Genomic DNA, 230,686 nt, shown 5'->3' with positions numbered 1-230,686 from the left:
GGCCGCTTCGGACAGCTCGCGGTCCACTCTCCCTGGTGGCCGCTCGTGCAGCGCGAAGCGCTCGACAGACTGAAGAACGAGGGTTTGCGAGACCTCAAGGGTTGCCCGACCCAACTGCGCTTCCGCCAGCGGGCATCGCCCGAGTTCTTCGAGTTGGAGCTCCTGCCCGTGGGCCACGCCCACCCGGACTGTCTCCCCCCAGACCGAAAACCTCCTTGCCCTCGCTGTGGCCGTTTCGGACTCAGGCTGCCCGATGACCTCCTGTTGGATGCAACCACCCTACCGGCCCACCTGAACATCTTCCGCCTGGTGGACTTCTCCGTCATCGTCTGCACCGAGCGCTTCGCGGAAGCCTGCCAGCGCCTGGGACTCGACGGTGTGACCTTCCTCCCCCTGCAAGCACGTTGAAACGCGGCGCCGACTCGGGCATCTGGGGCGGCATGTCCAACCGACTGATGATTTCCCTCACCGCGGCGGTCCTCCTGCTGGGCACCGCCGCCGTTTCCGCGGAGCGTGCGATGTCCTTTCATGACCTGCAGTCCAAGCAGCTCAATGGCCAGCCCGTGAACCTCTCCGAGTACAAGGGCAAGGTGGTGCTCGTCGTGAACACCGCCTCCGAATGCGGTTACACGCCCCAGTACGCGGGCCTCGAGAAGCTCTGGGGCCAGTACAAGGACAAGGGCGTGGTGGTGCTCGGCATCCCCTCCAACGACTTCGGCGGCCAGGAGCCCGGCAGCGCCGAGCAGATCGCGAAGTTCTGCGAGCTCCGCTACAAGGTCACCTTCCCCATGCTCGAGAAGGTGAAGACCAAGGGCGAGGGCCAGTCCCCCATCTACGAGTTCCTCGCGCGCAAGCACGGCGAGCCCAAGTGGAACTTCCACAAGTACCTGGTCGGCAAGGACGGCCAGGTGCGCGCCGCCTTCCCCAGCTCGGTGACGCCGGAGAGCGCCGAGCTCAAGACCGCCATCGACAAGGCGCTCGCCGAGTAGTCCCGGACGTCCCACCGGGGCCTCGTGGGACGAACACACCCGTCCACGGGCCCCGCGGTGCGCTGGTGGGAACACTGCTGGGCGCGGCGCACTACGACGTACTGAGCGGCACGGTGCACGCGCTGCCCCGGCTCCCGTCACCCGGCGCTGAGCGCCCTCCACCTCACATCTCCTCGCGCCGCGCCTCGTCCATCTCCTGAAGAAGGCCTCGCCCGGCACCGGGGTCCGGCGCACGCCATTCGCCAGACCCCGGGTGTAACCACTCCGACTCAGCCCGCCTTGAGGGCACCCGCCGGCGACGACTCGCTCGAGGAGCCCGCCGAGAGCACGAGGACGGCCGACTGGCTCAAGGCCGCCTGACCCAGGACGTTGAGCTGCTGCTGATTGGCCACCGCGTTGTGGAACGCCAGGCCGAGCGCCTGCGCCGCCGCCTCGTAGACGGCGGCCAGGGCCCGCGCGCGCACCTCGTCGGGGTGGACGGCCCGCGAGGCGGACTCCGCGGACTTCTCCGCCGGGGACACGGCCTGCGCCGGCTCGATGGGCGGGAGCGAGGCGGACTTCGGCTCGGGGGAGGAACCGCGCACGGCCTCGCAGGCCATCCGCGAGTCCACGACGAGTTGCAGGATGCTTCGCTGCTGCTGCGCGGTGACATCGTTCAGCTTCGCCAGCACGTCGGCCACCGCCGTCCCGAGCCGCACCAACTCCGCCTCCGCGCCGAGCGTCGCCAGATTCACGTTGTCGCCATCCGCCATCGAGTTCCTCCTGGGAGTGAAGGGCACCACCACCGTGCCACCTGTGCGAAGTAAAGCCGTCCCGCCCGGCCACGTCGAGCCAACTCGTCCCCGGGTCCGCTTCTCCTCCACCGCTCGGGCGTGACACACTGCGCCTGACTCCCATGCGACTGAGCGACGTGCAGGCGCTGCTGGACGCCTCCTTCCAGGATGTGAGGGAGGGTGCGCCCAGGATGTACGAACCCGAGGACTCCCGCTTCGACGAGCGCCTGAGCGCCGTGTGGCTGGAGTACCGGTGGTACGTGCACGGGCGGGGGCTCGCGGAAGTCTTCGTGAAATGGAAGCGGGTGGAGAAGGAGGCCTGCGCACGGGAAGAGGTGTCCGTGCTGCGCATCCACCTGCTCGGGCACTCGGCCACCCTCGCCGAACGGGCCCAGCGGGTCCTGGACGCGGGCATGCCCTCCCCGGGACGGCTGCTCGAGCTGTTCGGCGCGGACGGGGTGAAGCGCGAGTGCAGCGTGGCGGGCGCCACCGGCATCACGCTCGAGCACTGGCCGCCCCCGGTGCCCCAGCCCCTGCTGCCGGAGGAGACGTTCCAGGCGCTCTCCGCGGTCCTGGTGGACCCTCACGCCTCCTTCGAGGAGCGGCACGAGGCGGTGGACCGGCTGTGCCGCGAGCGCAGTCCCCGCGTGGTGCACACGTTGCTGGCCGCACTCGAAGTAGGTCCCTCGCTGTCCGCCCTTCGCCGGTTGTCCGAGTGGGGCGAGCCAGGCGCCCTGCCCCACCTGGAGCGCGCCCTCTCGGCCGTGGCGCCGGACAACCCCGCGGACCTCTGGGCGCTCACCGCCCTGCAGCGACGATTGCAGGCCTGGAAGCCCGAGACACCCGCGCATGAGCCCGCTATGTAGGGCGCATGCGAATCCTCCACACGATGCTCCGCGTCGGAGACCTCGAGAAGTCGCTCGACTTCTACACCCGCGTCCTCGGAATGCAGCTGCTGCGCCGCAAGGACTACCCGGACGGCAAGTTCACCCTGGCCTTCGTGGGCTATGGCCCCGAGGACACCCACCCCGCCCTGGAGCTCACCCATAACTGGGACACCTCGAAGTACGAGCTGGGCAACGCCTACGGCCACGTCGCCCTCGGCGTGACGGACATCCACGCCACCTGCGACGCCATCCGCAAGGCCGGTGGCAAGGTGGTGCGCGAGCCGGGTCCCATGAAGCACGGCACCACGGTCATCGCCTTCGTCGAGGACCCGGACGGCTACCGGGTGGAGCTCATCCAGCAGGGCACCTGAGCCCTACGGCAGCTGCCGCTCCAGCAGCTCCCACCGCTCGTCCACCCACTGGCGGAGGTATTCCACCTCCTGCTCGTGGGTGGTGAAGTCGGTCCGGTCGCTCCAGCGCTCGAAGGCGCGGTACTGCTGGAGCCACCGCGCCTCGTCGCGCAGGGCCACGGCGTGAATCTCCCGCATGTAGCCGTCGATGAGCTTCAGCACCTCCTCCTTCGCCAGCGGGCCGCGCAGCAACTCCCGGTAGCGCTCGCGCATGGGCGTGGCGATGGTGGGCTCGGCCAGCATGCGGGCGAAGAGGTGGTTGGCCCCGGTGAAGTCCGTGAGGACCGTGGACCCGGTCCGGCGCGTGTCCCAGCCCTGTCCGAAGCTCGCGTCGAGGTCCCACGGGATGAAGCGCCAGGGGGCCCGCGTCGCCGGATCATAATAGTGGTAGGCGTTCTTCGCGCTCGAGTCCGTGCCGAGAATGGCCGTATTGAAGATCCACCAGTCCTCGTAGTCCCGGGTGTTCAGCCGGGAGCCCCACCGCGAGCGGAAGGTCTGCGCATCCGAGTCCGCGACGAAGGCGATGAGGTCGTTCAGCGTGTCATAGGCGCCGACCCAACCGTCCTTGGGCTTGCCCTCCTTCTTCTCGAAGCCGAGCTGGAGCGGCTCCTTGGGCGCGCCATTCTTGTCGAGCCGCGAGAAGTTCGCGTCCGCCTCCACCGCCTTGAAGAGGTCTCCATCATCGGAGAGGCCGTGCCGCTCCATCAGGTGCTCGTCCACGTGGTCCGCCACGGTGAAGAGGCCCCAGAAGCGTCCGTTCACGTAGAGCACCGCGCTGAAGGTCTTCACCTGGATGTGGTCCGGGGACATCCGGTTCCACAGCTCGAAGGCGAGCCTCGGCCGGATGTATGAGTTGTCATTGAAGCTGGTGATGAGCACCAGCTTGCGCCGGCCGGTGAACCCCCCCGCGAGCTCCGGCTCGTTGAACGGATCTTCCTTTGCGAATTTGAAGGTGTAGTTGCGCTTGGGGAAGATGCTGGAGGTGGCCCCGCGGTACTTGGCCTCCGCGGTGTAGCGGTGTCCGCGGTAGACGAGCTCCACCGGGCGGTAGCCACCGGCGGTGAGCTGCCCCTCGAAGAACAGGTGCATCACCGGCAGCCCGTACTCCTCGGTGTACGTGGATGGATCCAACTCGCGGACGTTGCCCGGCGCCTGCCAGTTGTCGGCCACACCCACCTCGAGGGTGCCCGTCTCGCCCGTGCTGTGCTCGGTGATGGTGAGCAACCACACGGCCGCCTGGGCCTTCCCGGGTGTCCAGGTAAAGGTGCCGCTCGCCTCGTCCACGCGCGCCCCGTCCGGCAGGGGCGACACGGTGAAGCGCAGCCCCGCCGCCGAGTAACCCGTGCCGCAACGGAGCGTGACCGTCAGCGGCTCGCCTTCCTGGAGCCAGTGAGGACCCGCTCCAGTGGGCGCGCAGACAGCAGGCCTCGGAGGCGATGTGCCCTCGCCGTGCCCTGGCGTGCCCGCGTCAGGTGGGAGCGGAGGTTGATAACCGTCCGAGGGTGGGGAAGGCGGCGTGCCGTCCGTGGGCGTCTGTGCTCCCGGAGTCGAGGGGGTCTCGGTGTCCACTCCGGCTCCGGATGTGTCGCCCGTTCCGCCCGAGGACCCACACCCGATCGCCCCGAGACACGCCATCAGCGCCAGCGTGCGCCGGATCCACCGCCCCCTCCCATCCATGTCCCCTCCCCTGCAGTGGGAGGAGGAGTAACCATTTCGTGACCTGGAGGGCAGGGGACCTCGGGTCGCGGCCCCCTGCCCACGGAGCCCTCGCTCCGTGAGCAGGCAGGCGTGCGTCCCGGCCCGTCTGGGGAGCTACTGACCGAGCTGGAAGGAGCCCTCGGCCACCAGCAGCAGCTCCACCGCGGGCGCGGCCTTCGCGCCGAAGGCGGACAGCGCGGTGGCCTGCGCACGGACCGCCGTCGCATAGGCCTGGTAGGCCTCCGCCGTCTTCGTGGCCAGCAGCGTGACATCGACGGCGTTCGACGACACCGCCGCCGAGATCGCCGCGTCCAACGTCGCATCCAACGTCGCCGCCGCAGTCGCCGTCGCCTGCACCGCCGTGCTCACCGCGAGCTGGTTGGTGGCGTTCACTCCGAGGTAGTTCCCCAGCACGGAGGCCTGCACGTTCGTGCTTCCCGCCACGCTCGCACCGAAGCTCGCGAAGGCCTGCGCCGCCGCCGCGGCGCTCGTCGACGCGCGCACCTGGGCACGCAGCGTGGTGCTCGCCGTCACCGCCTGCTGCTGCACGTCATCCGCCGCGTTGGCCGCCGCGAGGATGGCGGACAGCGCCGCCCCCGAGGCCCGCGCCTCCAGCCCCGCCGAGGCCCGAAGCGCCGCGTCCACCAACGGCTGCGCGTCCTCCGCGGACAGCCGCGCCTTCACCGTCGCCCGGAAGGACGCACTCGCCGCGCGCTCGGCCTGCGCCTGCTCCTCCACCTTCGCGCCCAGCCGCTCGGCCGCCGCCCGCAGCTCCGCATGGAACGTGTCATAGGCCTGCTCCACCGAGGAGCCCGCGTCCAGCGCCACGTTCAGCGCCGCCGCCGCCGCGAGCTCCTGCTGGAAGAGCGCGGACTGGCTCGTCTGCACGCCTGCCTTCGCGTACATCTCCAGCTCCGCCTGCTGCGCCGCGCGCACCGCATCCGCCAGCGCCTTCACCCGCGAGCGGAAGTCCTCGCTCGTGGAGGACTGCTGCCGCGCCGCCGCCGCCATGTTGGCGTTGATGCGGGCGCGCACGTCCACCATGTCCACCGTCTCCGCCCGAGCATCCGCCGCCATCTGCAGGAAGACCTCGGCCTCGAGCGAGCTCTCCCCGTCCATGGGAGGAGCCACCGCGTCCTGGCCCTCGGCGGTCGCCTCGAGCAGCGCCGAGGCCACCACCTGGCCCGAGGCGTCCACGGCCTCCAGCACCAGGCGCTCCTCTCCCGCGGGCACGTCGAGCGTGTAGCGCCCCTGCGCCTCCAGCTCGCCCTCGGCCACCACCGTCAGTTTGCCATCCTGCCCCACGGTGCTGGCGCGCACCTGCGTCGCCGCCGCCACCGTTCCCGAACCACCGAGCCGGTCCGCGCCCGAGACCAGCGCCTGCTGCTGCGTGCCTTCGCCGTCCGTCACCCGCCCCTTCACCTGCACCGTGTTGCCGCCACACCCCGTGGCCAGACCCAGCACCACCACTGCCGCCCAGAGGTTGCGAAGCGTTGTCGTCTTCAAGGTTGTCTCCTCAGTCGCGAGGCGCCACGTCCGGCCTTCCGGCCAGGCTCCGGTACGAGCGCTCGTGATTTGTTTGACGGAAGAACCCCCGATTGGATCAGCGCAATCCTCCGCACTCCGGGTGGGAGTGGGTTTGACTCATGGACGCGCACATCCCGAGGAGAGGGATGTGAAAGCATGGAGGGATGAGATGGCTTCGATTGCTCGTCTTTCCGCTGGTGCTGGCCCTTGTCGCTCCGGGTATGGGCTGCACCGAGGACGAGCCCTACGTCCGAGCCCTTTCGCCCGTCGACGAGCCCCCCTTCGACTACGAGCTGTACTGCGACGCGCGGGGACGACTGGTGGGTGAGGACTCCGCCGTACTCCTCGTGCGGCGGCCTTCGCACCTGGAGCGGGTGTACACGGATGCGCAGCACGGCGAGGCGCGCGCCCGGGCACTCGCCTGGAGACGTTCAGCAACAAGAGCCGCGACTTCAAGGGCTGGAGTTTGGATGGCATCAGCGCTCAAGCACGGGCCGACGCATACGAAGCCCGTATGAAGTACGGAGGTACCGTGCAGGTACGCCGCCCTGGCCATCCGCTCTTCGGGCAGGACGTGCCCGTGTCCCGGGTTCATCTCGTGTATGACGCCAAGACGATTCCGCCCCAGCTCAAGACACGCATAGGCCCCCAGCCATGACCACCCCTCCTCCTCCCGTCCGGGATTTCGCCGCGGTGAACGGGGCTCGTCTGCACTACGAGCTCCAGGGTGATGGATTCCCCGTCGTGCTGCTCCATGGCGGACTGCTCGATCTGCGCATGTGGGACGGTCAGGCCGGACCGCTCTCGCGGCACTTCACGACCCTCCGCTACGACCTGCGTGGCTTCGGCAAGACGCAGGCCCCCGTCGGACAGCCCTACGCGCCTTACGAGGACCTGCGCGCCCTGCTCGACCACTTCTCCATGGACCGCGTCCATGTCATCGGCCACTCGCTCGGCGGACGCTTCGCGCTCGACTTCGCCCTGGCCTTCCCCGAGCGCGTCTCCTGCCTCGTCCTCGTGGCCCCCGGCATCAATGGCGCCCCGCCCTCTCCCGAGGAGCACGCCTGGTACATGTCCCTCCTGGGCTCGGGGAGGGAGAAGGATCCCCAGGCCCTCGTCGAGGCGTGGCTCGGCGGCGACTACCTCGCCGCCGCCATGGCGCGTCCCGACCTGGCGCCCGTGGTGCGGCAGTGGACGCTCGACAACCTGGCGAGCATGAGACCCGGCGCCAACCTCCCCCAGGCCCTGGAGCCCGCGGCATATGGCCGGCTGGAACAGCTCCTCATGCCCACGCTCGTCGTCGTGGGGGACAAGGACAACCCGGTGATGTCGAGGAACGCGGAGGAGCTGGCGCGGCGCGTGCCCGCCCTCACCCGCGTCACCCTCCCGGGCGTGGGACACCTGCCCAACCTCGAGCGCCCCGAGGACTTCAACCGCATCGTCCTCGACTTCCTCCTCGCTCGGAGCTCCCCGGGCGCCCCCTGAGGCAGCCAGGGGGGACTCCCAGGGCACTCCTCACCTGGCGGTATCATGGGCCCGGGCGCGGCGAGGTGACACCCCCGCCGCGACCCTTCCTCTCAGGAAAACCCCCATGCCGCCGTCCCACCGAGTTGCCTCGGGAGTCCGCCGTCCCGCGCTCGCCCTGGCCGGAGGGCTCGCTGTCGCGCGGCCTCGAGCCACTACGGGCTCGTTCCGCCTCTACACCCTTCTGGATTCTTGCACTTGCAGACCCTCGAGGCGTTCGTGTCCGTCAATGCCTCGCAGGTATCGGCGGACTCGGGGCAATCATCGGTCGATCTGCAGAGCTGCATGCACACCTTGTCGTCCGGATGGCAGAGCTCGGACTCCAGACAGTCCTTGTCCACCGAGCACGACAGGTCGATTCCTCCCTTGCAGGCCGTCAGCGCCAGGCCCATCGCCCCCAGCACGACGAGCACCCTCGTCATCCTCCGAAGCTGCATTCCCGGCTTCCTCCTGAATGAGCCCTCCACCCGCGAGAGCATACGCCCTCCACACGCCTCGGCGGACAGCTCACTCGCGAGGCGCGCGGCTCAGGCGACGAGGTCGTCCACGTCCTCGGGCAACCCGAGGTGCCGGCGCGCCACGGCCGTGAGCGCCGCGCTGGAGATGGGCTTGCGCACGAACTCGGAGACCCCCGACTCCAGCGCACGTTTCTCGAGGTCCGGCGCCTTGCCACCGGTGAGCAGCACGAGCGGCACGCGGCTCACCTCGTGCCGTTTGTCCGAGCGCACCTCGCGCACGAACTCCAGCCCATTCATCCCCGGCATGTTGAAGTCCGCGATGACGAGGTCCACGGGATTCGCTCCCAGCAACTTCAATCCCCGATCGGAACGGTCCGCGTCGAGGAACTCCACCTGCTTCAACTTCATCAAGTAGACCTTGATGATGTGCCGGATGGTGTCGCTGTCATCGACGAGCAGCACGGTGCGCTTCATTGAATTCCCCTCGGCGAATCCAGCCACAAACGGGAAGCCGTGGAAGAAAGGATTCCGGAAGCTCCCACGTGTGTCGACCCGAGGTCATTCGCCGCGGGCACCCGCGCGATCAACATTGAACAGACCAAGCGGATGAAAGCAGGAGCATGTTCAACACCCGACTGCGGTGGATCAGGCGACGAGCTCCACCCCCGCGGGCAATCCGAGCTGCCGGCGCACCACGGAGGCGAGCGCATCGATGGAGACGGGCTTGCGCACGAACTCGGAGGCACCGGCCTGCAGCCCCCTGGCCTCGAGGTCCGGATCCTTGCCACCGGTGAGCAGTACGATGGGCAGCCGCCGCATCGGCTCGCGCGCACTCGAGCGCACCTGGCGCACGAACTCCAGCCCATCCATTCCCCCCGGCATGTTGACGTCCGCGATGACGAGATGCACCAGATGCGTCTGCAGCAACTCCAGCCCCCGCTCGGCCCGGTCCGCATCGAGGAAGTTCAACTTCAACTTCATCAGATAGACCTTGAGGATGTGCCGGATGGTGTTGCTGTCCTCGACGAGTAGCACGGTAGGTGTCACAGGAGCCCCCTCGCTTCGCGTGGATTCGTTCCATTCCCCGAGTCCATCCACCTCGCTACAATGCCCCATCCCCAGACCGCATCCATGGCACCGGGGGGTGATTGACGCCGCCTCCCATGTCTGAATGTCTGGCTCAAGGAGAGAGTCCAGGAGCCTCGCTCGTCCAGGAGGAGGACACGCGGCGCGAGCGGCGGAAATGACGCCGAAGCTCGGACAGCGGCAGGGTGTTGAGCACATCCTCCGCCTCCAGCCAACCCCGCCGCGCCACCCAGACACCGTGGCGCAGGTTGTCCAGGTGTTGCGCGTTGTGTGAGTCACTGGAGATGACGAGCTTCACCCCCGCCTCCTTCGCCCGCCGGCACGCCGCGTCCGTCAGGTCGAGCCGCTCGGGCTGCGCGTTCACCTCCAGCGCCACGCCCTCCTCGCGCGCCACCTCCAGCACCCGCTCGAGGTCATACGGGTAGGGGTCCCTGCTCCCGATGAGCCGCCCACTCGGGTGTCCCAGCACGTGCACGAGTCCGCTGCGCAGCGCGCGAACGATGCGCTCCGTCATCTCCTCCGAGGACATGTTGAAGCGCGAGTGCACGCTGGCCACCACGCAGTCGAGCTCCGAGAGCACCCCGGCGTCGAGGTCCAGCGCGCCAGTGGAGAGGATGTCCACCTCGATGCCGGCGAGCAGGTGGGGCCGCCCGCGCAGCTCCCGGTCCATCCAGCGTCCGGGCAGCTTCGGGAAGGCGCTCACCACGCGCTCGGGGTCCGTCGAGGACACGAGCAGATCCAGGTCCCCCACCGTCTCCTTGTGGCGCCGCAGACTGCCCGCGGCGATGGCCTGCCTCACACCTGGAATCGCGCGCAGGCGCGCCACGAGGTCCTCGGCGTACGGGAGGGCGCGGTGCAGAGGGACTCGCCCCTGACGGGAGCGGTGACGCGCAATCGCCGAGACGATGGCCTCCGCGCGTCTGGCGCCCATACGAGGCAATGAGGCCAGACGACCGCTGAGCGCGGCCTCCTCGAGTGCGTCCACGGAGGTGACGCCCAGTCCCTTCCACACGAGCGCGGCCGTCTTCGGGCCCACGCTCTCGACGCGGAGCAACTCCATGACGCCCGGGGGAACCTTGCCGCGCAGACGTTCGAGCACGTCACAGGTGCCCGACTCGACGAGCTGGGCGATGCGCTCGGCGGTGTGGACTCCTACACCGGGCAGGCCACCGAGCTCTCCCTTGCGCACCAGCTCGGAGATGGGAACGGGGAGCGTGTCCACCACCTGCGCCGCGCGCCGGTAGGCGCGGACCTTGAAGGGGTTCTCGTTCGTGAGCTCCAGGAGGTCGGCGATCTCCCCGAGCATGGCCACGACCTCGGCGTTCTCCATGGCGCGCTCCTCCGCGGTGGACCCTCCGACTCAATGTCGGTCGTCCCACGGAGCAGGGGAACTGAAGCGAACGGTGGAGCAGGCAGACCCGGGAGCGCTCACTTCCCCCGATGCTGAAGGCGCTCCAGTTCGGCCTGGAGTTGCGCCAGACGGCGCTCTGCCTCTTCCCGACGCCGGACCTCTTCTTCTCGCCGTCGTGCTTCCTCTTCTCGCCGTCGTGTTTCCTCTTCTCGCCGTCGGGTTTCCACCGCCAACCGCCGGGCATCCTCATCCGCACGCTGCTGCACCGCTTCCAGCTTCTCCTGCAGCCGCGCCACCAGTTCCTCCGATTCCAGCAGCAGCGCGTTGCCCGCCCACACCTGCAACTTTTCCCCCACCACCTCGAACTCCAACCCCAACACTTCCGAGGAGTAGCGCCCCTCCTTCGCCTCCACCCGCTCGTACTTCTTCGCCCCGGGCTCCGGCAACCGGTAGACCTCCAGCCGTTGCCGAGACCGGTCGTAGATGAAGTACTCGGGGATACCCACGCGGGCATAGCGCTCCACGTTGTACTCGGCGTCCTTCTTCCGATCGCCGCCCACGTGCACCTCCATCACCCAGTCCAGCCCCCTACCCTCGTGGCTCACCACCCACTTGTCCCGCTCATGCTGTTCCACCTCCAGCACCGCCAGCAGGTCCGGCGCGAAACGCCGCTCGCCCGGGTAGTACACGGGCAGCTCCGCGCCCAGGTACACCTTGCGTCGCTGATGGCGGAAGTAGCCGCGCAGCACATCCAGCGTTCGCACCTTGGCCTGGAAATGCCGGTCGCCCTCCGGCATGGCCATCTCGTCCCACGTCACCTCCCCGGGCAGTGACTCCACCACCCGAGCCCGCTCCTCCGGCCCCATCGCCTCCCACTCCTCTTGTGTGGGCGCCCGGGGAAAGGCGTCCCCATCCTCGTTCCTGTGCCGTCCCATGCACTCAAGCCTGCGACGGGTGACCTCTTGGGTCAATCTCCCCGAGGCAACTTCTCAGCAAGGAGCGGGCCGAGTGGACAAAAGGCATGGCCCCGAGTGCACGGAGGCCAGACGGCTCGCGCACCACCGCTCATGAGATGGAGGGGGCGTCCCATTTCGCGGATGCACGCGAACGTGGGGTCGTCCCCTGGAGGCCCTGACACCGGACCTCCAGGGGACAAGGGGCAACCTCCGCGGATCAGCCCGCGCGGAAGCGCGTGTCGAAGCGGGTGGCACCCTGCTCGCGCTTCACACCGTGCGTCGTGTTGGCGGCCAGGTGCTCCAGCACCTTGAACACCGTCTCCACCTCGTCCGGCGCGCCCACGGTCGTGGCCATCTCCTCGGCGGTATGGCCCTTCGCCTTGTCCTCGCGCAGCTTCGCGAGCACCTTGCGCTGCAGTTCCAGCACCACCCCCGCCGCCTTCTTCCCCGCCTCCACACCCGGCTGGTGGTACGCGTTGATGTTCACCAGCGTCGCGTAGAAACCCACCGCCCGCTCGTACAAAGCGATCAGCGCTCCCAGCGTGCGCGCGCTCACGTCCGGCACCGAGAGCGTCATCGACTCGCGGCCCTTCTCGAACAACGCCTTGCGCGTGCCCAGGAAGAAGCCCAGCAGGTAGTCCCCGCTCGTGATGTCCGGCTCCACCTGCATCGACTCGCCGTCCCGGTCCTTCAGCACCTCCAGGAAGGTGGCGAAGAAGTTGTTCACGCCCTCGCGCAGCTGCTGCACGTACGCGTGCTGGTCCGTGGAGCCCTTGTTGCCGTAGACGGCGATGCCCTGGTTCACCTCCTTGCCGTCCAGGTCCTTCTCCTTGCCCAGCGACTCCATCACGAGCTGCTGGAGGTAGCGCGACAGCAGCATCAGCCGATCCTTGTACGGCAGGATGACCATGTCCTTCGCGCCGCGCCCGTTGCCCGCGTGGAACCACATGAGCGCCATCAGCGCCGCCGGGTTGCGCAGCGCGTCCCGCTCGCGCGTCGCCACGTCCATGTCACGCGCCCCCGCCAGCATCCCGTCGATGTCCAGCCCCTGCAGCCGCGCCGGCAGCAGGCCCACCGCCGACAGCACCGAGGTCCGTCCGCCAACCCAGTCCCACATGGGGAACGTCTTCAGCCAGTTGCCCTTCTTCGCGTACCGGTCCAGCTCGCTGCCCTCGCCCGTCACCGCCACCGCATGCCGGCCGAAGTCCAGGCCCTTCTGCTGGTACGCGCGCTCGGCCTCCACCATGCCGTTGCGCGTCTCCTTCGTTCCGCCCGACTTGCTGATGACCACGGTCAGCGTCTCGGAGAGCTTGTCCCCGAGCTGCGCCAGCACCCGGTCCATCCCGTCCGGATCCGTGTTGTCGAAGAAGAACACCTGCATCCGGTCCGCCGCCGTGCCGAGCGCGTCCGCCACGAGCTGCGGCCCCAGCGCCGAGCCGCCAATGCCCACCAGCAACACGCGAGTGAAGCGGTCCGCCTTCGGGGGCTTCACGCGGCCGGCGTGCACGTCATCCGCGAAGGAGCGCACCGCCGCCACCGTGTCCTGGACCTCCTTCGTGATGCCCGGCTCCGGCGCGCGCTCGGGGGCTCGCAGCCAGTAGTGCCCCACCATCCGCTTCTCGTCGGGGTTGGCGATGGCTCCCTTCTCCAGGGCCTCCATCGCGTCGAAGGCCTTCTCCATCGGGCCGCGCATCCGCTCGAAGAAGTCATCGGCGAAGTTCATCCGCGACACATCGAGCGTCAGCCCGACCGACTCCACTCCACACAGGTACTTCTTGTAGCGCTCCCACAGTTGGCGCTCGCTCATCTCGTCTCCCTCTTCTGGAGTTCCTTGTGCCGCCCGTTCCTACCGCCATGCCGGGGGCGGGGAAATGGGTTTGATGCGCGCCACGCCCGGGGAATGACACTCAGCTTGATACACGCGCCGGCCCCACCCCATCATCCCCCCGCCATGAGCCAGCCCTGGATGCTCGAGACGCCCGCTCCGCCCGCCGACCTGCGCATTCCCTATGGTGATGGTCCCCACCAGTTCGGAGACCTGCGCCTGCCTCCCGGAGAGGGTCCGCACCCGGTCGTCGTGGTGGTGCACGGCGGCTTCTGGCGGGCGAAGTATGACCTCGAGCACGTGGGCCACCTGTGCGCGGACCTCACGCAGCGGGGCTACGCCACCTGGAGCCTCGAATACCGGCGCGTGGGCCACCCGGGCGGTGGTTGGACAGGCACCTTCGAGGACGTGGCTCGGGGCACGGACCATCTCCGTTCCCTGTCGGCCAGGTACCCGCTGAACCTCGAGCGCGTGATCACCCTGGGGCACTCGGCCGGGGGACACCTGGCGCTGTGGCTCGCGGGGCGCGGGCGGCTAAAGCCCGGGCTGCCCCTGTACGTCGAGAAGCCCCTCGAGCTCCGCGGCGCGGTGTCGCTCGCGGGCGTGGCGGACCTGGAGCGCGCTGCCGCCCTGCGCCTCGGGGACGGCATCGTCGAGTCGTTCCTCGGCGGCTCTCCCGAGCAGGTCCCCGAGCGGTATGCGCTCGCGTCACCCGCCGCGTTGCTACCCCTCGGGGTGAAGCAGGTGCTGGTGCATGGAACCGAGGACACCACCGTTCCGTTCAGCATCAGCACCGGGTATCACGCCCGGGCCTCCGCGCTCGGTGACTTCGTCCAACTCGTGAGCCTACCTGGAGCGGAGCACTTCGAGGTCATCGACCCGCGTGCACAGGAGTGGCCACGAGTCCTGGAGGCGGTGGCTTCCCTCCTGTGACTCCGGGGCCAGGCGGTTCTGGCTGGAATGTATGCTCTTGGATTGCTAAGAGGCCCCGCCCCGGGGACGTCCTGCGCAATTCCAAAGCGGACCAAACCGGCATCCAAGGAGTATTTCGTGAAGGAAGTGATGTTCAGGAATAATGCAGTGGGTTCGCTGCGCTTGATGATGTTGCTGGCGGCTGCCGCGGTGACTGCTTGTGGCCCGGCGGACCCGGAACTGGCGCCTTCGTTGGCGTCGGATTCGGACGCGCTCGAACAACAGCTGTCCGGCCCCACACAGAGTGAGGTGGAGTTGATCGATACTCTGAGACCGTCGCTTCGCTGGCGTCGCGTGACTGAGTATTCCTATGCGAACGGATTCGCCGCCGGATTCAACAACTACCACTACGCGGACTACGGCTCGGGTCTCCTTCTTGGGACCATCCTCATCAATATCAATTCCCATGCCGTGGAGTGGCGTGACGTGCCCCTGTCCGAGCTGGGAAATGCAGACATAGACGACATCCCGGAGATGTTCAAGCGAGCGACGGATTACGCGTACAACCATGGGTTCGCCGGAGGGCTTCCGACCTTTCATAGAGGGACAAATGAGCAGGGTGAAGTACGAGGCGTGTACTTCTTCCGTCCCGGATCTGTCAGTTGGGTGGACGTGCCCACGAACCAGCTTCGTAACTACAGCTTCAGCGTAGCCAACGTGCGCGAGATGATGACGGCAGCCCATGACTATGCCACGGCACGAGGCTATGCCGGTGGCCTGCCAACGTTCCATGAGGCGACCCACGACGGAGTCGCGTATCGCGGTATTCTACTGATACCGCACTCAACGGCGGAATGGCGTGACGTATATGTGACGGAGTTTGACAAGTATTGGCCGGAGCAGTGCACGCCAACCCAAACCTATACCTGCTACCGCTACTGCAACGGCATTTGCATGCCCGGTCATCTCTGTCTGGGCAACAGCCATACCACTGCCGGCCCCCTGGTCAAACACTGCTCCGATGAAGCCGCGGAGATGCCGACCCCATCCACCGAGTGCGAGTCCTACTTCCCGACATCGCCATACCTTCATTGCGAAGATTTATGACAGTCGTCTCTCTCCGAGGCATTGAGTTCAAGGTACGAGCCGCGCCAGGTTTTCGCTCGAACAGGCGCACACCTTCGAATGCATGGTGAGGGGAGGGAAACGGTATAGAAAGGACGGTCCGCTCCGCCAGGAAACGCATAGAGGAGCGGACCAATGACCCCCGGGGAGTGGCCGCGGGTCGTGAAGGCGGAGGTATCCCTCTTGTGAGCGAGCTCAGATCGACCCGAGCAGTTCGGAGAGCTCGCGCACCCAATTGACGCGCTCGAAGTTTCCGTGGTTCACGAGCAGCGAGCGATACGAGTCGCGCGAGGAGAAGCGCCGGTCGACCTCGATCAGCACGCCAGTGTCCTGGACGCGCGGAACGAAGGACAGCTCCAGCTCGTTGATGCGTCTCGCATAGGGCCCGTGCTGCGGCCGGAACTCGATCTCCTGGTAGAAGCCGGCGGTCGACTGGAACCCCTTCCCTCGCAGGGTGCCCTTCTCGACATCCGCAGACACCATCCGGAAGCCCAGTTCCTCGAGCGCCGAGAGCACGCGCTGCATGGGAGGCGTGGGCTCCACGATGAGCGCGTCGCGGTCGGTCGAGTCGACGCCCTTGTCGATCTCCAGTCCGGTGTCCAGCCACACCTTCGCCCCGCGCCCGTGGTGCGGCCGGGAGTGGGTGTACGACAGCTTCGCCGAGCTCCCGCCCTGGGACGAGAGCGCCGTCACCGGCGTCTCGAGGTGGACGTACATCTCGAAGGGAATGGAGACACGCTCTTTCTCCCCGACGCGGAAGTCGCGCGCGAGTGGCGCGCGCGAAATGACGAAGTTCTGCCTGTACTCACTGTCGCCCGACTCCACCTCCACCTGCGTCATGAGGAAGAGCGAGACCTCCTCGATTTCCTGCGACACCTCGCCTCCGGTGATGTGCACCTCGCCGCGAAGCGTACCTCCCGGCACCACGCGGTCATTGACCAGCCTGGTGTCGACCTGCGCCGAACCAGCCCCCATGCTCGCCAACAACTTCTTGAACATACCTGCCCTCCGATTGGGTCCAGGCTTCATCGCCGGAGCACCCCACGAGACACCTGTACCTAGAGCAAGGTCGCTGGTTCCAGGCACAGATAATCTCGATGGATTCCTTCGACCCAGCCTGGGGGAGCCTGGAGGAAAGCGACAGCGGTGGGTTCCCTGTTGTGGCACGGGGAGGAAATACCCTCACCCCGACCCTCTCCCAGAGGGAGAGGGAGGGATTGGTGGCGTTAGAAGCCGCGCATCCAGCCGCCGTCGATGACGATGGACTGGCCCGTGATGTAACCCGCCTGCTCCGACGCCAGGAACGTCACCAGCGCCCCCAACTCCTCGGGCTTGCCCAGCCGGCGCGCTGGAATCGCGGACGTGATCTTGTCCTCGGGCACGCCCAGTTCCTTGAGCCGCTCCGTCGCGTGGTAGCCCGGTTGTACTCCGTTGATGGTGACGCCGTGCTCCGCCACCTCGTTGCTCACCGTCTTCACCAGGCCCATGAGCCCCGCGCGCAGCCCGTTGGAGATGGTCAGCAGCGGCATCGCCTCGCGCGCAGCCACCGACGTCACCAGGATGATGCGCCCCCAGCGCCGATCCTTCATCCCCGGCAGCGCCGCCTGGAGTCCCTCCACCACGCTCATCCACAGGCTCTGGAAGCCTTCCTGCCACTGCTCGGCGGTGAGCTTCTCGATGCTGCCCTTCGGCGGCCCTCCCGTGTTCGCCACCAGGATGTCCACGCCGCCCATGGCCTCGATGACCTTCTCCACCAGCTCCTTCGTCGTGCCCGGCTTCGTCAGATCCGCCGTCACCGCGAGCGCCGCGCCCATCTTCCGGGCGGCCTCGCGGATGCGGCCCTCGTCGCGCGAGCAGATGGCCACCTGCGCGCCCTCCTTCACCAGCTGCGAGGCAATGGCGTACCCCAGTCCACTCGAGGCGCCCAGCACCAGCGCCCGCCTACCTCTCAAGCCCAAATCCATCCGAATGCTCCTTCACGAAGGGCACCAGCCGCTCGTGGATGAGCGTACGGGCCCGGTTCATGTCCACGTCTTCCGCTCGCGTGAGGCCCTCGCTCAGCTCGGCCACGATACCGCTCGCCAGGGCCCCCACCTCGTACGCCAGGCGGTACGGCACCCGGCTGAAGCTCACCAGCGAGTAGCGGCTGATGAACTCGCCCGGGAAGGCATTGAGCAGCGCCTTCTCCACCGCCTTCTCCAACAGGAAGCGCGGGTCCGCCGTCTTGTCCCGCATCTCCACGAAGTTCTCCACCGCCATGTCCGCGATGGCATCCGCGTTCGTCTTGCGCAGCCGGGAGAACGCCTCGAAGGCCTCCGCCCACCGCGTATGTCGCCCGAGGCACTCGTCCAGCACCACGCAGTCCTCGAAGCCGCAATTCATCCCCTGCCCGAAGAACGGCACGATGGCGTGCGCCGCGTCTCCCAGCAGCAGGGCCCTGCCGCCCACGTGCCATGGCGCGCTCTTCACCGTCACCATCGTCCCCGTGGGGTGGTGGAAGAAGTCGTGCACCAGGTCGGGAATCAGCGGCAGCGCGTCCGGGAACTGCTCCTGGAAGAAGGCCACCACCCGCGAGGGCGAGTCCAGGGACTCGAAGCTCACCGGGCCCTGGAAGGGCAGGAAGAGCGTGCAGGTGAAGCTGCCGTCCTCGTTCGGCAGGGCGATCAACATGTACGCGCCCCGCGGCCAGATGTGCAGCGCGTGCTTCTCCATGCGGAAGGCGCCACCCGGGCCCGCGGGAATCGTCAGCTCCTTGTAGCCGTGGCTGAGGTGCTCCTGCGTCGTCGCGTGACCCGGCTGCTTCTCCACCTCGTGCCGCACCGCCGAGCCCGAGCCGTCCGTGCCGAACACCACCGGGGTGCGCACCTCGCGCGTGGTTCCGCTCGGCTCGTCCAGCACGCCGAGCGTGCCCGTCTCGAGGTCCAGGTGCTGCACGCGCTGCTTGAACCCGATGCGCACCTTGCCCGTGCCCTCCGCGTGCGTCATGAGGAACGCGTTCAACCACGCTCGCGACAGGCTGTTGATGTGCTGGGACTCGTCCTTGCCGTACGCCTGGAAGGCCAGCCCTCCCGAGACGGGGTGGATCATCCGCCCGCGCATGGGAATGGCGTGGCGCAGCGCCTCCTCCTCCAGCCCCACCTGCCGCAGGGCGTGCAGCCCCCGGGTGGAGATGGCGAGGTTGATGGAGCGGCCCGCGCCAATGGACTCGCGCCGCATGTCCGGGCGCCGCTCCAGGACGTCCACATGGAAGCCGCGCCTCGCCAGGTACATCGACAGGAGCGAGCCCACCAGGCCCGCCCCCACCACCGTCACACGCTCCGTCCGCTCAATCTCGTGCATGCCTTTCGAGTACCCCCACGAATCGGTATACGTCCTGGAAGCTGTTGTAGAGCGGCGCCGGAGCGGCGCGGATGATGTCCGGTGAACGGAAGTCGCAGTGGACTCCCGCCGCGGTGAGCTTCTCCAACAGGCGCCGCGGCTCCTTGCTGAAGCGCAGCGAGAGCTGGGCGCCCCGCTGCTTCGGGTCTCGCGGCGTGGTGATGCGCACGACCCCGGGAGGGAGCCGGTCCAACAGGAACTCCAGGTAGCCGGTGAGGCGCTCGCTCTTGCGGCGCAGCGCGGGCATCGTCGCGCGGTCGAACAGCTCCAGGGACGCACGCAGTGCCGCGAGCTGGAGGATGGGCGGGTTGGACATCATCCAACCCTCGGCGCCTGGAATGGGCTCGAAGTCCGGCCCCATCTGGAAGCGCGTCTGCTTGTCGTGGCCCCACCAGCCCGCGAAGCGCGGCAGCGCCTTGTCGTGTGCGTGGCGCTCGTGAACGAAGACACCGCCGAGCGTGCCCGGGCCACCGTTGAGGTACTTGTAAGAGCACCACACGGCGAAGTCCGGCCCGTCATCGTGTAGCGAGAGCTGGAGGTTGCCCGCCCCGTGCGCCAGGTCGAAGCCCACCCGGCAGCCCTGCTTGTGCGCGGCCCGGGTGATGGTGGCCATGTCGAACGCCTGGCCGGTGAGGTAGTTCACGTTGCCGAGCAGCACCAGGGCGATCTCCCGCCCATGCCGCTCGAGGGTGTCGAGGATGTCCTCGGTGCGCAGCGTCTCCTCGCCCTCGCGCGGGGAGAGGCGGAGGATGTCCTTGTCCGGGTCGTAGCCGTGGAAGCGCACCTGCGAGGCCACCGCATACTGGTCCGACGGGAAGGCGCCGGCCTCCATGAGGATCTTCGGGCGCTCGCGCGTGGGCTGGTAGAAGGACACCATCATCAGGTGCAGGTTCACCGTGAGGGTGTTCATCACCACGACTTCGATGGGGTGCGCGCCCACCAGCCGGGCCGTCTGCTCGGTGAGCATCTCGTGGTAGGGCAGCCACGGACGCGACCCGCGGAAGTGGCCCTCCACGCCCAGCTTCTCCCAGTCCTCCAGCGCCTCCAGGACGTAGGTCTTCGCCTTGCGCGGCTGGAGCCCCAGCGAGTTGCCCACGAAATAAAGGGAGGGCTCGCCCTCGTGAGCGGGGAAGAGGAACTCGTCGCGGAAGGGACGCAGCGCATCCTCCGCGTCCATCCGCCGGGCGAACTCCTCACTGGCCTCGAACCGCACGCCTTCACCGCTCATCTACTTGAACTCCTCGGACGAACGCCCGAGCCACTCGAGCGCGTTACGCCACAACAATCTCTCCCGGGTGGCGGCATCGAAGTCCACGAGGGACTCCACCAACGCGCCCGGCCGGTCCTCGCCCAGTGGGAACGGATAGTCACTGCCCAGGGCCACCTTCTCCGGGCCGAACAGCCGCACGATGAAGCGCAGCATGTCCGGGTCGTGCACCAGCGAGTCCACCCAGAAGCGTCCCAGGTAGTCGCGGGGCGACACGGGGTTGTCCACCGCCACCAGATCCGGCCGCACCTGGAAGCCGTGCTCGATGCGGCCGAAGGTTCCCGGGAAGGCGCCACCGCCGTGCGCGAAGGCGAGCCGCAGCTTCGGCAGCTTCTCCAGCGTGCCGGAGAAGAGGAGCGAGCAGAGGGCCAGCGCCACCTCCGCGGGCATGCCCACGAGCCACGGCATCCAGTACTTCTTCATCCGCGCCTCGCCCAGCATGTCCCAGGGGTGGACGAAGATGGCGGCGCCCAGGTCGGCGGCGGCCTCGAAGAAGGGGAACAGCTCCGGCTCTCCCAGGTTGAGGCCGTTGACGTGCGAGCCCACCTGCACGCCCGCCATCCCCAGCTCGCGCATGCAGCGCTCCAGCTCGCGCACGGCGAGCTCCGGGGACTGCAAGGGCACCGTGCCCAGCCCCACGAAGCGCTTGGGGTGCGCCCGCACCACCGAGGCGAGCTGGTCATTGAGGAAGCGCGACAGGTCCAACCCGTGCTCCGGCTTCGCCCAGTAGCCAAACATCACCGGCACCGTGGACAGCACCTGTACGTTGACGCCGCACGCATCGCACTCCTCGATGCGCTTCACCGGATCCCAGCAGTTGCTCTCGATTTCGCGGAAGAACTTCCCGTCATCGCGCACCATCCTCGCCCGGCACGGCGCGTGGTGCTCCAGCGTCATGAAGCCCCCGTAACCGTAGCGCTCGGCGAAGCGCGGCAGCTCGGGCGGCAGCAGGTGCGTGTGGATGTCGATCTTCATGACGTGCGCTTTTCCCGCGTCATCTGGAAGCCGCACTGCTTGCAGGTGCAGTGCTCGGGGTTGCCGTAGAAGCGCTCGAAGATGGGCGGCAGCTGGGTGACGATGTTGGTGACCTGGAGGTACTCGTCGTACAGCTTGTGGTTGCACCTGGGGCAGTACCAGGCGAACCCGTCCAGCTCGCCCTCGCGCCGCTTGCGCTCGATGACCAGGCCCACCGTCCCCGCCGGCCGCTGCGGCGAGTGCGGCACCTTCGGCGGCAGCAGGAAGATCTCCCCCTCTCGGATGGGGATGTCCTGGGGCTTGCCGTCCTCGATGACCCGCAGGGTGATGTCTCCCTCCACCTGGTAGAAGAACTCCTCGCTCTCGTCGATGTGGAAGTCGGTGCGCGAGTTGGGCCCGCCCACCACCATCACGATGAAGTCGCGGTCCTGCCACACCATCTGGTTGCCCACGGGGGGCTTGAGCAGGTGGCGGTGCTCGTCGATCCACTTCTTGAAATTGAGCGGCTGCAGTCGGCTCATCTCAGTCCCCAATGGTGGCGATGCACTTCAACTCGATGGCGATGGGCGTGGGCAGCGCGGTGATTCCGAGCGTCGTCCGGCACGGCGGCGTGGGCACGTCCTTGAAGTACTCGGCCCACAGGCGGTTGTACGTGGGGAAGTCCTTCTTCATGTCCGTGAGGTACACCGTCACGTCCACCAGCCGGTCCCACGAGGAGCCCGCCTCCTCCAGGATGTAGCGCACGTTGCGGAACACCGAGTGGCACTGCGTCTCGAGGTCGTAGGAGACGATGTTCCCCTGCGCGTCCAGCTCGACGCCGGGGATCTTCTTGCTCCCGCGCTCGCGCGGCCCCACGCCGGAGAGGAACAGCAGGTTGCCCACGCGCCGGGCGTGGGGATAGAGGCCCACCGGCTCCGGGGCCTTCTGGGAATCGACTCGCTCGGAATGGCTCATAGCTTCACGCACACGTTCTTGGGCTCGGTGAAGAAGCGCAGCGCGTCCCAGCCGCCCTCCCGGCCCACGCCCGAGTCCTTCACCCCGCCGAAGGGCGTGCGCAGGTCTCGCAACATCCAGCAGTTCACCCAGACGATGCCGCTCTCCAGCTTCGCCGCGAAGCGGTGCGCCTGGCTCAGGTCGCGCGTCCACACGCTCGCCGCCAGCCCGTAGCGCGTGCTGTTGCCCCAGGCGAGCACCTCCTCCTCCTTCTCGAAGGGGGTGAGCGTGGCCACGGGCCCGAAGATCTCCTCCTGGTTGGTGCGGCACGCGTGGTCCAGGCCCTCGATGAGCGTGGGCTCCACGAACCAGCCGCCCTGGCAGCGCCCCGGCACCTGCGCGCGCTTGCCTCCGGTGAGGACGCGGCCTCCCTCCTGACGGGCCAGGTCGATGTAGCCCATCACCTTCTCGAAGTGCTGTGGGGACACCAGCGCTCCCTGCTCCGTCCCCGGCTCCAGTGGGTCCCCCACCTTCAGCGCCCGCGTGCGCGCCACCAGCGCCTCCTTGAAGCGCTCGTAGAGGGGCGCCTGCACGAAGATGCGCGAGCCGCAGAGGCAGATCTGCCCCTGATTGGAGAAGGACGAGCGCACCGTGGTGGCCAGCGCCTCGTCGAAGTCGCAGTCGGCGAAGATGACGTTGGGGTTCTTGCCCCCCATCTCCAACGAGAGCTTCTTGAAGAGCGGCGCGGCGGTGCGGGCGATCTCCGCGCCCGTGCGCGTGCTGCCGGTGAAGGAGATGGCGCTGATCTCCGGGTGGCTGCTCAGCGCGGCGCCCACCTTGGCGCCGTAGCCGTGGACGATGTTGAGCACGCCCGGAGGCAGCCCCACCTCGCGGCACACCTGCGCGAGCAGGTACGCCGTCATCGGCGTCACCTCGGAGGGCTTGGCCACCACGCAGTTACCGATGGCCAGCGCGGGGGCGATCTTCCAGGAGAGCAGGTACAGCGGCAGGTTCCACGGAGAGATGCACCCCACCACGCCCAGCGGCGTGCGCAGCGTGTAGTTGAGCGCCCCACCATCCGTGACGTGGGCCTCCGAGGAGAACTGCGTCACCGCGTCCGCGAAGAACTCGAAGTTGAGGATGCTCCGGGGGATGTCCACCGAGGAGGCCACCCCCAGCGGCTTGCCGGTGTCGATGGCCTCGGCGCGGGCGAAGGCCTCCATGCGGGTGCGGATCTCCTCCGCGACGCGGCGCAGCAATCGTGCCCGCTCGGTCGCCGGGGTGGCGGCCCAGGCCGGGAAGGCCTTCCGTGCGGCCTCCACGGCGCGCCGGATGTCCGTCTCGTCCGAGTCGGGGACCCGGACGGAGGGCTCCCCCGTGGCGGGATCGGGCTTGTCGAACCAGACCTGCGAGCTCGGCGGTACCAGCTCCCCACCGATGTAGTTGAGGACCTTCTCCACGCGCGAATCCTCCTCTCGGGCAGCCGGGCGCCGGAATAGCACGGGCCCCGGTCACGGTCACCCCAGGAGGAAAACCGTGACGTTCACTTCTGGTTCACGCGCTCACTTCTTCCGCCGGTACACCGTCTCCACCGCCCGGGTCTCCTGGCCGTCGGGCGAGACGTTGTAGTGGGTGATGACCAGTTGGTCCGGCGTGGGCTGTTGGATGTCCGTCCTCCAGCCCCAGGGCGGCCCGGACGGGGCCTCATAGCTGCCCCGGACGCCGTAGCCCCGGCCCTCGTTCGCGCCCTTGGAGAACATGATGCCCGTGCCGGTGTGGATGTTGTCGACCCAGGCCATCTCGTAGCGGTCCGGATCGAGGTGGTAGCCGTAGATGGCCACTCCCGCGAGCGGCTTGCCCTGGAACGTGCCCTCGTACTCGTGCACCACGAACCGTCCCTCCAGTACGGGGCGGATGGTGCCCCGCCAGGGGGACTCGTCCGCGAGCTTGTCCGCCTCGAACCACGTCCTCGTCACGCCCTCCCACTCCCCGACGAGCTGACCCAACCGGTGGTGGATGCCGCCCTCCTGCCTGGACTCCTCGAACGAACGGCGCGTCATGCGTGAGCCTCCTCTGGACGGGGGATGAGCCCTGGCCGCCTGGAGGGTAGCCTGCCGACAAGGAAGAAGGGCGCACGGGGGCAAAAAACCGCTGCGACTCCCAGGTGCACCCCACCCCGCCCGCGCCTGCCGTAGAGTTCATGCCGGAAAACCGCTGGTGGCGCTCTCCGTCCCCCCAGCAGGGAGATGACCGATGTTCTCGAAAATGACGCTGGGACAACAGTTCACACTCACGTTCATCCTGATGGTGGTGTTGCTCGGGGCCTTCATCACCCGGACCACCCAGCGCACCAACAACTTCACGACCTCCGTCGCCGACGTGAAGCGGAGCAATGAGGCCCTCAACGGGCTCGAGCGCATCGTCGCCCAGGTCAACGGCACGGAGACGGCGCACCGCGGGTACTTCTTCACCGGCAACGCGTCCTACCTCGCGCCCTATGCCCAGGCCGAGGTCCAGCTCGAGAAGGAGCTCACCCAGGTGCGAGAGCACATCTCCGACAACCCCGAGCAGCTCAAGCGCCTGGAGGCGCTGCGCTCCCTCGTCGGGCGGGTGATGACCCACCTGCGCTACAGCGCGGAGCTCCGCCGTACCCAGAGCGCGGAGAGCGCCCTGGCCACGCTCGACACCACCGAGGCCACCCAACAGAGGGAGAGCCTGCGTCAGCTGGTGACGGAGATGCACCGGGCGGAGGAGGAGGTGCTCGCGACGCGGGAGGAATCCCTCGCGACGGACTCGCGCATGTTCAGCTGGTCCTTCGGCGTCGGCGCCGTGATGATCATGTGCATCAGCCTGATTCTCTCCAGCATCGTCGGCAACAACCTGAAGCAGAAGCTCAACACCGCCATCGCGCAGGTGCAGGGCTCCTCGGCCGAGCTCCAGACGGCGGCCTCGCAGCAGGCCACGGGCGCGCGCGAGCAGGCCTCGGCCACCACGGAGATCTCCACCACCGTCAAGGAGCTGCTGTCCACCTCGCGGCAGATCGCCTCCAGCGCGCAGCAGGTGGCCCGCGTGGCGGACGAGACCGCGGGCGCCGCCGGCACCGGCAACGCCACGGTGCAGCAGGCCCAGGAGGCCATCGACACGGTGCGCCGCCAGGTGGACGCCATCGTCAACCACATGCTGGACCTGGGCAAGCGCTCGCAGGAGATCGGCGGCATCCTCGACATCATCAACGAGCTGGCCGAGCAGACGAACATCCTCGCCATCAACGCCACCATCGAGAGCGCCGGCGCCGGTGAGCACGGCAAGCGCTTCGCCGTGGTGGCCGAGGAGATCCGCAAGCTGGCGGACCGCGTGGGGGGCGCCACCAAGGACATCCGCGTGCTCATCGATGAAATCCGCGCCGCCTCCAACACCACCATCATGGCCACCGAGGACGGCTCCAAGGCGGTGCAGAGCAGCGCGCAGCAGTTCAACGACGTGGCCGGCAACTTCCGGCGCATCGCGGAGCTGGTGCGCGCCAACCTGGACGTGGCGCGCGAAATCGAGCTGAGCACCCAGCAGCAGACGACGGCGGTGGAGCAGGTGAACACCGCCATCCTCGAGGTGGCCCAGACGGCGCGTCAGGCCGAGGGCAGCTCCACGCAGACGCTGCAGACGGCCACCCGGCTCATCGAGCTGTCCAAGCAGCTCTCCGGCATCATGGATCCACGCGCCTCCGCGTGAGTCCGCTCGTGTGAGCCCGCGCCACCCAGGCCCTTGCACTCCTGGCCGGGGCAGCGCAAAACGTGCCGTCCCCCGCTGCGGAGAAGGCGATGACGGCACGCATGCACGAAGAGCTGGCCCGGCTGCTGGACCAGGCCCGACTGGAAGCCCGCGAGATTCCCCCCCTCACGAAGCAACACCCGGACCTCGCGCTGACGGACGCCTACGCCATCCAGGCCGAGGGCCTCCGCCTGCGCACCTCGCGCGGCGAGCGCGTGGTGGGCTTGAAGATGGGCTTCACCTCCGAGGCCAAGCGCCGGCAGATGAACCTGGACTCGCCCGTGTACGGCGTCCTCACGGACCGGATGGAAATCCCCGCCGGTGGCGTCTTCCGGCTCCAGGGCTCCATCCACCCCAAGATCGAACCGGAGATCGCCTTCCGCACCTCGCGCGAGCTGCGCGGCCGCATCACCCGCGAGCAGGCGCTCGATGCGTGCTCGAGCGTCTTCGCCGCGCTGGAGATCCTCGACTCGCGCTACGTCGGCTTCAAATACTTCTCCCTGCCCGACGTGGTGGCGGACAACTCCTCCTCCTCGCTCTTCGTCCTGGGCACCACCGAGCGCCCGCCTCGCGAGCTGGACCTGCCCCGGCTCGAGATGGTGCTGGAGGTGAACGGCGAGCGCGTGCAGGCGGCGCGCTCGGACGCCATCTCCGGCGACCCGGTGGTCTCCATCATTCAACTGTGCGAGCTGCTGGACCAACGCGGAGAGTCCCTGCCCGCCGGCAGCGTCGTCCTCTCCGGCGCCGCCACCGCGGCCCACATGCTCCACGCCGGGGACCGCGTCCGACTCACCGTGGAAGGCCTGGGAGAAGTCACGGTTTCCATCGAGTCCTGAGAAAAGGACGTCTGGAACCCGACAGCGTGAATGTACGCGCTGGACCCACACGGAGAGTGGATCCAGAGCGGCCCCTGTCCTGCAATGTATGATGGAGGCTGGCCCACCCACCCTGACGGCGGACGATTATCAACGTCCCATAAAGGGAGAGGAGCGCGATGCACATCATCATGCTGGGAGTCCCCCAGTCGGTCCGTGAGGAGCTGGAGCACAGGCTCCGCGAGGCTGGCGCGCGCCACACGGTGGAATGCCATCTCCAGCACCCGCGAGGACTGGAGGAGCTGCCCGAGACGCTGCCCCCGGGATTGCTGGTGCTGTGGGACGCGGAAGGGCCTCCCGAGGACACGCTCTCGCTCTGCCAGCGGCTCCACGCCCGTAGGGAGCCCTCGCGCACCCACCTGGTGGTGATGACCTCCCGCGGCCCGGACGAGCTCGACGCCATGGCGCACGCGGGCGCCGACGAGTGCATGGTGCCTCCGGGCGAGCACTGGGGCACGCGGCTGCTCGCACTCGACCGGCGACTGCGCTCGATGAAGCCCCAGGCCCTCCTGGTGGACGACGGCCGGCAGTCGGCGCGGACACAGGCCACGCTCCAGACGCTGCTCGAGCTCACCCTGGCCGAGCCCGGCCCCGAGTTCTTCCAAAACATGGTGAAGCAGCTCGCCCGAGCGCTCGGCGTCACCTGTGCCCTGGTGGGCGAGCTGGACGGGACCACCGTGCACAAGCTGGCCTGCTTCAACCAGGGCGACTTCTGCGAGCTGCCGCCCTACCCGCTCGCCGGCACGCCGTGTCAGATCACCGTGGATCAAGCCCTCTGCCACTACCCGGACGGCGTGGCCGCGCGCTTCCCCGAGGACACCATGCTGCACGAGCAGGGCCTGCGCAGCTACCTGGGCGCCGCCTTGAGGGACTCGCACGGCAAGCCCATTGGCATCCTGGCCATCCTCAATGACAAGCCGCTCGAGGCGCGGCAGCTGGACTACGCGATCATCAACGCCTTCGCCGTCCGCGCGAGCGCCGAGGTGGAGCGCCTGCGCACCCGCAACGAGCTGGAGCGCTCGCGCGACATGCTGCAGAAGACGCTCGACGCCGTGCCGGACCCGCTCGTGGTGAAGGACTGGGCGCACCGGTGGGTGGCCATGAACAACGCCTTCTGCCGGCTCGTGGGGCATCCCCTCGAGGAGCTCCTCGGCAGGACGGACCACGACTTCCTCCCCCCGAGCGAGGCGGACGACTCCTGGCAACAGGACGAGCAGGTCTTCTCCACCCGGCAGCCCCAGGAGTTCGAGAGCCACATCACCGACAGCTCCGGTCAACAGCGCACGCTCCTCACCCGGAAGGCGCTCTTCACGGGCCTGGGGGGCAGCCCCCTGCTCATGGCCCTGAGCCGCGACATCACCGAACACAGGCGGCTGGAGTCCCAGCTGCGGCTGGCGGACCGCATGGCCTCGGTGGGCACGCTCGCCACCGGCGTGGCGCATGAAATCAACAACCCGCTCACCTTCGTCTCCGCCAACCTCACCTTCCTGGAGGAGCAGCTCATCCAGCTGATGGTGCTGCCCGAGGCACGCGCCGAGCTGCAGGAGGTATTCGAGGAGACGCGGGAGGGCGTGGGGCGCATCCGGGAGCTCGTCCAGGACCTGAAGTCCTTCGCGCGCGCGGACGAGGAGCGCCGCGGCCCGGTGGACGTGCACCGCGTGGTGGACGGCGCGCTCCGGCTGATGCGCAGCGCGATGCGGCACCGCACCCAGGTGGTGCGCGCGTTCGGCGAGGTGCCACACATCCACGGCAACGAGGCGCGCCTGGGACAGGTGCTCGTCAACCTGCTGGTGAACGCGGTGCAGGCGCTGCCCGCGCGCCACCCCGATGACAACCGCATCCAGGTGTCCACCTGGCGCGAGGGGCCTCACTGCGTGGTGCTGGAGGTGGAGGACAACGGTCAGGGCATACCCGCCGAGGTCCAGCGGCGCATCTTCGAGCCCTTCTTCACCACCAAACCGGTGGGCGTGGGCACCGGCCTGGGGCTCGCCATCTGCCACAACATCGTGCAGTCCATGGGCGGGCAGATCGAAGTGCGCAGCGAGCCGGGCCAGGGCACCGCCTTCCGGCTGCGGCTCCCCGTGGACGCCTCGGCGCACACGCTGGCGCGCGGGCACGAGGCGACCTTCCCCCTGTAGTCCTCAGCGGGACGGAATCTCGGTCCGGGAAGCGGCCTTCCTGCGGGGCACCACCCGGTTCTTGTCCACGATGGCCACCAGGATGAGCACGAAGGAGAGCAGCCGGATGAGGTACGCCCCGAGGACGTGCTCGTTCTCGCTGTTCTTCAGCAACATCATCACCAGGCGGTGCAGCGCCATCAGCCAGAAGGCGGCGGCGAAAAACCCGAAGAAGCGATCCCTCGTCTTCCGCCAGAACCGGAGGAAGAACAGCCCCGCGACGAGGCATAGGGCGGCGACCATGCCGGAAATGAACTCGTTCATTCGGAATCCCACACCAGGCCGAACACCAGGAGCGCGAGCGCTAGGAGCCCGGACAGGTTCCGGAACAGCAGCAGATCCCGGCCCGGGATGATCACCAGGTCCACCACCAGCAGCATGTTATTCACCGCCAGCCCCACGAAACACAGGCTGCTCCACAGCAGCAGGGGAACACGGTTGTGGGCATAGCCCCGCAGGAGCAGCACCGCGCAGGCGAGGCTCGTCGCCGCGCACAGCAGGAAGACGGCATTAGCCATTGTCATCATCCCCCTTCTTCCGGAGCCGGAAGGCATCGGCGAAGGTTCGAATCTTGTCGACGGGCTTGGAGAAGATGAGGTTGATGACGGTCACCCGGCGCTCGGAGTACGCCGCGGCGAGACCCCGCACCGCCTCATCCAGCGACGGAGTCTCCGGGCCATAACGGTACTCGCCCTCACTCCCTTCCACCCGGACCACGAGCCCGTCGTAGGTCAGATCCTCCAGTCTTTCACCCGCGGAGATGGAGGAGACCCGCAGCTCCCGGGCCACGGACTCCGCGGTCCAGGTCCTCCCCGGGTGCTGGAACAGGAGCAGGAGGATCTCCAGCTGCTCCACGGAATCGATGTTCTCGGCGATGAGCCGCCGCACCACTTCGGGAAGATCGCCAGCCCGCAAACGTCATCCCTTTCTTTCTCCCCACCTCGAACGGCCCGCCTCGCGACGGGAAGTTCCGCTACGGAAGGTCAAGATTGAAGGGGCAGGCGCACATGGAAGGTACTGCCCTCGCCTTCCACGCCCTGGGACTCCGCCCAGATACGCCCACCGTGCTGCTCGATGATGCCTTGGGAGATGGTCAGCCCCAAGCCAAGACCACCATAACGTGCACCATGGGCCTGGCCGAAGCGTTCAAATATGAGCGCCAGCTTTTCCGCGGGGATGCCGACGCCCTGGTCACGGACCAGGAGGGCGACCTGCCCCCCCTCCTCGAACCAGGCCCGCAGCTCCACCACGCCGCCCTCGGGCGAGTAGCGGACGGCGTTGGACACCAGGTTGGTCACCACCTGCTCGATGCGCCCCGGATCGCCCCGCATGGGCAGCGTCTCGGGGACGTCCAGCCGCAGCCGGTGCTCGGGGGAGAGCGCCTGCAGCCGCTCGCAGGTGGTGCGCAGCAGCGGCACCAGGTCGAACGACTCCAGCTCCAGCGACAGTCGGCCGGTGAGCAGCCGGCTCACATCCAGCAAATCGGAGACCAGCTTGGTCATCCGGTCCACCTGCCGGTCCAACCCCTCGAAGGCCCGGCGAGGCCCCTCCGTCAGCTCTGCACCGAACTTGCGTTGGGCCAGGTGCACCTGCATCTTCGCCGCGGCCAGCGGGGTGCGCAGCTCGTGCGAGGCGGCGGCCAGGAAGGCGTCCTTGGCGGCGCTCGCCCGGGCCAGCTCCGCCTCGGCCCGCTTCTGGTCGTCGATGTCCGTGGCGGTGGCGATCCACCCGGTGATGCGACCGCGCTCGTTGCGCTCGGGCACGGCGCGGCCCAGGTGCCAGCGGAAGCTCGCGTCGCGCTGGCGGCGCAGCCGGAACTGCACCTCGAAGGGCTCGCCGGAGTCCACGGACCGGCACCAGGCGGCGTGCACGCCCTCGCGGTCATCCGGGTGCACGACCTCCGAGCGCCACAAGTCCGCCACCGCCTCGGAGGGAAGGCCGGACAGCTCCGTCCACGCGCGGTTGCCGTAACGCAGCCGCCCCTCCGGGCTCGCGACGAACACACACAACGGCATGGCGTCGCCCAGCAGACGGTAGCGGTACGCGCTCTGACGCTCCAGGGCCTCGCGCTCGCGCTGGCGCAGCAGCGCCTCCTGACGCTTGAGCTGCTCCTCCTTGAGGAAGAGCTCCACGAAGACGGACACCTTCGAGCGAAGGATTTCCGGCGCGAAGGGCTTGAGGACGTAGTCCACCGCGCCCTGCGCGTAGCCGCGGAACACGTGCGAGGCGTCCCGGCTGCGCGCGGTGAGGAAGATGATGGGGATGAAGCGTGAGCGCTCGCGCTCCTTGATGAGCCGGGCCGTCTCGAAGCCGTCCAGCCCGGGCATCTGCACGTCCATCAGGATGAGGGCGAAGTCCTCTCGCAGCAGGCGCAGGAGGGCATCCTCACCGGAGGCGACCTTCACCACCTCGCCCAGGTCACCCAAGGTGGCTTCCAGGGCGAGGAGGTTGGGAGCGTGATCGTCCACGACCAGGATGCGGGCCCGCGGCAGCTCCAGCTGTACCTGAAACCCACCGACCTTGCTCCCCTCCATCCACGTCATCGCCGTCATCTCGCTCCCGCGCAAGGTTCCACCCACCGACGAATCAACTCCAACAGCCGCTCGGTGTCGACGGGCTTGGAGAGGTAATCCGATGCCCCGGCCTCGAGGCATTTCTCGCGATCGTCCCTCAATGCACGCGCGGTGATGGCGATGACGGGCAGGGAGGCCCACCGGGGGTCCGCGCGAATGGCGCGCATCGCCTGGTAACCATCCATCTCCGGCATCATCACGTCCAGCAGAACCACGTCCAATTCCGGATTCTTCTCCAGAATGTCCATGGCCGCACGCCCGTCCTGCGCGAATGTCACCTGCATGCCATGATTCTCCAGGACGCTGGTGAGCGCGAAGATGTTGCGGGCATCATCGTCCACCAGCAGCACCTTGCGGTCGCAGAGCGAGCGGGAGAGTTCCTTCATCTCCTCGGCGGAGACGCGGGACTGCTCTCCCACCCGGCGAAGGAAGCGGCCCACCTCGGCGAGCACGGCCTCGGGCGAGCGGGCGGCCGCCTCGAGCAGCACGGATTCGGCCGAGCGCCGCAGCTGGCGCTCTTCGTCCGGCAGCAGCTGCGAGCCGCTGTAGAGCAACACGGGGGGCAGGCGGGTGGGCCCGCGGACCAGCTCCACCAGCAGCTTCATTCCCCGTCCACCGGGTGAGGCCAGGTCCAGGGCCAGCGCGTCCACCTCCCCACGGTCCAGCGCCAGCACGGCCTGGGTGGACTCCAGCTCGCGCATCTCCAGGGACTCGCCCATGTCGATGAGCTGCCGCACGCAGTCACGCAGCTCTGGCTTGGGGTCCACCAGCAGCAGCTTGCGGGGCGCGCCGTTGGCCTCGAGCTCCAGGTGGCTGAAGGCGCCCTGGATGGCCTCGGGGGAGAAGGGCCGGTCGAGGTAGGCGAAGCCGCCGCCGCACGAGGCGCCGCGCATGCGGTCCACGCTCACCACCTGAACGGGGATGCGGCGGGTGCGCGGGTCGCGCTTGAGCCGGTCCAACACGCTCCAGCCGTCGATGACGGGCAGGCCGAGCTGCAGGACGATGGCGTACGGCTTGAGCCGCTGGGCCAGGGAGAGCGCCACGTCACCGCGCGTGGCCACCAGCGCCTTGAGTCCACTCTGGTGCGCGGTGGCCACCAGGCCGCGGGCGAACTCCAGGTCGTCCACCGCCACGAGCAACACGCGGTCCTCCGCGCCCAGGTCATCCCGGTCATCCCTCAACGGGTGGGGGGCCGCGGTGCCGTGCACCTCGTCGCGCGGCAGCAGCTCGCGCAGCATGGGCGTGTAGCCCACGTCCGTCTCGCTGGCGGGCTCGCTCCCCCGCTCGGGACCGCTGTAGCTGCGCGGCAGGTAGAGGGTGAAGGTGCTGCCCGCGCCGCGGGAGCTCTTCACGCGGATTTCACCCCCCAACAACCGGGCCAGCTCGCGGCTGATGGAGAGACCCAGGCCGGTGCCCCCGTACTTGCGGCTGGTGGTGCCATCCGCCTGCTGGAAGGCCTCGAAGATGAGCTTCTGCTTGTCCTCGGGGATGCCGATGCCCGTGTCGATGACGGAGAAGGCCAGCACCGTGTCGGCCTCCACCAGCTCGGGGGCGGCGAAGCGCTCCTCGGCGTCCGCCATGCGGATGCGCAGCGTCACCTGGCCCGTGCTGGTGAACTTGAAGGCGTTGGACAGCAGGTTCTTGAGGATCTGCTGCAGCCGCTTGGGGTCCGTGAAGACGGTGGCCGGCACCTCCGGGCCCACCTCGGTGAGGAAGCCCAGGTTCTTCTGCTCGGCCACGGGACCGAAGGTGCGGCGGGCGAACTCCACCAGCTCCGCCACCGCGGAGTCGCGCGGCTCCACCTGCATCTTCCCGGCCTCCACCTTGGAGAGGTCCAGGATTTCGTTGATGAGGGAGAGCAGATCCCCCCCCGAGGAGTAGATGGTCTCCGCGTACTCCACCTGCTTGCGGCTGAGGCTGCCGTCGGAGTTGTCCGCGAGCAGCTTGGCCAGCACCAGCATGCTGTTGAGCGGCGTGCGCAGCTCGTGGGACATGTTGGCGAGGAACTCGCTCTTGTACTTGGAGATGAGCGAGAGCTGCTCGGCCTTCTCCTCCAGGCTGGCGCGCGCCTGCTCCACCTCGCGGTTCTTCTCCTCCACCTTGATGTTCTGCTGCTCGAGCAGCTTGGCCTTCTCCTCCAGCTCGAGCGCCTGGGCCTCCAGCGCCGAGTTGGAGCGCTTGAGCTCCTCCTGCTGCTGGGTGAGCTCGCGCGACTGGCTCTGCAGCTCGTTGGCGAGGCTCTGCGACTGCCGCAGCAGCTCCTCGGTGCGCATGTTGGCCATGATCATGTTCAGCACCACGCCGATGCTCTCGGTGAGCTGGTCCAGGAAGATCTGGTGGATGGTGCTGAACGGGTGGAAGGAGGCCAGCTCGATGACGGCCTTCACCTCGCCCTCGAAGAGGACGGGCAGGACGATGACGTTGAGGGGGCTGGCCTCGCCCAGGCCGGAGATGATGCGGATGTAGTCCGCCGGCACGTGGGTGAGGAGGATGGTCTTCTTCTCCAGGGCGCACTGGCCCACCAGACCCTCCCCGAGCCGGAAGCGGTTGGCCACGTTCTTGCGCTCGCGGTAGGCGTAGCTGGAGGTGAGCTTGGCCACGGGCGCGCTGTCCTCGAAGTCCATGAGGAAGAAGGCGCCGTGGTGCGCGGACACCAGGGGCGTCAGCTCGGACATGATGAGCCGGGAGACGGCCTCCAGGTTCTTCTGCCCCTGCATCATGCCGGAGAACTTCGCGAGGTTCGTCTTCAGCCAGTCCTGCTCGGTGTTCTTCTGTGTCGTCTCCTTGAGGTTGACGATCATCTGGTTGATGTTGTCCTTCAGGGCGGCCAGCTCGCCGCCCGCATCCACCGAGATGAACCGCGTCAGGTCCCCCTTCGTCACGGCGGTGGCCACCTCGGAGATGGCGCGCACCTGCGACGTCAGGTTTCCGGCCAGCTGATTCACGTTGTCGGTCAGCTGCCTCCAGGCACCGCGCGCCCCGGGCACCTTGGCCTGGCCGCCCAGCTTCCCTTCGATGCCCACCTCGCGGGCCACCGTGGACACCTGCTGGGCGAAGGTGCCCAGCGTGTCCGTCATGCTGTTGATGGTGTCCGCCAGCGCGGCCACCTCGCCCTTCGCGTCGACGACCAGCTTCTGGGTCAGGTCACCGTTGGCGACCGCGGTCACCACCTTGACGATGCCGCGCACCTGGGTCGTCAGGTTGCGGGCCATCAGGTTCACGTTGTCCGTGAGGTCCTTCCACGTTCCGGCGACACCGGGCACGCGCGCCTGGCCTCCCAGCTTGCCTTCCGTACCGACTTCACGCGCGACGCGCGTCACCTCCGAGGCGAACGCGTTGAGCTGATCCACCATCGTGTTGATGGTGTCCTTGAGCTCGAGGATCTCCCCCTTCGCGTCGACGGTGATCTTCTTGGACAGGTCCCCGTTGGCCACCGCCGTCGTCACCTTGGCGATGTTGCGCACCTGGTTGGTCAGGTTGGACGCCATCGAGTTCACGCTGTCGGTGAGGTCCTTCCAGACGCCGGACACACCCTGCACCTCGGCCTGGCCACCCAGCTTGCCTTCCGTCCCCACTTCCTTCGCGACGCGCGTCACCTCGGCGGCGAACGACCGGAGCTGGTCCACCATCGTGTTGATGGTGTTCTTCAGCTCGAGGATCTCCCCCTTCACGTCGACGGTGATCTTCTTGGACAGGTCTCCATTGGCCACCGCCGTCGTCACCAGGGCGATGTTTCGCACCTGCGCCGTCAGGTTGGAGGCCATGAAGTTCACGTTGTCCGTGAGGTCCTTCCAGGTACCGGAGACCCCCGGCACGTCGGCCTGGCCGCCCAGCTTGCCTTCCGTCCCCACTTCCTTCGCGACGCGCGTCACCTCACCGGCGAACGAGCGCAGCTGCTCCACCATCGTGTTGATGGTGTTCTTCAGCTCGAGCACCTCGCCCCGGGCGTCGACGGTGATCTTCTTGGACAGGTCACCGCGGGCGACGGCCGTGCTGACCTCGGCGATGTTTCGCACCTGCGCCGTCAGGTTGTTGGCGAGCAGGTTCACGTTGTCCGTGAGGTCCTTCCACGTACCGGCCACACCCGGCACGTCCGCCTGGGCGCCCAGCTTGCCCTCCACGCCCACCGTCTTGGCGACGCTGGTCACCTGGTCCGCGAAGATGCCGAGCGTCTTGGTCATGCTGTTGAGCGTGTCGGCCAGGGCGGCCATCTCGCCCTTGGCGTCCACCACGAGGCGCTGGGACAGGTCACCGTTGGCGACCGCCGTCACCACCTTCACGATGCCTCGCACCTGGGTGGTGAGGTTGGAGGCCATCAGGTTCACGTTGTCCGTGAGGTCCTTCCAGACGCCGGACACTCCGGGCACGTCCGCCTGGCCGCCCAGCTTGCCTTCCGTCCCCACTTCCTTGGCGACGCGCGTCACCTCGCCAGCGAACGAGCGGAGCTGATCCACCATCGTGTTGACGGTGTTCTTCAGCTCGAGCACCTCGCCTCGCGCATCGACGGTAATCTTGCGCGACAGGTCACCGCGCGCCACCGAGGTCGTCACCTCGGCGATGTTTCGCACCTGCGCCGTCAGGTTGTTGGCCAGCTGGTTCACGCTGTCCGTGAGGTCCTTCCACGTCCCGGCGACCCCCGGCACCCGCGCCTGGCCTCCCAGCTTCCCTTCCGTACCGACCTCGCGCGCGACGCGCGTCACCTCGGCGGCGAACGAGCTGAGCTGATCCACCATCGCGTTCACCGTGGTGCCGATGCGAAGGAACTCGCCCTTCACCGGCTGCCCCGGCAGGTCCAACGCCATCTTCTGGGTGAGGTCACCCCGCGCCACCGCGCCCAGCACGCGCGCCACTTCCGTGGTGGGCTGCACCAGGTCCGCGATGAGCGAGTTGATGGAGCCGATGCTCGAGGCCCAGCCGCCACTCACCGGTCCCAGCGAGGCGCGCTCCGCCATCTGGCCCTCGCGGCCCACCACCCGCTCCACGCGCACCAGCTCGTCCTGCATCCGCTGGTTCATCGCCACCAGGCCGTTGAAGGCGTGGGCGATCTCCTCCATCGCCACCGGCTGCTCCTCGGGCGGCAGGCGGACGGAGAAGTCGCCGTGGGTGACGGCTTGCAGGGACTCCAGGAGCGTCTCGAGCGCCTCCGCCGTCGCGAGCCGGCGCGAACGCGCGTGCGAGCGCCGCGCGAGCGTGGTGCTCTTACGGGTCTTCTTCCCTGTCTGGGTACGGGTCGAATGGCTGGAACGACGATTCACGGCCTTCTCCAGTTCGGAAGTCGGGCGATTTCCCAACCCGGCCAGGCAGCGCGTTCGTTCCTGTATTGGCTGTCGCCTCGTACCAGTCCAGGCATGCGGGCGAGCGCCCCCGCGTCCCGGAATGCTCCGCTCCGGCGCTACATCGGTGCGCAGGCCTGCGACTCACCGTGGTGCGGCAGGTGCCCCAGCTTCTCCAAGGGCAACGCGCACAGCAGGTCCAGGCGCATGGAGAGCTCCCGCCCCATCTGGATGAAGCGCAGCTCGTGCTCCCGCTCGTCGCCCTCGAAGTCCACCGGGTCCGGTTGGTTCCAGTGGGCGGCGATGGGCTCCCAGCGGCTTCTCGGGAAGGCCTCGCGCTCCTTGTCCCGCAGCGTGATGATCAGATCGAAGTGCTCGCCCTGGAGCTCCTCCCAGGACTTGCTGCGCGCGCCCTCCGGCTCGATGCGGTAGCGCTCACTCAGCACCTTCAATGTCAGCGGGTGGACCTGCCTCCTCGGCTCCAGGCCCGCACTGCGGGTCTCGAAGCGTCCGTTCCCCAGGCGGCGCAACAGGTACTCGGCCATGATGCTCCGCGCCGCGTTGTGGGTGCTCAGGAAGAGGATTCGCAGCGGATGGGTGGGAGTCATGGCGCCCACGGTGCGCGGTGCCCCCGTCAACGGCAACCCGGGAAGTCCTATACCCTCACCCCGTCCCTCTCCCAGAGGGAGAGGGGTGGGTCGTCCGCTCGCTACCTGGGCAGCAGGTTCAACCGCGTTTGTGACAGCGGGCGGCCCCGTGCGTCCTTGAAGGTCGCTCGTACCTCCAGCGGCCCGGCCAGCCAGCCTCCCTGCACCGGCGTGCTGTAGGGCAACAGCATGTCCACCCCCGCCGCCACCTTCTCCGAATCGCCTTCCTGAGGGAAGAACCGCAGCGGCTCGCCCTCCTCGGAGAGGGCTTCCACCGAGAGGCTCGCGGCCTCCGGCGCCGTGTAGCTGAACTGCACCGCGTCCCCCTCGCCACACACCAGGGTTCCGCCCGGCCTCGCCTCGCCTCGCACCGCTCCGTCCGCACCCACGCAGAAGGCCCGCAGGCCCCACGCCGACGTCCCCGTCTCGGCTCCGCGTGACTGCCACTCGGACTCCCGCGTCCCCAGCTGCGGCACCACCCACACCATCGCCACCCCGGCCATCGCCAACCCCACCGCCGCCGGCACCAGGAACGTCGGCCAGGAGCGCTTGCGCTCGGGCACGGGTGCCCGCTCACGCGCCGGCTTCGCCGCCGTCTCCAGCCGCGCGAACAGCTCCTTTTCCAGCAGCAGCTCCCGGTTCGCGGGAAGCACGCGCTGCTCCAGCGACGACTCCACCCGGCTCAGCTTGTCGTAGGCCTCCCGGCACTCGTCACACGCCGCGGCATGCACGCGCAACCGGGTGAAGCCCTCCCCGTCGAGCTCGCCCCGGAAGAGCGCCTCCAGCGCCTGCTTCGCCTGTCGGTCCGCGCACCTCGTCATGACTGCCCTCGCCGCTTGAAGAAGCTCCACCCCTTCACTTCCATCCCCTCCAGGTAGCCCCGCGCCTGCAGGAACTCGAGCAGCCGCGTCTTCAACCCCAGCTCCCGCCGCCGCACCTGAATGCGCGTCAGCCCCAACTGCTCGGCCGCGCATTCCTGCGCCAGCCCCTCCTCGCCGAAGCGCAGCTCGAACAGCCGCCGCTCCTCCGCCGACAACCCCTCCTTGAAGCTCGCCAGCAATCCCTCCACCTCCCGGTCCTCCAACACCTGGGCCAGCCCCTCTCCCTCCAAGGGTACCTCGCCCACCTCCTCGAAGGGCTCCAGCCCCACCGACACCTCACGCCGCCGCGCCTGCTCCAGCAGCACGTTGCGCGCGATCCCCACCAGGAAGTGCCCGTACGGCCGCACCCCGTCGTACGCCCCCCGGGCCCTCGGCTCGAAGGCCCGCGCGAACGTCTCCAGCACGGTGTTCTCCAGCTCCAGCGCCCCCTTCATCTGGCTGAACCCCCGCCCTCGCCACACCATGGCCCGCAGTGCCCGCGCCAGCACTTCCACGTGCGCCCGATACACCTGGCCCAGTGTCTCCGGGTCACCCTCCCGGAAGTGTTGCAATGTCCGCGCATCCCACTCCATCCGTCTGCGACTTACCGTGCCCAACGCCCCGCCGTCACCTTCCCGCATCTCGAATTGCGATTTGCTGGCCGGAGTGGATCTCCAGCGTTCGGGGATCGTCAGGAAGGGGACCCGACAGGTGGCGCGCTTGTCAGGTGGCGCGCTTGTAACGATGCGAGTCCAGGCGTTTGCCCCTACGCTCGGACCATGACCTCTCGCCTGCCCCCTGGCTCGAAGTCCGTGGTGCTGCTGTGCCTGCTGCTGCTGCTCACGCCCCGTGGAGGCCTCGCCGCCGAAGACGCGCCCCTGGCCTCCCCCACCTCCAATACCGAGGAGCACGGACCCACGCTGCTGGAGGACCCCGCCTCCGGGTCCCTGCGGAGGAGGGCCCCGCTCGCACTCCGTCTGCTCGCGGAAGTGGGCGGGGGCGTGGCGACGACCCTGGCGGGAGGGCTCACGGGTCTCGGGCTGTGCCTGCTCACGGAGTCCCCGGTCCAGAGCGAATGGGGCTGCGCCTATCCCCTCCTCTTCGGGCTCACGGCGGGCCTGTTGGTGGGCTATCCCCTGGGGGTCTGGTGGGGCGGAGAAGCCGTGGGCGGAGATGGAAGCCTGTGGGCCGCGCTCGGGGGAGGGGCCGTGGGGTTCATCGCGGGAGGCCTCCTGGAAGGCACGACCGCTGGCGGCGGCATGGTCATCGCCATTCCCGTGCTCGGCATGATTGGAGCCTCCCTGGGCTACGAGTTGTCACAGCGCCCGGAGCACCCGGAGAGGAGCGCCGCCCACCCACGCCTCCAACCCCTGCTGGCCTTCGACGCCCGAGGGGGAATGCTCGGTCTGAGTGGCCGCTTCTGACACCCGGCATGCGGACAGGGCACACGGCCAGTACGGAAGGTCGGCTGCCCGACACTGCACCCCCTCGTCTCCCACGGAAGGTGCGTGGGAAGAGTCCCTCCGCGCACCCGTGGCACCTTGCCGCCCTGGCTCGCTCCGGAGACACTGTCACCGCATGCGACCGCTCCGATGCGCTGCGGTGACCCTGTGGGCCGCGCTCCTCATTGGTACCGCCGCGAGCGCCGCGCCCGAGCGGGTGGCCTACGCGCTCATCCTCGCCAACAACACCGGGCTCGAACCGAAGCAGGCCCCCCTGCGCTACGCCGACGATGACGGCGCGCGTTACTACGAGCTGCTCTCCTCTCTCACGAAGGAGACCGTGCTCCTCACCGTGCTGGACGAGGAGACGCAGGCACGCCACCCGGGGCTCGCCTCCCGGACCCGGCCCCCGACCCGCAGGGCGCTCAAGGAAGCGCTCGGCCAGCTCAATGCCCGCATGGCCGAGGACCGCAAGCGCGGCGACGAGCCCGTGCTCTACTTCGTCTTCACCGGCCACGGAAAGCGCGGGCCCGCCGGAGAGGGCATGGTGAGCCTGCTGGATGGGCCCTTCACGCGCACCGACCTCTACGCGCAGGTCATCGCGCCCAGCACCGCCGCCTTCATCCACCTCATCGTGGACGCGTGTGATTCGTACTTCTTCGTCAACTCGCGCGGTGCGCTGCCGGTGGCGCCCGCCCAGGCGCAGGCGGTGCGGGGCCTGCTGGCCGCGCGCGAGCTCGGGCGCTACCCGCACGTGGGCGCCGTGCTGTCCACCACCCGCGAGCAGGAGAGCCACGAGTGGAGCGCCATCCGCTCGGGCGTCTTCAGCCACCAGGTGCTCTCCGCGCTCGCCGGGGCCGCGGACGTCAACGCGGACGGGCGGGTGGAGTACTCGGAGCTGAGGGCCTTCGTCGCCGCCGCCAACCAGGGCGTGGAGGACGTGCGGGGCCGGCTCGAGGTGTCCATCCAGCCGCCCGCGCAGGATCGCTCGGCGGCGCTGGTGGACCTCGGGGACAGGGCGCGCCTGGGCTTCCTGCTGCTGCCCGCGGGCCTGGAGGGCCGGCTGTGGGTGGAGGATTCGCGGGGCCTGCGGGTGGCCGAGTTCAACAAGGAGCGCGAGCGCTCCGTGGTGCTGGGATTGCCCCCCGGCCCTGGTTACTTCCTGCGGGCCTTCGGACGCGAGGCCGCCTTCAGGTTCGCCCGCCCGGGCGCGGTGGTGAACGCGGGGAGCCTCTCCTGGAGGGACAACTCCATCGCCGCCCGCGGCGCGGTGGATGACGCCTTCCGGGACAAGCTCTTCTCCGTGCCCTTCGGCCCCCGCTTCTACGCGGGATACATGGCCAGCCTGGGGCAGACGCCCGTGGCCCCCGAACAGGGACCCGATCTCACACCATGAGTCTTCTTTCGTTCGCGCTGGTGCTGGCACTGGCGCAGGCCCCTGCCCCGTGCAGGGGAGAGCGGGTGGTGCTCGTCCCCTTCCAACCGGTGGCGCTGTCGACCGCGGAGGCGCGTGAGCTGGAGGACACCGTGCGCCGGGTGGCGGAGAGCACCTCCGGCATGTGCCTGGAGCCGCGCGCGACCACGGTGGCGAAGGTGCGCGCGCAGGGTGGACGGCTCGTGGGCTGCGTGGACGCGATGTGCCGGGGTGCCCAGGTGCAGGCGTTCGGCACGGACCGGGTGGTGCGCGGCGTGGCGCTCGGCGTGGGGGGTGGGCGCAGCGTGGCGCTCACGCTGGTGGACCGCGAGGGCCAGGAGTCCCACAGCCTCGTGCAGCTCTCCGGAGAGGGGCTCCCGCCAGGCCTGGAGGCGGCGCGCATCCGCGAGGCCTTCGACGCGCTGTGGTCGGCGCGGCTCGCCGCGAGGACCGTGGAGCGCCCGAGGAAGGTGTGGCCCACGGTGATGCTGGCGGCCGGAGGCGTCGCGCTCGCGGCCGGAGTGGGCTTCGGGCTGGCCGCGCGCCGCTCGGAGACGAGCCTCTCGCGAGGGAGCGCGGGCTGCTCCGGAGAGGGCGAGGCGTTCCGCTCCTGCATCTCGGGACGCATCCAGGAAGGCCGGAAGCAGGCACGCACGGCCAACGTGCTGATGGGAGCGGGTGCGCTGCTGGGCGCCGGTGGGGCCGTCTTCTTCGTCTGGGAGCTGCCATGAGACGCTGGCCGCGGTGGATGATGGGAGGGGCCGTGCTCCTCGGAGTAGTGGCGTGCGCCTTCCAACCGGACTTCTCCCGCTTCCCCACGTGTGATGACCAGGGCGCGTGCCCCGGGGGCTGGACGTGTCTGGCGTCCGAGAAGGTCTGCCTCCCGGACTGCGGCGAGCGTGGACCGTGTCCCCTCGAGGTACCCTCGGACATGGATGGAGGTGGCTCCGACGCGGGCACGGACGGCGGGGACGCCGACGCGGGTCCGACGCAGCTCGTGCTCATACCGGATGGCCCCGGAAGGGGGCTGGAGACGGAGACCTTCTCCCACCGATTCCAGGCGAGCGGCGGAACCCCGCCCTATGCCTTCTCCATCACCGCGGGCGAGCCTCCTCCAGGCCTGACGCTCGACCCCGAGGGCATCCTCTCCGGCAGGCCGACCACGGCCGGGGACTTCCTCTTCACCGTGGAGGTGGTGGACCGGAGCGAGACGCCCCAGCGCTCCAGCCAGGAGTTCTCCGTGCGCATCCGCCCCCTGTTGCGTCTGGCCGGGCCGGGCGTGCTCGCGTTCTTCGAGAGTGGCAAGGAGTACGTGGATCAGCTCTCGGCCACCGGGGGCAAATCGCCCTATACGTACGAGATCGTGTCGGGCAGCCTGCCTTCGGGCATCGTCCTGCGCGATGACGGGCAGGTCGACGGAAAGGCCTCGGATGACACCAGCACCCCGCCCTTCGACGTGCGGGTGACGGACTCCGACGAGCCTCCACAGACCGCCGTCCGCCGCATCCAGCTCACCTCCATCACCTGCTCGTCCTCGCAGGTCTGCATCAAGACCAGCGCCCTCCCCGATGCACGGGTGGGCTCGTCCTATACCCATCCCCTCCAGACAACCCCCACCTCCGTCACCTGGGAGGTGGTGGACGCATCCAAGCTGCCGCCGGGCATCACCCTGAACGCCAGCACGGGTGTCCTCTCGGGGCAACCCACGCAGGCGGGCGTCTACGAGTTCACCGTCTCCGCGTCGACGGGACTGTTGGGTCCCGCGACCTCGAGTCGCACGCTGAAGATGACGGTGTTCTGAGCGCTGGAGCGCCATCCACATGGGGACGCGAAAAGCCCCTGGGAGAAGAGTGCCCTCAAACCGCTCGGAAAATAATTTTTAAATCAGGGCGATCCAGCTCTGGGCTCTTTTTCCAAGAAATGGGTGAAGGCGCGATTCAACCCCACCCCACGCGCCTGACTGAGGAGCCCACCATGAACACCCGTCACCTGAAGCATTTCCTCGTTGGCGCCGCGTTCGCGGGTCTCGCCGTCCCAAGCGTCGCGCTGGCCGACCCCACCTGCGCCTACATCATCGGCCACGTCGACTCGTACACCGTGGCCACCCCGGCCGTGGCCGTCGTCGTTCCCGACAGCGACGCCTCCGTCCAGCCCATCCGCGTCCACCTGGATGAGACGGGCCAGACCATCCTCGGCTACTCGGTGCGCGTGCCCGGCGTCGACGCGGAGACGGACGGCCAGCCGGTGTTCGTCCCCGGCGTCTCGCAGGACATCCCCTCCATCTCCGCCACCCTGCCGGAGCTCAACCTCACCCCCAGCCGCTGCGTCAACGTCGACGGCGTGAGCACCCCGGCCGTCCCCGTCTACATCCCCGCTTCCGCCCTCACCCTGCCGGGCGGCACCGCGGAAGTGGGTGGCATCATCATGAACATCGTGGGCCACCCGGTGACCGCTCCGGGCCAGCTCATCACCTTCGACGGCAAGACGATCGTCATCCCCGAGCGCGAGGCCGGCGTCCCGAGCGTTCCGGTGGGCACGCCCGACCAGAGCATCACCGTCGACGTCAACGGCACCGTGAAGACGGCGCACTACCTCACGCCCAACAGCTGAGCGGACAGCGGATCCAACCCGGAACACCCGAAACAAATAGGAAGTGAAGCGCCCGCGGCCCTCCGCCGCGGGCGCCCTTTTCATCCGAGAGTCTTCATCTGGGAACGAACATGACACCGCCGTTCAAGACACTGGGCCTCGCCCTCACCACCACCGCCCTCCTCACGGGCTGCGGCACCTCCGCACCGGAGAGCGCCCAGGGTTCAGCAGCGGAGGCCCGCCCGGCCCGTACCGCGCTCCAGGGAGGCAAGAAGAAGCCCGTCGTGGAGCAGCCCACCACCGACCCGAGCGCCTGCACCGCGCTCTACTCCACGCCCCAGGCGCAGGCGGCGCTCACCCAGGCCGTGATGGACCCGTCGCTGGCCGCCGACGGGCTGGTGAAGACGCTCATCCTCTCCTTCAACACGCAGGAGGCGGTGGCGCCCGCGGTGGACCTGCTGAAGGGGACGCTCGGCATCTCCCTGGGAGAGGGCCTCGGCGCGCTCGAGGCGCTGCCCATGGTGGCACTGAAGGTGCCCGTCACGCCCCTGCTCCTGAGCACGCTGCGCACCACGCTGCAGCCGCTCGGCCTGGTGTCCATCTACCAGGACCGGCCACTGCACTACTTCCTGGACGAGAGCGTCCGCTACATCCAGGCGGACACCGCGCGCACGGCCTTCAATGCCACCGGCGCGGGCGTGGGCGTGGGCATCATCGACTCGGGCGTGGACGGCACGCACGGGGATTTCCCCAACCTGGTGAAGAACGTGAAGGTGGCGGCGCCCATCCTCGAGACGGGCGTGAGCGGCGCGCTCTACATCGACGTGCCCAACAGCGACCTCACCAGCGGCCACGGCACGCACGTGGCCAGCACCATCGGCGGCTCTGGCGCCCGGTCCGGCGGCAAGTACAAGGGCGTGGCCCCGGGCGCGAGCCTCATCGCCGTGGGCGCGGGCGAGGCCATCAGCATCCTCTACGCGCTCCAGGGTTTTGACTACCTGCTGAGCCCGGACATCCGCGAGACGTACAACGTCCGCGTCATCTCCAACTCGTGGGGCACCAGCGGCAGCCACTTCGCGCCGTTCGATCCCGTCAGCATCGCCTCCAAGCGCGCCTACGACGAGGGCATCGTGGTGGCCTTCGCGGCGGGCAATGACGGCCCCGGCGAGGACACGCTCAACCCGTACAGCGCCTCGCCGTGTGCCATCTCGGTGGCGGCGGGAGCGGCCAAGGACACCCGCGCGGCCACCAACCCGCTCATCAGCCAGGGCGTGCCGGGTCAGCTCGCCGACTTCTCCAGCCGCGGCATCCCGGGCGATGAGAACCACCACCCGGACATCACCCTGCCCGGCGTGGCCATCGTCGCGGCGCGCGCCACCACGGCCACCGTGGCGCAGCCGTACCTCGGCCTGGACGGCCTGCACCCGGAGCCCTTCTACGCGGCCCTCGATGGCACCTCCATGGCCACCCCGCACCTGAGCGGCGTGGTCGCGCTGATGCTCGAGGTCAACCCCACGCTCAACCTGGACGGCGTGCTGGCGGCGCTCACGTCCACCGCCCGGCCCATGTACACGCAGGACGCCACCACCGGCGCCACGCGCCAGCTCGAGACGTGGGAGGCGGGCGCGGGCTACGCGGATGCCTACGCCGCCGTGCGCGCCGCCTCCGAGTCCGCCGGCACCCGCACCACCACCGTCACCACGGCCCTGCCGGGCTGGAGCGGCAACGTGAGCCTGTCGGTGAAGGTGCCCATCCTGGACGTCACCCTCGCGGAGGCCTCGCACGAGCACGCCCTCACCGTGCCCGCTGGCGCCAACGCCCTGCGCATCGCCACGGACTGGGGCAACCCGGCGCTCGACCTGGACCTCTACGTCTACGATCCGAGCGGCAACCTGGTGGGTACCAGCGCCAACGGCACCTCCGTCTCCGAGTCGGTGTCCATCCCCCACCCCGTGGCGGGCACCTGGCGCGTGCGGCTCGAGGGCTACCTCAACACGCCCACCAGCTACACGGGCACGGCCGAGGTGGACACGCTCGTCCCGGTCTCTCAATAACACGCGCGCGTCCGCTCCCTTGGCGCGCCGCCCACGGCGCTGGGTAAGCTCCCCCTCCCGGCGCCGTGGGTGTCTTTTCCCATGCCATTCCATGGCACCTCTCGAGAACCGACCGCTCCCCTGGTTCGGAGGCTCGTTGTCGGAGGTGCACACATGACTGTTCGCTGGGTGATGGCGAGCACGTCGTTCCTCCTGCTGCACGAAGGCTGCGCCCATGACACCCGCAGCATGCTCCTGAAGCGGAAGCCTTGCTGGCGGAAGCCATCGACAACGGACTGCTGACCGTGTCGGCGGCAGCGCAGATGCAGGAGCGGCTCACCCAGCTCGAGGCCCGGGAGGCCGAAGCGGAAAGTTCCTCGGAAGAGGAGCAGACCTGCCGGTCGCGACACCCCGACCACCCGATGTGCCAGACACTGCCCGAGGCGTACTCCCACCACAGTGCCCAGCAGGCGTTGAATGCCATGAAGAGCAGGCTGGGGGAGAAGAGCCTGGGTCCTCATCATCCGGAGGCCACGGAAAGGGGACCTTGCCCGCGCATCGGACTGCATTACAACGTTCGCGCGAATGGCCGGAGAGCAGGCTCCATCACCTGATGTCCTTGCTGCGTGGATACCGCGAGCGGCCCGATCCAATGGATGAAGTGCCGCATCGTCTGGTGAACGACAAGGAGAGCGACCATGGAAGCAGGCAGCCCCGATGCGGAGCTCCAGGCCTCGAGGCTCGCAGCCGAGGAGAGGGACTGGAACGGCTGCCTGGCGGTGACGGAGGAGTTACTGCTCCGGTTGCCCGCGAGCCGGGCGGTGAGACGGGTCCGTCAGGTGGTGGAGCGTCACCTCCCCACGTTCGAGCGGCATCAACCCGGAGTGCGGTGGCCGCGTGAACTCATCGAGTCCATACGAGACGAGGAACCGCTGGATGACGGGGGAGGCTGGCCCGAAGAGGAGGACGATCATCCCGGGCCAGGTGCCAACAATTTCACGCGAGCCGTGGAAAACCTCTGGCGGGCCAGCCGAAGCGGCGCCGAGGCACAGCAGCGCACGGAGGCATTGGGAAGCGCCATCGCCAGTGTCATCCTGGCGGAGGAGATGGAATCCTGGGGCTCGCGCCACCCCGAGGAATGGAGCCGTTGGTACGAGCTCGCAAGCGCTGGTGGCAACGACCCGCGCGTGCCCGCGACGCAGCTCACGCTCATGAGGGACCCTGAGTCCATGCGACTCGAGCGAGCCGCATGGATGGAGATCGCGGCACCGCTCGAGGAGGCCCTGGGCGAGCGTTGAACACCGCACGGCGCACTCCGTGTTCCGCGCGACCTGGGGCGTGCGGCGCCCGCCCTTCTACCGGACGCTCACAGTCTCCGTGAACACGCCCCGCCCTCAGCCAGAAACCGCGGACTCCTGGCCTGGCGCGGAGAGGAGGAAGTCGCACACCCGCTCCAGCGAGTCCGTGCGCTCGAGCGCCTCGGGAAAGGCGTGGAAGGCCTCGCGCGGGCCGAAGAGGATGAGGGGCTTGTGGTAGCGCAGCGCGAGCACCGGCCACGAAGGCCTCCGCCGCCGCGCGCATCACCCCACCTCCCGCCCCCGTCAGCAGGTGGAAGCCCCTCCCGGCGATCCACCGCGCCAGCGGCTCCACCCACTCCCGGTGCTCCTCCTTCCCCGAGCCCAGGACTCCGATGACTTCACGTCGGGTACGCATGGTCCATGCTCCTGGCGCGGACGGGTGAGGGACGGCCCTCACCCTAGCCGTCTGTCAGGGGGAGGGGGACCCATCACGTCCCGTCAGTCGCCCGCTGTACGCTGGCCCCCACACGGCGCGGCGTACACAATGCCGCATTCTTTTCGGACCTGACTGGAAGCCATGACGACCCCCGCACCGCTGCCCCCCATGCCTCCCGGCCACTGGCTCTGGGGCCACCTGCCCGAGCGCGCGAGAGATCCACTCGGCCTGTACCTGAAGAGCCGCGAGCGACTCGGCGACGTGGTGCGCTACCGCATGGGCTACATCTTCGTGGAGCAGCTCACCCACCCGGACCATGTGAAGCACGTGCTCGCCGACGCGAACGCGCGCTACACGAAGGGCACCGTCTTCGACAAGACGCGCCCCCTGGTGGGCAACGGCCTGCTCACCGCCGACGGTGACTTCTGGAAGCGCCAGCGCCGGCTCGCCCAGCCCGCCTTCCACCGCGAGCGCCTGGCCGCGCTCGGCGCGAGGATGACGGACACCATCACCGAGACACTCCAGACGTGGGAGCCCGCGGTGGCCTCGGGCCGGCCGCTGCCGGTGTTCCAGGAGATGATGAAGCTCACCCTCACCGTGGCGGTGCGCTCGCTCTTCGGCGTGGACGTGGGCGAGCACACCCGCGCCGTGGGTGACGCCTTCACCACCGCGCTCTCCGTCACCAACGAGCGCATCATCTCCCCCCTGCCCTACCTGCCCTGGCTCTACCGTCTGCCCTCGCGCGACAACCGCGCCTTCCGCGAGGCGGTGGACACGCTGGACTCCATCGTACGCGGCATCATCTCCCAGCGCCGCGTGAAGGGGCCCGGGGCGGGCGCGGATGAAGATCTGCTCGGCATGCTGATGGCCGCGAGCGACGCGGACACCGGGGACACCTTCGACGACGCGCAGCTGCGCGACGAGGTGATGACGCTGTTGCTGGCCGGCCACGAGACGACGGCCACGGCGCTCGCGTGGACCTTCCACCTGCTGGAGCAGAACCCCGAGGTGGAGGCCACCCTGCACGCGGAGGTGGACGCGGCGCTCGGCGGGCGGGTGCCCACCCTGGCGGATCTACCGAAGCTGCGCTACGTGGGCTGCGTCTTCGAGGAGGCCATGCGCCTCTACCCGCCCGTCTGGGCCATCCCCCGCGTGCCCCTGGAGGATGACGTGGTGGACGGCTACCGGATTCCCAAGGGGGACATCGTCATCCTCGTCCCCTACGTCACCCACCGTCATCCGGACTTCTGGCCCGAGCCGGAGCGCTTCGATCCCACGCGCTTCCTCCCGGAGAACAGCAAGGACCGGCCGCGCTGGGCCTACCTGCCCTTCGGCGGAGGGCAACGCCAGTGCATCGGCAACAACTTCGCGATGATGGAGGCGCAGTTCGTGCTCGCCCTGGTGGCCCAGCGCTTCCGCCTGCGCGGGGTACCCGGCGTCCCCGTGGAGCCCGAGCCCCACGTCTCCCTGCGTCCCCGCGGTCCCATGCCCATGCACGTGGAGCGCCGCGAGGACAGGTCCCAGGTGCGCGCTCGCACGGCGTGAGCCGGAAGGCGGCCGGCCCAGGGCCTCTCAGGGGGCGGGGCAGGAGCCGCAGTCGGGCAGGCAGCTGTCGGCGGTGACACCCCAGCCGCAGCTCTCGCCCTGCTGGCAGACGCCGTCACCGCAGCGGTGGACATCCTGGGGCCGCATGCGGGTGGTGAGAGGCCTGTACTGCATGCCGTTGACGGTGCACTGCGTGTAGTACATGCCGTTGGCGTCCAGCGTGCAGTGCTGCTCACACTGGCCGATGCGCTTGAGCTGCGTGCACTCCGCGTTGGAGAGCGCCCCATAGCCCCTCAGGCCGCACGGACGCGAGGTGCTCTCCTCCGCGGCCAGCGCGTTGCGGTCGTTGCCGGCGAAGAGACCCTCGCTCGTGAAGACGTTGCCGAAGAAGCACGACTCCTTCCTGGGGAAGGACGCCAGCTCGTCGGCGGTGTAGGGGATGTCCACCCCGTTCGCGTCGCGCCCCAACACGGAGATGGAGATGTGCAGCCCATAGTTGTTGGCGTGGGCCGCCAGGCACGCGGAGACGACCTGCTGCTCCACCACGGTGGCCGGAGCCCCGCTCGCCCAGCTCGGCGCCAGGCCCAGCCCGCCCTGCCAGGTGTAGAAGACGCCCGTGCTCGGGTTGACGAAGCTGCGGGTCTGTCCCGCCGGCACCGCGCAGCGGACCATGTAGCGCATCAGCTGCTCATGCCCCGCCGGATTGCCGTTGAACCAGTTGGCGAAGTTCGTGGTGGACAGCCCGTTGAGCGACAGGCCATTGAGCGACAACCCGTTGAGCGACAACCCGTTGAGCGACAACCCGTTGAGCGACAGCCCGTTGTCCTCCTGGACGGCTCGCTCCTGCGTGTGCAGCGCCAGCTCCTGCTCCTCGGAAGGCAGCTCCTGCACACCACAACCCGTGGCCCCCACCACCAGAGAGAGCGCCGACGCGAGCACCCACATCGTCACGCTTCCACCCGCCGCCCCACGCCCGGCCACCCCGTTCCGCAGACCCTCAAAAGACGTGAAACCCATGGCACACCTCTCCAGCGCACGGCCACCTGGGGCTCACCAGGTGCCGAACGTCAGGGTGGGTATGCGCTGAGTTCCAGGCATGGGCCGGAAGTCGGGGAAAGCCGTAGAGGTGCACCGTGGACACCCAGGCCGTATGACGCTCGACGTTTGGTTCCGACGGGCGTCAGGCGTGCAACAGCACAAAGGCCCTACACACATTCCCCTACAGGCCACAGGTGGAAAGTCATTTCCCAATGACGGGAAGATGACGCCACGCGGGGTGTCATCCGGTCTTCACCGTGGGAAAAGTCTTTCCTCAGCGCCCGTGAAAGCGAGAAGCGCGCCTGCTGTCGCATGGGCATCACCCAGATCGCCCTCGGGTCGCTGCTGCGCGGAGATCAGAGACAGGAGCGCCTCGTGGGCCCCGCCTCCGGCCTCGCCCACGCACTGGAGACAGAAGGCCAACTCCGCCGCCAGGTCCGCGTCACCCTGCTCCACCACCCAGGGCGTGGCCACCAGCAGCTCCTCCGTCCACGCCGCCGTGCCCGGAGCTTTCGGGGGGAAGCGCAGGTAGCGGGTGTCCAGCAGGAACAGATGCGTGAGCCAGTAGAGGTCCGCCAGGCGCGACATGTCCCGGAAGGCCCGCTCGGGGATGGACAGGCGCACGTCCAGGCCACACGTGGCGGCCATCTCTCCCAACAGCCACGCGTGGAGGCCATAGCCCTCGCCGTCGAGGTGCTCCAGGTAGGCCTGGAGGATGTGCGGCACCAGCGGCGCGTGGGGGAGGCCCCGCTCGCGGAGCACGTACCAGGCGTCCACCCGGGACATGCCCGCCTCCGGGGACAATCCCGCGGGGAGCGACAGGGGCACCTCCGCCAGCGCGGCCACCGCGGCCTCCAGCGTGGGCCCCAGCGCCCTGCGCGCGAAGACCCCGGGCGCGTGGCCCTCCAGCATGTGCAGCGTCAGTGCGCGCAACGCTCGCGCCTCGTCGCTTCCGCCCTCCGTGAGGGAGAGGAAGGCCCGCAGCGCCCGCTCCACCGCCTCCGTGCTCGGGGGCTTCGGGTGCGCGGGAGGCCCCGGCAGGAGGAAGAGGGCCGCGGCGTCCCGCAGGAAGGAGGCACTGCCGGGCTCGCCCGCCACGGCGCTCCCCAACACCGAGCTCGCGGCGGACGCGGCGCGCAGGGCCCGGGTGTAGCGCTCACGGAAGGTGCGCCCCTCCACCTCCACCCGGTAGCGGTCCACCCGCCGGGCACCGGTCTCGGCCGCGAGCGCCGCCTGGTGCCCACTCTTGAAGGTGAGGACGAGTGGCGCGTCCGGGAGCGGCTCCACCGGACGGCCCGGCAACGCGGCGGCGCGGGACAGCTCCGGGAGCACCTCCTCGGGAGGGCGCGAATCCGCGCGGGTGGAGGAGAGAGCCACCTTGGTGCGCACGTAGCCCACGCGCCCACCGAGCCGGGCCTCCAGCACGTCGTCGCCGGAGACGAACACGGCGGGCACGCCCGCCTCCGCCGCGAGCGCCAGCACGAGGTCCGCCTCCGACAGTCCCCGGCCAGCGCACGTCCACGCGCCCACCAGGTCCACGGTGTGCGCACAGAAGCCCGCGAGCCCCGCCTCCGCATGCATCCCCAGGCAGGCCACCGCCTGGACGTCCTCGAAGAAGGGGGGCGCGTACGCATCCTCCTCGAGGAAGCACGGCTCGGCCGCGGGGTGCAGCGACTCGAGCAGCAGGTTGGTCCCGCCGGAGCCGGACAGGTGGCTGTCGCTCACCCGGACGCGCTGGAAGCCCGCGGCGAGCAGGCCCTCCACCGCGGCGTTCACCTCCGCCGTCAGCAGGGCCTGGGCGCGCACGTACTCCGGCGTCCCGGAGATGAGCGCGCCGGGAGTGTCCACGCCGGCCACGCCCTCGAGGTCGACCACGAGCAACGCCCGGCGCTCGCCCATGACGTGCCTCCTACTTGCCCGCCTTGGGGCCACCGGCCTTGATCCACCGGGCCAGCACGAGCGCCGTGGGCTCGTCGACGAGCGAGGCGTAGGTGGGCATGGCGGTGCCGGGGACGAACTTCTCCGGGTTGCGGATCCACTTCACCAATTCCTGCTCCGGCTTGCCGGCGGCATTGACGATGCGCTCGTGGTAGCGCGCGCCCGGGGCATGGCACAGCGTGCACCCCAGCCGCGAGAAGAGGGCGGCGGCGTCCACGTTCTTCCGGGGCTCGGCCTGCGCGAGCACGAGCTCCATGAGTCCGGCGGGCGCCGAGGTGCGCACGGGCGAGCCCGGCTCCACCGCTCGCGTGGACGGAGCGTCCGACGTCACCCGGGCCGACGGAGCCCCCGCGGCGGGAGCGGTGTGGGGCCGGGCACCGGGCACCTCGTTGCGGCGCGGAGGCAGCGAGCGCAGGTACTCGTAGAGCGCCTGCATGTCCACGTCATCCGCGCCGCGGTAGCGCGGCATGGGGAAGCGGACGATGGCCCCGGGCGCGAGCCCATCACGCACGGCGCGGGTGAAGTCCTCGAGGCTCCAGCCCTGGATGCCGGTGGCATCGAAGGTGATGTTGCTGGAGCGGATGGGCTTGCCATCGGCGCCGAGGAACTCGCGGCCACCGGAGAAGCCCCTGGGCCCGTCGGCGTCCTTCGGATCGAAGCTGTCCGTGTGGCAGCCGGCGCAGTCGAGGACGCTGGCCATGTAGCGGCCATACTCCACGGTGGGGCCCTTGGGAGGCACGGGCATGCCCGAGGCGGGGTGCTCGGGCACGCGGGACACCATGCGGTAGGCCAGGCCTCCGAAGAAGGAGAACTCCGTGCGCGGCGCCACGGTGGCATCGGGCTCGAAGAGCGGGTGCTGGGAGCGCATGAAGCCCAGCACGGCCGCGAGATCCTTGTCGCCCATGATGGACGACGGCATGGGGATGAGACGCCCGTCGCGGCTGACGCCGTAGCGGATGACGCGGGCCAGCTCCTCGTCCTTCGCCGAGCCGATACCCGCGGTGGGATGGGCGGTGAGGTTGGCGGTGTAGAGGGAGCCGAGCCACCCGGGCGCGTCCCTCATGGGCGCACCGGTGACACGCTCCGAGTCGGGCCCCCGGTGGCAGCCCTCGCAGGCCCCCCGGAAGATGCTCTCACCGCGCGAGAGGGCCTCGGAGGACATGTCCGCCCGGATGGGAGGATAGGCGGTATTGGCGACACTCGCGCACCCGGACAGCAGGACGCTGCCCACCAGCAAGGTGCCATACACGGCGCTCGAGACTCGACGGTGCATCCTTCACGACCTCCAGAGAAATCCAGGATGCCGTAACTCCAGGTTCAGCGGTAGACACCGCCCCTCCGCCCGTTCCCCGAGGAGGCGGGGGGGCCCGGACGCGCCCCACCGGACACAGGGTGGGATATCTCCGGTATTTTCGTGGCGTCGCCTTTGGGGCCCGGGGGTATATAAGGAGCGCGGCGGCGGTATGCGCCTGGCAACACCCCTGTTGCCCATCCGGGGGCCGGCCCCTACCGACACCCCTCATTCGAGCTGGTACGGCCATGAAGACCGAATACGTGCGCCACTCCTCCGGGCGGATGTTCGAGAACGACTTCCTCGAAGCCGCCTCGAAGATCCACCCTGTCGTTCCCTTCGTCTTCTACATCCCCATCATCATCGGCCTGCTGGCCTGGGGACTGTGGAGCGGAACCACCACCGTGGGAAAGCTCGCCCTGTTCGGGGTCCTGGGGTACCTCACGTGGTGCTTCATGGAGTACACGCTGCACCGCAACCTCTTCCACTGGGAGGGGAACGGGCCGCTGACCCGGCGCTTCCACGCCATCATCCACGGCTACCACCACACGTACCCGGATGATCCCCAGCGGCTGGTGATGCCGCTGGGCGCGAGCATCCCGCTGGCCATCGTCATCGGCGGGCTGCTGTGGCTGGTGGGCCGGCCGGACGCCACGATTCCGTACTTCTGCGGCATCGTGGTCGGCTACCTCGTCTACGACTACCTGCACTGGGCGGTGCACTACAAGAAGCCGTGGACCAACTGGGGCAAGGCGCTGCGCGCGCACCACATGGCGCACCACTTCGCCTGCCCGGACAAGAACTTCGGCATCAGCCACCGGTGGGTCGACGTGCTGCTGGGCTCGATGCAGGTGCGCGGGCAGGCGGCTCGCGAGGCGGCGAAGCAGTCCACGGGCGCCAACACGGCGGAGTAGTCCCCGCCGTGCGCCACCGGGGCACGCCTCAGGGGTGGGCGGCGGAGGCCGACGCCCATTGCCAGGCGGAGCCCCGGTGCAGGGCCGCGTAGATGCGGTCCCTCAACTCGTTGCACTCGGCGTGGGTGAGCGAGCGGTCGAGCGCGCGCAGCACCACGCGCAGCAGCACGTTCTTCTGCCCGGGTGAAATGCCGAGCCGCTGCACGGCGGCGGGCGGCAGCGCCTCGTAGGGCGTCTCCGAGAGCACCTCGACGGATTCCACCACCTCGGCCCGCGAGCCGAGCGCGGCGCGCACCACGTCCCCGAGCTCCTCGGAGGTGGCGTCGTCCTCGAGCACCAGGGACAGGTCCCTGCGCACCGCGGGCATGGAGGACACCTCGCGGTAGGGCTCCAGGTCGAGCATCTGCGAGCAGATGCGTGGGTCCTCGGCACGCAGCAGGCGGATGTCGTCCAGGCCCTTGCGCAGCATGAGGATGCGATCCATCCCCAGCCCCATGGCGAGCCCCGAGACGCGCGCCGTATCGAGCCCACTCTCCGCGAGCAGCTCGGGGTGGGCGAGGCCACACTCGCCGATCTCCACCCACTCGCCGCCCTGGCGGACGTCGATCTGCAGTCCATCCGTGGTGTACGGATGCCGGGCCGGGGTGACGCGCGACTCGCGCCCGGGAAGCAGCGCACGCACCACCGTCTCCACCATGAGGCGCAGGTCCTCGACTCCGAGCGGAGCACCCCGCCGGACGCGCCAGAGGTCCATCTGGTGGGGCTCACCGGTGTGCAACCGGTCGATGCAATCGCGGCGGTAGACGAGTCCAGGACAGGCGAGCAGCACATCCTCGGGGGACTGGGGTGTGGCGGCGAGTTGGCGCAACAGCGGCGGAATCATCGCCGAGGTCTGGGTGCGAAGCAGCGCGGTGTCACAGACGTAGCGCGTATAGCGCGCGTCGCGGGCGACACCATCGGGCGGGTAGCGCAGCCGGTCGTAGTTGTCGGAGACGGAGACGATGGGGCTCTGCCGGTGCAGACGCACGTCGCAGCGCCACGCCTCGCGGAGGGCGGCGAGCACGTCGTCGACGAGGCGCTGCATGGCATGAGGGCCGGAGGAGGGATCGGTCAGGTCACGGACGGACAGGGCACGGCGGACAGCATCGGTGCTGAGAATGCAGACGGACATGGAAGGGCTCTCGGACTGGAGTGGAAGGAAGACAGCTCCAGGCGACGCCCGGTCCTCGAGGAGAGGAGGAGGCGGCGCCACGCTCGGATACCCCCCGAACCCCTGGTCCAGGTGGGCATCACGCCGAGAGGCGATCCGCCGAGGGAGAACGGGCTAGCGACGCAGCACGGCCTCCCGGCACCTGGTGGGGCTCGGGGGGCGGCTAAATCGACGCTGGCACGTCAGGAGAATCATCGCTCGAAGAAGGTAACCGCGGTCCGGGCCGAAAGCAATCCGGGGCCCGCTCACACCTCGACGAACCGTGTACCGGTGAGGCCTTCCTGCTCCAGGGCCTGCTTGAGGTCCTCCGAGATGATGAGGCCCTGTGACCAGCCCCAGGTGCGGAAGATATGCGCGTCTCCCACCTGGGTCGGGTCGATGCGCATTCCCACGACGGAGCGGTACCTGCCCACCTTCTCCGGCTGGCCGTCCTCCGGCCGCCAGTATAGAGCCTCCTCGCACCGGGCATCGTCGATGCAGCGGATGATGCGCAGCGTGTTGAGGATGAAGAAGGGCCCGGCATGACCGTCCACTCGAGTGGGAATGAACTGCACGTCCTGGATACCCAGGCGCTCGAAGAGATGGACGAAGCGGTCGTTGACCACGGGAATCGAGAAGGCAGCAAGACTGAAGTCCAGCTCCACACCATCGGGCTTCACGGCAAACCAGATCGCGCCCTGGAGGGAGAGCTGAATGCCTTTGGAGAATTGCCAGGGGCTGATTCGCTGTCCTTGTTCATCCAAGGGACCACTCAAATGCCAGCGCCCCAGATGGTAGATGTCATCCTCCAGCTCGAAATATCCTGGCATGCTTCTCGCTACGTCCTCAGTCCTGAGACTTCGTTGCCAACCTGTGGAGTCGTGACCCTGGAGTGCATACCTCTTCAGCAATCTTCCGGAGCGCCTCCAGCAACTTGCTCCTACATCGAGCAGCGGTTTCACAGTCTTCAATCGCCGCGCTGAGCTTCGTGTATACCTCCTTATGGTACGCCTCTGGATGCGGACCTTTGTGGCCCTTGAGGTAGATGAGGTTCTCCGCAGCGTCCAGGCTCATTCCCGCGAAAGCGAAGAGTTCCTCGAACCTGGGCGTCCAGGGTCCGCCTGACACCGTCGAGATGTCGTTCTTGTTGGTGGCCAGGTGGTGCCAGTGGTAGCCGTCCTTCGCCTCCGAGCCATCGGTGCAGGCACTTCCCACCGTGGCCGCCGCCGTTCCCGCCGCCACTCCCGTCACGACGACCGTGCCATCCGCCACCATCTGTACCGTCGTCGCTCCCTGCACCGTCACTCCTCCGGGCAATGCGAACCGTGGCGAGCGCAACAACGTCCCCAGTCCTCCCTCCGGCACTCCGGGCAACCCCTTCGCCACTCCCATGCTGGCCACTAGCACCAGCACCCTCAGCCCCACTCCTCCCATCGCCCTGCCGAAGCGCTCCGCCACCGCTTCGAGCTCCTCCACCGTCCTCGCCGCCTCCGCCTCCTGGTACAGCCTCACGCAGGCTCGTGCCACCTGCGTCAGCTCCACCACGCCCACCGCCAGCGTCAGCCTCAACGTCAGCGTCGCCACGAAGGCCTTGGTGAAGACAGGCTCCGGTGCCAGCCACGCCGCGAAGTACACCAGCACCGACAGCGCCACTCCGGAGAGGAACACCGGCGAGCTGAACAACTCCCTCGCCGCCTCACGCACTCCCTCGCCCATGTAGCCAGCTGACAGTTTCAGCGCCAGCAAGAGCCGGCTCCGCTCCATCGCCCCGGGCATGGGCAGCAGCGGCGGTCCGTACCTCGACAGGTACTCCTGCCTCAACCGCGACTCCCACTCCGCAGGCTGGCTCCCTCCCTGTCCCCTCGATGCCAGCACGAGCCGGGAGCGCTTCCGTGGCTTCTCCGCCTCTTGGAATGACTCCTGGAAGAACGCCAGGGCCGCCCTCGCCTCCTCCACTCGCATCCGCTCCAGCGCCGGGTTCGGCACCACCGGCTCGAAGGCGAGCCGGTGCCTTCCTCCCGAGAGCTCCTCTACCTCTACGACTTTCGGCTCCCTCTCACGGCCCGCCCCACGGAAAGCACCCCCTGGGGACACCGCGCATGAAAGGGGCACCAGCAACAACAGCGCCACGGCCGCTCGCGGCCATGTGAGGGTTCTCCGCATGGCGCGGCAGCATGCATGCCCCGCTGTCGCCGCACCACCGGACGCGCGCTACCTCGTGCCAAAGAGCCGATCGCCCGCGTCGCCCAGACCCGGCAGGATGTAGCCGTGCTCGTCGAGCTTCTCGTCCACCGCCGCGGTGAAGACACGCACGTCCGGGTGGTGCTCGCGCAGGTTGGCCAGGCCCTCGGGACACGCCAGCAGACACACGAAGCGCAGGCTCCCGGGCTTGCTCTTCTTGATGCGGTTGAGCGCCGCCACCGCCGAGTTCCCCGTCGCCAGCATCGGGTCACACACGATGACGTCCCGGTCCGCCAGCTGGTTCGGCACCTTGTAGTAGTACTCCACCGCCGTCAGCGTCTTGGGATCTCGATACAAGCCAATGTGACCCACGCGGGCGCTCGGCACCAGCTGCAGCATCCCGTCCAGGATGCCCTGCCCCGCTCGGAGGATCGCCACCAGCACCAGCTTCTTGCCCTCCAGCACCGGTGCCGTCATCTCCATCATCGGCGTCTCGATGGTCTCCTCTGTCAGCTTCAAGTCCCGCATCGCCTCGTAGGCGAGCAACAGGGAGATCTCCTGCAACAACGCGCGGAACGAGGCCGTGCTCGTGTCCTTGCGCCGCATCAGCGTCAGCTTGTGCTTCACCAGCGGGTGGTCCACCACGGTGCAGTTGTCCGAGTACGTCACGGCTGTCTCCTCGTTCTTCGCTCGAGTGAAAGAAATACCCTCACCCCAACCCTCTCCCGGAGGGAGAGGGGGTATTCTCAGAACACCGTCCCGTCGCTCTCGATGCGGATCGGCGGCGTGCCCCCCGGGCGCCTCTCCGCGGCGATGCGCCTCCCCGCACTCCATGTCCCTCCTTGCAGCACCTTCGCCAGTGGGAGCTCCTCCGCCGTCTTCCCCAGCCGCTCGCGTACCCGCTTCGCCACCTCGTCCAGCAGCGCCACCGTCAGCGCGCGCCACTCCACGATGGGCTCCTCTCCCGGCGAAAAGGCATCCGTCAGCAGCCGCACATCCCTCGGCGCCAACACGCCCAGGTCCACCAGCAGGCCACCGTTGCGGTACTCGGGCAGCCCGGTGAGCGCGTCCAGCTCCGTCACCGTGATGCCGCCTTCCTCCAGTGGCTCCAGCAGCGAGTACGTCAGCCACTGCGACAGCTTGTGGAAGGGCACCAGCGCCTCCGGGCTGTCGTCAGGCCCCAGCGCCGGGTGCCACCACACGTCGCCCAGGTTCACCCCGTCCAGCGTGATGCGTCCCGGCCAGATGGGGCCGAGCGACTCCAGCACCCGCCCCAGTACCTCCGCGGCGGGCACCCGCGGACCTCTCTCCGCGAGCTGATCATGGAGCGCCCCGGGCCTCGGCAGCGCGTGCCCCAGCCCGTGCAGCAGCGTGAGCCGCCCCTCCAGCCCCGCCAGCGGGTTGTCCTCCGTCACCTGGAAGCCCCTCGCCAGCGCTTCGAGGCTCAGGCGCCGCAACCCCTCGGCGTCCGCGCGCAACGGCTGGCTCGGGTCCGAGGAGAACGCCCCCGCCATGAACATGCGGAAGCTGGCCACGGCCAGGCCCTCGGAGCGCGCATACGTGCCTCCCCCGGGTTCCACGTACTTCCACGTGGGCCCACTGCCCGCGTCCAGCAGCACGCTCGTGACGACCAGGTCCAGCTTCGCACGGGCCCGCTCGGCGGGCGGCAGCGTGGCCAGACGCGCATCCAGCTCCGCGTTGCGCCGCACTCCCCCCACGTCGAAGTGTCCCCAGCGGCTGTGCACCGGAATCTCCAGCGTGGGGTACGCCGCGCGAGTGACGTCCAGCACGTAGTCCGCCACGGCCGGCAGCCGCTCCATGTCCACGCGGAAGTGCCTCAGCTTCCCGGCGAGCCCCAGCTCCAACAGGGCCCGGCAGCGCTCGCGGATGGCGCGCGGGCTCCGCAGGTACGCGACGGCGGTGGAGACGTCAGGCATCGAGCGCCCTGCCCTTCACATCCACGAGCTCCTCCTTCGAGGCCACCTTGCCCGTGGTGAAGTAGCCGGCGGCCTTCTTCGCCTCCATCTCCACCTTGGCATCCGCGGGAATGAGCTCCTCCGGAATCGGCACGCGCTCGAGGATCTCGATGCCCGAGCGGACGATGGCGTCGTGCTTCATGTCGCTCATGGACACGAAGCGGTGGATGCGGGTGATGCCCAGCCAGTGCAGCGCGTCCGGCATCAGCTCCTGGAAGCGCATGTCCTGCACGCCGGCCACGCACTCGGTGCGGTGGAAGTAGGTGGCCGCCGAGTCCCCGCCCTCCTGGCGCTTGCGCGCGTTGTACACGAGGAACTTCGTCACCTCGCCCAGCGCGCGGCCCTCCTTGCGCGAGTAGACGATGACGCCCGCCCCTCCCTCTTGCGCCGTCTGGATGCACACCTCGATTCCGTGCGTGAGGTAGGGCCGGCACGTGCAGATGTCGCTGCCGAACACGTCCGAGCCGTTGCACTCGTCATGCACGCGCACCGCCAGGGGCACGTCCGGGTTGGAAATGGTGTCCATGTCCCCGAAGAAGTAGAGGGTCAACCCGCCAATCGGCGGCAGGAAGACCTCCAGGTCCGAGCGGGTGATCAGCTCGGGGAACATGCCGCCGGTCTGCTCGAAGAGCCCGCGGCGCAGCGCCGCCTCGGTGAGGCCGAAGCGCTTCGCGATGCCGGGCAGGTACCACACCGGCTCCACCGCGGCCTTCACCACGCTCACGTCCCCGTTGGCGCAGAGAATCCTGCCATCCGGCTTCAGGCGCCCGGCCGTGATGGCGTCACGCAGCTCGGGCATGTTGATGTGCGCGCGGGTGATGGCGATGGTGGGCCGGAGGTCCATGCCCTGGTCCATGAACGCGCGGAAGGCCTGCGGAGCCACCGCGCCCCACGGGTCCATCGAGACGATGCGCTCGGGGTCGAACCAGGCCTTGTGGGGACCGATCTGCGCGGCGGGCGCGGTATTGGTGAGATCCGCCCGATGGTCGTGCGGCAGCTGACCGGCGGCCACCGCGACGGCCCGGTAGATGGCGTACGAACCCGAGTGCGTCCCGATGACATTGCGGTGCGCGGGCTCCGTCAGGGTGGCGATGACGGGACCCCGGCGCAGCGGCTCGGACTCACCCCAACGGATGGGGACGGCCTGGGAATCGCTGTCGGGGTGCGAGGTGAGACGGATGTGATTGACGGACTTCTTGTCGGACATGAGGCGCCCTCCTCGGAGTGCGCGCTGCGGGGGAGGTGAAACAGCGGGGGAAACGCGTCAGCTCATCCAGCTGCCGTCGGTACGGGTGGTCCACTTGCGGGTGACCTTCTTCAGGTCCGTCCAGAACCCCAGACCGGACGTGCCCGTGATGTCGCCGTGGCCGAACTTGGACTCGCCCACGCCGCCAAAGGAGAAGGGCTCGCGAGGCACGGGCACGCCCACGTTGACGCCCACCATGCCCACGCGCGCGCCCTCCACCACCGCCTGCGCCACCGCGCCGTTGGTGGTGAAGACAGACGCCGCGTTCCCGTAGGGCGAGGCGTTCTCCACCTCGAGCGCGGCCGACAGCGTGGGCACGCGGACGATGGACAGCACCGGGCCGAACAACTCCCGCTGGGCCGCATCCATCTCCGGGCTCACGCCATCGAGAATCGTGGGGCCGAGCCAGTACCCACCCGCCCACTTCTCACCCGCGGGCTTCTTCCCGCGCCCATCCAGCAATACCCGCGCCCCAGCCCGCTCCGCCGTGGCGATCGCCGTCTCCAGGCGCATGAGGCTCGCCCTGTCGATGATGGCGCCCATGCCGGGCCCCACCTCCAACCGCGAGGCGCGCTCCACCACCTGCTCGAGGATGTGCCGCACCTCCCCCACCGCGAGCAGCACGCTCGCCGCCATGCAGCGCTGGCCGGCGCACCCGGTGAAGGAGTCCACCACGGCCTGCGCGGTGAGCGACTCGTCCGCGTCGGGGACGACGATGAGGTGGTTCTTCGCTCCGCCGAGCGCCAGCACGCGCTTGCCCTGCGCGCTGCCCTCCGCGTACACGCGCCGCGCCACGGCGGACGAGCCCACGAAGCCCACGGCGCGCACGTCCGGGTGGGTCACCAGCGCCTCCACCGTCTCGCGCCCGCCGTGCACCACCGAGAAGACACCGCGCGGAAGGCCCGCCTCCACCATGAGCTCTCCGAGCGCGCACGCGGTGAGCGGCACCTTCTCCGAGGGCTTGAGGATGAAGGCGTTGCCCACCGTCACCGCGATGGGGAACATCCACAGCGGCACCATGGCGGGGAAGTTGAAGGGCGTGATACCCGCCACCACGCCGAGCGGCTCGCGCCGGAACTCGCAGCTGACGCCGCGGCTCACTTCCATTCCACCGCCGGTGTCCAGGTTCTGCAGCGACAGCGCGAAGTCACATACCTCCAGGCCCTTGAGCAGGCCCGCGCGGGCCTCGGCCACCGTCTTGCCGGCCTCGCTCGCGGCGAGCTGGGACAGCCGCTCCAGGTTGGACTCGAGCAACGAGCGGAAGCGGGCCATGAGCGTGGTGCGCTCGCGCAGGGGCGTGGCGCGCCAGCCGGGCGCCGCGGCCCGTGCGGCCTCCACCGCTTGCGCTACTCCCTCGGCGGGCGTCAGCGGCACCCGGCCGATGATGCTTCCCGTGTAGGGGCTGTACACGTCGAGGAGCGAGGCATCCCGAGGGACGAGCCACTCGCCTCCCACGAGGTTACGACAGGTGGTCACGCTCTCGGGCAACTGGACGAAGGACACGTGCGCTCCCCCACTGTGGCGACTGCGTCACGGAGATCATAACTCCAGACAGGGAGAACCCGGCAATCGGGGGGGAGTCGAAGGAAAGGAAAAGTGGGTCCATTTCCAGACACACACACACCGCGTCACGGTGCACAGTGACGGAGATGACGTCTCCTGGACCACGCGCGCGCGTCCCGAGAACCACGGGACTGACAGCAACGAAGCAGGTGACACACGCACGGGCTCGTGGTGTTCATCCGGCGCGACGTCATCACACCGCGACTGGGGGGTTCCTCGTGTTCTCGAAGTCATCTCATCTGTTCACCTCGCTCGCCGCCGTCACGGTGCTCGCCACCGGATGCGGCGGGAAGAAGCCGCCTTCGGAGCCGCCTCCCGAGGTCTGCACCGGAACCACCGCGCTCGATGTGCTCCCGGGGACGTACCCGAATGCCGTGGAGCTGTCGGGCACCGGCGCCCTCGAGGTGGCCATCCTCGGAGATGCCTCGCTCGACGCGCGCACGCTGGACCCGGCCACCGCCTCGCTGTCCGATCCGGACGCCTCCGCCCCGAGCGTCTCCGCCGAGGCCACGCTCCGCGAGGAGGATGTGAACGGGGATGGCCGGGTGGACGCCGTGCTGCGCTTCCCATTGCCCACGTTGGTGGAGCGGGGCGTACTCCACGCCGAGATGAGCCGTCTGAGGCTGGACGCGAGGACCCTCTCGGGCGCCGAGGTGAGCGGCTGTGATCGGGCATATGCCTCGGACCACCTCCTCACCCGGCTGCCCGCCCCCACCGGCCCGTATGCAGTGGGCACCACCTCCTTCCACTGGGTGGACACCTCGCGCGAGGAGGAGTTCTCCGAGGCCAAACGCGACAAGCGCGAGCTGATGGTGCGCGTGTGGTACCCCGCCACGTCCCCACTCCGGGCCCAACCCGCGCCCTACTTCCTCGTACGCCGCGAGGGCATCGCCCAGATGGCGGGAGGTGGCTTCGACACGCCCGCCCGCATGCTGGACTTCGTCCACGCCCACGCCGTGGCCGAGGCCCCGCTCGCGGCCGACGCCCGCTTCCCCATCATCCTCTTCTCGCCAGGAGCGGGCTTCTCCCCCACCTTGTACACGTCGCTGATGGAAGAGCTCGCCAGTCACGGTTACGTGGTGGTGGCCACCTCGCACACGTACACCACGGGCGCCGTCATCTTCCCCGATGGCCGCTACGCTCCCAACACCGAGGATCCCGGAGGCCTCTTCGGGACGCCCTTCCTCGACACGACGGTGGCGGACCTGCGCTTCGTCCTCTCCCAGGTACGGGCGCTCGACGCGGGGGACGACTCGGGGCGCTTCACCGGAAAGCTGGACCTCGAGCGGGTGGGGGTGTTCGGCCACTCCATCGGCGGCGCCGCCTCGACACTCGTCTGCCAGAAGGAGCCGGGCGTACGCGCCTGCGCCAACATCGACGGCACCTTCCAGGGTTCCTGGAAGAAGGGCGTCGACCAGCCGTTCCTCCTGGTGCATCCCCAGGCTTCCGAAGACGGCACCCATCGCTCCTTCATCGAGGACAGGCGGGCGCGGGTCTACGAGGTCTCGGTCTCCCGGTCCGCGCACCTCACCTTCTCGGACATGCCGCTCCTGCTGGAGCTGATGAAGAGCTACGACACGAAGGTGACCGCCGACACCCTCGAAACGGGGACACTCGAGCCGGCGGAGCGTGCCGCGTCCATCACCCGCGCCTGGGTGCTCGCCTTCGCGGACGAGACGGTGAAGGGCGGCGGCGAGTCTCCACTCCTCCAGGGGAGCTCGGGGGACTACCCGGAGGTCACGCTGGAGGTGCACTCCCGTTGATCGGGAAGCCGGGAGAGGTCCGCCACCAATGCGCGCACCGCGTCGAGCTCCACCGGCTTGACGAGGTGCGCGTCGAAGCCCGCCTCGCGTGAGCGCTTCCGGTCCGAGGCCTGCCCGTAACCGGTGATCGCCACCAGCCGGGGGCCCGCGCCCGCCGCCCGCTCACGGATGCGGCGCGCCACCTCGTACCCGTCCATTCCTGGCAGGCCGATGTCGAGGAAGATGACCTCGGGCTGGAGCGCATCCAGACACTCCAGCGCCGCCATGCCGTCGTGGACCACCGTCACCCGGTGGCCGTGCATCTCCAGCACCTCGCCGAGCATCTCGGCGGCATCCACGTTGTCGTCCACCACGAGCACGCGGCGGCTCTCCTCGGACACATCCGGCTCGAGACGCTCGTCCCCGGGCTCCGCCGGAATACGCTCCGCGGGCAGCAGCGGCAGACGCACCGAGAAGACACTGCCCTGTCCCACGCCCTCGCTCGCCACCTCCACGCGGCCGCCGTGCATCTCCACCAGCCGCTTCACCAGCGTCAGCCCCAGGCCCAGGCCTCCCTGCGCCTGGTCCAACGTGCGCGACACCTGCATGAAGGGCTCGAAGAGGTGGGGCAGCGCCTCGGCGGGGATGCCCATGCCCGTGTCCGCCACCCGCACCACCGCCTCACCGGCCTCGCACGTCAGTGTGAGGGTGATGCGGCCTCCGGGCTCCGAGTACTTGGCCGCGTTGTGCAGCAGGTTGGAGAGCACCTGCTCGAGTCGCACCGGATCCGCCTCCATCCACAGCGGTCCTCTCGGCAGCTCCACGCGCAGCGTGTGCTCTCGCGACTCGGCGAAGGGCCGCGCCGACTCCACCGCGCGTCCCACCGCGGCCACCAGCTCCACCGGCCGCTTCTGGAGGTGGATCTTCCCGCGCGTCACCCGCGACACGTCGAGCAGGTCATCCACCAGGCGGCGCATGTGGTGCACCTGGCGCTCCACCACGTCGCGCTCCCGCTCGGTGCCCAGGCCGGATTGCAGCTTGCGCTCCATGAGTTGGACGGCGGTGAGCACCGGGGCCAGGGGATTGCGCAGCTCGTGCGCGAGCATGGCGAGGAAGTCGTCCTTGCGCTGGTCCGCCTCGCGCAGCTGCGCCTCCACACGGGCCCGCTCGGCGAGCGCCACACGCAGCTCGTCCGCGCTCCGCTCCGCCGCCCCACGCGCCCGCACCTGGGCTCGCGACAGGAAGAAGAAGGCCAGACTCATCAGCACTCCCGTGACCGTGAAGGGCACCACCACGACCCTCGAGGCCGTCTCCTCGAAGCTCGGCAACGACGCGAAGGTGAGCGTCCAGGGACGCCCGGCCACGGTGAGTGTCCTCGTGGTGGTGAACAGGGGCTCGCGCGGCAGGGCCTCCGGCTCATGCGAGACGTGCAGCAGGTTCTCCGGGTCCACCCCCGTGCCATCGTAGAGCTGGAAGCTCACGCGCGGCCGGCGATCGGCGCCGAAGATGCCGTTGAGCAGATCATTCGCGCGGAACGGGCTGTAGACGAAGCCAACGAGCGCCTCGCGCCGCGCCTCCACCGTGGCCGGCCTATGGCTACCGCGATAGACGGGCACGTACAGGAGGAAGCCCGCCTGCTTCTCTCCGTGGATCTCCTGCTTGAGCGTCACCTTCGCGCTGAGGGCGGGCTGCCCGGTATCGCGTGCGCGCGCCATCGCCTCGCGGCGGTTGGGCTCGGAGTACATGTCGTAGCCCATGGCCGCCTGGTTGCGCGCGTCCCGCGGCTCCAGCAGGACGACGGCGTGGTGCTCGTCCGGGAAACGCTGGGAGAAACCGAGGCCCTGGACGCCCGGGTAGCGCTCCTGCAGCTCCAGGAGTTGGACGAACGCGGAGAACTCGTCGGGTGACACCCGATGCTGCGTGGCGAACAGCCCCTCGGTCCCCTGGAGGAGCGCGATATGGGTATCCAGCCGGCGAAGGAGCCGATCGGAGGTCGACTGCACCTGGTTATCGAAACGCGCCTGGTCCCTCGCCCGTGTGTTCGCGTTCAGCAACAGGCTCACACAGGCGGTGAGCAGCAGGGAGAGGGCGAGCACGCCCACGGGCACGAGGTGCCGGGGGAGCCGATGGAGACGGAGAGGGCGGAGGAGTTTCGTCACGGCGAATCGCGAGGAGACACCATCTAACGACCAGGGCGCCTGGCGCCATCCCGTGCGGGGACCGCCTCGTTGCCCGGGACCCGGACACTTCCTAACTTGAAACCCACCACGTCACGCACCAGAGCCCGGTGGGGACACACTGGGAGATGCGATGCCAGGGAACACCGGATGGAAGGGCGGGGGGGAACACTCGGGCCCCGGATTCGAGGATTCGGACTTTGGCGATGAGCTGACGCGGGCGATCACCCAGGAGCCCGCCCTCCTGCATACCCCGGTGCGGGGCGAGCGCATCGGTGGCTCGGATGGTCACCGGTTCGAGATCCTCGAGCTCCTGGGCAGTGGCTCCATGGGCCGGGTGTTCCGCGCCTGGGATGCACAACTACAACGGGAGGTGGCGCTCAAGTTCCTCCTACCCGGCGGGCCGCTGGAGGTGGAGCACCTGGTCTCCCTACTGCAACGCGAGGCCCGGGCCATCGCGCAGCTCGCCCATCCCAACATCGTCCGGCTCTTCGACGCGTCCGAATGGTCCGGCGCTCCCTGGGAGCCACGCGTCCCCTTCCTCATCATGGAATGTCTGGAGGGTGAATCGCTCTCGGCGCTGTTGCAGCGGGAGCCCCGGTTGGAGCTGCGGCGCGCCCTCGACATCCTGGCCGGCATCGCCTCGGGGCTGGCGCACGCCCACGAGCACCACGTCATCCACCGGGATCTCAAACCCAGCAACGTCTTCCTCACCCGGCAGGGCGAGGTGAAGCTGCTCGACTTCGGTCTGGCGTGGCTGCTGGAGGAGAGCCAGCCGGCCGGCGTCGTGGACCTGCCCAACGCCGGCACGCCGGCCTACATGGCGCCGGAGCAATGGAGGAGCGAGCAGCAGGACGAGCGGACCGACATCTGGTCCACGGGAATCGTGCTGTACGAGATGCTCACCGGAGCACCGCCCTACCCGAGCGCCTCCTTGAAGGAGCTGCGCACCCAGGTGCTCGCCCCCACGCCCGTTCCGCCCGTGCGCGAGCGCCGCCCGGAGCTGCCCCGGGAGGTGGAGCCGCTGATGGCCACGCTCCTCCACAAGGACCCCGCACGGCGTTTCCAGACGGCGCAGGAGCTCGTCGAGGAGCTGCGCGAGCTGAGGGAGGTGCTCGGCTTCCAGGGGCGGGGGCCGCGCCCCGTGGCGCCCGAGCGCAGGCAGGTGACGCTCGTGTCCTGCCGGCTGACGGGGATGGCCGACTCCGGACAGGCGCTGGACGCCGAGGACGTCGGCGAGTTGGAGGAGTCCTTCCACCAGCTGTGCGCGGAGCTCGTCCAACACCGGGGCGGCTCCATCGTCCTGTCCATGGCCGACGAAGTGCTGGCCTGCTTCGGCTATCCGGCGGTGCACGAGGAGGACTCGGAGAACGCGGTCCAGGTGGGGATGACCCTGGTGCGCGAGGTCCCCGCCGCCCTCCAACGCAAGCTCTCCCACGTCGCGTCGGGAGTGCTCGCCGTGAAGGTGGGCGTCCACACGGACCAGGTGACGCTGAGCGAGCCTCCGCGGGAGCATGGGGGTCGGACACTCGTCCTCCAGGGCGAGGCCCCGAAGGTCGTCACCTGGCTGGCGGAACAGGCCGCGCCCCACACCGTGGTCGTCAGCGAGGCCACCTGGAGGCTGGTGCGTGGCACGTTCGAGGCCGAATCCATCGGGCCGCGCGCCTACGCGGGCCTCTCGGGGGCGCGGCACCTGGAGCCGTACCGGGTGCTGCGCGAGCGCCCGGCGAGGTTCCGCTTCGCTCGGGCCATCGTCACCGGCGGCCTCACGCCCCTGGTGGGCCGGGAGCAGGAGCTGCAACGACTCCTCACGCACTGGGGCGAGGCCCGGCGGGGCCAGGGCGCCTTCGTGCTCGTCTGCGGCGAGGCCGGGCTCGGGAAGTCCCGCATCATCCAGGAGCTACACGAGCGGGTCCGCCAGGAGCCGTGCATCCACTTCCAATGTCAGTGCTGGCCACAGGCTCGCACCAGCGCCTTCCAGCCCATCATCGAGGTGCTGCGGCGCCGCGTCGTCTCGCACCAGCTCCTCGAGGAGGCACCCGGCCTGTCACCCGAGCACGTCGCCCTCCTGCGCCAGCTCCTCTCCCTGCCCATCCCCGAGGAGCTTTCCGTCCTCCAACTCTCGCCGGAGCGGCGCAAGGAGCGCACCTTCGAGGCTCTGGCGCTGCTGCTGTCGCACCTGGCCCGGCAACGCCCGGTACTCGGTGTGGTGGAGGACGTGCACTGGGCGGACCCCTCCACCCTGGAGCTGCTCGGCTACCTCCTCGAACAGGTGGAGGGACAGCGGCTCCTCCTCGTCCTCAGCGCCCGGCCCGACTTCCATGCCACCTGGACCGCCCACCCCCGGCTGCACCCCCTCACGCTGGAGCGGCTGAGTCCGGAGGACACCGCCACCCTGGTGCGTGAGTCCGCCGGCGGCCGGACGCTGCCACCGGGCGTCGTCCAACAACTGGTGGTCCGCACGGACGGCATTCCCCTCTTCGTGGAGGAGATGACGCGCATGATGTTGGAGCGCGGCACGGCGGATGCCATCCCCATCACCCTGCGCGAGCTGCTGCTCGCGAGGCTGGACCTGCTGCCCTCCCGGCAGAAGTCGCTGGCCCAGTCCTGCGCGGCGCTCGGGCGCGGCTTCTCACACGCGCTGCTGGCCACGTTGATGCGGCGCGGTCCGCCCGCGCTCCAGCGGGACCTGGAGGGTCTGGTCGCGGCCGGGCTCCTCCAACGGGTGGATGACGGCACCGGGCCGGGCTACCGGTTCCGCCACGCCCTCATCCAGGACGCGGCCTGGCACTCCCTGCCGCGCAGCGCGCGCCGCACGCTCCACCAGCGCATCACCCAGGCCCTGCTGGAGCAGTCCCCCGAGGTGGTGGAGACACAGCCGGAGCTGCTCGCCCACCACTACACCGAGGCCGGCGAACACGCGCGGGCCATCGAGTTCTGGACCCGGGCCGGACAGCGCGCCAGCCTGCGCTCGGCCAACACGGAGGCGGTGAGCCACTTCCAACAGGCCCTGCGGCTGTTGCGCCTCCAGCCGGACACGCCCCGGCGTCTCCAGGAGGAGCTGCGGCTGCTCATCTCCCTGGGCATCCCCCTGGCCCAGCTGCGCGGCTACCGCTCGCCAGAGGTGGAGCGCACGTACACCCGGGCGCGCGAGCTCATCCTCCAGGTGGGCGAAGCCCTGCCCCGCCTCCAGCTCTCCTATTGGGGGCTCTTCGTCTATTACTTCTCGCGGGCCGAGTACGCGCTGGCGCACGAGCTCGCCGAGCAGCTCGTCTCCCAGGGTGAGCGCCACCAGGACCAGGAGCTGCTCGCCCTGGGACACCGGATGATGGCGGCGGACCTCTTCATCTGGGGGGACATGCGCGCCGCCCGGGAGCACGTCGCGCGGGCGCTGGCGTGCCCGGACCTGACGCTCGAGGAGCACCGGGCCATCGCCGAGAAACAGTGGATCAACCCCCGCGCCACGACGCTGGCCTTCGGGGCCATGGTGGACTCCGTGCTCGGCCGGAAGGAGGCGGCGCTCCGCGCCAGCCACGAAGCGCTGGAGCTGGCGCGGCGCATCGGCCACCCGCACACCTCCGCCACCGTGCTGACCTACCTCTCCGTGGCCAGCCAGTTCCGGCGGGATGTGCGGTGCGCCCTGGAGTGGTCCGACCAGGCCATCGCGCTCTCGCACGAGCACGGGTTCCGGGCCCTGCGGATCTGGGCCACGCTCATCCACATCTGGGCCATGGCCGAGCAGGGACATGCCCGCGAGGGACTGGCGCTCATGCGCGAGGCCATCGCGGGCTGGGGGGGACCGGGCATCAGCTCCGGCCTGTTCCACCACGACCTGGGCCTGCTGGCGGAGCTGCACCTGAAGCTGGGGCAACCGGGCGAGGCGCTCGCGCTGCTCACCGAGGCCCTGGAGCGGGCTCCGACACAGACGCAGCACTTCTACGAGGCCGAGCTGCAACGGCTGCGAGGCGAGGCACTACGGGCGCTCGGCCGCGAGACGGAAGCGCGCGAGTTCTTCTGGCGAGCCATCCAGGTGGCGCGCCAGCAGGGTGCTCGCGCCTTCGAGCTGCGGGCCCTGGGGGACCTGAGGGGACCCCCATCGGCGCAGCACCCCGCGTAGCCCGGGGCCTCAGAAGGGCCGCTGGAGCCGGAAGTCCATGCGCTTCTTCTCATGGGAGCTCCCATCCAGGTCCGGCCGGAAGCGGCCCTGGATGCTTCGTCGGCGCAAGCGCGTGTCCAGGGAATACACCGCTTCGTTCAGCCAGCCGCCCTTGATGATGAACCGGGCCATCTGGTGGGACTCCCACTCCAGCCGCAATCTCACCTTCCTGGAGTCCTCCGAGGACCGGGTCGATAGGAATCCGAGCACGTTGTGCCAGACACGGTCCCGGTAGTACCGCAGCCCCGAGAGGGTGATGAACTCGTCGTACATCCCGAGCAGCCGGCTCAGGAGGCCCAGGCCGCCGCCGAACTCCCTGCCCAGGACCCGCTGGATCTTCGGAAGGCTGTTCACGAGGACGTTGTTCAGCTGGTCATGGTCGAACTTGCGCCGGGCCAACAGCTCCATCCGCTGTCGCTCGCGCTCTCGCGAATCCTCCAGACCCCGCGGGGCCAGGAGCTCCCGCTGGAGGGACTCGTGGATGCCCAGGGCCAGGTCGAAGTTGATATGGGCATTGATACCGAGCAGCAGGTTCAGCATGACGCTCGTTCGCTGTCGGGTGGCCATTTCCATGGCCAGTCCCCACGCCTTGCAGATGGGCTTCGCTGACGCGCGGGAGCGCTCGAGCGACTCGAAGTAGAGATGCGCGAACCGGCCGGCGACCCTGTCGACCCAGTCGGGGTCGAAGAAGATGGGACCGACCCGCTTGAACTCACCCGTCCCATGGACCGCGGCGTTCACCTGGGTGGTCATGACGAAGTAGGCGCGAAGGAAGACGGCGCGGTCATCCTCCTGATCGTAGAGGCGCTTCAACTCCTTGCTCATGCACCGCAGCGCTTCGTCCGTATTCCGGGGCGCATGCTGCTGGGTTCCGCACTCAACGCCGCACGGAAGCGACGAAGCGGTAAAGGTATCCGCCATGGACGACTCCCCCTGTCGAGACTCAGGTTCAGGAAGGACAGAGAGGAGGAGCGCCCGTTGTGACGCGTGCGGCTCCTCGCCCGCTCTGGAGGGAACAGGGAGGAGCACGGGGGCCCGCCAGGACGGTTGGTCGCGGCGGGGCAGCACTGGAAGCGATTGAGCGGCTCGAACACCTCGTGAAGGACGCGGTCCAGGCCGTAGGGGAGACGACGGAGTCGAGGGCGGTCGGGCCCTCACACCGAGCCGGACAGGCCTCCGTCCACGTTGATGGCGGTGCCGCTCACATAGGAGGCACGAGCGGAGACGAGGAAGGCCACCACGTCGGCGAACTCACTGGCGCGGCCGATGCGCCCGAGCGGGACACCCGCCTCACGGCTGCGCTCGGCGTACAGCACCTCCGGCGGCTTGCCAGCGGCCTCGGCGCGGCGGGCCCACTGACCGCTCTCGATCATCCCCACGAGCACGGCGTTGACGCGGATGTTGTCCGGCCCCAGCTCCTTGGAGAGCACCTTGGTCAGCGCCATGCCGGCGGCGCGGGACACCGAGGAAGGCGTGGTGTTCTTCCCGGGCTCCTTCGCCTTGATGGACAGCACGTTGACGATGGCGCCGCCTCCCGCCGCGCGCAGATGGGGCACGGTCAGGCGCACGGTGCGCATCGCGGCGAACAGTTTGAGTTGGAGGTCCTCCTCCCACTCCGCGTCGGTGACGGAGAGGAAGGCCTTGGCCGAGGCCGAACCGGCGTTGTTCACCAGCGCGTCCACGCGGCCCCAGCGCTCGTGCGCGGTCGCCACGAAGCGCTCCACGTCCTGGGCGCGCGACACGTCGGCGGGAACGGCGAGCACCTCACCGCCTAGGGCGCGCAGGGTGACCGCGGTGGCCTCCAGCCGCTGCGGATTCCGGGCGCACAGCGCCACGCGCGCGCCCTCCTGGACGAGCCGTTCGCACACCGCGGCGCCGAGCCCCTCCGAGCCACCCGTCACCAACACCACCCTGCCAGAGAGCTGCAAATCCATACGAGAGAGACGCCTCCTGATGAGAGTTCCCTCTCTATATACGCGGGACCGCCACGGCTCACGCCCCAGGTGCTCCGAGCGGGCCCGGACGGCACATGGGGCGTTGCGGGAGTTACGCGCTCACGGCGTGGACAGGATGCCGCTCAGGGCCGACGCATGGGCATACGGCAAGACAGAGCCTGCGCTCGTATTCTCCGGCGAGTACCCGGGGGCGGACATGGCGGTGAGCTGGAGGATGTAGTGGCTCGCGGGCTTCAAGACGTCGGGCGGGAGCAGTACCGACGTGGCGCCCCCCGCGAGGGTGAAGTAGACCGACTCCACGTTCCGGGCCAGGCCCCCCTCCGCGGCCACCTCATACCGCCGGAGCCTCAGCGCATAGACACTCACCTGGCCCGAAGCCGGCGGCTGCCACGAGATGACGTGGCTCCCCACCGCGAGGGACCGTGTCGCGTAGGCATCCTCGCCGTCGAGCTTCAGGCCTCGAGGCGGGAAGGTGCGGGGCTGGACGGGACCGGCGGCCAGGACGGACATGGGCTCGTAGGCTTCCATCCAGGCATCGATGACGAGCGGCCTCGTGGCACCCGGAACCGAGTACTGCACACGGAAGGGAACGGACAACCACGCGAACTCGCCCCAGGTGGACGGGAAGGGATTGCCGTAAGAAAACGTGGCGCTGATGTCCTCGTCGTAGCCCCTGGGCAGATCGAACGAGAGCAGATCGCCGGAGTAGCCCATGAACCTGGCGTCCTCCGCCCCGTGCGCGAGTGGGCTGAGCGTGAAAATAGCCCGGTCAAAGGTCGCGGCCGGGTGCGTGTCCGTGGCATGGGACGCGAAGGAGGACAGCGCCCAGTTCAAGGTGAGCTGCTTCGAGGGCAGCTCCTGGAACGTCCCGCTCACGGGGAGGGGCTGAGTGCCGTCGTAGGAGAACGGCTCCAGGTGCAGGGAACGCGCGACGGCGCTGTAGTTCAGGTCGCTCCCATCCGCCAACGCCCCCGCCTTCCGGGACACGAACTGGGTCACCCAGGCCCGGTCTCCCCGCTCCTGCTCGAAGCGGTACAGCCGAGAGTACACGTTGTCATACGACACGAGCTCGCCACGGACCGATGTCATCCCCGGCCGCATGACCTCATCGGCGTTGATGTACCCCGCGACGTCCAACTCTCCGGAGACGAGCTGCATGCTCGGCCAGGGTCGCGCACCGTAATCGGCCCATGGCTCAAGCCCGTCGATGTCCAGCCGGACCTGCGTCGGGGTGGAGGATTCGGGGAGCTCCTGGGCATCCACCCGGCCAAGCCGGTGGGGGCTCCAGTCCAGGCGCCGTGCGGAGGTGACGGTATAGCTGCTCCCCCTTTTCAGGTAGTAGGTGCCGTCTGGCACGTCCGCGAACACATACTCTCCCGGTCCCGCCAGCGCGCCGGGAAACGCCTTGAAGGCTCCGTCCTCCAACAAGAACAGCTCCACCGGATTGGAGAAGTCATCCGGCCGCTCCTCCACACCACTCGCCGTGTGGAAGCTCCAGACACTGCGTATCCGGACACTCTTGTCCTCGACTGGAGGCTTCACCACCGGAGGCTTCACCTCCTCCCCATCGCAGCCCAGCCCCAGTGAAACCAGGAGCAGCAATCCCCTACTTGCCTTCGACATGATTCCCCCCTCGGTTTTGATTCCCATATGTGGCGAGCGCGGTGAACTAGCGAAGGAGGAGTGACGGCACCGTGACGGCAGAGCCACCCGGAGCAGAAAGGGCCCTCAAGCAGACCGGCGGCCGGCCCCCTGGTGGAGGGCGCCGGCCGCCGGAGCACGACACATCGGGTTCGCACCGCTCAGCCTGGAATCCTAAAGCCCGGGCCGCGCGGCGCCCTCCCCCTCCCGGATGGAAGGAGGAGGGCTTCCACGTCTCAGTTCATCCGGCGACGACGGTTCAGCAGACCCATGAGCGCCAGGCCGAGCAGACCGGCCGGGGCACCACCACCGGTGGCGGAGCAGCCACCGTGGTCATGGTCATCATCGTCATCCCCGCCGCCGTTGCCGGTGTCGGGCTTGGCCGTGGCCTCCACGGTGGCGCTGTTCGTGGCGCCGTGGGCATCCGTCACGGTGAGACGGAAGGTGTATGTGGCCTCCTCGGTCACGTCCACGCTCAGCACCGCCTGGTTGGCATCGCCGAGCTGCAGGGCCGGGCCACCCGTCTGCTCCCACTTGTAGGTGAGCGCCTCGCCCTCGGGATCGCTGGAGCCCGAGCCATCGAGCGTCAGCGAGGTCTGCTTACCGGAGAGGATGACGCGGGCATTGGCCACCGGCGCCTGGTTCTCGACAGGGTCGGCGGGCGTGACGGTGACATCCACCAGGTCGCTGGTGGTCACCGAGCCGTCGCTCACCAGCAGCACGAAGGTGAGCGTCTCACCGGAGGCCGTCTGGGGCGCGGTGAAGGTGGCCTGCAGCGTGTTGGCACCGGACAGAGCCACCGGAGTGCCGGACACCTGCACCCAGTAGGCGCTGAGGGTGTCCCCATCCGTGTCGCTCGCCGAGCCGCTCAGCGTGAAGCTCTCGCCCGACTTCACGGCACCGTCCAGACCCGCGTTCACGGTGGGCGCGTGGTTGACGTTCTTCACGTGCACGGTCACGGTGTCGCTGGCCGTGGTGCTGCCATCGCTGACGGTCAGCTTCAGCACCACGTCGCTGTCGCTGGTCACCGTGGGAGCGGTGAAGGACGGCTCGAGCGTGTCGGCGCCGGACAGGGTCACCGCCGGGCCGGACACCTGCGTCCAGCTGTAGCTCAGGCTGTCACCATCCACGTCGGACGCGCTGCCGGTCAGGGTCACCGTCGAGCGCTCCGCCACCGTCACGCCCGCGCCGGCGTTGGCCACGGGGGGACGGTTCGAGCACACGTTGTTCTCCTCGACGATGCTCGTGAACGGAGTGTTGGTGATGCCGGAGAAGGACAGGTTGTCCAGCACCCAGCCCGTGAACGCGGCGGAGTTGTCCGAGCCGATGCGGAAGCGGAGCAGCACCGTCTTGCCCGCGTAGGCCGAGCCCAGGTTCAGCGTCGTGTTCGTGAACGTGGGGAAGTCCGCGGTGGTGCCCACGAAGGCCTTCCGGCCCTGCAGCGGGTTCTGGTTCTCGGCGTACGTGATGAGCGTGCCGGTGTACGCCGGGCCGCCGATGTCCACCCACGTCGCGCCATTGTCCTCGGACAGCTCGATGACGGCGCCGTCGTAGAAACCGCTGCTGTCGAACTCGAAGTCATAGGCATGATCGAAGGAGACGACGAGCGGCTTGTCGGTGCTCACCTCGAGCGGCGGGGTGATGAGGCGGATGTCGCTCCCCGCGCCGATGTTCGGGCCGTAGAAGGCCCGGTTGAGGTCGGAGAACTCGACGATACCGAACTCGCCCTCGGACAGGGTGTCGTCGAACTCGGTGCGCCACGGCAGCTGGCTGGCCTCCACGTTCTCCGTGGCGCTGGTGGCGAGAGCCTCGTCGTAGTTCGCCTTGATGGTCAGCGAGTCGGTCTTGTCACCCGGCTGCGCCTGGTGCTCGTCACGGAAGGCGAAGTCGAAGTTGACGAGCGCACCCGTTCCCGCGTTGTGGAGCGACACGGGCACGGACACCTCGCCCGCGCCGCCCACGGGAATCTCCGGGAAGGTCGCGGTGCCACCATTGCCCACCGTCACGCCGCGCGTGCTGGAGAACACGGTGACGCTGGTGTTCCTGGCCACCGTCGAGCCCGAGTTGCGCACGGTGATGATCAGCCGGCCCGTCTCACCGTTGTCCAGGATACCGTCCTTGTCGCAGGAGCCGGTCGCGAGGTCATCGGCGAAGGTGGCGGAGACGAACTCCACGTTCACCCCCAGGTCGAAGCTCTCCACCACGCCCAGGTGGTTGGTGGAGTACTTGTCCGGAGCCACCGCGCCCACGCCCGCACCACGCCTGGCGAAGGCCGCCCAGAGGCGCTCGCCATCGGCCGGGTCGTTGGCGAAGGCCGCCGCGAGCACCGCGTCACGCGCCTCCAGGAAGGTGGGCGCCGCGGGCGTCATCTTGTACCCGTTGACCAGGTAGCTCTTCATGCGGTCCTGCGCCTCCTGGAACGGATGCGCACGCAGGAGCGACACGTAGCACTCCCACAGCATGGTGGCCCAGACCTCACCCGCGTTGTGGACCTCGGAGTTGGGCAGGCCATTGTTGGAGAGGGGCATCGTGGTCGGCAGCGCCACGCCGTCCATGATGTGGCGGAACGTCAGCGCGTTCTTGGCCATGTCCGCCGAGTAGGTCACGCGACGGATGCCGAAGAACGTGGAGTTCGCGGAGCTGCCACGCGTGGCGAACTCGGCCGCGCCGTAGGCACCGTTCCAGTCGGCGTTGGCGGGGACGTTGATGTCCTCCGGGCGCGTGATCATCAGCAGCGCGGTGAAGTCACCCCAGCCCTCGCCCATGGACCGGCCCTGGTTGTTGACCAGACCGGCCGAGTTCTGGACGAGGCGGTTGCTGATGTAGTGACCCCACTCGTGCGCCACGATGACGTTGTCCACCGTGCCGTCCAGGTTGATGGTCGGCGCGCGGAACAGCGTCACGTTGAGCCCGGCGGCGGCGCGCAGCGTGTTGCCGTCCGCGAGCGTGATGCGCAGCGTGGGGATGGTGATGCCCGCGGAGTCTCCGCCGATGCCCGCGACCGGGCCCTCCAGGTGGTCCGCGATGATGACGCCGATGGCGCCCGCCGTCTGCGCGTTCGCCACCTTGACCGTGAAGTTGCACGAGCCACGGTCCACGAGGGCGATCTTCCCGGCCACGTCCGCCGCGTTGGTGAGCGCGGTGCACGCGTCGGTGGTGGAGGCACCGGAGGCGTTGGACTCGTCCTGGGCAATCACCACGTCGCCGGTGACGTCGAAGGACTGCGGACCGAAGCCGGAGGCAACACCCACCTCGTAGTTACCCGCGACGGACGCGGGCGCGTTCGCCGTCAGGTGCGCGTCCTGCACCCCGGAGAACAGGTACATCTGCATGCGCGGGGACGCGCCGTCCGCCGGCGTGGACATGTTGGCGTTGTTGGTGCCGCTGTAGTCCTGCGCCTGCGCGCGGATGGCGTCATTGGCCAGACCGCCACGGCCGTAGTTGTCGGCCTGCGCGTTGCCAGAGGCCTCGTCGAAGCCCGCGTCGTAGTACCAGTCGTGCAGCCAGTTGTTCAGGAAGAACAAGCTGGTGGTGGCCGCGGCGATCTGATCCGCGTTGGCGTTCGGCTGGATGTCGAACAGCATGGTCCGGTCGAACACGCCCGGCGCGGTGATCGTGGGGCGCAGGTCGCCAGCGTTGTAGTTGTCCGGCGCGACGAGGTCCGCGTACGCGTCCACGTTGTTACCCCTGGTCTCCGTGGCGTCGGCCGGCAGCCAGGGATCGTTCTGGCTGAAGGGGACGTTCTGGAGGGTGACCAGGGCGGGCGGAACGAACGACGGGAGGAAGCCATCCGGCGTGCCCGTGGGGTGCGGCGTGGCGTTGGTGCCCGAGGGACCGTCGTGCGGCGTGTACGGAGGCGTCGAGTCCGCGAAGACGCGGTAGCTGAACTCCGCGTCCGCCGTCAGGTTGTTGCGCATCAGCAGCCGGCCGTCGACCGCGGACACGACGTAGGAGTAGTAGTCCGAGTCCTTGGCGTCCGGGCTGCCCGTGTTGAGCTCCACGTAGTACGCGGGCACCAGCGCGTTGGGCAGCGAGAAGAGCACCTGCTTCGCGCGGGCCGGGATGACCAGCTCCTCCGCCAGCGGGCGCGCGTAGGAGGCCAGCGAGTAGTGCACGTACTTGCCGGAGTCCAGCTTGTTCACCCGCGTGAGCAGGCTCCCATCCAGCACATGGCCGGTCAGGTCCTTGTAGGCCACGGCGATGGCCTCGGAGGCCGGCAGCTGGAAGCGCACGCGCGCGGCGGGCACCTCCGACGACACGTGCTTGGAGAGGTTGCCGGAGATGGCCACCAGCTCATTGTTCCGGTTGAGCATCAGGTGGAGGGACTGACGGAAGACCTCGATCCCCGCCGCCTCCTGCACCAGCGTGACCACCTTGACGCCCTGGCGGTTCTTGCTGACGGAGGCCACCCGCGCGCCCGCCGTCTCGAAGGAGCTCAGTCCGTAGAGGGGAGCATGATCCGCCAGCTGCGCCAGCGCGGCCTTCTCCGGGGCCATCTTCGAGAACTGCGCGCTCATCTTCGAGGGGGCGCCGCTCTTGTTGACCCAGACGAACGTGGGCGAATCGGTCAGCGAATCGCGATGCGCGACGCGCGCACCCTTCGCGTTCACCAGCTTGAAACCCGCGGTGGCTCGACCCGCGGGCTTCGCATCCTGCAGTGCATCGTAGTTCGGCAACGTCCGAGCCGAGGCGCCGGCACCCGACAACACCAGCGCCAGCCCAGACAGCGTGGCAACCAACCTTCTCACGTGGGGATGCTCCCTGTTTCAACTGCTTGGGGGGTGGGAGCTCCTTCGAGACCTCGACGAGATGTCCCGGCCCCATTGCCGCGACACCTTGCCACTCCACTCCAGGTGGCTCCCAGATGACGAACTGTCACCTGAATGAAAGATTAGTGTCATCGTGGATGTGGGTTCAAATACGACAAACTTTTCCCGCTTGCTGAGAATGGCGGGTGTCGAGCGTCCCACCGAGGGTGGCGCACCGACGCGAGGCAGCCAGGCGGGCGACTACGCCTCGGGAGCCATCCTCAGACCGCGCGCCCTGCGGGCCCGGCGCTCCTCACGGCGCGCCTGGTGACGGGACACCATGCCGTAGGTGATGCGGTACCCCAACCACGCGGTGGGCACTCCCAGCAGCACGCCTCCGATGACGAGTCCGAGCCCCACCTCGAGCGCATCAGGACCGGAGAGCGCGCCCAGGTCGAAGCCCGCGGATTGGCTCCCGGCCCTCGGCGCGGAGAGCGGCAGGAGGCGGTGCGCGATGGGGCGGCCGACGAGGTAGCACAGCCCGTAGACGGGAGCGGCGGTGACGGGGTTGTTGATCCACACGCCCGCGGCGGCGGCGACGCGCGAGAGCTGGAAATTCGTCAGTCGGCGGAACAGCTCCGCGATGACGAGGGCCAGGGGGAGTTGGAGGCCCATGATGGGCAACAGGGCGATGAACAACCCGAGCGCCATGCCGCCAGCGATCTCCCCCGGCGCACCCGAACCGCGCAGCAACCGTACGCGAGCCCGACGCAGCTTCCTCTTCGAGGCCTTCCACCACGACGACACGGTCCACCACCACTCTTCGCAGGCCGGATTCCTCCGGGACCGGTGCCAGGATAATGCGAAGCCGGCGCGTGCGCAGGATGTCGTGAGGGATTCCAGTCACACGCCTGCCACCCACCCTCAGATGGCGTGCAGGGAACCTGGGAAGGGGCGGAAGCCGAGCGCGGCCTCCACGACGGCGCGCAGCTCCCCGGCGGCCCAGGGCGAGGCGAGCGCGAAGTGGATGATGCTGGCCTGACTGAGGGTGGCGGCTTCCTCGGGACGAAACTTGTTGGACAAAAGAATGCGTGGGCCCGGGTAGTCGCGCTCGACGAGTGTGGCGAGGAAGTCCGCCGACCCCTTCGCGTCCGCGAGGCCCAGGTCGATGAGGATGGCCGCGGGGGCCGGCTCCACGTCGAGCAGGGGCAGGGCCAGGGCGAACGTGTTGGCGGGGAGCAGCTCGAAGCCCGGGGACAGCTCGCGCCGGGCGGCGTCACGCAGCGCGGGCGAATCGGCCACGAAGAGGACGCGGATGGACGTGGAGGTGGCCCGGCTCCGGGGGCGTGCATCGCCCTGCGGCTGTCGGGAAGGGGGCTCGGAAGGCACGGGCGCAGCCTAACGCCGGGGGAGAACGGCGGGCAACGCGTCCGCGCCCCGGGAGACGGGCAGTGAACCCCGTGCGTACCCCAGCTACGCGCTCACGAGCGTCAGCTCGGTGATTTCAGGCGCGGGCCCCAGGCGCAGCGGAGGGCCCCAGTAGCCGGTGCCGCGGTTCGTGTAGACGCGCACCCCGGCGATGGTGGCCAGTCCCTGGATGACGGGCTGCTGCAGCTTCACGAAGGCCATGAAGGGGAACATCTGCCCGCCATGCGTGTGCCCGGAGAGCTGCAGGTCCACACCCAACGCCTTCGCCAACACCGCCACGCGCGGCTGGTGCGCGAGCAGCAGGCGAGGAACCCCCTCCGGAGCCCCCGCGAGCGCCACGTCCGGCCGGCACGCGTGCGATGGCTCCATCCTCCCGCCCTCCAGGTCCGTCACCCCCGCCACCGTCAGGCGCGCGCCCCCGCGCTCCACCACGCGGTGCGCGTTGAGCAGTACCGTCAATCCCAAACGCGCCACCTCGGCGGACCAGGCGGCGCCCCCGTGGTAGTACTCGTGGTTGCCCGTGACGTAGTAGACGCCCAGCGGCGCGCGCAGCTCCGCCAGGGGCGCCACCTCGTCGCGCAGCCGCGAGACGCCGCCATCCACCAGGTCCCCCGTCACCGCCACCAGGTCCGGCGCGAGCGCGTTCACCTGCTCCACCACCCGCCGCATGAACCTGCGGTCCAGCGTGGGGCCGATGTGGATGTCCGAAATCTGCACCACCTTCATGCCCGACATCCCCGCGCCCAATCCCTTCACGGGCACCGTCACCCGCTCCACGCGAGCCGGAGCCCGCGCCGTGCGGAAGGCGAACAGCATCGCCGGCACCACCAGCCCCACCACCGCCAGCGCCTTGTCCCGCGCCAGCAATGGCGCCGGGCCCACGAGCCGCCACACCCACCCCACCACGTCCGCCGCCACCGTGGCCGTCAGCAACAGCCCGAAAGCCCCCATCCAGAGCATGCCGCCCCAGTGCAGCACCTGCTCCATCCATGAGGGCCGCATCCGCGTGGACGCCATGGCCGCCGGAATGGACGCGAAACCCAGACACAGCACCGCCCAGCCGAGCCCCGCCCACGGCTGTTCGAGCCCCGGGTCCGAGATGAGCCGCACCCCGAGGTAGAAGTGCAGCGCCGCCACCAGCCCCACCATCGTCGTCAGCACCAGGAGGCCGCGCAGCAGGAGGCCCACGGGCACCCTGCCCGGGCGGAGGTCCCGCTGCTGAGCGCTCGCACCATTGGACGGAGATGACACCTCGGTTGGCTCCTTCGCCGGATGGCCCTGGCGGGCCGGGTCTGGGGGCAGTACATAACGCTCACGCCCTTCGCCCGCCTGGTAACCGGGCGGACGCCCGCCGTGCCCTCCTGCCGGCGCACGCCATCCCCGAGGCACTCTCCACGAGCGGCCGGGCAGGGGGATGGCACACGGGGACTCCTCCGTCCCTATCCTCCCCTCATGAAACGCTCATCCGCGAAGAACCTCGGTGGAGCGCTCGGGATGGCCGCCCTGCTCGCTCTCGGGACGGCGGCCGCCCAGGGTGAGAGGCAGTACCTCTACCTGCGCACTCCGAACGCCGCCATCACGGCCCGGGTGGACGGGGACAGCGTCTCCGGGCCCGACCTGCAGCTCTCCCGGGACGGGAAGACCCTGCGCGGCAGGGCCTTTGGCCGGACGGTGTTCCTCGGCCTCAACGGCGAGGAGCTGGGCGGCACCGTGGGCAGCACGCTCACCCGGTTGAGCTTCGAGGACAAGGACGGCGTCACCCATGCGCGGGGCACCTTCTACGGCCGCCTCTCGGAGCTGAGCATCAGTAAGGAGTCGCTCACCGGCACCGTGGGCCCGTGCAGCTATGACCTGACGGCCAACGAGGACGGGGTCTACGTAGGCTCACGCTCGTGTGGAGGCCGGCCGGAGCGGCCCGTGGTGCTCTCGATTCCGCCCGCGCTCGCGAAGCAGGGCCCCGCGATGACACTCGCCACGATCTCCCTCATCCTGGGCCCGCCGTAGACGCTTTGGAGGAGCTTGCTGGCGCGCGTATGGGCTTGTGGATTTCTCTGGGACTCTTCGCCGCGGGTGTCGTGCTGCTCCTGCTCGGAGGCGACCTGCTCGTGCGAGGAGCGGTGGTGCTCGCGGAGCGCGGGGGCATGCGCCCCCTCACCATCGGACTCACCATCATGGCCTTCGGCACCTCCGCGCCGGAGCTGGCCCTCAATGTCGCTGTCGCGCTCAGCGGGGATACGGCCCTGAGCTTCGGCAACATGGTGGGCTCGAGCTTGAGCAACACGGGGCTCATCCTCGGACTGTCCGCACTGCTGCGGCCCATCAAGGTGCAGTCATCCCTCATCAAGCGCGAGCTGCCCGTGATGCTCGGCACCGTGGCAGCGCTCATCACCTTCGCCCTGATCCCCGGTGGCGTCGCCGGAGGACAGCCGGGGCTGACGCGGTACGAGGGGCTGCTCCTGCTCGGGGGATTCGGCCTGGTCCTGCGCATGGTGCTGCGCTCGGCGCACCAGCCGGCCGAGGTGGGCCGTGAGTTGGCGGGAGAGGTGAGTGACGTCGTCCAGAGCGAGCCGGTGGTGTCCACGAAGCTGGCCCTGGTCATGGTGCTCGGAGGCCTGGCGCTGCTGGGCTTCGGTGGAAAGCTGGGGGAAACGGGCGCGGTGGGTGCCGCCTCCGCGTTGGGACTCTCGCAGCAGCTCATCGGGCTCACCGTGGTGTCGTTGGCCACCACGCTCCCCGAGTTGGTGACGAGCTTCATGGCCATCCGTCGGGGTCAGACAGACATGGCGCTCGGCAACATCGTCGGCTCGAACATCTTCAACACCCTGTTCATCCTGGGGCTCGTGGCGGTCCTCGCCACCGTGCCACTGCCCGCGGGAGGGCTGATGGCGCTCGCCGCGCTGCTGGGCATCACCCTCCTCCTCTTTCCCATGTCCATCAGCTTCGATTGGACCATCACCCGCCCCGAGGGCGGCGTCCTGCTCCTGCTCTACCTGTCCTTCATGGGCTTCCAACTCTGGTTGGGACTGACCCGGACCGGTTACTGACCTTCTCGGAGTCATGGATGGACAGTCCTTTGCGTGAAGGGAATATTCACCCCACATGGCAATAGCATCGACTCACCGAAGGCTCTTGGTTTCAAGTCTTGGCCTCCTCCTTTTTTCTTGTAGTGCGATTCGCGCCCCGCTTCCCGGCCCCAAGAATGTCCAGGACCCATCCCGCTTCGTGCTCGTCATCAAGGAGACACCGGGCGGTCAGGTCACCCATTCATGGGAGCCATTGAGCAGCTTCGATTTGTCCAGGTATCCCTACCGAGCAAGCGGTGGCTCCGTGGAAGGCCCCATCGTCCGCGCAGCATGGACTCGCGACTGCGAGGAAGAACGTGATGGCTGCGAGAAAATGTGCATCAAGTCTCTCAGAGGCCGGAGTTGGAGCCATGCGAAGCTCGCGACGGTGAAACCATGACGTCCTCCTCGCTTCTCTCAGATGCACAAGAGGTGATTGGGAAGCTCTGGAGTGAGGAGCGGTCTCCTGAGCAGGAGCGGATTCTGGAGTTGGCGCGAGATGCTCTCTTCTTCGTTTGGGTTACCGGTCAACGGTATCGCTTCGAAGACTTCCGCAAGACCCTCGAGTCTGGCGTGTCCCCTTCCACTGGACCGTCTCGAGATGGCCTCGTGAGTCTCGAGGAACGCATGGACAGAACGGCGGGTTTCTTCACGAGGCTTCGCGACGAAGCCGAATCCGCCGAAGAGAAGAAGCTGATCCAGGTCATTCTCGATACGCTCCGCTTCATCTCCTCGACGGGTCAGCTCAGCACCTTCGGTGAGTATCTCGAGCCTCCTTCGATACGAGGGAGGAGGCGGAATCCTGGCTCGGAAATCACCCCAGTCCGCCCGATTTCGCCCACGTGCTGATCGCGAACGACGACGGCATCGACCATGCCTTCGAGGATGGCCTGGAGTTCCGCCGAGCGCTGCCGCACCTGCGCGAGCAGCAGCTGCCGCTCCTCCTCCTGACGCTGACGCTCGGCGAGCGTGCGCAGCAGGGAGCGGGTCCGTTCCGAGCGGGCCATGGCCAGACCACTCGCCCCCAGCCCGCCCCAAAGCATCACGCACAGGGCCACCACAAACCCCCGCTGTCGGCGCACGGCCTCGAAGAGCACATCTTCGTCCGTCGAAGCGAAGACCCTCCAACCCACACCTGGGGGATGCCCACCTCGGTGAGGAGCCGTCCCTGGTCCAATCCCTGTTCATGTTCCCACGCCCGCAGATCCTCGAGGGTGAGCTCGCACAGACACCGCACGGGTCTGCCCCGCGCTCGTGCCCAGGCGAGCAGCTGCTCCTCCCGCGGGTGGGCGAGGAGCGCGCCAGCGGGGCTTGCGACGTAGAGGATCTCCGAGGGAGAGCGGTTGGCCTGGCGGACCATGTCCGAGATCTGGGGGAGGAAGAGGTCCACGCTCGCCACCCCGCGCAGCCGGCCCTGGTCGTCGAAGATGGCCCTCGAGAGCGTCTCGTACGCCTGGTCCCCTTCGACGTAGGGCTCGGAGAGGACGGTGCGGCCCCCGCTCGCACGCGCCTGTTGGTACCAGGATTGCCGGAAGTAGTCGTAGGCGGGCGTGGACCACTCATAGGTGAGGATCGGAGGACCTCCACGTCTCGCCACATCCCGGTGGACGTAGGGCCCCAGGTAGCGCGCCCCTGGCACGAGCTGACCGGGCTCGAACCACACCCCGAGCCCGTAATCGTGAGCAGCACCCCCACCGCCACCGTCAGCAACAGGGCGAGCGAGAGCGGCCGGCGCGCGGTTGCCTTCTCGCGGCTCGAGGACGAGCGGTCGTGGATGCGAAACAGGTCGATGATCTCCTCCTGTCCCCAACACTTGCACCCCAACGCCTGATGCATGGACGTACCTCCCAGCCGCCGAGGCTGCGCTCGAACCGCTCGGCCGGTTACCCGGCATCCGACCCATTCCCACTTCGCGTGGATTTCGGATTCAAGCGAATTAAGTCAGTTGACTGCTTGAGTCGATCGACTTAGAACTTGTCGCGTGGGCTCGAGGACGCGCCACTTTGCGGAGGTCATGATGAATACCGACGACAGCAAGCAGGCGCGGCTGGTGAACCCGAGCAAATCCGATCGGGGCAGCGAGACCCGCGAGCTGATCCTCGTCACCGCCGAGCGGCTCTTCGCCGAGCACGGCGTGGAGGCTGTCTCCAATCGTCAGGTGAGCGAGGCGGCGGGCCAGTCGAACAACTTCGCTGTCGGCTATCACTTCGGCTCCAAGGAGGACCTCGTGGTGGCCATCGCGCGTCGGCACTCCGAGTCGGTGGAACGGCGGCGCACCGAGATGCTCGCGGAGCTCACCGGCTCGCCCGACCTGCGCGACTGGGTGTCCTGCCTCGTGAGGCCAGCCACCGAGCACCTCGCCTCATTGGGTATCCCCTCCTGGTACGCGCGGTTCATCGCCCAGGTGACCACCCATCCCGCCCTGCGGGAGCGCGTGTTCAACGAGTCATACACCTCGCGGTCGCTGCAGCAGGCCCACGAGAGCATGTTCCGGCTGATCCCTCGCCTCCCAGAGGCAATACGGCAGGAGCGCAACGAAATGGGCCGGTTGCTGGTCGTGCACATGTGCGCCGAGCGGGAACGCGCGCTGCACGAAGGCACGGCTTCGCCCCATTCGACCTGGGAGTCCACCGCGGCCGGACTCGTCGACGCGCTCGTCGGCTTGTGGCTGGCCCCCGTTACCGCCCGGCGGTGACACGACCGAGCCGTCCAGGCCTCGGAACCAACCGAAGTGAAGGAGTAATGAGCATGGATGCGACGAACAAGGGCGCGACCTCCTTTTCTCCGGAGGCGCTGAAGGAGAAGTACAGGCTCGAGCGCGAGAAGCGGCTGCGTCCCGACGGCAACACCCAATACATCAGCCTCAACGGCGTCTACGCGGACTTCGACAGGGATCCCTACGTCGAGCCCGGCTTCACCCGTCCGGCGGTGACCGAGACGCTCGACGTCGTGATTGTTGGCGGTGGCTTTGGCGGCATGTTGTCGGCGGCGAGGCTACGCCAGGCGGGGGTCGACGCCTTCCGCATCATCGAGAAGGGCGGCGACTTCGGCGGCACCTGGTACTGGAACCGCTATCCGGGCGCCGCCTGTGACGTGGAATCCTATATCTACATGCCGCTGCTCGAGGAGACCGGCTACATCCCCACGGAGAAGTACGCCAAGGCGACGGAAATCTTCGCCCACTGCCAGCGGATCGGCCGGCATTTCGACCTCTACAAGGCGGCGCTGTTCCAGACCCAGGTCGAGCGGATGGATTGGGACGAGAACGTCCGGCGCTGGGTCGTCACGACCAACCGGGGCGACAAGATCGTGGCGCGGTTCGTCGTCATCGCCGGTGGCATCATGAACAGGGCGAAGCTGCCCGGCATCCCGGGCATCGAGACCTTCAAGGGCCACAGCTTCCACACCAGCCGGTGGGACTATGCCTATACCGGCGGCGGCCCCACGGGCGGAATGACCCGGCTGGCCGACAAGCGCGTGGGCATCATCGGCACGGGCGCGACCGCGGTCCAGGTCATCCCCCACCTCGGAGCCTCGGCCAAACAGTTGTATGTCTTCCAGCGCACGCCCTCCGGTGTCGGCGTTCGCAACAACCAGCCGACCGACCCGGAATGGGTGAAGACACTCGAGCCCGGCTGGCAGCAGGAGCGCATCCACAACTTCTCCGCGATCGTCTCCGGCCGCCAGATGGACGTCGACATGGTGGGGGATGGTTGGACCTATATCTTCCAGGACACCGAGAGCTGCCGCGCGAAGACTCGCGAGGAGGCGGCCGAGCTCCGCCAGCTGGCCGACTTCCGCAAGATGGAGGAGATCCGCGCGCGGGTGGCCGCCATCGTCAAGGACCCGGCGACGGCCGAGGCGCTCAAGCCCTACTACAACCAGATGTGCAAGCGCCCCTGCTTCCACGACGAATACCTGGACACGTTCAACCGCCCCAACGTCAAGCTCGTGGATACCGATGGCAAGGGCGTGGAGCGGATCACGCCCACCGGCGTGGTGGTGAAGGGCAACGAGTACGAGGTCGACTGCCTGATCTACGCCTCGGGCTTCGATGTCTCGGGCGATTTTACCCGCCGGCTGGAGTTCGACATCCGCGGGCGCGGCGGAAAGACACTGCGCGAGAGCTGGGCTCAGGGCCCGGCGACACTCCACGGCATGACGAGCCGCGGCCATCCCAACCTCCTGATGCTCAGCGGCACCCAGAGCGGTTGGGCGATCAACTTCGCTTCCATCCTCGACGAGCAGTCGCAACACGCCGCCTACATCATCGAGCGTTGCCTGAAGCGTGGCATCGAGACGGCCGAACCGACGGAGCAGGCGCAGCAACAGTGGTGGGAGGTGATCCTCGGCAACCTCTCGAAGAACGCCACCTTCGGCGGTGTCGAATGCACGCCCGGCTACTTCAACAACGAGGGAGTCAGGGGCGGCCCGAACGATATTCGCTATGCCTCTTTCGGAGGCGGCACGCTCGAGTTCATCGAGCTCCTGCGCAATTGGCGCAAGGGTGACGATCTCGCGGGCCTGGAAGTCACTCGGGGTGGGACGTCTCCCAACCCCTGATTCATTTCAATCCCCAAACCCTCCCCCTTTCCGACAACACCTCCCCATGCTCGACCCAAAGACCCTGACCCTGCCCGAGAACGCCTCCCTGTTCACGCGCCTGCGCATCGCGACCCAGATCCTGAAAGTGATCAAGGGCAACGAGGGGAATCCCGTCTATGGCCAGACTCTCAACGCCTGCCTGGACTACGACGTCTACGAATCGCTCCTCCAGAAACTCCAGCGCAGCGAGGATTGGCGCCGCATGCTGTCCGAGCGCCCGTCCCTGGAGGCCAAGGACCTGGATCTGGCCGCGCTCGAGCGCCTGCCCGAGGGAACGCTCGGCCATGCGTACGCGCGCTACTACCGCGACAACAAGATCTCCCCCTTCGAGACGACGCTCGAGCTCAAGAACGACATCGACTTCCTCGCCAAGCGCTACCGCGAGACGCATGACGTGCTGCACCTGGTGACGGGCTACGGCACGGACGTGATGGGCGAGATAGAGCTGCAGGCGTACGTCCAGGGCAACCTCGGTATCTGGACCGCGGCGCTCATCGTGCTGGTCGGCACGCTCGGACAACTCAAGGGCCGGCAATCCGGCGTCGATACGTCCGTGTACCTGCGGCGGATCAGGGCCGCGCACCGCCGTGGCCGCGCATCCCCGCTGTTCCTCGACTTCTGGTTCGAGCGCCACTGGGAGACCCCCGTGGCCCAGGTGCGCGCGCGGCTGTGTGCCCCCTCGGAGCCGATGAACTGACGGAGCACATGGCGGCGGAGAGACCGCTCCCCTCCTCAGCCGGAACATGGACGTCGATTGACTTTCTCAGTCACCCGACTTAGTTGTTCTCGTATGGGCTCGAAGACGGGCCACCCCCCCCGGAGGTCGTGATGAGTGCCGACGACAGCGAGCAGGCCCTGGCGGTGCTCTCGTGAGCCCGGTCAAATCAGACCGGGGCAGCGAGACCCGCGAGCTGATCCTCGTCACCGCCGAGCGGCTCTTCGCCGAGCATGGGGTAGAGGCCGTGTCCAACCGCCAGGTCAGCGAGGCGGCGGGCCAGTCGAACAACTTCGCCGTCGGCTACCACTTCGGCTCCAAGGAGGACCTCGTGGTGGCCATCGTGCGCCGGCACTCCGAATCGGTGGAACGGCGGCGGACCGAGCTGCTCGCGGAGATCGCCGGCTCGCCCGACCTGCGTGACTGGATGTCCTGCCTCGTGCGGCCGACCACCGAGCATCTCGCCTCGTTGGGCAGCCCCTCCTGGTACGCGCGGTTCATCGCCCAGGTGACGACCCATCCCGCCTTGCGAGAGCGCGTGAGCAAGGAGGTGGGCTCCTCGCGGGCGCTGCAGCAGCTCATCGAGGGCGTATTCCAACTGGTCCCACGCCTCCCGGAGGACGTGCGGCAGGATCGTGGAAACATGAGCCGGTTGCTGATCGCGCACATGTGCGCGGAGCGGGAACGTGCGCTGCACGAGGGCACGGCTCCACCCCACTCGACGTGGGAGTCCACCGCGGCCGGACTGGTCGACGCGCTCGTCGGCTTGTGGCTGGCCCCCGTCTCCGCCCGGCGGTGACCTCGAGCCGTCGAGAAGTCGGAAACGACCGGCCCCTGCTTCGTGGGGAAGTCGGCTGTGGTCGTATTGCCGTGACGTAGGCGAGGTTTCGAGCCGGGTGCACGGAGAAAGGAACGTCGTGGCAATGGAAGAGCGCATCATCATCGTGGGAGCCGGCCAGGCCGGTGGCGAGCTGGCCTCCAGCTTGCGAAAGCAGGGCTACAAGGGACGCGTCCTCCTGCTGGGAGACGAGGCGCATCCGCCCTACCAGCGGCCTCCGCTCTCGAAGGGGTTCCTGCAGGGAAAGCTGTCGCTGACGGAGCTCTACCTCAAGCCGCTGGCGACCTATGAGCGCTTCGACATCGAGCTCAAGACCGGCACGCGCGTCGAGGCCATCGACCGCGCCACGAAGGAAGTCTCCCTGGGAGATGGGAGCCGGCTGGCCTACGACAAGCTCGTCCTGGCCACGGGAGGCCGGGCACGTCCCTTGAATCTCCCCGGGCTGGAGGATGCGCGGCTCGAGAACCTGTTCTCCGTGCGCTCCATCTCCGACGTCGAGGCGATGCGCGGGAGGTTCGTCCCAGGCAACCGGCTGGTCATCATCGGTGGCGGCTACGTGGGGCTCGAGGTCGCGGCCGTGGCGGTGCAGCTCGGGCTGCATGTGACGCTGCTGGAGGCGGCGCCTCGCCTGCTCTCCCGGGTGACGGGTCCGGAGGTGTCCTCGTTCATCGAGCGGTTCCACCGCGAGCGGGGCGTGGAGTTCCGGCTCTCGTGCGAGGTGCGGGGCCTGGAGCTCGACGAGGCGCGGCGCCAGGTGCGCGGGGTGAGCCTCGCGTGTCAAGGCGCGCCAGAGCGGCTCGAGGCGGACCTGGTGCTGGTGGGAATCGGCCTCATCCCCAACACGGAGCTGGCCTCCGCGGCGGGCCTGGCCGTCGACAATGGCATCGTCGTGGACGAGTACGCCTGCACGGCTGATCCGAACATCCTCGCCATCGGGGACTGCGCGAACCAACCCAGCGCCTACACGGGCGGACGCATCCGGCTCGAGTCCGTGCCCAATGCCGTCGAGCACGCGCGCGTCGCGGCGGCCACCCTGGTGGGCAAGATGGAACCCTACGCCGCCATTCCCTGGTTCTGGTCGGACCAATATGGCGTGAAGCTGCAGATGGTGGGGCTCTCCACCGGCTACGAGCAATGCGTCACGCGGGGCTCCGTCGACGGCAAGGAGTTCTCCGCCTTCTACCTCAAGGACAGACGGGTCATCGCCGCGGACGTCATCGGCCGCCCCGCGGAGTTCATGGCCGCCAGGCGTCTGGTCTCGAGCCGGGCGGAGGTGGACGTCACCCGCCTGGGTGACGCGGCCGTCCCGCTCAACAGCATCGCCGCTTGAAGACAGTTCAACCCCCGGAAGGAACACCCAGGAAAACCCATGACGAAGATCAAATTCATCGAGGCGGATGGGAAGGAGCACCAGGTCGAGGCGCAGGAGGGCCAGTCCGTCATGCAGGCGGCGATGGACAACCTCGTGCCGGGCATCGTCGCCGAGTGCGGAGGCTTCGCCAGCTGCGCGACCTGCCACGGCTACGTCGATGAGGCCTGGCTGAAGAAGCTCCCCCCGCCCGATTCGGCGGAAGAGGGAATGATCTCGTGCGCCTACCACGTGCAACCCAACAGCCGGCTGACCTGTCAGATCAAGGTGACGCCCGCCCTGGATGGGCTGGTGGTCCGTCTTCCCGTCTCGCAGACGAGCGAGTGAGGACCGGACGGGTCCCCGCGCTTCCATCCCCGACAATCCGAGAGTCCAAACATGCACGCCGACAGCGGAAGCCAGAAGTTGGACAAGATTCCCGCGCACGTCCCACCGGAGCTGGTCTACGAATACGACATCTCCAGGGATCCTCGGATGTTGGAGGATCCGCACGCCCGGATGCGCTCCCTCATCCACGAGGCCCCGCCCATCTTCTTCTCCCCGTGTAATGGCGGCCAGTGGATGGTGACCCGCAAGAAGGCCATCATGGACATGACGCTGAACACGGAGGTCTTCAGCAGTCGCTCCACTGGCACAGGGGAAAACCCGGGGGAACACAAGGACCCGACGGGGGGTTTGACGCTGCTGCCCATCTCGGTGGATCCGCCGCAGCACACGATGTACCGGACGCCGCTCAACCAGCCTCTGTCGGCCAAATCCGTCGCCAGACTCGAGCCGGCGATCCGGGACATGACGAACGAGCTCATCGACAAGGTGCTCACCGCGGGACGCTGCGACTTCCTCCCGGACATCGCCGAGCCGCTGCCCGTCACATTGTTCATGAAGCTCGCGGGCATGCCGACCAACCGCCTGGCGGAGTTCCGTCACCTGGCCGCGCAGGCGGCGTCCCCCACGGTGGATCCCGCGACCCGCGCGGCGACCTTCAAACACATCGCGGGAATCCTGGCGGAGACCATCAAGGCCCGGCAGGAGAAGCGCGAGGATGACCTGATCAGCCATCTGCTCGACGCGAACCTCAACGGCCGCAACCCCGACTTCCATGAGATGTTGGGCTACAGCATCCTCCTGTTCCTCGGGGGACTGGACACCGTGGTGAATGCCCTGTGCTTTGGTGTCCGGCACCTGGCGAGAGATCAGGAGTTGCAGGCGAAGCTCCGGGCCGACCCCAGCCTCATCCCTGGAGCCATCGAGGAGCTGCTGCGGCTCTACGGCATTGTGTGCATGCCCCGGCATGTGGCGCGCGACGAGGTCTACCAGGGCGTCCAGTTCAAGAAGGGCGACACGGTGTTGTTGCTCCTGCCCGCGGCCAACTACGACGAAGCGGCGTTCGCCAACCCCGAGCAGTTCATCCTGGGCCGCAAGGAGCAGCACCAGACGTTCAACACGGGTCCGCACCGGTGCGTCGGTCTGAATCTGGCCCGCCTGGAGATGAAGGTCTTCTACCAGGAGTGGTTGAAGCGCGTGCCGCCGTTCCGGCTGGACCCCGAGAAGAAGCCTCGCTTCATCGGTGGCTACACCCTGGCGCTCACGAGCCTGCCGCTGGTCTGGTAGGAGCCAGAAACCGCGGAGGGTGGGACGCTCCACCTCCGCCGTCCACCCTGAAGACAAACAAGTCATCGCCGCGGTCGTCATCGACCGCCCCGCGAAGCTCATGACCACACGACGTCTGGTTTCGAGCCGGGCGGAGGCGGACGTCATCGCCGCTTGAATATTCTCCAGCAGTCAGAAAGGTTCGAACATGAGTTCCTTTAGCGGAAAGAAATTGGACAAGATTCCCGCGCACGTCCCGCCGGAGCTGGTCTACGAATACGACAACGCCAGGGATCCGCGGATGCTCGAGGATCCGCACGCCCGGATGCGCTCCCTCATCCTCGAGGCCCCGCCCATCTTCTTCACCCCGTACAATGGTGGCAACTGGGTGGTGACCCGGAAGAAGGCGATCGTGGACATCACGATGAACCCGGAGGTCTACAGCAACGCCTTCCTCGTCTCGGGGCACGCGGAGGAACACTCGGGGGAACACAAGGACTCGCAGCCTGGCTTGATGATGCTGCCCATCGCGGCGGATCCGCCGCAGCACACGATGTACCGGGCGCCGCTCAACCAGCCGCTGTCGGCCAAGTCCGTCTCCGGACTCGAGACGGCGATCCGGGACATGACGAACGAGCTCATCGACAAGGTGCTCGCCGCGGGACGCTGCGACTTCCTCCCGGACATCGCCGAGCCGCTGCCCGTCACGTTGTTCATGAAGCTCGCGGGCATGCCGACCAACCGCCTGGCGGAGTTCCGTCACCTGGCCACGCAGGCGACGTCCTCCACGGTGGATCCCGCGACCCGCGCGGGTGTCTTCAAGAGCATCGCGGGAATCCTGGCGGAGACCATCAAGGCCCGGCAGGAGAAGCGCGAGGATGACCTGATCAGCCATCTGCTCGACGCGAACCTCAACGGCCGCAACCCCAACTTCCATGAGATGCTGGGCTACAGCATCGCCCTGTTCCTCGGAGGGCTGGAGACCGTGGTGAATGCCCTGAGCTTCGGCGTCCGGCACCTGGCGAGAGATCAGGAGCTGCAGGCGAAGCTCCGGGCCGACCACAGCCTCATCCCCGGAGCCATCGAGGAGCTGCTGCGGCTCTATGGCATCGCATCCACGGTCCGGCAGGTGATGCGGGACGAGGTCTGCCATGGCGTCCAGTTCAAGAAGGGCGACACGGTGTCGTTGCTCCTGCCCGCGGCCAACTACGACGACGAGGCGTTCCCCAACCCCGAGCAGTTCATCATCGGCCGCAAGGAGCAGCACCAGACGTTCAACACGGGTCCGCACCGGTGCGTCGGTCTGAATCTCGCCCGCCTGGAGATGAAGGTCTTCTACCAGGAGTGGTTGAAGCGCGTACCGCCATTCCGGCTGGACCCCGAGAAGAAGCCCCAGTTCGTGGGTGGCTTCAACCTGGGAATCACGAGCCTGCCGCTGGTCTGGTAATACGAGTCCCATGAACCCATCAGAAGAGTCACGAGCCATCCGATTCTGGCCGTTCATGTTCGCCCTCTTCGTCGGGTCGTTCATGTCCGTGCTGAGCTCCAGCACGATCACGATCGCCATCCCCGAGTTGCAGAGATATTTCGGTGCCGAGCTCTCCGTGCTGCAGTGGACCCTGACGGGCTTCATGCTCGCCATGGGCACGAGCGCGCCGCTCACCGGTTATCTCGGCGGACGCTTCAGTTTCAAATGGCTGTACGTGGCAAGTCTGGTGGGTTTCACCCTGGCGTCCGTGCTGTGTGGGCTGGCCTGGGATACGCGCTCGCTCGTGGTCTTCCGGTTCATCCAGGGCGCTTTCTGTGGCGCCATCATGCCCGTGACCATGACGCTCATCTACCAGCTCCTCCCCCGGGAACAGCAGGCGCTGGCCGCCAGTCTCTGGAGCCTGGCGGCCAGCCTCGCTCCCGCGTTCGGGCCGACCTTCGCGGGCTGGTTGATTACCCTGGGCAACTGGCGGTGGTTGTTCTTCGTCAACGTCCCGCTCGGCCTCGTCGCCGTGGGCCTGGCCGTGCGGACCATTCCCTTCTACCGCCTGCAGGCCCCGAAGGCGTTCGATCTCCCCGGACTGCTCACCGTCATCACCGGCACCCTGTCGCTCCTGATCGCCCTGAGCCAGGGGCGGGGCTGGGGGTGGATGGATGTGAAGACCGTGTCCCTGTTCATGCTCGGGACGCTGTCATTGATCGTCTTCGTCGCCAGGGAATTGAAGACGAGCGCTCCGCTGCTCGATCTGCGAGTGCTCGCCAACGGCCGCTATCTGGTGACGCTGATCATCTCGAGCATCATCACCATCAGCCTGTATTCGGGCGCGTTCCTCGTGCCCGTGTTCCTGCAGAAGGTCCAGGGCGTGACGCCGCTCGAGACCGGATTGATCCTCCTTCCGGCCTCCCTGGCCATGGCGCTCTTGATGCCCCTGGTCGGGCGCATGTATGGCCCGCTCGGGCCGAGCACGCTCATGACGGCCGGCGTCCTGTTGATCGCGGGGGGGACGTTCGCCTTGAGCCGTCTGACGCCGGACGTTCCACGCTTCTACATGGTGATGTGGATGGTGGTGCGGAACGTGGGGATCTCCCTCTCCATGATGCCGGCCAGCAACGCGGGCATGGAGCAGATTTCACGCGAGCTGAGCGGCCACGCCTCCTCCATCAGTAACTGGTTGCGAAACGTGTTCGGGGCGTTCTCGATCGCCATCTTCACGTCGCTCCTGTCCACCTTCACGGCCCGGGAGGCGCAGGAGCTCGTGCGGCAGGGGATGACGGAGCGCAGCCGCATCGAGTTGTTCTCGTTCGTGGAGGGCATCAACGACGTCTACCTGGTCGCCACGATCATCGCGCTGGTGGCGGTGCCCCTCAGCCTGGGGATCCGCAAGCACCGGGCGGTACTCGCGGCCTCCGCGGAAGCACGGTAGGGATTTGGGGGCTCAGCGCCCCTTCTCCTCGCCCCAGAGGAAGGCCAGCTCCAGCTCGAACGCCTCGAAGGGCTCGGCGCGCACGTTGACGGGGCCGGAATGCGTGACGAGCAGCCTGTAGCTCGCCCCATCCAGCCGGAACACCTCCAACGTGTGGGCCTCCGGATCCATCAGCCAGACGTGCCGCACGCTCTCGCGTGCGTACACCGGCAACTTGCTGGCCCGGTCCAGCGCCACGGTCGAGGGGGACAGCACCTCGCACACCCAGTCCGGGGCGAGCGTGAAGGCCGCGGTGCGGGGAGGGCGCGGCATCCGCTCGCGGCGCCACCCGGCCAGATCTGGCACCAACACATCCTCGCCCAGGTGCAGCTCCGGCTCGTCGAGCAGGAGCCACCCTCCGGGGCCACCCCGCCCTCGGTCGAACGGGCCCGTCAGCTCGCCACCCAACCGGGACGCCGCCACCGTATGAGGGGCCGCAGGCCGCGGGCTGACGTGCAGCTCCTTATCGATGAGCTCTCCCACCACATTCGCCGGGAGCGCCTCCAGGTCCGCGTAGGTGGCCGGTCTCTGTCCCATTTCTTCCCCATGTTCCCCGACGCCCATCTCCGTTTCCATGAGGAGAGAGCATGACACCCGGGACTGACCTTCCAGAGTACATCCCGGCTCCTTCCCTCCCAGGTTGCTCTCGCGGGAGGTGGAGTGCAAGGCACATAGGGACCGAGGTGTCCGCCCTGGCTCAGTAGAGGTCGAGGACTTCGTACTCGGCCGTCACCGAGTCGTGCGGCCCGTACAACGTCAGCTTCTTCCCCGGTTCGAGAGGCTCGTAAATCGACAAGGGAAAGGCCTGACTCAGCGAAACATGGAAGCCCGAGAGCCCCCCTCCACCTGCTTCAGCGGAGGCTCCAGCACCAACGTGAACGAGACTTCACCACCGCGCAGGTTCCTCAGGACCAGGACCGTCCCCTCGCGCAGCCGCCCATCCTCCCCCGAGGGTCCGAGGGCGAGGTTCTCGAGGGTGGCGAGGGTCCTCTTCGTCTTCTCGAGTACGGACGTCTCGAGCTCGAGCAACGCGGCCCTGTTCTGCGGTGCCCAACCGGCCGAGAGCAGATGGGCCTGGACGACCTTCGACTCGGCGGCGGCGAGGGCCTTCTCGAGCTCCTTCAGCAAGACGTCTCTGAGAAGCGCCTTGTCCAGGAGAGAGGGAGCGCTCGGAACGGAGGGCCGGCCGCAACGACATACTCCGTAACGGTTGCGAAATGTTCGCGGCACGTGCGCGGCGCATCTTCCTCTGCGTCAGCCTGGATTCCCCAGGCACGCAGTCATCCATGAACGAGGAGTCTCGCACCATGAACCGTCCCGTCCTTGCGCTGTGCCTCTTGCTTCCACTGCTCGCCACGGCCCAGACCCAGACGGCGCCGTCCGCGAACGAGCCCCACGGGCCCCCTCCCCGCTTCGCTCACAAATCGTCGGTGGCGCTGCTGCTCGAGCACAGCCAGGACCTGGCGCTCACGAGCGCGCAGGTCTCCGAGCTGGAGCGCATCGAGGCCACCCTCACCGAGCAGAGTGCCCCTCTGAAGCAGTCCCTGGAGTCGCTGCGCCCGCCCCGGGGCGAGCGGCGTCCCACGCCCGGCCAGGCGCCCACGGAGGAGATGCACGCCCGAAGGGAGCAGGCGCACGGCCTCATGAAGCAGCTACACGACGCGGACACGGCGGCGTACCAGCAGGCCGAGGCACTGCTGAGCGACGCCCAGAAGATGACGGCGCGCGAGCTCATCGCCGAGGAGCAGCAGGCGCATGAGCAGCGCCGGCGGGAGATGCACCAGCGCATGGGGGGTCAGCCGCGCGAGCGCTGACGCGAGCCCTCTACTGCATCTTCTCTCGCAGGTAGGTCTCGAGCTCGGAGATGGCGACGCGCTCCTGCGCCATGCTGTCGCGGTGGCGCACGGTGACGGTGTCCTTGAGGGCCGTGTCCTTGCCCTCACCGAGCGTGTCGAAGTCGACCGTGATGCAGAACGGCGTGCCGATTTCGTCCTGGCGCCGGTAGAGCTTTCCAATCGCGCCGGTGTCGTCGTAGACGATGCGCATCGCGCCGGTCGACTGGAGCTTCCTGCGGATGATCTTCGCGGTGCTGACGATCTCCGGGTGGTTCTTCTTGAGCGGAAGCACCGCCACCTTGATGGGCGCCAGGTGCGGCTTGAAGTGCAGCACCGTCCGATAGAACTCGTCGACCACCGGGTCCACCTGGCCGCGCAGCTTCTTCGCCACCTCGATGCTCTCCGCGCCGGGCATCGACAGGAGCCCCGCGATGGACGGCAGCCGCTCGCCGAGCGCCTGGGCGATCCGCTCGCCCTCGGCGATGAGGGCCTCCTTCGCCTGGGCCGGAATCTTCTCATTGCGGCCCACCGACTTGAGGAACGTGCCGAGCGCCTCTTCCACCGGCTTCAGGCGGTCCGCCGGGGCGGGCTTCACCTGCTCCTCCGCGTAGGCCTCGCTCAAGAGCGCGAGCACCCCGCGATCCACGCCGGCCGACGGCTCGATGACGAAGGGCACCACGTGCTGCTTCGTCTCGGGGTCGAAGTACGAGAGCTTGTCGGTGCTGTGCGAGTTGGGGCTGACGCGCGCCTTCAACCCGAGCGAGCCCTGGTCCTTGCTGTGCGAGCCCAGGTCGTAGTCGGTGCGGTTGGCGATGCCCTCGAGCTCTTCCAGACCGTGCGGGAAGCGGTAGAGCAGGTCCACCGTCGCCTTGGCGTAGTGGGCGAGCTCCTCGGGCTTCTGGTGGTACGGCACGAGGTTCTCCCGGGACAGGCCCACGGACAGCCACCAGTTGATCCGATCCTCCACCCACTTCTTGTGCCACCCCTCGTCCTCACCCGGGCGGACGAAGAACTCGATCTCCATCTGCTCGAACTCGCGGACGCGGAAGATGAAGTTGCGCGGGGTGATTTCGTTGCGGAACGCCTTGCCGATCTGCGCGATGCCGAACGGGAGCTTGCGCGACGTGGAGTCGAGGACGTGCTTGAAGTTGACGAAGATGCCCTGCGCGGTCTCGGGCCGCAGGTACGAGAACGACTCGGGGTCCGGCACCGGGCCGATCTGCGTCTTGAACATCAGGTTGAACGGACGCGGCTCGGTGAGCTCCGTCGACGCGCAGTTGGGGCACTTGCCGGAGATCTGATCCGCGCGCCACCGCATCTTGCAGTTCTTGCAGTCGACCATCGGGTCCACGAAGGTCTCTTCGTGGCCGGAGTAGCGCCAGGTCAGCTTGTTCATGAGGATCGCCGCGTCGATCCCCTCCATGTCCTCGCGCTCCCAGACGTTGGCGCGCCACCAGGCGAGCTTGAGGTTGTTCTTCAGCTCGACGCCGAGCGGACCGTAGTCGTAGGTCCCCTGAAGACCGCCGTAGACCGCCGAGCCAGGAAAGATGAATCCCCGGCGCTTACACAGGGAAACCAACTGCTCCATCGTCTGCGCGGCCATCGGTGTATCGCTCCTTCACATGCCAGATTGGCGAGGGGTGGCAGCCTACACCGATTGGAAGACGAGGTGCGTTCGTGGCGGAGGTCAGCGCGGTGCGCCGTAGGTCTTCTCCAGGTAGGCGACGATGTCGGCGGACTCGAACATCGCCGTGCCGGTGTTGGGATCGGAGAGGAAGGGGACCATCATCCGGCCCGAGCGAGCGACGAAGTCCGGGCGGCGTGGGCTGCCATTGGCCACGTTGTGCAGCAGGTACGGCAACTCCAGCCGGCAGAGCGCCTCGCGGACGATGCGACAGTAGGGGGACGCCTCGTAGCTCCACAGCTCCAGCGGCTGCGCCGGGGCGCGGCTCGGCCGGGCCAGCGCACCACCGAACCCACGTGACCACGACGCGAGTACGGAGCCGACCATGGTGAGCGGCCCGAGCGCCAACGCGATGGGCACCCTGCCATCACCATACGTCTCGAAGAGGTATCGAACGATGGCGTTGGACTCGTACATGCGCTGACCGGTGTTCGGGTCCACGAGATAGGGGAACTGCTGCTTGCCGCCCAGTTCCACGGCGCGAGGGCGGAAGCGGGTGCCGCCCTTGGGGCATGGGTAGATGAAGGCCTCCAGGTCGAGCAGGCTGAGGGCCTCGCGGACCTTGCGGCAGAAGGGGCAGTTCTCGAACTCGTAGAGCTCCAGCGGCTTCTCGGGGCGCCTGCCGAGCGCGCTCACGCGCATGCCCAGCCCGAGCCGGGCCACGCTGGCGACATAGGACGTCGTCACATCCACGGTGCGGTTCATTTCGCCATCCTTCCCCTGGTGGGGCTTCTCCGTCGTGCGCTCTCTTTACTCGGGAGACACGACGTAGGCGCGGAGGAACGTCTCCAGGTGGTCCTCCAGGAAGCGCTCCACGTTCAGCGGTCGGCAGTTCGCCCCCGAGAGCTGCACCTGGTGCAGCAGCCCGAGCACCACCGGGCACACCAGCTCCAGCGCGGCGTGGCGCACGTCACAGTGCCGCAACTCCCCGTCCGCGATGTGCCGCGACAGCCGCGCCTCCGCCGCCTGGAGCGTGGGCTCCAGCAACTCCTTCACGTACACCGGCCCGAGCGTCTCGTGGCCCACGCCCGCGGTGAGCCCGAAGGCATGCACCGCTCCCACCCCCATGCGCCAGCCCGTGAGGAGTGACTCGAGGAACCACTGGAGCGACTCCCGAACCGGGCCTCGTATCTCCGTGGCCGCGGCGAGCAGGTACGGCAGGCCCCGCCGGTGCATGTCCGCCATCACATCCGCCAGCAGGGCCTCGCGCGAGCCGAAGTAGTGCCGCAGTGTGGCCACACTCACCCCAGCCACCTCGGCGAGCTCCCGGAAGCTCGTCTGGGCCCCGTCCGAAGCGAGCAGACGCAAGCGAACCTCCTCGAGCAGACGCTCCCGCTCCTTCTCGTAGTCCGCGTTGCGGCTTCCCTTCATCCGGGCCATGTGGATTGAATAATCCAAATGGGGTATGGAATCCACCTCCTGGGAGTCCACCCGCCGATGTCCCGCCTGATTTCGACTTGAAATTAAATAAGCCAGTCTGAATATTCTATCCAGCGTGGGGGACGTGCTGGAGGACACCATGTTGGACGGTTTCGCCGACGAGGGCATCGCGAACCTGTGGACGCCGGTGGCGATGTCGAAAGAGGTGGGCAAGGCGCCACTCGGGCTGACGCTCGCCTCGGAGCGCATCGTGCTCTTCCGGGACAACGAGGGCCGGGTGTCGGCGCTGCACGACCGGTGCCCTCACCGGGGCGTGAAGCTGTCCCTCGGGAAGGTGGGCAAGGACGGGTGCCTGGAGTGTCCCTTCCACGGGTGGCGCTTCGCGTCGGGCGGCTCGTGCACGCACATCCCGCTCAACCCCATGCCCCAGGAGAAGCGCCAGCGCTTCTCCGCCACCGCCTTCCCCGTGCAGGAGCGTGGCGGCCTCATCTGGCTCTATACGCATCCGGGCACGGAGGCCCCGGAAGAGCTGTCCATGCCCTCGGTGATGGAGCAGCCCGGCATCCACGTGTGGCACTACGCCGAGACGTGGAACGCGCACTGGACGCGGGCGATGGAGAACATGCTGGACTCGCCGCACCTGCCCTTCGTGCACCGGCGCACCATTGGCGGAAGTCTGTGGCGGCGGATGAAGCCGGACTCGAAGATGGAGATGGAGGAGCACCCCACGCCCACGGGCTTCCGCACCTCGTGGAGCCTGGACGGAGGGCCCTCGTCCGCGGCGCTGGAGTGGCTACGGCCCAATGGCATGGCGCTGCACATCCCCATCCCGAATCGCCTCATGCGCCTGCACATGTGGTGCGTGCCGGTGGATGCGACCCATACGCGGATGATGCTGGTGAGCACGCGTGACTTCCTGAAGCTCCAGCCGCTCGCGGCCGTGCTCGATCGCTACAACAAGCGCATCCTTCGCGAGGACCAGGCGGTGGTGGAGTCGAGCGATCCCGTCGAGTCGCCGCCGGTCTCCGAGGAGCGCAGCGTGGCGACGGACCGGGCCACGCTGGCCTTCCGCCGCTGGTACCTCGAGCGCAAGAAACTCGGCGGGCGAGAGTCCACGGGTGCGGAGCTGGCGCCACTGGCGAGTTGAAGTGCCAGCGCTCCTGGTTATGGTTCGCGCGTCTCTTTTCCCGACGGAGGGACCCCAACCATGGCGCAGATGCACGAGGTGGATTTCCGTATCCACGGCAGCGAGATGCAGTTCGTGGAGGTAGAGCTGGACCCGAACGAGGCGGCGGTGGCCGAGGCGGGTGGGCTCATGTACATGGAGGACGGCATCGAGATGGAGACCGTCTTCGGTGACGGCTCCGAGAAGAAAAGCGGCTTCTTCGGCGCGTTGATGGGCGCGGGAAAGCGGCTGCTGACGGGCGAGTCCCTCTTCATGACCGTCTTCCACAACCGCGGGAGCGGCAAGCGGAAGGTGGCCTTCGGCGCGCCCTACCCCGGGAAGATCATCCCGGTGAAGCTCGGGGAGATGGGAGGAGAGCTCATCACCCAGAAGGACAGCTTCCTGGCGGCGGCGAAGGGCGTGTCGGTGGGCATCGCCTTCCAGCGGAAGCTGGGCACGGGCCTGTTCGGCGGCGAGGGCTTCATCATGCAGCGCCTGCAGGGGGATGGACTGGCCTTCATCCACGCGGGCGGCACGGTGTACTCACGAGACCTGAAGCCGGGCGAGGTGCTGCGGGTGGACACGGGCTGCATCGTCGCCTTCCAGCCGACGGTGGACTACGACATCCAGATGGTGGGCGGCATCAAGACGGCCTTCTTCGGAGGCGAGGGTCTCTTCTTCGCCACGCTGCGAGGCCCGGGCAGGGTGTGGTTGCAGTCACTGCCGCTGAGCCGGCTGGCCGGGCGCATCCTCTCCGCGGCGACGCCGGGCGGCGCGCGCGGTGAGGGCAGTGTGCTGGGCGGAGTGGGGCTCGGCGGACTCCTGGGCGACGACGAGTAGCGTGGCCGGCCTGGAACGACTCCAGGCCGCGGCTCAGCGCTTCTCCATCATGCGCTCCAGCGCATCGCGGTTGTAGGGCTGGAAGAAGCGCTCGCGCAGGAGCCGAGGGAGCGCGCGCTTCTCCACGCACAGCAACTGGAGCGCGTCGTTCCACTCGCCGAGCACGGTGACGGCGCGCACGTCCGGGGCTTCTAGGTAGAGGTCGTTGAGGTTGTGCACGAGCGCCGCGAGGTCCTCCACCTCCCAGCGCTCGGACGTCTCGCCCGCGAGGACGTGGAGTTCCAGGACGGGGCGCTCGCGCACGTCGACGACCTTGAAGCGCCGCGCGGCCCCGCCCATGGCCAGCGTGAGAGGCCCCACGAGCTCATCGGGCCGCACGCCGAACGACACGGTGAGGCCGCCCTCGAGGAGACCCACGTCGCACAGGCGCAGGAGGGAGACATGAGGAGGCTCCGCGGGGTTGAGCACCTCCCGGGCCGCGTCCCGGTCCTTGAGGAGGCGCGAACGTTCGAGCGAGTCGAGGAGGGAGGCCATGGGACGCGAGGGTGCCACGGCGTCTCCCCAGGGCTCAACCCTCCTCGCCGTCCCAGTAACCCACCTGAGCGGTCAGGGGCAGGTAGGCCTCGAGGGTGCGCGCGGCCTTGTTGCCCCCGGGAGCGGCCCCGGCGAGCACGCCCACCTTGTTGGAGTCCGGGTACACGATGACGTCGGGCTCGAGCATGGTGGAGAAGGCGAGGTAGCGCAGCGGCTGCTCCCCGTCGTTGATGAGCTGGTGCGCGCACGCGGGCCCGGCGGGGAGCGCGACGTAGTCCCCTGCCTTCACGGGTACGGTCTCGTCGCCGAGCCGCAGCTTGCCGGAGCCCTCGAGGAAGAAGAGGGCCTCCTCATTGGCGAGGTGGTAGTGGCGGGGCCAGGACTGTTTGCCAGGGAGGAGCTCGAGGAGGCTGCACCCGAGCTTCTGTCCATGGGCGGCGGCTCCGAGCTGCTTGCGGCGGATGGCGACGCGGGAGCCACGGGTGGTCTCGGTCCAGGGGAGGTCCTGCGAGTTGACGATGTGGTGATGAGCCATGACGGGGATGAACTCCCTCTCCCTCTGGGAGAGGGCTGGGGTGAGGGTCTACGCCCGGGTGGGCATGGTGGTCCAGCGCCTGGCGACGCATCTCGACGTGTCATCGAGTCGAGTCGACAATGCGCTCTGGGAGACAAAACGAATGGTTAAGGCGAGGGAGCCGAAGGCTCAATCTCGATTCGACAGTCGACATGAGGAGTTGCTGTCCGCGGCGGAGGCGGCACAGCTGCTGGGGGTGAAGCGGGCGACGCTCTACACGTACGTGAGCCGGGGCCTGGTGCGGTGCGTGCCCGAGCCGGGGACGAAGGAGAACCGGTACGTCCGGGCGGACCTCGAGCGGCTGAAGGCCCGGCACGACGCGCGGGCGGGGCACGCGGCGGTGGCGGCGGGAGCGCTGCGCTGGGGCGAGCCCGTCATCGACTCGGCGGTGTCGACGGTGGGGACGGAGGGACTGGCGTACCGGGGCCATGCGGCGGTGCGGCTCGCGGTGGAGGGGCGGAGCCTCGAGGACGTGGCGGAGCTGCTCTGGACGGGAGCCCTGCCAACGGAGCCGGTGCGATGGCCCTCGCCGGAGCTGCCCTTCGCGCCCTCGGCGGTGGCGGAGTTGTTGCCGAAGCGCTCGCCGCCGCTAGCGGTGCTGCTGGCGGTGGTGCCACTGCTGGGGGCCTGGGACGAGGTGCGCTTCGCGGCTCCGGCGGAGCAGGAGCGGCTGCGGGGGCAACGCCTGCTGCGGCACCTGGCGGCCTGGGTGTGCGCCGCGCATGCACCGGGGCGAGTGGCCAGGGCCCTGAGGGAGGAGACGGTAGCGGCCTCGCTGGCGGTGGCCTGGGGCGCGACGGCGAAGCGGGCGCCGGAGGTGTTGAACCGGGCGCTGGTGCTGTGCGCGGATCATGAGCTGAACGTGTCCACCTTCGCTGCGCGGGTGACGGCATCGTCGGGAGCGGATCTGTATGCGTGCGTGAGCGCGGCACTGGCGGCGCTCTCGGGTCCGAAGCACGGGGGCGCGTGCGATCGCATCGAGGCGCTATTGCAGGAGGTGGGCAAGCCAGAGCGGGCACGCACGGTGGTGCACGAGCGCCTGCGGCGGGGCGAGTCGGTGCCGGGCTTCGGCCACAGGCTGTATCCGGAGGGAGATCCCCGCACGCCGCCGTTGCTGGAGGCGGCGTATGCGTTCCGTCCGGAAACGCCAGGCGTGCGGATGCTGCGAGCGGTGGAGGAGACGATGCGCGAGGCGGGGCACCCTGCACCGACGGTGGACTTCGGGCTGGTGGCGCTGGCATCGGCGCTGGAGTTGCCCCCGGGAGCGGCGGCGGCGCTGTTCGCGGTGGGGCGCGCGGCGGGCTGGGTGGCGCACGTGCTGGAGCAGCGTGAGCAGGGACACGTGCTTCGCCCAAGGGCTCGCTACGTGGGGGCAGCTGTCACCGGGCGCACGGCGAATGACAATGCGCTGGACTCCGCTCCCCGCGCGCCCTACCGGAGCACTCCATGAGCCCCTTCCTGCGCCTCCAGCTGGTGCTGCTGCTCGGTAACCTCGCCTTCATCGCCGCCTGGGCCGTGGCCCTCACCCGCCCCCCGGGCTGGCAGTGGATTGGCGTGGTCCTGCTCGCGTTCTTCGTCGTCGTGCGCGTGGGCGGCATGTGGCTGCGCGCCCGGAAGTACCCCGACGAGGGTCGCTCCCGCCGCGCCGCCATCCTCTCCACCTTCGTCGCCGCGCTCGCCGTTGGCCTGTGGGTCTATACCGCCCTGCGTGGGGCTCCGTAGCTCTCGTGCCCCCGCCAAGCGAAGAGGGTGCCCGGGACCTCCTCGGTCCTCATGGCACCCTCTCGTAGACCCTCACCCCGTCCCTCTCCCAGGGGGAGAGGGGTGGTTACACGTTGAAGCGGAAGTGCATGCAGTCACCGTCCTGCACCACGTACTCCTTGCCTTCCACTCGCAACAGGCCCTTCTCCTTCACCGCCGACTCGCTCCCGTACTTGATGAGGTCTTCCCACCTCATCACCTCGGCCTTGATGAAGCCGCGCTCGAAGTCCGAGTGGATGACCCCCGCCGCCTGCGGCGCTTTGTCACCCTTGTGGATCGTCCACGCCCGGCACTCCTGCTCGCCCACCGTGAAGTACGTCTGCAGGCCCAGCAGCTTGTAGCCCTCTCGCACCACCTTGTGCAGACCCGGCTCCGTCAGGCCCGCGCTCTCCAGGAAGCCCGGACGCTCCTCCTCGGGCAACTGCTGGATCTCCGACTCCATCGCCGCCGCCAGCACCACCACCCCCGCGCCCTCCTTCGCCGCCATCTCCCGCACCGCCTTCACGTACGGGTCGGCGTCCTCCTTGCCGATCTGCTTCTCGCTGATGTTCGCCACGTACAGCACCGGCTTGTCCGTCAGCAGGAAGAGCTCGCGGATGGCCGCATGCTCTTCGGCCGTCAGCTTCTGCCCGCGCACCGTGATGCCCGAGTCCAGCCCCGCCTTGACGCGGTCCAGCAGCGCCAGCTCGGCCTTGGCCTCGTCGCCCGCCTTGCCGCCCATCTTCGCGTTCTTCTGCGCGCGCTCGCGGCGCTTCTCCACCGTCTCCAGGTCCTTCAGGCAGAGCTCGGTGTCCACCACGTCCCGGTCTCGCACCGGATCCACGCCGCCCTCGACGTGGGTGATGTTGTCGTCCTCGAAGCAGCGCAGCACGTGCAGCACCGCGTCCACCTGGCGGATGTTGGCCAGGAACTGGTTGCCCAGTCCCTCGCCCTTCGAGGCGCCACGCACCAGGCCCGCGATGTCCACGAACTCGAGCGAGGTGGGGATCTTCTTGAGCGGCTTCACCAGCGCCGTCAGCTTCTCCAGCCGATCGTCCGGCACCGGCACCACGCCCACGTTGGGCTCGATGGTGCAGAACGGGTAGTTGGCCGCCTGGGCCCCCGCCGCCGAGAGCGCGTTGAAGAGGGTGGACTTGCCCACGTTGGGCAGACCGACGATGCCGATGGAAAGCGCCATATTGGATTCCTGAACAGCGGTACGCGGACCCGGAAATCCGGTCGGCTACGCCCGAGGCGTGGACGAGCCCTTGGCCGGCAGGCCCTGCACGAACTGCTCCGCCAGCGCGCGCTGCTTGCTGTCGTCCATGCGCTCGTTGATGAGCTTGCCCGCCACATCCATGGCCAGGTCCACCGCCATGGCCTTCACCTCGGCGATGGCCTTGGACTTCTGCTCCTGGATTTCACGCTGCGCGGACGCCTTGAACTCGTCGGCCTCCTTGCGGCTCCTGGCCATCAGCTCCTCGCGGAACTTCTCCACCTCCTGCTGGTTGCGGCGGAGCATCTCCTGGGCCTCGCGGCGGGCCTCGGCGATGGCCGTCTTCTGCTCGGCGAGCAGCTTCTCGGCCTCGGCGCGCTCACGCTTGGCCGCCTCGATGGAGCTGGCGATCTGCTTCTCGCGCTCCTCCACGAGCGACAGGATGGGGCCCCAGGCCTTCCAGCGCAGGATGAGGGCCACGATGATGAAGGTGACGAGGGTCCAGAAGATGAGGCCCGGGCGGACCTCCACGAAGCTGCTGGCGGCGAGAACGTTGGGCAGGAGCATGGCGGCCTTCGGAGGTACGGCGTCAGGGTTACGGCGGTACGGCCAGAAACGGTTCTACGGATGCTGCGAGGGCCGGCGCTCCCCGCCAGAAGCGAGAAAGCGCCGGACCCGGGGTCCTACTCGACGGCCTGAATCAGACCTTGATGGCGAGCAGGATGCAGACGACCAGCGCGAACAGCGTGGCGCCTTCGATGAGGGCCGCGGCGATGATCATGGTGGTGCGGATGTCACCGCCGGCGGCCGGCTGACGGCCCGTGGCGTCCATGGCGGCGGCGGCCAGACGGCCGATGCCCAGGGCGGCGCCGATGATGGAGAGGCCGGCACCGATACCGGCGGCGAGGAAGGCGAGAGCGACGTTGGTCATGGGAGTGCTTCTTCTTTCTTCGGAGGGGACCCGCTTGTGGGGGGGTCGTTGCTGCCCTTTGGGACGACCTCCGGCGACCTTTCGAATCGCCGGGTACTCACCGGGGCCCCGGACACCAGGGCCCCGCCAACTCAGTGAAGGAACTCAGGAGCCCAGCATGTGGGCCTTGCCATGGTCGTGGCTGTGGCCCGTCTCCTTGCCATGCGCGTCGGCGTGCTCGTGGCCGTGGTGGCCCATGGCCACGCCCATGCCGATGAAGAGCGCCGAGAGCATGGTGAAGACGTAGGCCTGCACGAAGGCCACGAAGAGCTCCAGCAGGTAGATGCCCATGGCGAAGGGCACGCTCACCAGCGCCACCGCCGGGTGGCCCAGCATGAAGATGAGGCCGAGCAGGAAGAAGATGACGATGTGGCCCGCCAGCATGTTGGCGAAGAGACGGATGGTGAGCGCGAAGGGCTTGGTGAACAGGCCCAGGAACTCCACCGGAATCATGATGGGCCACAGCCAGGGGGCCACGCCGCCGGTGAGGTGGGCCAGGTAGCCACCGAGGCCCGCGGCGCGGATGCCCGCCATCTGGGTGATGACGAAGGTGCACAGCGCCAGGCCGAGCGTGACGGCGATGTTGCCGGTGGCCGTCGCCATCCAGGGGAACAGGCCCAGCAGGTTCATGAAGAGGATGAAGAAGAACGCCGTCAGCAGGTAGGGCGTGTAGCGCGGGCCCTCCTCCTTGCCGATGTTCTTGATGGCCAGCTCGTCACGCACGAAGAGCACGAGCATCTCGAAGAGGTTGGCCGCGGTCCCGCGGGGCACCAACTTCGTCTTGTCCCGGTTGCTGAAGAGCAGCAGCGAACCGATGAGCAGCAGCGCCGCCAGCCACATCATCACCGTGTGCTTGGTGATGGAGAGGTCCAGGCAGCCCTCGGACAAGCCGGGGACGGCCATGCCGTGGCCCGTGTCGCGCGGCGCGCATGACACGCCCCCGCGCAGGGGGATGCCGAACTGCGGCAGGTGGATGGCCGAGTGGTCCCGGCTGAGGGGAATCTCGATCTCGTACTCGTTCGAGTCGGAGACGTGGTGGAGGATGTACCCCGCCACGTCCTCCTCTTCCTTCTCCAGGTGCGTCGGCTCGTGCCCGGCGGCGGCGCCACCGTGCTCACCACCCGCGCCGTGCTCGTCCTGGACGGGGGCGGCGGCGAACGCCACGCCCGCCATGAGACCGACGAGAAGAACCATTGCCTTGCGCATCACTCGTCTCCGCCCGCCGCGTCCCGGGACGCGGCCATCACGTAGCTCACTTCAATCCACTGCAGCACGAAGTAGGTGCCGAAGAACCCCGCCACGAACGCCACCGCCCCCAGCCCTCGCTGCACCACCCACAGCAACCCCAACACCACGCCCACCGCCCGCATCCCGAAAACCACCCCCACCACCTTCAGCGCGGCATTCAGGTCCCTGCTCACCGCCCGCCGCTTGAGCAGCAGCGCCACCACCCCCGTCACCGCCGCCAGCCCCACCCCGATGAACGCCGCCTGCCGCGACTCCGCGTCCTTCGGCAGGAAGGCCGCCAGCGCCAGTCCCACCAACGCCGCCGCCGCCGCCAGTCCGGAATGCTTCCGGAAGATGTCCGCGCCGTGCCCGCTCACCGCTTGCGCTTCCCCAACCGCGCCATCTCGTGGAGGAACCCGTAGACGCCCGCGGAGATCCCCACCAGGCTCAACCCCAGCAGCAACCAGGGAGACGTCCCCAACCACCCGTCCAGGAAGTACCCACCCAGCACCCCCACCACCGCCCCACCCGTCAGCTTCCACACCGCGGAGAGATAGGGCTCCGCCGCCCGCATCTGCCGGGCCGTCTCCGACAGCTCGCTCCCTTCCCTGTCGTCCCGGGGCACCTTCTCCGCCATCGCCTCGACAACCCCCGGGAAAACCACGGGTTTCCCATCCAAACAGCCCCACCCCGCCCTTCCTACGCGCGGGCGCCGCTTAGCATTGAAGGTGCGCGCCGCGCAACTTGTACGCTCCGGGGTGTTCGCCACCTAGAAGGGGGGCAAATGCCTAGGGCAAGCCGAAGTCCGGGTGGAAATCCGCCGTGAAGCTCCCGGCGCCCGCTGGCTGGACGAGCAGCTCCACCCGCCGCACCTGGCGGAGCACCCCCTGGACATCCGGGGTGCTGTTGCCGCCCACCACCCAGGTACCACCATCCGGGGGAGGCAGGGGGATGTTCTCCCGGATGGACTTGAGCCCGGCTCGGTCATCCGCCCGTCCACGCGCAGCCGCGCCGTGCCCGGAGCCACCAGCCCGCCCCATCCCTTGCGCGCGAAGGCCGGCACCAACGCCGCCACCGCCGTCCGGAGCTGCTTCATGAGCGTCGTCGGGGAGGCGCCCGTCACCGAGCGTCGCGCCACCCCGCCTCGCACCGTGTCCACCCACGCCACGTCCACATCCATCAGGCCCTGGCGCCGCGGCACCACGCCCAGCACCAGCACGTGCTCCATCCGGGTCTCCTCCGCCACCGCGCGCAGGCACGCGTCCTGCGCGCCACAGCGGCCCGACAGCGGCCCCTCGGGGGCCCGGGTGATGGCGAGGCCCGTCAGCTCCCGGGCCAGCGACTCGGAGAGCTCGAGCACCCGCGCCGCCTCCGCCGCCCCGAGACCGCCCCCGTGCTGCAACCGCACCGCGAGCCGCTCCGCCGCGGCGGCGGGCAGGGACGACAGGAACAGGGCAAGGAACGGGACCAGGAGTCGCTTCACGGCGGGCCACTGTAGCGCAGGTGCGCGGGAGGACCCAGCCGGGGACACCTCCTCCCTTCCCATCCCGCTTGTATTTCGACGTCCATCTAAATAGATAGTCATCGAAACATGGCACGCACGTCCCGCAGCCCCTTCGAGGCCCTCGCCGATCCCACCCGCCGCGCCATCCTCCGGCTGCTGCGCCAGGGCTCGCTCACCGCCGGCGAGGTCGCCGCCTCCTTCGAGCTGACCCGTCCCACCCTGTCGCATCACTTCAAGGTGCTCGAGTCCGCCGGGCTGGTGCGCTCGGAGAAGCGCGGCACCCATGTCGTCTACACGCTGCAGACCAATGTCCTCGAGGACCTGGCCACGGAGCTCATGGAGCTGACGGCCACGGTGAAGGCCTCCACCCGAAGGAAGGGCAAGGCATGAAATCCCCCCGCTTCAACCACGCGGACCTGGCCTGCCTCGGGCTCTCCGCCCTGGGCCTGGGGCTCTCCACCCTCCTCTACCCCCGCCTGCCCGAGCAGGTGCCCGTGCACTTCGACTGGCGGGGCGTCCCCGACGGGTGGATTCCCCGCGCCCGGGGAGCCTTCCTCCTGCCCCTGCTGGCGCTCGTGAACTGGGTGCTGCTGCGCCACGGCGGCGCCCTGCTCCCGGCCCGCCTCCGCGCCGCGCTCGCCCGCTCGCCCATGGACATGGTGGCGCTGCGCAACGCGGCCCTGCTCACCGCCCTGCACCTCATCATGCTGTACGTGGCCCTCGGCCGCGCGGAGGCCGTCGGTACGCCGCTCGCGCTCGTGTGCGGCGTCTCCTGGCTCCTCTCCGGCCAGCTCATCCCCCGGCTCCGCCGCAACCCCTTCGCCGGCTTCCGCAACCCCTGGGCCCTGCGCTCGGACGAGGTGTGGCAACGCACCCAGCGCTTCGGCGGCTACAGCCTGACGCTCGGCGGGCTCGCCACCCTGGGCCTCGCGCCCCTCTCCACTCCCGCCGCCATCGCGGCCCTCGTCGTGTCCGGCCTCGCGCCGGCCGTCTACTCCTTCCTCCTCTCCACCTCGCCCGTGCGCGAGCGCTGACCGCGTGGAGCCCGCACCATGGATACCGCTACCGCCTCGCCCTCTCGCCTCGATACGCGCGGCATCGCCGCCTTCGTGGCCATCGCCTACGGCTTCTCCTGGCTCTGCGTCCTCGGTTTCGTGCTGGGCTTCGGCACGCAGATGGAGCAGGCGCCCATCGCGTTCCGGGTCGTCGCCGCCCTCTCCATGTTCGGCCCCACCGTGGCCACCTTCATCGTCGCCCGCCGGGTGTCTCCCCTGCCCTCCCTCAAGCGGGACACGGGCCTGGGGCTCGGCCAGCACCGGCTGCGCTTCTTCCTCCTCGCGGTGCTGGGCACCCCGGCGGTGGTGCTCGGGGCCCTGCTCCTCTCCGCCGTCTTCTACCCGGACGCCCTGGATCTCACCGGGCTCTCCGGCCTGCGCGCGCAGCTCGCGCAGTTGCCTCCCCAGGCCGCGCAGGCCATCGACAAGCTCGGCGGGCTCCACGTCCTCCTCGTCATCCAGGTGGTGCAGGCCGCGCTGCTGGGCCCCCTCCTCAACCTCCCCGTCATCTTCGGCGAGGAGTGGGGATGGCGCGGCTACCTCCTCCCCAGGCTGCTGCCGCTCGGCCAGTGGCGCGCGCTCGTGCTCGGCGGCGTCATCTGGGGCTTGTGGCACGCGCCCCTCATCCTGCTCGGCTACAACTACCCCCAGCACCCCGTGCTCGGCGTCCTCCTCTTCACCGTGGTGTGCGTGCTGCTCTCCATCCTCCTCGGATGGATGCGGCTGGCCACCGGCAGCATCTGGCCCGCGGTGCTCGCCCATGGCTCCCTCAACGCCCTGGGCCCCATCGTCATCATGCTCGGCTACGCGGAGAAGCCCATCGACACCGCGCTGGTGGGCCTCACGGGCTGGCCCGGGTGGCTGGTGCTCGCCGCGCTCGTGGGCGTGCTGGTGCTCACCCGGCGGCTCCCGGTGCGCGACCCCGAGGGCACTCACTCCGTCCAGGCGTAGGCCACCTCCGGGAATGAACGGCCGCTGAGCTCGAGCGGCTGCTCACCCACGAGCGAGCCCCCGAGCCGCTCGTAGAAGCCGCGCGCCGGGGCGTTGTCCTTCAACACCCACAGGACGAAGGGGACGAGCCCGTTCTCCCGCAGCCAGGCCGCGCCGCGCTGGAACAGGGCCCGGCCCACGCCCCGCCGCTTCACCTCGTCCACCAGATAGAGGGCGTACAGCTCGCCCCGGTAGTCCGGGAGCGACTCGGGCACCGCGCGGTTGTGCCCCACGGCGCACAGGCCCACGATGCGCCGGGTGTCCGGCTCCACGGCGACGAAGACCGCCGCCCCGGGTTGCGCGAGTCCCTGACGCCACCCGGAGAGCCGCTCCTCGAAGTCGAGCGCCTCCAGGGCCTCCCGGGGGAGGAGCTCCCTGTAGCTGCTGCGCCAGCTCTGGATGTGCGCCCGGGTGATGCCCTCGGCGTCCTCGGGGACGGCGCGTCGGATGGAGATGTCCACGGCCCATCCTCCACACCGGGAGTCCCACCAGGTCAAGGCCCTCGCTGGAACCGTCCGGCAGGAAGCAACCGGAGTGGCGCCGAGCAGGATGATCGGCACCGCACCCGCCCACCGGGCCCCGCTCGCCGCGAGGTGCCTCCGTTCCCAGCTTGCACGGGGATCCCTTTCCCACACGTCAGGAGGACCGTGGCATGCCCATCCCGTTCCAGCTTTCCTCGCCCCGCTTCCAGAATGGAGATTCCATTCCCATCGCCTACACCGGCGAGGGGGATGACCTGCCCCCGCCCCTGCACTGGCAGGGCGAGCCCCCGGGCACGAGGAGCTTCGCGCTCGTGATGCTGGACCCCGACGCGCCCGATCCGCGCAACCCACGCGCCACCTGGGTGCACTGGGTGCTCTACAACCTGCCGCCCAACATCCACGACATTCCCGACTCCATGCTGCCCGAGAGCCTGCCCGCCGGTGCCCGCCAGGCCCTCAACGACTGGAAGCGGATGGGCTACGGAGGCCCCAATCCCCCCATCGGCCGTCACCGCTACTTCTACCGGCTGTATGCCCTGGACACCGTGCTGCCCGACATGGGCCATGCCACATGGCAGCAGGTGGAGCGGGCCATGGAGGGCCACGTGCTCGCCCAGACGGAGCTCATGGGCACCTACGAGAAGTTCAACCACTACCAGCAGTGACCCCCAGCCGCCCGGGCCCGGAAAACACCCGGGCCCGCTTCCCCCCGACCGGTCCGAGGTGACATCGTACACTTCGTGACGATGCACGACGGAGTGGGGGGGGCCCCGTACCAGCACCTGGAGACGCTGCCTTTCGCCCTGGCCGTCGTCCGCGACGGCATCATCGTCTACGCGAACCCCGCGCTGCTCTCACTGATCGGCCACCCCCGCGAGGAGGTGGTCGGCGGCACGTCCTTCGCGATGCTCTCGACGGACCAGCAGCCCCTCGTCGCCGAGCGGCGCGCGAGCCGGCTGCGCGGGGATCCGGTCCCGGACACCTACGAGACGGTGATGCGCACCGCCACGGGCGAGCGGCGCGTGGAGCTGTCCATCTCACTGTCGGGGCCGGAGACGTGGGTGCTGGTGCGTGACCTCAGCCATCGCGTGGCCAACCGCCAGCTGCTCCAGCGCGTGGCCACGCTCGGCGCCTCGCTGCCCGGCCTCCACTCCGAGGAGGAGGTGCTCCGCCGCGTCTTCGAGGGCCTGGCCGAGTTGGAGCTGTCCTACGGCTACCTCGTCCCGGATGGCGGGCGGGTGTGGCTGGGCCATGCCTTCGTGGCCCACAGAACCGCCGCGGGCAAGAAACGTCTCACCGGCCAGCACCTGGTGGATGTGCCGGGCACCTGGTCCCCCATGCTGGAGCGCGCGTGGCGGGACGGCTCCGCCTATGGAGAGGACTTCGGCTGGGAGGCGGCGCGGTTCGTCGGCCCGGAGTGGGCCGAGCCGGTGCGCGCCCACCTGCAGCGCGTGGGGCCCCTGCGCTCCATCTGCGTCCGCATCGACATGGAAGGCCGGCCCCGGGCGCTGCTGACGGTGGCCACGGACTGGCTGCGCGAGGAGGAGTTGCCGCCGCTGCGCCTCTTCGCCGCGCAGGTGTCCGCCGCCCTCGAGTCCGCGCACACCATCTCCCGGCTGTCCACGCGCAACACCGCGCTCGCCGCGCTCAACCGGCTGGCCGCGGTGGCCGCCACCGCTCCGGAGCCACGCGACTTCTTCGAGCCGGGCACGGAGGAGATCATCGGGCTGCTGCGCTGCGCCTCGGTGGTCCTCCTGCTACGCTCCGAGAAAGGCGATGAGCTGGAGCTGGCCTGGTCCCACGGCACCACCGAGGCGTCGGTGGCGCCCTTCCGGCGGCTCCCCATCCGCGGAAGCATGGCGGGCACCGTGGTGGAGCTGGGCATGCCCCTGGTGCTGCAGGCCGATGACTTCCCCGAGCCCGTGCGGGAGCACCTGCGCGACCACGGACGCTCCACCCTGGCCATGGTGCCCCTCCAGGTGCGCTCGCGCATGGTGGGCGCGCTCGTCGTCACCTTCAGCCAGCACCGCCTGCTGTCCGCCCTGGAGCTCGAGACACTCCAGGCCATGGGCGCCCACTTCGCCGCCGCCATCGAGTCCCACCGGCTGCTCCAGGAGGTGCGCGGGCGCGCCGAGGAGCTCGCCCGCCTCCACACGGAGCTCGAGCACGCGCAGCAACAGGTGGTGGAGCACGAGCGGCTGGCCGCGCTCGGCGAGCTGTCCGCCGTGGTGGCCCACGAGGTGCGCAACCCCCTGGGCGCCATCTTCAACGCCGTGGCCACCCTGCGCCGCTACGTCCCGGGCACCGGCCCCGCGAACACCCTGATGAGCATCCTCGAGGAGGAGGCCAACCGCCTCAACCGGCTCGTGGATGACCTGCTCGACTTCGCCCGCCCCACCTCGCCGCAACCGCAGCCCATCCCGCTGGCGCGCCTGCTGGAGGAGGCCGTGCGCACCGCGACGAGTGGCCAGCCCCGCGTGCACGTGGAGTGGGCGCTGGACCCGGAGGTGCCCCCCGTCCCGGTGGACGAGCGGATGATGCGGCAGGCCTTCCTCAACCTCGCCCTCAACGCCGTGCAGGCCATGCCCCACGGCGGCACGTTGCGCATCACCGCCCGCCGCTACCACGAGTACCCCGGCGCCATCATCGAGTTCACCGACACCGGCCCCGGCATCCCCCCGGAGCTGCGCGAGCGCCTCTTCAAACCCTTCTTCACCACCAAGGCCACCGGCACCGGCCTGGGGCTCGCCATCGTCCAGCGCACCCTCGATGCCCACTCGGGCCACATCCGCATCGAGTGTCCTCCCGGCGGCGGCACCACCTTCCGGCTGATATTGCCACTCGGACCGGAAGCCCTGGCCACGCAGACGGGGTAGGCACCGGAGCCGAAGAGGGCTCGGACCCCCGCCCGCCCTCCGAAAAGACAACCCACCGTCTCCTGTCATGTCTGGTATTGCACCATCCAGGCGGCGCGGGGAATCACTTTCAATCCTTTGTCAAGGAATTGTCCCGGGGGTCCCTGGTCATCCGAGGAAAGCAGAGGTAGAAAGGCAGGACCCCCAGGTATCGTTCTGAAGCTCGGTGTGGCCGGCGTCCCATCTCGCGGCCTGGGCGGATTGTTTCGCGGAGCCGGACCATCCCCCCGAGCCTCATCCCGTCCTCCGGGAGGTGTCCTGATGCGTCGTCTGCTCGCAGGAAGTGTCGCAGTGTCCGCGTTGGCGTTGGCGGGAAGCGCCCACGCCGAAGGAGAATGTGGCTCGACGTCCGCTGGTTGGAACGCGCCCAACGGCGCGGTGGTGTTCGACCGGGGCCCTGGCCCCATCCGCGACGTGCTGGACGCCGTCGGCGAGTACCGCACGCACTCGATGCTCTCGCACGGTCCCGGCGCGGGAGTGACCCACGCCACCATGAACACCCCGTCGCAGGCGAGCTGGCCCGGCGTGTGTACCAAGCCCATGCAAGGCAACGATCTGCGCTACGGCTACCCGGGCCTGCAGCAGGTCAACCAGGGCGGCATCTACATGTACATGTATGGGAACGGCGTCGGCCCCGAGTGGACGGGCTGGCAGCAGGGAGACCCCACCCAGGCGGCGCTGATCGGCGACTCCATCTGGTACAACCACCCCTTCGTCACCGACGCGTCCAGGCACGACCCGGAGCAGCCCCTGGACCGGCCGGTGCGCAACGGCAACCGCGTCAACTACTCGCTCTTCCAGTACCGGGACCTGCAGACCGCCCACCAGACGCCCGGCGACGCGGTGAACAGCGGCATGGTCTGCTCCACCTTCATGGCCTACGCGCACAGCTACGCGGGCCGTGGCGTGGTGACGCCGTACACGTACTCGCACGCGCAGATCGCCAACGCGTCCAACTCGCTCTACACGGGCGTCTACAACCAGTGCAAGGAGTCGCTGGGCTGGTTCATCAACGCGGCGCTCACCATCGCCTGCCCCTTCTACAACGTGTGCGGCAACGCCGGTAACCAGGTGGCCAACTGCATGTCCGCCAACATGTGCGACTCCTCCGACAGCCGCTACTGGAAGAGCGTGCGCGACGATCCCAACTCCACCGCCCGCTCCATCAGCCCGGACCGCGTCGGCGGCTGGGGCGTGCACCCGCTCAACAACACCATCTGGGGCCCGGACTACTCGCACCAGTTGCAGTGGAACTCGGGCGGCAACGTCTACGGCTGCTGGCAGTAATCCACCCCGCTTCACCTGAATCCACACCCCCCTGAGAGGAGCCCACGCGATGACGTCGACCCCCGAGAACCGTTCCCAGCGGCCCTGGCGAGGGGTGCTGATGCTCACCCTGCTCGCCCTCGGGGGAATCTTCGGCTGGCTCCTCTCCCGGCAACAGCCGGCGCCCGAGGTTCCCATGGCGGCCCAGGAGGCCCACACGCGCACCCGGGAGGGCTCCTCCGCCACGGACGCGCCGCCGATGCTCGCCGCGCGGAAGACGCCCGAGCCCGAGCAGCCCGCGGCCACCGAGCCCGCTCCTCCCATCGTGGACGAGGTGCTCGTGGAGAAGCAGGAGGTGTGCTCGGGAGAGGACAACCTCATCACCGTGCGCGCCCACACCCCGGATGGCAACGACGCCTACCTGCACTACAAGGTCGGCGATGGCACCGGCCAGCGCATCCCCGTGCGCGTCTGGCTCAACGACGCGGACGGCTCGTACGAGCTCCCGCAGGTCACCGTCTTCACCAAGAACAACGTGTCCGTCACCGTGCCCGTCCCCGCCTTCAAGGTGAAGGAGTGCGAGCCCGAGCGGCTCGTGCACGTGATGTCGCGCCGCCAGCCCAACTCCGAGGACGACTTCGAGTTCTTCGCCAAGGTGATGGAGCGCCCCGCCCGGCCCGGACAGCCCGCGCCCAAGCCCTTCGTCCCCGTGCGCTACGTGTGGACCTTCGACAACGAGGCCTCGGAGACCACCACCAGCCCCATCGTCTCGCACACCCTGCTGGGCACCACGGGCGCCGACAACATGTACACGCAGCACCTCATCCGCGTGGATGTCTATGACGCCTCCGGCCGCAAGGAGACGGGCCGCTCCTCGCTCCAGGTGCTCAACACCTCCTTCGAGAACTTCGACAAGAAGGGCGTCGTCACGCTCCTCGCCGTGGGCACGCCGCGCTTCCCCGTGCTCGACCCGGATGGCGTGGTGCGGCAGACCTTCCGCCTCTACCACCGCTTCCGCGGACCGGTGCGCATCACCCGGGTGACCACCCTTCGCGCCTTCCGCGGCTCCGAGGAGGGCCCCCCTCCCCCCGAGCAGGTGGACGTCGCGTCGCTCCCCGTGAGCGAGGTCCCCGAGGGCAAGGGCACCGAGGTGAAGGTCTCCTTCGACACCAACGCCGAGCCCGACGTCTTCGCCATCACCTACTCGCTCGAGGGCGTCAGCGCCGACGGTCATCCCGCTCGCGGCACCTTCTCCGTCATGCGGCCTCCGCCCCGGCCCACCAGGGAGAACAGCAACCCCGTCACCGACCCCGTCCTGCTCGCCAAGATCAAACGCGCACGCGAGCTCCTCTCGCAGGAATACGTCACCGACGAGGACATCTTCCGTCTGGAGCGCGAGGGGAAGTTCGCCGACCTGAAGGTGGATGCCTCCCAGAAGCCCTCCGGCGCCGTCGCTCCCGCCGGCGGCACGCTCAACGGGCGCCCTCGCAATCCGGCGAGTGGTTCGGGACGGTAGGGACGGATACCCTCACCCCGACCCTCTCCCAAAGGGAGAGGGAGGGAGGGAGCGGGCACGGTGGCACGCCGGGGGCGAACAGGCCATGCTCTTCCCCGGAGGTAGTTCATGTCCCTCTTCGATGCCGTGATGGCCGGTGACCTGGCCCGCGTGGAGGCGCTGCTCGCCGCCGGCGCCGACCCCAATCCCTTCGACGCCGATGGCCGTACCCCCCTCATGGTCGCCGCCGAGAACGGCCACGAGGAACTCGTGCGCACCCTGCTCGCCGCCGGCGCCGACCCCATCCTCACCGACCGCATGAGCGAGTCCGCCCTCACCAAGGCCGCCGCCCATGGTCACGGCCGCGTCGCCGCCCTCCTCTACCCCCACGCCTCCGAGGATGACCAGGCCATGGCTCGCACGCTGCTCCAGGTGGGCACCGACTTCTTCACGCTCCCCCGCGAGCAGCCCCAGCCCCCCGACGACTTCCGGCGCAAGCTCGCCTCCGCGGGCGCCTATATCGCCGGCAAGCTCGGCGACCATTCGCCCACCGAACGGCTCGAACGTCTGCGCCGCGCGGAGAAGAACTCCAAGAAGTCCTGAGCGGATCGCCAGGATTTCGCGCGCGCTCCGCCCCCTCCGTCCGGGTCCCGACAGCCCATTCGACGGGTGGTGAACATCGTCCCCGGCCGGTTTCGGGCATGTCACGTGACTCCGTGCGACCATGCGACCCGTCGGGTGCGGCCCTGTGGGCCGCATGGTGCCACTCAGGCCTCCTGTAGGGGGCCCTCACGACCGGGGGGATATGCATGATGCTCGCGGATGAGCGTGTGGTGTTCGGCAACACCTTCGACGGCCTCTTCCGGATCGCTCTCGAAGGCCGGCTCTCCACGGGCGCCCGGAGCGCGCTCAAACGCATGGGGTTGCACATCGACCAGCAACCCCTCCCCTTCTACCCGGCGTCCGTCTGGCGCCCCTCCCTCGACATCGTCGTGAAGGATCTCTTCCCGGACCTGCACCTGGAGGATGCCTACCGTCTGCTCGGCCAGAAGATGGTGACCGACGTCAGCGAAACGGTCCTCGGCCGCGGCATGCTCGCCGTCGGCCGCGCGCTCGGGCCTCGCCGCCTGTTGATGCGGATGAACCACAACTTCCGCAACGCCGACAACTACGTGCAGATGCAGCTCACCCAGCTGGCCCCCACCGCGTACGAGGTGCTCATCAACGAGACGCTCGGCATGCCCTCGTACTACCAGGGCATCATCGAGGCGGCGCTCGAAGCCGCTGGCGCCCGCGAGCCCCACGTCCAGCGAATGAGCATGCAGGGCAGCAGCTGCACGTACCGCGTCGAGTGGCGCTCGTAGCCCCGTCAGAACTGGTTGGCGCGCGCCTGCTCGAAGGGCACGCGGTGCTTCATGTACATCTCCTGGAAGTTGTGGTTGGCGATGACGTTGAGGCCTCCATCGCCGAAGCGGTGCACCACCGCTCCCTTGCCCGCGTCCTTCAGGAACTTCAGCGGATCCACGCTGCCGCCCAGGCCGGTGAACGTGGGCACCACGTCCCGGTTGTTCACGTAGTGCACGTACTTGGGCCCATCCGGGTACTTCGTCGAGGCCGCTCCGAAGGTCTCCACGTTGAGCTTGCTCATCAGCTTCTCCGTGTCGGCCTTGGACAACCCATCTTCGATGCGCAGCCTGCGCTGCACGTCGAAGAGGGCCCGCGCGGTGATGAGGCCCCCCTGGCTGTAGCCCATCAGGTGCACCTCACGGCCCGCCTTCAGCTCCGCGTAGACGGTGTCCGCCAGCGTGTCCACCGCCGGATTGGTGCCCTTGTCCAGCTTGTCCTTCACGCACTGGGCCAGGTCCGTGACGAAGCCCTCGGTGGAGTTGTGGATGCCAATGGCCTTGGCGTTCGCCTTGTCGGCGATGGCCTGGAGGTCGCTGGACTGCGCCTCCTTGGGCGTCAGGATGCCGTTGACGTAGATGATGGTCTTCGCCGGGTTGGGGTTGTTGCGCGGCGTGACGCCCGGAATCTCGCTCAGCGGCGTGCCCGGCGGGAACGTCTGGCCCCCGGCGCCCACGAACTGGCCGTCATGCACCTTGTCCGACGGCTTGCCGCCGCCCAGCAGGCTCGCCGACACCTGGCGCGCGGGCCCGGCCTCGAAGGTGTCCACCTGCTTCGCCACCTTCGCGCTCTCGGCCACCGTGTTCTTCACGGTGTTCGCCCCCGTCCCGACGGGTTGCTGGGCCTTCTCCGCGGTCTGACGACCCACCTGGGAGAGCGGGTTCCGGTTGCGGTCGATGGTGGTCATGGGGGCTCCTGCGTTATTCCGTGAGAAATCCGTTGATCCATTTTCTCACGGAGCGGTGCGGAAGTTGCGGACCCCCCCCCATTTTCAGCCTGTTGGGCGGATACGCTGCCTGGGCGATCCCTCCACCCGTTTCACCCCCAGTCAGAAGGAAGAGGCATCCATGAACGCGAAGCGTCTGCTGTCGTCGGCGTTGCTCCTGGTGGGCCTGCTGGCCGTCACGGCCTGCGGCAAGGCGGAGATCGGCGAGGAATGTGACAAGACGGGCAGCACCGACGAGTGCGTCGAGGGCGGCATCTGCGACACCCTCGGCGGTGACACCACCGGACTGCAGTGTCTGAAGATCTGCACCCAGGACTCGGACTGCCCCGCCACCCAGGCCTGCACCGGCGTCAGCGGCAGCAACCAGAAGGCCTGTCACAACAAGTAGGCCGTCGCCGTCCCCGTGCCGCGAGGTCCGCCCCTGGGAGGTGCGGTTCGGTCGGCATGTACGCCAGCCTGCCCTTGATGACGCCGCTCCGGGTCCTGTGACCCTGACCGGCCGCCTTGGCGATGCCGAAGTCCACCACCCTCACCGCGCCCTGCCGCGACAGCAGGATGTTGTCCGAGCTGATGTCGCGGTGGATGAGCCCCAGCGCCTCGCCGGTCTGCGGGTCCGTGAAGTCATGGGCGAAGGCCAATCCCTCGCACGCGTGAGCGACGATCCGGGCACACGCCACCAGCGGCGGGTCCATGCCTTGCGCCGAGACCCGCTTGACGAGCGTACGCAGGTTGGGCCCGTCGATGTACTCCATGGCCAGGAAGTACGAGCCGTCGGCCTCGCCGAAGCCGAAGATTTGAACGATATGGGGGTGGGTGAGCTGCGCGGCCAGCCTGGCCTCGGAGAGGAACATCTCCACGAAGGCGGGCTCCTCGGCCAGGTGCGGCAGGATGCGCCTGAGCCGTCTCCTCGAACCGACCCTGGACCCCCCACCAGGGTGCTACGGCGTGCTCCTGCCACTACGCGGCGCGAAGGTGACACAGATTCTCAATCCACGAAACGCAGGACCCGCGTCCATGACCCTGCTTGTTCCCAGCCAGAGGGCTTGTGGGTTCCCGGACGCCGTCCCCGCCGCCGTTCAGCCGCGGAACCGGTCCGTGGCCTCGACGAGCGCCGCGGCGATGCCCGGCTCATACGCCGAGTGCCCCGCGTCCGGGATGATCTTCAGCTCCGCCTCGGGCCAGGCCTTGTGCAAGGCCCAGGCGCTCTCCACCGGGCACGGCACGTCGTAGCGGCCCTGAACGATGACCCCCGGGATGTGGCGGATGCGCGGCACGTCGTCCAGGAGCTGGGTACGGCTGCGCAGGAAGGCGCCGTTGACGAAGTAGTGGGACTCGATACGCGCGAAGGCGAGCGAGAACGCGTCCTCGCCAAAACGCGCGACGGCATCCGGGTTGGGCTGGAGATAGCTCGTGCGCGCCTCCCAGACGCTCCAGGCCCGCGCCGCCTCCTGCCGCACCCGCGCGTCCTCGCTCATCAACCGCCGGTGGTAGGCGTGGAGCAGGTTTCCCCGCTCCTCGGGAGGAATGGGGGCGAGGAAGTCCTCCCAGGCATCCGGGAAGAGCGTGTGCGCGCCGTGCTGGTAGAACCAGTGGATCTCCTGCTCGCGCAGCAGGAAGATGCCGCGCAGCACCAGCTCGGTGACGCGCTCCGGGTGCGTCTGCGCGTAGGCGAGCGCGAGCGTGCTGCCCCACGAGCCACCGAAGACCTGCCACCGCTCGATGCCCAGATGGCGGCGCAGCGTCTCCATGTCCTCCACCAGATGCCAGGTGGTGTTCTCCTCCACGCAGGCATGTGGCGTGCTCTTCCCACAGCCGCGCTGGTCGAACAGGACGATGCGGTACGCCGCCGGATCGAAGAAACGCCGTTGCTTGGGGTCCGTGCCACCACCGGGACCCCCGTGCACGAAGACGACCGGCTTGCCCTTCGGATTGCCGGACTCCTCGAAATACACCTCATGGAGCGCGGAGACGCGGAGACGGCCGGTGTTGTAGGGCTCGAGCGGTGGGTAGAGGGTGCGACGCGCGGCGAGGGACATGGGACCCGCCTTAGTGAAAGCGCTCTGGGAGTGCAAGCGAGCAAGCACCCGCCCCTCCCTCCGGTAGGAGCCGAGCCCTCGTCCGGCGGCCCGCCCCACCTTGGCGTCCGAGGGTGTCAGACACACTTTCATCGAGCTTCACTCCCCGTCCGCTTTTCCAGACGAGGACGGAAGGAGAGCGACAATGGAACGCAGCCCACCGACCAGGTCACAGGCGATGGACGCTGCTCTCGTCACCGAGCCCGATAGGTCCATCCCTCCCCGCTCCCTTTCCCTGAGGCAGTTCATCCTCCGGTTGCGCGAGGCCCATACACGCGGCGGCTACCCGGCCATCGAGGAGGTGCTCCGGCAGGGCAACCTGCACCGGCGAGCGGTGGAGCCCTATGCCCTGCTGAAAGAGGGGCGCTACACGCGCACGCTCGTGTACCGGGACGAGGATCTGGAGGTGCTCGTGCTGGGCTGGGGGCGCAACGCTCGCGCGCCCGTGCACGGGCATGACGGCCAGGAGTGTTTCCTGCTGACCGTGGCCGGGGAGTTGGAGGTGGCCGACTACCGCCTGGTCGCGGGAGGCCAGGAGCCCGGATACGCGCTCGTCGAGCGCATGGGACCTCGCCGCACGCTGCTGCCCGGCGCCGTGGACCACCGCAATTCCGAAGCGGAGCTGCACTCGGTGCGCACCGGCGCGCGCAGTGGCTTCGCCATTTCCCTGCACATCTATTCCCGTCCCATTGACACCTGTCTGGTCTACGACCCCCGCCGCTCCAGTTGCGAGCTGCGCCAACTCCGTTACGACCGTGTGATGCGCCTGGCCGACCCGCCCCCCTCCTCCTCCAAGTCAGCGTCAGCGCCAGCCAGGAAGCGCCCCGGGCACCTCGCCCGCCTCTGGCGCACCCTCTTCCGGAGCGTGCGCGAGGTGAAGGAGTCGGTGAAGGAGGCGCTGGTGCCCGCCCTCGTGACGGAGGACTCGGCGAAGATCGCAGTCAAGCGGGTGGAGCACCGCTACGCCAACAAGGTGGTGGCGCTCCAGGACGTCAACCTCAACATCCGCTCCGGCGAGTTCGTCTGTCTGCTGGGGCCCTCGGGCTGCGGCAAGTCCACCCTGCTGTACGCGTTGGCGGGCCACATCGCGCCCACGGGTGGACAGGTGCGCATCGACGGCAAGCCCATCACCGGACCCGGGCCGGACCGGCTGCTCATGTTCCAGGAGGCGGCGCTCTTCCCGTGGCTCACCGTGCGGCAGAACATCGAGTTCGTGCTCTCCGCCCGGGGCCTCTCCAGGGCCGAGCGCACCGAGCGCGCACGCCGCTACATCCACTACGTGCAGCTGGCCGGCTTCGAGAACTCGCTGCCGCACGAGCTGTCGGGCGGAATGAAGATGCGCACGGCGCTCGCGCGGGCGCTCGCGGTGGACTCGCCGGTGCTGTTGATGGACGAGCCCTTCGGCTCGCTGGACGCGCAGACGCGCCTGCACATGCATGTGCTGTTGCAGCGCGTCTGGACGGAGACGCGCAAGACGATCGTCTTCGTCACGCATGACGTCACGGAGGCGCTGATGCTGGCCAACCGGGTGGTGGTGATGGCGCCCCGGCCCGGCCGCATCCTGAAGGACCTCGAGGTGCGGCTGCCCATGCCACGAGGCCCCGACGACGTGGCGCTGGTGGGACTGGCCCGGCAGATCCGCACGATGCTCCATGAGAGCGAATCCATGAGCGCGACCGGACCTGGCAACGGGGAAGGACGAGGGAAGCACCATGAAGGCGTGGCACCTGGGTCAGAAGCTGCTGTTCTTCGCGGGGCTGCTGGCGGTGTGGGAGCTGCTCGCCCGGTTCGGGCCCTGGCCCCAGCACCTGTTCCCGGGACCGAAGGCGGTCGCTGAGAGCCTCGTCGCCATGGCGCGCGATGGGCGGCTGTGGGACGCCCTCGTGCGCTCCCTGGGGCGGCTCGCGCAGGGCTATGCCCTCTCCGTGCTCATCGGCGTGCCGCTCGGCATCGCCATGGGACGGATGAAGGCCGTGCGCGGCATGCTGCGCCCGCTGGTGGTGGGCTTGCAGGCCCTGCCCTCCATCTGCTGGCTGCCGCTGGCGCTGCTATGGTTCGGCCTCACGGAGCTGTCCATCATCTTCGTGGTGGTGATGGGCTCGGTGCTGGCCATCGCCATCGCGGTGGAGGACGGCATCATGAGCGTCGACCCCCTGCTCCTGCGCGTGTCCTCCACGTACGGCATCCGCGGGGCGCGCTTACACGCGGGCGTGCTGCTGCCAGCGGCGCTGCCCGGCATCGTCACCGGGCGCAAACTGGGGTGGAGCTTCGCCTGGAGGGCCCTCATGGCCGGCGAGCTGCTGTACGTCTCCGGAGGCCTGGGCCAGCTGCTCACCATGGGCCGCGAGCTCATGGAGATTCCCCAGGTGATGGCGGTGATGGTCTGCATCATCGCCGTGGGCACCTTCATCGACCGCGTCCTCTTCCAGACGGTGGAGCTGCGCGTGCGCCGCCGCTGGGGATTGGCGCCCGGCTGACGAACCTGCCTGACTCGGGTCCATGTGCGGCGGGCCCCGACCCGCTCCACTCTCGGTGACATATGCGTCTTGGATTGCTCGTGGTGGGTGTGGCCGCCGTGTGTCTGGCGGTGGGTGGGTGCAAGAAGGAGCAGGGCGCCACGGAAGAGCGCCCGCTCCGGGTGGGCTTCTTCCCCAACATCACCCATGCCCAGGCCCTGGTGGGCAACGGCTCGGGCGCCTTCCAGCAGGCCGTGCCCGGCATCGAGCTGAAGATGTTCAACGCCGGGCCCGCGGCCATGGAGGCGCTGTCCTCCGGCTCGCTGGATGCCTCGTACGTGGGCACCGGGCCGGCCATCAACACCTTCCGCAAGGCGGGACGGGAGCTGCGCATCATCGCCGCGGTGGTGGACGGCGGCGCGGTGCTGGTGACGAAGACGGCGCGCTCCCCGGCGGAGCTCAAGGGCAAGACGCTGGGCACCCCGCAGCTGGGCAACACCCAGGACATCGCGCTGCGGCACTGGCTGGGCCAGCAGGGCTTGAAGGTGGGCCAGGACGTCACCGTCACCCCGCTGTCCAACCCGGGCATCCTCGGCCTCTTCCTCAATGGGAAGCTCGAAGGCGCCTGGGTGCCCGAGCCGTGGGGCGCGCGCATGGTGGCCGAGGGCGGTGGTCACATCCTCGTGGACGAGCGCGACCTGTGGCCGGAGCGGCGCTTCCACACCACGGTGCTCGTCACCACCGCCAAGGTCCTGAAGGAGCGGCCCGAGCAACTCGAGAAGCTGCTGCGCGCCCACGTGGAGCTCACCCGGCAGTGGCAACAGCAACCCGACGTCTTCCTCTCGCGCGTCAACGAGGCCTTCGGCAAGGTGACCGGGCACCCCATGTCCGAGCCCCTCCTGAAGGACTCCTTCTCCCGCATGGAACCCGCCCTCGAGGTGAGGCCCGAGCAACTCCAGCAGGCCGCGCGGCACGCGCAACAGCTCGGCTTCATCCCCAGCTCCGACCTGTCGGGGCTCGTGGATACCTCGCTGCTCGAGGAGGTGATGGGCCAGGGCGCGAGCCCCTGAGCAGCGAGCGCCATCATGCACGTCACCTGTTGCAGAAGGCGGAACACCCCCTCCCGGCCCATCGCATCCACCAGCACATGGACTCCGCCCCGCGGAGCGGAACGTAGCGCGGCCTGGCCCTCGACGGGCTACGCCGCCTCGGCGGACGTGGAGTCGAGCAGCACCACCTGCCCTCGGTCCCCATCCACACGGAGGCGCTGTCCGGTGCGGATGCGCTGCGTGGCCCCCGTCACCCCCACCACCGCCGGCAGCCCGTACTCGCGGGCCACCACCGAGCCGTGGGTCATCAACCCGCCCACCTCCATCACCAACGCGCGGGCGTGGATGAACAGGGGCGTCCAACCCGGGTCGGTGAACGGCGCGACGAGAATCTCCCCCGGCCGCAGCACCTCGCGCGCCGGGTCGAGCACCACGCGCGCCGTGCCCTCGACGACGCCCACCGACGCCCCCATGCCCGCGAGGACACCGGGCATCTCGGGCCCCGAGGACGCGGCGAGCGGAGGAATCTCGCCCTCGCTGGTGAGCATCGGCGGCGGCGAGAGCCGGGCGTAGCGCTTCCAGGTCTCTCGCCGGGCCGCCACCTTCTCGCGCATCCCCTCCGTGTGGCCTTCCATCAACGCGATGAGCTCGTCCAGCTCGAGCATCCACACGTCGGAGACGTCCGCGAGCAGCCCTCGCTCCACGGCCTGCCGCCCGGACTCCAGGATGGCCTCGCGCCCGTGTTGGAAGAGGCGGATGAACAGGAACTTGGGGTGCTCGCGCAGGGACAGGTAGGCGCGGGCCCGGGCCACCAGCCCTCACGCCATCCGGCGGCGGAGGAATCCCAGGGGCCCCTGGCCCGCGGCCTCGAGGATGCGCTCCGTGGCCAGCTCGGCCTCGCGAAGCGCGGCGGCATGGCGGCGGCGGTGCTCTCCGGAGACATCGGAGTGCAGCATGCCGGAGAGCACGCGGACCAGGCTCGAGGGGTCCTCGCTCCAGCGGGGCAGGGCGATGTCCAGCTCCCCCGGGCAGCGGTGTCCATACCGCGCGATGAAGTCGTCCCAGGCCGACAGGAAGCGCCCGGCCTCGGCGAGGCCTCGCAACTCCTCGATGATGGCGGCCGAGGCCGCATCCCTCAAACGGCTGGCCACCGCGGGGGTCTCGCGCGCCACGTCGGCCACGTCCCCCAACGCGAGATCCATGTCCGTCGTCACGTTGCCCTCGAGCCCGCGAATCACCGCCTGCAAGGTGCGCTCGTCGACGCGCCCGCGCACCAGCGTGCCCACCAGCTTCCATGACATCAGACCCGAGGCGATGGCCGGCGCGGCCTCGGTGAGCAACACCTCCCGGAAGACCGTGGACACCTCCTGGCGGAAGAAGCGCAGACGCGGTGCCCCGGGTGCGCGCTCCTGGAAGCCCCGCGACCACTTGCCGAGCCGGGACGCCATCGCCACCTCGAGCCCGGCCCGGGCCTCCTCCGGCTTCGCGTGCAGGAGCCTGCGCCGCACACGCGCGAGCAACGGACGCAGCGCTCCCACCAGGGGCCCGAGCGGCGCGGCCAGCCGCTCCCGTCCCGCCAGGAACTCGGGCCGGCACGGGGTACAGGGTGGTGATGGGACGCGACTGCACCACGTAGAGCTGCCCACCCTCGAGGCACCACTCGATGTCCTGCGGGCCTCCCCGGAGCACCTCGATGCGCCGGCCCATCTCCACCAGCCGCGCCACCGTGGCGTCATCCAACGCGCGCACCCTGCCCTGCCCGGGAGGAACGGGGCGCCGCTCCGTGCCGCCACCGGGCGCGGGCCAGAGGGAGATGGCCTTGTCCCCGAGGCGCACCTCCAGCAACCCGCCCGTGGCCTTGCGCGCGCGGTAGAGGTCCGCGTTGACGAGCCCCGACACCAGGGCCTCGCCGAGCCCATAGCTGGCGTCGATGGAGCACACGTTGCGATTGCCGCTGACCGGGTCGGCGGTGAAGAGGATGCCGGAGACCTCCGGGGACACCATGCGCTGGACGACGACGGCCAGACGCGCCGCCGACGAGGGGTAGCCGTGCTGGCGCCGGTAGAGGATGGCCCGGTCCGTGAAGAGCGACACCCAGCATCCCCGGACGCGCTCGAGCAGTTCCTGCTCGCCACGCACGTTGAGGAAGGTGTCCTGCTGGCCCGCGAAGGAGGCGTCGGGCAGATCCTCGAGCGTGGCGCTGGAGCGGACGGCGTAGGCATGCCCGGTGCCGAGCCCACGCCATGCCTCCACCACCCCGCGCGCCACCGCCTCCGGCACCGCCACCTCGGAGAGACGCTGACGCACGCGCTGCCCCACCCGCCTCACGCCCTCGACGTCCTCGGGCTCCACGGCATCCAGCGCGGCGAGCAACTCCGGCGCCTCGGGGCACCCGGCGAGGAAGTCCGAGAAGGCCGCGGTGGTGACGCAGAAGCCTGGAGGCACCGGCAGCCCCGCGCTGGCCATCTCCCCCAGGCTCGCGCCCTTGCCTCCCACCCACGACAGCTCTCGTCCTCCCGGCTCCTGGAACGCGAGGCCCCACTGACTGCTCCGCGAGGATTGGTTCATGACGCGTCCCCTTCCGCCCGAGGGGCGGCGACTCCGTGAAGGAAGAGCTCGACGACGGCACGGGCCCGCGCTTCCCGATGGCCCGGCTCCGTGGAGGATTCCGCACCAGCCGGCGGCGGCTCCGCCAACAGGCGCCGCACATCGAGCGTCGCGCCCAGCACGAGCCCGATCAGCCCCAGGGCCCTGTCGACGGGATTCCCCGGCCGCAACCGCCCGCGCTCGGCCTGCGCCGCGAGGTAGCGCATGAGCCGGTCCGTCGTCCCATACTGGCGCTCGCGCAGATGCTCGACGTACCGGCCCTCCTCCCCCTGGCTGAAGAAGAGCATGGAGAAGAACGCGGGCTGCTCCGCCCTCCACCGGAAGAGCGCGAGGACGAACCGCGTGAGCGTGTCCTCGACGGGCGCGTCGAGGTCCGCGAGCAGCACCGAGGCCTCGCCGCGTGGGCCCAGCTCGGCGAACATCGTCCGCAGCAGGGCGTCCTTGTCCCCGAACGTACGGTAGATGGTGACGGGGCTCACGCCCGCCGCGTCGGCGATCTGCTCCACGGTGAGCGCCACCAGCCCCTGGCGCCCCACGAGCTGACGCGTCGTCTCCAATATCTTCTGCCGCGAGGGCTCGCGGGTGAGCGCCGTCCCGAGCTCCACCGCCCGCTCCCGCCGCAGCCGCTCGGCGAGCTTCTCGCGGCTCGGCACCCGCCGGTACAGCGTCGCGCGAGACACCCCCACCGCCTGCGCCAACGCCTCCATCGTGAAGCCCGGCCCCTCGCTCGTCAGCAGGGCCTCGGCCGCACGCAGGATGCGCTCATCCAGGTCTTCTTCGTCCGGACGCTGTCCCTTGAGATGAGACACGAGATATATGTATCTTTCATCGCATCTCAGTGCAATGCGGCCGGGAGTGCGAACTGGCCCCACAGTGGGCCTGGGGAGCGCTCGGATGCTCGGTGGGAAGCCGGGGACGGATACCCTCACCCCGTCCCTCTCCCAGAGGGAGAGGGGTGGGTCTTTCTCAGCTCATCCTCGGGGACCCGGTATAGAGAGTTCCTCCACGTCATCGTGGTTGAAGAGACCCATCGCCTCGCAGTTGCACTTCGATGGCGAGCGAGCCACCAACCGGTCCCTTGCTCGACACGTGCCTCGACCTCCTTCCGTGACTTCCACGCGGAAGAGAGGAGGGCGGCCGGTGGGGCGCTTGAATGAATGCGACACGCGTCGGATTTGGGAATTGGGCTACGGTGTGAGGAGCATCCTCGCTCCCTCATGGCCGCCAAAAAGCACCTCTTCGTCTTCCCGGTCCTTGGAGGGCTCGCCGTCGCCCTCGTCATCGGCGGGCTGCTCCACACCCTCACCGGCCAACCCAGTGGCTGGGCCAGCTGGTCCATCCTGCTCCTCGGCGCACCATCGGTGCTGCTGCTGACGAGCTACTTCTTCTGGCTCATCTGGGAGGCGAGGCCATCCAAGGAGCGCACCAGCCTGCTCACCCGGCTGGCCGAGGGAGACCTCACCCACACCGCCCACTCGGGGATGGAGGACGAGCTCGAGGTACGTCGGCTCCTCCTCTCCCTGCGCCGCGCACTGGGCCAGGTGCAGCGGGTGACGAGCAACGTGCGCCGCACCTGCCAGGGCGTGTCCGAGGAAGTACGTGTGCTGCTGGAGGCCGCGCGCCGCCAGGGCGGAGCGGTGGGGCGCTCGCAGGAGTCCGTCAACAGCATGGGCCAGAGCCTCCAGGCCGCCGGCAAGCGCGTGACGCAGTTGGAGAGCTTCGCCCAGGAGACCAACGGCTCGCTGGGGGAGATGAGCGAGCGGCTCGGACAGGTGGCCGAGGCGCTGCTCGCGCTGGACGACTTCTCCCACCGCACCACCCAGCAGGTGCAGGCCATGAGCGAGCGGCTGCACCACATCGCCTCCTCGGGCGACGAGCTGGCGCGCTTCGCCAGTGAGGCCGAGGCCTTCGTCCAGGTGGTGCAGACGGGCATCGATGCGGTGCGCCACCGTGCCTCGGAGACCAATCAACTGGCCCACGCCGTGACGGCCACCGCCGAGCGCGGCGAGGTGCTCGTCAACGACTGCGTCCAGGGCATGTACCGGGTGGAGGAGACGGTCCGCAAGACCGCGGAGCTGGTCGACTCGCTCGGGGTGCGCTCCACGCAGATTGGCCGCATCGTGGACGTCATCCAGGAGATTGCCGACCAGACGAACCTGCTGGCGCTCAACGCGGCCATCATCGCCGCGCAGGCCGGAGAGCAGGGGCGGCCCTTCGGCGTGGTGGCGGACGAAATCCGTGGGCTGGCCGAGCGCACCGCGCGCTCCACGCGGGAGATCGCCAGCATGGTGGGCGGCGTACGCCGGGAGGTGGACACGGCGGTGTCGCTGGTGAAGGAGGGCCGGGAGCAGGCGGGCACGGGCGTGCTGTTGGGAGACCGCGCGGCCGAGGCGCTGATGGAGATTCGCACCATCACCCAGCGCACCTTCTCGGCGGTGGAGGCCACGCTGGCGGAGACGAAGCGGCTGGAGGCGCAGGGCTCCACGGTGGTGGAGGCGAGCCGGCGGGTGGCCAGGCGCGTGGATGACGTGACCCGGGCGGCCATGGAGCAGGCGGCGCACGGACGCGAGCTGGTGCACCAGACGCAGCAGATGGCGCGGCTGGCACAGGAGGCCTCGCAGAAGGCCGAGGGCCAGGCGCGCACCGGCAGGGACCTGTCCAGCGCGGTGGTGCGGCTGAGCACGGCCATCGAGGAAATCCGGGCGGCGCACGTGGTGCTGATGCGTGGGGACTCGGCCATTGGCGAGGAGGTGGCGCGGGTGCGCGAGGACGCGCTCCAGGTCATCCGCATCGGAGATGGACTGAGCCGCACGGTGGACCAGCTGGCGCACGAGGCGGCCAGTCTGGACGGTGAGGTGTTCCGCTTCCAGCTCCCCGCTCCGCGCACGGGAGGCACGCTGCACGCGGGCATCCACCAGACGTCCCACCTCAGCGCGGTGGGTCGGTTGGATCCCCTCTTCGGCGTGGAAATCCAGCTCGTGGAGATGAGCTGCTGCGTCTTCTCCAACCTCCTGCGGTCGGAGGACGGTGTGCTGGTGCCGGACCTGGCCGAGCGCTGGGAGGCGGACCCCTCGGCACGCATCTACCGCTTCTTCCTGCGCAAGGGCGTCACCTTCCATGACGGGACCCCCCTGACGGCACACGACGTGAAGCGCCACTTCGAGCGGCTGCTGAACCCCGCGGAGAAGTCGCCGGAGCGGGGGTTGATGGCGGACGTGGAGGGCGCCAGGGACTTCGCGGCGGGCGAGGCCGGCGAGGTGAAGGGCATCGAGGTGCTGGACGACCTGACGGTCGAGATCCGTTTGGAGAAGCCCAAGGCCTTCTTCCCCCAACTGATGTCTCAGACGGCCGCGGCGATCGCCCGGGTGGACGCACGGGGCCAGTTGCAGGGCACGGGCCCCTTCCGGCAGGTGGACTTCGGCTCGGAGCGCATCGTGCTCGAGCGCAACCCCGCCTACTGGCGCAGGGAACAGCCCCTGCTGGACCGGCTCGAGTTCCACCTGCTGAGCTCGCGCGACAAGGCACTCGCGGCCCTGAAGGAAGGGACGGTGGACTTCGTCTCGTACCTGCACGCCGCGCACGCGGAGGAGCCCGAGAAGGAGGGACTCCAGGTGGTGCCCGGCATCACCCCGACCACGTCGTTCCTCGGCTTCAACCTGGGCGAGCCGCCGTACAACGACATACGCGTCCGCAAGGCCCTCCGCGCGGGCCTGGACATCCAGGGACTGGTGGACCGCTTCCACAAGAGGGCGCGCCTGGCCCGCACGGTGACGCCACCCGAGCTGCTGGACGAGCAGGGCCTGCTGCCCGAGCCACGCCTGGACATCGGTCTGTCCGAGCGGCTGCTGCGCGAGGCCGGGGTGCGCCGGGTGAAGGTGACGCTGTACCAGACCGAGGGACGCGACACGTCGGCCGAGGACGCCATCCTCTTCCGGCCCTTGATGGAGGCCGGGCTGGTGGAGCTCGAGCACGTCCAGCTGAGCGCGGAGGACTTCTCGGAGCGGCGGAGTAACGGGCGGCTGCCCATCTTCCGGTTGCACTGGGTGGCCGACTATCCGGACCCGGACAACTTCCTCCACTTCCTGCTGAGCTCGAAGGCCCAGACGTTGTACACGCTGCGCTACCGCAACGAGGAGCTGGACGCGCTCACGGCGGAGGCCCGCGTCACCATCGACCCCGAGCGGCGCAAGCAGCTCTACCGGCTCGCGGAGCGGATCGCCCACGAGGACTGCCCCCTCATTCCCCTCTTCCACCCCCGCGTGCACGCGGCGGCGAGCGGCCGGGTCCAGGGGCTGCGGCTGCACCAGACGCCTCCGCAGGTCCGCTACGACGAGCTGTGGCTGGATGGGATGAACGACTCGGAGACGGGCCGGGCGCGCTAGTCTCGTGCCCATGAGCGAGAACCCCAGAGTCCTGCTGGTCGGCGCGGGAGCCGTCGGCCAGGTGTTCGGGAAGTACCTCCAGGCGGCCGGCTGCGAGCTCTCCTTCCTGGTGAAGGAGAAGTACGCGGAGGAGGCGCGGCGGGGCTACACCCTTTATGAGCTCGGCCTCCTGGAGAAGGACTACGAGCCGGTGACGTTCTCCGGCTTCGGCGTCCTCGTCTCCATGCGGGAGGTCGCGGCGCGGCAGTGGGATCAGGTCTGGCTCTGCGTCTCGTCCACGGCGCTGCGCGCGGGGGGCTGGGTGGGCGAGCTCGCCCGGGCCACCGGAGACGCCACCTGGGTCATGCTCCAGCCCGCGCTGGATGACCGCGAGTGGCTGCTGCAATGGGTGCCCGAGGAGCGGCTCGTCTCCGGGATGATTCCCTTCATCAGCTTCCACGCGCCCCTGAAGCCCGGAGCGCCCGTGCCGAAGAAGCCGGGCACCGCGTTCCTGATTCCCCCGCTGACCCGAGGCCCCTTCAGCGGGCCCCCGGAGCGTCTCCAGCCGGTCGTCCGGACCCTCCGCGCGGGAGGGTATCCGGCCAGCCGCACCGGGGATGTGGCACGCGGCGCGGCGATCCCCACCGCGGTGCTGACCGTTTTCGTGCAGGCCCTGGAGGCGGCGGGCTGGAGCTTCGAGCGGTTCCTCCAGCGGGACTCCCTGGAACGGACCGTACGGGCCGCGCGCGAGGCGATCCGGATCGCCGCCTGGCGCACGCACGCGAGCGCCTCCGCCATCCTGCCGCTCCTGCGGCCCGCGCTCTTCAAGTTGTTGCTGCCGCTCGCCGCGCGCGTCACCCCCTTCGACCTGGAGACCTACCTGAAGGTCCACTTCACCAAGGTCGGAGAGCAGACCCGGTTGATGATGCGGACGTACGTGGACCTGGGCAGGAGCGCGGGACTGCCCGTCGACGGCCTCCAGGCCGTGGCACCGGGAGACAGTGGGTCTCCCCCGGCATCCGCCCGGCCCCGGGCGGAACACCCCGGATGACGCCCGTCCGCCCGCTCGCTGGGAATACATAGGCCCCCTGGAGGGCTTTCCCTTGGGTTGCGGACCTCGTCCCCGGGCGCCCCGAGCGCCCGGCGACCCCGGACGATTCTCTTTCGTTCAGCCTGCTTTTGGGCGAGTGTTCGCTCCCTCAGGAGAGCAATTCCAGATGGCCGAGACCGAGTCCAAGCCCGTTCACTTCATCCGTCAGATCATCGCGGACGACAACAAGTCGGGGAAGTTCGGCGGGCGCGTGCACACGCGCTTCCCCCCCGAGCCCAACGGCTACCTGCACATCGGGCACGCCAAGAGCATCCACCTCAACTACAGCATGGCGGTGGAGCACGGCGGCCAGTTCAACATGCGCTTCGACGACACCAACCCGTCGAAGGAAGAGCAGGAGTACGTCGACTCCATCCTGCGCGACGTGAAGTGGGTGGGCGCGGACTGGGGAGACCGGCTCTTCTTCGCCTCGGACTACTTCGAGCAGATGTACGAGTACGCCGAGCAGCTCATCCAGAAGGGCAAGGCGTTCGTCTGCGACCTGAACGCGGACCAGATGCGCGAGTACCGCGGCACGCTCACCGAGCCCGGCCGCAACAGCCCCTACCGGGACCGCACCCCGGAGGAGAACCTGGACCTCTTCCGCCGCATGCGCGCCGGCGAGTTCCCCGATGGCTCGCGCACCCTCCGGGCGAAGATCGACATGAGCTCGCCCAACCTCAACCTGCGCGATCCGGTCATGTACCGCATCATCCACGCCCACCATCACCGGCAGGGCGACAAGTGGTGCATCTACCCGATGTACGACTGGGCGCACGGGCTCGAGGACTCCATCGAGCGCGTCACCCACTCGCTGTGCACGCTCGAGTTCGAGAACCACCGGCCGCTCTACGACTGGTACCTCGACGAGCTGGGCGTGTACCACCCGCAGCAGATCGAGTTCTCGCGCCTCAACCTCACCTACACGGTGATGAGCAAGCGCAAGCTGCTGGAGCTGGTGCAGGGCAAGTACGTGCGCGGCTGGGATGATCCGCGCATGCCCACCCTGTCGGGCTTGAGGCGGCGCGGCTGCACCCCCGAGGCCCTGCGCGCCTTCTGCGAGGACGTGGGCGTCACCAAGTTCGACGCCACCATCGACGTGGGCCGGCTGGAGAACGCCATGCGCGACGACCTGAACCGTCGCGCCCAGCGCCGCATGGGCGTGCTGCGTCCGCTGAAGCTCGTCATCGAGAACTTCCCCGAGGGCCAGGTGGAGATGCTCGACGCGGTGAACAACCCCGAGGATCCCTCCGCCGGCTCGCGCCAGGTGCCCTTCTCCCGAGTCCTGTACATCGAGCAGGACGACTTCATGGAGAACCCGCCGAAGAAGTTCTTCCGGCTGGCGCCGGGGCAGGAGGTGCGCCTGCGCTTCGCCTTCTTCGTGAAGTGCACGAGCGTGGTGAAGGACGAGCAGGGGAACATCACCGAGGTGCGCTGCACCTATGATCCCGCCACGCGCGGCGGCGAGTCCCCGGACGGGCGCAAGGTGAAGGCGACCATCCACTGGGTGTCCGCGCAGCACGCGGTGAACGCCGAGGTGCGCATGTTCGACCGGCTCTTCAACGTGGCCGAGCCGGATCGCGCCCCGAAGGATCCAAAGGCGGCGGCGAGCTTCGACTACAAGCAGAACCTCAACCCGAACTCGCTGGAGATCCTCCAGGGGGCGAAGCTGGAGCCGTCGTTGGGCTCGGCGCAGGAGGGCGAGCGCTTCCAGTTCGAGCGCCTGGGTTACTTCTGCGTGGACTCGGACTCGAGGCCTGGAGCGCCGGTGTTCAACCGCACCGTGACGCTGAAGGACACCTGGGCCAAGGAGCAGGCCAAGGAGAAGGGCGCCGGCTGAGCCGGGCCCGCGGACCCACGCGCGGAGCGGCCCCCTCGAGGGCCCCGCGCGTGGGCCGGAGCCAGGGCGAAATGGCTCCACGAACGCGAAGCAACCCGTAGAGTGGACCCATGAAGCAGTGTGTCCCGCTCCTGGTTCCGCTCCTCGTTGGACTGGCGTGTTCGTCACCCAGGGCCATGGATCCCCACCGTCCACCTCCAGGAGCGGGATCCCCAGCTGGCCCTGCGAGTCTCCACCGAATACTGCGCCTGGCTCTACTACACCCCAGAGCACAAGTATGAGTTGAGTATGCTGACGGACCTGTCAATCCCAGGCAGCGCTCTGCGGAGGGAAGCAAGCTGCCTGCTGCCTCCGTATGTGGACGATCCTCGCTACCCGCCGAGCAGCATCAAATACATCTTCCTTCTCCACAATCATCCCTTCGCGGGTGAGATCTCCATAGTGGACATCAACTTCGCCATTGCCATGGTAAATGCTCACGAGCTGATCGCAGAAGCAGGAAACAGGACAGTCCCTCTCTCTGTCGTCGCATTCTTCTCCAATTCGAAAGACAGCCAGAACCCCACCTGCGATGGCTTCTACCAATACATTCCAGCAACCAGTGAGCTGCTGAAGTGGATGAACACGGATGGCGAATGGGAGAAAGAGAAGATTGGCACGGTCAGTTGGACCAGTGACAACAAGCCCACCATCATCAGCGAATAGCACCCTCCCACCCAACCCTTTCGAGGACGCTGTATGAAGATGCGATGGATTTCTCTCGTGCTCGCCGTCACGCTCCTGGGATGCGGGTACGTGCGGAGCCTGTTTCCTCACCGAGCGCCACTGGAGGAAGATAAATCCATCGTCTTTCCAGAATTCTTCAAACATGTTGCTGTCGAGGTCGGTGCGAAAGGCGAGCCATATGAGCTGGACGGCGAGATGCTCCGGGCCCTTGTCATTGCCTCCAATGATTATCTTCCCTCAGACGACAGGGACATACCTTGTCCAAGCAGGAAGGAGGCGCAGCTCTACCGGGTCATCCGCCAGGGAAACATCATCTTTGTCTTGATCACCTGGAACTACGCATATTGCGGATACCAATACCCACCAGGGTTTGGCGAGGGCATGATGTACGCCATCAGTGCAGACGGCCGTATTCTCCGACGCCTTGTGGAGGGCCAACCCTCGGGCCCCATCGAGCCGGAAACGCCCGATGCCGGACGCCGACGGGTCAAAGCCGAACCCGGCGTCTCCTCTGAATTTGAAGCCATGTGGAACTCACCGCAGGACGGTGGAGTCCCAGACGCGGGATGAACCACTCGCCTCTTACTTCCAGAGCCGCTTGTACCAGGGCTCCTGCGGCTTGCTTCCCCCGGTCTTCTTCCCTGGCGCGTCGTCCCCCATCTTCTTCGTGATGGTGCCCAGCTCCCAGCCCGTGAGATTCGCCAGCGTCTCCGCCTCCCGCTGGTGACGCTTGTCCAGCTCGGTCAGGTACCGCTGGCCCGCCTCACACTCCAGCGGCCCCTTGAAGGCGTGCCGCAGCACGTACCGCGCCTGGAAGTTCTGCCGGTCGTTCGTCACCTGGAACACCAGGTCCTCCGGGAAGTGCTCGCCGTCGTAGCGCGCGTGCAGTCGCGTGAGCACCACCTGCGAGCCCCCTCCCATCCCGTTCGGGTTCTGCTCGTCCAGCCAGAACACGCCCAGGTTGCGCAGCTCCTCGGGGCTGAGCGGATCCGCCGCGCACGGGTCGCACCAACCCATGTCCCAGACGTACTCGGTGAAGAGGGCGCGCTTCTCCTCCCGCTCGTGCGCCTTCTCGAAGAGCGCCGGGTAGAACTGCTTGAACTCGTCCTTCACGAACACCGGGATGTCCATGTCGCTCGGCACCTTCACCGTGCGGTAGTTGGACGACTCCACCCGCCCCTGCCGCGTCATCGCGTAGATGACCAGATCCTGCGGCCCCCGCGCGTTCGCCATCCCCAGCCGGATGGGCAGCATGAACTTCTTCGACTCGTACGCCATCTGCAGCGGACGCAGGTAGTTGAAGCCCGTGGCCTTCTGCACCTTCAGGTTCACCTTCGCCACGAAGAACTTCATGTCCTGCTTGATGTACGGCGCCAGCGCCTTCGCGGCCTTCGGCGGAATCTTGTAGCCGCTCTCGCGCAGCCACGTCTCCAGCCCCTCCGACTCCTTCGCCGACAGGATGAGGATGTCGTACTCGCCGACGGTGTACTGCGCCTCCACCGTCACGCCCAGGCTCTTGCGCCGGACCGCGTCCATCCCCGCTCCCGCGGGCACGGCGGCCGGCAGCGACTCCTGCAAGACCACCATCCGCTCGGCGCACGGATCCTCGTCGAAGTACTCCACCAGCCGTGGCGCGGAGTAGGCGTCCAGCCGCTCGATATACTTGCGCTCGCCCACGTGGAGCTGCTCGCGCTTGAGCACCACGGGCACGGGCACCACCAGCGCGAAGTCCGTGAGCGCGCCCTTGTAGTCGTTGGACATGGTGACCACGGTGCGCTCGCCGTCGCGCACCAGCACCACCTGCGAGGCCTCGTTGAAGAGGCTCGTGTCGGCCTTGCCCACATAGAAACCACAGAAGGCCTCGGCGGCGGGCGCGGCGAGGGACACCCATCCAGCCGTCAGGCTGGCTGCGAGGAGACGGAAGCGCATGCGTCTTTCCTTTCCAATTCCCTTCCTCCCGGCCACTGGAAGCGGCCGCAGGGCAGGAGGCGGTCGATGAGGGGAGTGAGCGGTGAAACCAGACAGAGCGCCCAGACGAGCGCGTTCTGCCACCAGAGTCCGTGCAGCAGGAAGAAGGCCAGTCCGGCCACGGAGACGGCGTAGAGGACGCGCCCCACCCGGTGGTCCGGCGTCGTCTTCGGATCGGAGATCATGAAGAAGGTGAAGAGGATGAGGCCGCCCGCGGAGAGCTGGTGCTGGAGGCTGGCCCAGGGCGCGCCCAGGTAGAAGATGCGGGCGGCCTTGAGCAGCACCCAGGCGCCGAGGAACGCCAGGCTCACGTCCGAGCGGAACGAGCGGTGGGCCACCGCCAGGCCGAATGCCGCGAACCACCCGAGCAGCGCACCGCTGTGCCCCCACTGGCTCGGCGAGCACCACGCGTGAGGGGTGAGCAGCATGGCCACCACCAGGCCCAGGTTGGTGGGGTTGAAGAGGTGCTTGCCGCGCACGCGCAGGACGAACTTGCTGGAGATGGCCACCGCCGCGGCGAAGGGCCCCACCCAGAAGGCATCGGTGCGCAGCAGCAGCGACAGCCCCAGCGAGGTGATGAGCGGCGAGAGATGGCCCACCGGAGGCGCCCGCATCAGGCGCGTCATGGCCCACTGCGTCACACAGGCGGTGAGCAGGATGAGCGGCGGCTGCCAGACGGGGACGTCGAAGCCCAGCCACCCCACTCCCGCCGCCAGGAAGGAGGCGAGGAAGGCAATCTGGAGATGGCGCGGGTCGCGGGGGAGCACGGCGGCGGGCGGCATGTCCCCATCAACGCCCGACCCCTGGGAAAAGGTTTAATGTCCCGGCCTTCGAGGTGATGACCCATGCAGACCAAGGCCCCTCCGCCCATCACGCACCTTCAAGGCAAGAGCACCCTCCCGCTCATCGAGGCGTACTTCGAGCTCAACCACCTCAAGCAGCTCTTCCGGCAGGGGTGGTTGCGCGTCGGCCTCTCGCGGGAGAACTGCGAGAGCGTCGCCGAGCACTCCTTCGGCGTGGCGCTGCTGTGCCTCTTCCTCGCCGACAGCTACTTCCCCGAGGCGGATGCCACCAAGGTGGTGCGCATCGCGCTGCTGCACGACCTCGGCGAGGCGTACGTGGGAGACATCACACCGCATGACCCGGTGAGCCGCGAGGAGAAGTACCAGCGTGAGCGCGACGCCGTGGAGCGCATCCTCGCCAAGCTGCCGCGCGGTGCCGAGTACCTCGCGCTGTGGGAGGAGTACGAGCACGGCACCTCCTTCGAGGCCCGGCTCGTGCGTCAGGTGGACCGGCTGGAGATGGGCCTGCAGGCCACCATCTACGAGCACCAGGGCGCGGGAGATCTCTCGCAGTTCTTCGCCTCGGTGCACAAGGCGCTGGAGACGCCCGAGCTGAAGGCGGTGCTCGCCGAGTTGGAGACGCTGCGGCCCGGAGTCTGAAAAGGGCCCCCATCGGAGCACAGCCCGGACCCGGAGTATCCTGGGAGCATGCGGGTGGGCGCAGCGAGAGACGAGGCCGAGGCGACGCCAGTCGCCCCTGACACAGGTACGCCACGGGCTGGAACGCCGCCCCCCACGGCACTCACCTTGCGCGCGCTCGCGCTCGGCGGCCTCATTGGCGCGCTCATGTGCCTGTCCAACCTCTACGTGGGGTTGAAGACGGGCCTGGCCTTCCCCGCGGCCCTCATCGCCTGTGTCGTCGGGCTCGGCGCGCAGCGGGCGCTCCTCGAGGTGAGTCCCTCGCGCTTCGGACCCGCGCTCAGCCTCCAGGAGACGAGCGCCATGCAATCCGCCGCCTCCTCCGCGGGCTACTCCACAGGGGGAACGATCGTCACCGCCAGCGTGGGCTACCTGCTGCTCGCCGGCCATCACCCTCCCGCCTGGGCGCTCCTGCTGTGGACACTGTTCGGCTCGGCGCTCGGCGTCGTGCTCGCCCTGCCCATGCGGCGCGCCTTCATCCACCACGAGCCCCTGCCCTTCCCCTCGGGCCTGGCCGCGGCCTCGGTGGCGCGCTCGTTCCATGCCGGAGACGAGTCGGGCCGGCGTGGCGCACGGGCGCTCGGCATGGGGGCATTCGGGGCGGGGCTGCTGTCGCTCATGCGCGATGGGCTCCAGTGGCTCCCCGCCTCGCTCGCGCTGCCCGGAGCCGTGCTCGGCGTACCGCTGGCGGGCCTGTCCTTCTCGTTGGATCTCACGCTGATGCCGCTGGGCACCGGGGCACTCGTGGGCTTGCGCGTCGGGGCGTCACTGCTGCTCGGCGCGCTCGTGTGCTTCGGCGGGCTCGCGCCCTGGATGTACGAACAGGGGCTCCTCACCCAGCAGGGCTTCTTCGGCGTACTCGAGTGGAGCATGTGGCCCGGAGCCGCGCTGGTGACGAGCGCCTCCTTCACCCACCTCCTCCTGCAGCGAGGACTGCTGCGCCGCACATTCGGCGCGCTGCTCGGTGCGAGCCGGGCCCCGGACGAGGCGCCCGATGAGGCGGAGGCGGAGGTGCCCCGCTCGTGGTTCCTCGCCGGGGCGACGCTGCTCACACTGGGGCTCGTGACGGTGGGCGCGGTGGCGTTCGGCATTCCCTTTCCACTGGGGCTGTTGGGCGTGCTGCTCTCCTTCGCGTTCGCGGCCGTGGCGTGCCGGGCCACGGGAGAGACGGACATGACGCCCTCGGGTCCCCTGGGGCAGGTGGCGCAGCTCGCCTTCGGCGTGCTCATGCCGGGCAACACGCTGGCCAACGCCATGGCCGCGAGCCTCTCCGGAAACATCGCCGCCTCCAGCGCGGATCTGCTCACCGATGTGAAGGCGGGATACCTGCTCGGCGTGCGCTCCCGGCAAACCTTCCTGGCGCAGCTCTGGGGCTGCGTCGTCGGCTCGGCCCTCATCGTCCCCGTGTTCTATCTGCTCGTCCCGGATGCCTCGGCCATCACCGAGGAACGATTCCCCGCCCCCGCTGGCTTCTTCGTGGCCGGAGTGGCGCGCGTGCTCTCGGCGGGACTGGGAAGCCTCACGGCGGCGGCACGCTGGGGCGCCCTCGTGGGAGCACTGCTGGGCGTGGTGCTCGTCCTCCTGGAGCGCTTCGCCCCCGAGCGGGCCCGGCGTTTCATTCCCTCGCCCATCGCCCTGGGGCTCGCGTTCGCGCTCCCCGCCTCCATGTCGTTGTCCATCTTCCTGGGCGCGGTGGCCGCGGCCCTCCTGGCCCGCGCGAGGCCAGCGTTCGCGGAGGCCACCACGGTGCCGCTGGCTTCAGGACTCATCGCCGGAGAGAGCCTGGTGAGCCTGGTCACACTGCTCGTCCTCAGTGTGCCGTCCTGAAACCGGAGAGGAAGAACACATGCGTCTACGGTTTGCATTCATCCCGGCATCGCTCCTCATCATCTGCACGGGCTGCCCGGACACCTGGGGGAAGGGGGGCAAAATGGATCGAGCCATGGCAAAGGACATCCAGCAAACGACGGACCAGAAGGACTGCCTGCTGGACGAAGACGAGTTTGAATATCGCTGTGAAAGCAAGGAGATGTGGACGAATCGGGGCTGCCCACCGGAATGCCAATGAAATGGCGTACGCTCCTGGCGGTTGTCCTCGGCCTCCTACTGCCCGCGCCGTTGATCTGGCTCTTTCTCGGGGAGGCACTCCACATGACTCGGCCTCGGGCCTCGGGCCTCGAGACGCTGCCAATGATTCCTCTCGAGGAGAGCCGGAGACTGCCGACCTACGAACACAGCTGCCGGAACAACGAAGACTGTGAACCGCCTTTGCGCTGCATCTACAACACGAGGCGCGGAGAGCGTTACTGCACCGCCAGCACCTGCATGAACGATCAGCACTGCCCTGAGGGGTTTGCCTGCCGCGCACTGCTGACAGACGACGAGAGAGCCCTTGTTCGCATCTGCTCGCTGGTGGGGCTTCGAAAAGAGGGTGAAAAATGCGAGCTCCTGCCTTCCACACCAGAAACAGGGTGCGAGCAGGGGTTGCTCTGCCAGGGCTGGTGCGGTCGCTCCTGCACGATGGACGACCCCTCTTCTTGCCCGCGGGGATTTCTCTGCGGCAACGGGCCCAATGGAGCCTCTTGCCTCCCCACATGCAAAAGCCGCACATGCCCGGACGGTCAGCAATGCGTTGATTTCGGCGAGCACGTTTCGGTATGCGCGGCGGTCCACGGGCAGAACTGCCACCTGACACCATGCCCGGAAGGACAACGGTGCCATATCGAGGGCATTTCAAACCGTTCGGACGCGGTCTGGATGTCGTGCCTCACCCTCTGCGGAGCAAAAAAGCCGCCCTGCCCGGACGGGCTCGTCTGCGACGTCTTCCGCTGCCGTCAGTCCTGTGACCCGAACGGGCCCGATATGTGCGGTCCCCACCGCCATTGTGGCCGCCGCTCGGAGAGCCGGCCCTGGACGTGCATTCCCACCCTCTGAAGCCCGCCTGCCCCAGGTGCGAGCCAGCAGCGGGCTGGGATTCATCACTCCATGACTAGCTTTGGAGGCCAGGAGGAGTGCCATGGAACGTTCGACCCGACGCATCCTCGCCGCGGCGGGAGTAGGGGTTCCCCTCGTGGCCCTGGGTGCCCGGTTGTGGTCCAGCCAGGGCTCCACGCCCCCCATTCGGGACGAGTGGGGACGGCCCCGGCCCGAGGGGATCGCCTCGCTGGAGCAGGTCCGGCTCGGAGGCGTGGACCAGTGGGTGCTGATCCGCGGGCGGAGCATCCACAACCCGCTGCTGGTCTACCTTCCAGGAGGCCCTGGCGTCTCCGAGCTGCCCTGGGTGCGCCACTTCAACGCGCCCCTGGAAGATCACTTCCTCGTGGTGCAGTGGGACCAGCGTGGTGCCGCCAAGTCCTACGCCGCCCTGAAGGACAGGGACGCGCTCACGTTGGACCAGTTCGTCTCCGATGCCAGTGAGTTGCTCGAGCTGCTGACCAGCCGCTTCTCCCAGGAGAAGGTGTTCCTCGTCGGCCACTCGTGGGGCAGCATCCTCGGGGTGCTGCTCGCACAGCGCCGTCCCGAGCGGCTCCACGCCTATATCGGCACGGGCCAGCAGGTGAACTTCCTGGAGAACGACACCCTCAGCCACCTGCGCGCGCACGAGCTGGCGATGCGCTATGGGGACACCCGGGCGCTCACGAAGCTGGCACGCATCGGCCCGCCCCCCTACACGGGCCCGGACATGACCCGGCGGTACATGACGCTGATGTCGCTCGCGAGCCGCCATGCCAGCCGCCGGAGCATCACCCCCGAGATGCTCCTCTCGGTCCTCAAGGCCCCCGAGTACTCGCTACGCGACAAGGTGCACCTCTTCCTCGGGCTCAAGGAGACGTTCCCCCTGGTGTACCCGCAGCTGGCCGGGGTGGACCTGGAGGCGCAGGTGCCCCGGCTGGAGGTGCCCGTGTGGTTCCTGCTCGGGCGCGAGGACTACGTCACACCGTCGGAGATCGCCGCGCGCTACTTCGAGAAGCTCGAGGCGCCGAGCAAGACACTCCTCTGGTTCGAGCACTCCGGACACTCCCCGCCCTTCGAGGAGCCGGACAGGTTCAACGCCATCCTCGCCCAGCAGGTGCGCTCCGTGTTGATGACCGAGGCGCGCGCCGAGGCCCTGCTCCATTGAGGGCCCCCGGCTCGCTACAACTCCCCCCGGGCCGAGCGGCGCACCTCGTTCACCAAACGGTGCGCGTGCCGCGTCGTCTCCGGCTCCCGGTAGCGGGACGTCATGCGCAGCACCAGTTCGACGGCCGTGGGCAGATCCATCATGTGCCCCGGTGACACGTAGACGGGGAGCACGTTGCGGCGGGTGCGCACCGCCCGGCCCACCACCTCGCCGTCGTGGAGGATGTCCGCCACCGAGCCGCGCTCCTCTCCCAGCGGCCCGTGCCGGCCCACCAGCAGCGACTTGGCGCACCCGATGGAGGGCACGCCGAACAGCATCCCGCCGTGGCACGCCAGCCCGAAGCGCCTCGGGTGGGCGACTCCCTGGCCGTCGAAGATGAGCACGTCCGGCCGCACCTCCAGCCGAGTCCACGCCTCCGACAGCACCGGCAACTCCCGGAACGACAGCAGCCCGGGCACGTAGGGGAAGGTCAGCCGCACCGCGGCGCTCGACCGGGCCACGGGCGCCAGCGTCCCCGCGTCCAGCACCACGATGCCACCGTAGGCCCAGACATCCCCTCGACTCATGGAGATGTCCGCGCCCGCCACCCGCTCCACCTTCAGCCCCTCGGGCGGATGTGGGTCCAGGCGCTCCCGCAGCTCGCGTTGCAGCGCCACCGCCTGCTTCGGTGTCAGGTCCCATCGGTGCAGCGGCTCGAGCTCCATTCCGTCTCCCCGGCGAGGCACGACCCACCTCGTGAAGTGGGCCGCACCCTATGACCTCCGAGGTCATGCCGTCCAGCGGTCCGCCGCCCCCCTCACAACGGCGTCCGCGCCCCCTGACCTCCACGAGGCGACAGGCAGCGGGGCTCCGAGGTCCCGCTGTCCCACGGGCCTTGTTCACTCGATAAGAGGAGCAAGGGAGCGAGCGTCGCTTCCGAAGGGCTGACGGCGAGCCGGAGCGGTAGACTCCCCGGGCCCCGGCGACCGCGGCCCCCTCCGCGAGCCGGGCCAGGAGGAAGCCATGGCGGAAGCAAGGCGGCAGGAGCAGTCGGCGGAGTCTGGCGAGGACACCCCCACCCGGCCCGAGACGCTCCCGAGCGCGCAGCCCCCCACCTCTCCCGAGCCCCTGCGTGTGGGCGCTCCGTCGAAGTCCGCGGGAGGTGTGCCCGCAGTGGTGTCCGCGATGAAGCACGCCTGGAGCGAGATGGGGCCGGTGCGTGGCTCCCGGACGCTGCTGAAGGTGAACCAGACGCACGGCTTCGACTGTCCGGGCTGCGCGTGGCCGGATCCGAAGCACCGCACGGCCTTCGAGTTCTGCGAGAACGGCGCGAAGGCCGTGGCGGAGGAGGCCACCACGGCGCGGGTGACGCCGGAGTTCTTCCGTCAGTGGAGCCTGGTGGACCTGGCCGCGCAGACGGACCACTGGCTGGGCAAGCAGGGCCGGCTCACGCACCCCATGGTGCTGCGCGAGGGCGCCTCGCACTACACGCCCCTCTCCTGGGACGAGGCCTTCACGCTCATCGCCGAGGAGCTCAACGCGCTCGGCTCGCCGGACGAGGCGTGCTTCTACACCTCGGGGCGCACGAGCAACGAGGCGGCCTTCCTCTACCAGCTCCTCGTGCGGCAGTTCGGCACCAACAACCTGCCGGACTGCTCGAACATGTGCCACGAGTCGAGCGGCACGGCGCTGCTGGAGACCATCGGCATCGGCAAGGGCACGGTGACGCTGGAGGACTTCGACAAGGCCCAGGTCATCGTCGTCATCGGGCAGAACCCGGGCACCAACCACCCGCGCATGCTGACGGCGCTCGAGGCGGCGAAGCGCCGGGGCTGCCGCATCGTCAGCATCAACCCGCTGCCGGAGCCGGGCCTGCAACGCTTCAAGCATCCGCAGGCGGTGCGCGGAGTCCTCGGCTCGGGCACGCCGCTGGCGGACCTGTTCCTCCAGGTGCGCATCAACGGAGACGTGGCGCTGCTGCAGGGACTGGGCAAGGCGCTGCTGGAGCGCGAGGCGAAACAGCCGGGCACGGTGGTGGCCCGGGACTTCGTGGAGGGCAGGACGCTCGGCTTCGAGGCCTACGCGACGCACCTGGCCCGCGTGTCCTGGGACGACGTGGTGGAGCAGAGCGGCGTGTCGCGCGAGCTCATCGAAACCACCGCGGAGTGGCTCGCGGGCACGGAGCAGATCATCTGGTGCTGGGCCATGGGGCTGACGCAGCACCGCAACGCCGTGGGCAACATCCAGGAGATCGTCAACCTGACGCTGCTGCGCGGGAGCATCGGCAAGCCGGGAGCGGGCGTGTGCCCGGTGCGCGGCCACAGCAACGTGCAGGGTGACCGGACGATGGGCATCTGGGAGAACCCCCGGCCCGCGTTCCTGGATGCCCTGTCGCGCGAGCTGGGCTTCGAGCCGCCGCGCCACCACGGCCTGGACACGGTGGGCACCATCCAGGCGATGTACGAGGGCCGGGTGAAGGTCTTCTTCGCCATGGGAGGCAACTTCCTGTCGGCCACGCCGGACACGGAGCGAACCGCCGAGGCCCTGCGCCGCACGCGGCTCACCGTGCACGTGTCCACCAAGCTGAACCGGGCGCACCTCATCACCGGGAAGCGAGCGCTCATCCTGCCGTGCCTCGGCCGCACCGAGAGCGACGTGCAGGCGGGCGGGCCGCAGTTCGTCACGGTGGAGAACTCGATGGGCGTGGTGCACGCCTCACGAGGCACCCTGCCCCCGGCCTCCGAGCACCTGCTCAGCGAGCCGGCCATCGTGGCGAGGCTGGCGCGAGCGGTGCTCGGGTCGCGCAGCCAGGTGCGGTGGGAGTGGCTGGTGGAGGACTACGACCGGGTGCGCGACCTCATCGCGCGGGTGATTCCGGGCTTCGAGGACTTCAACCGGCGGGTGCGCGAGCCGGGAGGCTTCTCCCTTCCCAACGGGCCGCGCGAGGGCCGCTTCACCACGCAGAGCGGCAAGGGACACTTCACGGTGCACGAGATGTCACGGCTGAAGCTCGAGCCGGGGCAGCTCCTGATGATGACCCTTCGCACGCACGACCAGTACAACACCACGGTGTACGGGCTGGACGACCGCTACCGGGGCATCCGCAGCGGACGGCGCGTGGTGATGCTCAACACCGAGGACATGAAGGAGCTGGGCGTGGAGGCCGGACAGGTGGTGGACCTCACCAGCCACTTCGAGGGCCAGCGGCGCGTGGCGCTGAAGTTCGTGGTGGTGCCGTACGACATTCCGCGCCGGTGCGCGGCCACCTACTTCCCCGAGGCCAACGTCCTGGTGCCGCTCGACAGCTTCGCGGAGAAGAGCCGCACGCCGACCTCCAAGTCGGTCGTCATCAGCCTCGCGTTGTCCAGGGAGCAGCCCTAGCCGGCCTCCAGCACCCGGACCACCACGCCCGTGATGTTGTCGGTGCCTCCACGGGCGTAGGCCTCGATGACGAGCCGCTCCGCCATCTCCTGGGCCGAGCCCCCCTGCTCCAACAAGCGGACCATCAGGTCCGGAGGCACGGGCTCGTACAGGCCATCGCTGGCGAGCACCAGCACGTCCCCTGGCTGCAAGGCCACGCGGGTGCACTCGGGGTCGACACTGGCCTCCATGCCCACGGCGCCCGTCAGCGAGTTGCGGTGCATCGCGGCGAAGGGGTTGCTCGTATCGAGCCCCGCCTCCTCCATCTCCGCGAGCACGGTGTGATCCCTCGTGAGCCGCCGCAACAGGCCGCCCCGCGCCAGGAAGGTGCGGCTGTCCCCGAGGTTGCACACCACCGCCTCCCCGTCCCGTAGCAGGACCGAGGTGAGGGTCGAGGCCATCATGGACAGCCTGCCGCTCTGACGAGCATGGACCTCCTGGTGGGCCTGGCGCACGGCCTGGACGATGAGGCTCTCGGGTCCACCGCCCGGTTCGCCCGGTGTCGACAGAGCGGACTGAGCCGGGTCCACCTGAGCGGCCAGGAAGTCGGCCACCGTGCTCAGCACGAGCTGGCTGGCCACCTCTCCGCCCTCGTGTCCTCCCAGGCCATCCGCGACCGCGAAGAAGCCCAGCTCGGGCCTCTGACAGTAGGAGTCCTCGTTGTTCGGCCGGCGGCCCACGTGCGTGGCCGCACCGCTGTCGATTCGTGCCATGGCGGACTCGGAACGTCTCGGGAGAAACATGCGCATCCCCGACGTGAGTCTCGACTGGCGCGCCCGACGGGCCAAGGAGTTTGACGATTCCCTGGCCCCCTGCCCCCCAGGCGCGGAGCCACTCCGCACCCGGGGACCTTCACCGCCTCACGGGGCCGGCGCGACCGAGGGCTTCTGCTCGGCCTTCTGCCCCGGCTTCACCTCGGCGGGCTTCGGCTCGGCGGGCTTCGGCTCGGCGGGGAGCGCCAGGCGCGAGCCCGTGTCCCGCACGATGTGCCGGTACCAGGAGTCCGGGTACTTGGGATGGTTCACCTTGCCCATCTCGTCGCGTACGTTGCCGTCGATGTACTTCACGAGCAGCTGCTCGCCCAGCTTGCGCCAGCGGCCGTGCACCTTGTCCCCCTGCCGCGTCGAGTACTCGGTGAGGTAGGAGCGCGCCTGCTCGGGCGAGGTCTTGTACAGCTCCAGCGCGGCCTTCTCGATGTCGGCCTGGTCGGCGAGGAACTGGCCCTCCAGCTCGCCCTGCGCCTTCTGGACGTCGACGATCATGTCGCTCCAGCGCGCGTAGGCCTGGTTGGACACCCAGTTGAACACCCAGAAGGACGAGTCCCAGGAGAACTCGCCGCGGCTGGCCACGCCCGTGGCGAAATTCTTCGGGGCGGTCCGGATGCCCGCGTACATGGGCGTGTACACGGTGGTGAACGTGTCATCCACGCCGAACCAGAGCACGCCGCCAATGGGGCCCGGCATCCAGGAGCGCATCTGCGCCACGAAGGAGAAGCCCGTCTGCTGCGTGGAGATGGCGCGCTCGTGGAGGTACTTCTTGCCGTCCACCTCCCACGTCATCGGGCGCCAGCGGTAGGGCACGGCATACGGCCCGGCGCCCACGTCCTTCGTCATGTCCAGCGGCGTGCCCTCGAAGTGGTCACGCATCAGCCCCATCACGTCCTGCACGGCCAGCTTCTGGTCCGGCTTCACCCACAGGGGCAGGCGCTTGTCGGGGGCCGAGCCATCCACGTAGTCCGCGCCCAGCTTCGCCGACGGCGCCGCTCGGCGGAGGATGCTCCACACGCGTGCCTCGGCGAAGCGCGTCCCCTCGAAGTCGAGCGGGTGGTAGGTGTCCGCGAAGCTGAAGTCCTTGTCCGCGCCCTTGAACCAGCCCTTCCCGCGCGCGAAGGAGATGACGTCCTTGGAGTAGAGGGCGTTGTCCGCGTCGTTGAGCGGGAACTGGCGGATGCGCGCCTGGTTGGCGTGCGCCGAGATGTACCCGTCGGGCAGCCGGCGGGCCACCCACACCGCGCCCTTCTGACCCGCGCCCTTGCCAATCATCTCCAGGATCCACGCCTCCTTGGGATCGGCGATGGAGAAGGACTCGCCGGTGGAGGCATAGCCATACTCGGCGACCAGGTCGGTCATGACCTTGATGGCCTCACGGGCCGTCTTCGCGCGCTCCAGGGCGATGTAGATGAGCGAGCCGTAGTCGACGATGCCGGCGGGCCCCTCCAGCTCCTTGCGTCCGGTGAAGGTGGACTCGCTGATGGAGAGCTGGTGCTCGTTCATGTTGCCCACCACGGTGTACGTGATGGGGGCTTCCTTGATGCGGCCGAGGAACTTGCCCGTGTCCCACTCGATGATGTCGCGCATGGCACCGGGCGGGTTGCGGCGAGCGGGGGTGTAGTACAGCTCGCCGTACAGCTCGTGCGAGTCCGCGGCGTAGGTGATGAAGGTGGAGCCGTCGGACGAGGCGCCCCTGGTGACCAGCATGCTGGTGCAGGCGAGCGCGGCGGGAGCGACCAGTCCCGCCGAGACGGCCAGGGCCGGGAGGAACTTCGAGTAGGGTCGGGTCATGGCGGCGGATGCTACCCAGGGCGCCCCCGGATGGCACCCCTTCCGAGCGCTTCTTCTTCGTGCCCACCAGGCAGGGAGGCGGGCGTCAGGTGCCCAGAACGCGGACGCGGCCTAGTTTGAAGGAAGGTCGGGTAGGCACATGCAACCTGAGCTTCCCACGGGAACACCCCCCCTGCGCGGGGACGAGCGGCGGCGCGAGGTGGCCCAGCGCCGGGTCGAGGAGCTGCGCGACCTCATCAACACCCACGACTACCGGTACTACGTGCTCGACAGTCCGGAGGTGACGGACGCCGAGTATGACGCACTGGTCCGTGAGCTGCGCCAGCTCGAGGCGGAGTTCCCCGAGCTCGTCACCCCGGACAGCCCCACCCAGCGCGTGGGCGGCAGGCCCGGCGAGCTGTTCGCCCCCGTCGAGCACCGGCTGCCGATGCGCTCGCTCGACAACGCCTTCTCCGACGAGGAACTCGCCGCCTGGGCCGCGCGCGTGGAGCGGCGCATCGGCGCGGGGGCGGACTACGTCTGTGAATTGAAGATCGACGGGCTGGCCGTCTCCCTCCTCTATGAGAACGGCGTCCTGGTGCGGGCGGCGACCCGGGGTGATGGCTTCGTCGGCGAGGACATCACCGCAAACGTCCGCACCATGCGCTCGGTGCCGATGCGCCTGCGCGGCGGACAGGTCCCCCGCGTGCTGGAGGTGCGGGGCGAAATCCATCTGCCCGTGAAGGCCTTCGAGCGCCTCAACCAGGAGCTGACCGCGCGCGGCGAGCGGCCCTTCGCCAACCCTCGCAACGGCGCGGCGGGGAGCATCCGGCAGAAGGACCCGGCGGTGACGGCCTCGAGGCCCCTGCGGCTGTGGTGCTACGCGCTGGGGTACGCCGAGGGCGTCACCTTCTCGCGACACTCCGAGTCACTCGCCTGGCTCGAGCGCATGGGCCTGCCGGTGAATCCGGAGCTGAAGAAGGTGCGCACCCTGAAGCAGGTGCAGGCCTTCTGCGCGCACTGGCGGGAGCATCGCCACGACGTGGACTATGAGATCGACGGCGCCGTGGTGAAGGTGGACTCGCTGGAGCTGCAGCGGGAGCTCGGGGAGACGAGCAAGGCGCCGCGCTGGGCCATCGCCTTCAAGTTCCCGCCGGAGGAGCGGACCACCCGCGTGAAGAACATCGCGGTGAACACGGGCCGGACGGGCAAGGTGACGCCGTTCGCCGTGTTGGAGCCGGTGCGGGTGGGCGGCGCCACGGTGACGTACGCCACGCTCCACAACGAGGAGGAGGTGCACCGCCGGGACGTACGCGAGGGGGACACCGTCATCGTCCGGCGCGCCGGCGAGGTCATCCCCGAGGTCGTCGGCCCCGTGCCCTCCAAGCGCCCGCCCGACGCGCGCCCCTGGCGTTTCCCGAAGAAGTGCCCCTCGTGCGGAACGAAGCTCGTGCGCGAGGAGGGTGAGGCCGACTGGCGCTGTCCCAACCGCGTGGGCTGCCCGTCCCAGGCCATCGAGTGGCTCTTCCACTTCGCCTCGCGCGGCGCCATGGACATCGAGCACCTCGGGTATGTCACCGGCACCCAACTGCTGGAGCGCGGTTGGGTGAAGGACCCGGCGGACGTCTTCTTCCTCACCGCCGAGCAGTTGGGGCAGCTCCCCAACTTCGGGGAGAAGTCCGTCCACAACCTGCTATCCGCCATCGAGGCCGCGCGGCACCGGCCCCTCTGGCGGCTGCTCGTGGGGCTCAACATCCGGCACGTGGGGCCGTTCGCCGCCCGGCTGCTCACCCAGGCCTTCCCCTCCATGGACGCGCTGCGTCAGGCCTCGCTCGAGGAGCTCCTCACGGTGCAGGGCGTCGGTCCCCGGATTGCCCGGAGCCTGCACAGCTGGCTCGATGAGCCGGAGAACGTGCGGCTCATCGAGAAGCTGCGGCGCGCGGGCGTCCAGCTGCGCGCGGAGGCTCCGGCGCGCGGAACAGACACCTCGGGCGCCCTGTCAGGGAAGACCGTGGTCATCACCGGCGAGCTGGAGACGATGAGTCGCGAGGAGGCCACGCACGCGGCCGAGGCCGCCGGGGCCCGAGTCACCTCCAGCGTGTCGAAGAGCACCTCCATCGTGGTGGTCGGAGCGAATCCGGGCGCGACCAAGTACGACAAGGCGCGGGCGCTCGGCATCGAGACGGTGGACGAGCAGGAGTTCCTCCGCCGTCTGGGCGCACGGCACACGGTCCACTGAGTATGTCCCCTCTCCCTCCGGGAGAGGGATACGATGAGTTTTTTTGAAAGGGCCTGTGATTCCGAGAGGTTAGGCCCTATTGCGAATTGTTTGTGTAGTGAATCTGTAGCTTAGCGGGTGCTGTAGCGAACCGTGCCAACGCATCGCTATGCACTCTCTGTGAAGGCCCCCCGGTCCGGGCTACTCAGCGCCGGGGGGGGCTTGAACGGGCCTTCTTACCTCGTGGGGGGCCCGTCGTCCACGAGCGGGATACTCGCCAAAGTGGCCTCGTAGGCCCGGTCGATGGCTTCGAGCATCGCCTCCCTTCGGGCCTTCTGATCCTGTTCCTCTGTACCGGGCGGTACGTGGGCGTAAAGCTCCCCCCTCACGATGCGCGACACCTCGCCCTGGGAGATGCCGAAGTGCTTGGAGATGCCCTCTTGGGTCAAGGTGTCTGTCCGCGCCAAGTAGCGCAGGGTTTGGACCTCGTGGGGGGTGAGTTTGCGCTCCCGTTCCTTCCGGTGGACCTCCCCCCGAAGCACCCGGGAAACGCTCATGGGCGTAACGCCGAACTTGGCTGCCAGAACGGCTAGGGAGAGGGCGGGGTTTTGCTCCCTTGCCGCGCGGATGGCTTGAGCGTCGGCAAAGGTAAGCTTGCGGTATTTATTGGGCTGCTTTGACTGCATCCAACCCGGCTACCGCCATCTATTTGCGCTGTCAAAGAACCTCGGGAGTGTAGCTAGACGGGGGACCCTGGGAGTATTGGCCCCATGGGATGCCCGCTGGACGTGCCGCCATTCACCGGCAGCAGCTAGGCCCGCCCCCAGTCCGGTTGGGTCGGGGCTGGCCTATCACCTCTGTCTCTTCCCCCTTCTTCATGTGACTACAGTTAGCACTACTTACTGTTATATCATTCCACTAACTATCTCTTACTGCATATCTCTTTACCCTCTTCTTACTCTCTCTACCCTGCCAAGAAGAGAAGAAGAGTAGAGAGTTCAACCCGCCTTATTCACGAGAGGTGCAGGAGGATGACCGGAAAAGGAGGGTGACGCGCCTGACCTCCCGAGTGGTAGAGGGGTGTTGTTCAGACATCCACCATCACAAGGCAGGAGGCGCGTCATGGGTGAAATCCTCAACGACTTCGGGCTGGAGTTCAACGGCTCCGTGAAGCTGGAGGCGAGGGCGGAGCGGTTGACGTCGGAGGCAGGGGCGGTGCTGCTGAGGGAGGTGGACGAGCGGTTGGGGCTGACGCGCTGGCTGGGGGAGATGTTGACGGACACGCGAGACGAGAAGCGGATAACCCACTCGCTGAGGGAGTTGGTGCGCACGGACCTTCTGCTGTTGGGGCAAGGGTGGAGAGACCACGACGACGCGGACGCGCTCAGGAGGGACGCGGCGTTGAGGTTGGCGGTGTCGGACAGCAAGAGCAGCGTGCCGCTGAGGGGAAAGAGGGGGAGCGGAGGGGTTGGCCTCACAGCCCACCTTGTCGCGGCTGACGGCCATGTTGGCGCGAGAGGAAAACCGGAAGGTGCTGCACGAGGCGCTGGTGTGGCAGACGGGGCGGAGGCTGAGGGCGCAGCAGCCCAAGGGCCAGAAGCTCAAGCAGGTGACGGTGGACGTGGACGGGTTGCCGGTGGAGGTGCATGGGCACCAGGAGGGCAGCGCGTACAACGGGCACTACGGAGTACGCATGTACCACCCGATTGTCGCCAGTCTCGCCGAGACGGGAGACCTGTTGGACGTGAGGTTGCGCGAGGGAAACGTGCACAGCGCCAATGGAGCGCTGGAATTCATCGACGAGTTGCTGGGGCGAGTGGAGAAGGAGGTGTGTGAGGTGGCGGCGGTGCGCTTCGACGCGGGCTTTCCCGAGGAGAAGCTGCTGGCGAAGCTGGAGGAGCGAGGCACGCCCTACGTGGCGCGCGTGCGCAACACCAGCGTGTTGCAGCGGGAGGCGGCGCTGCCGCGCTTCATGAATTCGGGAGTGCCGCTGGGGGAGCCGGGCACCCACCTGTACGAATGGGAGTACCAGGCGCAGGGCTGGAGCCGTGCGCGGCGCGTGGTGTTGGTAGTGCTGGAGAGGAAGGACGAGCTCTTCCCGCACGCCTTCTGGCTGGTGACGAGCTGGAGGAAGGAGCAGATGCCGGCGCAGGCGCTGCTGGAGCACTACCGCCAACGCGGCACGGCGGAGGGCCACTTCGCAGAGCTCATGGACGTGCTGGCCCCGGCGCTCTCCTCGGCCAGACGGCCCAAGTCCAAGTACCGGGGGCAGCCGCCCGTCCAGCGCTCGGTGTCCATCGACGCCTTCGCCAACAACGAGGTACGCCTGTTGCTCAATGCCCTGGCCTACAACCTGGTGCACGCCGCGCGCGTGCTGATGGAGCAGGCCACGGGCGAGGGCTGGGGGCTGCGCCGTGTGCGCGAGCGGGTGCTCAAAGTAGCCGCGCGGGTGCTGTTACACGCCAGAAGAGTGGTGCTGGTCATTGGCCGGGAGTCGGCCAGCCTCTGGCAGAAGCTGTGGACGAAGCTGGGCTCGCTGAGCACAGCGCACATTACGTAGCTGCCTGGAGTCAATTGCAGCTCACGTGTCGCACTCTCCCCACTCCCCTCTCCATCTCCTCCTGCTTGCTACCCGCTGCCACGGGGCGGGCTTCCTCTGCCTTGTGCCCGTATACCCGTTGTACTTCGTCCCGCGACTCGTCCGAAAGGAAGAGGCTCCGAGACCTGGGCTCGCGTTCCCTGGCCATCGCAACGGACGCCAGGAGGGCGAGAAGAAGGGCAGACCGGGGAGGTAAGAAGTTCCGCATAGCGCGGGCCAACCTACCAGAACGGGTTAGCGGCGGCCAGCCCGTCACGCTCTGTCCCCGGCTGGAGCTCCCTGCTTAACTGGCCTAACATCAGAGGCATGGAAAACCTGAATTGCACCCCGCGCCTCTGGGTAGCCGTGCTGGTGGGTGGGCTCGTTTCAGGCTGTGCGGCAGCCATCGCGTGCCGACCGGGAGAGTCCACGGTTGACTGCTGCATCAAGAAGTACCCGTTGACCGCCATGGAGAGTTGCACCGCCAGCCGCTCGGACGAGCTCCGGGTCCTACGGGACATTTCGCTGAGAATCGACGACGAGGAGTTCGAGAACAACAAAGACCTTCCGGAGTGGAAGCAGATCTGCATAAAGAAGTTCGTCCTGTGCGCCGACGAAGGCTGGGACGGGCCCTGCTACGATTGCCTGCGGTATTGCGAGGGCCAGCACGAATGGCCGAGAGATAGGTGCCCTGATCCCCGGGAGAAGTAGGAGCGGCAATGTCCGACAAGAAGATTGATTGGGACCCTATTCGGGCACTGGCCAAACGGGTCCTAGAGCAAGGTGAGCCCCTAGAACTCACCGATGAGACGCGCGCTCTATTGCTGCGAAGCGCCCGCGAGGTGGCCATCAGCGATGAGGATGCAGAGAGCGCCCTCCGCAGCTTGTCCACCGCTACGACGCTGCTACAGGAAGTCCGACGGCGCATCTCTGATGGTTCGGCGCGGCTGAGCCGTGCTCAAATCCGGGCCTATGAACTTCGGGACGCGGGCGATCTCACCGGGGCACAGCAGTTCATGCGTGACGTGCTCGCCGTGGAGGTCGTCCCCTTCTACCGAGAACAGGCCGAAATTGCCCTAGAGAAGCTAGCCGGGTTGGCGGAGGTACGCACAACCGGGCAAATCAATCCGAACCTGAATGACCGGCCGCAGCTCACCGCCCTCTACCAGCGCGTTCAGCAGGGACACGTCCTGGAACTCACCGACGACGTGCGCGCCCTTCTGCGTCGGATGGCCCCCACAGCAGCCGTTAGCGTGGCCGAGACGGAAGACGCACTCAAGAGCTCGGAAGGCGCCGAGGCACTCATGGGGATGATTCTCTCTCGCTTACGGGACGGCCAGAAGCGGATCACACGCGCTCTGTTCCGGATGACGAGCCTCCGGGACGCTGGGGATCTCGAAGGTGCCCGCCAGCAGATGCGTGACGTACTGGCCGTGGAGATCGTGCCGCAGTACCGCCGGATGGCCGAGGAACAGCTACGGGGCCTCGACAGTCCGCCCCCGAAGTAGTGACCGCTGAACGCAGAGACTCGCCAAAAGGTGCCGCTAAAATGAGGTCTTTCATCTGGAATGGCGGCTCTATTCTAGATATGTAAGACAAGGTGGACCGAAGCACATCTGGGAGATTTGAACCCACCATATTCGCGACGACTGGCTCAAGACATGCATGAGGGCTGAGGTCGAGCGCGTTGGGTTGAGTTATCGGGCACAAGGCAGAGGAAGCCCGCCCCGTGGCAGCGGGTAGCAAGCAGGAGGAGATGGAGAGGGGAGTGGGGAGTGGGGAGTGGGGAGAGTGCGACACGTGAGCTGCAATTGACTCCAGGCAGCTACGTAATGTGCGCTGTGCTCAGCGAGCCCAGCTTCGTCCACAGCTTCTGCCAGAGGCTGGCCGACTCCCGGCCAATGACCAGCACCACTCTTCTGGCGTGTAACAGCACCCGCGCGGCTACTTTGAGCACCCGCTCGCGCACACGGCGCAGCCCCCAGCCCTCGCCCGTGGCCTGCTCCATCAGCACGCGCGCGGCGTGCACCAGGTTGTAGGCCAGGGCATTGAGCAACAGGCGTACCTCGTTGTTGGCGAAGGCGTCGATGGACACCGAGCGCTGGACGGGCGGCTGCCCCCGGTACTTGGACTTGGGCCGTCTGGCCGAGGAGAGCGCCGGGGCCAGCACGTCCATGAGCTCTGCGAAGTGGCCCTCCGCCGTGCCGCGTTGGCGGTAGTGCTCCAGCAGCGCCTGCGCCGGCATCTCAGAAGGCGTGCGGGAAGAGCTCGTCCTTTCTCTCCAGCACTACCAACACCACGCGCCGCGCACGGCTCCAGCCCTGCGCCTGGTACTCCCATTCGTACAGGTGGGTGCCCGGCTCCCCCAGCGGCACTCCCGAATTCATGAAGCGCGGCAGCGCCGCCTCCCGCTGCAACACGCTGGTGTTGCGCACGCGCGCCACGTAGGGCGTGCCTCGCTCCTCCAGCTTCGCCAGCAGCTTCTCCTCGGGAAAGCCCGCGTCGAAGCGCACCGCCGCCACCTCACACACCTCCTTCTCCACTCGCCCCAGCAACTCGTCGATGAATTCCAGCGCTCCATTGGCGCTGTGCACGTTTCCCTCGCGCAACCTCACGTCCAACAGGTCTCCCGTCTCGGCCAGACTGGCGACAATCGGGTGGTACATGCGTACTCCGTAGTGCCCGTTGTACGCGCTGCCCTCCTGGTGCCCATGCACCTCCACCGGCAACCCGTCCACGTCCACCGTCACCTGCTTGAGCTTCTGGCCCTTGGGCTGCTGCGCCCTCAGCCTCCGCCCCGTCTGCCACACCAGCGCCTCGTGCAGCACCTTCCGGTTTTCCTCTCGCGCCAACATGGCCGTCAGCCGCGACAAGGTGGGCTGTGAGGCCAACCCCTCCGCTCCCCCCTCTTTCCCCCTCAGCGGCACGCTGCTCTTGCTGTCCGACACCGCCAACCTCAACGCCGCGTCCCTCCTGAGCGCGTCCGCGTCGTCGTGGTCTCTCCACCCTTGCCCCAACAGCAGAAGGTCCGTGCGCACCAACTCCCTCAGCGAGTGGGTTATCCGCTTCTCGTCTCGCGTGTCCGTCAACATCTCCCCCAGCCAGCGCGTCAGCCCCAACCGCTCGTCCACCTCCCTCAGCAGCACCGCCCCTGCCTCCGACGTCAACCGCTCCGCCCTCGCCTCCAGCTTCACGGAGCCGTTGAACTCCAGCCCGAAGTCGTTGAGGATTTCACCCATGACGCGCCTCCTGCCTTGTGGTGGTGGATGTCTGAACAACACCCCTCTACCACTCGGGAGGTCAGGCGCGTCACCCTCCTTTTCCGGTCATCCTCCTGCACCTCTCGTGAATAAGGCGGGCTCACTTCTAGTGCGGGCCCCGTGTAGTGGAGAATGTAGCTGCGAGCGCCAGAGAAGACCCGAATTGATGGTTTTTGACCCCCCATCAATTCGGTCTAAGTGCCCGAAACTCTTGGAGAACCGTTTTTTCTCCCACTAAGAGAGGGCTAGGGTGAGGGTATTTCCCTCCCGTATTCCCTCCCCGTGTAACGGAATGCGCGAACTGGAGGACCCAGGGGTGAAACCCGGGTGACGACTACCCTCACCCCCCGCCCTCTCCCAAAGGGAGAGGGAGCACCCGCGGCGTTCGCAGGATGTCCTCCAACCTCACGGAACCGAAGGCCACCGCCGGAATCTCCGAGATGCTCCAGTCCTCCAGCGCCTCGGCGTCGATGAGCACCTCCGGCTTGGGCAGGAAGGCCCGGAAGCAGTCCTCGAGCCCCAGCCCCGCCGCCACCTTCCGGGCGTGCTCGGCCCCGTGCCGGCTCCACAGGTACAGGCCCCCTCCCCTTCGCGCGAGCTCCCGGATTCGCGCCACCATCCGCTCCGGGGGGATGCGCGTGTCGGCGCCGGACACCAGCGTGTCCTCGGCGTCGAGGTAGATGGCCGAGCAGGGAACGACGGGGGCGGTCATGGGCGCCACAGGATGGCACCCCCGGAAGCGCTGTCCAGCGCGTCACCTCCCGCCCGCCCCCAGGGCATCCGGGCGGCGCCCCCCTACAATCGCTCGTCGCTCACATGAGGGTAGGTTTTCGGCCTGTTCCAGGCAGACTCCCCGGACGGACAGCTCCCTGCTGACAATCGGGGAATGGGGACCCAGACTCGCCGGTCCAGGTCCAGCCAACCGTTGGAGAAGGCCACGATGAACGACTTCCAGTTCCAGGACATGCTGCCGCTCGGCAAGGACGAGACGCCCTACCGGCTGCTCACGAAGGATCACGTCTCCACCTTCGAGGCCGGCGGGAAGACCTTCCTCCAGGTCGCTCCCGAGGCGCTCACGCTCCTCACCCGCGAGGCCATGCGGGACATCTCCCACCTGTTGCGGCCCGGCCACCTGAAACAGCTCGCCAACATCCTCGAGGACCCCGAGGCCTCGTCCAACGATCGCTTCGTGGCGCTCGAGCTGCTCAAGAACGCCAACATCGCCGCCGGTGGCGTGCTGCCCTCCTGCCAGGACACCGGCACCGCCATCGTCATGGGCAAGAAGGGCCAGTATGTGATGACGGGCGGGGGCGACGAGGCGGCCATCTCGCGCGGCGTGTTCGACACGTACCGCACCGCCAACCTGCGCTACTCGCAGATGGCCCCGCTCGACATGTACAAGGAGGTCAACACCAACAACAACCTCCCTGCTCAAATCGAGCTCTACGCCACCGACGGCGACGCCTACAAGTTCCTCTTCATGGCCAAGGGCGGTGGCTCGGCCAACAAGAGCTACCTCTTCCAGGAGACGAAGGCGGTCCTCAACCCGCAGAGCCTCCTGACCTTCCTCGAGTCGAAGATCCGTTCGCTGGGCACCGCGGCCTGCCCGCCGTACCACCTGGCCATCGTGGTGGGCGGCACCTCCGCCGAGTTCGCGCTCAAGACGGCCAAGTACGCCTCGGCGCGCTACCTGGACACGCTGCCCACCGAGGGCAACTCGCTCGGCCGCGGCTTCCGCGACGTGGCCCTGGAGCAGGAGGTCCTCAAGCTCACCCAGCGCACCGGCATCGGCGCCCAGTTCGGCGGCAAGTACTTCTGCCATGACGTGCGCGTCATCCGCCTGCCCCGCCATGGCGCCTCGTGCCCCGTGGCCATCGCCGTGTCCTGCTCGGCCGACCGCCAGGCGCTCGGCAAAATCACCAGGGACGGCGTCTTCCTCGAGCAGCTCGAGACGGACCCGGCGAAGTACCTGCCGGAGACGAAGGACACGGACCTGTCGGGCGACGTGGTGAAGATCGACCTGAACCGCCCCATGGCCGACATCCGCGCCGAGCTGTCGCGCTACCCCATCAAGACGCGCCTGTCGCTCACGGGCCCCATGGTGGTGGCGCGCGACATCGCCCACGCGAAAATCAAGGAGCGCCTGGACCGCGGCGAGGGCATGCCGCAGTACCTCAAGGACTACATGGTCTACTACGCGGGCCCGGCGAAGACGCCCGAGGGCTATGCGTCCGGCTCGTTCGGCCCCACGACGGCGGGCCGCATGGACGCCTACGTGGACCAGTTCCAGGCGCAGGGCGGCAGCTTCGTGATGCTGGCCAAGGGCAACCGCTCGTCGGCCGTCACCGAGGCCTGCAAGAAGCACGGCGGCTTCTACCTGGGCTCCATCGGCGGCCCGGCGGCCCGGCTCGCCAAGGACTGCATCAAGAAGGTCGAGGTGCTCGAGTACCCGGAGCTCGGCATGGAGGCCGTCTGGAAGATCGACGTGGTGGACTTCCCCGCCTTCATCGTCGTGGACGACAAGGGCAACGACTTCTTCGCGGACATCAACAAGCCCTCGAAGAAGGCCTGAGCCCCCGTCCCACGCGGGAGGCCCGGTGGCGCCGGGCCTCCCCGGGACGGCTCAGTGCTTCAGCCCTCCCGCCACGTGAGGCGTGGTGGGCAGGTTCTCCAGCCCGTGGGCGAGCTGGAAGGTGTAGCGCACACGGGGCGCCGACTTGAGGCCGCCCACGAGCTTGAAGAGGAAGTAGCCGCGCTCCACGTTGTCCGGGTCGGGCGTCACCTGCACCTGGAGCAGGTCGGAGGTGTCGAGCACCATCTCGCCTACCAGGCGCTTGCCCAGGATGAGCTGCACCACGGGCGTGCCGCTCTCCTCGGCGAAGAGGACCCAGTGGAGCGCCTCGGCATCGTAGAGCCAGGACTCCTCGGTGCCGAGGCTGAGGATGCAGTTGGTGTGGTCCAGGAGCCAGTCCCAGAACCGGTCGAAGGGGAGCGTCACTCCCGATTCTGTCTCGATCGCCATGCCCCCCCACATACCGCAGGTCGGGGGCTTGTGGGGAATGGCCCGCCCAAAACGAAGCCCCCGGGAGGCATGCCTCCCAGGGGCCCCGTTCAACTCACGACGTGCCCGGCTTCAGGGTGCTCAGTAGGAGCCCTTGAGCGAGAGACCGGAGTAGGCGCTGTAGCCGCGCACCATCACGTAGATACGGGTGGCCGAGGTCTTCGCGGCGATGCTGCACGACTCGGCGTTGCCGGTCTTGTACGGACGGCAGTCGTACGAGCTCGTGGTCGGCTGCGAGCCGGCCTTCACGTACAGGTCCGCGTCACCCGAGCCACCGCTGATGGCGAAGGTGGACGCCTTGCTGGCCGGCACGTCCAGGTAGTAGTAGGCGGCGGAGCTGGCGGCGCCGGAGAGGCCCGTGACCGCCGTGCCATTGGTCAGCGCCGTGCCACCCGTGGGAGGCGTCGTGGTGCTGCCCACGCCCACCGCGGCCCAGGCCGCCGTCACGGACGCGACGTCCGCCTCGGAGTAGCCGAGCGCCGTCGCGGCCTGCTCGGTGTACGTCTTCGCCTGGGCGTACTTGGTGGAGGCGGTGAAGAAGTCCGTGTTCGCCTTGTAGAAGATGGCGCCGGCCTTCTGCACGCCGATGCCCGTCACGTTGACGGTGCTCTTGCCGCGCGGGTGCGTGCCGCCCCTGGACAGCAGGGTGAAGGCCAGGTTGGCGATACCCGAGCTGTAGTGCACGTCCACGCTGCCAGAGCTGCTCGTCCAGTAGTCGAGCGACTTGCCGTCCTTGGCCGGGTCGTACATGTAGCGGAGCGCGTCACCGGAGGTGGCGGGCGTCCAGATGTCGTCGCCGACCATGAACACCGCGTTGGTGGTGGCCCAGGTGCCCGAGTCGTAGCTCTCGCAGTAGGCGCCGAAGATGTCGCTCATCGCCTCGTTGAGGCCGCCGGACTCACCCGAGTAGGTGAGGTTGGACTCGCTCGAGGTCACCGCGTGGGTGAGCTCGTGCGTGGTCACGTCCGCGGACAGGCCGAGCATGCCCGAGTTCACGCCGTCGCCATCGCCATACACCATCTGGGTGCCGTCCCAGTACGCGTTCACGTAGTTGCGGCTGTAGTGAACGGTGCTGATGAGCGTGGCGCCCTTGTTGTTGAACGAGTCGCGGTTGAAGTTGTTCTTGTAGCAGTTGTACGTGCCACCCAGCTTGTCGTAGTTGCCGTCGACGTGGGCGTCGCCCGTGGCGGCCTGGCCCTCGGAGCGCTTGAGGGTACCCGGCGTGCTCGAGCCGTTGTTGGCCGAGTACACCTTGCGGTTGAGCGCCGTGTGGATCTTCGAGTGACGCTCCAGGATGGAGCCGTCCAGCGCGCTCACGTAGACGAGGTCGCGGATGGGCAGGTCCTCGCCCTCACCCGACACCGTCACCTCGTAGGCCAGCTTCAGCCGGTTGTCCTGGCTGGAGCGGATGTACACCAGGCGCGAGCCCTCGATGTCCAGGTGGCTGCCCGAGGTGTTGTCCAGCGCGGCGAACTCGGCGGCCTCGGCGGAGATGGAGGCCTTGGCGGAGACGATCTCCCCATCGCGCGCCGTTCCGTTGGCCGCGGTGATGGTGCCGTTGGGCGCCACGTGGACGATGAGCTCCTCGTTCACCACCGGCAGGCCGTTCTTCATCTGGCCATAGCGGATGTGCGTGACGCCCTGCTCGTCCACCTTGGAGCGCTTCGCCACCAGGTTGGAGGCATCCAGACGGAACACGGCGGCGATGCCGGGAAGCGCCTTGCTCACACGGCCGTGCGAGTCACCGGCCGCGAGGCCCTGCACGGACTCGCTGGCCGAGCCCAGGTTGCCGCTGATCATGAAGGGGAAGTCCTTCTCATCCGCGCCAACGACCCGGGCGGAGGGCAGCGCGGCGAGCGCGGCCTGGACGTCTCCGAGCGACTCGGCGTCGTCGAACTTCTGGGCGCCCTCGGGGAGTTGGGAATTGTCGACCTCGCACGCGGCGAGGGGGAGGGCGAGAAGCGCAGCAGCGAGGAAACGCGTACGGAACACTGGGGGAAACGCCTCCTGTGCCGACGGCGCCATGCCGTCGGACGCCAGGACATGAAGCAGGGATCGAGCCAAGCCCAGAAACCCCTGAAACTCCTCCGTACCCGCATGCTCCCGACTTCGCCCTGGAGTGCCGGTGTCGCAGCGGACATAAGCCCGGATGTATCCAGGCTTTACATCCACTTCATGCAAGCAATTGATTTCAGGGGGTTCCGACCAAGAGCGGGGGGTGTCCTCATTCGAGACGGATTTCTCGAAAGAGGTGTATGGATTGACACCCGTCGGATGTCTGACTTACGACATCCGGCCTTTCTCTCGAACCTCAGGAAACGAGAGGGAAATATTACGCAAGATGACAAAGGGTTGCAAGCCAGTCCTGATGAAATCTTCTTGTGACTTCATCAATATTCCGCGCACAACCGTCGACGCGTCAAACAAACCAACGCTTCACGCGCTCCTCACGGGTTGCGCGCGCAAAAGAGAGGGATTGGAATCCAGCTCATCAGGAAAAATACAAACAGACAGGATATCGAGAAAAGCGGAATGATGGCGGCGGCTGCTCAGGAAACCGTTCGCGCGGCATCCCGACAGGATCCACACCGCATGAGAACCGTGAAACTCGTCTCCTCCCTCGCCATTGCCCTCCTGATGCCGGCCTGTAGCGAGCCCACCGCAGAAGACTCGAGCAAGCTCGTCACGAGCGCCGCCGCGCTGACCTCCGGGGTCTCGCGCGGGTGCACCTTCACCGTCTCGTACAAGGAGGTCGTCCCGCCCTTCCCGCCCACGTACGTGCCCGTCATCACCCGGCAGGCCTCGGCCTCGTGCCCGTGGGGCGCGGGCAGCGTGGAGCTCGAGGGCGCGTACGACCCTCCCCAGCTCTCCCTCGTGGCCAATGACTTGGGGGTCGCCGTCAGCTACACGAACCGGTACTCGCCGAGCGGCACCTCGGGCTCATGGCTGGAGATCCGGCACCTGGCGCCGGACACCCTGGCGGTGGTGCGCTCCGAGGCCCTCCAGTCGTACGGAGAGCGCAGTGCCAGCTACGTCAGAGGGTCGCTGTCTCTCCTGAGCGATGGCACCACCCTGAAGGTCAAGGGCGAGAAGGGCGGCAGATTCCTCTCGGAGGAGACCTTTGGTGGCCAGTACTACGTCGCGACGTACCCGGACTTCTTCACCAGCACCACGGCGCCCAACATCGTGGTCTCGGAGACCCCGCTCCAGGAGCAGGCGGGCTCCTGGAGCACCGACGGCAACCTGACCGAAGCGCGCTCCGAGCACACCGCGACCGTCCTCGAGTCGGGCGAGGTGCTGGTGGTGGGCGGCACCACGGACGGCAAGACGGCGGAGGTGTACAACCCGTACATCCACGTCTCGACGCCCACGCCCCCGCTCGGAGCCCGGCACATCAGGCGCCACACCGCGACCCTGCTCCCCTCGGGCAAGGTGCTGGTGGCGGGTGGGTGGCTCGGCAGGGCCCCGACCTACCACAGCTCCGCTGCGGAGGTGTTCGACCCGGCCACGGGCACGTGGTCGTACGCGGACAGCATGAACGAGGGGCGCAGCGCCCACACCGCGACCCTGCTCCCCTCGGGCAAGGTGCTGGTGGTGGCTGGCACCACCACCAACTTCTGGACGAACAGCTCCGCGGAGACGCGCTCCGTGGAGCTGTACGACCCGGACACGAACGAGTGGAGCGCGGGGCCCTCCATCTTCACTCCTCGCCGCAAGCACACCGCGACGCTGCTCTACTCGGGCAAGGTGCTGGTCACGGGTGGTGACCTCGACTCACAGCCGCAAAAGGACGCGCAGTTGTATGACCCGGCCACGAACAGCTGGTCGTTCGCGCCGGACATGCCGCGGGCACGCACCGGCCACCTCGCCGTCCAGCTCTACTCGGGCAGGGTGATGATCCTCGGTGGAGGCCACGACGCGGTCGACTTCTATGATCCGTACAGCGGCCTCGTCTGGCTCCCCGGCCCCACCCTGCCGGGCGGGGCCTCGGCCGTCAGCGCGACGCTGCTCTACTCGGGCGAGGTGCTGGTGACGACCTCGAGCGGACAGGCCTCCCTGTACGATCCATCGACGGACGCGTGGCAGTCCGCGGGCACGCTGTCTTCGCCCCTGGGCCATGCCGCGACGCTGTTGCACACGGGAGAGGTGCTGGTGACGGGCGGCATCAACTCCAGCACCGTGCAGCGCTACACGCGCTGAGCGGGAACCGGCGAGCCGGGGCCGGACGAGCTCAGGCGGTGGGGTGCCGCTCCACGGTGGGGAGCTGCTCCAACAACCGCTCCAGCTCGTCCGGATTCACCGGCTTCACCATGTGCAGGTTGAAGCCCGCCTCCACCGCCAGCGTCCGGTGATCGCCGCTGTAGCCCGTGAGCGCCACCAGGAAGACGTCCTGGCCGCCCTCGCTCTCGCGAATCCTGCGCGCCACCTGGAAGCCATCCATCCCCGGCAGTCCCAGGTCCACCAGCGCGACGTGCGGCCGCAGCGAGGAGAAGAGCTGGACGCCCTTGAAGCCGTCCTCCGCCACCTCCACCCGGTGGCCCCACATCTCCACCAGCTCGCGCAGCACCTCGCGCGTGTCCTCGTTGTCCTCCACCAGCAGCACCCGCCGCACCGAGGAGTCCTCGGACTTCTCCGGCTTCACCTCGGCGGGCTCGGACGCGGCCGCCTCCTGGGCGGCCTCCTCCTGGGCGGCCTCCTCCTGGGCGGCCTCCAACGGCAGGCGCACCACGAGCTCGCTGCCCTTGCCCTCGCCCTCGCTGTGCACCGACACCGTGCCACCGTGCAGCTCCACCAGGCGCCGCACCAGCGTCAGCCCGATGCCCAGTCCGCCCCGGGAGCGGTCCAGCTGCTGCTCGGCCTGGACGAAGAGCTCGAACACGCGAGCCATCAGCTCCGGGCTCATGCCGATGCCCGTGTCCCGCACGCGCAGCACCGCCTGACGCTCCTTGCCGTGGCGCTCCACCATCACCCCGACGAAGACGTGGCCTCCGGGCTCGGTGTACTTCCTCGCGTTGTCCAGCAGGTTGGAGACCACCTGCTCCAGCCGCGTGCCATCCCCGTTGAGCCACAGGCTCTCCGAGGCCGCGGGAAACGACACCTCCAGGTGCAGCCCCTTCTCCTCGAGCGACCGCCGGCGTGCGTCCACGCTGTGCTGCACCACCTGTCGCAGATCCACCGGCGCCCGCCGCAGCTCGATGTGGCCGCGGTTGAAGCGCGACACGTCCAGCAGATCATCCACCATGCGCGCCATGTGCTGGCTCTGCCGCACCATCACCCGCATCGCCTTGGACTCGGAGCCCTCCGGCTGCGTGGCCTCCGCCAGGTGCAGCGCGTTGACGATGGCCGCCAGGGGGTTGCGCAGCTCGTGCGCCAGCATCGCCAGGAACTCGTCCTTGCGCCGGTCCGACTCCGCCAGGTCCGCCGCCCGCTGCCGCAGCGCGTCCTCCAGCTCGCGGCGGTGGGTGATGTCCGTGAGGATGCGCACCGCCCCCACCACCGTGCCCCCGGCGCCCTCCTCCACCGGATTGGCCGCCACGCGGTACCAGCGCGCCCGCAGGCACACCTCGGCCTCCCCGAGGCAGGCCAGCACCGCCCCGCAGCACGGAGGCAGCGCGGCCTCGGTGTCCGACGCCGCCCGCATCAACTCCTCGAAGGGCCGCCCCAACACCCGCTCATCGGACAGTCCCAACAGGGACACGAAGGCCCGGTTGGCGCGCATCACCCGCCCGCCCCGGTCCAACAGACACACCCCGTCTCCCAGTGAGTCGAAGGTCGTCTTCCACTGCAGCGCCGCGGCGCGTGCCTCCTCCTCCGCCTGGCGCATGCGCAGCAACGAGCGCACCGTGGCCAACAGCTCCGCCGAGTCCACCGGCTGCGTCAGGTAGCCATCCGCCCCGCTCTCCAACCCCTCCACCTTGTTCTCGGTGCGGATGTAGTTGGCCGACAGGTGCAGCACGGCGATGCCCGCCGTGCGAGGGTCCGCCTTCAGCCGCCGGCAGACCTCGATGCCATTGAGGTCCGGCAGCTTCACGTCCAGGATGACCAGGTCCGGCCGCGCCTCGGCGGTCAAGCGGAGTGCCTCGGCCCCGGTGCCCCCCTCCAACACCTGGAAGCCCGCCGCCCGCAGCATGCGCGTGACGGCATAGCGATTGGCGTCGTTGTCGTTGATGTTGAGGAGGATGGGTTCCCTTTGAGACACGCTGCGGTCTCCTCAAGGTGACTCGCGAATACTCGCGAAGGAAGGAAGAAGGTGGGGTGGCGCTCAGGGCTGGCGGGAGAGGCCCCCAGGTCGGTGACCCGGGCCGGAAAGCGCCTTTTGTACCATTTCGAACGCCGTCTCCCGCGTGAGCCCACTCTTGGAGAGGATACCCACCACGTGGGGAAGCAGCTGCCCGCGCTCCTGCTCCGTCAGCGAGCGGCTGGTATGGATGACGACCGGGATGTTCCGGGTGGCCTGCTCGCGCCGCAGGGCCTCCAACACCTCGAAGCCATCCATCCCCGGCAGCGACATGTCCAGGAGGATGGCGGCCGGCCGCACCTCGCCTGCCAGACGCAGCCCCTCCGGACCCGACGCCGCCTCGCGGAACTGGAGGGAGGTGTCCCCCAACAGCCGCTGGAGCAGGTAGCGAGCGACCTCATCGTCGTCGATGATGAGCACCGTGCGGGCGTGCGAACCATCCGCCTCCAACGTCTGGGAGGCGCCCTCCTCTTCCCCCGCGGCCCGCTGCCGTTGGGTGTAGTCGCGGGACACCGTCGCATGGAAGGTGCTGCCCTTGCCCGGCTGGCTCTCCACGGTGAGCGAGCCGCCCAGCAGCTCCGCCAGGCGCCGTGACAGAGGCAGCCCCAGCCCCGTCCCCTTCACCCCCTGCTGGTGGGGGCCCTCCACCTGGACGAATTCCTCGAAGATGCGCTCCTGGTCCTCGGGGGCGATGCCCACGCCGGTGTCGCTCACCGAGAACACCACCGTGTCATCGGGGCCGGGGGCCACCGACACCCGCACCTCGCCACGGTGGGTGAACTTGAGCGCGTTGGAGACGAGGTTGCGCAGAATCTGGGAGAGCTTCCGCTCGTCGGTGTGCAGCTCCGGCATCTCCGGGGGCTCATCGAAGACGAGCGACACGCCCTCGTTCACGCGCAGCGGCCGGAGCATCCCGCGCAGCGCGCCGAACAGCTCCGTCACGGAGAAGCTCGCGCACAGCACCTCCGAGCGGCCGGATTCGATCTTCGCCAGGTCCAGCAGGTCGTCGATGAGCTCCTGCAGGGCCTCGCCGGACTTGCGGATGAAGAGGAGCTGCTTCTCCTGCTCGGCGTTGAGCGGCCCGTCGATGCGGTCCAACATCAGCCGCGAGAGGTTGAGCACGGAGCTGATGGGCGTGCGCAGCTCGTGGCTGACGTTGGAGATGAAGCGCGTCTTCATGTCCGAGGCGCGGCGCAGCGCCTCGGCCTTCTCCTCCAGCTCGGCGTAGAGAGCCACCACGCCGCGGTTGGTCTCCTCCAGCTCGCGGTTGAGCCGCTCCACCTCGGCCTTGCGCGCGTGCAGCTCCTCCAGCGTGCGCAGCAGCTCCTCGTTCTGCCGCTGCAGCTCGTCCGCGGCGCTGTCCCGCCGATTGCGCTCCAGCTCCTGCCGGAGCGACTGCACCACCAGGGACGAGGGCGAGGCGTGCGGCAGACGCTGGGCCATCTCCAGCAGGAGCCGGCCATCCCCGCCCGGCCGCAGCGCCATCCGGTCCATCAGCCGCTGCGCGGGAGCGAGCGCGGGCCCCGGCCGGAGCGTGTCCGGCGTGCTGCCCGCGACGAGCCCGTGGTTGGAGTTCGGGGCGAGCACCCGCACGACCAGGGAGGGCTCCGGCGAGTCCTCCAACAGGAACTCGATGTGGCCATTGGCCTCGGAGGCGGCGAGCCGCGCCACCTCGGAGATGGCGGTGGCGATGCGCACCTGATCCTGTCCATCGAAGCCCAGGGCCTGGGCGATGTGCCGCCCCCGCTGCCGGGTGTTCACCACGTCCTGTCCGGTGCGCAGCTCGGCCTGGAAGATGGAGGCGCTCAAGGCATGCCTCTCCGGGAGGTCTCCCGCGCCACCAGCACCGTCGCGTCGTCGCGCCCTCGGGAGAAGTCCCGGAACAACACCCCGGCCACCACGCCTGGATGCCGGGCGAGCAGCCCGGGATAGGCATCCACCCGCCACTGCGTGGCCAGCCCGTCCGAGCACATCACCAGGGTGTCCCCCTGGTTCCACGTGTAGCTGAACTGCTGCATGCGGTGCGTCTGGTGCCCCAGCGTCCCGTTCATGGAGACCATCCGCTGGATGCCACCCTCTGGCGACACCACGGCCGCGGCGATGTTGCCCACGCCGGAGAAGTGGAGCCGCGCCCCGTCCAGCGCGGTGAGCGCCACCGCCGCGCCCCGGGTGCTGTGCAGCTCCTGGTGCGCGCCGCGCAGCAGCTCCACCACGTCGCTCGAGCCCTGCTCGAGGAAGGACACCACCGCCGCGCGCGAGGCCCGTGCCGCCTCGGGCCCATGACCCAGGCCATCCGCGACGAGGAAGACCAGGCGGCCGTCCTTGCGGTCCACCGCCCAGGAGTCACCGCACACCTCCTCGCCCGTCTTCGGCACGCACACCACGCCCACGTCCAGGCCGTCCTCCGGAGGAGGCTTGCCGGACCACAGCCGGGCCAGCACCACCGTCCCCACGCCGGGTTGGGAGTAGATGTCGAACAAACAGGACATGCGCCGCATGGCGCCCAGGCCCGAGCCCCCTGTGCCGGCGGTGGAGTAGCCGTCACGCAGACAGCGCTCCACGTCCACCATGCCCGGCCCCTTGTCCAGCGCGAGCATCTCCACGCCCACGTGGGAGCCGGCGTGGAGCGTGCGCAGGAGGATCTGCCCCTCGCGCGCATGGGCGACCAGGTTCTTGGCCGCCTCGCTCACCACGATGGCGACCTTGCCCTGATCCTCCTCGCTGAACCCCAGGCGAGCCGCCAGCGCCGAGGCCGTCCGGCGCGCATGCCCCGCCTGACTGCTCTCCGTGACCGCAATCGCCGTGGAGCTCACTTCCATCGTGTCACCGTGACCCGGGTCCCCTCCCCTACTTTGGAGACGATGTCGAACTCGTTCACGAGCCGCCTGGCGCCCCCCAGCCCGAGCCCCATGCCGCCACCCGAGGTATACCCATCGCGCATCGCCAGCTCGACGTCGGGAATACCCGGCCCCTGGTCCTCGAAGGACAGCCGCAGCCCGCGGCGGATGCCTTCCTGGACCACCGCCAGGGTCACCTGCCCGCCCTTGCCGTAATCCAACGTGTTGCGCGCCAGCTCACTGGCGGCGGTCACCATCTTGGTCTGTTCCACGAGACTGAACTTGAGCTCGGCCGACCACGTTCGCACGGCCTGACGCACGAGCACCAGGTCCTGCGAGGAGCGGATCGGCATCACCTCAGTCCTCAAGACTTGCATCCGGGACCTCGAGCTCCGCCTCGTCCGCCTCCATGGAGGCCTGCAACAGCGCCATGCCCTTCTCGACGTTGAGGGCGGTGCGGATACCGGGCAGGGACATCCCCAGCTCCACCAGGGTGATGGCCACCGCTGGCTGCATGCCCACCACCACCGTCTGCGCGTCCAGCACGCGCGACATGTTGGCGATGTTGCCGAGGATGCGTCCGATGAAGGAGTCCACCACCTCCAGCGAGGAGATGTCGATGAGCACGCCGCGAGCGCCGGTCTCGACGATCTTCGAGGTCAAGTCATCCTGCAGGGTCACCGCGAGCTGGTCGTGCATGTCCACCTGGATGGTGACCAGCAGGACCTTGCCCATGCGGAGGATGGGAATGCGCTCCATGAGAAAGCTCCGCCTAGACCTTTCCCACCGCGTTGCGAGCGCCCGAGCTCGTGACGGACTGGCTGAGGCGCTTGAGCGCCCAGTTGAAGGCCCCCGCCACGCTGGACTTGGTCACCACGCCAGCCAGGTCCACGCCCAGGTGAACGATGGTCTGGGCAATCTGCGGCCGGATGCCGCTGATGACGCACTCGGCGCCCATCAGCCGGGTGGCCGTCACCGTCTTGATGAGGTGCTGGGCGGTGAGGGTGTCCACGGTGGGCACGCCGGTGATGTCGATGATGGCGATCTCCGCGCCCGTCTCGACAATCCGCTGCAGCAGCGTCTCCATCACCGTCTGGGTGCGCCCGCTGTCCAGCGTGCCGATGAGCGGCAGGCAGACGATGCGGTCCCACAGCTGCACCACGGGAGTGGACAGCTCCATCATCTCCTGCTGCTGGCGGACGATGACCTCCTCGCGCGTGCGCTGGTGCACTTCCGTGGTGTAGAGGCCCAGCTTGTCCAGCAGGGAGGTGGCGCTCCACATCTCGTCCACCACCGACTGCGGCTGTTCGGCAAGTTCGCGGCGCAGCCGGTCGAACAGGGGCTGCTTGAGGCTGAAGATGAAGATGGCCGTCTCCGACGGGGAGAAGCCCTGCAGGCTGCGCGAGCGCGACAGCCGATCCAGCATCTCCCGCACGCCCGCGTACCCGGAGGTGGTGATGTCGGTGAGGTTGCCGGACTCGGTGGCCTGGATGAGGAGCCGGAGGAACTCGGAGCACTGCTCGCGCAGCTCGGCTTCCTTCATCAGCGCGTCACGGCGAACCCCGCTGGTGACAATGGCGGCGAGCCACTCAGTGAGTAGCTCGGAGGAATACTTCTTCAAGATCTCGTGGATACGAGTGGTCAACGAAAGCCTCCTGGGCTCCGCCTGTAACACATGGGCAGGGGGGCACTCGTGGGTCGAAATCCACCTGTGACGTGGACCTGCTTTCGTGTGTTCACTTCCACGCGGAGCACCCTGCTGGACGATAGCCGCCGGGCCGGGAGTGAAATTCCCGCGGCCGGTGCTGGCACGGTTTTCGAATCGTTCCACTTACCCGTCGGAGCAGACGGGCTGAACGGGCGTGCCTCAGCCCAGCAGCCACACCACCAGGAAGCCCATCGCGAGCGCGACGAGGAACAGCCCCGCGGCGAGCCACCCCTTCCGGGATGTTCCGTCCACCGGAGCAATGGCGGCGCCCTCTCCGCCCTCCTCGATGGCCAGCACCAGCGAGGACACCTCGCCCTGCCGCGCCACGGCGGCCTCACCGGTGACGTCCACGTCGAAGGCCATCCGCACCTCGCGCGAGCGCGGAGTCAGCAGGGCCCGCGTCCCGGCGGAGCCCGGCGTCTCCGGCTTCGCCTCCTCCACCAGTTCGACCTCCGCGGAGGGCACGAAGTCCGCGGGGGCATCGAGCGCCCGGTGCTCGAAGGCCAGCGCGGTGGGAGGCGCGAAGGAGGACAGCTCCTTGTCGGTGAGGGGCGCCCGGGGCCCGGCCCCTCCTCGCAGCAGCTCCGCGAGCACGCCATCCTCCACCGCCTTCTCCTTCGCGAAGGCCTGCCCCATCAGCCGCGCCAGATCCGCCTCCCCCACGTTGGGCGCGAACTTCTCCCGCAGGGCCCGGAGCGCCTCCCCGAACGCCGCCGCGTCCTGGAAGCGCGCCTCGGGCTCGGTGGCCAGCGCCTGGAGCACCACCGCGTCCACCTCCGGTGGCAGGCCCGCCCGGTGCCGGCCCGGCGGCTCCCATTGAGGGTACGCCGCGCGCTTCCACCGCTCGGAGACGTCTCCCCGCTGCGCCAGCGGCTGCCAGGCGAGCAACTCCCAGAGCACCACGCCCGTGGCGTACACGTCCGCCCGCCGGTCCACGGGCTTCTTTCGCGCCTGCTCCGGCGCCATGTACGAGATGCTGCCCATCACCACGCTCGGCGCCGTCTGCGCCTGCTTCAGCGTGGACTGCGCCGCGCCGAAGTCGATGATCTTCACCTCGCCCGCGTAGGAGATGCACACGTTGGCCGGCGACAGGTCGCGGTGCACCAGGTGCAGCGGCTGGCCGTACTCGTCCGTCGCGTCGTGCGCGTACGTCAGGCCCTGGCACATCCGCTCGCCGATGAGCAGCACCAGCGCCACGGGCAGCACCCGGCCCCGGTTGCGCAGCCGCCACGCGAGCCGGTTGAGCGTCTTGCCCTCCACGTACTCCATGGCGAGGTAGAGCTCTCCGGCCACCTCGCCCATGGCCCACACGCGGGCGATGTTGGGATGGGCCAGGCGCCGCACCACCCGCGCCTCGTCCCGGAAGCGGGCGAGGAACTGCGCGTTCCCCGCCAGCGAGGGCAGCACCTTCTTCACCACGCAGGCGCGGCCCGGCCCCTCCTCGCGCGCGAGGAACACCTCTCCCATCCCCCCGTACCCGATGCGCCGCACCAGGGTGTAGGGGCCGAAGGGGATGGACCCCGGCCTCGACGCCTCCTGCTCAGGCCCCTTGTCCAAGCGAGCGGAATGCCTTGCGGGCCGCCCGGAGGATGTGCGCCACCTCGGGCTCGTTGATGGACAGCGAGAGGAACGCCGCCTCGAACTGGCTCGGCGGCAGGTACACGCCCTCCTCCAACATCTGGTGGAAGAAGCGGCCGTAGCGCGCCGTGTCGCTCTTCTTCGCGCTCGGGTAGTCGTACACCGGCCCCTCGGTGAAGAAGACGGTGAACATGCTGCCCACGCGGTTGATGGTGACGGGGACGTTGGCCTCCTTCGCCTCCGCGCGCAGGCCCGCCTCGATTTCCCGGCCGACGAAGTCCAGGCGCTCGTACACGCCCGGGGCGCGCAGGGCCTGGAGGCTCGCGATGCCCGCGGCCACCGCCACCGGATTCCCCGACAGCGTGCCCGACTGGTACACCGGCCCCTCGGGAGCAATCTTCGACATGATGTCGCGCCGCCCGCCGTAGGCCGCCAGCGGCATGCCGCCGCCGATCACCTTGCCGAACGTGGTCAGGTCCGGACGCAGGCCGTACACCTCCTGCGCGCCGCCGCGGGCCAGCCGGAAGCCCGTCATCACCTCGTCCAGGACGAAGAGCACCCCGTGCGCGCGGCACAGCGCCTGGAGGCCCTGCAGGTAGCCCTCCTCGGGGATGAGCACGCCCATGTTGCCCACCACCGGCTCGATGATGGCGCACGCGATGTCCTGCGCCCGCTGCGCGAACAGGCGCTCCACCGCGCCCAGGTCGTTGAAGGGCGCCGTCAGCGTGAGGCTCGCCACCTCCTTGGGCACGCCCGGCGAGTCCGGCAGCCCCAGCGTCTCCACGCCGCTGCCCGCCTTCACCAGGAACGGGTCTCCCGCGCCGTGGAAGCAGCCCTCGAACTTGAGGATGTAGTTGCGGCCCGTGAAGCCGCGCGCCAGCCGCACCGCCGCCACCGTGGCCTCCGTGCCGCTGGAGACCAGCCGCACCTTCTCCACGCTCGGCACCGTGGCGCAGATCTGCTCGGCGAACTGCACTTCCAGATCCGTGGGCGCTCCGAAGGTGGTGCCCCGGCGCGCCGCCTCGACGACGGCCTCCACGATGGGCGGATAGGCATGTCCCAGGATGAGCGGACCCCAACTCCCCACCAGGTCCACGTACCGGTTGTCATCCACGTCCGTCAGCCACGCGCCCGCGCCTTCCTTGAAGAAGACGGGCTCACCGCCGACGCCCCGGAAGGCACGCACCGGGGAGTTCACTCCACCGGGAATTCGCTCCTGCGCTCGGGAGAAGAGGGCCTTGCTCTGCGAGTGGTTCATGTGCGCTCCATAACACGCGGCGTGTGTGCCCACCGGTTTCAGCCTTCATCACCAGCCGGCTGGCGACTTGATTCCCGCGATGCATTCGTCTACACCGCGCCGCCACTTCCTGGTTTTACGGATTATCGGGAGTAGGTGAACTATCCGCGACGGTGGTTTTATACGTTCCCGCGCCCGAAAGCATGCTGTCACCGGGTTGCCGTGACGAGCGCTGGGGTGGGGGTATCCGGGGGGAAGGCCCCCACCCCAGCCCGCTCCCCGCGCGAGCAGGGGCGCGAGGGAGAGATGTTGAAAACCCATCAAATCACGCCGCTGGCCGCACCACGTCCAGGAGCATGAGCCCTTCCATCGTCCCGCCGATGAGCAGTCGTTGGCGCGAAGAGCGGCTCGCCGGGAGTACACGACGGCGCCTCGGCCTGGGCCGGAGTGCTCGGAGATGTAATCTTGCGTCCCATGCTCCGACTCACCCAGCGCCGGAACCTGACCCTGCAAGCGCCCGAGACTCCGGGCGGCCATGCCCACGTGTCCGCCGCGAGTGGGCTGGTGCGCACGGGCAATTGGTTGCACGTCGTCGCGGACGACTCGCTCTTCCTGGCCACCTTCCCGCTCGAGGGCGATGCGCCCGGCCAGCTCCTGCGCCTCTTCCCGGGCGAGCTCCCGCTGGAGCCGAAGGCGCGCAAGGCGCTCAAGCCGGACCTGGAGGCGCTCTGCCTGCTCGGCGCGCTCGCGGACGCGCCACACGGGGCGCTACTGGCGGTGCCCTCGGGGAGCACGTCGGTGCGGATGAAGGGAGTGCTGGTGCCGCTCGCGGCGGACGGGAGCCTCGCCGGCCCGGTGCGCGAGGTGGACTTCACCAGCCTCTACACGCAGCTCACCCGGGAGCTGGGGCCGCTCAACGTGGAGGGCGCGGCGGTGTCCGGCCCCCGCCTGCGCCTGCTCAACCGAGGCACCGGGGACCAGGGAGCGGACGCGGTGGTGGACCTGGACGCGGGCCGGGTGCTGCGCACGCTGGAGGCGGGCGAGCCCCTGCAGCCGGACGTGGTGCGCACCGTGCGCCGCTGGGAGCTGGGCCGCTCGGGCAACGTGCGCCTGTCCTTCACGGACGCCGCGCCCCTACCGGACGGCCGCATCGTCTTCACCGCCGCCGCCGAGGACACCCGTGATGCCTACGCGGATGGCACGGTGATGGGCTCGGCGGTGGGCGTGCTGGCCCCGGACGGCTCGCCGATGTTCCTCGACGGGGTGGACGCGAAGGTGAAGCTGGAGGGCGTGGACGCGAGGGTGGAGCGCGGCCGCATCCACCTGCTGCTCGTGGCGGACGCGGATGACCCGGCCCGAGCCGCCCCTCTCTTCGAGACCGTGCTGGAGGGCGTCCCGGCGTGACCCCGGGGAAAACCGCGACCCCTTCCCCTCTCCCCTCGGGAGAGGGAGCAGCGGCGTGTCAGTCGCCGTAGTCGCGGGCGGCTTCCTCGGCCGAGCCGCCCACCGCCTCCACCGAGTTGCGGTGTTTCTTGCGGGGAGTGGGAGCGGGGCCTCGGCTGAAGGCGGCCTTGCGGTCGAGATGCTCCGGCGTCGTCGCGGCGATGCGGCGGCGGGCCCGGGCGATGGCGTCCTGCACCATGGCGGGGTCCGGGTGGTTCTTCAGCGCCTGGACCCACGTCTCGATGGCCTTCTCGTTGTCCCCGGACTCGGCCTTGATCTTCCCCATCTCGAAGGCGGCGTGGGGCGCCAGCTCCGAGTCCGGGAAGCGCGTGATGAGGTCCGCGTACGTGCGCGAGGCCTCCTGGCGGTAGCGCTGCACCTCGGCCATGCTGGTCGGCAGATGCACGGCCTGCATGTGCAGCGCCTGGGCCTGCAGGAAGATGGAGTCATCCACGAAGGCGCTGGTGGCGAAGCGCTCCGTCAGCTTGCGCGTCTCCAGCACGCACTGCTGGTAGTCCTGCAGCTCGAAGTACAGCTTGGCCACCTGGTAGTGCAGCTCGGCGCCCTGGGGCGGGTTGCGAGCCAGCGCGGCGGTGAGCTGATCGATGGCGCCGCGCAGGTCGCGGAAGTGCACGCGCAGCAGCTCGGCGAGCACCACGCGGGCTTCCAGCGCCTCGGGCGATTCGGGACACTGGGCGATGAGCTCCTTGTAGACGCTCACCGCCTCCTTCACCTTGCGCAGCTCGAGCCAGTACACGTCCGCGGCGCCCTTGAGGGCACGGGCCTTGAGCACCTGGGCCTGCGCGGACTCATCCCTGCGCAGCTCATCCAGTGCCTTGCGGTACTCCACGAGCGCCTCTTCGGGGCGCTTCTCGAAGATGGAGTCGCGCGCGCGTTGCATGTGGTCGGTGGCGCCGTCGCGGGTGCAGCCCGGGGCGAGCGCGAGGGCCAGGAGGAGCGTCAGGCGCCGCACTAGCAGGCCTCCGGGAAGACACGGACACACTCGGTATCCAGGCATCGGATGCACGCATCCAGGACGTCGGTATCGCTGACGCACAGCGTCACGCCCGAGGAACGAGGACAGTCCTCGGAAGCGATACAGCGGTAGACGCTCCCCTGGCCGTCGGTCAACTGCTTCTGACCACACTCCTCGGGAGGAGGAGAGGTGCCGCAGCCGGCGAGCCCGGCCACGACAGCAAGGACGAGTGCTCCAATCCGGGTTCTCACGGCCCGGCGTTGTATCCGGAATCGGACGCTTCGTCACGGAAGCCGGCGCCCGTCCGCCCGGCCGCGGGGTTAGTTGTTGCTCAGCGGCTCCCGCTTGCCCGAGGTGAGCACCGTGGAGTCCACCGCGGCCATGCTGCGGCTCTTCTTGATGCGGCGCGCCTTCTCCTCCATGCGCGCGTAGTGCTTCGCCATCCCCATCAGGTGCTCGTCCGACACGCGGCACTGGATGGCCGACACCTCCTGGTGCCGCCGTCCCAGCTCCGCCCACAGGTGCATCATGGCCTGGTTGCCGAGCAGCCGCGTCTCCACCTCGTCGAGCGCCTCGTCCATGAGCTCTTCCTCGGCCTGCAGCTCCGCGAGGCGGGCCTCCGCGTCCTCGGGGGGCTCCACGCAGCCGCTCGCCAGACACAGCACGGCCACGAGCCCGAGCCCCCACCTCCGCGTCCCTCCTGCCATCGCCCACCTCGAAGTCCGGTGCATGTGCCAGTCCACGTCCACGAGCGTCAGGCGGGGCCTCGACGCGTGGCGGAAACTAAGAAGCTCCCCCCACCGGCACAACCTCCGCTGGCGCGGATTGACACCTTCTTCATTCAACGGATTTCAAGAAATGACGCCGGGCCCGTCCCCGGCGGCCCTCAGGGGGCCTGCCGATGACGCAAAATGAACTCACACACCTCGCGCGCCGCGCCGAAGCCCGCCGGCCGCTGCGCCACGTAGTGCACTTGTGAACGGACCTCGTCCGGAGCCTCGGGGGGTGCCGCGGAGAACCCCACCGCCTTGAGCAGCGGCAGGTCCACCAGCTCGTCGCCCATGTACCCACACCGGTCCGCCGTCACGTTCAAGAGCGCCAGCAGCTTCTCGAAGTGGGCCACCTTGTCCTGGCTGCCGAAGTGCACGTGCTTGAGGCCCAGCGACTGCATCCGCATCTGCGCCGAGAGGCTGTCACCGCCGGAGATGGCCGCCACCTCCAGCCCCGCCTCCTGCAGCCGCTTGATGCCCATGCCGTCGCGCACGCTGTACATCTGCGTCCAGCCCGAGTTGGGTACCCAGAAGATGCGCCCGTCGGTGAGCGTGCCGTCGATGTCGAAGATCATCACCGACAGCTGGCTCACCCGCGCCTTGAGCGCCTCGAGGTTCTGGTTCATCCGCGCACGCTCTTACTTCGGGACGGCCTTGAGCACGGCCTTGCCGTCCTTGATGACGACCTTGAACTCCACCGACTTCGCGCCGTGCTGCTTCATCAGCTCCGGCACCTGCTTGCGCAGCGAGGCGGCGATGGAGTCGTAGCTCATCTTCGACGTGTCCTCGTTGTTGCGGCGCTTGGCGGCGACGTACGCGTTGTAGACGGACTTCAGGTTGTCGTCGGAGAGCTGGGTGGGGCCGCTCGCCGAGGCGGGACGCGGCGCCGCGGGCCTGGGAGCCGCGGGCGGACGAGCCGCCACGGGGGCCACGGGCGGAATCGCGGGAGTCACGGGCGCGACGCGCGGCACCACGGGCGCCACCGACGGCACCAGCGGCGCGACGGAAGGAATCGACGGGACGCCCGTGCCCCGGGGCGGCGTCACGGGCGCCACCGACGGCACCAGCGGCGCCACCGACGGCACCAACGGGGCGACCGACGGCACCAGCGGCGCCACCGACGGCACGCCCCGGAAGGGCACCGACCCCGACACCTCCTCCACGTCGAAGTCCTCGTCGGGCAGCTCCACCACTTCCTGGGAGCGGGACCTGTTGGCGTCTGGCTTCTTCTGCTTCTCGACGCGGCGCTTCGCCTTGACGAGGTCGCGCTTGTAGGTGCCGTTCTCGATTTCCAGCAGCGTGCGCTGCCACAGCCGCTCGTAGGTGACGAACTTGCCGTGGATGGACTGCACGCGGAACTTGGCCGCGGTATTGCGCACGAAGCTGCTCTTGAGCCGCTCCACCCGCTTCTTGAGGTCCTCGTACTGGCGCGTGGGCGGTACGCGCTCCATCCCCAGGAAGTACTGCTCGTAGGTCACCTTCAACGCGGCCAGTTCCGCTTCGATGGCGTCGCACTCCTGGAAGGCCTGCTCGCTGCCCGACTTCGTGGGCATGCCGGACTTCGTGTCGCTGGTGGCAGCGGCCAGCCGGGCGGAGGACTTCGCCGAGGCGCCGGTCTTCGATTTCGAGGGCTCGTACGACATGGGCTCTCAGAGTGTCCCCAAGACGCGACCTGGGATCAACCTCATGCCGGGCTCGGTGTCGGACCCACGCCAGGCGCCTCGCTTGCCTGGCGGATCCGCCGGTACAGCAAAGTAGCGCCAAAGGTGAACATACACAGGGAGATGAACTGGCTGGTGGAGATGTTGTACCAGGCCTCCAGGGGCACCGCGTCGGCCAGCCCCGAGGCGCCCAGGGAGCGCAACAGGCCATTCAGGGTGCCGCGCTCGACGTCGCCCCGGAACAGCTCCACCGAGGTGCGCAGCACCGCGTAGCACATCAGCCACAGGGCGAAGATCTGCCCGTGGAAGCGCCGGAAGCGCCGGGCGTACAGCAGCGCCAGGAAGAGGACGAGCTGACCCACGGACTCGTAGATTTGCGTGGGGTACACCGGCAGCGTGGTGCCGTGCTGGGCCACCCACTCGGAGATGCGCACCGCGCCAGGAGCCGCGTGATGCAGGATTTCCCCGGTGGCCTCCACCACGTAGCGGTGGTCCTGCGCCTGCGACTGGAAGGCGAGGCTGGAGGTGCCCCCGAGCCGTCCGAAGAGGTCCCTGGCCAGCCCGGAGCCGGGGAAGTGGGCCATGAAGCGCGAGCCGGCCGCGGTGACGTCCCCCCAGCAGCAGCCGGCGGAGAAGCACCCCAGCCGCCCCAGGCACTGGCCGAGCGACACCGTGGGGATGGCCACGTCCGCCAGGCGCAGGAAGTCCATGCCGTTCTTGCGCGCGAAGTACCAGGCCGCCAGGGCCGCGCCGATGAGGCCACCGTAGAAGACGAGCCCGCCGCCCAGCGAGAAGACCTGCGTCCAGTCGCGCGCGTAGTCCTGCCAGTTGACGAGCACGAAGAGGACGCGGCTGCCCACGAGGCCGCCCACCAGCACGTAGAAGGACAGGTCGAGGATCGCCTCGCGCTTGCGAGGGCCCTCGGTGTCCACCCACTGACCGCCTCCCTGGGCATCCGGCACCCACGTGAGCTTGCGCCACTCCTCCTGGGCCAGCCGCGCCGCCACGGACGCCGCGGTGATGAACCCGGTGGCCAGCAGCACGCCGTAGGTGTGGACGGGGATGCCCTCGCCCTTTCCTCCCGGGATGGCGCTCGCGGGCAGCGCGTAGCGCAGGCCGAACCACGCGAGGGCCGCCGCGAAGGCCCCATAGGAGAGAGCGCGCGTCATCCGCTGCCCGGACGTGGGCGCCGCGGGCTTCTCGCCCCTGGCTCCGGGCGTCCCCTCGGCGTTACGCCAGCCGTTGTAGGCGATGTACGCCACGGCGGCGAGCGCCACGGCGTACAGCAGGAGTTGGGACCACAGGGCCGTGAAGGTGAAGTGGACGAGAAGGGGAAGCATGGGCAGGCACCGTGAACGAGCGAGGCCGTGCACGTTACCCGTTCACGGGCCCTCGAAGGTGGGGGGAGGCGGCACCGGAGCCGGGCCGCCGGGAGGGGGAGCGACCCGACGTCAGGGACGGGCCTCGGCCGACTTCTCCTGCTGCTTGGGCGTCTCCTTGCGCACGAAGGCGTCCACCATGAGCAACCCCACGCCCACCACGATGGCCGAGTCCGCGACGTTGAAGGACGGCCAGGCCGCCTTGTCGTACCAATGGGCCTCGAGGAAATCGATGACGAAGGCCCGGGCGATCCGGTCGATGTAGTTGCCGATGGCCCCGCCGAGCACCAGGGGCAGGCCCCACAGCGCCCAGCGCTCCTTGGGGTCCGTGCCGCTCAGCCGGCTGAAGTACCAGGTGATGAGCACCACCGCGCCGATGCTCACCACGTGGAAGAGCGAGCTACGCACGTTGGGCGGCAGGTCGCGGAAGAGGCCCCAGGCGGCCCCCGGGTTCTCCGCGTAGCGCAGGCGGAAGAAGGACGGGAGGACCTCGATGTGGCGCTTGGGCCGGTAGTGCAGTCCGGAGAAGCCCGGGGCCGGAGGCTCGCCGTACATGGCCGACAGCCGCTCGCCGAACGTCGGCCGATCATCGAAGCGGGTGGTCAGCTCGCGGACGACGAGGTACTTCGTCCACTGGTCGAGGACGATGACGCCGAGCGCCACCGTCAGCAGGATGAGATATTTGCGGGGCACGGGTGCGGCTTATACCACCTGTCCCCCCGGCGTCACGGATTCCACGGGCTTACGCTCGAACAGGGAGTCCAGCAGGAGAAGCCCCACCCCCACGCAGATGGCGGCATCGGCCACGTTGAAGGTGGGCCAGCGCATGCCGGGCTGGTTGCGCCAGTGCCAGTCGATGAAGTCGATGACGTAGCCGCGCAGCAACCGGTCCACGAAGTTGCCCAGCGCCCCTCCGGTGACGAGCGCCAGCGCCCAGCGCGTCATCCGCTGCTCCGGGGTGAGCCGCACGTACATGAAGAAGATGAAGCCGAGCGCCACCAGGCTCACCAGGTGGAAGAAGGGCCGGCGCACGGACTCGGGCAGGTTGGCGAAGAGGCCCCAGGCGGCGCCCGGGTTCTCCACGTAACGGAAGTGCCAGTAGTTCTCGATGAAACGGTAGGGCCGGGTGGACCGACGATACGCGCCCGCCACGGGCGGGTCGTTGTCCAGGTTCTGCTCGGAGAAGAAGCCCTCCACCCGCGCCAGTCCGGCGCGACCATCCAGCGCCTCCGTCAGACGCGACACGGCCAGGTATTTGGTCACCTGGTCGGCGGCGAGGGTGGCGAGGCCCACGAGGATCAGGACGCGAAAGCGGTGCACCATGAGGCCCGCAGGTCTACCTTGCCCCTGGGGGCCTGACAACCGGGCCGGGAATGCAACCGGGCAGTCAGCGGGTTGACCCGCTGGGTGCCTCGAAATGGGGCATGGTGGGGATGATGCAGACTGTTGAGCCGCCTGTGACGCCGAATCCGAACGAATCTCCCGCCCCACGAGCCGTGGTGGCGAAGCCGCCCCTCAAGGAGCGCCTCAAGTCGCTCATGGCCGACTATGGTCGGCTCGCCATCTGGGTGTACTTCATCATCTTCTTCGGCTCCTGGGCGGGCTTCGCCCTGGCCATCCACCTGGGCTTCCAGGTCGAGGGTGCTGGCGGCGCCACGGGCGCCATCGGTGGCGGGTACGTGGCCGCCAAGGTCACCCAGCCGGTGCGCATCTTCGCCACGCTCGGCCTCACGCCTCCGCTGGAGCGCGTGCTACGCGTCGTGCCGAAGGTCCACCGCTTCTTCACCGGCCGCTCGTCCTGACGGCGTCCCGGTGGAGCCCCGCATGTCGCAGGTGACGGTCCGCTTCTACGGCTCCCTCAACGACTTCCTCGCGCCCGAGCGGCGCGGTGTCGAGTTCGTCCACACGCTCAAGGGGCCGTGCTCGGTGAAGGATCTCATCGAGTCACTCGGACCACCCCACCCCGAGGTGGACGTGGTGCTCGTAGGGGACCAGGCGGTGGACTTCTCGCACCGGGTCGAGGGTGGACAGCGGCTGGCCGTCTACCCCGTCTTCTCCTCCATCGACGTGACACCGCTGGTGCGCGTGGGCCCGCCTCCGCTGTCCGAGCCACGCTTCCTGCTCGACGTGGGGCTCGGCCGGCTCTCGGGGCTGCTGCGCATGCTCGGCTTCGACACGCTGTGGCGCAACGACTACGCCGACGACGTGCTCGCCCGGCTCTCCCATGACGAGCAGCGCATCCTGCTCACGCGGGACATCGGCGTGCTCAAGCGCTCCGAGGTGGTGCACGGGTACTTCCCGCGCGAGACGGACCCCTCGGAGCAGCTCGTGGAGGTGGTGCGGCGCTTCCGGCTCACCGGACACATGCGCCCCTTCACCCGGTGCATCGCGTGTAACGCGTCGCTGGCCTCGGCCTCGCCCGAGGAAGTGCGGGACCGGGTGCCCGAGCGCGTGCACGCCACGTTCACCCGCTTCCAGCAGTGCCCCGAGTGCAGGCGCGTGTTCTGGGCCGGCTCGCACCACACGCGCATGCAGGTCATCATCGACAAGCTGCGCGAGCTGGAGCAGCACCCGTAGGCAGGACCTCCGCATGCGTGTCTACGCCTTCTTCGCCTCGACGGTGACAGCGTGCAGGAAGAGCGCCTTGCGCCAGGCATTCCGGTTCTCGGGCGTGCCCGAGGTGTGACAGTTCTCCGCGGCAACGGCCCAGTTACGAGCCCTCGCGGCCTTGGTGAGGTTGTCGAACAGGAACTCCTTGCCCGGCTTGTTTGCCTTTCCTGGGAACTTGCCCACCCCCACGTTGTAGACGATGTCGAGCAGCCCGCGACGGGCGGCGCGGGGATATCTGTCGAAGTCGGGGAAGTACCGCCGGAGGTGGGGGAGGAACTCCCCTTCGAGTCGTTCCTTGGCGAGAGCACGGATGGTCTGATCGGTGAGCGCGATGGTCGGTCGCAGCGCATATTCCGTGGCGCGCATGGCCTTGGGCAGTTCCATGACGCCACGGAAAGCCTTCTCGATTTCCGCATCCGTCGCCGGCTTGCCAGTATCCATGTTCATGAAGGGCAGTCCCTTGGCCGCCAGCTTGTCGTTGGGAGAGGTCTTCTCCAGACGACTGAGCAGGTTGCCGGCCCCCACCGTCACATGGCCCTCGGTGTCCCGATACATATATGCGACAACCCCCTCCCAGGCGGTGATGTCGAGCCACATCTCGTCGAAGGTGATGGCCGTCTTCTGATCTCCTGCCTCGACCGGCGGCGCCGGGCTCGTGGTGAGCCCCGACTTGCGTCGCTTGGGCTTCGGGGGCCGCTGCATCAGCGTCACCCCCTCCTCCGAGCAGACCCAGTCGGCATCCGGGTCCCAGGACAACGCCTGCCCCTTGAAGGCGGAGAACTTGTCCTCATCGAAGTCCAGGTAGGCCGCCATGGGGCCTGGCTTGCCATCGCGCGCCGCGGCGGGAAGCGAGAGGATCGCGAAGGCCTGCGGCCCGGAAGGGGGAGCGACCAGGGGAACCGGGGGCGTGGGCTCCGCGGGAGCCAGGGGATCGGCGGTCCAGGGCCAGTGCCGCTCTCCCAGGTGACCTTCGAAGGACCCATCCTCCTGCAAGGCGAGCCGCACCTGAGCGGCGCGGTAGTCCGGGGGCTCCGAGCCGGCGGCGGCCCCAGGCTCCACCAGCGCCACATCGAGCATGAGATGGGCTCGCGGAGCCACGCCTGTCATCTTCCCGCTCACCTCCCAGGTGCCTTCCCACGTCCTGTCATGGTCGACCTTGAAGTCCTCGAGCTTCGGCTTCGGGATCCGGAGGAACTCCCGCTGCTCGAGCAGCAGCGTCTGCGGGCCGCCCGCCCGGCTCGCGCCCCAGAGCTGCCAACCGAACTCATAGCTTCCGGCCTCCTCCTCGCCCACGTCCGCGAGCTGCTCACAGGTATCGTCCGTGAAGCCAATGGCCCAATCCCTGTCACCCGACCACCAGCTGCCCGCCTCCCACCGATGGGAGAAGGCGCTCCGGGGTGACGCGGCCGCGATCTCGGTCGAGCCGTCATCCACCTCGATGACGCGCAGCTCGAGCTCCGCCTTCTTGAAGGTCCACCCGAAGTCGGGCGAGAAGGTCACGATCGCGCCCAGGAGGAGCTCATCCGGCTTGGGGAGCTTCGTGCGGATGGCACAGGTGTTGTTGAACCGCAGGGACGGCGGGAAGGTGGCCGTCTCCGCGTGCGGAAATTCCGGCGTGAGGGAGAAGCCGACCACGCCCTCGCCGAGCAGACGATGGGCAACCACATCGATGACGGGAGTCTTACCCGCGACCTCGACATGGAAACTCCCGTCCTGCGCGACCTTCATCACCGCGCCGTCCACGGGATAGGACGCCGACTTGCCCGCGCTCGTCACCAGCCAGGTGAGCCCACACGGCACGTCGCCGGGCTTGAAGTTCTTGCCCTGGCCACGGATGGGGATGTCGATGAGCAGTTCGCTCGGGCTCGCGAGGTTGCTCACGGCCGAGGAGTCCATCTCATGGAACGTGATGGCGGTCCGAGGAACGAGCACGAGGGAGACGGATGCGCGGTATCCCGCGCTCAGACGGGTCGACTCCGAATCCCGCACGGCGTCCTGGGAGGAAACGACGGGCTGTCCTGCATTGCTCCGCGAGGTGCTCATTTGACGAATCCCAGGTCCGAGGAGGTGACCACAGGGGCGGACGCCGCCTGGACGGCGATGCCATGAATCAGGAGCGGGCCGCCTTCCCTGGCCACCCGGGGGCGCCAGGTGAAGCGGAAGGGCCCAGAGTCCTTCTTGAGCGCGACCTTGGGAAGAGAGGCCTCGAAGACACCCGCTTCCGTGCAGCGCCCGAAGTGGGCGCGGGCCGAGACCGTGTAGCGGATGGACCCGGTGATGAGCGCATCCTCCTCCCACAGGTCCTCGACCGGCTGCGCACTGGCGCCATCCTCGGGCAGGTCTCCGGTGAGAACGGAGGCCTCCTGCCCCACGCCGGCCCGGATCATCCGCTCACAGACGATCTGGAGATCGACATCCGTGGGGATGCAGCGGGCCTTGCCCACGAACCGGAGCTCCGACTTCTTTATCTCCACCGTGAGCTCATCGAGGATCGGCTTGACCTCGATCTTCCAGCTCACCGGGGGCGGAGGCGTCGCCACCTTCTTGGGGTTGGCGAGTCCGGTGGAGAACTCGAGCGTCGCCCCCCACCGGCCCGGGAGGAGCTCGTTCTTCTTGTTGACCAGCTCCCAGTCCGCCCTGACCACCGAGCCCACGATGGCGCCCTTCGATTCTCCCCCACCATTGAGCTTGATGGAGGGGCCCGCCGCGTTCCACTGGCGGATACCGCCGTGGAGGCGCACCTCGGTGATGAGCTTGCCGCGGCCCATCTTGATCTCATAGTCGCCGAACTCGAAGCGGCTCACGGGGGGCAGGCTCTTGTCCGCGACGAGCTCGAGGAAGTCATTGCCACAGGCGGCCTTGATGTCCTCGGCCGAGGCCTCGATCAGGTCCGCCTGACCGTCCACGGCGGCCTTCCCAGCCAGGACCGTGTGCCCACCGTTGGGCGCGATGAAGTGGGGACGGACGTGGAGGCTGTCGCCCTCCTGGGAGAGCACTTGCGCGGCGAGCCGCCCCAACACGGGCCCCGGATCGAACTCGAAGCCGAGCGGGCCGGAAGAGCGCGGCGGCGTATAGGTGAGCCGGATGGCGCCCTGGGCGTCCATACGGTCGGCAGAGAAAAGCTCGTTGCTGGGAAGCAACGGCAGCTTCTCCGTCAGGGTGTCGAGGTCAGCACGGTCTCCAGAGGCGGGAGCAACGAACAGGGAGAGACCTGTTTCCATGAGTCGCGTCACCGTCAGGTGGAGCGCCTTCTCCTTTCGACTCTTGGGCCGGCACAACTCCCATAACGCCTGGAGCCTCTGTGCCAGGGGCACCGCCAGCTTGAACTCCTTCACGTCACCTCTAAAGACCGGTCCCAGCGTCTTGTGGCTCACGAAATCCCGGAAGGTGTAACTAGCCGTGACCTTGGGATTGCGCTTCGCCTTCTCCACGCCCACGATGAACTCGCCCCGATATCGCAGCCCCCCCTCCACACGCTCTTCGGGAGGCCTCTGTGCGATGACGGGGATCGCCAGCTTGCTGAAGGTCGGCGTCTCGGGCTGACCGCCCTTGGGAACCCGCCAGTGCTCGAACACGATGTAGCCGGCGAGGGCGGCGGGCCAGTTCGTACGGATGACGAAACTGCCCGTGGCGAGGGTGCGGAGCTTGCCGGAGGGATCGGGCTTGCCCGTGCCAAGCGCGAAGGTCTCTCCCGAGAGTTCAGGCTTGGGCAGAGTGAGTTCAGTCACCCCGGTCTGGACAGGCGCGAAGCGCTGTTCCGCTCCGTTGGCGGCGTACATCTCCCACTGTCCCCAGAAAGGGAAACGAAGACGCCCGAGGGCGACTCCCTCGCTATAAGGCGCACGGCACAACACCAACGGTGCGTGTCCTCCGCCCCCCTCTCCTTTCGCGGTCAACCAGAAGGTCACATCGGTTGCGTTCGCGCCGTCGGTGGTCCCGTAGCCGTGCTGTACCAGCACGAGAAGCGTCTCCATCCCGACCAGCGGTTGCAGTTCCTTGTAGAGCAGACCCAGGTAGAGCGGTTGCTGGGTGCTCTCGTCGCGCTTGAGCGTGACAGGCGGCCACGCCTTCTTGAACGCAATGGCCTCCTTCTCGATCAGGAGATCGATGAGCCACAACGCCGTGACCGGGTGCATGGAAACGATCTTGGCGTCCGCAGGCAGCAGATGCCCGTCCGCACCGAAGAGGCTCTTCCCGGTGTCACCACCCAACACCGGGACCTCACCGAACTTGTCCTGCGCACTCTTCGGTCGAGACCACCAGCTCAGCGGCAGGTACTGTTTCTTCAGCTCCTCGTAGGCCGTGGCGTCATCATCCGGCACGTCGAGATACCCGGCCGCCTTGCGCGCATCGAGTTGCTCGACGAGCCCCTTCGGAGTCCACTCGTTCACATGGTCCAACACGAGGTTGCGCCAGCGCTGGGCCACCGCTTGCTCGAAGAGGGCCTCGCGACTCTCGAGCCGCTTGGAGCGCACCTCCTCCACCTTCACGACCACGGGCTGATCGAGGAAGAAGTGCTCCGACCAGAGCACGATCTCATCCGCCTCCGCGGGCACGGTCAGCGAGACCTTCTTCTGGTCCGGGGTAAGGGTGATGCGCTGCCCCCGCCGCGCTTCCGGAAGCGCGGCTCCCGCCTTCTTGTAGGTGACCTCGAGGACGCAGGAACCACTCCCCAGCTCGCCCTTGTACTCGTGCGGGTTCGAGAACTCGATCTCGAAGGGATAGGAGAAGGGTATCGACCCGGCGCCCCCGGATGCGCCTCCAGCCTGAAAGAACTCACGACCATCGTTGAAGTGCCGCTGCAGCCGCGTGCCGTATCTGTCGTTGAGCAACTCCTCGACGATCCGAACTCCTGTCTCCCCGAGGATGCGCTGGACCTCGTTGCTGCCATCCACCGAGTTGCCTGGAGGCATCTCCAGGAAGTTGTTCGGCAGGTGCTCCTCGTGCGTCTTGAACAAGGTACTCTTCCCCAACTTCTTCAGGAGGACCTTGATCCCATCCTTGTCTCCCGCGAGGGAGAACATCTCCCAGTGTAGATACCTGGGCGGCTTATCGGTTACAGGAGCGCCTTCGGTGACGAAGCCAATCGTCTCGCCCGCAGCCACGGGGAAGAGAGGGCGGTCAAAGGTGACGATGGAGCCCTCCTTGAAGGCCTCAATGGCTTCCTCGACGTCCTTGGGGCAGGGCTTGCCCAGGGCCATGATACGCTCACCACGCATGGCGGGCAGGGGTTGAGCACGGCCCTGCACCCGAAAGGAGGACGCGTCTGGCTCCACCTTCGCCTCGGCCCAGAGGGTCTTGCCAGCGTCCGCGCTGTTCGGGTCGAGATCCACCACCGCACCGAACTGCATCTTCAGGAAGGACGCGAGCCAGGGCGCCTTCTCGAACTCCTGCTGACCCGCCGCGCCCCACGTCGGGGACGCCAGGTGCATGTACAGGCTGTAGAGTGGATGGACCTGCTCGGACTCCTTCTTGTCCTCGATCGCCGCCAGTTCGTGCCGGATCAGCACGAAACCCAGTTGGCGGCCCTCCGTGGCCTCCTGGAGAACCGGATTGTCTCCGCCCGCTCCCGGCGCCATGAGCCGCGCGGCCACGATGTACCCGGGCATGGCCGCCTGGACCGGCACCAGGGAATCAGCCAAGTCCGGCTCAAGATGCACGCCACCGTGCAGGTTCTGCTGCTGCCCTAGCGGGAAGTAACCGCCCTTCCCTCGCTCATTGAGGAAGAAGTACTTGAGCGGAGACTCGCGCTTCTGCTCCGAGTTGAAGGGGAAGAACACCTGCGGAGGCTCCTCCTCGGACAGCCCGGCGACGCTGGCGCGCAGGTACTCGAAGTGCATGTAGTCGTGGTAGTAGCCCCCCCAGCGGAACCCGAAGCTCGCCATGATCTCCACGATCCTTCGGGGCATGTCGAAGGGTTTGGCGTGGTTATAGAGATTCGTCTCATCGTTGAGGTCGATGGCGTTGCCCCATGAGTGATTGGATAGCAACGTCTTCTTGGACACGAATCTTTTCTTGTACGGGATGATCTCGTCGAAGGTCTGGTGCGAGAGATCGTACATGGCACATTGGATGTTCCAACTGCCCGCGAAATCGGGCCGCGTGCTCAGCTCCGCGTATTCGGGACGGTGAATGAGGGCATCCCGGACCGAGTCGTTCAGCTGATAGCGAAAGTTATGACCGCCGATGGCATGCAACACATAGGGCAGATTGGCGGCCTTGATCTTCTCGAACGCCGCGGCGAAGAGAGGCGCCAGCTTGCGGTTGACGTCGATCGTCCGGACCTTGTCCTTCTGGGGACCGAAGCCCACCAACTCCACGGGGACGATGTGTTTTTCCTTGAAGCTTTCGAGGAGGGGATTGCCGAAGACCTTGGAAATCTTCTCGAACGAGTCAGGGCCCCTGAACTCGTTCGGTACCTTCTCAGGACCGTAGTTGTCCGGGGACGCGACCTCCTCAGGGGTTCTGCAGAGGCGAGTCGGCTCCTGATGGCTGTAGCTCGGAGCACGGCTCATCGCGCCTTCACCTCGGAGAACCTGCCCTTGCTCCACTTGAGCACCGACGTACGCTCGCCGGTACCGGCGATGGTGCGAACGATCTCGGGGACATCGTCCTTGTCGATGTCCTCGACGCTCATCAACTCGGTCTCCGGGCCGCCGTCATGCCCCGCATCGATGGAGAGGAGCTGCTTCTTCTTCCTGGCGATGTCGTAGACGCGCAGACGAACCTGCGTGCCCTGGGCCGGCGCCGAATAGGAGTGCTCGAACGCGAAAACCCCCGGCACGACGGGGTAGATGCAGGAGTTGACCCGTCCCGCGTCGCACGAAACCGACACCGAGTCGGTCATCAGGTTCTTCATCCCGTCGCATGACACCACGGTGATGGTCTTGGTGAACTGGCCTTTCTTGCACTCTGACTCGGCCCCCACGAGCAGCACTCCGCCCTTCTCCAATATCCACGAGGCGGGATCGATGACGGGGTTCTTCCGGCTGATCTTGCACGTGGGCGAGTCCGTCACCAGGTACGCCCCCGGGGTAGTGAGGATCGGGGGATACGCGCCCGTATAAAGATGGGTCATCTCGGTATAGACCTTCTTCCACGCCGCCTCACCTTCCTCCCGGTCCTGGAACCTGCCCACGGCCCGGTAGACCATCCCCTCATCTCGGAAGAGATGGCGCTCCCCAACAAATTCGTAGGGCTTCATCGGCTGCTGCGGGTCATATGGCTCCAGCGGAGTGCCATCATTCTTTCGCTCACCAATCTGGATGACGAGGGTCCGACCGTCCCAGTTCTGGTCGCAGAGCGGCTCCGCATGCCCCCACTGTGGCGCGGCCAGTACCGCCAGAGCACACACGGCCGAGAAGGTCCTCCACCCCGCCGCGAGGCCACGGGAAGCACCAGCATTGACAGGGAACATCGAGAACCGCCTTTCTGGATTCAAGGATCGGAGGAGGTAAGTCCCCCCTCCTGGGAACGTGGCTACCAGACCTGCGGCGCGATTCTAGAGCAGTGCGCTGACGGAGGAGAACCCGCCCCTTATGATGGACGGAGGGTGCCCCCGGAAATTCGCGATCCGGTCAATGCAGGCGTTCCAGGACCTCGAGAACCCCCTTGGGTCGCGTGCGGGTCAGCACGAAGGCCGCCAGGTCAGCGAGGCTTCCTCCCGTGGGGCTCAGACTACGGAAGACGAGCACATCCTCGTACCCATCGGCATTGAAGTCCCCGGTTGCCCACCACTCCAGGGAACCCTCGACATCCTCACCGTGAACCTCGAGCTCACGCCCTTGCGCCACGTTCGGCGCTACCGAGAACCGCAGTTCCTTGTCGACGTCATGCCAGGAGCGCCCCGCGCGCTGCGCCAGGGCAAGCCGCTCGGCGTCCTCGTCGGAGATCACTGCCGCCAGGGCCGCCGGAAGCACCTCCCCAGGCATCTTCATCGTGAGGACTTCCCGCACGTGGCTGATACGCGAAGGTTGGGCCTGAGCCACCCGCCGTAAGGCACGGCACTGAATGGCCTTCATCTGGAAGGCATGGAACTCGTGGGTCACCGTGACGTCGACATCCTTCACGTCGACCCCATCCAGATCAGTGCAACGACGAAGCTCGCGCGCCTGTCGCGCTGGGAGCCGCCCCTCGCGGAGCTCGTAGGGAGCACGCCATTCGCGGGTGAGCGCCGCGGCGGCTTCCTTCTGAGACGAAACCTGGAGCCCCGGCATCACCTGTACGGGGAGGGATGTCCCCTGCGTGGCGACGGGTATGTCCTGAGAGGGCTCCTTGGCGCATAGCCCCCGGTTGAACGCGATGGCCCTGGCCACCCGTGACTGGGGCTCGAGTTCCTTGGGGGCCTCGGCGAGTATCTGGAGACAGTCGCCAGGTTGGCCGGCGCGCAGCGTGGCGAGCCCCAGGTCGGATACCAACCAGCCGCGAGCCGTGGCGTCGAGGACCTCCCAGCAGTCCTCCTTCGCGCGTCGCAAGGTCTCGACGGCCTTCGTGTACTCGCCCGCTCCGTAGAGGTCCTGGAAGTGCTTCCGGGTCTTGGCGTGGTCGGCCTTGGAGCAGCGGGTCGCGCTCGCCGGTGGCGCTTCCGCACGGGCCGTGAAGAGGGGCGCCAGCCAGGCGAGAAACAAGGCGGGGAGGAGAATCGCCCCCCCGTGGGCTCTATTCATCGTGGTGTGCATACTCCGGCGAAGAGTACGCACTTGATGCGGTTCTTTTCGAGCGCGCTCAGCTCAACGCTTGCTGGCACTTCTCACAAGCGGGTGTGCGCCAGAGGAGACCTGCTCGGAGTAGGTCCAGCAGCGCGGGCACTTCTCGCCCTTCGCCGGCAGCACCTCCGCCTTCACGTCCTCGCCGGTGCCCGAGCGAGTGCACGCCACGTTCACCCGCTTCCAGCAGTGCCGCGAGTGCAGGCGCGTGTTCTGGGCCGGCTCGCACCACACGCGCATGCAGGTCATCATCGACAAGCTGCGCGAGCTGGAGCAGCACCCGTAGGCACCGGCTTCGTGCACACGGGTGCCCTCGTCGTGGACGAAGGTCCTACGGAGGAGGAAGAGCGCAGGTCCTGGTATCAGGACGGCACACCAGACCACCGATGTCGCAGTCCGCGTCCACCGCGCACCGGGTGCCCTCCGGGCAGTCGTAGCCAGCGCCGCCGGACATACCGTTCACCCGGAAGCCGGAGCCCGTGACCGTTTCGGTGATGAGCGTGTTGCCGAACGTGCCGTGCATGTCGTTCGTGAGGGTCACGATGTTTCCAGAGGACGTCGCGCTGATCTGCAGTTCCGTGCCCACGCCATTGATGGCCGTCACGATGGACAGAGCGGCCTCGGTGCTCGTGGACAATCCCGCGATGTTCACGCGGATGCGCGGGGAAGAAACACTCCCGTTATTGTCGAACTCGAAGACCACGGGGGGATGGATGCCGTCGTTGAGGGTGAACGTCTCCCTGTCCTTGAGAGATGAGACATCGGTGATGGAGATCTGCCCGGACGCCTTCGCGAGCTGGTTGGCCGAGCAAGCGGCATCGCAAGTGCCGCAAGCCAGGGTATTGCCGTCATCACAGACTTCGCCACCGTTCACGGTGCCGTCGCCGCAGTAGCCGCCCATGAGATTGAGCACGGCCGAGCACGTCGCGTTACACGCGGTGCAGGTTGGGGTGCCATAGGGGCAGGCGGTCTCGGTGGTCGTATTGCCGTCATCGCACACCTCGCCAGGACCGCGCACGCCATCACCACAGACCTCTGACAGACGGCAATCGGCGTTGCACCCATCTCCGCTCGTGGTGTTGCCGTCGTCACACACCTCGCCACTGTCGACGATGCCGTCGCCGCAGTAGGCACCCGAGAGTGCGAGCGTGGCCGTGCAGGTCGCATTGCACGAGGTGCAAGTCGGAGTGCCATAGGGGCAGGCGGTCTCGTTGGTGGTGTTGCCGTCGTCACACACCTCGTCATGGCTCACGGCGCCATCGCCGCAATAGCCGCCGGTGAGCTGAAGCGTGGCCGTGCAGGTCGCGTTGCACGTGGTGCAGCTCGCCTGTCCATACGGGCAGGACGTCTCGTTGATGGTGTTGCCGTCGTCACACACCTCGCTCGCATCGTTCCTGGAACCGTCACCGCAGGAGCGGCCGGTGAGCTGGAGCGTGGCCGAACAGGTCGCGTCGCAGGCCGTACAGGTTGGGGTGCCATAGGCACACTCGCTCTCGGTGGTGGTGTTGCCGTCGTCGCACGCCTCGCCGAGGTCGCGCACGCCATCACCACAGACCTCGACCGCGCGGCAATCGGCGCCGCACCCGTCTCCGGGCTGGGTGTTGCCGTCGTCGCACAGCTCACCCGCGGCGGTGTCCACGTAACCGTTGCCACACTGCTCCAGCGACAAGCAGTCGGCGCTGCACCCATCGCCCGATTGCGTGTTCGCGTCGTCGCAGACCTCTCCCTGGGCCCGATCCAGGATGCCGTTGCCGCACAGCTCGCTGGACTTGCAGTCGGCACTGCAGCCGTCACCGTCCGTGGTGTTGCCGTCGTCACAGACCTCGCTGGCCGCGACGTCCACGATGCCGTTGCCACAACTCTCGGTCGACATGCAGGTGCGGCTACAGCCATCGCCGTCGATGATGTTGCCGTCGTCACAGGCCTCGCCGGCCTGGAGGGTGCCGTCGCCACAGTCCGTCGCGATGCAGGTGTCCTGCTGGGCGGCGCACTTCTGGCCCTCGGGGCAGACCCGTCCCGAGGGACATTCCTCGGGCTCGGACCCGGTACATGCGGAGCTCAGCGGCAGGGACAGCAGCGCCAGCACGAGCACCGCGCCGTAACCTCGGAGGACTTGGGGAGGAGGCTCTCGTCTCATTCGGTTACCTCGGAATCGGAACGTCGCCAGGACACCACCCGCACCACAACCACGGAGGAGCGAGACACGCACCAACTCCTGAGCGGACGGGCCGGGTCTTGGGGTGGGTTGAGGGATACGAGCACCGTGCGATGCGCGATGCCGCTCCGCCGACAGCGTACCCACCGATTGCCAGGTTCCGCCAGGATTTCCCCGCGCTCCGCATGCTCCCAGCGTCCGTGGACGGCCCCCCGCCAGGGGTTGGCGAATGGCCGTAGCTCAGGGAGCCTTCACCTCGGAGAACCTGCCCTTGTTCCACTTGAGCACCGTGGTGCGCTCACCGGTACCGGCGATGGTGCGAACGATCTCGGGGACATCGTCCCTGTCGATGTCCTCGACGCTCATCAACTCCGTCTCCGGGCCGCCATCATGGCCCGCGTCGATGGCGTGGAGCCGCTTCTTCTTGGCGATGTCGTAGACGCGCAGACGAACCTGCGTGCCCTGGGCCGGCGCCGAATAGGAGTGCTCGAACGCGAAAACCCCCGGCACGACGGGGTAGATGCAGGAGTTGACCCGTCCCGCGTCGCACGGAACCGACACCGATTCAGTCATCAGGTTCTTCATTCCGTCGCACGACACCACGGTGATGGTCTTGGAGAACTGGCCATTCTTGCACTCTGACTCGGCCCCCACGAGCAGCACTCCGCCCTTCTCCAATATCCACGAGGCGGGATCGATGACGGGGTTCTTCCGGCTGATCTTGCACGTGGGTGAGTTGGTCACCAGGTATGCCCCCGGATTCGTAAGTATCGGAGGATACGCACCCGTATAGAGGTGGGGCATCTCGGTGTAGACCTGCTTCCACGCAGCCTCGCCCTCGGTGCGGTCCTGGAATCTGCCCACAGCCCGGTAGACCTTTCCCTTCTGGCGCAAGTGGTAGCGTGCTCCCGAAAACTCGTAGGGACTCATCGGTTGCTGAGGGTTGTATGGCTCCAGCGGTGCGCCATCGTTCTTCCGCTCGCCAATCTGGATGACGAAGGTACCGCCCTCCCAGTTCTGGTCGCAGAGTGACTCCGCATGCCCCCACCGGGGCGCGGCCAGTACCGCCAGGGCACACACGGCCGAGAAGGTCCTCCACCCCGCCGCGAGTCCACGGGAAGCACCCTCATTGACAGGGGACATCGGGAACCGCCTTTCTGGATTGAAGGGCCGCGATTCTAAATCAGTCGAAGACAGCCCCTTCATCGACCCGAACGAATCAAGCGCAGGGGAGCCACCGGGCTCGAGACTCGGCAACGGGTCTGATCATCGGACCCGTTCGTGAACAAAGTCGCCGGGAGGTCGGCGGGCCAGTCGGCACAGGAGGCCCCTCCGGGCTCGGTCCTCGGCAACTTGTCCGACTGTCGGACAAGTTGGAGAAAAGCGAGTCCGGAGGGCGCTCGATGCGGCTCTTTTCGAGCGGGCTCAGCTCAACGCCTGCTGGCACCTGGTGCAGACTTCCGCGCCCGACGCGACCTGCTCGGAGTAGGTCCAGCAGCGTGGGCACTTCTCGCCCTTCGCCGGCAGCACTTCCGCCTTCACGTCCTCGCCCAGCGCCTGCGCCACGTTCAGAGCCTGCGCCTTCTCCCCCGCCGTGTCCGCCAGCTCCACCTGGCTCACGATGAGCAGCCCCGGCAGCTCCGCCTCGTTCGCCTTCAGGAACTCCCGCGCCTTGCCGCTCGCGCTCAGCACCACCCGAGCCTCCAGCGACGAGCCGATCATCTTGTCCCGGCGCGCCGCCTCCAGCAGGCCCTGCACCGCGCCGCGCACGGCGAAGAGCTTCTCGTACCGCTCCGCCAGTGCCGCATCCACCTTCACCGCCGGCTCCGGGAAGTCCGTCAGGTACACGCTCTCCGCCTTCTTCCCCGGCAGGTACTGCCACGCCTCCTCCGCCGTGAAGCTCATCACCGGCGCGAGCACCTGCAGCAGCACCGTCGCTACCTCGTGCAGCACCGTCTGCGCGCTGCGCCGCCCGTGGCCCGTCGCCTTCGTCGTGTACAGCCGGTCCTTCAGGATGTCGAAGTACACCGCCGACAGGTCACCCGCGCAGAAGTCCACCACCGTCGCGTACACCAGGTGGAACTCGTAGGCCTCGTAGGCCTTCCTCACGCGCGCCACCACCTCCGCCAGCCGTCCCCTCGCCCACGTGTCCAGCGGCAACAGCGCGTCCGCCTTCACCGCGTCCTTCGCCGGATCGAAGTCGTACAGGTTGCTCAGCGCGTACCGGATGGTGTTGCGGATCTTCCGGTAGCCCTCGGAGAGGCCCTTCAGAATCTGGTCCGACAGGCGCACGTCGTTGCGGTAGTCGCTCGAGGCCACCCACAGCCGCAGCACCTCGGCGCCGTACTGCTGGATGATCTTCTCCGGCGCCACCACGTTGCCCCGGCTCTTCGACATCTTCTCGCCCGCCCCGTCCACCACGAAGCCGTGCGTCAGGCACGCCTTGTAGGGCGACACGTCGCGCGTGCCCACCGACACCAGGATGGACGAGTGGAACCAGCCACGGTGCTGATCACTCCCCTCGAGGAACAGGTCCACCGGAATCCGCTGCCGCCGCTCCGACACCGCGCTGAACGCGCACGCCGAGTCGAACCACACATCCAGGATGTCCGTCTCGCGGCGGAACTCCGTCCTGCCGCACTTCTGGCACGCGTAGCCCGAGGGGAGGAACTCCTTCACCGGCGTGCGGTACCACACGCCCGCGCCCTCCTTCTCCACCGCCTCGGCCACCTTCCCCATCAGCTCCGGAGAGATGACCGCCTCCTCGCAGCCCTCGCAGTACGCGATGGGGATGGGCACGCCCCACGTCCGCTGGCGGCTGATGCACCAGTCCGGACGCGTCTCCAGCATGCCCCGGATGCGGCTGTGCCCCCACGAGGGCACCCACTGCACCCGGTCCACCTCGTCCAGCACCTGCTGGCGGAACGTCTTGCCTCCCGCGAGCTGCTTGTCCAGCGGGATGAACCACTGGTACGTCGCGCTCAGGATGACCGGGTTGTGGCAGCGCCAGCAGTGCGGATAGCTGTGCTCGACCTTGTCCGCCTTGTCGTTGAGCAGCACGCCCTTGTCGGCCAGCGCGTCGATGATGACCGGGTTGGCCTCGAAGACCTTCTTGCCCGCCAGCCACCCGCCCACGCTCTCGTCGTAGCGGCCGTCGTGGCGCACCGGGTTGTAGATGTCGAGCCCGTACTTCAAGCCGACCTCGTAGTCCTCCTGGCCATGCCCCGGCGCCGTGTGCACCAGGCCCGTACCGGCCTCCAGCGTCACGTGCTCGCCCAGGAGGATGCGACCCCGCCTGTCATAGAAGACGTGCTGGTAGGTGCAGCCCTCCAGCTCGTCGCCGCGCGCGTAGGCGATGATGCGCTCGGGGTCCACCAGCGCCGCCGCCGACACCTCACCGCCCGGCAGCTTCACGTTCTTCACCGCCAGCTCGTCCGCCTTCACCTCGGCGAGCACCCTGGGCAGCAGATCCTTGGCCACGCAGATGACGCGGTCGCCGAGCGCGTAGAACACGTACTCGTACTCGGCGTTCATCGCGATGGCGAGGTTGGCCGGCAGCGTCCAGGGCGTCGTGGTCCAGATGACGAAGGAGACGGTCTTCCCCTTCAGCGCCGGCACCTTCTCGTACACCTCGGGGCCCGCGGGGAAGGCCACGTACACCGAGGGGCTCGCGTGGTCCTCGTACTCCACCTCGGCCTCGGCCAGGGCCGTCTGGTCATAGACGCAGAAGTACACCGGCTTCTTGCGCCGGTAGAGCATGCCCCGCTTCGCGAAGGTGGCCAGCTCCCGGATTTCCTGCGCCTCGTAGGAGAAGTCGAGCGTGCGGTACGGGTGCTCCCAGTCCCCCAGGATGCCCAGGCGCTTGAACTCGGTGCGCTGGATGTCGATGAACTCCATCGCATACGCACGGCACTGCTCCAGGAAGGCCTCCCGGTCCAGCGTGCGCTTGTCGATCTTCTTGTCCTTCAGCCGCTTCTCGACGGCCTGCTCGATGGGCAGACCGTGGGTGTCCCAGCCGGGGATGTAGTCGCACCGGCGGCCCGCGAGGTTGCGGTACTTCACCACGATGTCCTTGAGGACCTTGTTGAGCGCGTGGCCCGCGTGGATGTGGCCGTTGGCGTAGGGGGGCCCGTCCGTCAGCACGAAGGGCTCCGCGCCCTGACGCCGCTCGAGAATCTTCCCCCAGATGCCCTTCTCCGCCCACCAGCCGAGCATCTTCGGCTCCAGCTGGGCCAGGTTCCCCTTCATGGGGAAGTCCGTCTTCGGGAGATTGACCGAGTCCTTGTAGTCCTTCGGGGGTGCGCCGGTGTCGCTCATGGCCTGTGGCCGTAACACGGGCCTCCGGCCGCTTCAATTCCAGGCAGGAGCCTCAGCGCTCGTCCGCCCTCGCCTTCGGGCTGGCCGGCCGGGGACCTTCCCGCACGTCGGGAGACATCACGTCCTCGACGACGGTGCGGCGCATGATGATCACCGCCACCCGGCCCACCTTGACCGGACGTACCGCCACGCGCAGTTCCTCAGAACCCCGGCGCCACGTCCCGCTGGAGTCCTCGGAGTAACCGGCCGAGCCGAGCGCCGACAGGTAGAAGTCCCGCACCTTCTCCGGCTCCGCCTCCGCCAGGTACGTCATCGTGCGAGCGCCCTCCATCTCGCTCTGCATCAGGTCCGTCCCGCCGGGGAAGACGGGAGCGAAGGCGGACTGCTCGCGCCGGGCCATTCCGAGGTTGGCCTCGCCCAGGAGCACGGTGGTGGTGCCGTCCGGATTGGGCTGCAGCACGAAGGTGTAGGAGATGAGCCGATCCGTATCCAGCGCGGTGAGCTGGGGCTCCGCGAACCGCTGGGTGCGGTGTTTGTCCGGGGGGATGTAGAAGCCCGCCGCCTCGAAGGTGCGCACGAGGTGCTGGAGGATGACCTGGGGCTTCTCCGCGCTCTTCACCGAGCGCAGCTTCACCGGGATGCCGTCGGCCCGCATCACCCCCGGCACCGCCACCGACTCCAGGACGCGGGGCACGTCCCAGGTGAAGCCCGGCTGCTGCGCGGACGCGACGCCCACGCCCCACAGCACCGCCAGGAGCAGCACGCCTGTCCGAGCGCTCACTCGCACGAGTTCCCCAGGAAGCACGTCTGACGGCGCCCGTAGGCGTTGTCGTACTCCGGGCTGCGGCTCTTCTTGCCCGGCGTCGTGCGCCAGTCGTTCGGATCGCTGTCGCCACCGGGCTCACGCTCCAGGAAGGAGCTCTCCTCGCCCCGGAAGCTCATCCAGAACCTGCCCGGATCGATGGGGGCCTCCCCCACGATGTTCTTCGCCAGCTTCTTCGCGCGGCCACTCACCGGGTTGTGGTGGTCGTAGACCTTCTGCGTGGAATCGAAGTAGGCCTTGTTGGCGCAATTCCCCAGATGGCATTCCCTGGACTCCTGCTCACCGGCCAGCCCCCAGTCATCCAGGAGGATGCCAAAGCCCCCTTCGCACCGGCCCCCCTTGGCGCGGCCCAGGCCACACACGGGAATGACGGCCCCGGTGTAGTGCGGCACGTTGAAGAAGGCCCCCCGTCCCTTGTCCAGGAAGCTGCGGGTGAACGCCTTCACGGGAGAGAGCTCCGCCCGGGCGTTGCAGCGCATCCCTCCCACGTTCTTGTAGACCACGTCCTGGGTGGACTCGGAGGGCTCGAAGGCGATGCCCCCGGCATCCTCACACGTGACCTCCAGGCCCTCGGCCGAGGTGAAGAGTTGGACCACCTTCGCCCGCCCCTGCTTCGAGGTGCGCCCGTCGAAGTCCTTGTAGCGATCGGTGGCGTTCTTGCCCGGCGTGTTCGAGCTGATGAGCTCGGTGAGGTGGTCGAAGTTCTTCGGCAGCTCGTGCATCTTCGCGCTGGTGGTGTCCCACAGGGCGCTGGTGGCCGCCTCCTGCACCTTGAGGGACAGGTAGCCCACCTCGGCGAAGTGGATGCCGAAGATGAGCACGGTGACGAAGACGAGCAGCCCGAGCGCCAGCTCCGTGGTGCCCTGGCCTCGCTGTGAAGCCCTGCCGTGGCGCCTTACCATCCCTCGTACCCCTTCTTCTTGAGTGCCTCGTAGGCCTCGGCGGTGAAGGGCGCGGCAGCATCCAGCGCCGCCTTCACATCCGCGTCCTTGCCCTGCTGGTCCACGTGGGCCGACACGAGCGTGGCCCGCCAGAAGGGATTGAGGAAGTTGGGCGGCTCGCGCCAGTGGGGGCCCGCGCGCTTGTAGTAGGTGATGCCCGCGGAGAGCGCCGTGGCCTTGGAGATGTCCGCGCCGCCGTTGGCCTCGGACAGCTTGATGCCACGGTTGTCGAACTCGACCGCCTCCCCGCCCCGGGAGAAGCGGAAGCGGAAGAAGAGGTTCCACGGGTCCGCGCGCTTGTCCGGGCGCTCCCCGTAGTCGCGCTGGATGACGGCGTAGTTCTTGGGCTGGCCCCAGTTGTCCGTGTCCCGCGTCACCAGGTTGTAGTTGTAGTCCATGTGCGACGGCCACATGCCAGGGCACTGCGTGCACGTGCCCATGGTGTGGATCTGCGCGTCATCGTCGCTGCCCCCGGTCCACTGGTGCTGATCCGAGGAATCCCCCGCGTGGTTGCTGCGCACGTGCGCCTCGGCACCGGAGCTCCCCTCGCTCGAGATCGGGCAAGGCGCCTGGCCCCGGTTGAACCGGACGCTCACCTCTCCGTGATCGTCCCCCCAGACCTCGGTGGCGTCGATGGGATTCGCGGAGTGCGTCTTGCGCCCCTCGGCCGGGAAGTAGCCACTGCCCTCGTTGGTGACGTCCGTGACGCGATCCGGCGCGGGCAGCAGGCTCTGCAGCTTCCGCTTGATGGGATCGCCCTCCCCGCGCCCGGTGACGAAGGAGAACCCACGGCTGCCCATGGCGGCATCGACGAAGTGCAGCTTCCGGCCCGGGTCACGGCGGAGGCAGGCGGCACCTTCGCCCGCACAGCTCCGCTTTCCCTCGAGCTCCCGCTGATTGATGTCGTTCTTCTGCGCCTTGAGCTCCTCGCTGAAACGGGAGCCCGCCCTGGCCTCATCGACGATCTTCCGCGCGAGCCCCGCCTCCATGACGCGCTCGGTGAGCTGATCGTAGACAGCCTTCTGCTCATTCCAGATGGAGGAGAGCTGCAGCTCCTTGGCCTCGTCACCCGCGTCCTTGTCCAGGCCTTCCCAGTCCCCCTGGAGGTCGCGGTCCTCCTCGTCCAGCTTGCTCTTCGCCTCGTCGATGTCCCGCAGGGCCCTGGTGCCGCACCGGCAGAGCCGGGCGGAGGCGTTATTCCAGGGCGGGCAGTTGATGTCGACGATGAGCTCGTACGGCTCGGCGGCCTTGTCGTAGGCGGCCTTCGCGGCGTGGAGGGAGCCCCGGTAGTAGCCGCTCCAGGAGATGAGGCTCTCCACGCCCGTCATCGCCACCATGTGCCCCATCAGCGCGCGGTTCATCAGCGAGATGGAGTTGAAGGCGCGCGCGGTGGCCACCGCGTTGGAGTAGGCGGCGGCATCCGCCATCGTCTGCAGCTCCATCTTCTCCTTCACCTTCATGCCGATGGAGAGCGTCATCGTCACCATCAACACCAGCAGCAGCAGGGTGAGCGCGAACACCACCAGCGTCTGGCCACGGCGTCTCATCACAGCCCCTCCGGAGCGGGCGCGCAGTTCTGCTCCTCGAAGAACGCCTTGCGCACGGGCGTCATCATCCGCATGCCGTAGGTGGCCTGGATGGGGAAGACGTACTGGCGGGCGCTGACCCGGGAGAGCAGCTCGTTCCGGATGAGCGGATCCAGGTTGATGACCGTTGTCGGGTCCTGCTTCCAGCCCGCCTTCGTGTCCGCCGGCATCAGCGGGTTGACGGCGTCGTAGTTCTTCAACCCCATGTGGGCCAGCGTCATCCGGCTGATGACCCAGTCCGCGAAGGGGATGCGCAGCCGGTACCAGTAGATGAGGCGAACCTCCAGGCGCATGGCCTGCGAACCGTCCCCCTCGGGGAGGTCGAAGTCGGGGTCCTCCGGCCCGGTGAACCGCAGATCGGCGCCCCGGGGAGACTCGCGCACCAGCCAGAAGATGGGCCCGTCGTGCTTCAAATCGAACCCGCGCCTGGGCACGTACCGTGGATCTGGCGCGGCGGGATTGGAGCCGATGCGCGCCGCCCAGGCCTCGGCCAGCTTCTCCGCCGGCTTGCCACCGCCGTTTCCCAGGTAGGGCGTCACGCTGGGCAGCAACCCGGCCAGGGCCGCGTGCACCATGGGCACGCAGTTGCCGTGGTTGCGGCTGCCGGCCCGCACCGCCTCGAAGGCCGCGTACTCGGCGATGATGCGGCCCTGCAACATCATGAAGAGCTGCAGCGTCCCCAGCACGAGGAAGATGAGCAGCGGCAGCGTCAACGCCGCCTCCACGGCCGCCTGACCGGATTCACGACCGTGGGAGGGGCAGTCCTCGGTACTCATGTCTGTGTGCTTGTCCCACTCCATCCGCGGCCTTCCCATCGGTCAACTGGACGGATGTAGCCCGCCCGGTCGCCTGCCCCCCGCCGACACGTCACATCAGCGAGGCTTCATGCCCTTTGCATCCAGCTGGTACTTCTTCACCAGGCGCTCGATGGATTTGCGGTGAAGGCCACTCTCACGCGCGGCGCGGGAGAGGTTGCCCTCACAGCGGGTGAGAACACTGGTGATGTATTCTCGTTCGAAGTTCTCCAGCAGTTGCTCCTTGGCGTCCTTGAAGGTGAGGTGCTCGTTGAAGGGCAGCGGCCCCTCGCGCGCCTGACCCCGGACGCGGGGCGGCAGGTGCTCGGGCAGCACCTCCTCGCCCTCGCTGAAGGCGAGCACGTGGGAGAGCACGTTCACCAGCTCGCGCACGTTGCCCGGCCACCCATAGGCCATCAACAACGCCAGGGCCTCGGGGGAGATGCGCTTGCGGCCGTGCCGCGCCATTACCTCCGGTTCCGCCAGCGCCCGCTTGAGGATGAGGGGAATGTCCTCGCGGCGCTCGCGCAGGGGCGGCAGCTGGAGGTTGATGACGGACAGGCGGAAGAAGAGATCCTCGCGGAAGTTGCCCGCCGCTATCTCCTTCTGCAGGTCTCGGTTGGTGGCGGCGATCACACGGCAGTCCACCTCCACGATGTCGTTGCCGCCCACGCGCCGCACCTCGCGGTTCTCCAGCACGCGCAACAGCTTGGGCTGCAGGTCCAACCGCAGCTCGCCCAGCTCGTCCAGGAAGATGGTGCCCCCGTGCGCCCGCTCGAAGGCCCCGGGCCGCGCCGTCATGGCCCCCGTGAAGGCCCCCTTCTCGTGGCCGAACAGCTCGCTCTCGATGAGGTTGGGCGGGATGGCGCCACAGTCCAGCACCACCATGGGCCCCTTCTTGCGGCCACTCAGCTCGTGGATGGCCCGCGCCACCAGCTCCTTCCCCGAGCCCGTCTCCCCGCCAATGATGACGGAGATGTCCATGGGAGCGATCTTCTTGATGAGCGCGAACACCTGCCGCATCTTCACGCTCTGTCCCACCAACCCGCACAACTCGCCCTCGCGGTCGGGCTCGACGGACACCTCCTCGTCGATCGGAGCGAAGGAGAGCGTCGAGGAGCCGGCGCGGATCTGCGAGCCGCTGGAGAGGTAGGCACGTTCGATGCGCCGGCCATCCAGGAAGGTGCCATTGGTGGAGTTGAGGTCCACCAGGAGCCAACCCCGCTCGGTGTTGATGATCTCGAAGTGGTGGCGGCTGGCGGTGCGATCCTCGGCGAGCACCAGGTCGTTGGTGGGGTGGGCCCCACAGCGCAGGCGCTCCTTGTCGGACACCAGGGACTTGCCGTCATCCGGGCCGGCCGTCACCTGGATGCGACACTTGCGCAGCTTGAGCGTGGCGCGCGTCTCCAGCACCAGGACCTCGGTGCCGGAGCCCGCTCCACCGTCGGGGGGCGCGACGATGGAGTCGAGACCGTTCTCCCCCGGATTGGTGAGGATGTCGTCCGGGTGCGGTTCATGAGGACTCATCATTTTCGGATGATAACAAACACCACGGACACGGCCCGTCCCTGGCCGTGCTAGGGTCGAACCTCTTCCATGCCCGCCAAGAAGGTCTCGTCCAAGAAGGCGCCTACCGGGGCCCGCCCGGAGGCCCCCGCGCGTCCCGCCGAGCCGAGGCCCTCCGAAGCCCCGCCCCCGACCGCCCCCCGGCGCCCGCGGATCAAGAAGACGGTGGTCATCCTCTCGCGCAAGCGGTCCCTGTACTCCACCCGGCGGATGGTGGAGGCCATCAAGCAGCGCGGCCACCGGCCCCTGGTGCTGGACACCCTGCGCTGCACCATGGTGCTCTCCCCGGGCCAGCCTCGGATGCTCTACCGCGGGGTGGACATCAAGGGCGTGGACGTGGTGATTCCGCGCATTGGCGCCTCCATCACCGGCTACGGCCTGGCGGTGGTGAACCACTTCGAGATGATGGGCGTGCCGGTGCTCAATGGTGCCGGGCCCATCTCCCAGAGCCGCGACAAGCTGCGGGCGCTCCAGCTGCTGTGCCGGGGCGGGCTGGACGTGCCCCGGACGGTGATGGCGCATGACCGCAGCAACGTGCGCAAGCTCGTGGAGGAGGTAGGCGGGCTGCCGGTCATCATCAAGCTGCTGCGCGGCACCCAGGGCGTGGGGGTGATGATCGCCCACTCGCTCCAGGAGCTGCAGACCATCGTCAATACCTTCTGGGACCTGGGGCAGGAGGTGGTGCTCCAGGAGTTCGTGGCCGAGAGCAAGGGCCGGGACGTGCGCGCCCTGGTGGTGGGCGACAAGGTGGTAGGCGCCATGCGGCGGCGGGCCAAGAAGGGCGAGTTCCGCTCCAACATCCACCGCGGCGGCGAGGGTCACCCGGTGGAGCTGTCCCCCACCTATATAGATGTGGCGGTGCGGGCGGCGCGCCTGCTCGGGTTGGAGATCGCGGGCGTGGACATGCTCGAGGGACGCGCGGGGCCCCGGCTGATGGAGCTCAACTCCAGCCCGGGCTTCGAGGGCCTGGAGAAGGCGACCGGGCAGGACATCGCCGGAGCGATGATGGACCACGCGCTCGCCTTCGCCAGCGCCCGCACGGTCGCCCTCTCGCGTCCGACGCTCTGACGCGCAGCGGCACCGCACGCGGGGCAGGCGGGCGGACGAGCCTCTTGCTCGGCCCTCTTGGGAATGGGCACACCCGCGAATTGTCGGAGGGGATTGGCAGTGGGAGCGCCGCCTTCGTAATCTGTGCGCGCTCGCTCATGAAGCCCCTGTCCAAGCCGCTGCAGATCACCGTCTACCAGGATGTGTTGTGCTCCTGGTGCTATCTGGCCGACCTGCGGCTGGAGTCCCTCAAACATGAGTTCGGAGACATCCTCCGCTGGCGCGTGCGCCCCTACCCGCTGCGGCTGCATGACAAGCGGCCCACGGAGAAGGAGCTGCGAGGGCTGACGGAGGAGGTGCGCCGGGCGCGGCAGGAGCCGGAGCCGGTGGCGAAGCTGCTGTCGACGGAGCTGTGGCAGGGAGGAGACGCGCCCCGCTCCAGCATCCCGGCGCTGGCGGCGCTCGAGGCGGCGCGGCTGCAGGGCCCCACGGCGAGGGCGTACCTCGCGCGCGCCATGCAGCACGCGGCACTGGAGCAGGGCGTCAACGTGACGCGCACGGACGTCATCTTCGAGCTGGCCAGCCGCGTGGGCCTGGACATGGGCCCCTTCTCGGCGGCGTACCAGTCGCAGAACACGCGCAAGCTCATCCTCGACGAGCACCAGCTGGCCGCCAGCCGCGGCGTGCGCGGGGTGCCCACGCTGGTGATCGCCGGCCGGTGGATGGTGTGCGGCCTGCGCGACGTGGCCGAGTACCGCGAGCACATCCTCACCTGCATAGGCAAGCTGCACACCCCGCGCTCTGGCTCGTCCGAGCGCATGGTGCACTAGGCACCCGCCATCGAGGCGCCAGGGGCGGGGAAACGGGGTGTTGAATTTTCCTCCGGCCCGCCCGTCTGCTTCCTTGTCGTCGCCATGATGAAATGGGCGGGCCGGCCCCGGCTCCGGCCCCGGAGAACCTCCATGCGTCGCCTTCTCATCCTCACAGTCCCCACTGCCCTGTTGATGGGCAGCGGCTGTGTCGCCCACTACCACCAACCCGGCCACTACTCCTCGACCATCTCCACCGAGTACCGCTACTCGGGAGCGCACCCCGACCCGTACGGCGGCTGGTGCACCGAGCAGTACAGCCACGTCCATGGCTACACGCCCTCGGACATCGACGCCTATTCCTACGCGGACAACGTGTACGTCTACCGGGGCCCGCGCGTGGTCTGGTACCTGGACTACCACCCCCTGCCGGACGGCGGCTCCTGCTACATGCACGGGCGCCACAACCACGACTACTTCCCGCACACGTACTCGGGCAGCACGTACCGTTGGGACCGCGGCCGCTCGGTGTACGTCTACAACAACTACCGGCCGCCTCCGCCTCCGCGGTCCTCCGGTGGCTGGGGGGACAACTCGCACGGCGCCTCGCCCGTGGGGGGTAGCCGCCCGACCCCGCCGCCTCCGGCCTCGCATGGTGGGGGCTGGGGTGACAACTCCAGCCGGCCTCCGCCTCCTCCGGGAACCGGCTACGGCAACCGGCCTCCGACGAGCGGTGGCGGCTGGGGCAACCCGAATCCTCCTCCTCCGGGCTCGGGCACCGGCAGCCGGCCCCCGACGAGCGGTGGCGGCTGGGGCAACCCGAATCCTCCTCCTCCGGGCTCGGGCACCGGCAGCCGGCCCCCGACGAGCGGTGGCGGCTGGGGCAACCCGAATCCTCCGTCCAACCCGGGCGGTGGCAATGACAATCCGGGTGGCCCGAACACGAACCCGCCCGGAAGACCCGGCGGTGGCTGGGGCAACGGCGGCAACACGACTCCTCCGGCGGGCAACCCCGGCCGTGGCCCCGACCGGGATCGTGACGACGACAAGCCGTCTCGGGGGGGTGGCTGGGGCAGCGGTGGCGGCAACAGCGGTGGCGGCAACGACACGCCCCCGCCCCCTCGCGGGAATGGCGGTGGCTGGGGCAGCGGTGGCGGCAACAGCGGTGGCGGCAACGACACGCCTCCTCCGCGCGGCAACAGCGGCGGCAACAGCGGTGGCGGCTGGGGCAGCGGCGGCGGTAGCAGCGGTGGCGGCAGCACCCCGCCTCCTCCGCGTGGCAACAGCGGTGGTGGCAATGGTGGCGGCAACGGCGGCGGTAACGGCAATGGCTGGGGCCGTCGCAAGTAGGTCGTGACGTTCAACGGGCCGTGACCCGAGGGCCGCCCCCTTCCTCTCGCGAGGCAGGGGCGGCCCTTCGTGTTTTCCACCTGTGAGCACTCGGGAGGCGGACTGTTCCGTTACCCACGGGACGTCTGGGACCGCGGGTGGATTGCCGACCCACGGAAGCGTGAAGAACTTGGCGCGCAGTCATGAAGCGTCCGAGTCTCATTCTCTGCTGCGCCCTCCTTGGGCTCGTACCCACCGCCTGTGGCCCGGGTACGGACCCGGACCCCGGCGTCGACCGCAGCGACAGTGCGAAGGTGGACCTCGACCACCTGACCATCACCGTCTCCGGCCGTGCCGAGCTCTTCCCCGAGGCCGCTCGCCTGCTCGAGGCCCAGGGCCAATCGGTCCCCACGCTCGACGGGGTCGCCCTCACCATCGAGGAGCCGCTGCGCGTCGGCGTGAGTGATGCGGAATCCGTCTTCGGCCAGGGCAGCATCGGCGCCGATGGTGGGTTCTCCGTGGCCGACGTGCCCGTGCGCAACATCCACCTGAGCCTCGCCGCCAGCCTCGAGCACGAGGGCTTCGTGCGCAGCTCCACCGTCGTCTTCGACACCGTCTTCACGCGCACCCGGCCGCGCACCGACATCATCGGAGCCCGGGCCTGGGCGCTGCCCAACACCTTCCACGACGCCCTCACTCGCGCCGTGGGTGAGATGTGGATCCGCGCCCACACGGATGACCGGGCCCGCACGCTGCGCGATGCCGGCTTCGTCCTCGGCCGCGTCGTGGATGCCTCCGGCGCGCCTGTCGCGGGCGCCCGCGTCGTGTTGGATCGCGGTGAGCTCGCCGACCGCATCTACTACCCCGCCCCGGACTTCCAGAGCGCCAGCCAGGACTCCACCCACGCCACCGGACTCTTCATCTACGTGCACTCCGGCGCGGCGTCGGAGACCTTCACCCTGTCCATCCAGGGCACCCAGGACTACCTGCCCCGCAACGCGGGAGCCACGCCGGGCAGGGGGCTCGTCCTCACCCTGTTCCCGGGCAGCACCCCTCCGTAGGGCCAGCGGAGGCACGGGAGCTCAGCGCACGGGCACCTCGCGAATATCGACCTCATCCAGGTCCAGGCGACGCACGACCTCCACGAAGCGCTCGGTGGCGATGAAGATGGTCTCGAAGTCGCTCAGCCGAAACAGGTCCGTGTGCGCCGGCAGAGACACCGCATCGAGGATTGGGTCCTCCGGAAAGGCGAAGTCGTCCCAGCCACATCTGGGACATGGAGGACGCCGCTCCGGCGGAGTGCAGTCCGGATGCAGCCGACCATGAGGCAGGACTTCCAGTTCCATCAACTCGGGGTGGCTCTTCTGACGGAAGCGCAGCTCCGTCTGGAAACCGCGAAGGCCGCGCACGCCCTCGGCCAGTAACCGCTCCAGCGCCTCGCGGTGTACCAGCGGCATCTCGACGTAATAGAAGAACAAGGGGCTGAAGGTACCGGTGGCGGTGCCCACCAGTGGGCCGAATCTAGTGCCTGGGAGCAACTGGCCTCCAGGTGGCACGAGTGGCCGCACCAACTCACGCAACCGCACGAACTCGTCGAAGGGCTCCGGCCTGGGCTTCTCGTACTCGTCACACTCGGGAAGAGAGGACAGGTCCACGCCTGGATACGCGGTCATTCCGCCAGCCCACGTGGCTCTACATTCAGGGCAGCGGAGCCCGGGCAGGCTGCCCCACTTGTGCCTGGCACTGAGGGAGCCGGTGTACCTGGAGCTTCTTGGCGCTCGGAGCCGGTAGAACTTCGTCATCTCGTCACCTGCCCCCACGAACATACGGAACGATGGGACCCGTCAGCTCGAATCGGCATTCGTCCTCACCACATGCCTCCCAAGGAAACCACCAACTCCGGCTCGCGTGTTGGGCCGCCCTCCTCGAAGGCGGGCTCGAGGCGGAGCACGCTTGCGCATCACCGGCCGGTGGAACCGGGCGCTTGAGGGGGGCCGGAGGTCAAACGAGAACGGGAATGCCGAGTTGGATGGCGACGGGGGTGTAGATGTCCGTATCCACTCTCGGCGTGCGAATGGAGACCACCAGCGCATAGCGGGTTCGCGTCTCCCCACGTCCGAGCCGAGGCCGCTCCTTCCACCACCCTACCGTCGGGTAGATGGCGAGAAAACCCTTGCTCGCCAAGTCTACTGCGGTTCCCCTCCAGCGGTCGGAGTGAATGGAACCAGCGCTGCGGATGTCCGAGCCAAACAGCCACTGATCCGAGTCGCTCTTGCTCGTGGCGGTCTCGTCCTCAGCCCGAGCCGCTTTGTTGATACGGACCTTGAATTCGTCAAGTGACTCTGTCGCCGTCTTCAGTTCGAAGCGCAGGCCATGCGATGCGTAACGGTGCCGTTGATTTTGTGCATACCCTCGATCTCCGGGTAGAGGCTCGATGAAATAGGAGAGTGTCACCCGAAGTTCGACCTCGGTCTCTCCCAAATCGCGCAGGACATCCCCTGGCCAGGGAAGAGCATGCAGGTGCATGTCCCGGGTGACGATCTGCCCTTTCTTCGTAGGGTGGAGCCCATAGGGCTGAATCTCGTACTGCCCCATGAGCGTGAGCGCGTCATCCGCACTGAAACAAGCCGCCGCTTCGTCCGGCACTCCGTGACCATACATCCGAAGAAGCTTGCGGTACTCACCCTTCTTCTTGGTCTTCCTCTCACCCTTTCCTCCCTTCTTTTGAGGAAGGGCGCGTCTCATCTCCTGTGTCCACTCCGCAGAATGAACGAGAAGGGCACGGACCGACTCGGGCCACAACCGTGGATATTCCGCATGAAGACGGGCCGCGAGACGAGCCGCGAGAGCCGTGGCCGCGCTCGTCTCACCCGACGTGGAGAACTGCCGAGCGATGGGACGGAAATAGGTGGTGAGCAAAGAGAGACTGCTGGCGAAATCACACGTCGTCCCCTCGGGATCAACGACGGCGTTTCCGCCCGGCATCACGATGTCCGGCTTGATGGGCCAGTCCGACTCCCAAACGAGAGAAGTTGGACTCGAAGGGCACAGCCCCCCCATCGCCGCGATGGGTTTCCATCCCGCCAGTTCCGGTTCGGTCAATGCGTCACGATCGGCGTAAGCGCCCACGGTGATTGCATTCCAAGCCTGGCCTGGATCCCGAACGAGCTCGGTCAGATTGCCGTTGGGGTAGAGGAGGAAATGATCCCGGTTGATGTTGCCCGCCGAGATGCACATCAAGCGCCGCTCTCCATCGGCGGAGCCAAAGGCCAGCCCGTCAACGGCGCTCGACCAGGAAGAGGGAACGCCCTTCTCATGACCATCGGGACTGGTCACTGCCATGCAGAATGTCCGCGTCAGTCCAGGAGACTGGACCTGAGCGCGAGCAGCCGCCTCTTGTGTCACTGCTCCATAAACTTCTGGAACGTGCGTATCACCCGGACCGGGAAAGAGCTTCACGCTCTCCAGTTGGTGCCTGAGAGGGACATGGGTATTGGAGATGAGGACAGGTCCCAGGTCGCCGTACAATGCGAGTCCCGCCATCTCAGTGCCATGACCATGGTGATCGTCAGTACCCCACCGGGAGTCGACAGTGAGCACAGAGGAAGGTGGGAGGGCCAAACCGAGCAGCCTGTGTCCTCGATTTACTCCCGTATCGAGAATACAAACCGATGGCCCATCCAAGGGTGGGGCCTGAACACGCTCCAGGAGGTTGTTGACCCAGCCGACCTGCTCGAATGGTGTGAGTGCCAAGAACTCCGCCGTGGAGGTCTTGGCCTCACGGAGTTCCGCGATGAGTTCGTCCCGTTCGAGCAAATGACTGATTTGAAGGACGGTCGCGTGGAGATTCAGCACGGCCCGGTCCACGAAGAGCAACGGCCTCTGGCTGACGGTCAACCCTGCTTGTCTGGCGGAAACCTTGAATGCATCGGCGGCTCTCTGATTCCCACGCAGCCAGACTTCCCACCAGAAGGCGGCCCCGCCTGAAGGGAAGCGTGCCTCGGGATCCGTCCACAAGGAGCGGACCGATGCGCGCCGGACATGAGAAATGCTCTCCACGAGGGACTTGTTGGCTGGATTGTTCTTCGTACCGCGCGTCTTGGTGAGATAGTCCTCGAAAATACCGAGGAAGTGTCTCAGCTTGTCGCGAGGGATCAACACCGTCGCGAGCGTGGTATCCCCAGCTCGACGGACATTGAGCAACTCGATCCCCTTGCGTTCGGACTCGAGGCTCTCGAGTTCGAGCGCGAACCCGGGCTCACTCTCGAATTCAAAGCGGAACGCGCGTGCTCCATCCTGTTCAGGAGGAAGGGCGGCCTCGAACTCAGCCTTCAGGAGAGCACCATGAGCCGCCCGGTCCCGAGCTTTGCTCCGAGTGCCGCCTCCGCCACTTCCAGGGGCAGTGAAAGATGCCGTGTCCGGCTGCTGACGCATGAAGAGATGCGGCCGGTTGAATGGCTTGGCCAAGCGACCTCCCGAGAGGGGTCAGGAGCGTCGGGTGGCGCGGCGCTCCTCAAATGCGCGAATAAGAGCTTGAGTGGTGACCACCGGCTTGTCATCAAGGATGGCCTCCTTGATGGCATCATTGCAAGCCCGTGCGAGCTCGGCATAGCTCAGCCCCTTCGCTGCTGCACCGAGCTGTTTCCAATCCAGGTCGCCCGAGGCGAAAGTCCCTAGCTTGGCGAGGATGGTCCGGTCCGCCAGTTCTCCTGAAGGAGTATTGTATTCGATAACGTCATCGAAGCGCCGGAAGAGAGCGTGATCCAACAACTCAGGATGGTTCGTGGCGGAGATGATGAGACTGTCCGATTGGTCCTGTTCCAGGAATTGGAGGAAGGAGTTCAGGACACGCCGGATCTCGCCTACATCGTTGGAGGCCCCTCGCTGCCCCCCAATCGCATCGAACTCGTCGAACAGATAGACCCCGCGAGTCGAGCGGATGGCATCGAAGACCAGCCGCAGCTTCGCCGCAGTCTCACCCATGAATTTGGTGATGAGACCATCCAGGACAATCGTAAAGAGGGGGAGCTGCATCTCGCCCGCTAGAGCCGCCGCGGTCATGGTCTTGCCGGACCCGGGAGGACCCACCAATAAAATCCGATGTCGAGGCCGAAGCCCATACTCCCGAAGCTTGTGCCCTTGCTTGTGCTCACGCAGGACACGTTCCAGGCGCTCGCTCACAGCGGGCTGGAGAACCATCTCGGTGAGTCGCGTGCTCGGATAGCTGACCGACAGCAGCCCCGCCAGCTCACCTCGCGGTTGGGTGAGCGGCGTGGGCGGTTCGAGCCGGCGAGGCGCGATCTGGCTTCGCGTCTTCGCCTGGTCGACGAGTGAGCGTAGCTCCTGGGCAAGCTTGGAATGCCCCTGCTTGGCAGCATGGGCGGCAACCTGCATGGCAACCGATAGGAACTGCGCCTGGTCCCCCTCGGCGTAGCTCCTCACCAGCGCCTTCAGTTGTTCCGCCGTTGCCACGTCTGTGCTCCTGTCGACTCCAGCGGCGTCAACGTTGACGGCGCTGCGGATCGCGAAGTGGATCCTATCCCAAGCGTATGACGTCCCTTCCTTCCGGGCCACGAATCCATCGGAATGCTACGTGGCGGGATCGACCGCTACGAAGGTGTTGTTGCCCGCACGCTCCCCCTAATAGAGGGGACCTTCGAGAGCGAAATCCCGCCGCTCCGGCCGCAATCCCCGCTCCGCCGCGGCTTCGCGGCGCGGAGGTGTCGCTACGCCTGGGCGTACGCCTCCTCGAGGCGCGCGATGTCGAACTTCTTCATGGTCAGCATCGCCTGCATCACGCGCTGCGATCGCTTCGGGTCCTTGTCCTGCATCATCTGGAAGAACCTGGATGGGACGATCTGCCACGCGAGGCCGAACCTGTCCTTGAGCCAGCCACACTCGATCTCCCGTCCTCCGTTCGCGGTCAGCTTGGACCACAACGTGTCGACCTCCTCCTGCGAGTCACAGTTCACGAGCAGGGAGATGGCCTCGGTGAAACTGAAGGCCGGGCCGCCGTTCAACGCGGTGAACTTCTGACCCGCGAGCTGGAACTCAACCAGCATGACCGCTCCCTCGGGGCCCGGTCCCCCGGCACCATGGCGAACGATGCTCAGGATCTTCGAATCCTCGAAGAGCGACACGTAGAAATTCGCCGCCTCCTCCGCCTCCTGGTTGAACCACAAGAACGGGGTGATCTTCTGGGGCCTTGCCATGGTCATGCTCCTTCGGGGTGAGAGGTGAACTGCGTTTGGAGATAGCGGCGCAGGTGGCGCAGCGACTCGGCCGCGACCTCGGGGCCCTGCTTCGCCTTGGCGAGGATGAACGCGCCCTGGATGACCGTCTGCATGAACACCCCGAGGCTCTCCGGGGTCCAAGGCGCGTCCGGCGCGTAGCGCGCCTTGGCCTCGGCGATGTCCCGCGCCAGCATCGTGGCGTGCGCGCTGAGGTGCTTGTCACAGGTGGCGCGGATCGCCGGATGCGTGTCGTACGCCTCCTGGACCATCATCCCGAGCAGGCACGTGAAGTCCGGTAGCGAGCCCCGCAGGAGCGCGATGCGGAAGTCGACGTAGCCGAGCAGCCGCTCGAGCGGATCCTCCGAGCGCTGATGGGGCCCGGAGGCGAACAGCCGATCCGCCATCGCCGCGAAGTGGTCGGCCGCCGCGAGCGCGAGCTCCTCCTTGCTCTTGAAGTGATGGAAGAAGCTCCCCTTGGTGAGGCCCGCCACCGCGCAGACGTCCTCGACCCGGGTCGCCGTGTAGCCCTTGGTCCGGAGGACCCGCAGGGCCGCGTCGAGGAACTTCGTCTTGGAGTCGTGAGGAAGAGGCGCGGTGTCCATGAGCATACCAACTGGTTGGTACGCCATATATACCTACTGGTTGGTATGGCGTCAACCCGAGGGCCAACGCCCTCGAGGAGCACCCCGCCAGCGCAGCCGCTCGCCAGCCGGCGGGCGGAGCGGCTTCCCCGAAATGTCCCGTGGGTCAGGTGCCCTGGGCCCGCGTCGCTCCCGTGGGGAGCGGGGCCTTGGGCACGAACCAGCGCGGCAGCCAGTCCGCGCCCTTCGACTTCGTCAGCTGCGTCTGGCCGCTCCCATCCGCGCGCATCAGGAACAGCTCCACGTCTCCCGTGCGCTCCGACGGAAACACCAGGTACTTCCCATCCGGGCTCCACGCCGGCTGGTCATCCGTGCTCTTCCCATCCGTCAGCGCCACCGGCTCCCCACCCGCCTCCACGTTCGCCAACCAGATGCGTGCCTTCCCGTCCGGCTCCTTCCCCCGCGCCACGAAGACCAGCTTCTTGCTGTCCGGGCTCCACGCCGGCTCGCGCTCCTCGCCCGTCGTCGCGCTCCCCGACACCGACTTCAACCCCGTCCCGTCCGGCTTCACCACGAACACCCGCGTGCGCCCCTCGCGGTCGCTCAGGAACGAAATCCACTTCCCGTCCGGGCTCCAACGCGGCGCCATGTCCTCCTTGTGGAAGGCCGTCAGCCGGCGCACGTCCGTCCCGTCCGCCTTCATCACGTAGATTTCCGGGTCCCCCGCGCGGCTGGACACGAACGCCACCTGCGTCCCGTCCGGCGACACGCTCGGCTCGAAGTTGCCCTCGCGCGCCGTCGCCAGCCACGTCACCTCCGCGCCCGCGCGCGGCGCCTGCCGCACCACGTCGCTGAAGCCCTGCGCGTCCGACTCGGCCACGAACCACGAGCCGTCCGGCGCCCAGCTCGCGTTGCGCGCCCGCCCCCGGGGCTCCGTCAGCATCACCACCGGGCTCCCATCCAACGGCGCCAGCCGCAGCTGCTCCACGTGCAGCCCGCTGATCTCCGCCGAGGCCACCACCATCAGCGACGAGCCATCCGGAGACGGCTCGCCGGTGAATTCGTCCTCGGGACCTCGCGTGAGCTGGGACTCCTCGCCCGTGGGCCGCACCAGCCAGACATCCTTCTGCGGCCCCCGCTCCGACACGAAGGCGATGACTCCTGGCATCCCCCGCCGCTCCTGCTCGGTGAGGGGCCCGGAGCCGGACGCTCGGCCGCCACACATGCCCGCCTTGCATCCAGCCCCGAGCAGGGCGAGCACGGCCAGTCGCCGTGCTCCACCCCGCCACGCCTGCTTCGCGAAGTCCCGAGTCATCACGTCACACCATTACCGCACGCGGATGGCGTCCGCGATGACCACGTAGCCCTCGGGGGCCCACCGGCTGAGCTGAACCTTGTTCCAGCCGGCCGGGAAGCTCCAGGTGCCCAGCGTCCGCCAGGAACTGCCACCCGTCTGCTGGTTCACCTTCACCGTGGCCAGGTTGGTGCCGCTCGCGTTGGTGATGATGAAGGGCGCGGCCGTCGAGCGGTTGGTGCCCGAGGTCCACCAGGCGTCGATCGTCTTCGTGCCCGCCGCCGGCATGTAGAAGTGGAAGACCGCCGCGTCCCCGATGGGCTGGGTGCTGGCGTAGTAGTAGCCCGAGCCGTAGTAGCCCGCCGTCGAGGACGAGGACGCCCAGTTGCCCGACACCTGGATGTAGCCCTTGGTGTCGTCGTTGTTGGAGTTGTTGCTGTCGATGATCAGGCCCGTGGTGGAGGTGTCACCGCAGTAGGACTTGATCTTGCTGATGTACGAGGACCACGGCCAGTTGGGGCCCGGATCCGTGCGGTTGTAGGGCTGCAGGCGGCCGTGCGCCACGATGTGGTAGCTGTCGCGCACCACGGTCCGGTCGCGGGAGATGTCGCACGAGAGCTTCGCCGAGGTGTCGATCTGCCCGGCCGGGAAGGACGACTGGCTGGCGTAGCCGCCGTGCTCGATACCCACCGAGAAGTTGTTCACCGACGAGCCGTTGAGGCCGCACATCACGCTGCCGTTGAGGCTGCAATCGTAGCTGGCCGCCACGTGCCAGGCGCGGTTGGTCTCGGCCACCAGCTGGGTGATTTCCGAACCCGACTCGTTCACCACGTAGTGCGCGCTGGCTCCGGCGGACGAGTTGGTCAGCCAGCTCCAGCAGCCCGAGTAGCCACCCTCACAGGTGTGGATGACGATCATCGAGATGTCCGTGCCCGACGGACGCGCGTTGTAGTTGGGCGAGGGGCGCCAGATGGCGGGCGCGTAGTCCGCGCTCATCGCGTGCCTGCTGGGCGTGGCGTACTGCGCCTGCACCTGCGTGGGCATCAGCGACACGGCCACGTCGCCCGCGGGCGTCTCGGCCACGGCGCCCTTGCGCAGCACGTCGTACACCTCGGTGTGGACGTACTGGGCCTGCGCTTCGGCGTGGGTGATGCCACTGAGCTTCACGGCCGCCGGGGCCCACGCGCCCAGGTCCGAGCGGTCCAGCTTCAGCTCGGTGGCGTACGCGGACAGCAGCGCCGCGGCGGCGCGGATGTTCTCCCGCGGCTGGGTGCGCACCGCCTCCTCGGACACACCCGCCAGGCGCGCGCCCTCGGAGAGCCTCTCACCGCGCAGGGCCATCAGGCCGTACGCCGCGGGCAGGCCCGGCAGCTCCTCGGTGCCCTGCACATGCTCCCACCGCGTCTCGGCGTAGGAGATGGCCTTGAGCAGGTCGGCCGGGACGTTGAACTCGGCGGCGGCCTGGGCGAAGGCACTGTCCAGCTCATACGGGGTGCGCTCGGCCTCGCGCTGCGCGGGGGTGCGCGAGTCCTCGACGGCGGCGGGGGGGGTGGGGGCGGTGGGCTCCTGCGGACCGCACGCGGCCAACGAGAGCGCGGCGGCCAGCGTGGCCACCATCTGCTTACGGAACGGGTGCATGCTCAGCACTCCTGGGGGGGATTGAAGGAACGAAGCAACGACTCCGCACGCATCTTTTTCGGAGTCGCGACAAGATGCACTTTACCGGAGCTCTTGGGAAGCCTGATTTTCCTGGAACCCGATTCTTCGAGAAAATCGTCCTGAAGTGGGCCCCCCAGAGGTGACGCGGTCCACGGAGCAGGGCGGGCACGGCCGGGAGCGCCGGTCCCCTGCTCCGGGTCGGCACGTCACGACCTCAGCGCACGCGGAGGGCGTCCGCGATGACGTAGTAGCCCGACGTGGTCCAGCGGCTGAGCTGCACCTTGTTCCAGCCAGCCGGGAAGCTCCAGGTACCGAGCGTGTTCCAGGCCCCACCCCCCGTCTGCTGGTTCACCTTCACCGTGGCCGTGCCGCTGGCGTGCGTGATGAGGAAGGGCGCCGTGGTGGAGCGGTTCGTCCCCGCCGACCACCAGGCGTCGATCGTCTTCGTCGCCGCGACCGGCAGGTAGAAGTAGAACGTCGCCGGGTCGGACACCGCCGCGGTGGGGGCGGCGTAGTAGCCCGAGCCGTAGTAGTCCGACGCCAGGGTCGAGGACGTCCAGTTCGCCGACACCTCGATGTAGCCCTTGGAGGTGTCGTTGTTGGCGTTGTTGCTGTCGATGATCAGCGAGGGATTGCAGTAGTCCTGCACCTTGCCGATGTACGAGGACCACGGCCAGTTGGGACCCGGGTCCGTGCGGTTGTAGGGCTGCAAACGCCCGTGCGCCACGATGTGGTAGCTGTCGCGGACGATCGCCTGGTCCCTGGAGATGTCGCACGAGAGCTTCGCCGAGGCGTCGATCTGCCCGTCCGGGAAGGACGCCTGGCTGGCGTAGCCACCGTGCTCGATGCCCACCGAGAAGTGGTTCACCGACTTGCCCTGCAGGTCGCACATCACGCTGCCGTTGAGGCCGCAGTCGTAGGTGGCGCCCACGTGCCAGCCGCGGTTGGCCTCGAGCACCAGCTGCGAAATCTCCGAGCCGCTCTCGTTCACCACGTAGTGCGCGCTCACGCCCGAGGTGGAGTTCGTCAGCCAGCTCCAGCAGCTCGAGTAGCCGCTCTCACACGTGTGGATGACGATCAACTGCACGTCCCCGGAGCCGTCGGTGGGACGCGAGTTGTAGTTGGGGGACGGGCGCCAGATGGCGGCGGCGTAGTCCGGACCCGCGGCCATCGCGTTCACGCCCGGCGAGGCGAATTGTGCCCGCACCTGAGTGGGCCTCAGCGACACCGCCACCGCGCCCCCGGGCGTGCTGGCCACCGCGCCCTTGCGCATCACGTCGTACACCTGGTTGTGGATGTACTGCGCCTGCGCCCCGCCGTGCGTGATGCCACTGAGCTTCGCGGCGGCCGGCGCCCACGCGCCCAGGTCCTCGCGCTCCACCTTCAGCTCATCGGCGTACGCGGAGAGCAACGCCGCCGCGCCCCGGATGTTGTGCAACGGCTCGGTCCGCACCGCCTCCTCGGACACGCCCGCCAGGCGCGCCGCCAGCGTCACGTTGTCGCCACGCAGGGCCATCAGGCCATACGCCGCCGGCATGCCCTCGAACTCCACCTCGCCCTTCACCATCTCCCAGTGCGTCTCGGCGTAGGAGATGGCCTTGAGCAGGTCGGCCGGGACGTTGAACTCGGCGGCGGCCTGGGCGAAGGCACTGTCCAGCTCATACGGGGTGCGCTCGGCCTCGCGCTGCGCGGGGGTACGCGAGTCCTCGACGGCGGCGGGGGGGGTGGGGGCGGTGGGCTCCTGCGGACCGCACGCGGCCAACGAGAGCGCGGCGGCCAGCGTGGCCACCATCTGCTTACGGAACGGGTGCATGCTCAGCACTCCTTTGGGGGGGTGTACGAGGGGTGAAGCGACGGCTCCGCTCCTTCGGGAGGCTGGAGCGCACCCGGCATCATGCCTTTTCTTGATGTACGCGGAAAGTTCGACTGGAAATAAAATCAAGAAAACCCGGGAAGTGTCCTGGGTTCGAGCATCGGTCAGCCCGCAGGGTCACGCGGCGAGGAGGCATGTCGGAGGCGACGCGGGGAGCGGGCTGGGTTAGGAGAGGGGCATGCGTCTCTTCGCCATTGGGGACACCCACCTTCCCTCCACACGCAACAAGGACATGCACCGGTTCGGGTGGACGGAGCACCCGCTGCCGCTTCAGCGCGCCTGGGACGAGAAGGTGCGTCCCGAGGACGTGGTGCTGGTGGTGGGAGACATCTCGTGGGCCACGCGGCCCACGGAGGTGCTGGACGATCTGAAGTGGTTGGACGAGCGGCCGGGGCGCAAGGTGCTGGTGCGCGGCAACCACGACTATTGGTGGGGAGACTCGGCGTCGAAGCTGCGCAAGCTGCTGGAGCCGTACAAGACGCTGGAGGGCTTCCTGCACAACAGCGCCTTCGTCATCGGGCGGTGGGTCATCGCGGGCACGCGGTTGTGGACGGCGCCCGAGGCCCCGCCGATGCCGGGCGGGGAGATGGGGGACGAGCAGGGCGACTCGGGGTACGTGGAGCGGGAGACGCGGCGGCTGATGACATCCATCGCCGACGCGGAGAAGAAGGAGAAGGAGAGCGCCGAGCCGCTGACGCGGGTGGTGGCGGTGCACTTCCCGCCGATGTACGCGAACGAGAAGCCCACGGCGTTCCTGGGGCCCATCGAGGCGTTCAAGCCGAAGGTGTGCGTGTACGGGCACCTGCACGCGGGAGGAATCCCGGCCGGCTTCACGGGAGAGCGGGCCGGGATTCGCTACGTGCTGGCCTCATGTGACGCGGCGGGCTTCTCGCCGATGCTGCTCGACGAGTAGCCCATAACCCCCTCTCCCCCCGGGAGAGGGCCGGGGTGAGGGTACCGGGCTCACTGCGCCAGCGAAATGGACTTCCACTGCGACGCCCCGCTCTCGGGGCGGCAGGAGCGCCACACCTCTCCGCTGTCGTTCGCGGGAGCACCCCCGGAAGCCGAGGGCACCCCCACGGGGCACACGCCCCGGGTGACATTGCCCGCCGTGTCGCGCACCTCGAAGTGGAGCGAGTACACGCGGCCATCCCCGTGGGCCGAGCGGTCCGCGCGGACCTTCACGGTGGTGGCGTCCACGAAGATGACATCCGGCTCGGCGGTGCTGCTCCGGGGCTCATCGGAGGAGACGCAGGAGACGGAGGCGGCGACCCCGTTGGGCCTGAGGCCGCCGTCGCACACGTCGCGCACCAGGATGCAGTCCTCGAGGCGGACGGTCTGGTAGCGCTGGTCGGCGGGCCAGACGGAAACGGGCGAGGCCAGGGAGACCTCGGGCGGCAGCGTGTCCACCACGGTGACGGTGGGGGCACAGGCCGCGGTGTTGCCGGAAGCATCCACCGCCGAGTACTCGAGCGTGTGCGAGCCCATGGGCAGGGCACGTCCAGCGGGCGGCGTCACGGTGGCCGGGCCGCAGTTGTCGGTGGCGGTGGCCTCCGGCGGCTCGACGCGGGCCAGACCCTGACCGGAGCACTCCACGCGGAAGTCCGCGGGGCACACGAGCGTGGGAGCCTCGCAGTCGCGCACACTCACCCGGGACCAGCACGCGTCCTGCGCACGGCCATCCGAGGCGGTGACGCTGACACCGTACTCACCCGGGGCATACGGCCCCCTCGGGCTCAGACTCCACGAGAGCGTGTCCCCATCCGCATCCGTGCCGGTGGCCAGGCCGCCGACGGTGGCGACGCACACCCCGGGGTCGGTGCACACGGACACATCCTGGCAGGTGGCGTCGGGCGCGTGGTTCTCGCCCTCCCACCTGCACGAGGCGTCGCAGCCGTCCCCGTCCCTGGGGTTGCCGTCGTCACACGCCTCGCCGGGGTCCACGGTGCCGTTGCCGCACACGTGGCAGTCCGTGTCCTGAGCGTCCGCCGCGCCGTCCCCGTCGTTGTCGAGCCCGTCCGCGCAGTTCTCCGAGGTGAGGATGACGCCCGAGCCCCCCAGCATCACCGGCTGGCCCGAGTGCGGGTTGTAGACCTCGTTGTTGTACGCGAGCACGCGCAGGCCCGAGAAACCACTCGGCCCGGTGAAGACGTTGTGGAAGGACTTGTGGCTGAGCTCGGCGGAGCTGATGGTGGGCGCGAACTCGAGGAGCCCCGCGGTGGGCTCGGCGAAGTCGAAGAGGATGTCCGCGGTGTCCAGCGGCAGGGGGAGGAAGCCCCAGCCCCCGGGGACCTCGGCCTGGGTGAGCGCGATGAGCGAGCCGCCCCGCTCGTTGATGAAGTGCGCGAGGTCCGGCTGGCGCGCGTTGAGCGCGGAGATCTGCTGCTCGGAGAGGCCTCCCAGCGTGTGCTTGTCCGCCGAGGGCAGATAGACGAAGGCGAAGCGGTTGAAGTCCACCTGGGAGATGGCCTCGAGGGTGCGCACGTGGGTGACGCGGGCGCCGGGGCCACCGTTCGCGGTGTCGTTCCAGCCGTTGAAGGTGCTCAGCGCCTGCCCACCGTTGACGCCGATGGCGAGGATGCCCTGGCCCCCGGAGCGCGAGCGGGAGAGCGCGGCACGGAAGAGCGAGGGGAAGAGGCCACCGCAGCGGCGCTCCTCGCAGTGCCACAGGTCGTCGGCGTCATCCCCCGTCACGACGACGAAGCCGCCGCGCTCCGAGGAGGTGGGAATCCCGGGAGGTGTCTGGGGGGTGGGAACCCCGGGGCGGGGCCTCGAGGGGGACTCCAGCCCGGGCGCGTCGTCACAGCGGGCGCGCGCTCCCCGGTGCTCGTCATAATAGACACCGCAACCGGACACGAGGCCGACGAACGTCAGGAGGGACAACGCCACACCGAAAGCAGAGAGCGGGCCGGAAAAGCGAGCAGGCGAGCAGGTATCGCGCATGAAGATTCCCCAGCGTGGGCAACGAAGCACCCACGCTGGGCAAATCAGTAGTGACTGCGTGCCTCACGCGAGGAGCGTGCACGCGCCGCAATGTCCAGCGGTCGAAGCCCTCACGTCCGCTGCGTGACGAACCCGGCGCGGCTCCCGTCCACCCTACAACTCCACCTGGGCTCCCAGCTCCACCACCCGGTTGGGCGGAATCCGGAAGTACGCCGTCGCGCTGCGTGCGTTGCGCGACATCCACGCGAACAGCGCCTCCCGCCACATCGCCATCCCCGGCTTCTTGCTCGGTATCAACGTCTCACGGCCCAGGAAGAACGACGTCCCCATCAGGTTGAACTGCAACCCCTTCTCCCGGGCCCGCTTGAGGATGTCCGGGATGCTCGGGTTCTCCATGAAGCCGTACCGGGCAATCACCCGCACGAAGCCCTCCTCCAGCTTGATGACCTCCACCCGGTCCTCCACCGGCACGTGCGGCACCTCCTCCGAGGCGATGGTGAGCAACATCACCTGCTCGTGCAGCACCTTGTTGTGCTTGAGGTTGTGCAGCAGCGCGGGCGGCGTGCCCTCGGGGCTGCCCGTCATGAAGATGGCCGTCCCCGGCACCCGCACCGGCTGGTGGTCCCCGAAGCTCGCCAGCAGATCCTTCAGCGGCATGGTGCTGCTGCGCAGCCGGTTGGCCAGGATGTCCCGGCCCCGCTTCCACGTCGTCATCAGCGTGAACACCGCCAGCGCCAGCAGCAGCGGGAACCAGCCGCCCGCGGAGATCTTCACCACGTTGGCCCCGAAGAAGCTCAGGTCCACCAGCGCGAACGCCCCCGCCACCGGCAGCGCCACCAGCCTCGACACGTTCCACCGCTCGCGCGCCACCACGTACGCCAGCCCCGTCGTAATCCCCATCGTCGACGTCACCGCGATGCCGTAGGCCGACGCCAGGTTCGTGGACGACTTGAAGCCCAGCACCAGCACGATGACGCCCACCAGCATCACCAGGTTGATGCCCGGCAGGTAGATTTGACCCCGCTCCTCCGCCGACGTGTGCACCACCTCCAGGCGCGGGCTGTAGCCCAGCTGGATGGCCTGCTGGGTGATGGAGAACACCCCCGAGATGAGCGCCTGCGAGGCGATCACCGTCGCCCCCGTGGCCAGCACCACCAGCGGGTAGAGCGCCCAATCCGGCGCCAGCTTGTAGAAGGGGTTGCTCGCCGCGCCCGGCTCACGCAGGAGCAGCGCCCCCTGCCCCATGTAGTTGAGCATCAGCGCCGGCAGCACCACCGTGAACCACGCCCACCTGATGGGCCTCCAGCCGAAGTGGCCCATGTCCGCGTAGAGCGCCTCGCCACCCGTCACCACCAGGAACACCCCGCCCAGCACCAGGAAGCCGTGCCAGTGGTTCTCCATGAAGAAGCGCACCGCCTGCAGCGGCGAGAACGCCCACACCACCGCCGGGTACGTCACCATTTCCTTCACGCCCAGCACCGCCAGCGTGAAGAACCACACCAGCATGAAGGGCCCGAAGATGGCGCCAATCCCCGCCGTCCCGTGACGCTGGATCAGGAACAGCCCCACCAGGATGAGGATGGTCAGCGGTTGGATGTACGGCTCGAAGAGCGGCGTGGCCACGCTCAAGCCCTCCACCGCGCTCAGCACCGAGATGGCCGGGGTGATGAGCCCGTCCCCATACAGCAGCGCCGCCCCGAAGATGCCCAGGGTGATGACCACCGGGCGCACCTTCACCTCCTCACCGCGCTTGCGCTGCATCGCCAGCGCCATCAACGCGAGGATCCCGCCCTCGCCCCGGTTGTCCGCCCTCATCACGAACACCAGGTACTTCACCGACACCACGATGATGAGCGCCCAGAAGATGAGCGACAGCACCCCCAGCACGTTGTCGTGCGTCGGCTGCACGCCGTGCTCCCCGGTGAAGCACTCGCGCAGCGCGTACAGCGGGCTGGTGCCAATATCCCCGTAGACGATGCCCAGCGCACCCAGCGCCATCGTGGCGATGCGTTTGTAGGGGTCCGGAGATTCCGGAGCGGTGGGGATGGCTGGAGACGATGCACTCATGGGCGCCTCCTCTAGCCCAACCCCGGCCCGGGAACAGCCCTTTGCCACCGTTCTGGCACCGTTCTTCCAAGGATTCCAAGGAATACCAGTGTGTTTATCCACTGTCCGTCACGCCCGGCGCACACTCCGAGGCCTACGGCCTCCTTGTGGCTCCAACGAGCTCACACGCCCCGGGGAACCATCCGTCTGGAATCCATCGTTTACCCGGTAGCTTGTGGGATGCCCAACTCCCCGGATGCTCCGAGACTCGCGGTTTCGTGCTCACATGGGCATCAGGCGGAGATCCCGTGGGAGCTGGAGCCAGAGAGGTACGCGCGCAGGAATCCAGGGTGCCGGACGCCGAGCGTCTGACGCTGCTCGCGGACGCGTCCCACCAGCTGGCCGAAGCCGGCCTGGAACCTCCCGCCGTGCTGGAGCGCCTGTGTGCGCTGGTGGTCCCCCGGCTGGGCACCACCTGCCATGTGCGCCTGCTGTCCGAGGATGGCCTCTGGCTGAACCCGGTGACGTCGGCGCACGCGGAGTCGCGGACGCTCCCCCTGTTGCGGCACCTGGCCACCGTGCCCCTGCGCGCGGACGAGCACCCCCTCGCGGAGCTCCTGCGCACCGGCGGTCCCCTCTTCTGTTCCCCCGAGGAGCTGGCCCGCTCCCAGCACCCGGAGCGCCACGCGCCGGGCCTGGCGCCCCTCACCTCCGCCCACCTGCTGCTGCTGCCCCTGCGCGCGCGCCAGCGCTCCCTGGGCACGCTCACCGTCCTGCGCGGTCTGGACGAGCCCCCCTTCGAGAAGGCCGAGCTGCTGCTGCTCCAGGGGCTGGTGGAGCGCGCGGGACTGGCGCTGGACGTGGCGCGCGCCTACGAGTCCGAGCGCCGGGCCCGGCACGCGGCGGAGGTGGCCGCCGAGCGGCTCGCGCGCATGCAGCGCGTCACCGAGGCCCTCTGCGAGGCCATCTCCCCCGCGGACGTGGCCCGCGTCATCGTCGAGGAGATGAGCGCCGCCATCGGCGCGGACCGGGCCCTGGCCGTCGCCCCCATGACGGACGTGCCCGGGCAGCTCGAGGTGGTGGGCCACCGGAACCTGCCGCCCCGGACCCTGGCGCACCCGGTCCGCTTCCCCACCACCGCGCCGCTGCCCGTGGCCAGGGCGTACCGCGAGGGAGAGCCCGTGTGGGTGGAGTCGCGGGAGGAGCTCGCCGCCTCGTCACCGGAGAGCCTCGTCGCGGAGCCGGCGGTGACACGCGCCGTGGCCGCCCTGCCGCTGCGGCTGCGCGGGAGGACCCTGGGCGCCATCGCCTTCGGCTTCGACACGGCCCGGACGTTCAGCCCGGACGAGCGCGGTCTGCTGCTGGACCTGGCGCGGCAGAGCGCCCAGGCCCTGGAGCGCGCCTGGCTCTACGAGACCGCGCGGCAGGCCCGCACCCGCGCCGAGCGCGTGGCCGCGCGCACCGCCCGACTCCAGACGCTCAACGCCGCCCTCTCCCAGGTCCTCACCGTCGCGCGCGTGGCGGAGGTGGTCATCGACCAGGGTGTGGCGGCCATCGGTGCCCAGGTGGCATGCCTGTGGCTGCTCGACGCTTCCCACACCCACGCCCGGCTGCTGCGCGGTGTGGGGCTCCAGCCCGAGGTGGCCAGGACCGTGGAGACCCTGATGCTCGGGCAGGGCACGCCCCTGGATGATGCCCTCCAGCACGGGCAGCCGGTCCTGCTCGAATCCCAGGAGGAGTTCGCCCGCCGCTATCCCATGACGGAGCGGAACCTGAGCGAGCTGGCCCCCGCCTCGCCCCCGCTCGCCCTGGCCTTCCTGCCGCTGCGCGTGGACGAGCGTGACCTGGGCGTGCTCGCCCTGGGCTTCCCCGGGGTGCACCGCTTCGACGACGACGAGCGCGTCTTCCTCTCGCTGCTGGCCCACCACGCCGCCCAGGCGCTGGATCGCGCCCGGCTCTTCGCCCAGGAGCGCGAGGCGCGCGAGGCGCTGCGCGACGCCCACCTCACGCTCGAGGCCATCATCCAGGCCTCGCCCATGGCCATCAGCCTGCTGGAGCTGGACGGCACGGTGCGCCTGTGGAATCCCGCCGCCGAGCGCATCTTCGACTGGAAGGCCGAGGAGGTGCTCGGCCGGCCCACCCCCATCGTGTCCGAGGACAAGCGAGAGGAGCTGCGCGACAACCTCGCGCACATCGCCCGCGGCGGCTCCATCCTCGCCCGGGAGACGCTCCGCATCCGGCGGGACGGCACGCCCATCCACATCTCCCTGTGGGCCACCTCCGTGAGCGTGGTGGGCGGCAGGCAGCTGTGCCTGTGCATGATGGCGGACATCACCGAGCGCAAGCGCACCGAGGAGGCCCTGCGCTTCCTCGCGGCGGCCAGCAACGCCCTGGCCAGCTCGCTGGACCACGAGGTGACGCTGGAGCGGGTGGCGCACCTGGCCGTCCCCACGTACGCGGATGGGTGCTTCGTGTACCTGCTCGGCGGCGAAGACACGGTGAGCTGCGTGGCCACCGCCAGCTCCGGGGAGTTGCTGGAGCCGCCGCGAGAAATGGGGCCGCTGGCGCCCGGGGAGTCCGCCATCTCGCGCGTCATCACCTCGGGGCGGCCGGAGCTGTGCGCGGACTGCACCCACCGCCCGTTCCCATCGCGCGAGGACCCCTACCTGCCCTGCGAGGCCGCGGCGCGCTCCTACCTGTGCGTGCCCCTGCGGGTGCGCGGCCAGACCATCGGCGCGATGTCCTTCGTCTCCTCGCGGCACAGCTATGACCCGCAGGATCTCGCGCTGGCGCAGGAGCTGGCCCAGCGCGCCGCCCTGGCCATCGACAACGCCCGCCACTACCGCGACGCGCGGGATGCCATCCGCCTGCGCGAGGAGTTCCTCGCCATCGCCAGCCACGAGCTGCGCACGCCCGTCACCGCCCTCCTGCTCCAGGTGCAGCGCCTCCAGGGAGCGCTCGCGAGAGATCCCCAGGCGCTCTCCCCGGAGCGGCTGCGTCACGGCCTGGAGGTGGTGGACCGGCAGGTGAAGCGACAGATGAGCCTGGTGAATGATCTGCTGGACGTGTCCCGGCTGGGAGAGGGCCGGCTCGCGCCACGGCCGGAGCCGCTGGAGCTCACCGCCCTGGTGCGCGACGTGGTGACGCGCTTCGAGCCGGAGCTGGCGCGCACGGGCTCGCTGCTCGCCCTGCGCGCACCGGCTCCGGTCCCCGGGAGCTGGGATCGGCCGCGGCTGGAGCAGGTGGTGACGAACCTCGTCTCCAACGCGGTGAAGTACGGGCAGGGCAATCCCATCGACATCACCGTGGAAGCCGGGGAAGGACGCGCCCACATCATCGTGCGCGACGCGGGCATCGGCATCGCCCCGGAGCACCTGGAGCGCGTCTTCGGCCGCTTCGAGCGCGCCGTGTCCGAGCGCCACTACGGCGGCTTCGGCCTGGGGCTGTGGATCGCCCGGGAGATCCTCGAGGCGATGGGCGGCCGGATCACCGTGAGCAGCCAGCTGGGCGTGGGCTCCACCTTCCGGGTGGAGCTGCCCCGCACGCGGAGCTGACTCCGAGAGCGGTCAGCGGGCCGCGGGCGCCCCCTTCCGCGGTCTGCGCGAGCACCGCGGAGGGAGAACCCCTCATCCGGGAGACGAGCAGGGGCGTGAGGGTTCGGAGGTTCAGGGTGCGAGAACCCTGATTCAGTGAGTCATGTTGCGCATGCTCCCTCTCCCCCTGGGAGAGGGCGGGGGGTGAGGGTCGTCACCCGCACGTCATCCAGAGAGCCTCGGGTCCATGTCCACGAACCACGTGGACACTCGAGGCTACTGGCGCAGCGCTCAGCTGGAGCCAGCCGCCGCGCGATCGCTCCCGGCCCCCGCGCTCCAGGACTTGCCCTGCGCCTGCGCCGTCACCCCCGGCAGCTCCACCTTGCCCGTCTTGACCAGCGCGTACCCGAACCCCACGAGCAACGAGCCGGCGGCGATCGACAGCAGATACAACAGCACGTGGTTGACCGCGTTGGGGATGAGCAGCACGAACAGTCCCCCGTGTGGGGCCATCAACTGCACGCCGAAGTACATCGACATGGCCCCCGTCACCGCGCCGCCGATCATGCAGGTCGGAATCACACGCAGGGGATCCTTCGCCATGAACGGAATGGCGCCCTCGGAGATGAAGCACAGGCCCAGCACCAGTGACGCCTGACCCGCCTCGCGCTCCTGCTTCGAGAACTTGGCGCGGGCGATGAGGCTCGCGAGGCCCATGCCAATGGCCGGCACCATTCCGGCCGCCATGATCGCGGCCATGGGGCCGTAGCCACCAGCACCCGCGGACAACAGACCGACGCCGAACGTGTATGCCGCCTTGTTGACCGGGCCGCCGAGGTCGAAACACATCATCGCGCCGAGCAGCGAGCCCAGGAGGATGGCATTGCCCGAGTTCATGTTCGTCAGGAACGTCGTCATCGCCGACATGATCGCGGCCACCGGCGTGCCGATGACGTAGATCATCACCAGTCCGGTGACCAGACTCGCCACCAGCGGGATGATGAGGATCGGCTTCAACGACTCCACGCTGGCCGGGATCTTGACGTAGCGACTCAGGGCCTGCGCCGCGTAGCCCGCGATGAAGCCAGCGACGATGCCTCCGAGGAAGCCTGCCCCGAGGTTGCTCGCCAGATAGCCGCCAATCATTCCGGGTGCGATTCCAGGCCGGTCGGCGATGGAGTACGCGATGTAGCCGGCGAGCAGCGGCACCATCAGACTGAAGGCCGCACCGCCACCAATGCTCATCAGCGCCGCCGCCAGGGTGCCCTCCTCCTTGAAGGCCTCGATGCCGAACACGAACGACAGCGCGATCAGCAGTCCGCCCGCGACGACCATCGGGAGCATGAACGACACACCGGTCAGCAGATGCCGGTAGACGCCGCGCCGCTCGCCCTGCTCTCCCCCACCGGCCCCGGCCGCTGCATGGCCCGGCTCACCGCCCAGGACCTTCGCCTTCTCCAGGGCATCGCGAATCGTCTGGCCGGACTTCTTCAGCGCGGCGCTCGTCGAGGTCCGGAAGACGCGCTTGCCGACGAACCGCGAGGAGTCCACCTCGATGTCGCAGGCCAGGATGACGACTTCCGCCTCGCGGATCTCCTCCGGAGTCAGCACGTCCTGCGCGCCCACGGAGCCCCGCGTCTCGACGCGGATGGGATGGCCCAACCCCTGTCCGGCCTGGGTCAGCGCCTCGGCCGCCATGAACGTGTGGGCGACTCCGGTGGGACAGGCGGTAACGGCCACGATCTTCGGCGCGCCCCGAGCGGCAGCGGTTGGCGCGGACACAGCAGGCGCGGCGGCACCATCACCCGCACCGGCTCCGGCGACCACGGTCAACGGCTTCGCTTCACGCTCGGCGCGGCTCAGGAACGCGGTGGGATCCGGTAGCGCTTCCGAGATGGGCGCCTGATAGACGCGCTTGCCGACGAAGCGCGCGAGGTCGACCGGCGCACTCGCCGCGACGACGACCAGGTCCGCCGCGGCGAGCACCTGACTGTCGAGCGGGACGAACGGCTCGAGCTGGCTGTGCATCTCCACGGCGACCTTCCAGCCACGTTGGCTCGCCGCGCGAACGAGACCTCGAGAGGCCAGGAACGTCGTGGCCACCCCACTGGGGCAGGCCGTGATGACAATCACATTCATCCGTGAGTCTCCCCAGTGAATGAGTCCGGGCCCAGGCTCCGGACGAGGGTCTGCTGCTGAAGCTGCTCGAAATCCGCGGTCCTCGGATCGCCGACGCCCACATGGCGCACGGACTCTGCGGCGAGCGCCGTCGCGAAGCGGAGTCCCCGCTCGCGCGGCAGACCGGACAGGGTGCCGTGCAGCATGCCGGCCAGCAGCGTATCGCCCGCGCCGACCGTGCTGACCACGGGAACCCGCGGCGAGGTGGCCATCAGGGCGCTGCCTCGCTGGGCCCAGATGACCCCCTCGGCCCCCGCGGAGACAATCACGTCCTCGATGCCCTCGGCGTTGAGCCGCAGCGCCGCCTGCAGACGCGCCTCCGGCGTATCGAGCGGGTGACCCGCCCACTCGGCCAGCTCCGTCTCGTTGGGTTTGACCCCCGAGGGCCGCGCGGCCAGCCCCGACATCAGCGCCGCTCCGCTGGTGTCGAGCCACACCGGTACCTGACGCGCGCGAACCATGATGATGAGGC

General features: G+C 68.4%; 197 protein-coding genes and 6 pseudogenes (2 of these 203 cut by a window edge). 81 read left to right on the top strand and 122 right to left on the bottom strand.

Annotated features, from left to right (window positions below; translation table 11 throughout):
- Both sitI6 (JQX13_RS19065) and JQX13_RS19060 read left to right on the top strand, forming a co-directional pair.
- On the top strand, positions 1-408 hold the 3' portion of the coding sequence (gene sitI6, locus JQX13_RS19065) for a SitI6 family double-CXXCG motif immunity protein (protein ID WP_203410398.1). 306 nt of this gene lie to the left of the window's left edge; 408 of the gene's 714 nt are visible here — the last part of the coding sequence; its start codon lies off the left edge, out of view; the stop codon is at positions 406-408.
- The gene (locus JQX13_RS19060; RefSeq protein ID WP_239014870.1) at positions 405-989 is read left to right on the top strand and encodes a glutathione peroxidase; all 585 of its coding nucleotides are present in this window, start codon (positions 405-407) and stop codon (positions 987-989) included. The genes sitI6 (JQX13_RS19065) and JQX13_RS19060 overlap by 4 nt, the downstream gene beginning before the upstream one ends.
- 269 nt (positions 990-1,258) lie before the next feature.
- On the opposite strand, the gene JQX13_RS19055 is transcribed toward JQX13_RS19060, so the two are convergent.
- Positions 1,259-1,741, bottom strand: coding sequence for a RebB family R body protein (locus tag JQX13_RS19055; RefSeq protein WP_203410397.1), 483 nt, complete (start codon positions 1,739-1,741; stop codon positions 1,259-1,261).
- A gap of 143 nt (positions 1,742-1,884) precedes the next feature.
- Between JQX13_RS19055 and JQX13_RS19050 the strand changes: the two genes are divergently transcribed.
- Positions 1,885-2,628, top strand: coding sequence for a hypothetical protein (locus JQX13_RS19050; protein ID WP_203410396.1), 744 nt, complete (start codon positions 1,885-1,887; stop codon positions 2,626-2,628).
- A 5-nt stretch (positions 2,629-2,633) separates the two neighbouring features.
- Complete coding sequence (gene gloA, locus JQX13_RS19045; protein ID WP_203410395.1) at positions 2,634-3,020, top strand: lactoylglutathione lyase; 387 nt, start codon at positions 2,634-2,636, stop codon at positions 3,018-3,020.
- 3 nt (positions 3,021-3,023) lie between these two features.
- Here gloA and JQX13_RS19040 read toward each other — a convergent pair whose 3' ends face one another.
- Together JQX13_RS19040 and JQX13_RS55445 are read right to left on the bottom strand one after the other, a co-directional pair.
- Positions 3,024-4,628 (bottom strand): CotH kinase family protein, encoded by a 1,605-nt coding sequence (locus JQX13_RS19040; protein ID WP_343211104.1) that lies wholly within the window; start codon positions 4,626-4,628, stop codon positions 3,024-3,026.
- Positions 4,629-4,871: 243 nt separating this feature from the next.
- Entirely contained in the window at positions 4,872-6,263 is a 1,392-nt protein-coding gene (locus JQX13_RS55445; protein ID WP_203410393.1) for a hypothetical protein, read from the bottom strand.
- Positions 6,264-6,448: 185 nt separating this feature from the next.
- On the opposite strand from JQX13_RS55445, the gene JQX13_RS19030 reads away from it, so the two are divergent.
- Entirely contained in the window at positions 6,449-6,802 is a 354-nt protein-coding gene (locus tag JQX13_RS19030; protein ID WP_203410392.1) for a hypothetical protein, read from the top strand.
- Between the two features lie 136 nt (positions 6,803-6,938).
- Complete coding sequence (locus JQX13_RS19025; protein ID WP_203410391.1) at positions 6,939-7,769, top strand: alpha/beta fold hydrolase; 831 nt, start codon at positions 6,939-6,941, stop codon at positions 7,767-7,769.
- Between the two features lie 194 nt (positions 7,770-7,963).
- Here JQX13_RS19025 and JQX13_RS19020 read toward each other — a convergent pair whose 3' ends face one another.
- The 6 genes from JQX13_RS19020 to JQX13_RS18995 all read right to left on the bottom strand — a co-directional run bounded on the left by JQX13_RS19020 (position 7,964) and on the right by JQX13_RS18995 (position 13,466).
- Positions 7,964-8,245 carry a hypothetical protein gene (locus JQX13_RS19020; protein ID WP_203410390.1) on the bottom strand — a complete coding sequence of 94 codons (282 nt, stop codon included), beginning with the start codon at positions 8,243-8,245 and terminating at the stop codon, positions 7,964-7,966.
- 90 nt (positions 8,246-8,335) lie between these two features.
- The gene (locus JQX13_RS19015; RefSeq protein ID WP_203410389.1) at positions 8,336-8,740 is read right to left on the bottom strand and encodes a response regulator; all 405 of its coding nucleotides are present in this window, start codon (positions 8,738-8,740) and stop codon (positions 8,336-8,338) included.
- 171 nt (positions 8,741-8,911) lie between these two features.
- Entirely contained in the window at positions 8,912-9,313 is a 402-nt protein-coding gene (locus tag JQX13_RS19010; RefSeq protein WP_239014868.1) for a response regulator, read from the bottom strand.
- Between the two features lie 133 nt (positions 9,314-9,446).
- The gene (locus JQX13_RS19005; protein WP_203410387.1) at positions 9,447-10,682 is read right to left on the bottom strand and encodes a helix-hairpin-helix domain-containing protein; all 1,236 of its coding nucleotides are present in this window, start codon (positions 10,680-10,682) and stop codon (positions 9,447-9,449) included.
- A 98-nt stretch (positions 10,683-10,780) separates the two neighbouring features.
- Positions 10,781-11,638 carry a Uma2 family endonuclease gene (locus JQX13_RS19000; protein WP_203410386.1) on the bottom strand — a complete coding sequence of 286 codons (858 nt, stop codon included), beginning with the start codon at positions 11,636-11,638 and terminating at the stop codon, positions 10,781-10,783.
- A 238-nt stretch (positions 11,639-11,876) separates the two neighbouring features.
- Positions 11,877-13,466, bottom strand: coding sequence for a glucose-6-phosphate isomerase (locus JQX13_RS18995; protein ID WP_203410385.1), 1,590 nt, complete (start codon positions 13,464-13,466; stop codon positions 11,877-11,879).
- Between the two features lie 144 nt (positions 13,467-13,610).
- Here JQX13_RS18995 and JQX13_RS18990 point away from each other — a divergent pair, with 144 nt between their 5' ends.
- Both JQX13_RS18990 and JQX13_RS18985 read left to right on the top strand, forming a co-directional pair.
- Positions 13,611-14,417, top strand: a complete 807-nt coding sequence (locus tag JQX13_RS18990; RefSeq protein WP_203410384.1) for an alpha/beta hydrolase family protein — start codon at positions 13,611-13,613, stop codon at positions 14,415-14,417.
- Between the two features lie 117 nt (positions 14,418-14,534).
- Positions 14,535-15,503 carry a hypothetical protein gene (locus tag JQX13_RS18985; RefSeq protein WP_203410383.1) on the top strand — a complete coding sequence of 323 codons (969 nt, stop codon included), beginning with the start codon at positions 14,535-14,537 and terminating at the stop codon, positions 15,501-15,503.
- A 213-nt stretch (positions 15,504-15,716) separates the two neighbouring features.
- On the opposite strand, the gene JQX13_RS18980 is transcribed toward JQX13_RS18985, so the two are convergent.
- From JQX13_RS18980 to JQX13_RS18940, 9 genes are all read right to left on the bottom strand, one after another.
- The gene (locus JQX13_RS18980) at positions 15,717-16,520 is read right to left on the bottom strand and encodes a sporulation protein (protein ID WP_203410382.1); all 804 of its coding nucleotides are present in this window, start codon (positions 16,518-16,520) and stop codon (positions 15,717-15,719) included.
- Positions 16,521-16,747: 227 nt separating this feature from the next.
- A complete protein-coding gene (locus JQX13_RS18975) occupies positions 16,748-17,485 on the bottom strand; it encodes an SDR family oxidoreductase (protein ID WP_203410381.1) in 738 nt (245 codons plus the stop codon).
- The gene (locus tag JQX13_RS18970; RefSeq protein ID WP_203410380.1) at positions 17,463-18,860 is read right to left on the bottom strand and encodes an FAD-dependent oxidoreductase; all 1,398 of its coding nucleotides are present in this window, start codon (positions 18,858-18,860) and stop codon (positions 17,463-17,465) included. The genes JQX13_RS18975 and JQX13_RS18970 overlap by 23 nt, the downstream gene beginning before the upstream one ends.
- On the bottom strand, positions 18,847-20,127 hold the full coding sequence (gene kynU, locus JQX13_RS18965; protein WP_203410379.1) for a kynureninase: 1,281 nt from the start codon (positions 20,125-20,127) through the stop codon (positions 18,847-18,849). The genes JQX13_RS18970 and kynU overlap by 14 nt, the downstream gene beginning before the upstream one ends.
- Complete coding sequence (locus JQX13_RS18960) at positions 20,128-21,141, bottom strand: amidohydrolase family protein (protein ID WP_203410378.1); 1,014 nt, start codon at positions 21,139-21,141, stop codon at positions 20,128-20,130.
- The gene (nbaC, locus tag JQX13_RS18955) at positions 21,138-21,662 is read right to left on the bottom strand and encodes a 3-hydroxyanthranilate 3,4-dioxygenase (RefSeq protein ID WP_203410377.1); all 525 of its coding nucleotides are present in this window, start codon (positions 21,660-21,662) and stop codon (positions 21,138-21,140) included. The genes JQX13_RS18960 and nbaC overlap by 4 nt, the downstream gene beginning before the upstream one ends.
- Position 21,663: 1 nt before the next feature.
- Positions 21,664-22,095: a RidA family protein gene (locus JQX13_RS18950; protein WP_203410376.1), complete on the bottom strand. Its 432-nt coding sequence runs from the start codon at positions 22,093-22,095 to the stop codon at positions 21,664-21,666.
- Positions 22,092-23,534 carry an aldehyde dehydrogenase gene (locus JQX13_RS18945; RefSeq protein ID WP_203410375.1) on the bottom strand — a complete coding sequence of 481 codons (1,443 nt, stop codon included), beginning with the start codon at positions 23,532-23,534 and terminating at the stop codon, positions 22,092-22,094. Before JQX13_RS18945 ends, JQX13_RS18950 begins: the two co-directional genes overlap by 4 nt.
- Before the next feature lie 102 nt (positions 23,535-23,636).
- A complete protein-coding gene (locus tag JQX13_RS18940; protein ID WP_203410374.1) occupies positions 23,637-24,134 on the bottom strand; it encodes a DUF1579 domain-containing protein in 498 nt (165 codons plus the stop codon).
- A gap of 193 nt (positions 24,135-24,327) precedes the next feature.
- On the opposite strand from JQX13_RS18940, the gene JQX13_RS18935 reads away from it, so the two are divergent.
- From JQX13_RS18935 to JQX13_RS18925, 3 genes are all read left to right on the top strand, one after another.
- Entirely contained in the window at positions 24,328-25,800 is a 1,473-nt protein-coding gene (locus JQX13_RS18935) for a methyl-accepting chemotaxis protein (protein ID WP_203410373.1), read from the top strand.
- A gap of 89 nt (positions 25,801-25,889) precedes the next feature.
- A complete protein-coding gene (locus JQX13_RS18930; RefSeq protein WP_203410372.1) occupies positions 25,890-26,675 on the top strand; it encodes a 2-keto-4-pentenoate hydratase in 786 nt (261 codons plus the stop codon).
- A gap of 158 nt (positions 26,676-26,833) precedes the next feature.
- Positions 26,834-28,852: an ATP-binding protein gene (locus tag JQX13_RS18925; protein ID WP_203410371.1), complete on the top strand. Its 2,019-nt coding sequence runs from the start codon at positions 26,834-26,836 to the stop codon at positions 28,850-28,852.
- A 3-nt stretch (positions 28,853-28,855) separates the two neighbouring features.
- Here the strand turns inward: JQX13_RS18925 and JQX13_RS18920 are convergent, their stop codons facing one another.
- The 8 genes from JQX13_RS18920 to JQX13_RS18885 form a co-directional block, all read right to left on the bottom strand.
- On the bottom strand, positions 28,856-29,155 hold the full coding sequence (locus tag JQX13_RS18920; RefSeq protein ID WP_203410370.1) for a DUF5985 family protein: 300 nt from the start codon (positions 29,153-29,155) through the stop codon (positions 28,856-28,858).
- The gene (locus JQX13_RS18915) at positions 29,152-29,418 is read right to left on the bottom strand and encodes a DUF5985 family protein (RefSeq protein WP_343211103.1); all 267 of its coding nucleotides are present in this window, start codon (positions 29,416-29,418) and stop codon (positions 29,152-29,154) included. The genes JQX13_RS18920 and JQX13_RS18915 overlap by 4 nt, the downstream gene beginning before the upstream one ends.
- The gene (locus tag JQX13_RS18910; RefSeq protein WP_203410369.1) at positions 29,402-29,806 is read right to left on the bottom strand and encodes a hypothetical protein; all 405 of its coding nucleotides are present in this window, start codon (positions 29,804-29,806) and stop codon (positions 29,402-29,404) included. Before JQX13_RS18910 ends, JQX13_RS18915 begins: the two co-directional genes overlap by 17 nt.
- A gap of 68 nt (positions 29,807-29,874) precedes the next feature.
- On the bottom strand, positions 29,875-31,425 hold the full coding sequence (locus tag JQX13_RS18905) for an ATP-binding response regulator (RefSeq protein ID WP_203412089.1): 1,551 nt from the start codon (positions 31,423-31,425) through the stop codon (positions 29,875-29,877).
- Between the two features lie 14 nt (positions 31,426-31,439).
- Positions 31,440-36,719 carry a HAMP domain-containing protein gene (locus tag JQX13_RS18900; RefSeq protein WP_203410368.1) on the bottom strand — a complete coding sequence of 1,760 codons (5,280 nt, stop codon included), beginning with the start codon at positions 36,717-36,719 and terminating at the stop codon, positions 31,440-31,442.
- A gap of 137 nt (positions 36,720-36,856) precedes the next feature.
- On the bottom strand, positions 36,857-37,345 hold the full coding sequence (locus tag JQX13_RS18895) for an arsenate reductase ArsC (RefSeq protein ID WP_203410367.1): 489 nt from the start codon (positions 37,343-37,345) through the stop codon (positions 36,857-36,859).
- A 101-nt stretch (positions 37,346-37,446) separates the two neighbouring features.
- Positions 37,447-38,205, bottom strand: a complete 759-nt coding sequence (locus JQX13_RS55440; protein ID WP_203410366.1) for a hypothetical protein — start codon at positions 38,203-38,205, stop codon at positions 37,447-37,449.
- Positions 38,202-38,816, bottom strand: a complete 615-nt coding sequence (locus tag JQX13_RS18885) for an RNA polymerase sigma factor (protein WP_239014865.1) — start codon at positions 38,814-38,816, stop codon at positions 38,202-38,204. The genes JQX13_RS55440 and JQX13_RS18885 overlap by 4 nt, the downstream gene beginning before the upstream one ends.
- Positions 38,817-39,023: 207 nt before the next feature.
- Here JQX13_RS18885 and JQX13_RS18880 point away from each other — a divergent pair, with 207 nt between their 5' ends.
- The 8 genes from JQX13_RS18880 (at position 39,024) to JQX13_RS18845 (ending at position 47,020) form a co-directional block, all read left to right on the top strand.
- Positions 39,024-39,668, top strand: coding sequence for a hypothetical protein (locus JQX13_RS18880; protein ID WP_203410365.1), 645 nt, complete (start codon positions 39,024-39,026; stop codon positions 39,666-39,668).
- Positions 39,669-39,822: 154 nt separating this feature from the next.
- Positions 39,823-41,082 (top strand): caspase family protein, encoded by a 1,260-nt coding sequence (locus tag JQX13_RS55435; protein WP_203410364.1) that lies wholly within the window; start codon positions 39,823-39,825, stop codon positions 41,080-41,082.
- Positions 41,079-41,831: a hypothetical protein gene (locus tag JQX13_RS18870; RefSeq protein WP_203410363.1), complete on the top strand. Its 753-nt coding sequence runs from the start codon at positions 41,079-41,081 to the stop codon at positions 41,829-41,831. The genes JQX13_RS55435 and JQX13_RS18870 overlap by 4 nt, the downstream gene beginning before the upstream one ends.
- The gene (locus JQX13_RS18865) at positions 41,828-42,901 is read left to right on the top strand and encodes an Ig domain-containing protein (protein WP_203410362.1); all 1,074 of its coding nucleotides are present in this window, start codon (positions 41,828-41,830) and stop codon (positions 42,899-42,901) included. Before JQX13_RS18870 ends, JQX13_RS18865 begins: the two co-directional genes overlap by 4 nt.
- A gap of 173 nt (positions 42,902-43,074) precedes the next feature.
- Positions 43,075-43,710: a hypothetical protein gene (locus JQX13_RS18860; protein ID WP_203410361.1), complete on the top strand. Its 636-nt coding sequence runs from the start codon at positions 43,075-43,077 to the stop codon at positions 43,708-43,710.
- Between the two features lie 110 nt (positions 43,711-43,820).
- Positions 43,821-45,743: a S8 family serine peptidase gene (locus JQX13_RS18855; RefSeq protein ID WP_203410360.1), complete on the top strand. Its 1,923-nt coding sequence runs from the start codon at positions 43,821-43,823 to the stop codon at positions 45,741-45,743.
- Positions 45,744-45,991: 248 nt separating this feature from the next.
- Positions 45,992-46,336 carry a hypothetical protein gene (locus JQX13_RS18850; RefSeq protein ID WP_203410359.1) on the top strand — a complete coding sequence of 115 codons (345 nt, stop codon included), beginning with the start codon at positions 45,992-45,994 and terminating at the stop codon, positions 46,334-46,336.
- Positions 46,337-46,420: 84 nt separating this feature from the next.
- Positions 46,421-47,020, top strand: a complete 600-nt coding sequence (locus JQX13_RS18845) for a hypothetical protein (protein WP_203410358.1) — start codon at positions 46,421-46,423, stop codon at positions 47,018-47,020.
- Between the two features lie 96 nt (positions 47,021-47,116).
- Here the strand turns inward: JQX13_RS18845 and JQX13_RS54205 are convergent, their stop codons facing one another.
- Together JQX13_RS54205 and JQX13_RS54200 are read right to left on the bottom strand one after the other, a co-directional pair.
- Complete coding sequence (locus tag JQX13_RS54205; RefSeq protein ID WP_239015577.1) at positions 47,117-47,272, bottom strand: hypothetical protein; 156 nt, start codon at positions 47,270-47,272, stop codon at positions 47,117-47,119.
- A gap of 67 nt (positions 47,273-47,339) precedes the next feature.
- Positions 47,340-47,435: pseudogene (locus JQX13_RS54200) on the bottom strand (molybdenum cofactor carrier protein); the annotation flags it as partial.
- A gap of 162 nt (positions 47,436-47,597) precedes the next feature.
- On the opposite strand from JQX13_RS54200, the gene JQX13_RS18835 reads away from it, so the two are divergent.
- Positions 47,598-49,001 carry a cytochrome P450 gene (locus JQX13_RS18835; protein ID WP_203410357.1) on the top strand — a complete coding sequence of 468 codons (1,404 nt, stop codon included), beginning with the start codon at positions 47,598-47,600 and terminating at the stop codon, positions 48,999-49,001.
- Positions 49,002-49,028: 27 nt separating this feature from the next.
- Here the strand turns inward: JQX13_RS18835 and JQX13_RS18830 are convergent, their stop codons facing one another.
- From JQX13_RS18830 to JQX13_RS18820, 3 genes are all read right to left on the bottom strand, one after another.
- A complete protein-coding gene (locus JQX13_RS18830) occupies positions 49,029-50,018 on the bottom strand; it encodes a hypothetical protein (protein ID WP_239014863.1) in 990 nt (329 codons plus the stop codon).
- A 273-nt stretch (positions 50,019-50,291) separates the two neighbouring features.
- Positions 50,292-51,938, bottom strand: a complete 1,647-nt coding sequence (locus JQX13_RS18825) for a M55 family metallopeptidase (RefSeq protein WP_203410356.1) — start codon at positions 51,936-51,938, stop codon at positions 50,292-50,294.
- A 10-nt stretch (positions 51,939-51,948) separates the two neighbouring features.
- The gene (locus tag JQX13_RS18820) at positions 51,949-53,250 is read right to left on the bottom strand and encodes a c-type cytochrome (protein WP_203410355.1); all 1,302 of its coding nucleotides are present in this window, start codon (positions 53,248-53,250) and stop codon (positions 51,949-51,951) included.
- Positions 53,251-53,516: 266 nt separating this feature from the next.
- On the opposite strand from JQX13_RS18820, the gene JQX13_RS18815 reads away from it, so the two are divergent.
- Positions 53,517-54,182, top strand: coding sequence for a sterol desaturase family protein (locus JQX13_RS18815; protein WP_203410354.1), 666 nt, complete (start codon positions 53,517-53,519; stop codon positions 54,180-54,182).
- A gap of 28 nt (positions 54,183-54,210) precedes the next feature.
- Here JQX13_RS18815 and JQX13_RS18810 read toward each other — a convergent pair whose 3' ends face one another.
- The 7 genes from JQX13_RS18810 to mmsA all read right to left on the bottom strand — a co-directional run bounded on the left by JQX13_RS18810 (position 54,211) and on the right by mmsA (position 62,277).
- Positions 54,211-55,353 (bottom strand): hypothetical protein, encoded by a 1,143-nt coding sequence (locus JQX13_RS18810; protein WP_239014861.1) that lies wholly within the window; start codon positions 55,351-55,353, stop codon positions 54,211-54,213.
- Positions 55,354-55,637: 284 nt separating this feature from the next.
- Complete coding sequence (locus tag JQX13_RS18805; protein WP_343211102.1) at positions 55,638-56,051, bottom strand: imm11 family protein; 414 nt, start codon at positions 56,049-56,051, stop codon at positions 55,638-55,640.
- Positions 56,052-56,217: 166 nt separating this feature from the next.
- Positions 56,218-57,534: an AHH domain-containing protein gene (locus JQX13_RS18800; protein ID WP_203410351.1), complete on the bottom strand. Its 1,317-nt coding sequence runs from the start codon at positions 57,532-57,534 to the stop codon at positions 56,218-56,220.
- A gap of 48 nt (positions 57,535-57,582) precedes the next feature.
- Positions 57,583-58,158, bottom strand: coding sequence for a uracil phosphoribosyltransferase (upp, locus tag JQX13_RS18795; RefSeq protein ID WP_239015316.1), 576 nt, complete (start codon positions 58,156-58,158; stop codon positions 57,583-57,585).
- Between the two features lie 140 nt (positions 58,159-58,298).
- Entirely contained in the window at positions 58,299-59,489 is a 1,191-nt protein-coding gene (locus JQX13_RS18790; RefSeq protein WP_203410349.1) for a URC4/urg3 family protein, read from the bottom strand.
- On the bottom strand, positions 59,482-60,735 hold the full coding sequence (locus tag JQX13_RS18785) for a GTP cyclohydrolase II (protein ID WP_203410348.1): 1,254 nt from the start codon (positions 60,733-60,735) through the stop codon (positions 59,482-59,484). Before JQX13_RS18785 ends, JQX13_RS18790 begins: the two co-directional genes overlap by 8 nt.
- 57 nt (positions 60,736-60,792) lie before the next feature.
- Positions 60,793-62,277, bottom strand: coding sequence for a CoA-acylating methylmalonate-semialdehyde dehydrogenase (mmsA, locus tag JQX13_RS18780; RefSeq protein WP_203410347.1), 1,485 nt, complete (start codon positions 62,275-62,277; stop codon positions 60,793-60,795).
- Positions 62,278-62,555: 278 nt separating this feature from the next.
- On the opposite strand from mmsA, the gene JQX13_RS18775 reads away from it, so the two are divergent.
- Entirely contained in the window at positions 62,556-64,100 is a 1,545-nt protein-coding gene (locus JQX13_RS18775; RefSeq protein WP_203410346.1) for an alpha/beta hydrolase family protein, read from the top strand.
- Here the strand turns inward: JQX13_RS18775 and JQX13_RS18770 are convergent.
- Complete coding sequence (locus JQX13_RS18770; RefSeq protein WP_203410345.1) at positions 64,064-66,238, bottom strand: CHASE domain-containing protein; 2,175 nt, start codon at positions 66,236-66,238, stop codon at positions 64,064-64,066. The two genes, JQX13_RS18775 and JQX13_RS18770, sit on opposite strands and share 37 nt — an antisense overlap.
- 151 nt (positions 66,239-66,389) lie before the next feature.
- Here JQX13_RS18770 and JQX13_RS18765 point away from each other — a divergent pair, with 151 nt between their 5' ends.
- Positions 66,390-70,373 carry a protein kinase domain-containing protein gene (locus tag JQX13_RS18765; protein WP_203410344.1) on the top strand — a complete coding sequence of 1,328 codons (3,984 nt, stop codon included), beginning with the start codon at positions 66,390-66,392 and terminating at the stop codon, positions 70,371-70,373.
- Positions 70,374-70,382: 9 nt separating this feature from the next.
- Here JQX13_RS18765 and JQX13_RS18760 read toward each other — a convergent pair whose 3' ends face one another.
- The 7 genes from JQX13_RS18760 to JQX13_RS18730 form a co-directional block, all read right to left on the bottom strand.
- Positions 70,383-71,237: a DUF5995 family protein gene (locus JQX13_RS18760; RefSeq protein ID WP_203410343.1), complete on the bottom strand. Its 855-nt coding sequence runs from the start codon at positions 71,235-71,237 to the stop codon at positions 70,383-70,385.
- A gap of 329 nt (positions 71,238-71,566) precedes the next feature.
- Positions 71,567-72,346 carry an SDR family oxidoreductase gene (locus tag JQX13_RS18755; protein ID WP_203410342.1) on the bottom strand — a complete coding sequence of 260 codons (780 nt, stop codon included), beginning with the start codon at positions 72,344-72,346 and terminating at the stop codon, positions 71,567-71,569.
- Positions 72,347-72,466: 120 nt separating this feature from the next.
- On the bottom strand, positions 72,467-73,990 hold the full coding sequence (locus JQX13_RS18750; RefSeq protein ID WP_203410341.1) for a fibronectin type III domain-containing protein: 1,524 nt from the start codon (positions 73,988-73,990) through the stop codon (positions 72,467-72,469).
- A gap of 254 nt (positions 73,991-74,244) precedes the next feature.
- Entirely contained in the window at positions 74,245-78,756 is a 4,512-nt protein-coding gene (locus JQX13_RS18745; protein WP_203410340.1) for a myxosortase-dependent M36 family metallopeptidase, read from the bottom strand.
- Positions 78,757-79,017: 261 nt separating this feature from the next.
- Positions 79,018-79,563 (bottom strand): DUF2062 domain-containing protein, encoded by a 546-nt coding sequence (locus JQX13_RS18740; protein WP_203410339.1) that lies wholly within the window; start codon positions 79,561-79,563, stop codon positions 79,018-79,020.
- Positions 79,564-79,680: 117 nt separating this feature from the next.
- Complete coding sequence (locus tag JQX13_RS18735) at positions 79,681-80,145, bottom strand: response regulator (protein WP_203410338.1); 465 nt, start codon at positions 80,143-80,145, stop codon at positions 79,681-79,683.
- Positions 80,146-80,229: 84 nt separating this feature from the next.
- Positions 80,230-81,435: a metallophosphoesterase gene (locus tag JQX13_RS18730; RefSeq protein WP_430384180.1), complete on the bottom strand. Its 1,206-nt coding sequence runs from the start codon at positions 81,433-81,435 to the stop codon at positions 80,230-80,232.
- A gap of 201 nt (positions 81,436-81,636) precedes the next feature.
- On the opposite strand from JQX13_RS18730, the gene JQX13_RS18725 reads away from it, so the two are divergent.
- Positions 81,637-82,188: a hypothetical protein gene (locus tag JQX13_RS18725; RefSeq protein ID WP_203410337.1), complete on the top strand. Its 552-nt coding sequence runs from the start codon at positions 81,637-81,639 to the stop codon at positions 82,186-82,188.
- A 29-nt stretch (positions 82,189-82,217) separates the two neighbouring features.
- Positions 82,218-83,228: a calcium/sodium antiporter gene (locus JQX13_RS18720; RefSeq protein WP_203410336.1), complete on the top strand. Its 1,011-nt coding sequence runs from the start codon at positions 82,218-82,220 to the stop codon at positions 83,226-83,228.
- A 758-nt stretch (positions 83,229-83,986) separates the two neighbouring features.
- Here JQX13_RS18720 and JQX13_RS18715 read toward each other — a convergent pair.
- Both JQX13_RS18715 and JQX13_RS18710 read right to left on the bottom strand, forming a co-directional pair.
- Positions 83,987-84,253, bottom strand: coding sequence for a hypothetical protein (locus JQX13_RS18715; protein ID WP_203410335.1), 267 nt, complete (start codon positions 84,251-84,253; stop codon positions 83,987-83,989).
- A 35-nt stretch (positions 84,254-84,288) separates the two neighbouring features.
- The gene (locus JQX13_RS18710) at positions 84,289-84,909 is read right to left on the bottom strand and encodes a cache domain-containing protein (RefSeq protein WP_203410334.1); all 621 of its coding nucleotides are present in this window, start codon (positions 84,907-84,909) and stop codon (positions 84,289-84,291) included.
- Positions 84,910-85,260: 351 nt separating this feature from the next.
- On the opposite strand from JQX13_RS18710, the gene JQX13_RS18705 reads away from it, so the two are divergent.
- From JQX13_RS18705 to JQX13_RS18660, 10 genes are all read left to right on the top strand, one after another.
- Positions 85,261-85,941 (top strand): TetR/AcrR family transcriptional regulator, encoded by a 681-nt coding sequence (locus JQX13_RS18705; protein ID WP_239014858.1) that lies wholly within the window; start codon positions 85,261-85,263, stop codon positions 85,939-85,941.
- A gap of 53 nt (positions 85,942-85,994) precedes the next feature.
- Complete coding sequence (locus JQX13_RS18700) at positions 85,995-87,809, top strand: flavin-containing monooxygenase (RefSeq protein ID WP_203410333.1); 1,815 nt, start codon at positions 85,995-85,997, stop codon at positions 87,807-87,809.
- A 46-nt stretch (positions 87,810-87,855) separates the two neighbouring features.
- A complete protein-coding gene (locus JQX13_RS18695) occupies positions 87,856-88,548 on the top strand; it encodes a Coq4 family protein (protein WP_203410332.1) in 693 nt (230 codons plus the stop codon).
- 172 nt (positions 88,549-88,720) lie between these two features.
- The gene (locus JQX13_RS18690) at positions 88,721-89,365 is read left to right on the top strand and encodes a TetR/AcrR family transcriptional regulator (protein ID WP_203410331.1); all 645 of its coding nucleotides are present in this window, start codon (positions 88,721-88,723) and stop codon (positions 89,363-89,365) included.
- A gap of 124 nt (positions 89,366-89,489) precedes the next feature.
- Positions 89,490-90,734 carry an NAD(P)/FAD-dependent oxidoreductase gene (locus JQX13_RS18685; RefSeq protein ID WP_203412084.1) on the top strand — a complete coding sequence of 415 codons (1,245 nt, stop codon included), beginning with the start codon at positions 89,490-89,492 and terminating at the stop codon, positions 90,732-90,734.
- Between the two features lie 39 nt (positions 90,735-90,773).
- Positions 90,774-91,100 carry a 2Fe-2S iron-sulfur cluster-binding protein gene (locus JQX13_RS18680; RefSeq protein ID WP_203410330.1) on the top strand — a complete coding sequence of 109 codons (327 nt, stop codon included), beginning with the start codon at positions 90,774-90,776 and terminating at the stop codon, positions 91,098-91,100.
- Positions 91,101-91,151: 51 nt separating this feature from the next.
- Positions 91,152-92,384: a cytochrome P450 gene (locus JQX13_RS18675; RefSeq protein ID WP_203410329.1), complete on the top strand. Its 1,233-nt coding sequence runs from the start codon at positions 91,152-91,154 to the stop codon at positions 92,382-92,384.
- A gap of 19 nt (positions 92,385-92,403) precedes the next feature.
- Positions 92,404-92,541, top strand: coding sequence for a hypothetical protein (locus JQX13_RS18670; RefSeq protein WP_203410328.1), 138 nt, complete (start codon positions 92,404-92,406; stop codon positions 92,539-92,541).
- A 30-nt stretch (positions 92,542-92,571) separates the two neighbouring features.
- The gene (locus JQX13_RS18665; protein ID WP_203410327.1) at positions 92,572-93,810 is read left to right on the top strand and encodes a cytochrome P450; all 1,239 of its coding nucleotides are present in this window, start codon (positions 92,572-92,574) and stop codon (positions 93,808-93,810) included.
- A gap of 10 nt (positions 93,811-93,820) precedes the next feature.
- A complete protein-coding gene (locus tag JQX13_RS18660) occupies positions 93,821-95,275 on the top strand; it encodes a DHA2 family efflux MFS transporter permease subunit (protein ID WP_203410326.1) in 1,455 nt (484 codons plus the stop codon).
- Between the two features lie 12 nt (positions 95,276-95,287).
- Here the strand turns inward: JQX13_RS18660 and JQX13_RS18655 are convergent, their stop codons facing one another.
- Complete coding sequence (locus JQX13_RS18655; RefSeq protein WP_203410325.1) at positions 95,288-95,851, bottom strand: Uma2 family endonuclease; 564 nt, start codon at positions 95,849-95,851, stop codon at positions 95,288-95,290.
- Positions 95,852-96,124: 273 nt separating this feature from the next.
- Positions 96,125-96,442, bottom strand: a complete 318-nt coding sequence (locus JQX13_RS18650) for a hypothetical protein (protein WP_203410324.1) — start codon at positions 96,440-96,442, stop codon at positions 96,125-96,127.
- 179 nt (positions 96,443-96,621) lie between these two features.
- Between JQX13_RS18650 and JQX13_RS18645 the strand changes: the two genes are divergently transcribed.
- On the top strand, positions 96,622-97,128 hold the full coding sequence (locus JQX13_RS18645; RefSeq protein WP_203410323.1) for a Spy/CpxP family protein refolding chaperone: 507 nt from the start codon (positions 96,622-96,624) through the stop codon (positions 97,126-97,128).
- Positions 97,129-97,138: 10 nt separating this feature from the next.
- On the opposite strand, the gene JQX13_RS18640 is transcribed toward JQX13_RS18645, so the two are convergent.
- From JQX13_RS18640 to JQX13_RS18630, 3 genes are all read right to left on the bottom strand, one after another.
- Positions 97,139-98,752, bottom strand: a complete 1,614-nt coding sequence (locus JQX13_RS18640) for a glycine--tRNA ligase (protein WP_203410322.1) — start codon at positions 98,750-98,752, stop codon at positions 97,139-97,141.
- An 84-nt stretch (positions 98,753-98,836) separates the two neighbouring features.
- Positions 98,837-99,538, bottom strand: a complete 702-nt coding sequence (locus JQX13_RS18635) for a glutathione S-transferase N-terminal domain-containing protein (RefSeq protein WP_203410321.1) — start codon at positions 99,536-99,538, stop codon at positions 98,837-98,839.
- Positions 99,539-99,583: 45 nt separating this feature from the next.
- The gene (locus JQX13_RS18630) at positions 99,584-100,213 is read right to left on the bottom strand and encodes a TetR/AcrR family transcriptional regulator (RefSeq protein WP_203410320.1); all 630 of its coding nucleotides are present in this window, start codon (positions 100,211-100,213) and stop codon (positions 99,584-99,586) included.
- A gap of 139 nt (positions 100,214-100,352) precedes the next feature.
- Between JQX13_RS18630 and JQX13_RS18625 the strand changes: the two genes are divergently transcribed.
- Positions 100,353-101,360 (top strand): aromatic ring-hydroxylating oxygenase subunit alpha, encoded by a 1,008-nt coding sequence (locus JQX13_RS18625; RefSeq protein ID WP_203410319.1) that lies wholly within the window; start codon positions 100,353-100,355, stop codon positions 101,358-101,360.
- 60 nt (positions 101,361-101,420) lie between these two features.
- Positions 101,421-102,218 (top strand): TIGR00266 family protein, encoded by a 798-nt coding sequence (locus tag JQX13_RS18620; RefSeq protein ID WP_203410318.1) that lies wholly within the window; start codon positions 101,421-101,423, stop codon positions 102,216-102,218.
- A 33-nt stretch (positions 102,219-102,251) separates the two neighbouring features.
- Here the strand turns inward: JQX13_RS18620 and JQX13_RS18615 are convergent, their stop codons facing one another.
- Positions 102,252-102,752, bottom strand: a complete 501-nt coding sequence (locus tag JQX13_RS18615; RefSeq protein ID WP_203412083.1) for a hypothetical protein — start codon at positions 102,750-102,752, stop codon at positions 102,252-102,254.
- Positions 102,753-102,786: 34 nt separating this feature from the next.
- Positions 102,787-103,287, bottom strand: a complete 501-nt coding sequence (locus JQX13_RS18610) for a cupin domain-containing protein (protein WP_203410317.1) — start codon at positions 103,285-103,287, stop codon at positions 102,787-102,789.
- A gap of 142 nt (positions 103,288-103,429) precedes the next feature.
- Between JQX13_RS18610 and JQX13_RS18605 the strand changes: the two genes are divergently transcribed.
- Positions 103,430-104,776: a citrate synthase family protein gene (locus JQX13_RS18605; RefSeq protein ID WP_203410316.1), complete on the top strand. Its 1,347-nt coding sequence runs from the start codon at positions 103,430-103,432 to the stop codon at positions 104,774-104,776.
- On the top strand, positions 104,773-105,048 hold the full coding sequence (locus JQX13_RS18600; RefSeq protein ID WP_203410315.1) for a hypothetical protein: 276 nt from the start codon (positions 104,773-104,775) through the stop codon (positions 105,046-105,048). The genes JQX13_RS18605 and JQX13_RS18600 overlap by 4 nt, the downstream gene beginning before the upstream one ends.
- Before the next feature lie 106 nt (positions 105,049-105,154).
- Here JQX13_RS18600 and ychF read toward each other — a convergent pair whose 3' ends face one another.
- From ychF to JQX13_RS18565, 7 genes are all read right to left on the bottom strand, one after another.
- Positions 105,155-106,264 (bottom strand): redox-regulated ATPase YchF, encoded by a 1,110-nt coding sequence (ychF, locus tag JQX13_RS18595; protein ID WP_203410314.1) that lies wholly within the window; start codon positions 106,262-106,264, stop codon positions 105,155-105,157.
- A gap of 45 nt (positions 106,265-106,309) precedes the next feature.
- On the bottom strand, positions 106,310-106,849 hold the full coding sequence (gene atpF / locus JQX13_RS18590) for a F0F1 ATP synthase subunit B (protein WP_203410313.1): 540 nt from the start codon (positions 106,847-106,849) through the stop codon (positions 106,310-106,312).
- A 133-nt stretch (positions 106,850-106,982) separates the two neighbouring features.
- Positions 106,983-107,213, bottom strand: coding sequence for an ATP synthase F0 subunit C (locus tag JQX13_RS18585; RefSeq protein ID WP_203410312.1), 231 nt, complete (start codon positions 107,211-107,213; stop codon positions 106,983-106,985).
- A gap of 144 nt (positions 107,214-107,357) precedes the next feature.
- Positions 107,358-108,425, bottom strand: coding sequence for a F0F1 ATP synthase subunit A (atpB, locus tag JQX13_RS18580; protein ID WP_430384208.1), 1,068 nt, complete (start codon positions 108,423-108,425; stop codon positions 107,358-107,360).
- A 32-nt stretch (positions 108,426-108,457) separates the two neighbouring features.
- Entirely contained in the window at positions 108,458-108,856 is a 399-nt protein-coding gene (locus tag JQX13_RS18575) for a hypothetical protein (protein WP_203410310.1), read from the bottom strand.
- Positions 108,853-109,116, bottom strand: a complete 264-nt coding sequence (locus tag JQX13_RS18570; protein ID WP_203412082.1) for an AtpZ/AtpI family protein — start codon at positions 109,114-109,116, stop codon at positions 108,853-108,855. Before JQX13_RS18570 ends, JQX13_RS18575 begins: the two co-directional genes overlap by 4 nt.
- Before the next feature lie 151 nt (positions 109,117-109,267).
- Positions 109,268-109,642, bottom strand: coding sequence for a hypothetical protein (locus JQX13_RS18565; protein ID WP_203410309.1), 375 nt, complete (start codon positions 109,640-109,642; stop codon positions 109,268-109,270).
- Positions 109,643-110,070: 428 nt separating this feature from the next.
- Here JQX13_RS18565 and JQX13_RS18560 point away from each other — a divergent pair, with 428 nt between their 5' ends.
- Genes JQX13_RS18560 through JQX13_RS18550 form a run of 3 tightly spaced genes read left to right on the top strand, consistent with a single transcriptional unit; the run spans position 110,071 to position 111,989 of the window.
- Positions 110,071-110,373: an autorepressor SdpR family transcription factor gene (locus tag JQX13_RS18560; protein ID WP_203410308.1), complete on the top strand. Its 303-nt coding sequence runs from the start codon at positions 110,071-110,073 to the stop codon at positions 110,371-110,373.
- Positions 110,370-111,017, top strand: a complete 648-nt coding sequence (locus tag JQX13_RS18555) for a DUF1648 domain-containing protein (protein WP_203410307.1) — start codon at positions 110,370-110,372, stop codon at positions 111,015-111,017. Before JQX13_RS18560 ends, JQX13_RS18555 begins: the two co-directional genes overlap by 4 nt.
- Before the next feature lie 18 nt (positions 111,018-111,035).
- Positions 111,036-111,989 carry a CPBP family intramembrane glutamic endopeptidase gene (locus JQX13_RS18550; RefSeq protein WP_203410306.1) on the top strand — a complete coding sequence of 318 codons (954 nt, stop codon included), beginning with the start codon at positions 111,036-111,038 and terminating at the stop codon, positions 111,987-111,989.
- On the opposite strand, the gene JQX13_RS18545 is transcribed toward JQX13_RS18550, so the two are convergent.
- A complete protein-coding gene (locus tag JQX13_RS18545; protein WP_203410305.1) occupies positions 111,971-112,489 on the bottom strand; it encodes a GNAT family N-acetyltransferase in 519 nt (172 codons plus the stop codon). The two genes, JQX13_RS18550 and JQX13_RS18545, sit on opposite strands and share 19 nt — an antisense overlap.
- Before the next feature lie 191 nt (positions 112,490-112,680).
- Here JQX13_RS18545 and JQX13_RS18540 point away from each other — a divergent pair, with 191 nt between their 5' ends.
- From JQX13_RS18540 to JQX13_RS18515, 6 genes are all read left to right on the top strand, one after another.
- On the top strand, positions 112,681-113,175 hold the full coding sequence (locus tag JQX13_RS18540; RefSeq protein WP_203410304.1) for a YbhB/YbcL family Raf kinase inhibitor-like protein: 495 nt from the start codon (positions 112,681-112,683) through the stop codon (positions 113,173-113,175).
- 81 nt (positions 113,176-113,256) lie between these two features.
- Positions 113,257-115,386 (top strand): ATP-binding protein, encoded by a 2,130-nt coding sequence (locus JQX13_RS18535; protein WP_203412081.1) that lies wholly within the window; start codon positions 113,257-113,259, stop codon positions 115,384-115,386.
- Positions 115,387-115,686: 300 nt separating this feature from the next.
- Entirely contained in the window at positions 115,687-116,712 is a 1,026-nt protein-coding gene (locus tag JQX13_RS18530; RefSeq protein WP_203410303.1) for a hypothetical protein, read from the top strand.
- 49 nt (positions 116,713-116,761) lie between these two features.
- On the top strand, positions 116,762-118,207 hold the full coding sequence (locus JQX13_RS18525; RefSeq protein WP_203410302.1) for a hypothetical protein: 1,446 nt from the start codon (positions 116,762-116,764) through the stop codon (positions 118,205-118,207).
- Between the two features lie 108 nt (positions 118,208-118,315).
- Positions 118,316-118,789 carry an ankyrin repeat domain-containing protein gene (locus JQX13_RS18520; protein WP_203410301.1) on the top strand — a complete coding sequence of 158 codons (474 nt, stop codon included), beginning with the start codon at positions 118,316-118,318 and terminating at the stop codon, positions 118,787-118,789.
- Positions 118,790-118,995: 206 nt separating this feature from the next.
- Positions 118,996-119,550, top strand: a complete 555-nt coding sequence (locus tag JQX13_RS18515; protein WP_203410300.1) for a DUF2378 family protein — start codon at positions 118,996-118,998, stop codon at positions 119,548-119,550.
- 5 nt (positions 119,551-119,555) lie between these two features.
- Here JQX13_RS18515 and JQX13_RS18510 read toward each other — a convergent pair whose 3' ends face one another.
- Positions 119,556-120,497, bottom strand: a complete 942-nt coding sequence (locus tag JQX13_RS18510) for a hypothetical protein (RefSeq protein ID WP_203410299.1) — start codon at positions 120,495-120,497, stop codon at positions 119,556-119,558.
- Positions 120,498-120,657: 160 nt separating this feature from the next.
- On the opposite strand from JQX13_RS18510, the gene JQX13_RS18505 reads away from it, so the two are divergent.
- The gene (locus tag JQX13_RS18505) at positions 120,658-120,924 is read left to right on the top strand and encodes a hypothetical protein (protein ID WP_203410298.1); all 267 of its coding nucleotides are present in this window, start codon (positions 120,658-120,660) and stop codon (positions 120,922-120,924) included.
- A 46-nt stretch (positions 120,925-120,970) separates the two neighbouring features.
- Here the strand turns inward: JQX13_RS18505 and JQX13_RS18500 are convergent.
- Together JQX13_RS18500 and pip are read right to left on the bottom strand one after the other, a co-directional pair.
- A pseudogene (locus tag JQX13_RS18500) lies at positions 120,971-121,387 on the bottom strand (serine/threonine-protein kinase); the annotation flags it as partial.
- Positions 121,388-121,612: 225 nt separating this feature from the next.
- Positions 121,613-122,572, bottom strand: a complete 960-nt coding sequence (gene pip, locus JQX13_RS18495) for a prolyl aminopeptidase (protein ID WP_203410297.1) — start codon at positions 122,570-122,572, stop codon at positions 121,613-121,615.
- Positions 122,573-122,756: 184 nt separating this feature from the next.
- Between pip and JQX13_RS56355 the strand changes: the two are divergent.
- The 4 genes and pseudogenes from JQX13_RS56355 to JQX13_RS18475 form a co-directional block, all read left to right on the top strand.
- Positions 122,757-123,266, top strand: a pseudogene (locus tag JQX13_RS56355) (cysteine dioxygenase); the annotation flags it as partial.
- A 243-nt stretch (positions 123,267-123,509) separates the two neighbouring features.
- A pseudogene (locus tag JQX13_RS56350) lies at positions 123,510-124,289 on the top strand (ABC transporter ATP-binding protein); the annotation flags it as partial.
- A 34-nt stretch (positions 124,290-124,323) separates the two neighbouring features.
- The gene (locus JQX13_RS18480; protein WP_203410296.1) at positions 124,324-125,088 is read left to right on the top strand and encodes an ABC transporter permease; all 765 of its coding nucleotides are present in this window, start codon (positions 124,324-124,326) and stop codon (positions 125,086-125,088) included.
- A 62-nt stretch (positions 125,089-125,150) separates the two neighbouring features.
- Complete coding sequence (locus JQX13_RS18475; RefSeq protein WP_203410295.1) at positions 125,151-126,137, top strand: ABC transporter substrate-binding protein; 987 nt, start codon at positions 125,151-125,153, stop codon at positions 126,135-126,137.
- A 128-nt stretch (positions 126,138-126,265) separates the two neighbouring features.
- Here the strand turns inward: JQX13_RS18475 and JQX13_RS18470 are convergent, their stop codons facing one another.
- From JQX13_RS18470 to JQX13_RS18455, 4 genes and pseudogenes are all read right to left on the bottom strand, one after another.
- Entirely contained in the window at positions 126,266-126,928 is a 663-nt protein-coding gene (locus JQX13_RS18470) for a PEP-utilizing enzyme (RefSeq protein WP_203410294.1), read from the bottom strand.
- Positions 126,929-126,934: 6 nt separating this feature from the next.
- A complete protein-coding gene (locus JQX13_RS18465) occupies positions 126,935-127,762 on the bottom strand; it encodes a hypothetical protein (protein WP_203410293.1) in 828 nt (275 codons plus the stop codon).
- A gap of 19 nt (positions 127,763-127,781) precedes the next feature.
- Positions 127,782-128,582: pseudogene (locus JQX13_RS56345) on the bottom strand (PEP/pyruvate-binding domain-containing protein); the annotation flags it as partial.
- Positions 128,583-128,680: 98 nt separating this feature from the next.
- Complete coding sequence (locus tag JQX13_RS18455; RefSeq protein WP_203410292.1) at positions 128,681-129,532, bottom strand: TetR/AcrR family transcriptional regulator; 852 nt, start codon at positions 129,530-129,532, stop codon at positions 128,681-128,683.
- Between the two features lie 408 nt (positions 129,533-129,940).
- Between JQX13_RS18455 and JQX13_RS18450 the strand changes: the two genes are divergently transcribed.
- From JQX13_RS18450 to JQX13_RS18430, 5 genes are all read left to right on the top strand, one after another.
- Positions 129,941-133,105, top strand: coding sequence for an ABC transporter substrate-binding protein (locus JQX13_RS18450; RefSeq protein WP_203410291.1), 3,165 nt, complete (start codon positions 129,941-129,943; stop codon positions 133,103-133,105).
- Between the two features lie 10 nt (positions 133,106-133,115).
- Positions 133,116-134,135, top strand: a complete 1,020-nt coding sequence (locus tag JQX13_RS18445) for a ketopantoate reductase family protein (protein ID WP_203410290.1) — start codon at positions 133,116-133,118, stop codon at positions 134,133-134,135.
- A gap of 166 nt (positions 134,136-134,301) precedes the next feature.
- Entirely contained in the window at positions 134,302-136,014 is a 1,713-nt protein-coding gene (locus tag JQX13_RS18440; protein ID WP_203410289.1) for a glutamine--tRNA ligase/YqeY domain fusion protein, read from the top strand.
- Positions 136,015-136,302: 288 nt separating this feature from the next.
- Positions 136,303-136,719 (top strand): hypothetical protein, encoded by a 417-nt coding sequence (locus JQX13_RS18435; RefSeq protein WP_203410288.1) that lies wholly within the window; start codon positions 136,303-136,305, stop codon positions 136,717-136,719.
- A gap of 33 nt (positions 136,720-136,752) precedes the next feature.
- Positions 136,753-137,310 (top strand): hypothetical protein, encoded by a 558-nt coding sequence (locus JQX13_RS18430; protein ID WP_203410287.1) that lies wholly within the window; start codon positions 136,753-136,755, stop codon positions 137,308-137,310.
- Positions 137,311-137,322: 12 nt separating this feature from the next.
- Here JQX13_RS18430 and JQX13_RS18425 read toward each other — a convergent pair whose 3' ends face one another.
- Both JQX13_RS18425 and JQX13_RS18420 read right to left on the bottom strand, forming a co-directional pair.
- Positions 137,323-138,669 (bottom strand): DUF2330 domain-containing protein, encoded by a 1,347-nt coding sequence (locus tag JQX13_RS18425; protein WP_203410286.1) that lies wholly within the window; start codon positions 138,667-138,669, stop codon positions 137,323-137,325.
- Complete coding sequence (locus JQX13_RS18420; protein WP_203410285.1) at positions 138,639-139,490, bottom strand: RnfABCDGE type electron transport complex subunit D; 852 nt, start codon at positions 139,488-139,490, stop codon at positions 138,639-138,641. Before JQX13_RS18420 ends, JQX13_RS18425 begins: the two co-directional genes overlap by 31 nt.
- 63 nt (positions 139,491-139,553) lie before the next feature.
- On the opposite strand from JQX13_RS18420, the gene JQX13_RS18415 reads away from it, so the two are divergent.
- From JQX13_RS18415 to JQX13_RS18405, 4 genes are all read left to right on the top strand, one after another.
- Positions 139,554-140,150 (top strand): HD domain-containing protein, encoded by a 597-nt coding sequence (locus JQX13_RS18415; RefSeq protein WP_203410284.1) that lies wholly within the window; start codon positions 139,554-139,556, stop codon positions 140,148-140,150.
- Positions 140,151-140,204: 54 nt separating this feature from the next.
- Positions 140,205-142,016 (top strand): OPT family oligopeptide transporter, encoded by a 1,812-nt coding sequence (locus JQX13_RS18410; RefSeq protein WP_203410283.1) that lies wholly within the window; start codon positions 140,205-140,207, stop codon positions 142,014-142,016.
- A gap of 115 nt (positions 142,017-142,131) precedes the next feature.
- On the top strand, positions 142,132-142,257 hold the full coding sequence (locus JQX13_RS55430; protein WP_275425004.1) for a hypothetical protein: 126 nt from the start codon (positions 142,132-142,134) through the stop codon (positions 142,255-142,257).
- A 948-nt stretch (positions 142,258-143,205) separates the two neighbouring features.
- The gene (locus JQX13_RS18405; RefSeq protein WP_203410282.1) at positions 143,206-144,309 is read left to right on the top strand and encodes an alpha/beta fold hydrolase; all 1,104 of its coding nucleotides are present in this window, start codon (positions 143,206-143,208) and stop codon (positions 144,307-144,309) included.
- 14 nt (positions 144,310-144,323) lie between these two features.
- Here JQX13_RS18405 and JQX13_RS18400 read toward each other — a convergent pair whose 3' ends face one another.
- Complete coding sequence (locus JQX13_RS18400; RefSeq protein ID WP_203410281.1) at positions 144,324-145,013, bottom strand: endonuclease V; 690 nt, start codon at positions 145,011-145,013, stop codon at positions 144,324-144,326.
- A gap of 298 nt (positions 145,014-145,311) precedes the next feature.
- On the opposite strand from JQX13_RS18400, the gene JQX13_RS18395 reads away from it, so the two are divergent.
- On the top strand, positions 145,312-147,669 hold the full coding sequence (locus JQX13_RS18395; RefSeq protein WP_203410280.1) for an FdhF/YdeP family oxidoreductase: 2,358 nt from the start codon (positions 145,312-145,314) through the stop codon (positions 147,667-147,669).
- On the opposite strand, the gene JQX13_RS18390 is transcribed toward JQX13_RS18395, so the two are convergent.
- Together JQX13_RS18390 and JQX13_RS18385 are read right to left on the bottom strand one after the other, a co-directional pair.
- The gene (locus tag JQX13_RS18390) at positions 147,666-148,421 is read right to left on the bottom strand and encodes a PP2C family protein-serine/threonine phosphatase (RefSeq protein ID WP_203410279.1); all 756 of its coding nucleotides are present in this window, start codon (positions 148,419-148,421) and stop codon (positions 147,666-147,668) included. The two genes, JQX13_RS18395 and JQX13_RS18390, sit on opposite strands and share 4 nt — an antisense overlap.
- Positions 148,422-148,568: 147 nt before the next feature.
- Positions 148,569-150,269, bottom strand: a complete 1,701-nt coding sequence (locus tag JQX13_RS18385; RefSeq protein WP_203410278.1) for a dipeptidase — start codon at positions 150,267-150,269, stop codon at positions 148,569-148,571.
- 139 nt (positions 150,270-150,408) lie between these two features.
- Here JQX13_RS18385 and ligA point away from each other — a divergent pair, with 139 nt between their 5' ends.
- Entirely contained in the window at positions 150,409-152,487 is a 2,079-nt protein-coding gene (ligA, locus tag JQX13_RS18380; RefSeq protein WP_203410277.1) for an NAD-dependent DNA ligase LigA, read from the top strand.
- 215 nt (positions 152,488-152,702) lie between these two features.
- Here the strand turns inward: ligA and JQX13_RS18375 are convergent, their stop codons facing one another.
- Positions 152,703-153,152, bottom strand: a complete 450-nt coding sequence (locus tag JQX13_RS18375) for a MarR family transcriptional regulator (RefSeq protein ID WP_203410276.1) — start codon at positions 153,150-153,152, stop codon at positions 152,703-152,705.
- Positions 153,153-153,588: 436 nt separating this feature from the next.
- Between JQX13_RS18375 and JQX13_RS56340 the strand changes: the two are divergent.
- The 4 genes and pseudogenes from JQX13_RS56340 to JQX13_RS18360 form a co-directional block, all read left to right on the top strand.
- Positions 153,589-153,828, top strand: a pseudogene (locus JQX13_RS56340) (transposase); the annotation flags it as partial.
- A gap of 106 nt (positions 153,829-153,934) precedes the next feature.
- Entirely contained in the window at positions 153,935-155,026 is a 1,092-nt protein-coding gene (locus JQX13_RS18370; protein WP_203410275.1) for an IS1380 family transposase, read from the top strand.
- A gap of 345 nt (positions 155,027-155,371) precedes the next feature.
- Positions 155,372-155,755: a hypothetical protein gene (locus JQX13_RS18365; RefSeq protein ID WP_203410274.1), complete on the top strand. Its 384-nt coding sequence runs from the start codon at positions 155,372-155,374 to the stop codon at positions 155,753-155,755.
- Positions 155,756-155,763: 8 nt separating this feature from the next.
- Positions 155,764-156,552 carry a DUSAM domain-containing protein gene (locus JQX13_RS18360; protein WP_203410273.1) on the top strand — a complete coding sequence of 263 codons (789 nt, stop codon included), beginning with the start codon at positions 155,764-155,766 and terminating at the stop codon, positions 156,550-156,552.
- Positions 156,553-156,869: 317 nt separating this feature from the next.
- Here JQX13_RS18360 and JQX13_RS18355 read toward each other — a convergent pair whose 3' ends face one another.
- The 3 genes from JQX13_RS18355 to JQX13_RS18345 all read right to left on the bottom strand — a co-directional run bounded on the left by JQX13_RS18355 (position 156,870) and on the right by JQX13_RS18345 (position 159,016).
- Positions 156,870-157,289 (bottom strand): transposase, encoded by a 420-nt coding sequence (locus JQX13_RS18355; RefSeq protein ID WP_203410272.1) that lies wholly within the window; start codon positions 157,287-157,289, stop codon positions 156,870-156,872.
- Position 157,290: 1 nt separating this feature from the next.
- On the bottom strand, positions 157,291-158,283 hold the full coding sequence (locus JQX13_RS18350; RefSeq protein ID WP_203410271.1) for an IS1380 family transposase: 993 nt from the start codon (positions 158,281-158,283) through the stop codon (positions 157,291-157,293).
- Positions 158,284-158,644: 361 nt separating this feature from the next.
- Positions 158,645-159,016 carry a hypothetical protein gene (locus JQX13_RS18345; protein WP_203410270.1) on the bottom strand — a complete coding sequence of 124 codons (372 nt, stop codon included), beginning with the start codon at positions 159,014-159,016 and terminating at the stop codon, positions 158,645-158,647.
- 228 nt (positions 159,017-159,244) lie between these two features.
- Here JQX13_RS18345 and JQX13_RS18340 point away from each other — a divergent pair, with 228 nt between their 5' ends.
- Complete coding sequence (locus JQX13_RS18340; protein WP_203410269.1) at positions 159,245-160,876, top strand: fumarate hydratase; 1,632 nt, start codon at positions 159,245-159,247, stop codon at positions 160,874-160,876.
- Between the two features lie 51 nt (positions 160,877-160,927).
- Here the strand turns inward: JQX13_RS18340 and JQX13_RS18335 are convergent, their stop codons facing one another.
- Together JQX13_RS18335 and JQX13_RS18330 are read right to left on the bottom strand one after the other, a co-directional pair.
- Positions 160,928-161,326 (bottom strand): hypothetical protein, encoded by a 399-nt coding sequence (locus JQX13_RS18335; protein ID WP_203410268.1) that lies wholly within the window; start codon positions 161,324-161,326, stop codon positions 160,928-160,930.
- A gap of 120 nt (positions 161,327-161,446) precedes the next feature.
- Positions 161,447-163,357 carry a M4 family metallopeptidase gene (locus JQX13_RS18330; RefSeq protein ID WP_203410267.1) on the bottom strand — a complete coding sequence of 637 codons (1,911 nt, stop codon included), beginning with the start codon at positions 163,355-163,357 and terminating at the stop codon, positions 161,447-161,449.
- 600 nt (positions 163,358-163,957) lie between these two features.
- Here JQX13_RS18330 and JQX13_RS18325 point away from each other — a divergent pair.
- Positions 163,958-165,565 (top strand): Kelch repeat-containing protein, encoded by a 1,608-nt coding sequence (locus JQX13_RS18325; protein WP_239014851.1) that lies wholly within the window; start codon positions 163,958-163,960, stop codon positions 165,563-165,565.
- Positions 165,566-165,596: 31 nt separating this feature from the next.
- Here the strand turns inward: JQX13_RS18325 and JQX13_RS18320 are convergent, their stop codons facing one another.
- The 8 genes from JQX13_RS18320 to hemL all read right to left on the bottom strand — a co-directional run bounded on the left by JQX13_RS18320 (position 165,597) and on the right by hemL (position 174,984).
- Positions 165,597-167,564 carry a hybrid sensor histidine kinase/response regulator gene (locus tag JQX13_RS18320; RefSeq protein WP_203410266.1) on the bottom strand — a complete coding sequence of 656 codons (1,968 nt, stop codon included), beginning with the start codon at positions 167,562-167,564 and terminating at the stop codon, positions 165,597-165,599.
- Positions 167,565-167,627: 63 nt separating this feature from the next.
- Positions 167,628-169,412 carry an ATP-binding protein gene (locus JQX13_RS18315; RefSeq protein WP_203410265.1) on the bottom strand — a complete coding sequence of 595 codons (1,785 nt, stop codon included), beginning with the start codon at positions 169,410-169,412 and terminating at the stop codon, positions 167,628-167,630.
- Positions 169,409-170,422 (bottom strand): ATP-binding SpoIIE family protein phosphatase, encoded by a 1,014-nt coding sequence (locus JQX13_RS18310; RefSeq protein ID WP_239014848.1) that lies wholly within the window; start codon positions 170,420-170,422, stop codon positions 169,409-169,411. Before JQX13_RS18310 ends, JQX13_RS18315 begins: the two co-directional genes overlap by 4 nt.
- A complete protein-coding gene (locus tag JQX13_RS18305; RefSeq protein ID WP_203410264.1) occupies positions 170,413-170,793 on the bottom strand; it encodes an anti-sigma regulatory factor in 381 nt (126 codons plus the stop codon). The genes JQX13_RS18310 and JQX13_RS18305 overlap by 10 nt, the downstream gene beginning before the upstream one ends.
- A 4-nt stretch (positions 170,794-170,797) precedes the next feature.
- Complete coding sequence (locus JQX13_RS18300; protein WP_203410263.1) at positions 170,798-171,199, bottom strand: STAS domain-containing protein; 402 nt, start codon at positions 171,197-171,199, stop codon at positions 170,798-170,800.
- A 13-nt stretch (positions 171,200-171,212) separates the two neighbouring features.
- A complete protein-coding gene (locus JQX13_RS18295) occupies positions 171,213-172,085 on the bottom strand; it encodes an STAS domain-containing protein (RefSeq protein WP_203410262.1) in 873 nt (290 codons plus the stop codon).
- Positions 172,086-172,307: 222 nt separating this feature from the next.
- Positions 172,308-173,705, bottom strand: coding sequence for a serine/threonine protein kinase (locus JQX13_RS55425; RefSeq protein WP_275425003.1), 1,398 nt, complete (start codon positions 173,703-173,705; stop codon positions 172,308-172,310).
- Positions 173,689-174,984 (bottom strand): glutamate-1-semialdehyde 2,1-aminomutase, encoded by a 1,296-nt coding sequence (hemL, locus tag JQX13_RS18285; protein WP_203410261.1) that lies wholly within the window; start codon positions 174,982-174,984, stop codon positions 173,689-173,691. Before hemL ends, JQX13_RS55425 begins: the two co-directional genes overlap by 17 nt.
- Positions 174,985-175,437: 453 nt before the next feature.
- On the opposite strand from hemL, the gene JQX13_RS18280 reads away from it, so the two are divergent.
- The gene (locus JQX13_RS18280) at positions 175,438-176,367 is read left to right on the top strand and encodes a DUF6929 family protein (RefSeq protein WP_203412077.1); all 930 of its coding nucleotides are present in this window, start codon (positions 175,438-175,440) and stop codon (positions 176,365-176,367) included.
- A 58-nt stretch (positions 176,368-176,425) separates the two neighbouring features.
- Here JQX13_RS18280 and JQX13_RS18275 read toward each other — a convergent pair whose 3' ends face one another.
- The 8 genes from JQX13_RS18275 to lspA (JQX13_RS18240) form a co-directional block, all read right to left on the bottom strand.
- Complete coding sequence (locus JQX13_RS18275; protein WP_203410260.1) at positions 176,426-177,379, bottom strand: tetratricopeptide repeat protein; 954 nt, start codon at positions 177,377-177,379, stop codon at positions 176,426-176,428.
- Positions 177,379-177,633, bottom strand: a complete 255-nt coding sequence (locus JQX13_RS18270; RefSeq protein WP_203412662.1) for a hypothetical protein — start codon at positions 177,631-177,633, stop codon at positions 177,379-177,381. Before JQX13_RS18270 ends, JQX13_RS18275 begins: the two co-directional genes overlap by 1 nt.
- 69 nt (positions 177,634-177,702) lie before the next feature.
- On the bottom strand, positions 177,703-178,089 hold the full coding sequence (locus tag JQX13_RS18265) for a hypothetical protein (RefSeq protein WP_203410259.1): 387 nt from the start codon (positions 178,087-178,089) through the stop codon (positions 177,703-177,705).
- 179 nt (positions 178,090-178,268) lie between these two features.
- Positions 178,269-178,778 carry a KdsC family phosphatase gene (locus JQX13_RS18260; protein WP_203410258.1) on the bottom strand — a complete coding sequence of 170 codons (510 nt, stop codon included), beginning with the start codon at positions 178,776-178,778 and terminating at the stop codon, positions 178,269-178,271.
- Positions 178,779-178,790: 12 nt separating this feature from the next.
- On the bottom strand, positions 178,791-179,795 hold the full coding sequence (locus JQX13_RS55420; protein ID WP_203410257.1) for an MXAN_5187 C-terminal domain-containing protein: 1,005 nt from the start codon (positions 179,793-179,795) through the stop codon (positions 178,791-178,793).
- Between the two features lie 41 nt (positions 179,796-179,836).
- Positions 179,837-181,153, bottom strand: coding sequence for a prolipoprotein diacylglyceryl transferase (locus JQX13_RS18250; protein WP_203410256.1), 1,317 nt, complete (start codon positions 181,151-181,153; stop codon positions 179,837-179,839).
- Positions 181,154-181,264: 111 nt separating this feature from the next.
- Positions 181,265-181,885 (bottom strand): signal peptidase II, encoded by a 621-nt coding sequence (gene lspA / locus JQX13_RS18245; RefSeq protein WP_203410255.1) that lies wholly within the window; start codon positions 181,883-181,885, stop codon positions 181,265-181,267.
- 9 nt (positions 181,886-181,894) lie between these two features.
- Complete coding sequence (gene lspA, locus JQX13_RS18240; RefSeq protein WP_203410254.1) at positions 181,895-182,515, bottom strand: signal peptidase II; 621 nt, start codon at positions 182,513-182,515, stop codon at positions 181,895-181,897.
- 176 nt (positions 182,516-182,691) lie between these two features.
- On the opposite strand from lspA (JQX13_RS18240), the gene JQX13_RS18235 reads away from it, so the two are divergent.
- Together JQX13_RS18235 and JQX13_RS18230 are read left to right on the top strand one after the other, a co-directional pair.
- A complete protein-coding gene (locus JQX13_RS18235; RefSeq protein WP_203410253.1) occupies positions 182,692-182,994 on the top strand; it encodes a hypothetical protein in 303 nt (100 codons plus the stop codon).
- Positions 182,995-183,016: 22 nt separating this feature from the next.
- Positions 183,017-183,769 (top strand): Mut7-C RNAse domain-containing protein, encoded by a 753-nt coding sequence (locus tag JQX13_RS18230; protein WP_203410252.1) that lies wholly within the window; start codon positions 183,017-183,019, stop codon positions 183,767-183,769.
- A 21-nt stretch (positions 183,770-183,790) separates the two neighbouring features.
- Here the strand turns inward: JQX13_RS18230 and JQX13_RS18225 are convergent, their stop codons facing one another.
- The 5 genes from JQX13_RS18225 to JQX13_RS56335 form a co-directional block, all read right to left on the bottom strand.
- Complete coding sequence (locus JQX13_RS18225; RefSeq protein ID WP_203410251.1) at positions 183,791-185,845, bottom strand: hypothetical protein; 2,055 nt, start codon at positions 185,843-185,845, stop codon at positions 183,791-183,793.
- On the bottom strand, positions 185,842-190,317 hold the full coding sequence (locus tag JQX13_RS18220; RefSeq protein ID WP_203410250.1) for a M15 family metallopeptidase: 4,476 nt from the start codon (positions 190,315-190,317) through the stop codon (positions 185,842-185,844). The genes JQX13_RS18225 and JQX13_RS18220 overlap by 4 nt, the downstream gene beginning before the upstream one ends.
- A complete protein-coding gene (locus tag JQX13_RS18215) occupies positions 190,314-191,156 on the bottom strand; it encodes a hypothetical protein (RefSeq protein ID WP_239014846.1) in 843 nt (280 codons plus the stop codon). Before JQX13_RS18215 ends, JQX13_RS18220 begins: the two co-directional genes overlap by 4 nt.
- A gap of 223 nt (positions 191,157-191,379) precedes the next feature.
- Positions 191,380-192,468 (bottom strand): hypothetical protein, encoded by a 1,089-nt coding sequence (locus JQX13_RS18210; protein ID WP_203410249.1) that lies wholly within the window; start codon positions 192,466-192,468, stop codon positions 191,380-191,382.
- Positions 192,469-192,531: 63 nt separating this feature from the next.
- Positions 192,532-192,633, bottom strand: coding sequence for a zinc finger domain-containing protein (locus JQX13_RS56335; RefSeq protein WP_430384207.1), 102 nt, complete (start codon positions 192,631-192,633; stop codon positions 192,532-192,534).
- A gap of 34 nt (positions 192,634-192,667) precedes the next feature.
- Here JQX13_RS56335 and JQX13_RS18200 point away from each other — a divergent pair, with 34 nt between their 5' ends.
- The gene (locus JQX13_RS18200) at positions 192,668-192,793 is read left to right on the top strand and encodes a Mut7-C RNAse domain-containing protein (protein ID WP_239014844.1); all 126 of its coding nucleotides are present in this window, start codon (positions 192,668-192,670) and stop codon (positions 192,791-192,793) included.
- Between the two features lie 45 nt (positions 192,794-192,838).
- On the opposite strand, the gene JQX13_RS18195 is transcribed toward JQX13_RS18200, so the two are convergent.
- The 8 genes from JQX13_RS18195 to JQX13_RS18160 all read right to left on the bottom strand — a co-directional run bounded on the left by JQX13_RS18195 (position 192,839) and on the right by JQX13_RS18160 (position 204,650).
- Positions 192,839-194,644 (bottom strand): DUF4215 domain-containing protein, encoded by a 1,806-nt coding sequence (locus tag JQX13_RS18195; RefSeq protein WP_203410246.1) that lies wholly within the window; start codon positions 194,642-194,644, stop codon positions 192,839-192,841.
- A 258-nt stretch (positions 194,645-194,902) separates the two neighbouring features.
- Entirely contained in the window at positions 194,903-195,406 is a 504-nt protein-coding gene (locus JQX13_RS54175) for a hypothetical protein (protein ID WP_239014843.1), read from the bottom strand.
- A gap of 681 nt (positions 195,407-196,087) precedes the next feature.
- Positions 196,088-198,979 (bottom strand): isoleucine--tRNA ligase, encoded by a 2,892-nt coding sequence (ileS, locus tag JQX13_RS18185; protein WP_203410244.1) that lies wholly within the window; start codon positions 198,977-198,979, stop codon positions 196,088-196,090.
- Between the two features lie 52 nt (positions 198,980-199,031).
- Positions 199,032-199,760, bottom strand: coding sequence for a hypothetical protein (locus JQX13_RS18180; RefSeq protein ID WP_203410243.1), 729 nt, complete (start codon positions 199,758-199,760; stop codon positions 199,032-199,034).
- Positions 199,757-200,704 (bottom strand): pilus assembly protein, encoded by a 948-nt coding sequence (locus tag JQX13_RS18175; RefSeq protein WP_203410242.1) that lies wholly within the window; start codon positions 200,702-200,704, stop codon positions 199,757-199,759. The genes JQX13_RS18180 and JQX13_RS18175 overlap by 4 nt, the downstream gene beginning before the upstream one ends.
- Complete coding sequence (locus tag JQX13_RS18170) at positions 200,698-202,290, bottom strand: pilus assembly protein TadG-related protein (protein WP_203410241.1); 1,593 nt, start codon at positions 202,288-202,290, stop codon at positions 200,698-200,700. Before JQX13_RS18170 ends, JQX13_RS18175 begins: the two co-directional genes overlap by 7 nt.
- Positions 202,290-203,105 (bottom strand): TadE family protein, encoded by an 816-nt coding sequence (locus JQX13_RS18165; RefSeq protein WP_203410240.1) that lies wholly within the window; start codon positions 203,103-203,105, stop codon positions 202,290-202,292. The genes JQX13_RS18170 and JQX13_RS18165 overlap by 1 nt, the downstream gene beginning before the upstream one ends.
- 96 nt (positions 203,106-203,201) lie before the next feature.
- On the bottom strand, positions 203,202-204,650 hold the full coding sequence (locus JQX13_RS18160) for a sigma 54-interacting transcriptional regulator (RefSeq protein WP_203412075.1): 1,449 nt from the start codon (positions 204,648-204,650) through the stop codon (positions 203,202-203,204).
- Positions 204,651-204,719: 69 nt separating this feature from the next.
- Between JQX13_RS18160 and JQX13_RS18155 the strand changes: the two genes are divergently transcribed.
- From JQX13_RS18155 to JQX13_RS18140, 4 genes are all read left to right on the top strand, one after another.
- The gene (locus JQX13_RS18155; RefSeq protein WP_203410239.1) at positions 204,720-205,757 is read left to right on the top strand and encodes an ATP-grasp domain-containing protein; all 1,038 of its coding nucleotides are present in this window, start codon (positions 204,720-204,722) and stop codon (positions 205,755-205,757) included.
- A 137-nt stretch (positions 205,758-205,894) separates the two neighbouring features.
- The gene (locus JQX13_RS18150; protein ID WP_203410238.1) at positions 205,895-206,566 is read left to right on the top strand and encodes a DsbA family oxidoreductase; all 672 of its coding nucleotides are present in this window, start codon (positions 205,895-205,897) and stop codon (positions 206,564-206,566) included.
- Positions 206,567-206,698: 132 nt separating this feature from the next.
- Positions 206,699-207,895: a hypothetical protein gene (locus JQX13_RS55415; protein ID WP_203410237.1), complete on the top strand. Its 1,197-nt coding sequence runs from the start codon at positions 206,699-206,701 to the stop codon at positions 207,893-207,895.
- 182 nt (positions 207,896-208,077) lie between these two features.
- A complete protein-coding gene (locus tag JQX13_RS18140) occupies positions 208,078-208,935 on the top strand; it encodes a carboxypeptidase regulatory-like domain-containing protein (RefSeq protein WP_203410236.1) in 858 nt (285 codons plus the stop codon).
- Positions 208,936-208,956: 21 nt separating this feature from the next.
- On the opposite strand, the gene sitI6 (JQX13_RS18135) is transcribed toward JQX13_RS18140, so the two are convergent.
- The 8 genes from sitI6 (JQX13_RS18135) to JQX13_RS18095 all read right to left on the bottom strand — a co-directional run bounded on the left by sitI6 (JQX13_RS18135) (position 208,957) and on the right by JQX13_RS18095 (position 219,454).
- Positions 208,957-209,676 (bottom strand): SitI6 family double-CXXCG motif immunity protein, encoded by a 720-nt coding sequence (sitI6, locus tag JQX13_RS18135; protein ID WP_203410235.1) that lies wholly within the window; start codon positions 209,674-209,676, stop codon positions 208,957-208,959.
- Between the two features lie 199 nt (positions 209,677-209,875).
- Complete coding sequence (locus JQX13_RS54165; RefSeq protein WP_239014841.1) at positions 209,876-212,341, bottom strand: S8 family peptidase; 2,466 nt, start codon at positions 212,339-212,341, stop codon at positions 209,876-209,878.
- Between the two features lie 18 nt (positions 212,342-212,359).
- Positions 212,360-213,346: an AAA family ATPase gene (locus JQX13_RS18120; RefSeq protein ID WP_203410234.1), complete on the bottom strand. Its 987-nt coding sequence runs from the start codon at positions 213,344-213,346 to the stop codon at positions 212,360-212,362.
- 254 nt (positions 213,347-213,600) lie between these two features.
- A complete protein-coding gene (locus JQX13_RS18115) occupies positions 213,601-214,086 on the bottom strand; it encodes a VOC family protein (protein ID WP_203410233.1) in 486 nt (161 codons plus the stop codon).
- Positions 214,087-214,088: 2 nt separating this feature from the next.
- A complete protein-coding gene (locus JQX13_RS18110; protein ID WP_239014839.1) occupies positions 214,089-214,709 on the bottom strand; it encodes a TetR/AcrR family transcriptional regulator in 621 nt (206 codons plus the stop codon).
- Positions 214,710-214,854: 145 nt separating this feature from the next.
- Positions 214,855-216,003, bottom strand: a complete 1,149-nt coding sequence (locus JQX13_RS18105) for an LpqB family beta-propeller domain-containing protein (protein WP_203410231.1) — start codon at positions 216,001-216,003, stop codon at positions 214,855-214,857.
- A 12-nt stretch (positions 216,004-216,015) separates the two neighbouring features.
- Entirely contained in the window at positions 216,016-217,620 is a 1,605-nt protein-coding gene (locus tag JQX13_RS18100; protein ID WP_203410230.1) for an N-acetylmuramoyl-L-alanine amidase, read from the bottom strand.
- A gap of 235 nt (positions 217,621-217,855) precedes the next feature.
- Positions 217,856-219,454 carry an N-acetylmuramoyl-L-alanine amidase gene (locus tag JQX13_RS18095; protein WP_203410229.1) on the bottom strand — a complete coding sequence of 533 codons (1,599 nt, stop codon included), beginning with the start codon at positions 219,452-219,454 and terminating at the stop codon, positions 217,856-217,858.
- A 238-nt stretch (positions 219,455-219,692) separates the two neighbouring features.
- Between JQX13_RS18095 and JQX13_RS18090 the strand changes: the two genes are divergently transcribed.
- Positions 219,693-220,427, top strand: a complete 735-nt coding sequence (locus tag JQX13_RS18090; RefSeq protein WP_203410228.1) for a metallophosphoesterase — start codon at positions 219,693-219,695, stop codon at positions 220,425-220,427.
- Positions 220,428-220,477: 50 nt separating this feature from the next.
- On the opposite strand, the gene JQX13_RS18085 is transcribed toward JQX13_RS18090, so the two are convergent.
- Both JQX13_RS18085 and JQX13_RS18080 read right to left on the bottom strand, forming a co-directional pair.
- A complete protein-coding gene (locus JQX13_RS18085; protein WP_239014837.1) occupies positions 220,478-222,397 on the bottom strand; it encodes an HYR domain-containing protein in 1,920 nt (639 codons plus the stop codon).
- 213 nt (positions 222,398-222,610) lie between these two features.
- Positions 222,611-224,524, bottom strand: a complete 1,914-nt coding sequence (locus JQX13_RS18080; RefSeq protein ID WP_203410226.1) for a potassium transporter Kup — start codon at positions 224,522-224,524, stop codon at positions 222,611-222,613.
- Positions 224,525-224,853: 329 nt separating this feature from the next.
- On the opposite strand from JQX13_RS18080, the gene JQX13_RS18075 reads away from it, so the two are divergent.
- Complete coding sequence (locus JQX13_RS18075) at positions 224,854-228,057, top strand: GAF domain-containing protein (RefSeq protein ID WP_203410225.1); 3,204 nt, start codon at positions 224,854-224,856, stop codon at positions 228,055-228,057.
- 270 nt (positions 228,058-228,327) lie between these two features.
- Here JQX13_RS18075 and JQX13_RS18070 read toward each other — a convergent pair whose 3' ends face one another.
- Positions 228,328-230,175: a PTS fructose-like transporter subunit IIB gene (locus tag JQX13_RS18070; protein WP_203410224.1), complete on the bottom strand. Its 1,848-nt coding sequence runs from the start codon at positions 230,173-230,175 to the stop codon at positions 228,328-228,330.
- Positions 230,172-230,686: the 3' portion of a 1-phosphofructokinase gene (pfkB, locus tag JQX13_RS18065; RefSeq protein ID WP_203410223.1), read on the bottom strand. Its footprint extends 451 nt past the window's final position; the window shows 515 of its 966 coding nt (coding positions 452-966); its start codon lies off the right edge, out of view; it ends in the stop codon at positions 230,172-230,174. Before pfkB ends, JQX13_RS18070 begins: the two co-directional genes overlap by 4 nt.

It is taken from the genome of Archangium violaceum (assembly GCF_016859125.1).
In the GTDB taxonomy this organism is placed as follows: Bacteria; Myxococcota; Myxococcia; order Myxococcales; family Myxococcaceae; genus Archangium; species Archangium violaceum_A.
This window is presented reverse-complemented; position numbering and strand designations above follow the sequence as displayed.

Bases quoted from the DNA above. Each gene is read 5' to 3' on its own strand.
- JQX13_RS19055 (WP_203410397.1), bottom strand. From the start codon at position 1,741: ATGGCGGATGGCGACAACGTGAATCTGGCGACGCTCGGCGCGGAGGCG.
- JQX13_RS19050 (WP_203410396.1), top strand. From the start codon at position 1,885: ATGCGACTGAGCGACGTGCAGGCGCTGCTGGACGCCTCCTTCCAGGAT.
- gloA (WP_203410395.1), top strand. From the start codon at position 2,634: ATGCGAATCCTCCACACGATGCTCCGCGTCGGAGACCTCGAGAAGTCG.
- JQX13_RS19030 (WP_203410392.1), top strand. From the start codon at position 6,449: ATGAGATGGCTTCGATTGCTCGTCTTTCCGCTGGTGCTGGCCCTTGTC.
- JQX13_RS19025 (WP_203410391.1), top strand. From the start codon at position 6,939: ATGACCACCCCTCCTCCTCCCGTCCGGGATTTCGCCGCGGTGAACGGG.
- JQX13_RS19020 (WP_203410390.1), bottom strand. From the start codon at position 8,245: ATGCAGCTTCGGAGGATGACGAGGGTGCTCGTCGTGCTGGGGGCGATG.
- JQX13_RS19015 (WP_203410389.1), bottom strand. From the start codon at position 8,740: ATGAAGCGCACCGTGCTGCTCGTCGATGACAGCGACACCATCCGGCAC.
- JQX13_RS19005 (WP_203410387.1), bottom strand. From the start codon at position 10,682: ATGGAGAACGCCGAGGTCGTGGCCATGCTCGGGGAGATCGCCGACCTC.
- JQX13_RS19000 (WP_203410386.1), bottom strand. From the start codon at position 11,638: ATGGGACGGCACAGGAACGAGGATGGGGACGCCTTTCCCCGGGCGCCC.
- JQX13_RS18995 (WP_203410385.1), bottom strand. From the start codon at position 13,466: ATGAGCGAGCGCCAACTGTGGGAGCGCTACAAGAAGTACCTGTGTGGA.
- JQX13_RS18990 (WP_203410384.1), top strand. From the start codon at position 13,611: ATGAGCCAGCCCTGGATGCTCGAGACGCCCGCTCCGCCCGCCGACCTG.
- JQX13_RS18980 (WP_203410382.1), bottom strand. From the start codon at position 16,520: ATGTTCAAGAAGTTGTTGGCGAGCATGGGGGCTGGTTCGGCGCAGGTC.
- JQX13_RS18975 (WP_203410381.1), bottom strand. From the start codon at position 17,485: ATGGATTTGGGCTTGAGAGGTAGGCGGGCGCTGGTGCTGGGCGCCTCG.
- JQX13_RS18970 (WP_203410380.1), bottom strand. From the start codon at position 18,860: ATGCACGAGATTGAGCGGACGGAGCGTGTGACGGTGGTGGGGGCGGGC.
- kynU (WP_203410379.1), bottom strand. From the start codon at position 20,127: ATGAGCGGTGAAGGCGTGCGGTTCGAGGCCAGTGAGGAGTTCGCCCGG.
- JQX13_RS18960 (WP_203410378.1), bottom strand. From the start codon at position 21,141: ATGAAGATCGACATCCACACGCACCTGCTGCCGCCCGAGCTGCCGCGC.
- nbaC (WP_203410377.1), bottom strand. From the start codon at position 21,662: ATGAGCCGACTGCAGCCGCTCAATTTCAAGAAGTGGATCGACGAGCAC.
- JQX13_RS18950 (WP_203410376.1), bottom strand. From the start codon at position 22,095: ATGAGCCATTCCGAGCGAGTCGATTCCCAGAAGGCCCCGGAGCCGGTG.
- JQX13_RS18940 (WP_203410374.1), bottom strand. From the start codon at position 24,134: ATGACGCGCCGTTCGTTCGAGGAGTCCAGGCAGGAGGGCGGCATCCAC.
- JQX13_RS18935 (WP_203410373.1), top strand. From the start codon at position 24,328: ATGTTCTCGAAAATGACGCTGGGACAACAGTTCACACTCACGTTCATC.
- JQX13_RS18930 (WP_203410372.1), top strand. From the start codon at position 25,890: ATGACGGCACGCATGCACGAAGAGCTGGCCCGGCTGCTGGACCAGGCC.
- JQX13_RS18925 (WP_203410371.1), top strand. From the start codon at position 26,834: ATGCACATCATCATGCTGGGAGTCCCCCAGTCGGTCCGTGAGGAGCTG.
- JQX13_RS18920 (WP_203410370.1), bottom strand. From the start codon at position 29,155: ATGAACGAGTTCATTTCCGGCATGGTCGCCGCCCTATGCCTCGTCGCG.
- JQX13_RS18915 (WP_343211103.1), bottom strand. From the start codon at position 29,418: ATGATGACAATGGCTAATGCCGTCTTCCTGCTGTGCGCGGCGACGAGC.
- JQX13_RS18905 (WP_203412089.1), bottom strand. From the start codon at position 31,425: ATGGAGGGGAGCAAGGTCGGTGGGTTTCAGGTACAGCTGGAGCTGCCG.
- JQX13_RS18895 (WP_203410367.1), bottom strand. From the start codon at position 37,345: ATGACTCCCACCCATCCGCTGCGAATCCTCTTCCTGAGCACCCACAAC.
- JQX13_RS55440 (WP_203410366.1), bottom strand. From the start codon at position 38,205: ATGACGAGGTGCGCGGACCGACAGGCGAAGCAGGCGCTGGAGGCGCTC.
- JQX13_RS18880 (WP_203410365.1), top strand. From the start codon at position 39,024: ATGACCTCTCGCCTGCCCCCTGGCTCGAAGTCCGTGGTGCTGCTGTGC.
- JQX13_RS55435 (WP_203410364.1), top strand. From the start codon at position 39,823: ATGCGACCGCTCCGATGCGCTGCGGTGACCCTGTGGGCCGCGCTCCTC.
- JQX13_RS18870 (WP_203410363.1), top strand. From the start codon at position 41,079: ATGAGTCTTCTTTCGTTCGCGCTGGTGCTGGCACTGGCGCAGGCCCCT.
- JQX13_RS18865 (WP_203410362.1), top strand. From the start codon at position 41,828: ATGAGACGCTGGCCGCGGTGGATGATGGGAGGGGCCGTGCTCCTCGGA.
- JQX13_RS18860 (WP_203410361.1), top strand. From the start codon at position 43,075: ATGAACACCCGTCACCTGAAGCATTTCCTCGTTGGCGCCGCGTTCGCG.
- JQX13_RS18855 (WP_203410360.1), top strand. From the start codon at position 43,821: ATGACACCGCCGTTCAAGACACTGGGCCTCGCCCTCACCACCACCGCC.
- JQX13_RS18845 (WP_203410358.1), top strand. From the start codon at position 46,421: ATGGAAGCAGGCAGCCCCGATGCGGAGCTCCAGGCCTCGAGGCTCGCA.
- JQX13_RS18835 (WP_203410357.1), top strand. From the start codon at position 47,598: ATGACGACCCCCGCACCGCTGCCCCCCATGCCTCCCGGCCACTGGCTC.
- JQX13_RS18830 (WP_239014863.1), bottom strand. From the start codon at position 50,018: ATGGGTTTCACGTCTTTTGAGGGTCTGCGGAACGGGGTGGCCGGGCGT.
- JQX13_RS18825 (WP_203410356.1), bottom strand. From the start codon at position 51,938: ATGGGCGAGCGCCGGGCGTTGCTCGTGGTCGACCTCGAGGGCGTGGCC.
- JQX13_RS18820 (WP_203410355.1), bottom strand. From the start codon at position 53,250: ATGCACCGTCGAGTCTCGAGCGCCGTGTATGGCACCTTGCTGGTGGGC.
- JQX13_RS18815 (WP_203410354.1), top strand. From the start codon at position 53,517: ATGAAGACCGAATACGTGCGCCACTCCTCCGGGCGGATGTTCGAGAAC.
- JQX13_RS18810 (WP_239014861.1), bottom strand. From the start codon at position 55,353: ATGTCCGTCTGCATTCTCAGCACCGATGCTGTCCGCCGTGCCCTGTCC.
- JQX13_RS18800 (WP_203410351.1), bottom strand. From the start codon at position 57,534: ATGCGGAGAACCCTCACATGGCCGCGAGCGGCCGTGGCGCTGTTGTTG.
- upp (WP_239015316.1), bottom strand. From the start codon at position 58,158: ATGCGGCGCAAGGACACGAGCACGGCCTCGTTCCGCGCGTTGTTGCAG.
- JQX13_RS18790 (WP_203410349.1), bottom strand. From the start codon at position 59,489: ATGCCTGACGTCTCCACCGCCGTCGCGTACCTGCGGAGCCCGCGCGCC.
- JQX13_RS18785 (WP_203410348.1), bottom strand. From the start codon at position 60,735: ATGTCCGACAAGAAGTCCGTCAATCACATCCGTCTCACCTCGCACCCC.
- JQX13_RS18765 (WP_203410344.1), top strand. From the start codon at position 66,390: ATGCCAGGGAACACCGGATGGAAGGGCGGGGGGGAACACTCGGGCCCC.
- JQX13_RS18760 (WP_203410343.1), bottom strand. From the start codon at position 71,237: ATGAGCAAGGAGTTGAAGCGCCTCTACGATCAGGAGGATGACCGCGCC.
- JQX13_RS18755 (WP_203410342.1), bottom strand. From the start codon at position 72,346: ATGGATTTGCAGCTCTCTGGCAGGGTGGTGTTGGTGACGGGTGGCTCG.
- JQX13_RS18750 (WP_203410341.1), bottom strand. From the start codon at position 73,990: ATGTCGAAGGCAAGTAGGGGATTGCTGCTCCTGGTTTCACTGGGGCTG.
- JQX13_RS18725 (WP_203410337.1), top strand. From the start codon at position 81,637: ATGAAACGCTCATCCGCGAAGAACCTCGGTGGAGCGCTCGGGATGGCC.
- JQX13_RS18720 (WP_203410336.1), top strand. From the start codon at position 82,218: ATGGGCTTGTGGATTTCTCTGGGACTCTTCGCCGCGGGTGTCGTGCTG.
- JQX13_RS18715 (WP_203410335.1), bottom strand. From the start codon at position 84,253: ATGGCCCGCTCGGAACGGACCCGCTCCCTGCTGCGCACGCTCGCCGAG.
- JQX13_RS18705 (WP_239014858.1), top strand. From the start codon at position 85,261: ATGATGAATACCGACGACAGCAAGCAGGCGCGGCTGGTGAACCCGAGC.
- JQX13_RS18700 (WP_203410333.1), top strand. From the start codon at position 85,995: ATGGATGCGACGAACAAGGGCGCGACCTCCTTTTCTCCGGAGGCGCTG.
- JQX13_RS18695 (WP_203410332.1), top strand. From the start codon at position 87,856: ATGCTCGACCCAAAGACCCTGACCCTGCCCGAGAACGCCTCCCTGTTC.
- JQX13_RS18685 (WP_203412084.1), top strand. From the start codon at position 89,490: ATGGAAGAGCGCATCATCATCGTGGGAGCCGGCCAGGCCGGTGGCGAG.
- JQX13_RS18680 (WP_203410330.1), top strand. From the start codon at position 90,774: ATGACGAAGATCAAATTCATCGAGGCGGATGGGAAGGAGCACCAGGTC.
- JQX13_RS18675 (WP_203410329.1), top strand. From the start codon at position 91,152: ATGCACGCCGACAGCGGAAGCCAGAAGTTGGACAAGATTCCCGCGCAC.
- JQX13_RS18665 (WP_203410327.1), top strand. From the start codon at position 92,572: ATGAGTTCCTTTAGCGGAAAGAAATTGGACAAGATTCCCGCGCACGTC.
- JQX13_RS18660 (WP_203410326.1), top strand. From the start codon at position 93,821: ATGAACCCATCAGAAGAGTCACGAGCCATCCGATTCTGGCCGTTCATG.
- JQX13_RS18655 (WP_203410325.1), bottom strand. From the start codon at position 95,851: ATGGGACAGAGACCGGCCACCTACGCGGACCTGGAGGCGCTCCCGGCG.
- JQX13_RS18645 (WP_203410323.1), top strand. From the start codon at position 96,622: ATGAACCGTCCCGTCCTTGCGCTGTGCCTCTTGCTTCCACTGCTCGCC.
- JQX13_RS18640 (WP_203410322.1), bottom strand. From the start codon at position 98,752: ATGGCCGCGCAGACGATGGAGCAGTTGGTTTCCCTGTGTAAGCGCCGG.
- JQX13_RS18635 (WP_203410321.1), bottom strand. From the start codon at position 99,538: ATGAACCGCACCGTGGATGTGACGACGTCCTATGTCGCCAGCGTGGCC.
- JQX13_RS18630 (WP_203410320.1), bottom strand. From the start codon at position 100,213: ATGGCCCGGATGAAGGGAAGCCGCAACGCGGACTACGAGAAGGAGCGG.
- JQX13_RS18625 (WP_203410319.1), top strand. From the start codon at position 100,353: ATGTTGGACGGTTTCGCCGACGAGGGCATCGCGAACCTGTGGACGCCG.
- JQX13_RS18620 (WP_203410318.1), top strand. From the start codon at position 101,421: ATGGCGCAGATGCACGAGGTGGATTTCCGTATCCACGGCAGCGAGATG.
- JQX13_RS18615 (WP_203412083.1), bottom strand. From the start codon at position 102,752: ATGGCCTCCCTCCTCGACTCGCTCGAACGTTCGCGCCTCCTCAAGGAC.
- JQX13_RS18610 (WP_203410317.1), bottom strand. From the start codon at position 103,287: ATGGCTCATCACCACATCGTCAACTCGCAGGACCTCCCCTGGACCGAG.
- JQX13_RS18605 (WP_203410316.1), top strand. From the start codon at position 103,430: ATGGTTAAGGCGAGGGAGCCGAAGGCTCAATCTCGATTCGACAGTCGA.
- JQX13_RS18600 (WP_203410315.1), top strand. From the start codon at position 104,773: ATGAGCCCCTTCCTGCGCCTCCAGCTGGTGCTGCTGCTCGGTAACCTC.
- ychF (WP_203410314.1), bottom strand. From the start codon at position 106,264: ATGGCGCTTTCCATCGGCATCGTCGGTCTGCCCAACGTGGGCAAGTCC.
- atpF (WP_203410313.1), bottom strand. From the start codon at position 106,849: ATGCTCCTGCCCAACGTTCTCGCCGCCAGCAGCTTCGTGGAGGTCCGC.
- JQX13_RS18585 (WP_203410312.1), bottom strand. From the start codon at position 107,213: ATGACCAACGTCGCTCTCGCCTTCCTCGCCGCCGGTATCGGTGCCGGC.
- atpB (WP_430384208.1), bottom strand. From the start codon at position 108,425: ATGGCGGGCGTGGCGTTCGCCGCCGCCCCCGTCCAGGACGAGCACGGC.
- JQX13_RS18570 (WP_203412082.1), bottom strand. From the start codon at position 109,116: ATGGCGGAGAAGGTGCCCCGGGACGACAGGGAAGGGAGCGAGCTGTCG.
- JQX13_RS18560 (WP_203410308.1), top strand. From the start codon at position 110,071: ATGGCACGCACGTCCCGCAGCCCCTTCGAGGCCCTCGCCGATCCCACC.
- JQX13_RS18555 (WP_203410307.1), top strand. From the start codon at position 110,370: ATGAAATCCCCCCGCTTCAACCACGCGGACCTGGCCTGCCTCGGGCTC.
- JQX13_RS18550 (WP_203410306.1), top strand. From the start codon at position 111,036: ATGGATACCGCTACCGCCTCGCCCTCTCGCCTCGATACGCGCGGCATC.
- JQX13_RS18540 (WP_203410304.1), top strand. From the start codon at position 112,681: ATGCCCATCCCGTTCCAGCTTTCCTCGCCCCGCTTCCAGAATGGAGAT.
- JQX13_RS18535 (WP_203412081.1), top strand. From the start codon at position 113,257: ATGCACGACGGAGTGGGGGGGGCCCCGTACCAGCACCTGGAGACGCTG.
- JQX13_RS18530 (WP_203410303.1), top strand. From the start codon at position 115,687: ATGCGTCGTCTGCTCGCAGGAAGTGTCGCAGTGTCCGCGTTGGCGTTG.
- JQX13_RS18525 (WP_203410302.1), top strand. From the start codon at position 116,762: ATGACGTCGACCCCCGAGAACCGTTCCCAGCGGCCCTGGCGAGGGGTG.
- JQX13_RS18520 (WP_203410301.1), top strand. From the start codon at position 118,316: ATGTCCCTCTTCGATGCCGTGATGGCCGGTGACCTGGCCCGCGTGGAG.
- JQX13_RS18515 (WP_203410300.1), top strand. From the start codon at position 118,996: ATGATGCTCGCGGATGAGCGTGTGGTGTTCGGCAACACCTTCGACGGC.
- JQX13_RS18510 (WP_203410299.1), bottom strand. From the start codon at position 120,497: ATGACCACCATCGACCGCAACCGGAACCCGCTCTCCCAGGTGGGTCGT.
- JQX13_RS18505 (WP_203410298.1), top strand. From the start codon at position 120,658: ATGAACGCGAAGCGTCTGCTGTCGTCGGCGTTGCTCCTGGTGGGCCTG.
- pip (WP_203410297.1), bottom strand. From the start codon at position 122,572: ATGTCCCTCGCCGCGCGTCGCACCCTCTACCCACCGCTCGAGCCCTAC.
- JQX13_RS18480 (WP_203410296.1), top strand. From the start codon at position 124,324: ATGAAGGCGTGGCACCTGGGTCAGAAGCTGCTGTTCTTCGCGGGGCTG.
- JQX13_RS18475 (WP_203410295.1), top strand. From the start codon at position 125,151: ATGCGTCTTGGATTGCTCGTGGTGGGTGTGGCCGCCGTGTGTCTGGCG.
- JQX13_RS18450 (WP_203410291.1), top strand. From the start codon at position 129,941: ATGGCCGCCAAAAAGCACCTCTTCGTCTTCCCGGTCCTTGGAGGGCTC.
- JQX13_RS18445 (WP_203410290.1), top strand. From the start codon at position 133,116: ATGAGCGAGAACCCCAGAGTCCTGCTGGTCGGCGCGGGAGCCGTCGGC.
- JQX13_RS18440 (WP_203410289.1), top strand. From the start codon at position 134,302: ATGGCCGAGACCGAGTCCAAGCCCGTTCACTTCATCCGTCAGATCATC.
- JQX13_RS18435 (WP_203410288.1), top strand. From the start codon at position 136,303: ATGCTGACGGACCTGTCAATCCCAGGCAGCGCTCTGCGGAGGGAAGCA.
- JQX13_RS18430 (WP_203410287.1), top strand. From the start codon at position 136,753: ATGAAGATGCGATGGATTTCTCTCGTGCTCGCCGTCACGCTCCTGGGA.
- JQX13_RS18425 (WP_203410286.1), bottom strand. From the start codon at position 138,669: ATGCGCTTCCGTCTCCTCGCAGCCAGCCTGACGGCTGGATGGGTGTCC.
- JQX13_RS18420 (WP_203410285.1), bottom strand. From the start codon at position 139,490: ATGCCGCCCGCCGCCGTGCTCCCCCGCGACCCGCGCCATCTCCAGATT.
- JQX13_RS18415 (WP_203410284.1), top strand. From the start codon at position 139,554: ATGCAGACCAAGGCCCCTCCGCCCATCACGCACCTTCAAGGCAAGAGC.
- JQX13_RS55430 (WP_275425004.1), top strand. From the start codon at position 142,132: ATGGCAAAGGACATCCAGCAAACGACGGACCAGAAGGACTGCCTGCTG.
- JQX13_RS18405 (WP_203410282.1), top strand. From the start codon at position 143,206: ATGGAACGTTCGACCCGACGCATCCTCGCCGCGGCGGGAGTAGGGGTT.
- JQX13_RS18400 (WP_203410281.1), bottom strand. From the start codon at position 145,013: ATGGAGCTCGAGCCGCTGCACCGATGGGACCTGACACCGAAGCAGGCG.
- JQX13_RS18395 (WP_203410280.1), top strand. From the start codon at position 145,312: ATGGCGGAAGCAAGGCGGCAGGAGCAGTCGGCGGAGTCTGGCGAGGAC.
- JQX13_RS18390 (WP_203410279.1), bottom strand. From the start codon at position 148,421: ATGGCACGAATCGACAGCGGTGCGGCCACGCACGTGGGCCGCCGGCCG.
- JQX13_RS18385 (WP_203410278.1), bottom strand. From the start codon at position 150,269: ATGACCCGACCCTACTCGAAGTTCCTCCCGGCCCTGGCCGTCTCGGCG.
- ligA (WP_203410277.1), top strand. From the start codon at position 150,409: ATGCAACCTGAGCTTCCCACGGGAACACCCCCCCTGCGCGGGGACGAG.
- JQX13_RS18375 (WP_203410276.1), bottom strand. From the start codon at position 153,152: ATGCAGTCAAAGCAGCCCAATAAATACCGCAAGCTTACCTTTGCCGAC.
- JQX13_RS18365 (WP_203410274.1), top strand. From the start codon at position 155,372: ATGGAAAACCTGAATTGCACCCCGCGCCTCTGGGTAGCCGTGCTGGTG.
- JQX13_RS18360 (WP_203410273.1), top strand. From the start codon at position 155,764: ATGTCCGACAAGAAGATTGATTGGGACCCTATTCGGGCACTGGCCAAA.
- JQX13_RS18355 (WP_203410272.1), bottom strand. From the start codon at position 157,289: ATGCCGGCGCAGGCGCTGCTGGAGCACTACCGCCAACGCGGCACGGCG.
- JQX13_RS18350 (WP_203410271.1), bottom strand. From the start codon at position 158,283: ATGGGTGAAATCCTCAACGACTTCGGGCTGGAGTTCAACGGCTCCGTG.
- JQX13_RS18345 (WP_203410270.1), bottom strand. From the start codon at position 159,016: ATGACCGCCCCCGTCGTTCCCTGCTCGGCCATCTACCTCGACGCCGAG.
- JQX13_RS18340 (WP_203410269.1), top strand. From the start codon at position 159,245: ATGAACGACTTCCAGTTCCAGGACATGCTGCCGCTCGGCAAGGACGAG.
- JQX13_RS18335 (WP_203410268.1), bottom strand. From the start codon at position 161,326: ATGGCGATCGAGACAGAATCGGGAGTGACGCTCCCCTTCGACCGGTTC.
- JQX13_RS18325 (WP_239014851.1), top strand. From the start codon at position 163,958: ATGAGAACCGTGAAACTCGTCTCCTCCCTCGCCATTGCCCTCCTGATG.
- JQX13_RS18310 (WP_239014848.1), bottom strand. From the start codon at position 170,422: ATGGAAGTGAGCTCCACGGCGATTGCGGTCACGGAGAGCAGTCAGGCG.
- JQX13_RS18305 (WP_203410264.1), bottom strand. From the start codon at position 170,793: ATGCCGATCCGCTCCTCGCAGGACCTGGTGCTCGTGCGTCAGGCCGTG.
- JQX13_RS18300 (WP_203410263.1), bottom strand. From the start codon at position 171,199: ATGGAGCGCATTCCCATCCTCCGCATGGGCAAGGTCCTGCTGGTCACC.
- hemL (WP_203410261.1), bottom strand. From the start codon at position 174,984: ATGAACCACTCGCAGAGCAAGGCCCTCTTCTCCCGAGCGCAGGAGCGA.
- JQX13_RS18280 (WP_203412077.1), top strand. From the start codon at position 175,438: ATGCTCCGACTCACCCAGCGCCGGAACCTGACCCTGCAAGCGCCCGAG.
- JQX13_RS18265 (WP_203410259.1), bottom strand. From the start codon at position 178,089: ATGGCAGGAGGGACGCGGAGGTGGGGGCTCGGGCTCGTGGCCGTGCTG.
- JQX13_RS18260 (WP_203410258.1), bottom strand. From the start codon at position 178,778: ATGAACCAGAACCTCGAGGCGCTCAAGGCGCGGGTGAGCCAGCTGTCG.
- JQX13_RS55420 (WP_203410257.1), bottom strand. From the start codon at position 179,795: ATGTCGTACGAGCCCTCGAAATCGAAGACCGGCGCCTCGGCGAAGTCC.
- JQX13_RS18250 (WP_203410256.1), bottom strand. From the start codon at position 181,153: ATGCTTCCCCTTCTCGTCCACTTCACCTTCACGGCCCTGTGGTCCCAA.
- lspA (WP_203410254.1), bottom strand. From the start codon at position 182,515: ATGGTGCACCGCTTTCGCGTCCTGATCCTCGTGGGCCTCGCCACCCTC.
- JQX13_RS18230 (WP_203410252.1), top strand. From the start codon at position 183,017: ATGTCGCAGGTGACGGTCCGCTTCTACGGCTCCCTCAACGACTTCCTC.
- JQX13_RS18225 (WP_203410251.1), bottom strand. From the start codon at position 185,845: ATGAGCACCTCGCGGAGCAATGCAGGACAGCCCGTCGTTTCCTCCCAG.
- JQX13_RS18220 (WP_203410250.1), bottom strand. From the start codon at position 190,317: ATGAGCCGTGCTCCGAGCTACAGCCATCAGGAGCCGACTCGCCTCTGC.
- JQX13_RS18210 (WP_203410249.1), bottom strand. From the start codon at position 192,468: ATGAATAGAGCCCACGGGGGGGCGATTCTCCTCCCCGCCTTGTTTCTC.
- JQX13_RS18195 (WP_203410246.1), bottom strand. From the start codon at position 194,644: ATGAGACGAGAGCCTCCTCCCCAAGTCCTCCGAGGTTACGGCGCGGTG.
- ileS (WP_203410244.1), bottom strand. From the start codon at position 198,979: ATGAGCGACACCGGCGCACCCCCGAAGGACTACAAGGACTCGGTCAAT.
- JQX13_RS18175 (WP_203410242.1), bottom strand. From the start codon at position 200,704: ATGGTAAGGCGCCACGGCAGGGCTTCACAGCGAGGCCAGGGCACCACG.
- JQX13_RS18170 (WP_203410241.1), bottom strand. From the start codon at position 202,290: ATGAGACGCCGTGGCCAGACGCTGGTGGTGTTCGCGCTCACCCTGCTG.
- JQX13_RS18165 (WP_203410240.1), bottom strand. From the start codon at position 203,105: ATGAGTACCGAGGACTGCCCCTCCCACGGTCGTGAATCCGGTCAGGCG.
- JQX13_RS18160 (WP_203412075.1), bottom strand. From the start codon at position 204,650: ATGAGTCCTCATGAACCGCACCCGGACGACATCCTCACCAATCCGGGG.
- JQX13_RS18155 (WP_203410239.1), top strand. From the start codon at position 204,720: ATGCCCGCCAAGAAGGTCTCGTCCAAGAAGGCGCCTACCGGGGCCCGC.
- JQX13_RS18150 (WP_203410238.1), top strand. From the start codon at position 205,895: ATGAAGCCCCTGTCCAAGCCGCTGCAGATCACCGTCTACCAGGATGTG.
- JQX13_RS55415 (WP_203410237.1), top strand. From the start codon at position 206,699: ATGCGTCGCCTTCTCATCCTCACAGTCCCCACTGCCCTGTTGATGGGC.
- JQX13_RS18140 (WP_203410236.1), top strand. From the start codon at position 208,078: ATGAAGCGTCCGAGTCTCATTCTCTGCTGCGCCCTCCTTGGGCTCGTA.
- sitI6 (WP_203410235.1), bottom strand. From the start codon at position 209,676: ATGACGAAGTTCTACCGGCTCCGAGCGCCAAGAAGCTCCAGGTACACC.
- JQX13_RS18115 (WP_203410233.1), bottom strand. From the start codon at position 214,086: ATGGCAAGGCCCCAGAAGATCACCCCGTTCTTGTGGTTCAACCAGGAG.
- JQX13_RS18110 (WP_239014839.1), bottom strand. From the start codon at position 214,709: ATGGACACCGCGCCTCTTCCTCACGACTCCAAGACGAAGTTCCTCGAC.
- JQX13_RS18105 (WP_203410231.1), bottom strand. From the start codon at position 216,003: ATGACTCGGGACTTCGCGAAGCAGGCGTGGCGGGGTGGAGCACGGCGA.
- JQX13_RS18100 (WP_203410230.1), bottom strand. From the start codon at position 217,620: ATGCACCCGTTCCGTAAGCAGATGGTGGCCACGCTGGCCGCCGCGCTC.
- JQX13_RS18095 (WP_203410229.1), bottom strand. From the start codon at position 219,454: ATGCACCCGTTCCGTAAGCAGATGGTGGCCACGCTGGCCGCCGCGCTC.
- JQX13_RS18090 (WP_203410228.1), top strand. From the start codon at position 219,693: ATGCGTCTCTTCGCCATTGGGGACACCCACCTTCCCTCCACACGCAAC.
- JQX13_RS18080 (WP_203410226.1), bottom strand. From the start codon at position 224,524: ATGAGTGCATCGTCTCCAGCCATCCCCACCGCTCCGGAATCTCCGGAC.
- JQX13_RS18070 (WP_203410224.1), bottom strand. From the start codon at position 230,175: ATGAATGTGATTGTCATCACGGCCTGCCCCAGTGGGGTGGCCACGACG.